The following is a 226,413-nucleotide window of genomic DNA, read 5'->3' on the forward strand; positions in this document are numbered from 1 at the left end:
CGAGTATTCGCAGACACACCTCTACGAAATCCTCGATGAATTGGTCGAAGCGGGGCTGCTCGACGAACACCGTGGCCTCAACAACCAGCGGCGGGTCCACCTCGCCGACCACCCGGTCGTCGAAGCGTACCGGACCCTGCAGTCGGAACTCAGTCACGTCGAGTGGCCCGACCTCCTCTCGGCAGCTACACTCCGGGTGTGCTGGTATCTTGAAAAGCCGCGCCGTGTGGCCGAGATCGCCGAGCGACTCGACATTACGCGGCAGGGCGTCCACAAGGCGCTGTCACCGCTCAAGCATCGAGCGATGCTGTCCCCATCAGGCCCGGAGTACGCATTGAGTGCGGATCTCGCGCCGCTGCTGGCGTTCGCCCGTGCCGTCGTGCAACACGAGCACCGGTCGCGAGTGCGGACACTCGCGCCGAGTGCGACCGTCGAGTGGTGTGACCCGAAGCGGGCACTCGTCCGCGTCCAGACAGCCGCGGATACAGAGGCACTCGAGGCTGCCCCCGACTGGCGACTGACCGGACTCGCCCGGTTTGCGGAGTACGGCCTGCAGTTCTTCCTCGCGGGCGAACCTGCGTTCTGGTCTGCACCGGAGGCAGAACTCACGCCTGCCGACATAGTGTGCCACACGCTCGTCCTCGATAGCGGCTCTCGCCGCGTCAGCTATGCGATGCTCCTAATCGAGGAGCTGGATATCGACCAGGAGACGCTAATGGAGACGGCAGAATGGTACGAGTTAGAACCCGCAGTCGCTGCGATATATCGGTCACTCCAGGGAGAGTTCGACGCCTCGGCGGAGTCCCCTGTCAGCATCCCGAGTGAACCAGAGTTCATTGCGCTCAAAGAGCAATATGGGGTCTCATGACGGTGTTCAAAGGCGGCGACGCGATTGAGGACTTTCTCGAGGAGGTCGATAGCTGGCTGTCGGAGTCGGTGACGGTATATCTCCTCGGTGGGTCTGCGATGACAGTCCAGGGGCTGAAAGACCAGACCGAGGATATCGACCTCGCGCTGGGTGTGGTCTCCGAATTCGAGCACGTCTACCAGACCCTAACGGCACAGGGATTCACGATTGTTGACGAGCCGACGGAGTCGTTCGAGGGCGTCGGAACGACTGTCGAGTTGCAGCACGACGCGCGGGGGCTTCAGATCGATCTCTTCGAGCGGCAAGTCGTCGGAAAAGTGTGGATTACCGACCGGATGCACGACCGGGCAGCGGAGTTCTGGGCCGGAAGCCGGGCGACAGCATTTGTCCTCTCCGACGAGGATATGTTCTTGCTCAAAGCGGTCTCCGGCGGTGACCTGGCGAGTGGCCGGCGACGTGACATCGAAGATATGCGGACGTACGCCCAGCGGGGGTTAGACTACGAGGTGATCCTAACCGAAATCGACGAACAGCGACCGTTCAATACCGGCGCAACTGAAGCACGACAGATCCGTGACCGCTCCCATCCGCTGTTCGCAATCGAAATGGCGGTAAACTCGCTCTCGGGGCTTCCGAATACATTCACGTCCCGGATCACAGAATTCGCCACGGAGTTCGAGGTCGAATACACCGTTCTGGGAGCAATCGACGATGGCGTCGACAACGTCGACGCAATCCGAGAGCGAGTCCTCGCGAATGTGCGGGCACTTTCGGACGACAGAAAAGACGCCGTCGACGACGCGATCGACCGACTGGTCACAAAGCAGATTCTCGAGCACGACGGCGAAACGGTTCGACTCCGACAATGATACTTTGGATAATCGAAATTAAGAGTAACACACTTGACAGCTCTATCATCTGAGCAATAGAATCCGAATCGGGGAAGACACGTGATGACGTTTTCGAAGAGAGATGCGCACCATCTGTCGTAACATTAGTCTTCAGGTCCTATATCCAACCTTACGAGAGTAGTCTCCGAGTTAGATCCCTATATGGTGCCTCGCGAGAGCAGAGCGTTGGCTGTTCGTCTCCGCTTTACGCCACATTTTGTGGCCCCTGTGGGGTGCGGGGCCGTCGGAGGTCTCGCGGATTCGAGATGGGAATTACACAACCCTACGAGCGAAGCTTCGACGAAGACGTAACGCACACGACCAACACCTGCCCCGAGTGCGAGGGGCGCGTGACGACGAATACACATGAGACAGTCTGCGACGACTGTGGACTCGTGCTCACGGACGCACACATCGATAGAGGGCCGGAGCGAACTCGGTTCGAGGATGAAGAGACGAACCCATCCCGAACAGGTGCCCCTTGGACTCCGACACGACACGATGGCGGACTCTCGACGGAGATCGGCTGGCGGCAGAATGGCCCCGGGCAGCCGTCCGGGAAGCGGCGGCGGCAACTCTCTCGTCTCCGACACCTCCACCGTCGAAGTCAGTTCGACTCGAAGCAGGACTGGTATCGGATGGAGGGCCTCTATGAGGTCCGACGGCTCACGAGTGCGCTCGAGTTGGGTCGGGGACTCCGAAATCAGGCATGCTCGCTGTTCACGACCCTCCACAAGGCGGGGCTGGCACAGGGGCGCTCGCTCTCCGTGGTCGCGGCCGTGGCCGTCTACGTGGCCTGCCGGGTGAACGGACTCCCGTGGACACAGACGGACGTGCTGGAGGAGACCGACTGCGACCAGAGTCTGTTCCGAACGACACTACAGGCCGCACGACAGGAGGTGAGCCTCAAACTCCCACCTCGTCAGCCCGCGGCGTTCATCCCGAGGCTGGTGTCCGCGGTCGATGCATCCGATAGCGTTCGAACGCGAGCTATCGAAATCGTGCAGTCGCTTCCCGTCGACGCGTACACCGGAGCCAGGCCGACAGGCGTGGCTGCGGCATGTGTCTACGCGGCCGCTCAGGAACAAGCGGTGTCCATCACGCAGGCCCAACTGGCGCAGGAAGCTGATGTGACAACGGTGACACTCCGGTCGCGTCTGAACGTGATCGAGGGCGTGTTAGAGGAACAATGAGGCCGAGTGAGTGGTTCCGGGACCTCTTCCGCGAGGGTGAGCGCTACTTTGAGTGTCGCGAGTGCGGGCAGACGGCTCGGCCAGGGGCTGTTCGGTGCTCGAACTGTGGCCGAGAAGAGATTGCCGAGTACGATATTTGATAATTGGCCAGCCGCCCCGAGGTACTCGGGTTCATAACTGATTCCGCAGGAACGGTGACCGATGAATCCCTGTTGCCCGGATTGCGATGGGCCCGTAGCGCGAGTAAATCAGGACCGCGACCTGATTCCGGCCTATCGCTGCCGAGAGATCGGTTGCAGAACCCTGACGACTGACCCGAGCTGGGAGGCCAGCCCATTCGGTGAGGAAACCGGAGACGGAGCGCCAGGTGGAGGATTGACTGTCCCCTACAGCGGCCCTCATGCTGGCATCCTTGATGATGGGCGCGACAGTCAGTTCGTAAACGGGGGCGGCGTGGCGCTCGTGTGTACCCGCTGTGACGAACGTATCCTGCCGACGTGTACTGACCTCCATGACTGCCCGGGATAGCGTACCGCGGCTTTTGTAGCCCCCTGAGGGGTGCGGGGGACGTAGGAGCGTGCCTCGCGGAGTACATCGATGAAAGACGCAGAGCAGACGACGGTCTTCGCGGGACTGGACGGACGAACAGACGGGCAGCTTCCAACGTGGTATCAGCGACAGATGGACGAGCAGAATCCGGTGCCGTTCGCGGCGGCAGTCAGACAACTTCCCCGGGCGACCAGAACACGCGTCGCCTACCAGAATCCCTACTCTGAAGAGTGGGTCGAGACCGACCGCTTCAACGCGATCATCGAGCCCGCGCGAGCGATGGACCAGGTCAGAGACGAGAGCGTGGACTCACTCTTCCACGTCCCCACCGACAGCTACTCCATCATCAACCCGACCGATGTCTACACTCCTCTGGAGACGGTTCTCCGGGAGACCGAAGTCGATGGCCGGTCGCTCGGTGAGGTGATGTTCGGCGAGATACGCCAGTACCGCGGCGGCGGTGAGGTCCACATGGACATCATGTTCGACGGGCTGGAGGTGCAGCTCCCCGGAGCACGCGAGCCCATCACAATGGGCGTGACGTCGGGCTACGACTACTTCGGCGGCCACGCGGTCTACGTCGAAGGTTTCGCCCGTGACAACGCCTGTGCGAACTCGATTCGGGCGCTGACGGACAGGCAGATAGTCAAGCACGTCGGCGACATCGGTGACTTCGGAGAGTGGTGGGAGGGCATCCTCGATGGGCTCGCGCTGGTGAGCAACGACCTGTACGCCTTCATCGAGGACGCCCAGGAGATTGACATCGACTTCGCCGAGACGCCGTTCGACGTGGCCGAGTTTTACGAACTCATCGGCTTCCCCGAGTACCTCGCCGAGCGGGCAGCCGATGACGCACTCGCCGCGAGCGATGGCTTCGTCGTCGATCTGTGGGTGCTCCACTCCGGAGCGACCCATGCGCTCACCCACTTCTTCCGGGGGAGAGAGGGCGGGTCGCTCGACCGATACGTCCGGTCGGCGAACGACCTGCTGTTCAACCCCGAGCGGACGCTCTCGGTGGTCGAGCGAACCTACCGCGAGCAGGCGGAAGCCGAGACGAACGGCAATGGGCAGACGGGCATCGAGAGTCAGGTCGCGCTGGCGCAACTGGAGCGTGTGGAGACGGACATCCGAGAGAAGGCAGAGCAGTTCGAGGAGCGGGAGTCGGAATTACGTGAACGGTTCGCCTGAGGGTCTGCCTGCTCGGTGAGGAGGGCATCAACAGACGACTCTGGACACCCTTCGAGTCTCTGATGGGCCTCCGCTTCTGGAAAAGCTTTTAATAGATTATCTCATTAGAGATAACTAGTAGAGCGCCCGATGTCGATGACGGAATTCATGGATCCCACCGCTGCGAAAATTGTCTTAGCGGCTAGACGCGGCGATTCAGTCAATAAAATCGCCAATAAGGTGGACGTGTCGTACTCGTGGGTGTACGACTGGGTGGAGCGATTAGAAGCCGAAAATATTATCTCTAATACCGATAACGGAGTCCGGATTCTCGACCACGAATTACGCCAGCAGTACGCCGAGATGATGGCTTCGTTGTATAGTCGCGACACCATCTCGCAAGAGGACGCGTACGTGATTCCGCACCTTGCCGGGATAGAGTTCGCCTACACGGAGATCGACGCAGCGTACGTCTGGACGGAAGGTGGGTACCAGGTCGCTCGGAGTCACGATGATTACCCAGTGTTCATCGTGGTCCACGACCGAGACATCGAGCGGTGGATTGCCTTCTTTCAACAGTTCGGCATTCCGGCCACAATCGACGAGCGCCCCGACGCGAGCGATGTCTCGGGCAACGTGCATTACGTCATAATCCCCCGAACGGAGGGCATCGATGTCGAGTGGGTCGGAGGAAATCCGGTCATCCCGTTGGAGGAGGCGGTCGAACTGATGACAGAGAACCGACCGGCCTACGAGCCCGCCTTAGAGATGATATCCGAGATGTACGACATGGATATTGACGCCAATCACCATCAGCCACGGACGGCCGATTAACCGGTCAAAACTATGAGTCTTCAAGAAAGACAAGACGAACTTGTCAGCACCCACCTAGCGATTCAACAGGCCAGCCTCCCCCACATCCTGGTCGGTGGATGGGCTGTTTCTGCATTCCAGACTCGGTTCACCACCGATGTGGATATGGTCCTTCCAGAATCTCTGTAATCGGACTACGACGAGCTGCTTCGGAATCGCGGATACGAGAAAGAATTCGATAACGACGTGTCGAATGTCTACGAGGGTAGAATCGTCCGGTACGAGAAGCCAGTCGGTGATAATGCGGTGCAGTTCGACGCGCTTGTTGGCGCGATGAGGTGTCGGCAAACTGATGCGTAGTGGTCGTATCGATATCTCCACGAACACAGTGTCGTCGAACCGTTAGACGTTGCTCCTGAATTAGAAGGTCGAATCCCCGAACCTGCACTCCTCTTCGCCCTCAAACTACACAGTGGCCGATTGGCGGATACCCGCGATTTAGTGGTCAGCAGCCTACAGGCTGATTACAATCGTATCAGGGACCATCTCTACCGGGGCGATCAGGAGAAGCTCGGCGAACAAATCGAAGGGGTCCTCGAACGGCTTGCGGATGAAGGCTTCGAGGATTCGTTCAAGGGTGTCTTTCAACAGCAGGAACTTCCCGAGAGTGCGCTCGCTGAGCTACGCGAATTTCTGGATGAGCGGTTGGACCGGCTTTGAGAACTGCACGCCGACGGTCGCGTACGCGTTCTATCTCTCGGTTGGCACCTGGGAGGTGACGGCGTTTTGTGTGGGGCAGTCCTCCGTATACTTGGTATAAAAAACACTATACCAATTGGGTCCCGAAGTATGCGTTAGTGAAATGCCCGCGGGAAAACTACCGGATCGCGCCCCAGGGACATACGTCGAATACCATCCGAATCCGTACTACTTGCCGGACTCGCTCCCGGTAGAGCCCGCGCTCACGATTTCCGACGAAGTGCACGATCAGAAAGCAGATGCCGCCTATCGAATCGGCCGCGTCGATGGAATCAGCTCGACTGTCGACTTCTCGGCAGTACTCTACACGTCGCTCATTCGGATTGAAGCGGTCGAATCCGCGAGAATCGAGGGCGCAGATGTCGAGTTTCAAGATCTCGAGGCATACCACACACAGCACCCGACCGAGGAACCGGACGCGCCAATCGAGAGAGATCTGAAGGAGGCGCTCAACTACGAAACGGCGCTCACCTATGGGCTCAACCACATCGAGAAGGGCGAGACGATTACGCTCTCGTTCATCAAGGAACTACATTCGATGCTGCTTGCCGACGTTCGGAACGAGGGCGATATCGTCGGTGACTTCCGTGACCATATGGTCCATCTCCCGAGTCCGCAGTCAGGACAGCGTCCATTCGTCCCACCATCGCCGGAGCAACTGGACGGGCTTATGAAATCGCTCGAGTCGTATCTCCAGATGGGCGGTCAGTATCATCCACTTGTCGACGCTGCGGTCATCCACTACTTCTTCGAGACGGTGCATCCGTTTTCGGACGGGAACGGTCGGCTGGGGCGGCTGCTCATCATTCTGTATCTGACGGGTGAGGGCTATCTCGAGAGCCCCTACATCTACCCGAGTGCGTACTTCAACCGCCGCAAGATCGAATACGTCGAGCGGATGCGTGCAGTGAGTGAGGAGGGGGCGTGGGAGGCCTGGTTCGAGTTCTTCTTGGAGGGGCTTCGGAGTCAAGCCGAGCAGTCGTACAGTCGGACTCATCAACTCCGGAAACTTCAACAGCGATACGAGAGCCAGTATCCAGGGAACACGGCTACGGACCGGTTCGCTCGTCAGTTGCTCCAGTATCCGTATTTCAGTGCTCCTGACCTCGTCAACTATCTCGATGTCTCCCGTCGAACTGCCTACAAGGTCGTCGACGCGCTCGAGTCGGACGGGCTCATCGAGGAGGTAACCGGAAAGGAACGCGGGAAGGAGTACAAAGCGGTCGACGTGTTCGATATTCTCCAATAGTCTATCTCAGATTAGCCTATTCTGGATTTCTCTAATTGGGATAATGACTCTAGCCCGGGCTGACCAGAGGTGAGACCTTCTCCGACCGAGATTTTCGCGCCCCTCGATGGGCGAGGGGCGCCAGCAGATGTGCTCCGACTCAAGATGAACGAACACACCCAGCACTCAGCCCTACGTCGCCAGTCCGACTCCGGAGCCGGTGCCCGACTCCGTCGAGCGAGAACCGAAGATATGGATGTCTCCCTCCTCCGAGTCGGCGTCTACACCGTCTACAGCGAATCCGGGCAGACCTATCACGTCGATGTCTTCGAGCGGAGTTGCACCTGCCCGGACTGGTCGAAGAACGAACCGGAGGGCGGCTGCAAGCACATGCGTCGTGTCGACCTCGATATCGACGCTGGCGTCGTCCCCCGTCCGGATGGCCGGCTGGTCGCCCCGAAGCCACGAATCGTTGTCCACGACGGCGGGACGACAAGGCCGACGCCCGCTAGCGAACAGCCGGTTCCATCGCGAAGCCACGAGTTCGATGGGCCGTTCCCGGAGTTCGACCGCTACGGCCGATATACGGGCAGCCGATACTTCCGCTGCAGACATTGCGGACGCGAGGTGGTTCGCAGGGAGGACCTCGACCGTGTGGACTGCGTACCCCCGCGGTCCTGAACGCTACGGGAAATCGCCGATGCAGCGCTATTTCGACTCGACCCGATGGCCTCCATCGTCGGCCTCGAACGACAGCGGTTCCGCCTTCTCCCAGTAGCACGCGTGAAGGTCCATCGCCCAGTTGACCAGCATCCTATTCGCCGAGACGAGTCCAGCGGGGTACTCGGTGGGGCTCCCGTGCGCCCCAATGACGATTCGTTCTGCGTCAGTCGTGAACCCGAAGGGCAAGGGCTCATGATGGACCCGGATGTCGACGCCCGGACGCTGCGATGCCGTCCTGACGATATGGCGATACGTCGAGGTACGGAGTCGCTGGGCCGTTTCCGCGTCGAGCAGATACCGGCATTCGAGCCCGGTTTCGAAAATCGGAGCGAAGCGCTGGAGCAGCACCGGACTGTAGACCGGAACGATGCCGACGACCGAGGCCGAATCAGCCCTGGTCTCTGTGAGTTGCAGGACAGCGTCGGCCAGCGCATCGGCATCGTACTGAGATTCCTCGATAGGTGTCGCATCGGTCAACGCCGCGACCGGAATGGTCAGGCTCCGCTCACCGAGTCGCCGGAGGAACGGCGTCGTTGCGAGAACGGTCTCTGTCGCGTCGAGGAACTCCTCATAGGCGACCATCGCCGTTCGCCCAGTATCGGCTAAGCTGAGTTCGCCGGATACCTCCTCGTTGACCCATCCACGAACCCCGAATTCCGTGACTGCCGTCTCGATTGTCGTTCGAGACGGGAGGCCATCCCGATGGTGGAGGTCGCTCTTCCGGCCGGGCGTCTCGGCAATCGACCTGAGGATGGGCAGGCGGTGCTCGGATACCGAGAGCGCCGCAATCTCGCTCGTCGTCAGCGTCTCGGTCACGTCCTCGAAGCAGTCGAAGAACAACAGCCCCGCACCCGTGAACTCGTACTCGCCGTCGTGCGTGAGGAACTCGGCCTCGACGAACGGCTTGCAATTGGTTGCGACAGTCGACGGGGAGATCGAGCAGGCCCGAGCCAATTCGGAGGCGTTGGCTGGGCCCTCCTGAAGAGCCCCAAGCACGGCGACCGGCCCCCCGGAGGGTCGCTGCGAGTCATCGCACAGGTGATGGATTAACCCCCTCGCATGCATGAACTCAGGAGGCTACACCTGGATATATCTGTAGCGGTCCGTGCAAGGTCGCCTGTCGGGCACTCCGAAACCCTCCCGAGAGGCGTGTTCTTACCGTCTATGGTCCAACGAGGGCCATCGATGCCAGCAATCGACCCCACGGAGAACGGCATTGGATCAACCGACGACGCGTCCGAAGCAGCTGAATCGGACGCAGGGAAACCGACGGAACGGGTGGACCAGCTCTCACCGCTGACGCGCCTCGGCCTCGTGGCCGGGCTCTCGGTCACCCTACTCGCCCTCGCGACCCAGCCTGCGGCCGCGCAGGTTGGGCCCGCCTTCTGCGAATCCGACATGGCGGCGACGCTCAGAAACGTCTTCACTCTCATCCAGTTCGGCGGCCCCCTCGTGGGCGGCGTCATCGCCCTCGGCGCCATGGTCGCGACGCCGATGGTCCGACGGGCGGACATGAAGCGCGAACTGAAGGAGATCCGCAATCAGGCGATCATCTGGGGAATCATCGTCGCGTCGCTTGGGGCCACGATCGTCGCGTTCATCCTCAACAACGTCGTGGCGGGTGGCATGAGTTGCGGGTTCTGACTCTCATCGCGAGCCTGCTCATCATGACCACCCTCACCGCGTCGAATGCCGTCGGGCATCCGGAGACGGAGCCCGACAACGGCCTCGATAACGAGACGTTCGCCACGCTCTGGTCGGGCGATGTCGATATCACCGACACCGAGACGTATCGGAACCTGATGGACGGCGAGTCAGCGCTGGTCGCGCTCGCTGCAGGCACGGATATCCCCCTCGACGAGCCACCCGAGGCTGTCGAGCAGTGGAACCGTGCCGATATCGAGTCGTTCCCACGGACCGACCACACCCGCTCGGTCTTCCCCGTGGGTGCTCCGCGAGAGAACGGGACCTACCTGACGGACGTGACCGTCTCGGTCTTCGCCGTCCAGCCGTCGACACGAGCACTGACCAATCCGAACGCGACAACGTTGCTCGTCCCACCCGGGGGTGTCGTCCTCGGGACCACGGACTACCGCGTCCTCGTACCGGTGGACGACCGAGTGGGCTCCCAACGGGAGACCTGGACGCTGGTGTCGTCACACGTCGTGGAGACACGGCTCCTCGCGGACGGCGACCTCCAGTCGCGCTCTGCCGGCGAGAAGACGCCCGTGCTCTCGTACGCCGGTCTCGATACCGACGACTCGCGCGTGAGGCTCACGCTCGAAACGGAGGTCGCTGTCGAGCTGTCAGTGCTTCGTGAGGAGCGGTTCGAGCGTTGTCGACAGATCGTGATCAACGAGACGACGGGCGAGACCGAGCGTCGGTGCCGGATGTTTTGGCAGTCCGAGCGCGAGACGATTCGGGAGTCCGTCACCGTCCGGGACTCCACCCAGGTCCGCCCCTACACTCTCTCGGTCACGGGGCAGCGCACGCGCTACCCCGACGACGACATCGGGCTCTCGCTTCGGTACGACGACCTCTGGCTCGGCTACGAGACCGCCTCCGGAGAGGTGAACGGCGTCTGGCGGTTCTACGTCGCCCGTGACCCCGCGTGGGATACGCTCGTGTCGGCGGAGGAGAGTGGGCGGACACGAGCGCACTCGCCGCTCCACCCGTTGCAGGTCCATGCCTACCCGTTCGAACCCGGCCCGACCACGGATGGGGCCGGTGTCCGTCTGCTGGGTACCGACGGCGTTCGACTCGCTTCTCCCGAACTCCCGGAGCAAGTCCACCTCGATACGCCTCCGGAGGTGTACGAGACGAGTTTCGAGGTGACGACCCGGGTCGTAGGAGAGCCGGGGCGTGGCGACTGGCCCCGCGTTCGGCCGCGTGGACTCGTCCGCGGAGTCGGTGTCTCCCCGGACGATATCGCATATCCCGAGGTCGTGCTCCATCGGAGCAACCTCTCGCTCTCGGTCCTGAACGTGACCCACGAGACTGCGACGATTCGCGTCTCGCTCCGGGATGCGGAGTCGGGTGCGCCGATTGACACGAGTCGGCGCACCGAACCGGTCTATCTCGGGTCGCGGGTCATCACGACCGATTCCGATGGGCTCGCGACGGTTACGATTCCACGACCTGCCGGTGGGGTGACGGCTCGCTACGAGCCACGCGAGTGGTGGCGCGTTCAGGGCGAGCAGGCGTATCTCCCGGATTCCGAGACGGTCTATGTCCGGGGGGCGGTCGTCGACGGGCTGTCCGTGCTCTATACGGGTGGCGTACCGGTCGCGTTGTTCCTGTTCGCAGTGTTCCTCATCGACCGTATCACGCACTGGGGCGTGTGGCCACCGTGGAGGGGGCTGTGATGGCCCAAGTGTCGCGTCGAGCGGTACTCCGGGCGATCGGCGGTGGAGCGATGGTTGGGCTGGCCGGCTGCTCGCGCTCGCAGGCCGACCCGGCTTCGCCGACCGATATCGGCGGTGGGGAACCGGGGAGTGTCTTCCAGTCGCTCTCGTTCGACCTCGGCGATCTGGTCATCGGATTGCCCGAAGACCACGGTGTCTCGCAGATTTCGCTGGTTGAGCCGGACGGGACCGTTTTTAAGACGGTGCGGCCGGACTTCGCCGCGACGACTGTCCGGATCGCAGTCGCTGACCCGGAGATAGGGGATTCGGACTATGTCCACTACACGCCGGGCGTTCACGAGTTAGTCGCCAAGGCGGGTAATCAGACCGAGCGTCGGTCTATTGACCTACATCCGGAGGTCGCGATTACCGGTATCCGACTCAACGAAGGCGGAGACAGACTGCTTGATTCCGGCAAAGTGGTAGTGCGGATAGAGAATACCGGCACTGCCCCGACATGGGCACACGACATTGCGTTCGAAGGGGCCCCTGACTGGACGGCAGATACCCCACTCAGTGACTTCCCGGGGATCCCCTTCATGGGCGGGGTTTCGGCTGACTCAGCAGTAATCTCTCCCGGAGGTAGGCAAGAGTACGTATCGAATGCCGCTCCTGCAGTATTCGATAAGGAAGCTTCCGTCGAATGCGCAGGAGAGAAATTCGAATTCAAAATCAATGTCGGAATAGCGACGGGAGAAATACTCTCCACCTCGGTCCGGCTCACCGCAGAGGGGAATCCGGGACCAGAAACCACGGGTGGACGGTTTGTCTGCGATAGCTCCCGAATCGAGGTTTTGGATGGCTGATAGAGTAGATCGTGGGTTTGGAACTTTCAGCCATGATGAAAAGGGAGTCACCACCCTCTCGATTGGCTTCCCTTTTCTCCCGCTATCCGCGCTCGGGGACGTGATAGTTGATGCGTTGAAACAGCTGCTTAATGGGCTCTTCTCCCCGATATCTGGATTAATCGAAAAGTATGCGGGAGATCTAATCAAGCTGGTCGTAAAGACACCACATCCGAATGCAGTCTATACAGCCCCGACAAATAGTGCATGGCCACAAATCTACGAGTACTACTGGGATTCCATCCTCCCGCTCGCGCTGCTCCTCTACGGTTTGAGCATCGGCATCGTCATCTTCCTCGAATCGACGAGCTACCTGTTCAGCACGTACCACCGCTCGAAACTCAAGAAGCGGGCGTTCACCGGGCTCCTCGGCATCCTCGCATGGTGGTGGATTGCAGCACTCTCGCTGCAGTTCGCCGACGCACTCACGGGCTACATCGTGCCCGACCTCTCGGAGCTGACGCTCTTCGAGACGCTCTCGTTCACCGGGCTCAGCGTCCTCGGAGTCGTCCTCACCCTGTTCATCGACCTCGTGCTGTTCCTCCTCCTCGCACTGGTCTACCTGCTCCGCGAGGTGCTGCTGTACTTCTTCGTCCTCATCATGCCCATCCTCATCGCCCTCTGGGTGCCGGGAGTCGGCCCGTTCGCCCTCGTCGCGCGATTCGCCGCACGTATCGGCGGGTTCTTCGTCCCGTTCCTGTTCATGACGCTCCCGGTCGCGGTCCTGTTCCGCCTGGAGATCCTCCTCTTCGAGAGTCTTGAACTCTCGATGGACAGCCTCGGAACGTGGCTGCTCGCACTGATCGTCCCACTGGCGGCCCTCCTCAGTCCATTCGTCCTCATCTGGCAGGCCGGTGCCGTGTTCCTCGTGGCCGACCGCGTGGGCAGGCGGGCGTCCGTCCAGACGGCCCGGAACCGGGTGGCTGGTGCAGTCGGGGCGAAGCGGCAGGCGGTCCACCAGACGCAGAACTTCGCCGGCGGATTACAGGGACGCGGGGCGACGGTCTATCAGCCACCTCAACCACGCCCGGCCGGCTTCCGCGCGAACGCCGCAGGGACGCGATTGAACGAACTCGGCTCCCGATTTGCGAGTGAACTCCGGGAGCGGCGCCGCGGTCCCGGAGGCCCGGGACCGGGGAACAGCGGCAGCGGTGGCGGTGGGAGACACGGCGATGGGCCACCCCGCGGCGATGGGGGGACACCTCCCGACACGGCTGGACGGTCCGCTCGGGAGTCATCCACGGACGCCGATTCGACGCACATCCCAGTCCCACCAGGGGACGGGCCTCCTGGGTCGGACGGGGGCGGCTCGTCTCCGGATTCAAGTCCCAGCGAGTCCGCGTCGGGAACTCCCGGAGCCGACCGCGAACACATCCCCGTCCCTCCCGACCGCTACAAGCTCGACTCGGACGCCTCGACACACGTCCCGGTCCCGCCCTCGAAGGCACCCCCCTGGGAGGAGTCGAGAGAGTTCGAGTCCCTGCGTAGTGACCGCAATCGAACACGGCGTTCGGATTCCCGACGCCGATAGTAATCTTCGAAATGATTCAGATGTCAGTCCACGACCCAACCAAACGGATTCCGAACGGCCTGAAGGCCGAGACCAAACTGTTCGGTCGCTACAGCCTCACCGACCTCGCGGTCGGCCTGTTCCCGGGCGTCTTCGTCGTCCTGGCGACGCAACTCCTCGTGCCGGACGCCGTCATCGGAGGTATCAACATCCAGTCGCTAGCGCTCCCGCTCGCGGGCGCCGCTGTGTTCGTCGGAGCGCTCTTCGTCTATCTCACACCGAGCTACACGGGCAGTCTCGACTGGTTCGGGACGCTCGTCGGCTACCGGCTGCGAGCGCATGACCACGACCACGAGGCGGCGAAGGAGTTCACGCTCGTCGAGCGTGTGGATGTCGAGACCGATACCATCGAGCGAACGGACGGCGCCCTCCTCGGGATGGTGCAGGTCGACCCCGCGTCGATGGCCCTCGCGACGGCCGAGGAGTGGCAGGCACAGGCCGGAGCGTTCGAGGACTTCCTCAACACGGTCGTCGAGTTCCCCATACAGCTCTACGCGACCACGCAGGCGTTCCCGGTCGAGGAGTACCTCGACCACTACGAGGAGCGACTCGGCGACCCGGACGTGAAACAGAACCCGCAGTTGGCCGCGCTCGTCGAGAGTTACATCGACTGGTACGCCGCCGAACTCGAAGCCAGGCGGATGACCATCCGCGACCACTACGTCGTGGTCCAGGTCACGCCCGAGGAGGTGAGCTTCGAGCGCGAGAGCATGGGCGAGCGGCTCTCGTGGATTCCCGTCCTCGGCGTGTTCATCCGTGCAATCCTCTCCGGAAGCGATGCCGAACGGCATGCTGCGATGGTCGAAACGCTCAGCGATCGCCTCGACCGCATCGAACGCGGGATTCGAGATATCGACGGGTGTGGCGCACGGCGCGTGCCTGCGGCGGACGCTGCGTTACTCATCGCGAAGTTCTGGACTGGAGAGGAGCGCGACTACGGCGCTACTCCCAAGTCGGTGTTCGGCCGGATGCCCATCGTCGGACGGGTGGGCCGATGATTCGGCGGCTCATCGGTCGCTGGCGACACACCGACCAGAGGGACGATACCGAGCCGGCGTCGGATGCCGAGGCAGAGAGCGCTGGGGTCGACCCGGAAGAGGCGGACCCACGTCAAGGGTCGGCACCACTCGACCTCTCACTGCCGGGTGCTGCACACCAGTCGGTGCTTGCACCGTCGACGATCACCGAGCGAGCCAACGGTGTCGAGACGGGCCGCGCGTGGACGCAGTCGCTCTGGGTCGCGGGCTATCCGGACGGGCCCAGTGACGGCTGCCTCGAAGGGCTGTACGCGACGAGCGATACGCGCCGCACGGACATCTCCATCCATCTCGACCCTCGGGAGACGCACTCGACGCTCGACTCGCTGGAGAACCGTATCGAGGACCTCCAGGCAGACCTCGATTACCTCACCGACAAGCAGCGAGCGGGTGCGCGAGGCGTTCAGAAAGATCTGGAGGATTACCAGGCGCTGTACGATGTACTCCGGAACACGCCCACGCGGGCGTTCGACGCCTCGATGTTCCTGACGGTCCGCGGCGAGGACCGCGAGGCCGTCGAGCACGACGTTGACTCGGTTCGGAAGGCCGCGCGTCGGGCGCCCGCGAACCTGACACCCGTGACGCCGCGCTGGGCCCAGCCCGCGACGCTCACCTCGTGCAGTCCGGTCGCAGTCGACCAGCTCGCCGAGTCGATGGAGACGACTACCCCGATGCTTGCTGGTGCGGCGGGTGCGCTGTTCCCGTTCGTCGCAGGTGCGCTTGCCGAGCCGGGTATCGAGTACGGGACGTATGCGCTCAACGAGAGCCCGCTCATCCTCGACCGGTTCGAGCGGTCGACGGGCTACTGCATGATGACCATCGGAAAGCTCGGAGCGGGCAAGTCGTTCGGGACGAAACTCCAACTCGTCCGTCGCGCGATGTACGACGAGGATACAGTCATCGTGATGCTCGACCCGATGGGCGGCTTCGCGGGCGTGAGTCAGGCACTCGGTGGTGAGCGAATCACGGTCGGCGGGCGGCGCGGGCTGAACCCACTCGAACTGAAGCCCACACCAGACGACGTCCTTCGGAGCGTTCCCGACCTCGACCCGTGGGCCCAGCAGATCGCCTGGGTGATGACCTTCTTCGGGACATTCTTCGAGCACGTCGCGAACAACCCGCTCGGCGAGCGCAAGCAGACGCTTCGCCGCGCGGTGCAGGAGGCATACGAGCGCCGGGGTATCACCCGCGACCCGAGCACGCACGACCGCGAGTCGCCTACCATCACGGATGTCATCGCCGTGCTGGAGACGCTGCTTGAGGACCCGCGAGCGTTCGGCTACGAGACCGGAGGCGAGCAGGATAGCGTCCGCGCGGATGCCCAGTCGCTGCTGAAGGACCTCCGACCCTCGTTCCGGGCCGATGGCGACCTCGCCCATCTCGCCCAGCCGACGGCGTTCGACCTCGATTCGAAGGTCGTCTATCTCGATCTACGGCAGGAGGAGGGCAGCCGTGGCCGCTCGGAGACGAGCCTGATGATGCAGGTACTGTTCAACGCGGTCTACGAGCGGGCGAAGGCGACCGAGAAGCGCGTGCTGTTCGTCATCGACGAGGCGCACTACCTCATGTCAGATGCGACCTCGCTCGGCTTTCTGGAGACCGCGGTGCGCCACAGCCGACACTACGATCTCTCGTTGCACTTCGTCACGCAAACGGGGGGCGAGTTCACGCTCACGCCGGAAGCCCGGACCATCGCGAACCTCTGCTCGATGACCGTGATACATCGGGTGAACGAGGAGGCCGAGCAACTCGCCGAGTGGTTCGGGTTGAGCGAGCGGGAGGTCGCATGGGTTCGGACCGCGAAGGCGGGCAACGACGAGGACGGCTACTCGGAGGCGTTGCTGGGAGTGGACGAGGAGGGCTGGTTCCCGATTCGCGTCCGGGCGAGTCCGTACGAGGCGCAGGTCATCGACGGGTACGTCGCGGAATCACGTTCCGAGGTCGATGCGGACTCCGAGGCGATAGCCGAGAGCGGTCTGTCCATCGGCGAGGAGGTGGCCGATGACTGAGACTGGCTACCCACAGCCGACGGCGGACGAGATACCGGATACCATGACCTCCCGTGAGCAGTGGCTCTGCTGGCGGGAAGAAGAGCGGGACGGCAAGCCGACGAAGGTGCCGATCAATCCTGCGGATGGAAAGTGGGCGTCGACGACGGACCCGGAGACATGGAGCACGTTCGACATCGCGTACGAGTTCGCGACCGAGTGGGACTACGGGCTCGGGTTCGTCTTCACCGAGATCGACCCACTCGTCGGTATCGATCTGGACGACTGCCGTGATGCCGACAATGGGCGGCCAACCCCGGTCGCGAAAGAGATCGTCGGTGCGCTCGATTCGTACACCGAGGTCTCACCCAGCGGAACGGGGTATCACGTCATCCTGCAGGGGCGGCTTCCGAGCGACCGGAACCGTCGTGGGAAGGTCGAGATGTACGAGAAGAAGCGCTTCTTCACCGTGACCGGCGACCACGTCGAGGGGACGCCCAGGTCGGCGAAAGAGCGGCACGAGGAACTCGACGAGGTATACGATGAACACATCGGCGTGGAGACGACGGCAGGCGGGAACGAGCACGCCTCTGGACAGTCGTCACAGTCTGCACTCTCGGATTCGGAACTCATCCGACGGGCGGGCGCCGCGAAGAACGGCGAGAAGTTCCAGCGACTCTGGCAAGGACAGACGACTGGCTACGCGAGTCAGTCGGAGGCCGATATGGCGCTCTGCTGTCTGCTTGCCTTCTGGACCGGTGGCGATACGAAACGGATGGACTCGCTGTTTCGGGGCTCGGGGCTGATGCGAGACAAATGGGACGAACAGCACTACGCTGATGGCTCGACGTACGGTGAGGTGACCGTCAAGCGGGCTGTGGATGTGACGGACGAGTTCTACGAACCCGCGAGTGGGGACGGAGCTGCGTCTGCTGGTTCGCGACCGTCATCCCGTCCGGCCCAACAGCGCGGGCAGCGAGCCTACGATGCGGAGCGGATTCGATTACTGGAACAGCGAGTGCAGGAACTGGAGGCGCTGCTCGGGCTGAAAGAGGAACGGATCCAGATGCTCGAAGCAGAGATGGAAGATGGTGAGCCCGCGATCTCGGAGCCGGCTGGCGATCAGGTGGTGGGGGAGTCCGATTCGGTCTCCCAGGACTCGAATTCGTTCCTGCGGCGGCTCTTCGGATGACCAGCTCGGAGGTTGGCCTGAACGATATCGTCGGCGGTGATGGGCTAGTCGTTCGCCTGGTTGACTCGATCTTGGGCGTATTCGTCGAGGCCGTCGAACTGTCGGTCGGCTGTGTCGGTGAACTCCCAGTCCCACTCGTTACAGAGATTTGAGGAGAACGCCCACGACTTCAGTCGTGGGATGAATCTGGCAACTCCTCCACAATTCACCGACCAGAAGATTCCGAGTATTCGCGACCGGCTCGCTCTACGCGTCTGCGATGTTCGACGTCGATGTCGGACTGACGAGCAGATTCGAGTTGTGAGTTGATGAGGCGGTTCTGTTGGTCACCCACTCGTCTGCATCGTGCGTTTTGATGAATTCGACCCACCGTTTGATACTGCTGATGCGCTGCTGACGATTCCGTTCGTGCTTCGCCTCGAGGTCCTCACGCCTGTTCGAGTCGCTCATAGTCTCCCTCGACGCCGAGGTTCGTAACCCAACGTTCGAGCGCGGGGGTGCTAAGACTTCCCTCGAACAGCGAATAGAGGTGGAGGGCGTCCTCGAAGTCCTTCGGAGTACCCAGATACAGTTTGTAGGCAATCTGAAGTTCGAGGGGACCGATGGGGAGTTCCTCGTTGACGCTAGTGAGTTTCGCGGTGATTCGATTCTCGAGAGAGGCCCGGTCGTACTCGTCGCTGACGAATTTGGCTTCGAGATGCGGAACCATCTCTCCGTCGCGGGCGACCCAGATATTGTCTTCGAGCATCTCCGCCATGGAGTCGAGGGGCATGGCTGGCCCCCACAATCTTAATTCAAGCAGGGAATCCCGCCCTTTAGGGCGGCAGGGAATGCGACACGATACTGGCCAACCACTACTCGGTGGCCGGGTCGGAATCCAACTCCCGTTGCGCGTGGAGTAGCATTCCCTTCCACGTTAGCCCGTGGTGCTTCTTCGTCTCTTTAAGCGACTCGTACTGCTCCTCGTCTATCTCGAAGTTGATGTGTGGCATACTGCATTCTTACCTTCCGCCACACTTAACTTTGTCTACGCTCTATCTACGGGTGTGTCCGAGACGGTGACGAAGACGCTACAGGCCACGCTCGCAACGCCCACCACGGGCAAAGAGCAACGCCTACAGCGGCTCTTGGACACCTACCGCGACGCACTCCACGAAGCCTTCGACAACAGGGCAGACACGATGTCTGCCGTTAACGACGTTGTGACGCCCTACGAACTGCCATATCAGGCCAAAGACGCGCTCAAGTCCTACGTCCCGAAACTCCGAGACACGTACAACGCCGAGGAGTTAGACGACGAGCATCCGCTTCGACTCGTCAATCGGGCCGCGAAATTCGACTACTCGGAGGAACGCGAACACGGCTTCGTATGGCAAGTCCCGCAACCCGGTCGCGGGACGAACTTCTGGATTCCACTCCGTATCAACCCGGAACATGAATCTCTGTGGTTCGACCTACTCTCCGAAGACGCGGAGGCGGGCGAGTTGCGCCTACAGCGACACCGCACGTCGTGGAGGTTGCACGTCACCGTCGAATACCTGGTCGAAGAACCGACCGAATCGGACGACCCGACGCACATCGGTTTCGACGTAGGCGAGAGCGCGTTGATAACGGGCTGTGCCCTCAAACGCGACGTACCACGGAAGCCGATGCTCGTCAACGGCAGTCGAGCGCGACACCTCCGCAAAGAGATGTTCACCACACTCCGCCGTCTCCAACAGCGGGACGCCGCCGAATGGCGGGTGGACGAAAGATTCGACCACTACCAGAATGCCTTGACGGATATTGTCGAGAAAGCGTCTCGGCAGGCCGTCGAATACGCCCAGCAGTTCGAGAATCCGGTTATCGTTCTCGAAGACCTCTCGTACATCCGGGAACGACTGGACTACGGGAAGTGGATGAACCGACGACTCCACTCTTGGGCGTTCGCCCGGATACAGGGCAGAATCGAAGACAAGGCAACCGAGGCGGGGATTCAAGTCGAGTACGTCAACGCGGCGTACACCTCGCAGACGTGCCACGCCTGCAAGCGTCTCGGTCGTCGGGGTCAGCAAGCGGAGTTCGTGTGTCCACACGACGACTGCCACGTAACGGAGTTCCAAGCAGATATTAACGCGGCGGCGAACATCGCCGGTCGCGTAGACCCGTGGGGAGAGAGCGTTCCTTGGAAACCGGAACGCGATGACTCGCCACAGGACGGGAGCGGTCGTGACACCGCCACAGTCCACCGGGAGACGAGCGAGACACCCTCGCAGATGACGCTCTCGGCCTACTCGGACTGAAACCTGCCAAACCGGATTCCCCTCGTAGGGGAAGCCCCGCCGTTTATCGCGGGGAGGATGTCACCCGTGGTAGCTGAGTCGCCTCTGAGCGTGTCGTCGTCGGTCGCTCGCCCACAGCCTTTCCCGTCTGACGACCCAATGTTGTATCACTCTCACATGTGTCCTGCAGACATCTCCGAGCAACAGCATGCGGAGGCCCAGGGTTCCCCACCGATCCAGTGTGATGCCTGCGAGGCTGCCCTCCAATCGGCCACCAGTCAGACGGTATCCTTCCTGCTTCTCGATCAGTTGACGGTCCCGGTCGTGGGGTGTGAGGCCCATCTCGAACGGTTCGCTACCGCCTGCGGGTTCACAACGGACGGGACGGCCTCGCTCATCGAGCACCGGCCAGCCGGCGGAATCTCGTGTCCCAGCTGCCAGCTCACGCTCACCAACCCACAACAGCCACTGATTCCCGTCCAGGACGGGGCCGTCGCACCCCTCGCCTGTGCGGAGCACCAGACGGAGCTCATCGGCCGGTTCCACACTGGCCTCGACACCGCACAGCAGCTCACGGCGTCGCTCGACACGGTCGAGTCAGCTACCCACGACTGAAGTCGTGGGCTCCCGCCTTGAGAGTCTGTGAGAAGCAGCGAATCCGGTCCGTTCTCGCTTTCCGGTGCAGATGGTAGTCACGGAATCCCGGCGACCAAACACTCAAGAACGGAGTTGTCCAAGAACAGATATGGCGACCCTCGAGATCGACGAGGAGGTGTACGAGGCGCTCAAGCTTCCCGAGGGGGAGCGCTCCGATGTGATGAAGCTGGAGCTGGCGGTGTCGCTGTACGCGCGGGACATCCTCTCGTTCGGGAAGGCACGGGCCCTGGCCGGACTGTCGAACCAGGAGTTCCAGCGGCTGCTCGGCGAGCGCGAGATCCCGCGCCACTACGGCGAGGAGGAACCCGCCGAGGATATCGAGTATGCCGGATGATCGGCTCGTGGTCGCCGATACCTCGCCGCTTCTGAACCTCGCCCTCATCGATCGCCTCGATCTTCTCGAGACACAGTTTTCCGGTGTTACCGTCCCCGAACAGGTCTGGACGGAGCTTTCGGAAGGCGATGAGGGATTGGCCAGACTTCGAGAGTTGCGTGAGTCCGGATTCCTGACTCTGGTCCCGGTTGACCGGTCCGACTTCTTCATCGAGATCGTCACCGAACTCGACCTCGGGGAAACAGCCGCGATCTGCCATGCTGTCGAGGAAGGGGCGGACCTGCTCTTGATCGACGAGCGAGACGGTCGCCGTGTTGCACGACGACATGAGTATACCTGACGGATAGCACACGGGAGCCCGCCTCTTCAGGGGTGCGGGGATGTCAACCGGCATCGGCGGAGAGCACCGGTGAGCCGGAAACCGGAGGAACACCTGTGGGGTCTCCAGCAGGTCCAGCCCGCTCCCTTCGGGCGGCTCGCGTACGAGTACAGCCCCGGTGCGGGTCAGTCGGCGAGTTCGTCGAGGATATCCCGTTGTGCAGCGATGATCCGGTCGATTCGCGCCCGGTACTCCTCATCGACGTCGGGGGCGGGGTCGGATGCGGGCTCGCTCATACAACCACATTCGACTGTAGCATAGTTAATCCTCCGGCAGCCTGGAAGTGTCGATCTCGCCCGTTTCCAGCCACGTCGCCAGCTCTTCCACGCTGAAGAGCCCGCTTCGTCGGACGACCGTCGCCGTCTCGTCTCCCAGGTGATCCGTATCGATTCCGTGGCGGGACAGGTACTCCACTGCCACGGTCCATGCCGTCCGCTTGTTGCCGTCCTCGAACAGATGGAGACTGATCAGTTCCCAGCGCAGGGCAGCGGCACGGTAGTGGGGGTTCTCGTACTCCCGGGCCGGCGCCAGGACCTCGCGTTCGAGTTTCAGTCGCGGAGCAGCCTTCATCAGTCCGCGATGCTTCAGGTCGTACGCTTCCTCGAGCTGCTCGTGCACGGCGAGAATCTCGTCCGGCGTGGGGAGCCCGTCATCCTCCATACGGGTACAGTACCGCTGGTGGGCCCGTTCCACATCGGCGTTGTGGTTCCGTCGGTTGCTGCAGGGGTGGCGAATCTCTGGTGGAGGCACTCTATCGTAGTCAATCCAGCTCTGTGCTTCGGGTGGTTTTCTGCAACGCGTCGATGCCCTCTCGTAGCGACATCCGTGGCTCGTACCCTAGGCGCTCGCGAGCTTTCGAGATGTCCGCGACGCTGTGGTCGATGTCGGCCGTTCGCGGTTCGGTATGGACGATTTTCGACTCGGTGGTCGTGGCCTGCTGGATGGTCTCGGCGAGGTCGAGGACGGAGGTTTCCGTGCCCGTGCCGATGTTGTACCCCTCGCCGACGGCGTCGGTGGTGGCGGCCAGGAGGTTGGCCTGGACGACATCGTCGATGTGGACGAAGTCGCGGGTCTGCGAGCCGTCGCCATCGACGGTGAGCGGTTCGTCGTTCCGGGCCTGTTCGAGGAAGATGGGGATGACGCCCGCGTACGCGCTGTCGGTCTGTCGGGGGGCGACGACCTGGACCCGCTTGCCGCCCAGCAGACGCGGGCGATGGGCTTCTTCGAGGCGTTCTTCGAGTCGGTTGCGAACAGCCCGCTCGGGCAGCGCTCGCAGACGCTCCGGCGTGCCGTGCAGGAAGCGTACGACCAGCAGGGGATCACCCGCGACCCGGCGCCCCACGACAGGGACTCGCCGACGATTCGGGACGTGGTCTCGGTGCTTGAGGCGATGCACGAGTCGCCTGCCGAGTACGGCTACGTGTCCCCCGGCGAGCGGGACCGGGTGGCCGCGCAGGCCGAATCACTCCTGACGGATCTGCGACCCTCCTTCCGCGAGGGTGGTGACCTGGCGAATCTCGCGAAGCCCACCGATTTCGACATCGAGTCGGATGTCGTGTACCTGGACCTGCATCAGCAGGAGGGCGTTCGCGGCGGGACCGAGACGTCGCTCATGATGCAGGTGTTGTTCCACTCGGTGTATGAGTGGGCCAAAGAGACGGACAGTCAGGTGGTGCTCGCCATCGACGAGGCCCACTACCTGATGAACGCGGAATCCGCGTCACTGGCGTTCCTCGAGACGGCGGTCCGGCACAGCCGGCACTACAATCTGTCGATCCAGTTCATCACCCAGACCGGCGAGGAATTCTCGTTGAGCCCGAGACTCGGACTATCGCGAACCTGTGTTCGATCAAGCAGTTGCATCGCGTGGAGCAGGGTGACGATACGCTGGCCGAGTGGTTCGGGCTGAGCGACCGGGAGATCGCCTACGTCCGGACGGCGAAGGCTGGTGAGGACGACGCTGGCTTTTCGGAGGCGTTACTCGGTGTCGATGAAGAGGGCTGGTTCCCGCTTCGGATCCGTGCGAGTCCGGTCGAGCAGGAGGTGATCGATGGGGGGTGAGCCCCGTCACCAGTCGACGGCGACGGTGAGTCAGCTGGTGGCAGACGACTGAGCGGCCCTCACTCCCTCGTCATCGCGACTGGTTCGTCGCCGCGCGGAACGCTGATCGGTGCGGTGTGAGTCTATTCCTGCGATTCAGGGCCTCTCATTCCAGTATTTTACACTGTAGCCCCTCAAGCCGCCAGTTAGTTTATTACTCATCAGGCGACCAGCCGGTCACATGGAGGATTCACTCTTCGATCGGGGCGACCGTTTACTTGCTAATCCCGCCCCGCTTGACGTGTACCGCCATCCCGATGAAGCGCGTTCCCCGGTCGCTCGCGAGCCCCAGATCCGCCAGTTGGAGGCACTGTATGCTCCACTTCGAGAGGGGGAATGCACCGGGTTGAATGTGGTCGCGTACGGCCCCCCAGACTCCGCCGCGGTTGGCAAGACCACCTCAGTGCGAGAGGTGCTCTATTCGATTGACGATGCCGAAATCATCGAGGTTCCGATCAACCATCAGCAGAACGATCGCCAAACCGTAATCAGCGTGCTGGATCAGCTACGAGAGGCACGCGGCGGTGACGATACCAGAAAGTCCACAGAGAAGACAGTGGCCCTGTTCGATGCTGCTATCGGCGAGTTGGCGGCGAGTGACAGGCCGACACATCTCGTGTTCGATTGCTGTACCTCCGGAGCCCCGCTTTCTGCCCCCGATTCCGACCTCGATGAGATGGATCCCCTTCCAGCGATCTGGGAATTCCTGGCTCGAAGTAAGCGGGCTCGACTCGACGGAGGTCGCACTGGTGCACCAGACGCGTACGATGTCACCGTCATCCTAACGGACGAAACCCAGTTCGACGAGTGCGGCCTCTTTGGGGACTACGTCGATGCGACAGTCTATTTCGACGGCTACGACGCGGACGACCTCGAGGAGATCCTCTCGGACCGTGCAGAGGACGCATTCGTCGATGGAGCCGTCGATACGGAGACGATTCGGCACTGTGCTGAGTCGACGCTCCCGTACGCCGCCAATGCGCCGCGGGTCCTCCGCCTCCTCAGAGAGGCTTGGCACTGTGCCGAGCGGGAGGATGCCGACGCCGTGCGCATGGAGCATGTCGATGCAGTCACTGAGCGGTGGGACCTGCACGAACTCCGGGCAGTTGTCGACGGGAGTACTCCCCGGACGCAGCTTCTCTTGTGGATACTCGCTACCCGTCAGAAGAAGCGTGGAGGCCCAGTTCGAACCGCCGAGATTCAGTCACATCGGAAGACGCTTGAAACAGACCTGGAGGGCGATTCCTGGTCCGACGCATACGTCCGGGAACGACTCAAAGAACTCGAAGCACGGTGGCCATTCCTTGAACGTGAGCAGATCGCTGGCGGCCGAGGGGAGGGGGTCTACTACGAGTACCAGCTGCAGCCGGACTGCATGGCCGCTCTGGAGGCAATCGAGACGTACCTGAGCGACCACCTCCGGAAATCCGTTACCAGCGCCGATTCCTCGGGGATTCCCGTCGACGGAGGTTCTGATTCAGCGACGGCATCTACTGGTCCAGAGTCAGCGCCATCTGGTACTGAACACGCGGAGGAACGGAAGCAGGAATCGACAACCGAACAAGGTCGGCCCGAAGAGGGGGATGAAACCCGTTCGGTACGAGACCACCTGGAAATCCAGCACGCACTCGTCCAACTCGGACGGGCTCATCAGCACGACGTATTCGTCGCTCGAAACGACCGCAGTGAGTCGATCGACGGTACGACGCTCGGCGAAGGTTGTGTCGACACCCTCCCGCTTCGAGGACTGCCGGAAAAGGCGGCCGAACTTATCGAGTATATCGACGTCATCTGGTTGGACGGCGATTCCATCGTCAAGATGTTCGAAGTCGAGAACTCGACGCAGATCTATTCTGGACTCCTCCGGATGGCCGATTTCGCGGCCAGTGTGCCGAATCTCATGGTCGACCTCTATGTCGTCGTTCCGGAGAGCAGAGCGGAGACGGCTGAACAGCATCTGTCCCGACCGTCGTTTCAGCAACTGCTCCACGAACCGGAGCACATCACGGTCGACTCCAAAACGTTCGCCGAGATTCGACGGCTCCACGATTCGTCGTGCGAGGGTGACACCGACTTCCTTCGGTAGCGTTACCATCACTCTCTCGTGGACAGAGTCGACGTGATATCGAACTAGATGTATCAGAGATTCCATGAGAACCTCTCGGCACGGGTCCGCTCGACGCTGGCCGAGACGGAGATTCATTTCGCCCCCCACGACGCGGCCGAGCTCCGAGCGATTCTCGAGCAGCGGGCCACCGAGGCATTCGAGTCGGGAGCGCTCAGCGACGACGTGATTCCGCTGACGGCAGCCCTCGTGGCATCGAACACCGGGTCGGCGCGGCGAGCGATAGACATCCTTCGGACGGCTGGGGAAATGGCTCAGAAGGCAGACACCGACCAGGTGGCCGAGGAGCACGTCCGTGTCGCCCAGGAGGAGGTTGAGGAAGCAATCATCAAGTCGGAGTTGACCTCGTTCTCGAGTCATGCGCTGCTTTCTCTGTACGCGGTGGCGGTCCTCGAGATGGACGAGTCGGTCGATGAAGTCCGGACGAAGACCGTCGCGCAACTGTATCGGCGGTTCTGTGAGGCCGTCGAGATGGAGGCACGAACGACACGGACTGTCCAGAACCACCTTTCCGAGATGGCTTTGATGGGATTCCTGACCTCGACTGAGCGCAACGAGGGCAAGGGCGGTGGGAAGTTCCTCGTCCACGAACTGTCGGTCGATCCGCAGGCGGTGAAGTCGGCCATCGGCGAGGTCGATCGGTTCGAGGGGCTCGTCGAGTGAGGTGTGTTTGGCAGCCGGGTGGGGGGTGTCATTCAGGCGGATGTCGTTCGCGAAGGCTCTGTCAGGCGTGGTTGTCGATTTGATATGGTGCGTTCTTCGGCGATAGCGCCGGCGACGACCGGTCGAAAGCCCCCGCTGGCTCGGGGTCCCGCGACTCGCTGCGGTCCTCGGTCGCTTCGCTCCTTGCGGTCCTTGCGTCGTCGGGGGACCGCCGAGCCCGCGGCCCCTTTCAGTCCCGCCCGGGTCGGTGTTCCAGGATAGAGTACACATCGTGCTATCTCGGTGAGTGCGCTCCGTGGACTGGACACGCTCGGTCGCCTCGATAGTTCCCGGACGAGGGCGAGGCTGAAGGCCGAGCAGTGGGAGTGGCAGCCAGAGCAGGACTCACCACAGCCCCAGTCATCACAGAGGCTCAGGGCGGAAGCCCACGACTGCAGTCGTGGGTCGATGCCTGTGTCGTAGGTGTCGGGCACTTCGAGGACGTGCCTGCACCGTCGTCAATACCGGGGGCGCGATTCACAACGGGTGGGATTTCTACATCGCCACGTCCGTGTATCACGTTTAGCTAAAAAACCAAATCGCCAGCGGACTGTTTCGTATATTCAGAAGGGGATTATTCATGATGTGCTCCTGCAGGGATAACGGCCGTGCGTGCAGGTCCGTATCTGCCATACGGCGGCGGGTTCCGTATAAAGGATCCACCGGTTCTTGCTGTTGATATCGTGACGCTGCGCCACACACCCGACCCCGTCTGGTGATTCGCTGGATATAGACAATGACGGCGGAGTAATAAATCTGCGGGTGGCGTATCAAATATCATCTGATGGTCGCTTAGAGTGATCTTAAAATCACTGGGTGCAGATATTAAATTTGTCAATCTAGCTCTCGCCAAAGTTGTTGCTGGCTGCTTCCATATATATCGGGGCAGACTTAGTCGGGCTGGACGTCTTAGTAAGGGCAACAGTTTGAAAATCTCTACTCAGACATTAGCCAGCTAGAGCCCAACTCAAAATCGGCACTCGTAGGGATAAACTCCTCTCGGCCTGATCCTGGAGCCAGTGTGATTTCTCCAAAAACTACTTTCTCAGAATCTGGTTGGAACAAATCGATTCGGACAAAGTCGAAGTCATGGCCAAGTTGCTCCGCCACATTAATCATTTTATCAAGCTGTTCAGGCTCTTCAATCTCAGGAGCTAATGGATACGTGAGTCTAAATTCTTGGGCTTCCCAGTCCTTATCATAGAATATTCTCTTGTGGTTTTCAAATCTTCCCACATCGACTTGGATGTACTCTACCTGCCCATTAAATACGAAAAACTTGTAGTCGGGAGGGGCGTCATATTTCTCGGACCTCATTCGATTTTCTACGATTATCTTTGGCTCAATCTCCCGATACCAATCTTCATTCCATGTTTTCCGATACGTCTTCGAAAGCCACTGTTCGCATTCAGAGACGATCTCATCCAAATTTTCAGTCTGTTTATCATCAACTATATTAATCCTGCCGCTGAGATGTGTTGGCTTAAGTACGAATTCATCAGGTAAAGACTCGAACGGGATCGATCTAGGTTCATCGGTCACGTAGTAAACCTCATTTAGAACATCGCAGTTCGATTTTTCTGCGACGTAGTCCCTGACAGCCCACTTGTCTGCTACCTTCGGGAAGAGATCATTTTCTGAAAACAGCTTTCTGTGTACTACCTTCTCATTAAAGGAGCGAGGTTCAACAATCTTCGACCAGTATCCCAATTGAGGTGCCATTAATAGTTTCTCAAAGAGTGCGCCGGGCAGAATAGAGTACAGAATGTTGGATAATGGACTCCTCATAAATATATGAATCCATATCTCTACGGCAAGCCCCCAGAGGCCCTCATCTTTATACGCAGCAATCGATGACTCAATTTTGCCCATAATTGATATTATCTCTGCTAAAACATATATACTTTAATCTTGGTTGCCCACCCGCAGCGCAGATGTAGCTAAGGAGCTTTCGGGATCTCTTATCTATTCTGACCGATTATGTAAGCTGTGACTCAGCCCCCCTCGTCAACAGCTATAATATCTCTAGAACTGTTCACGTAGAACCCTGCGCCGCCATTAAACGACATTCCCCGGGATGACGAGGAGCCGTTTATCACGGCAGAGATAGGGTTATTTCCCATTCGAAGTTTGATGACAATTTCGACTCAACTATTGTTGAACGCCCCGATGAAATCCGAATTTAGCCGTAAATAATTCGCTGGTTGTAATATTTCTTCTGTTGATAGGTCAATGACAAAACCCAACCCTGAAACCAATCTGCCGTTGTCGTTAGTAAGGTGGCCCCAGCCGTCTACGTGGACCTCGCCGTTGTTGAGGGCTTTTGCACGATCCCCCGTGACGTTACCCGATAGCGTTCCACCTGCCGAGAGGATTTCCTCCCCGCGTTTGGCCACAAATGCGTCTGATAGCAAAGACGCTCCAAAATCCACAGTTTCGGTCTTTATTTGGAAGCTATAGGATTCGATATCTCTGTCTGTGCTATTGTCAAATCCGCCCGAAGCAAACTCCACGTCGTCAACGACGACAGATAAACAGTTGTAGGCTATTAGCGCCGCGTCCTCGTTGTCATACGAGCTGGTATCGTTCAGCCGCAGACCGAACACTCCAACGGGACCGAGGTTAGCATCTATTGTCATACTCCCAACGTCGACGTTCGACGGCGTGGTTTGGTTGCCCTCTATATGGAGAGCCAGACGGTCAGTGGATGCGCCGTTGGGGTGGATTCGCGTCCCGATAATCGGCGGGACGTGAATGTCCTCGGCCGAATAATCTCCATCAGCCACGTCTATAGTAACCCGATTGGGAAATATAGGACAGCAGCGTCCACCGCCTCCTGGATGGTGGTGAAGTCTGCACCTCCACTGTTGTCAACAATTATGACGCAATCCTCGGTATCGTTTATAAAGTTTCGCTTATTTGGCGGCTTTCCGAAAGAGGCCTCGCCTGTTCTCACTGGTAGCCGACTCCGACTACCCTTTTAACCTAACAGAAGCCAAGATGCGGCGGAGCTACATCAGCCGGATTGTGAAAGAGCAGGCCAAAGTGGCGGAGTCAACGAGTCGATTCGGAAGACGCGAAGGGAACACTAGGGGGCTCGTGATCGTAGGTACTCGCCATTCAATGGCGTCCCACTCACGAATGGGACCTATCTAGCCGATTCCAAGGGAGACGGGATCTCCGTTCACATGTTGGCCAAGATTCTCGGAGACCCGGAACCGGACATGACGGTGAAGTACGTCTCAACGGACCGAACCAGATTGGCAAGATGTTTTACGAGTGAGGTCCGTGGTAATTGACGGCACTATCACCCACCTGATTGCTTCGAGCAGGCAATCCCATCCAACTGCATCTGAGCGAGTTTTCGGCTTCGATTCGACGCCTGAAACCCATAATTCGGTCGTGTAGAGCGATTTTATGCCGGAGACAAAAATGAACCTAGTTCATTGCCTCCCGGAATATTCCGATTGAGCAGGCTAAATTCGAGGCTGAAATACATCACCCAAATGAATGCCCGCACCGGATCTTCAAGGCAATCACTTGGGGCTGCTGATTAGTGCGATCTTTATGTGTAATATAGTTTAATCCGTGGCTCAAATCTGCGTAATGATACTCCAGGCATCCCTTATGAGTGATTTTTAGATTAAGAAACAGACCTTCTTGTCGTATGGGTGACAGATGATCTGGCATAACCGATCACGAGTCCATCACTGTAGACATCGAGTTGACGAACTGGCGACTCGTACAGGACGCCGATGCAACCTAATAGAAGATTCTGAACATCGAAATTCTCGTCGTCACAACCGAGACAACGTAGTACCGAACATCTCGCGCCATATCAGAAGTACGGGGTACCCATCAGGTAGTCCATTTTGCAGTAGGGACGTGCAACGCTGCTTTGTTCAGTTTTCACCTGATTCCGCCCCAACTGCTAAGGGATTAGATCGGGAAGTTGCTTTGTGGGCAGGGTCTTCGGTAGTCCAAGTACTGTAGAGGTCGTCAAGATATCGTTCAGCGTACGGATGTAGGTCGTTGAACGGTAGATGGAGTCAAACGCGCTGTGTTGGTCGACGCCAGAGAAATCGGGCTCATCGTATTTGAGATGGCAGTGATATGCAGTCGCCACGTAGTGTTTCGAGTCAACACCCTCAATCTCAGACGTATCGTGGAAGTACTCGTAGGTACCAACGCACTCGTCAATGACGACAGGCTCTCCGAGTTCTTTCTTGTGACGCGGTGGACAGCCTCCGTCCGAGCTTCAATCTTCAGTATCGTTCCACCGGGCACGAACCATACCCCTTTGGCGGGCTCGGTCGGCTCACAAGTGCCGTCAACCACATGCTGGATGAAGAGCGAGGCACTTAAGGCTGATTTCTAATGAGCCACCGAAGCCTCGAAAGGTTGACATCGAAGCGTTGTTCAAACTTCTTAATAAGCTGAATGTCGGTTTGGGTGAAACTACCGGTAAGAAGTATCGATGCGAACTGCGCGGTGTAGAGGAGTATCCCAACAACACCTAGTCCAAAGAGTCCTAGCGTCCACCCAGTCGTCATCCATAGGAGTCCACCACCGGTGATGGTCGTCGGGATGAGTGGGTTGAACGAGGCCCACGAAAACGGATAGCTTCCCACAGTTCGATAGATAGCAACGACTTCGATTGTGTTATAGACAACGTAGCCGATAACTGTGGCGAAAGCCGCACCGACGATACCGAATCGTGGAATGAGTGCTGTGTTCAGGATAACGTTCACTAGGACTCCGGGGACCGCAGCGAAGAATTCTACTCGTGGGCGGTTGATCGCCTTGACCATATCGCCGTCCAGTCCAACAAGTACACGATAGAACAGCCCCGCCATCAGAACGGAGAGCGCGGGGGCCGCCGGGAGATACGCCGTTCCGAAGAACAGCTGGATTACCGCCGGCGAGAACAGCGTGAACAGGAGGACCGTGGGGAACGTCAACCAGACGATCCACTTTGTCGTCACCGTATAGAGCGCGTCGAGACCATCGAAGTCGCCCTGCGAGTAGTGCTTCGTGGCGAGTGGCAAGAACAGGAACGCGAAAGATCCCGAAAAAAAGAATATCACCTGCTTCAGCGGCTGAATCGACCGGTAGTAACCCACTGACGCAGAATCAAGGAAGTAACCGAGCATCACGATGTCGACGTTCGCAAGCATGATGTGCAGCGAGGCTCCCGCGGCCAGCGGCCACGAGAACGACCAGAGTTCACGGACCGTATCACGGTTCGGTAGCCTAGCGACAAGCGAGCCGATATCAATATGCTGGCGGACGGCGTAGAGCGCCAGTAGCGCCCCCACGACGGATAAGGAGAGCCAGTAGCCGATGGCTCCGGCGACCGGCCGACCGGCGGCGATGAGTCCCGCAACGAACGCCAAACCGAGCACGCGGGGACCGATGCGCTGGGCCAGCGTCGCGGCGGTGGTGCGCCCCTCGGCACGGAGGACGCCCACGCTCACCTTCGCTATCGGAAACGCGAGGAGATAGGGGACGAACGCGGCGAGCAGCGGCGCAACCTCGGGGTCGTCCATGAGCGAAGCGATTTCGAAGCGTCCGAGGTAGATGGCGGCAGCCGCAATGGCGGCTCCGGCGAGCGATATCGCGTAGCCACTCTGGAGCACGTCCACCCGATTGTGTGCTGACTCCTTTTCGGAGAGAAAGCGAGTCACGCCGTTCGGAATCCCGAGAATCGCCAGCGAACTGACCGCACTGACGATGCCGTACGCGAGACCGAGCCGACCGTACACCGCCGGAACCAGCGCCCGTGGGATGAGGATCTCGGCGAGAATGCCAAGAACGCTCGCCACGACAGTGCCGGCGAGCACGATACCCGCACTCTTGACAAGCCCACCGAGACTGTCGGCTATCGAACTCACGTAAACAGGGTCACTCGGTCGTTAGTAGAAGGTTTCGTCACGATTATCCAACGAGGGGTGAGAAAGTGATCCCATATATCTGAATTTTTTCTAAATCCTTATCTTAATCCTAATATAATGTGGGGTTTTGCTATCGAGTAACGCCTACAAACCAATCGCACGATTTAACTCCTCACATAAACGTCTTCGAATCATGACGCGGCCGAATATATTGCTAATCGTACTTGATACCGCAAGAGCACGGACGGTTTACTCTATGTTAGACTCGGGACAACTTCCGGGCATATCCCGGTTTCGTGAACGAGGAACGCTTTACTCTAATGCCTTTACACCTGCACCATGGACGTTGCCCTCTCATGCAACATTATTCACAGGACAACGAACAAGTATCCATAGAACTCACGCTGGGCACACGCAATTCGAGCCTTCCTCCTCTCCATTAGCTGAACAACTACAAAGAACCGGTTACGAGACTCGCGGAATTAGCGGAAACGTTTGGATCAGTCCTGAATTCGGATTCGATCAAGGGTTTGATGAGTTGTCGATGAAATGGGATTATTTCTGGGGCGGCACGGATTTGTCAGAGATTTCTGCTGCTAGCGGTGTAGCGAGATATACCCGACTGGTAAACGCAATACTAGCGGAAAGACCAGGTACGACCATTTTCAATTCAATCTATGCAAAACTCTTTGCTAACAAAGCAGATGATGGGGCAAAATCAACAACGAATCGCACTATCAAGTGGATAAGCAACCGAGACCGTGAAAAGCCATTTTTCTACTTCATAAATTATCTCGAACCACATTTGCCATACAGTCCTCCCTCGGAATTTTTCCCAGATGGCTTGGTTGATGGAAATGATGATTTACTTGATCCGAATCCATGGGAGCATATAGCAGGAGATGAGAAGTTTAGTGAAGCGGACTTCGAAGTTCTCCGGCAACTCTATCGGGCAGAGATTGCCTATCTCGACTCTCATCTCAACCGTCTTTTTGACTGTCTCGTACGGACCAATGAACTCAGCAACACCGCGATTTTTATTGTAGGTGATCACGGCGAGAATATTGGTGACCATGACCTAATGGATCATCAGTATTCTCTTCACGATACTCTTCTACATGTACCCCTCATTGCGAGATATCCACCAAAATTCACAGCAGAAGTAGAGCAGGGGCTAGTGAGTACGCGTGACATATATCCAACCATTTGTAATCTGGCTGGTGTCGACGTTCCGTCCGATGATACCATCTCATCAAATGATATATCGGAAATACCACAACGAGACGCGATCTTTGCTGAGTACAGAGTCCCACAGCCCGATATAGATACGTTGATGAATCGGATAAAGAAGCCCAGTGCTAATTTAGAATGGGTAGATCGGTCACTTCGAGCGGTTCGTACTCACTCCTGGAAATTCATCGAAGCAGAAGACGGTACGAGCGAACTGCGTGCTATCAGCGACGGGTCGCCGCATCCAGAGGTTATAGAAGATCAGCAATGTGTAGAAGAGGACCTCATCGGGAAGATGGACGAACAAAACATACCGCTGATGAGGGCAGGCTCATATGACACTGAAATCTCGGAACGAAGCAGAGAACGACTGAACGATTTAGGTTACATATGAATTCCGCAACCCGTCATAACCGCAAAATCATGTGGTGCGATTTTCTCTCGGATTGTTCCAGCACGCTATCGCAGCGATTATAGGAGCGCCGCGTACTCGTTTTCGAGTTCGTTCAATATGCGATCTGGAGCAAAATATTCCAACCGCTTTGAACATTGCTGGACTTTCGCATCATATTTCTCGGCGTCGGATGAGATATCCAATATTTTCGAAGACAGGTCTTCTGGGTTGTCACGCTCGAAAACCGATCCGGCCTCCCCCTTGATCCATTTCGGGCCACCTATGTCCGATGCGATTATGGGACAGTCGTATTGGAGTGCTTCCAGCACTGCTCGACCGGAGGGTTCTGGCCATCTCGACGGATGGACGAATACATCTGCATTGTCATAGAAAGACGGAAGAGCGTCTCGATCAACCCATCCGTGAAATGTGACAGAAGGGCTATTAGCCTCCTCGTCTACCTTTTTTATCAACTCGTCTAGCATACTTCCATCGCCGGCGATATGAATATGATAGTCGTCGGGGAGGTAGTTCGCACTATTGACCAAGGTATCTACCCCTTTCTCCTCTTCAATTCGCCCTACGTAGAGCAAATTGAAGCCATCCCAATCTCCCATCGAGGGTGGACTATAGCTTCCAGAATAGAACCGCTCATTGTAGAAATTTGATATCACGGTTACTCGATCAGAATCGATTCCTGCCTCTGAGTAGTACTTCTCTACCGTCGGACTTTGTGCGAAGAGTTTGTCGACTTGATTCCCAAACTTGGGGAAAGACAGATGCATATAGATATATTTGGGTAGCTTCACCATTTTCTTCCCAGGGTCAGAGTTGTCGTGATTGATTTTATTAGATAGGCTACAGTTCTTATGGCATTCTCCATCCATCAATTTATCATTTGTGCAGAACATCGTGTAGCCGTTCAAGCGACCAACGACGGGGGTATCCCCACCCAGATATCGGTAATAGCCGAACAGTGGCACTAGCCACGGTGCGAAAACGTGGAACAGATCCGTCTCTGGTTCGATTGATCGTATCTCTTCTAGCAAGCCGAACGGAGCCTCATATGTCCAGTCCCGTTCGTTCATTATAGACGTCACTTCGTACGGAGAAGAGTCTCGGACGTAATTGGGGCGAACGAGATTGATAGTACGGATGCGGACGTTGTGGCCGCGGTCAGCAAGCCCAGACGCTATCGTATCCAAGCTCACACTCGACCCAGCCCCCTCCCTCAGGTTTAGCTCAGTAGCAATGATCGAGATATTCACACCGGAATATGCGTTGGGTCCCGTATAACTTGTTCGTATATTCTGTTCAGGTCGCTAAACGGTACAGATCTGACGAGGTAATCGTAGTCGAGAGCAGAGAGTTGCGATCATAAAAATAGATCGCTCTTGTGGCGTAGATTGTTGGTGAGTCATAACGCAGTTTCGAGGATGGTTTTCAGTGCTTCTCTTCCCGGTTTGGTGAACACGTCACGGCGGAGCTGAAACGCTCGGAGATATGGTGTGAGTCTGTCTTTGGAGACGCCTCGATGCGGCGAGAGCCACCGTCGCGCCAGCGACGCGTGGCTCTCGCAGGTGTTCACGTGAACGGTTCCATCAACGTACTCGCCGTCGCCGTGGACGACGTATTCACGAGTGAATGCGTCGACCTCGTCAAGCGGCTCGTACGCCCGAAAGCCGTCGGTATAGACGGTGAGCGACTCCTGCTAGCGGCCAGCCAGCAGGAGTCGAATCGTCGATTCGGTGGCGGCTTTCGCCGGAATCACGTACCGTTCACCGCTGCCACGATCCGCGAGAACAAACGCGGCGGACAAGTCCCCCGTGTATGTTCCACGTCCGCGCGTGGACAGCCCCCGCGAGCGCGACCAGCCGTCGCGCTCGCGGCCCTTGCGCCCTGCTTTCACGTAGAATTCGTCGATCTCAACCGGCCCTTCGAGCTGGAGCCGAGGCGCGTCCAGCGCTCGCAGAAAGCGCTGGACGCGCCGGTAGATCGTCTTGTAGGAAACGTCGACCTCTACGTCTAGCTGCCTGAGACTCCTGTTGAAACGCATGTACGTGTAAACCGCGAGAAACCACTTTCTGAGCGCCACCGCAGAGTGTTGGAAGACGGTGCCGGTTTGATTATTGAACGTGCGGTCGCAATCCTTACACAGATACCGCTGAAACACCCGATAGCTGCCGTGCCGAATCCGTGATTCGGCACGGCAGCGTGGGCAATAGACGCCGTCACGCCAGCGATTCTGTGCTAGCAGATCCGCGGCCCGACGCTCCGAGACGAACGTCTTGATTGGCATCATCGTTCGTCGGGTGACGCACTCACGTCACCCTTGCCCGCTGTGGCATCTAGCTACTGCTCAGAACTGACCAACAATCCTCTACCCAAGAGCGTTCATGGAGAGTAAACGGATACCCTGTATTTATTAATTGTCCGAATAACTATGACGTGATGGTTCGTCGGGAGACAATAGAATCAATAATTATAAAAATCGGTCTCATCCTTTCAGCACTTATTGTTGTCGCTCTACCATTAATTCCAACAGTTAATAAATACTCGGCTTCCCTTTACACACAAATCCCAGTAGTGCTCCGTGCAGGGGCGGGAATAATCGTATTCGGTTCGATTATTACCTGTCTTGTAGCACTTTTCTATGAGTATGATCGAGTTGCCCTCTATGCACTAACTCCAGTACTCACTCTTAGTGCTGTTTTCCCGTTCATCCCGAGAAGTCTCGGTTACATCGTCAAATTCGGAGATGCGATGAACCACGTGGGTGCAATCCGTGACGTACTTGCGACAGGAATGATTCCGACAGTAATTTACCCAAATTTACACATATTGTCTGCGACTTTGATTGATATTACTGGTCTGTCCGCCGCGTCGCAACTCGCCATTCTTTCGACCACTGCAATCTTACTCTTCTGTCTCACGTCGTTCTTACTCGCGCGTTATGCCCATATTCCTATCACTGCTGTATTACTCTTCGTCCCTATCGCATACGTGCCGGCTTCAGTTTCCCCCTCAAAATTCACTTGGACAGCACTGTTTCCACTCATATTATTTTTATCGCTTAGAGTTGTCGATACTCAGAATGAACGAACACGTATATCTATCGTGCTTTTGCCAGTAATTTTAACAATATGGATATATCATGTCATTCCGGCTTTTATTGCAACAGTATATCTTGCTCTTGTAGGCGTACTTGCCGTCCGGCAGCGCGGACTCCCCCGATTCTCTTGGTCCAAAGAGATTATGCCATTCTTTCTCCTGTCTGCGTCATTTGGTTACTTATGGGCAATTAATTCTGGACTATTCAAACGTGGGGTTGCGCAGATTGCTATTAAACTTCTTCCCTCTCGGAGTGGACCTACGAAAATATTTAGCCAAAAGTCGCTCGCAGCCACATTACTTAAAGATTTTGGCCTGTCGCCTATTGATGTTGTTGTACTTGCACTCCGCGAATTTGGGGGGGTGATTGTTGTATGCTCAATGGCTGGTCTTGGTGTTATTCTCTATCTATCTGATTTTGGACCACGAGCCGTCCCAAAGCGGTATCAAATTCCGGCAGCTATCTGCGTGGTCATCGTGGGAGCGGGTTTCTGGTCAGGCGCCCAGTTAGTAGCGAACGTTATTCCTCACTTCAACTTTAAGCGTGCTTTGCGACCGGCGATCTATGGTGGACTTGTTGCCTGTGGCAGTGTTGTTTATGTGTCAATAACCGCTGTTCGTCATCTCATAACTAGAAACGGAACAGCAACAGTCAGAGTGGGATCAATTATCACAGGAATAGTTGTCATAATCCTTGTAGCAACTCCGATTATAGGAGCAACTATGGTAGTCTATGGGTCAACATATGATTCCCCTGATACGGTCAAAGCGAACCATCAAATTCTCCCAAGTGATCTCGCTGGAATGGGGTGGTACTTCGATTATAAAAACAGAAATATTAAGACAACTACACTATGGAGATTCAATTTCAGATATGTAACGTATTTGCTTTCACCCACAGAGGAGGCTGCCCGATACGATGAACTTGATGCGAGAGATAGAGACCGAGAATATCGCGCACCTGCACACTTTGGCTACCGAAATAATACTACAGTTGCCCAAAGTATTGGGTGTCGGTACTATATCGAAGGTAAATTTGATCGGGCGACATACCTCGACGCACGACCTTCCAAGAAATTCACGCGCTCGGATTTTCGACAGTTGCAAGCTGATCCAACTGTCCGACAAGTATACTCGAACGGTAATTTTAATATTTCAAAAATCGGAAAATGTTAACACAGCGATCACGCTCACCGAGGGCGATGATTTACTGATCGACGACGAGCAAGCATTTGAATGAAATACTATTCGGGTAAAATATCCAAAATTATCAAAATATATCTATTGTTGTGAATGCAGTTTGGATATCAACGAAAGAAAGATAATCATCTGTCCTGTTGTAAATATGTGGGTTTTTGATATCGTAGTCATGGAAACTTACCATAACATATCAAACTAGCATGAAGAAGTCGCCACATCACGGCATAAAACCCGGGCACGAATGCTCGGTTGCCGAGAAACAGATCGGCGTGCAGCGGTATCGATTCCAGATTCCACGGCCAAAGGACCTGCCGAACGACCGCCGTATCGTACACCGTCATCGGGATCTCTTCGATTCCGAAACGGCGGTATGGGTCGCGTTGTCGTCCAGGTCGGAGCGATGCATCGCGTTCGAATCCTTGGCTCTGCAACGCCCGCATGAGTTGCTCGGAGTATTCCCACCGGCCCGCTCGGAACAGCATCGGCTCGAAATCGACGTGTTCGGCAAACGTTTCGCAGCCGTTGGCGACCATCGCCCCGATATCATCTTCGTCGTACTCGGCCAGCCAATCTGAGTCGCTCTCCCCGAGCCGTGAGGGATGGATGTGGAGTCCGATGGACTGGTGGCTGTTTGTGCCACGTTGCAACGGTTTCCGGCCGATTCTCCACCACGTCGGGCGTGACAAACAGCGTCGCGGGTATCGCCACCTCGTCGAGTAATCGCTCCGGTATATCGACGCTGTGGTAGGGGTTCGGCTCGGCACCACCTTCGACATCGACCGTGACGAGTCCGTTCATGGAAGAGTTGTTTCCTCTACTGGCTGCTGTACCTTATGACATCGTTCGAACGCACCGAGGAGTCCGTCCGTGTACCGTTCCATCGAAAATCGCTCTAGCGTCTCGGTATCGAGACCGTCGGCCGACTCGATAGTCGTTTCGGAGATGAGTCGTGGGAACTCGTCAAGCGAACCGACGTGCAGCCGGGGATGGTCGATGGTCGGGATGATTCCCACCGGTGTGACGAATACTGCTGTATTAAGCGCCAGAGCTTCGAAGACGACTGTCGGATATGATTCTGTATGGGAGGGGAGTACGAGTGCATCCGCGGCCGAAATTGTTGCAAGCGCCTCCTCGTGCGGCAACGTTCCACAAACCTGCACGCGATTCTCGACACCGAGCTCGCGTGCCGCTTGCTCGACAGTCTCCCGCTCGTCGCCATCGCCGACAATGGAGAGTTTGTACTCTGACGGAAGCTCCGAGAGCACCTCGACTGCACCGACGGGATTTTTGATCGGTGCGAGACGCCCCACGTAGACGAGCAGTTTCTCGTTCCCGTCGACACCGAGGTCGGCGCGTCGCTGGTCCCGGTCCGCCGTCGACACGGCATCGGTGATTCGCTTCTGATTGAGTATTCCGTGAAGCACCGCAACGGTCCCGTCGGTGTACCGTTCGATGACCGTCTTCACGCCCGGTGTTTGACAGAACACGGTTTTTCCCATAAAAAAGCGGAAGTTCATCCGTTCGAGCAGCAGTTGCGGGCTGAACGACGGGTCGGCATCGACTGATGGCGTGTAGCCGATAAACGAGACGAGTGGCAGGTCGTAGAGCACCGACAGCGCCTTTCCAACCCAGTGAGTCAGATGCGAAGCCGAGTGCAGCCCGTCGACATCCCGGTCGCGGAGCCACCAGCACAGATAGATGAAGAACAGCACGGATGCGGCGATGCGAGTCACGACCGCGAGCGTGGAGTAAATCGGCATCGAATCGGGTTTCACTGGGAATGGACGGCGTATTTCGACGCCATCAACGGTCTCCGATTTGGCGAGGCCTGCTTCGTGGGGTGTAAAGACCGTTACATCGTGGCCACGCTCAACCGCCAGTTGACAGAATCGCCAGCGGACGTGTGCTCCGCCGCTAGTTTCGGGATAGAATGCCTCGGAAAGGACGAGCAGATGCATTATTTCTTATACCCTAAAGCATTCAACCGCCGCTCGATTTCTTCGTCAACTTTCTCATCCTCACCTATCTTGTCGCCGTTCTCAACGCGAACTCGATGTTCAACATACGCTTCAAGCTCGGAGTGAAGCGACCGGTCAGAGCTCTCCGTGAACTCTATTGCGCCACTATCCCGATCTCGTTCGCAGAAACATTTGTCCTCATGAGTACGAACAGCGTATCGCCGGAGATGACTGTGTTCGTTCTCTCCACGAGCCTGTGAGAACACTCGCCTATCGGTCGAAGCGTCGAACAACGATACACCATCGGTACTGTCGCGTCCAACTGTTTCTTCGATAGTTGCCACAACATCAAGAGTGCTCACAGGTGCATCTACTGATTCACTATCACCGTTTGGAGGTCGCATAAGCAGTGGCACGTGCGTAATTTCGTCGTGTAAATACCGTGGGTGTTCGTAGTAGCCGTGTTCTCCAAACGCGTCACCGTGGTCAGCCGTTACGATCAGTAGTGACCGCTCCAGTAATCCCCGTTCACGAAGTTCGTCTAGAAACGCACCGATATACTCGTCGTTGTACCGGATTTCGGCGTCGTACAGGTCAATCAACAACTGCTGTTCCTCCTCAGTAATTGACTCGGGGTCGTCGATTGCACGCTGGTACAGCGACTGTGCATCCCGGCCTGACAAGCCTTGCTCGGCGTACAGTGTCGCATACTCACCAGGAGGTTCGTATGGGCCGTGCGTGTCCATATAGTGGTTCCAGAGGAAGAACGGCCCCCCGTCATCCAGTGAGTCGATCCACGTCAGCGAGCGCTCGTTGATTTCCTCGGCGCGGGCATAGTGGCGATTTCGAAGCTTGTCGACTGCCCGTTGTGCGAGCGCAATCAGCTTGTGCTGGCCGAGGTGGAGGTCGTCGTCGAAGACATCGAAGCCCCGGTCGAAACCGTACGCCCGCGAGACGAACGGGTTCGAATGAAATCCCGCTGTCGCGAACCCCTCGTCGGCGAGCGTTGACGCGATAGTGTCAGCAGTGAGATGGTACTTCGAGTCGATAGCGACATCGGGGTACTTCCCGGTCAACAGGGCCGGAACCGCCTCTCGCGTGTGCGAGCTCACACTGTACGCGTTCTCGAACCGGATACTCTCCTCCGCGAGCTCGTCCAGTACGGGCGACGTGTCGCGGTGGTACCCGTAGCAGGAGAGGTGGTCCGCGCGGAGCGCATCCGCAGAAAGGAGGATGACGTTCTCCCAGTCCTCACTCATCATATCGAGGAAATACATGATGGGAGATAGGTGTTACGTGAACAATCTCCACCAGGAATCATCAAACCGCGTTACCGGTCACTACGAACCATTCATTGGTTTGTCGGCACATCGAAAGGACATTATCTGGTACTCACGGCTTATCAGATGATGCGCGTGGCCTTCGTGTCGAATGTGGTCTACCCGTTCGTCACCGGCGGGGCCGAGAAACGTATCCACGAAATCGGTACCCGACTCGCCGACGAGGGCCACGATATCACCATCTACGGCCGCCACTTCTGGGATGGCCCCGAACATACCACCCACGAGGGAATGACGCTGCGTGCAGTCGCCCCCGAAGCCGACCTCTACGACGGGGATCGTCGGTCCATCACGGAAGCCATCGACTTCGCAGCCCGAGCGCTCCCACATCTCCGAGGTCATCTCCGCCGCGACGAACACGACATCGTCGTTGCCAGCGTCTTTCCGTACTTCCCGGTTCTCGCCACGAAACTCGCCAGCCTCCGGACCGACACTCCACTCGTAACGACGTGGCACGAGGTCTGGGGCGACTACTGGGATGAGTATCTCGGCCACCTCGCTCCGTTCGGCAAACTCACCGAGCACATCACCGCACGCACACCACAACATCCGGTAGCAATCTCCTCCATCACGGCTGATCGCCTCGCCGCTATCGGCCCCGCCCGCGAGACTATCGAAATCGTGCCGAACGGCATCAACGTCGAACAAATAAGAAACGCCCCGCTTCCCGAACAGGGCTACGATGTGCTCTTCGCTGGCAGACTCATCGAACACAAGAACGTGGACGTACTTCTCGATGCCTTCGACGAGGTCGCCGACCATCACGACGCCACGCTGGGTATCATCGGCGATGGACCCGAACGTGAACGCCTCGAGCGAAAACAGGAGTCATTGACTCACACTGACCGCGTCGAATTTCTTGGCTTCCTTGACGACTACGATGACGTTCTCGGTCACATGCGCGCAGCCGACATATTCGCGTCTCCGAGTACCCGCGAGGGATTCGGTATCACCTTCGTGGAAGCGATGGCCGCCGACTGCACCGTCATCGCCGCTGATCACCATGATTCGGCCGCAGACGAAGTCATCGACGACGCAGGCTTCCTCGTCGAACCCACGGTCGAGTCCCTGACGGAGACACTCGAGGCCGCTCTAAGCGGTGAACGGCCACCGACGAGCCCCGTCGAACGCGCACAGCGATACGACTGGGACGCGGTAGCCGATCAGGCAGAAAGAGCGTATCAGCGTGCCATCGACGGCTCGTGGTGATCAGGACCCGTTGCATCGTACAGCCCCCGAGCAATCTCGCATATCTCACTACTGAGCGTCTAACCTCGGCATAATCTATTTTCTGTACCCCACAAACACTTTTCAATGCTACTGTGAGTGAGTTTTCGTCATCCAGGTCGGAACTGTACTCGCCACTAAGTAATGCAGCACCCAGTAAACCCGGTAAACTTAGAGTAAACTTCGTTTACCGGAAGATATATGCGCCGATCTGATAATGACATATCATCGATGTCGGACAGCTTGGGCGAGATCGCCGTCTCCACCAAAGTCGATGGTGCCATGAGCGAGTTTATCGAAGACGAGGCCCGCCAACTCGGAATCAGCCGGGCGGAGTTCGTCAGACGAGTCCTCGAGTTCTACCGGGAGAGCCAGCGAGAAGAGACACAATGCCCCTGGTGTGAGGAACCCATCGTCATGAACGTCGAAACATGAAGTTCGTCAAGCCCGGTGACAATGACGACGAGGCCGACCAGAAGGGTGCAGATCCGACCGACCAGAAGCAATCGATATCGCTCGCATGGGAGTCCGACACCGACCAACCTGAACACACTCCGACCTCCGCAACGGAAGCAAACGCGACCGCACTAGAGGCGACGCGGGAAACCGTCGACGACCTTCGGGCACTCATCGAAGAACAACAGGAAGTCATCTCTAAACAACGCGCAGCTATCGAGGACCTCCAATCCGAGACCAATACTCTCGCTGACCAGGTCAACAACCAACATTCGGAGATCCAAGACCAATACAAAGAACTCGCAGCCATTCGGGAGCGCTTGGCTGCCCTTCAGGATATCGAGGGAACCGTCGAGGACGTGGACGCACGAACCGACCAATTGGAAGCGGCAGTCCCCGACCTCAATGGTCGGGTGACGGAAACGGAACGCCATGTCGCGCGGCTCCGGACAGCCGTGCTCGAAGAGGAACAGCCGTGCCCCAACTGTTCCGGCGGCCACATCACCCTGACCGGTGGGGTCATTGACCCCAACAGAATCGTCTGCGACCAGTGCGGCTACGAGGAGTCGACCGCCATCCAGTAGCAGGTCAGTCCCGTGGTTCGGAACCCCTCCCAGCAAAAACGCCGGGGAAGTCCCTGGGTGACTCGGCCAATTCTTCGATGTCCTCCGCACCAATATTTCCGGCTCGGACGAGCGCCCCGATCTCGGCGTCGGTTAGCTCCTTGCCGTTCTCGAGACGCCGAGACAGCTTCTCGACATCGGGATCGTACTCGACCGAGATGGAGACATCTGCGTTGGTCGCCCGGCCGCCCGACTGAAAGAGTCGGTTGACGTTCGCACCCTGGAGGACACCGTGCCCGATACACCTTTCGAGCCGGGGGCGATCCCCATCAACTCCGAGATAGGCGAAAGCAATCATCGCCGCGAGCACGTCGTCGGTTTCGTCCGAGCCAAGCTCTTCGAATACCTTCGCCCGCTCGTCCGGGTCCAGAAATAGACTCAGTAACACGAAATCCTTGAGCCCGTTGATCACTCGCTCGCGGATATCCTGGCGTCTGTTCGCGTCCGTCTGTGGCTGGGCGTACTCCTTCAGTCCACAGAGATAGTCCCGGTCGGTCGGAGAGAGGATACCCCGTGGTCGATCCTCGGGCGTAAGCAGCGGCTCACTATCGCTGTCGTCGTCTCTGACACCGTCGATACTCGTGAACAGATCGCCGGGAGGCCCGTCTCCGTCTTCGGACATAATTAGTCCATTACGGCCTAACTTTGAATAGTTTTTCATCCATTACCACTTTGGCGGTGAGGGCCGTTTCTCATATCAGGCGGAGAAAATGACGGCACCAATCGCAACCAGAACGTCCCCTCGTCGACGCACGCGACGAGCGGTAATCCCCGAGAGACGAACAGCATCGCTACGGGGGAAGTACGTCCTACAGGTCGTCCAGCAAAGTCGGGAAGACAACAGGAACAGGCTCCCTATCCGAGGTATCCGGTCACCGACTGGTCTCACCCACACCCGGTCTTCTAACCGACATTTCCCGTCGGCCATGCACCAATGCGGATTAGGTTCGAGGGGCAATTTTGACTCCATAGACACGATGTGGGTCGCGGGACCCACTGTTCGGGGGAAACGGACTACGTGTTCGGTGGGCGAATTCCCGAGAGGGGCCACCTCGGAAGTGCGGACCGACGACGGTGAGGTTGCCATCATGGCAGGCTGGAGTCCCTTGACCGAACCCGACGGCCAAACACCTCCGACGATCCGGCGGTTCGACGGGCATCGAGCGGTGACACTACCACTTCCCGGCGCACGGACGACGGGACAGATCACCGTGAACCCCAACCGATGAGTGATTCCGAAGGGACGACTGGCACAGCGCCCGCTGTGACCCAGGGTGGGGATGAGTTGTTCTCCGGAGTGATCCCGGTTGATGACGTGATCGATTTCTATCTCGAGACGAACCCCTGGGGAGCGCAGCCAAGCACCGTCACGTCCTACCGGACGCGCCTGCGGCATTTCCAGCAGTTCTGCGCCCAGCACGACATCGAGGACCTCCGGGACCTCCAGGCGTCCCACACGGACGCATACCACAACTACCTGCGGAAGCAGCCACAACTCAGCGCCCGGTCATCAGTGAAGAGCTGCCTGGCGTCGCTCCGGAAGTTCCTCCGGTACTGCGAGCACCGCCAGGTGTTCGACCGTGGCTTCCACGAGCTCGTCATCCTCCCGACCCTCTCCGACAACGAGGGGAAAGACGAATCGTGGCTCTCCCGTGACGAGGCCAAGAAGATCGTCGCCCACTTGGCGAAGTTCGAACCCTTCACCAGGGAGCACGTCGTCTGGACGCTCCTCGCCGAAACGGGGGTTCGACAGTCTACTCTGTACGCGTTCGACCTCGATGATTACGACGACACGGAGCGGTACATCGAGGCGGTCAACCGGGAAGAGACAGGGACGCGATTGAAGAACGGCGCCCGTGGCGAGCGCGAGATCAGCATCTCGACCGAGGCGACCCAGGTCCTCGACGGATACCTCCAGGCGAACCGCCACGACGTGACGGACGAGCACGGCAGGCAGCCGCTGATAACGACGACGAACGGTCGCCTCCAGAAGAGCACGATTCGTCAGTACGTGTACGCGTGGTCCCGGCCTTGCGCCATTGGGGCGGAGTGCCCGATCGGTGAGGACCCGGACACCTGCCCGGCTGCGCAAACGAACAATACCGCGTACAAATGCCCGGAGTCCGTCTCGCCGCACCCGATTCGGCGCGGCTACATCACCCATCTACGGGCCAACGGTGTCCCCACCGGTGACGTGATTTCGAAGCGGTGCGACGCCAATCCCGATACCATCGAACGGTGGTACGACATGACCATGGAGTCGGAACGCCGCGAGGCGCGGCGTTCGTACGTCGAGGACCTCTAACGGTAGTCTCCGATTCAGATGATCCGTTTAGACGGAGAAACAGCCGTTGAGTACTGAGCACGTCGGTGTTGGCATGGATGTCCCTGCTGGTCTCCCGGTAGTATCGATTCCTCCGGAGAGGGTGGAGATAACCGGAGCAACTGTGACCGAAGAAGTCAGTGGAAGGGACGGGCACTGACTGTTCGAGTGTTCACCTTTCTGGATACTCTTCCTGCCCATGGATAGTTTTTGTTTCCACTATATAACTAAGCAATGGAGGTAGCAACAAGCCAGGTGACCTCGAAACGGTTTGACGCCAACCCGAGGCCATCGAACGGTGGTAGGGCATTTCATCGAGTCGGAGCATCGTGAGGCGCGGCGGTCGTACGTCGAAGATCTTTGTCCCTTCGAACTATACGTCCTCCAAGTACCCCCGTCGCTGTTCCATCTTCTCCTGATCGGTGCGTTCGTCGTAGTGCTTCTCGATCACCCGTTCAGAGACATCTGCGCGATCCGAGACGACCGGTGACGGGACATCGGACCGGAGCCAGTGCGTGATGGAGCCCCGCCGAAATGGGTGGGGCGAGACCGACTCCGGACAGGAGCTGACCTTGTTGTGGTCTGTCGCCTCACAGGTCTGCGGGTTACGGTCGAGGGGACACCGCCGATTGTACCGGCATGGCTGGGTGTATTTGTACGCGTACCCCGCTATCGTGCTGCCGGCGACGCGCCCGTTCTTGGTCGAAATCAGCGGCTCCCGACCGTACTCGTCGGTCACGTCGGGACGTTTGTGCGCTATCCAGTCGTCCAATAGCTCGGCGAGGGACTCGGAGACGGCCACGTGGCGCTCGGATGACCGCTTGTTCTTGAGCGGCGTTCCGGTCTCGGGCCGGTGCTCGAACCGGAGTGACTGCTCGGTCGCGTCGTAATCGCCGAGGTCGAGCGACCGGACTGCGCCACAGCGGGCCATCGTGTGCCACATCACCGCCAGCGTCACGTGTGCCCGACTGCAGTAGTGGAACCGGTCGAGATTGTGCAGTACCGCCTGGGCCCTCTCTGCGTCGAGATGCGTGTCTCGAACGCCCTCGTCCCCCGTGAGGGACGGCGACTGGACGCGCTCGGAGAGCCCGCTCTCCACGGCCTCGATGCTCTCACACCACCGGACGAACACACGGGTGGTGGTCATCATCGACTTCTCCGTCGAAGGGGCCCAGTCGCCCGCCTTGCGCCCGTCGAGTTGGTACTCCTTGATGAGGCGGCCCGTGAGTTCGTTCAGATTGGTGATCCCCCGGTCGTCGAGCCAGTCGACGAACGCTGAGATACGCGACCGGTGGGATACGATGGAACTCCGAGAAAGGGTTCCTTCCTTGTCCGCGAGGTACAGTTCTAGTGCGGTGTTCGGATCGATTGGATCGAGGTCGGACATACTAGTTCACGCTCATGTTGGTGGTGCGAATCACCAGACTGGAGCGGGATCCGAATCGTGTGCAGCGTGATTGTACCCTGCAGGGAAACGCATCGAACGCAAGAATGTAGATATCCTCCTCGATGCCTTCGACGATCTCGCTAGCGACTACGACGCCGAGTCGTATCGCTACTCAATTTCTCTGCACCGGAAGGTGGCGTAGAGCCTACTCCCTTACTCCGCGACTGCGCTCATGAAGAACGCCGAGAAGACGATCTGAATCCCCAGAACGACTGCCGTCATCGCTGCGATATCAGCGAGCAACAGCGGCAGCTGGGTGAAGCCGCTCGCAACCCAGCGAGCGCCCATAGCAGCTACGTACACCACGCCACCGCTGAACACGAGCAGGCCCGCAGTTGCGCCGTGCTCCAGCCGTACTTGCTTGACCATCCAGTTAGTCACAGGGTCCGTTGGCGCCCGAATCGGGTCGCTGCTCACGGTCGCGAACACACCGAAAGCAGCAATTTGCGCTCCGACCAGCGTCAGGAGACTCCCACCGACCATCGAATGCGCGCCGAAGTTGGTAGTCCCAACTGGCATACCCGAAAGACTCAGCCCCATCAGCAGAACGCCGAGTCCCATCATCACCATCCCTGGCACCGAGAACAGATACCCGGGTGCGTTCAGCAGCATGAATCGGACGTGGCGCCAGCCATCCTGGAAACTGTCCAGCGTAGCCTCGCCCTCCCGCTCGTGGTAGACGATTGGCCGCTCCGCAATCGTCAGGTCACGAGCGCCCGCTTCCATGATCATCTCACTGGCGAACTCCATCCCGGTCGTCTTCAGGTCGAGTTCGTCGAGCACGTCACGTCGGAACACGCGGAAGCCACTGTGGGCGTCTGATACGCCCGCATCGTAGAACACGTTGAGGAACTTCGTCAGCAGCGGGTTCCCGATGTGCTCGTGGAGGGGCGGCATCGCCCCGTCCCTGATCTCTCCTTCGAGACGACTCCCCATGCACATGTCCGCCTCGCCGTTCCGAACCGGTTCGAGGAGCCGCGGGATCTCTTCGAAGTCGTACGTCGTGTCGGCGTCGCCGATGATGATATACTCCCCCCGAGCATGTTCGAACGCGTACCGATACGCGTAGCCGTAGCCCGGCTTGTCCGGCTCGACGACGATGGCGCCCATTTCCCGGGCGATCTCGGGTGTCTGGTCGGTCGAACTGTCACTGATGATGACTTCGCCCGGAAGCTCCAGCTCGGCGAGTGCGTTCTGCACTCGCTCGATACATTCGCCGATACCTTCCTCCTCGTTCAGCGTCGGAATGACGACGCTGATCACCGGCTCCGTCTCGCTGTCGGCCTGAACGAGGCCAATCACTCCGGATGCAGAACTCGCGTTCCCGTTAGTTCTAGAAGGTTCCGCCGCTCCGTTTCCCCCCGATCCCACTACTTGCCGTGACTCACTTGTCATTTTTCCCCCGTGTTAACGTGACTCCGCCGCTCAGCGTCCCACCGCACTCCGCACAGACAAGATCTCCATCCACCGTCTGCACACCAGGAGCATTGCACGGGATACACTTGACAGCGGCATTTCGCACTCGCCGTGGATACCGTCCCATCGTGGTATTTTATCCTCTGCTCGCCCCCCCAAATAGGTATCGACACCCTTGGCTGGTTAAAAATCCGTAATATCGCCTGAGTGCTTTCCAACGGAGTAGTCATTCCCGGAGATATTCGAACCATGGATAGAGCTGAGATATGTCAATGTACGCGCTCTGGCCAACGATATTCGGAAGTTGCCTACTCAACAAAACTGAACTGAGTTCTCTGCTGATTCCCGCCGGAGGTATTCACTCGCCTGCTCGGGCACCAACAGCCTACTCGACACCAAAGATAGCAAAATATGCAACACGAATACCACGTTCACCGCGGCGTCCCTGCGGGATCCCGCTCGAGCAACTCCTCACAACCGGCAGGTAGCCACGACCGATCCGGCACCGCGAACCGCGCTGCCTCTGGCGTCAAGACGGAGCCCGAGGCTGGCGAGAGGAACGTAGAACGGAACGAGTACCGGAAAATGGCGTCCCTTTTGAGGACTGTCGAACCGCCAGTACCTCACCTTCAGCCGGCGCCCGATGGGGGCTGTTTGCAATCGATTCCCCCAACCCCCCCCAATCAGCGAGTGTCCATGACTCCGCTTACACGGTTTTCGCGTCCGGGAGCGGGTTTCCGCAGTTCTCACAGAAGTCCTCCTGCCACGGGACCGTGGCCCTTGGGTCCCGCTCGTCGGGAGGACAGTCACATCTCACCATCGGGTGAATATCCGAATCAAATTGGAATGAAATTGGTGCCGGGTATTTAGGGCACTTTTTGTATCTCTCGGGAGAAAGTGATGCCGCGTCCACGTATCGGATACCAGTACTTGCGGGCGTCGGGGAAGATCCGCAACCCTAGTCGGCACTCGACGCCCGGCTGAGAACTCGTCGGGAGTCGCTCGTCACGTTCACCCACAGGTGGACTTCCCGATACGCTCCGTCCACACTCGGCTCCGGTGGCACTTCGCCCCTGTACAGCAGGTACGTCAACCGTAGGTCTTCACCAGCCATCGTCGGCTCCACGGAGTGGGGCTGGATCCACGTCTCGTTCTGCCCGAGCGTCGTCTCGAACGTCCGCAGGCGCTCCTCCTCGTGTATCGTCGCGTTGAACGACGGCGTCACGGTCCCGTTGGCCGAGTTCACGCGTGAGACGTTGGACGTGTACGACACGTTCTGCAACATCACCACCACGCTGTAGTTCACGGACTCGTGCTCTTGGTTCCCGATTCCGACCACCAACTCCCGAGGCTCCCCACGCGTGAACTCCGTGGGATAATCGTCCGCAACCAGGTCGCCCGTCTCGTTCTGGGTCAGCAGATACAGCTCGGAGAACGACTCGCCCTGCTTGGGCACCGCAACCGCATACCCGACACTCGACACGGCCAGCACGATACTCAACACCAGCACCACGTTCAGCACGGCGTCGGCCCGGTCATCCGGCTCGAGCATCTCCTCGCGACCGGCCGCCCACCACTCGCGATACGGCACCGCGAATCGCTCCTCCTCGGGTAACTCCCACCGACGAACAGCCCCCACGGCCACGGCCACGAGCGTGAACCCGCTCACCGAGACCATGATCGGCGCCAGCCGGATGCCCCACGGCGTGAAGTTCAGCACCAGCCCGATCAACGGTACCACGGCGATACTCAGGCCGAACGAGAGTGCGACCCGCTCGATGCCGTCGATGCCACCCTCACGCGATGCCTCGACGTCCAGGTCCCCCTCCTCGTCCTCGTCGACATCAGGCCCCTCCCCAGCCTCGGGGAACAGCGCGGCGATGAACGCATATCCTGGGACGAACAGGACGAACGGCAGGCCCAGCACCACCCGCAGCGGCGTCTCGCGGACGACCGGCGCGAACACGACGACTATCGTCAGCCCGACGAGCAGCGAGACGGCCGCCAGGTCCGCGGGCAGTCGCCGGACTGACGCCGGGAGGAGTAGCCACGGGTCGCGCCGTTGACTCATCTACCGGCTGAAAGTGAGCGACCCCTAAAAGCCGGTCGGTCACTCGCGTCGCCTCCTCACCTATTCCTCGGTCAGTCTAGTCCACGACCGGCTCGCTCACAGACGCTCGAGGCGGAAGCCCACGACTGAACTCGTGGGTTTTCTCCTCGATTCCCTATCTTGATTCAGCGAGAGAATCCCGCCGTTCACGGCGGGCGTGAATCGCGTAAGCCCGGTGCGACAGTCCACGCGGTTCTGCCCGACCGAATACCCAACGGCACAAGAGTTATCGAGATTGGGTATCTTGCATTTGGTGAGGCCAAATGAAGTATAACCTGCAATACGGGTCTCATACGGTCTACGCGCTCCAATATCACTTTGTAACCGTCACGAAGTACCGCACTGACATCCTCACCGATGAGCGACTGGAGCGCGTGGCTGAAGTTGCACACGAGATTGCAGACGACTTCGAGGCCGACATCAAGAACGTGGACGGAGGCACCGACCACGTTCACATCCTGTTCACGACCAAACCTACCACCGACCTCACGAAGTTCATCAACTCGCTCAAGGGCGTCACATCCCGCCGGATTCGGCAGGAGTACCCCGAGGTGAAACAGACGCTCGAAGATGCGTTCTGGCAACCGGGATATTTCCTCGCCACGACCGGCCAAGTGAGCATCGACGTGCTGATGGACTACGTGGACGACCAGTAGCATGACCGCGACAACCACGAAAACGCTGGAGGCCACGCTCGCCCCGCCGACAGCCCACAAAGAGCGCAAACTGTGCGACCTGCTCGACACCTACCGGGCAGGACTCCACGAGGCGTTCGAGGCCGGGTGCGAGACGATGAACGCAACCAGCGACGTGGTGACGCCCTACGATCTGCCGTATCAGGCGAAGGCGGCCCTGTGCAACTACGTCCCGCAACTGCACGGCACCTACGACGCACAGGAGTTGGACGACGACCACCCAGTTCGACTCACCAACCAAGCCGCCAAGTTCGACCACTCACCGGAACGGGACTACGAGTTCACGTGGTGGGTGCCACAGCCCGGTCGCGGGACGAATTTCTGGATACCACTCCGTATCAACCCCGCTCAAGAAGAACTCTGGCACGACCTCGTGGACGGTGAAGCGTCGGCTGGCCAACTCCGCCTGCAACGTCACCGCACGTCGTGGACGCTTCACGTCACCGTCGAGTTTCCGGTCGAAGAACCGAATTACGACCCGACAGACGACGATGTAACACCAGTCGGCTTCGACATTGGCGAAGCACACCTGCTCGCGGGCTGTGCCTGCGAGCAGGGCACTCCGACCGACCCACTCCTCATCAACGGTGGCCGCGCTCGTCACCTCCGCAAAGAGATGCACACGACGCTCAAGCGGCTGCAAGAGCGCGAGGCCGCCCAGTGGCGGATTGACGAACGGTTCGACCACTACCAGAACGCACTCACAGACATCATCGAGAAGGCGTCTCGGCAGGCAATCGAGTACGCCTGCCGGTTCGAGAAGCCTGTGGTCGTGCTGGAAGACCTCTCGGACATCCGCGAAGACCTCGATTACGGCGAGTGGATGAACCGACGACTCCACGCGTGGGCGTTCGCTCGCTTGCAGGAGCGTATTGAGGACAAAGCGCGAGAGTCTGGCATCCCGGTCGAATACATCCGCCCGGAGTACACGAGCCAGACGTGCCACGAGTGCGGCCACATCGGGTATCGGGACGGCGATGAGTTCCGGTGTCAGAACGACGAGTGTTGGGTGTCGGAGTATCACGCGGACATCAACGCGGCGGTCAACATCGCTGACCGCCACGACCCGTGGGGTGAGAGCCTGCCGCTGAAATCGGCGGGCGATGACATCTCACGGGATGGGAGCGCCTGTGACAGCGCCACGACCCCCACCGAGCAGAGCCAACCACGGCAGATGACGCTCGGCGAGGTCGGGTCGGAACCCACTACCGGTAGTTAGCCGGTATTCCCATGCAGGGAAGCCGCGCCGTTTACGGCGCGGAGGATGTCACGTAAACCCATCCCTCATGCTCACGCTCGGAAGAGAGAGCTCCTGGCCTGCCCAAGCTGCCCGTGACTGTCACCCTCACACACCGCGGCAAATTCGAGTCAGGTCGTTGGAACCCGTCTCTGCTGTCGTCGGCAGTTGAAAACTGTTGGTCGACTTCATCCCCACCCTGAAGGGCGAGGCTTTCGTCTCGAATCTCCCGTAACTATCACGAAGATACCATATGGATTCTTATACGATAGCTCGCTTGGTACCGTATGCCACTGCGAAGGCGTTCACGCGAGCGACCGGGGAGTCACGCAGCGCCGGGGCGCGATTCCGGCGACCCGCGCCAGCGTAATCGAGAACACACGGGGCGACGCCAGCCGTCGCCCGGGGGGCGGTGATGTCCAGCCGTCGCGTCGCCACCCTGCTTGTGGTGGCCCTGGTGCTGACCAGCGGCTGTTCGTTCCTCGGCGGCGACACCGTCGCGTTCACGGCGTCGCCGGCCAGCGTCTGTTCGGACACGCTCTCCGCGACGGGCTACTCGACCGAGGTGTCGCGCTGGGAGAACCAGTCACGGAACGTGACCGTGGCAGGACAGACACGGACGCTGCAACTCGACAGCTACGTCTCCGGCTACGACCGGACCAACGCGAGCGGGCAGACCAGGGGCGGGTTCGCGCTCTTCGCGACCCCGAAGGCGTCGGTCGCCGGGCAGGCGGCCAACCCCGTCGGCGGGATGTCCGCCCGCGATATGGTGTCGACCCTGTCCGCCGAACTCGACCAGTACGGCGAGCTATCGGACATCCAGCGGCTCGGCACGGACCAGGTGCGCGTCCTCGGGAGCGAGACCACGCGGACCCGGTTCGGCGCGACCGGGACCGACGATAACGGCGACCCGGTCGACGTGGAGCTGTCGATCCTGCGCGTCGAACACGGCTCGGACTTCGTCGTCGCCGGGAGCATCCACGAGCAGTCGAACCCGGGCGAGCGCGAACGCCTCGACCGGCTCCGCGGCTGCATCGAACACGAGGACGCCCAGCCGACCGATGCGGGGCCCACGGCCACGACGACGACCGGCCCGGACAAGAAAACGCCGACCGATACCGAGACGCCGGTTGAGGCACAGCTCGCGACGGGCTTCCACCCGCCGCAGGTCGACGGGCTCCTCTACGGCCACTCCGGCCAGCAACTCGAAGAGGGGTCGGCCGCCGAGTGGGCCGACGGCTCGGTCCGGTCGGTCACGCTCCGGTCGGCCGACGGCGAGCGGACACTGGAAGGCACGCTCTACGTGAAGGAGGTCCAGGACCGGCTCTACGTCGCCCTCTCGGCCCCGTCCGTGACGGAGTCGGCCCCCGACCGCATCGCCGTGCAACTCGACCGCGACGGCGATGGGGAGCTGTCGGCCGGTGACGTTCGTCTCCTCCGTACCCCCAGCGACGGTGACGACGCCAGGGCCGAGGAGTCCGGCGCCGGGGTGCGTATCGAGGTGTTCCGCGATGGCGAGTGGATGGCCACCGACAGCGGCGCCGGGGCGCCCGTGGCCGCATCCGCGGCCGTCTCGCCCGCCAACACAGCGAGGGCCGCCGGACCCGGGTACGTCGTAGAGACAACAGGCGATGTCGACAGCGACACCGACGCCGGACTCGTCCTGGAGGCCGCACTCGACCGGCAGCATCTCGAGGAGGTGGCTGGGGCGGTCGATGCGGAGAGCGAGCGGACCGGCGTGTGGGTCGGCCTGGAACTCGAGGGAGAGACCTACGGCGTCGAGCGGATCGACCTCAGCGACGAACTCACCGGGAACGGGTACCTCGATTACCGGGTCAGGCCGCGCCTGCAGTTGCCCGAGGACGAGGTCGGCGTCGACCACATCGAGGTGACCCAGAGCGTGCAGACGGCGAGCAACTCGCTCCGGCTCGTCCGCGAGAAGGAGTCGCTCGCCCGCGTGTTCGTCACGCACGACAACAGCGACGCGACGGAGGTAACGGTCCGGCTGACGGGGTACGATGTGGGTGGCGGAACCGTCCGCACGCTCGGGACGGAGACGACGACGTTCGATGCGCCGTCGGGAACGCCGGACCGCAACGACGGCGACGACAGCGCGAACATCGAGTTGCCGGCGAGCTGGACCGACGTGGAGGACCTCCGGCTGGAGGCCCGGGTCTACCGGCTCGGGTACCTCGACCAGACGCCCGCGGACAACAGCCAGCAGACGACCGTCTCGTTCGTCGAGACGTTCGACCCGAACATCTACTACGTCCGCCCGGACGTGCAGAGCGGCGCCGGCACCTCGCGGACCACGACGGCGACCGCGGACGCGGCCACGGCGTCGCTCGCGGATACGTATCCCGTCGCGGACCCCACGTTCATCGAGCTCGCGGCGTCGAACGCCGACTTCGAGGGCGCGAGCACGAGCGAGCGCATCAACGAGCTGAACCGCGTCACCTTCGGGCTCCTGTGGGCGTCGGCCGCGACGACCGGCCCGAACTCGCCCGCCCGGCCGACGCAGGTGTACGGCTTCACGCCCGACTTCGCCGGCATCAGTGACCCGGCCTGGGACAACGGCGCCTCGTACGCGTCCATCGGTGGCCCCACCGGGTCGGCCCACCGACGGATGGTCATGGCCCACGAGATAAACCACAATCTCGGCGACGACGACTGGGGCAAGCACGTGGGCAACCGCTCGGCCAACCGGTTCGCGAACGGCTGTACGGCCGGTGCCGACGACGAGTGGTCGAGCATCAACCCGACGAACACCTACATCCAGGAGGTCGGGTGGGACCCGTCGGTCGGCATCATCCCGCAGCAGTTCCCGGAGTTCGAGAGCTACTGTCAGATCTGGGAGGTCCGGAGCACGGTTCCGGGCTGGTCCACGAACGACCCGCCGCAGTGGATCAGCGACTACCGCTGGGAACGCCTCGCCGACCGCTTCACCTCGTGGGACGACAACCCCGCGCACCCGAACCTCCGCAGTGACGGTGGCTCCGGGTCGGCCGAGACGGCCGCCGACAGCGCGTCCGGTCGCAAGTTGCTCGGACGCGAGCGGCCGACCGCGCGGCTCATCTCGGGTGTCCTTTTCCGGGAGGGTGGCGGTGAGTTGCGCCCCACCTTCGAGCAACCCGGCCGCGTCGGGCCGGAGATTCCCGGTACCGGCGTCGGGGTCGGCGCCGGCGTCGAGGACCCCCACGCCGTCCTCGTCGTGCAGTACGATGACAGGAGCGAGCGCGAGATACCGCTCGCGGGCCGGTTCGAGGACGGACTGGAGGAGTACGGTGACGAACCCGCGCGTCCGTTCACGGTTCCGGTCGCCGACAACGGCACCGTCAGCAGTATCACGCTCGTCGACGCCGACACGGGTGAGCCGCTCGACCGCCTCGCCCCGACGGACTTCCGACTCGAGGAGGCGTCGTTCGACCTGCCCGAGCGCTTCGGACGCGACCAGCCCACGCCGGTCGCGGTCGACCTCGCGGCGGAAGCCGAGGGGCCACTGTACACGCAACTCCTGTACACGCCGGACGGCACCACGCTCTACCCGTTCAGTAGCGTCCGGACCGACGGCGAGTTCACGGCCGCGTTCGACGGCCTGCCGGGCGGCGAGCGGGCGCGGTTCGTCCTCCTCGTGAGCGACGGGGTCGACACCCGGTTCGTCACCAGCGACCCGTTCACCGTCGAGCCTGCTGCGCCGGACGTGCGCATCGCCCGGAACGAGCGCTACGTCGTCGAGGGACCCGCCCCCGAGGACGAGCAACGGGAGCGCCGACAGCTGCGTGACGACGGCGGGTCGAGCGACCGAGCCGGCGAGGAGGTCGGCGACCAGGACCTGACGACCCGGCGGGTCGGCGGGCCAGTCCGTGCGGTCGCCGGCGAGTCGGTCTCGCTGTCGGCCTCGACGCGGGACGAGTGGGGCCGGTCGCTCCCGGTGTCGGCGGTCAGCTGGCAAGCGACCGACGAGAACGGACGGACCGTGGCCCGGCAGTCGGGCACCCCGTTCACGCACCGCTTCGCCCGACCGGGGACCTACGAGGTGACCGTGACCGGCACCGACCCGGACACCGGGCTGTCGGACACCGACACGATCCAGGTGGTGGTGTCGGCGCCGCCACTCCCGGACGCCGGACAGGTCGACGAGTTAAACGCGGCCAAGGAGGAGGCGGCCGACCAGGGCTGAGCCGCCGGCCCGCTCCCTCGGTCGTCCGCTCGCGACGCCACACTTCTCAATCGTCCGCAGGCTCCGTGACCGAGCCGCCCTCGCGCTCCCCGAGCGCGTTCCGGACGGCCTCGACGACGGATGCTGCCTCGCTCTCGTCGGGCGCCCGTCCCGCGAAGCTCACCTGCTCGAACGCCTCGGTCACGTCACGCAGTGCCTCGAGTTGCGCCTCGGACAGCCCGGCCTCGCTGGCTCGGCGGTAGAACTCCCAGTGCGTGACCGACGACCCCTCCGTGACGGGCAGCCCACGCCGGACGGCCGCGTAGCCCGACAGCACCGCCCGGGCATAGGCCCCATCCGAGAGTGCCTCCTGTACCGCCTCCACGCCAAGTCCGTGGCCCCCGCCGCCCACCGTGCCACCGTCGTCGCTGGATTCACCGGAGTAGCCCGCTTCCACGGCCGCGTCGTCGACCGTCTCGCCGCCGTCACGTCGACGGAGGAGCACGAACACACCGGCGACCAGCAGGATGCTCAGGATGCCCCCAGCGGCCACCACGGCGGGGTTCGACTCGACGAAGCCGACGGCCCGACCGAACGCACCCTCGGACGATGCCGTCCCCCCGCTCCGCATGGTGAGTTGCTGCCGGACGCGAGCGGCCTCCAGGTTCGTTCCGGCGCCGTCGAACGCGACGACGACGCCCACCTGCTCGCTCCCGGTCGCCGGGAACGACGCGTTCGGCACCGTCACCGTCCCGCGGTAGTACCCGGTCGCGTTCGTCTCGATGGTCCGTACCAGTCGCCCGTCGACACGGACCTCGAGCTCCTGCCCGGGGACGCCCTGGCCGTCGGCCTGCAACCGGCCGACCACCCGGACCGAGCGCTCGCCGACGGCCGTCTGTACGGCCCGCGCATCGAGGGCCGTCTCGGTCGGCGCCACCCGAACCGAGCGGCGGACGGCGTCGACGGTCACCGCCCGGTTCCGCGTCGCCCCCGCGACCGTCAGCGTCCGGTCACCCGGTGCGATTCCGGCCGGAAGGCGTGATTCCAGCACCGCGGCGCCGGTCGCGTTGGTCCGTGCTTCGCCGAGTGTCCGTCCGTCGACACGGAGCCGAAGGGGTACACCCTGCAGGTCGATGGGCTCGCTCCCGTCGGTCGTGACGCTCGCCACGGCACGCACCCCGTCGCGGTATCGGAGCGCCTCGGGCGTCTCCCCGACCGAGAGCGTCGCACGAATCCCCTCGACGGTGGCGTCAACCGTCTCGTTCGCCGGGAGATACACCGAGGTTGCGGGCGGCTGATACCACACCGACAGCGTCCGGTCGCCGGTTCGGATGGTCGTCGGCCGATAGGTCAGCCGGTACGACCCGGACTCGTCGACGGTGACCCGTGTCCGGTCGACGACTCGTGACCCACGCCCGGGGCCGGTCGCCAGCACGACGCTGCCGTTCCGGACCGTCGTCCCGTTGGCCATCCGCACCTGCCCCGTCACGACGAGCGGGTCACGGGCCGAGATGTTCCCCTGGGTCTCGCGGGTGGCCGTCACCGTCGTCGGGACGAACACCGCCGTGACGACCGTGTTCGTCGTGTTAGTGACGTTCGCCGTCACGGCCGCCGTGTTCTGCCTGACGGCCACGAGCGAGACGCCGGTCTGGTTGCCGATGTCGTTCGATGTCCGGGAGACGTTCGTTCCGGTCCGCTGGATGCTCCCCTGCAACTCGAGCAGCTCCCGCGCCAGCCGCCGTGCCCGAGTCGTGTTGCCGTTCCGTCGGGCCTCGCGATACTCACGGTAGGTCTGCCGGAACTGCTGTGTCTCGTTCGCGAACTCCTGTTGCTCTTCCTGGAGGTCGCGGTACGACTCGGCCGACTCGGAATCGTTCTCGGTACCTCCGGCATCCCGCCCGGTCACGTCGACGTACTTCGACAGCGCGTCGCTGTAGCTCCCGTTCAACTCCTCGCACGCGTCGTAGTTCCCGATGCGGATGCCTTCCGAGCAGTCGACCGTGATCTCACCCATCCGGCCGGCGAGCTGCCCGCGGACCGCGGCGAGGTCCCCGTTCTGGTCGGTCTCTTCCGGGTCGCGATGCCGAACCGCCGTCGTGTTGTTCTCGGCCTGGAGCGCCCCGACATGCGAGTCGAGGGCAGCGAACTCGCCGGCACCGGAACGTTCCGGAGTGCTCGCTCCAGCGGCGCTGACGGGTGGGACGATACTCGCAAGCGCGAGCGCGAGCACCAGCACGAGGACGACACGACGGCGCACGTTCGTCCCGACCGTGGCCCCAGGGCATCAAAGAGGCTCCGCCTCGGACTGGACCCCTCGCGAGACCCGGAGAGGGAAGCTTTCAACTCCTCCACCCCTTACCACGACGGTATGCACGCCACGCGCCGTGCCTGGGCGGTCGCCGCGACCGCACTCGTGCTGGCCGCACTCGCGGTGGCCTTCGAGCGGCCGCTCCTCCTGTTCGCCGGCGCGACCGTCGGCGCGTGGCTCCTCGCACACCAGTATCTCTTCACACACCGTGCCGCGACACTCGACGAACGCCTGACCGTCGAGCAGTCGCTCGCCCCGGAACGCGTCGCGACGGACGACCCGACGACCATCACCCTCTCGCTCTCGGTTCCCGACGGCAGCCCGCTCGATGTCAACGCCCGCGGGCGCCGTCCCGTCGCGGGTCGCGCGGTCGACGACGCCGACACGACGCTCGAACTCGGCCGCGGACAGACGGACGCCAGCACGACCTTCGGCGTCACCGTCCCGGTCGCCGGGGCCCACGCCGTCCCCCAGCCCACGCTCCACCTCGCGGACGGTCGTGGCCTCTTCCACGAGACCATCGAACGCGGTCCCACGCCTCGCCTCACCGTCGAGCCCCGCGCCCCCCGGAACGTCCACGTCGGTGCCGGTGGCGACTCCGCCGCGGCCGCCTACGGCGAACACGACGCTGGCCGCATCGGCTCCGGCCTCGAACCCGCGGAGGTCCGCAAGTACATCGCCGGCGACGAGGCCAAACGCATCGACTGGAAGGCGACCGCCCGGCTGAACGAGCCCCACGTCCGCGAGTTCGAGGCCGAGACCGACCGGACGACGGTCCTTCTCATCGACCAGCGGGCCGCGACCGGCCTCGGCCGCGACGGACAGCGCGTCCTCGACTACCTCCGCGAGGTGGCCATCGCCTATCTCGAGAGCGCCCGCGAACTGGACGACCCGCTGGGCTGCTACGCCGTCGGCGACGAGGGCATCACCGTCTCGGAGCCACCGAACGCCGATATCGACACCTACACGACCATCCGCGAGGCCCTGACCGACCTCGAACCGACCGAGGCGCCGAGCGGCCACGGCCGGGCCGACAGGCCGCGGAAGGAGGCCCGCACGCCGGCCACCGCCCGACGAGACGCCGTCCGGCTCGCCGACGAGGAGACGCCGTTCGCGTCGACGCTCCGGCCCTTCCTGGAGACGGCCGACCCGTACGTCGAGCGGGTGGATGCGAACCCGCTGTTCGCGGCGACCCGGAGCCGTCTGACCCGACTCCGTGGCTCGACCTGGACGGTCATCCTCACCGACGACCGCGACCGCGCGGAGCTCCGGGAGGCCGTCAAGGTCGCCCGTCGGGGTGACGACCACGTCGTCGTCTTCGTCGCGCCGCGCGTGCTGTACGAACCGGACGCGATGAGTGACCTCGAGGCCGCCTACGACCGCTATCTCGACTTCGAGGAGTTCCGTCGGAGCCTCGCCGCCCTCGACCGCGTCGAGGCCTTCGAGGTCGCGCCGGGCGACCGCATCGGCGCGCTCCTGGCTCAGCAACAGCGGCGCCGGCAGGCGCCCGGCGAGTCAGCCGGAACGTCGGGCGGCGAGCCGACGGCGAAGATGGGACCCCCACGAGACGGCTCCGATGGTGGTCCCACAGCCCCGGGCCCGGGTGATGGCCGATGAGCGCGGAAGGTGCGACCGGCCGTCGAACGAGTCGGGTCCCGCTGTTCGGGCCCGTGTTCGCGGTGGTGCTCTACCTGGTGGCCGTCGGCATCCTGCCGGGTGCGCCTTCGCTCCCGGTGTTCGGTGCACTGGTTGGTGCCTCGCTTCTCATCCTCGCGTTCTCGTTCGCCGGCACAGGGAGTGCCCTCCGGACGACGGTCGCCTGCTGGGTACTGGCGCTCGTGATGTTTGCCGTCGTGTGGTTGGCCCAGCAAGGAACCGACAGCCTGTGGCTCGTTGCGGTGACGCTGGCCGTCGTCGGCCTGCTGGTGGGCTACGGGCTGCATCGATACGAACGGGTTCAGTTGGGGCTGGTCAGGACAGGTTCAGAGGCAGAGGCAGAAGGCTGATTCAACTATCGTGAAGCGGCACGTACGACCGCAGTTCCTCTATCGCGGTATCGACGAGCGACGACTGCAGTTCTCCCTGTTGATTGTCGAGGTCGCTGAGTTTGAGGGTTGCCACGTACCAGGGGGAGATGTACGCGTCCTTCTCCGAGCCTCCCCGGACCCATCCCGATTCCGGCACATCGATCCCCTGGGAATGGCGCTGCGTCGTCATCGCGACGACGATACATTCGACATCCGCAAACGGATGATTTCGACCGCTGAGAACCAACCACGGTCGATACGCGGGACTGGACTTGTTCGGTGCCGGACCCCACCACACCTCTCCTCGGCGGTCGGTCATTCGGAGGGCTCGTCCTCAGTATCCGCCTCGACACCCGGCCCCCACTCGTCCGGGTCCTCGGCTCCGAGTCGTTCGGTTACTGCTCGCGCGGTCGCCATTCCGCTGATCGTCTTCTCGACATCCGCATCGGGGGAGATTGCCCAGTAGTCCCCACGGTGCCGAACGAGTCCGCGGTCCTCCAGACGGGAGAGTACGACACCAACGCTCCCTCTCGCGACAGCAGTGGCCTCGTGAATCTCCTTCGGGGTGAACGCCTGCTCGGGGGACGAGGCTAGGAACGTGAGAATCGTCTCGGCGTTCGTCCGTCCCTCTGCGCGAAGTTCCTCGGGAGGCCCTTGCTCAAAGCGTTCGATGTCGATGGGCATACGCTCCTTTTGTAATCGGATGTAATAGATGTAATGGGCAAATCAGGCGTCATCTCTCCTCGGCCGCTGGCGGCGCGTGATAATTGACGATGACTCAATCTACAAGGAAATCGTTCAGTGTAGCGAACTCCTCTGCCGTGAGGATGACCTCGGTGTCGAACGCATCGAATCGCTCGAAGTCATCGTCGATCGTCAGTACGGTATTCACCCCCTCGCTAATCGCGACCTGAGCGTAGTACCCATCCCACCCATCGACGTTTGCGTCCCCCGCTCGAGAGAACCCACCCCGAACGACGCCGTCGGGCATCCCGTCGTACCAGTGAACCCGCTTCGCGTCCATGAAGTTCTGTAACAGCCGGGATGCATCGGCGTTCGAGCGTCCGTAGTACGTCGTCAGGACGGTATGTGCCCCGATGAGTGCAGGGTACGGAACGACAGCCTCGATATCTCCGGTGATGGCGTCCCGGACGTACGAGAGCGCCGCCTCCCGGACGGGTGCTTCCGTGTGCGCGAGTGCGATTACACCGACATCGAACAGATACGGCCCCCCGGCGTCACTCATCGTCGGCCTTCTCCGCCCCCCGACGAACAGCCTCACGGTGCTTGCGGGCGATCGGGTCAGCTCCTTCCTCGAGCGACGTTGTCTCGCTCTGTTTCGGAGACGTCTCCTCGACGAGCTGGTCCATGCGTTCGATCACCCGTTCGGGGTCGTCTTCCGGTTCGACGACCGCTTTTCCCTCTTCTTCGTGGATGTCGACCTCCGTCCCGGGTGTGATCCCGAGACGCTCCCGGACCTCCTGCGGGAGGACGATTCGGCCCTTCGAATCCACTTTCACCATGTTCCCACATCTAGTGGGAGTGAGTAAAACGGTTTCCCTCGACTAGTGCTCCGCCGGACCGAATCGTGTGGCGGTTCATGAACCGGTTCCCGGTTCAGAGAGTCGTCTCTCGTCGCTCTCCCCCACGTTCGGCAGGGCGCCGATTCCGGAGGAGCCATGAGTCAGGAGGCGGAGACGGGAGACGAACACGGCATGTCGGGTGCGCTGGACGAAAACGAGCGCGGGGAGGCCGATGACGACAGCGGTGCCTCCGACCAGACCCCAGCGGCACAGGACGACCAGCCCGACCGCGCCACGCTCGCCGCGCAACTCGACCTGCTGCAGGAGGAGAACCGACGACTTCGCCGCGAGTACGCCCGTGCCCGACAGCAGAGCTATCGCCGGACGGCGCTCGGACTCGCGCTCGTCGGCGTCGTCGCGGCCGGGGCGGGCGTCCTCTTCCCGGGCGCCCGCACGGTCCTGTTCGCCCTCGGCGCGACGGGCATCTTCGGCGCACTCCTGACCTACTATCTCACGCCGGAGCGGTTCATCTCGGTCAGCGTCGGGGAAGCCGTCTACGGCACCCTCGCGACCAACGGGACCGCACTGCGCGACGACCTCGGGCTCGGGGGCCCGATATACGTCCCACGCGGGGCGAGCGACGACGTGCGGCTGTTCGCCTCGCAGGCCGACGGTGGCGGCGGTGACCCCGAACTCCCGGCCGGAGCCGACCTCGAGCCCGGCTTCGTCATCACGGATACCACGCGCGGCCTCGCGCTCGTCCCGACGGGTGACGCGCTGTTCGACGAGTTCGAGCGGTCGCTGACGGGCCCGCTGGCGGACGCCCCGAGCGCGCTGGCCGAGCAACTCGCCGACGGCCTCGTCGAGCAGTTCGAACTCGTCGACGGGACCGACGTGGACGCGAGCCACGAGCGCGTCACCGTCGGTATCTCCGGGTCCGCGTACGGCGACGTGGGGCGCTTCGACCACCCGGTCGCATCGTTCCTCGCGGCCGGCTTCGCCCGCGGGTTCGAGGTTCCCACGGAGACCGAGGTTACGGAAGCGGATGGTCGGGCGGACGTGGCCGTGACTGTGCGGCCCGCTCGGGAGGAGGAGGCGTTCGAGACGGACACTCCGCCCACAGACCAGTGAGGGTGGCCGTAGTCAGCGTCCAGTGAGGGATAATCTTCCCCGTATCCGCCGATTATCGCCAGTCCCGGCGGCCATTATCGTGATAATGATTATCCTGATAACGACCTGCTCGTACTGCGGTAAACTGGTGGTGACGTAGGGGAAGACAGCCCGGAAAAGTCGAAGCTCGTTGTGCGCGGCGTCGCTTACCTCTCGACACCTGAACCGCCGTCGCTGACCGCCTCCTCCTCGCCGCCCTCCGTCTCCTCCAGCATCCCCTCGGCACTCGGCGGTGCCACCGACGCGACCACGTCCTGCACCACCTCGCGTGCCGTCATGTCGCTCAGTTCCGCGTCCGTACTCAACACCAGCCGATGCGCGAGGATGGGCTCTGCCAGTGCCTTCACGTCGTCTGGGATGACGTACTCGCGCCCCTCGATGGCGGCCTGTGCCTTCCCGGCGTTGAGGAAGGCCAGCGTTGCCCGTGGCGAGGCACCGTGAGCCGTGTCCGGACTCTCACGGGTCGCCGCGACGAGGTCGAGGATGTACTCCTTGACCGGCTGCTCGACGTGGATATCGGTCACGGTCTCGCGGGCTTCCTGGAGGCCCTCGGGGTCGACGACCTGCTCGACAGCGTCCGGGCCGAGCCCCGGCTCGCTGTCGAACCGGTCGAGGATGGCCGACTCCGTCTCGCGGTCGGGCAGGTCGACGGTCAGCTTGAACTGGAAGCGGTCGCGCTGGGCCTCGGGCAGCGAGAACGTCCCCTCGAACTCGATGGGGTTCTGCGTCGCGACGACGAAGAACGGGTCCGGGAGCGAGTGCGTCTCCCCTTCGATGGTGACGGTTCGCTCCTGCATCGCCTCGAGCAGCGCGGACTGGGTCTTCGGCGTGGCGCGGTTGATCTCGTCGGCCACCACCACGTTCGCGAAGACGGGGCCCTTCTGGACCACGAACTCGCCGGTGTTCTCGCGGTAGACGTTCGTCCCCGTCACGTCGGCGGGCAGCACGTCGGGCGTCATCTGGATGCGGTTGTACTCCAGCCCGGTCGCCCGGGCCATCAGGTTCGCCATCGTCGTCTTCGCCACCCCAGGGACGCCCTCCAGCAGGACGTGGCCCCGCGTCAGCAGCGCGATGGTCAGGCGGTCGACGGTGTCCTCGTTGCCGATGAGCACCGTGCTCACTTCCTCGCGGACGGCCGCGGCCACCGACGCGGGGTCAGTCATCTGCGCCACCTTCGCCGCGTTCCGTTGAAATCCCTTGTGCAATCCGCCGGATTCGCGACTCGTCCCACTCTGGGTGTTGCTCGCGGAGGTACGCCACGAGGGCGGCCTCCGTCACGGGCGGGGCGTCGGACGGGCGCTTGCGGCGAAGTCGCCCCACGGCGCTACCCAGTCGTCCGAACAAGCCGGCACCCCACGCACCGACGAGGCCGACCGCGAGGAAGCCGACGGCCGTCTGCAGCAGCGGCGCGTTCCGGACGGTCACGAGCGCGAGCGACAGCGGCGGCAGGTCGGCGGTGTGCGAGAAATCCAGCAGCAGCCGGTCCTCGCTGGCCACGAGGTTGCGAGCGAACCGGCGGTTGCCCGAGCGCTCCAGCATCGTGTTGATGAACACGCTGGGGTCCGAGACGACCACGACCCGTCCCTGGCCCACGCGCTCGACCGTCGCGACCGGTCGCGAGGCCAGCCGCTCGGTATCGTCGAGTGCCTCGTTACCGTTCGTGTCCAGATACGCGAATCCGGACGAGCGGACGAGGACGGTCGCGTTCGCATCGCCCGGCTCGACGACGCTGCCGTAGTTGAGCGTCAGGCGCTCGACACCGCGCGTCAGCGTCTCGTTGTCCGTGACGTTCCGTGCGACGGGCATCGCTGGCGAGCGGTAGTTGTGGCGTTCGTCCCGGAGGAGCGTGCCGTTGACTCGTGCCGTCGCGCCGACGCCGCCCAGGAGTTCGTTGCCACCGGCCCCCACGTCCTCGGCGACGACGAGCGTGCCGCCGCGGGCGAGGAAACCACGGATAGCCGCGAGGTCGCGCTCCGAGTAGGAGCGATCGGGCGCGAGGACGACCGCGACGGTCCCGTCGCCGGCACCGCGATATTCGCTCACGTTCCGGGCGACCGTCGTCTCCGTCCCGGCCTCGTCGGCCACCGTCCGGAGTTCCGAGGTCCCCTCCCAGCCCGGATTGTAGAGCCCGAACGCGGCCGAGGAGGTACTCGCCGCGACGAGGACACCCAGCAGCGTCGCTGCGACGAGCGCCACCAGCAACACGCGGGGAACGTCCCACTCGATGCCCAGCAGTTCACGCGCCACTCAGCCGAACACCCCCGGCGGCAGGATGGCGAGGATGCGCCGCACCACGATGTAGCCGAAGACGACGAGCCCGAGTCCGATGAGCCACTTCAGCCGCGAGCGCCACCGCGGCGTCACGTTGAACGGGGCCGTCAACTCGACCACGACGAGGAAGCCGATGAGCGAGACGACGAAGAACAGTTCGTACGAGAGCGACCCGAGCAGCGACAGGCCCAGCACCGTCGCCAGCATCCACGCCAGTTGCGCGTGGACGAACCGCTGTCGCCGTCGGGTCGCCATTGTGGGTGTGTTCGGGGGAGGGCGTTAGAAGGTGTCGGGCTTCGATGGCCGAGTGCGAACGCCCGCTGCCCCCATCCCTCGCAGCATCGACCACCGGTCTGCTCGTGGCGCGTCCCGTCACCGTCGCCCTCGGGCTACGCTCGGGTCTGGGCCAGCATCGTCGGCCCCCCTTCCGGCCTCGCTGCCGGGGATTCAGACGAGACCGTGGGAGCCTCCGCCACAGTGATACCCTGTCGTCGAGATGGGCCGGTACGATGCCCTCTCAGGATGCCCTCCTGCTCGCCGTCTGGAACTGGCTCAACCGGATGCGTGACCGCAACCCCCGCCGACTGGCGGTCCTGCTGGTCGTGACGGGTGTCGTCCTCGCCGTCCTGGGGTGGTACTTCCGGCCGTGGCTCCACGGGGTCGTCTACGGCCTCTACACGACGCCGATCGCCCTGCCGGTCGTGGTGCTCGGGTTGGTGGTCCTGGCCTTCCTCCGCCCGCGCCTCGGCACACCCGGCGCTGCCCAGGTCGCACTGGTCCTGGCTGGCTTCATGCTCTTCGTCGGCATCGGCGGTGCCGGCCTGCTGGCCGGCGAGGAACTCGGGAAGACGACGATGACCCGCTCGGACACGGCCGGCAACCTCAGCGAGACCGACCCGGCGAAGCCGCGGGTCGTCCCGCAGAGCGTGGCGACGCGGTACGCCTCGAACACCCTGAACTTCCCACAGTACCGCATCGCCGGCGGCGACATCACCGTCCGTAACGGGACGCCGTACTGGTCGTACGCGCTCGCGCCGGACGGGACGTTCAACCATCTCACCAAGCGCCAGCACGGGACGGTGCTCGTCGACATGACCGAGCAGAACGCGGAGGTCGACACCGTCGTCGGCGACCTGCAGAAGGGAATCGGCCCAGCCTTCTACAACAACTACAGGTTCGAGACGCTGAAGCGGGCCGACTACCTCGTCCAGTACCAGGACCCGTACATGGTGGTCCACGAGGGCGAGCAGTACATCGCCGTCCCGTACACGAAACCGAAGTTCCACTGGCTCCCGCTGCCGTACACGACGCCCGAATGGGGCGGGGTGGTCCTGCTCGACCGCGACGGCACCGTCGAGGACCTCTCGCCAGCGGAGGCCCGTGACCATCCCGCGCTGTCGGGCCAGAAGCTCTACCCGTTCGACCTGACCCGCCGGAAGGTCGCGGCGACGAAGTACCGCAACGGCATCGTCAACACGTTCACGAGCCACGAGGACGAGATCGAGGTCGCGCCCGTTCCGGGCGAGGGCAACAGCCAGCCGTTCCTCGTGTTCACGGGGGCCGGCCCGGAGTACGTCGTCGCGGTCGAGCCGTACGGTCAGGCCCAGGGGCTGAAGGAGGTCTGGACAATCGACGCGCGGACCGGCGAGTACGAGCGGTACTCACCGACGGCGTCGCTGTTCGGCGCCCGCAAGGCGACCGACTACGTCCGGCAGGCCGCCCGGACGACCGACTGGAACCGGTTCACTCCCTCCGAGCCAATCCCCGTCGTGGTCGATAGCCAGCTCTACTGGCAGGTTCGGATCGTCCCCGAGGACAGCAGTGGCATCGCGTACACGGCGTTCGTCAATGCCCGCTCCAGCGATGTCCACGAGGTCACGACGACCGCGGAGGTGACCGCCTTCCTCCGGGGCGAGCGCGTCGACGGCGGGGGCGGTGACGGCCAGCCGGGTGACCGGACGCCGACCCTGGTCGTCGAGCGGGTCGCGCCGAACGGAACCGTCGTCGGGACGCTGGAGATATACGACGACGAGACCGTCCGCGTCCGGCAGGGGAACGCCACCGCGACGAACGCGACGAACGCGACGACCGGCCCGTCCTCGGGCTGAGGTCGTGGACGCGTCCCGAACGACCTATCCACGTCCCCGCGATACGTCCGGCTGAATGTGGCCCTGGGCCCACGCCGCGCTCGGCTACCTCGCCTACACGCTGTACCTGCGTGGCCGATTCAGCGAGCGACCGGTCGGACTTCCCGTCGTTGCACTGGGATTCGGCACCCAGCTCCCGGACCTCATCGACAAGACGCTGGCGTGGTACGTCGGCGTCCTGCCGTACGGCCGGTCGCTGGCACACTCGCTGCTGACGGGGACGGTCATCATGCTCGCCGTCGTCGCGGTGCTCCGACTCCGGGGAGCCGAAACCTCGGGGACGGCACTCGCCATCGGCTACGCGTCGCACTTCTTCGGTGACGCGTTCGGCTCGCTGGTGTCACTGAGCTTCGGCGACCTCGTGTTCCTGGCGTGGCCGCTAGCACCATCACCATCGACCGAGACGGTCGGTATCCTCACCCATCTCCGGGACATCGAGGGGTCGCCGCTGTTCCTGTTCGGCCTCGGTCTCACGGTGGTCGGGCTCGGGCTCTGGTACCGACACGGGCTGCCCGGGCTCCGGGAGCTGGTCGGACTCCTCACGTCCGAGGGGCGGTCGCCCGAGTCGGACGTGGAGTGAGCGGTCCCTCAGGGGTATGACGAGCGGGGCACTCAGTAGGTTTCTATGGTGTCATCGTCGAGTCTCCCGAAATTGCCGCCGATTTCTCACGAAGTTATCTCGCATATATGAGACCCCTCAAAAGACATAATAGATTACGGCGACGAGTGACAGGTATGACCGACCCTGGCCTCGAATCGTGGACTGATGGGCTATCATCTCGCGAGCGTGTCAGGGAGATCGCGACGACACTCACCCGGCCTCGCTCCGTCGAGTGGGTCCGTGAACAGGCACAGATCTCCTCGTGGCAGACCGCGAAAGACGAACTGGAGATGCTCGTCGAATTCGGGCAGATTCACGATATCGAGGGCGACGACGGGAACACGAAGTACGCTCCGAACTACCAGCTCCGATATTTCAACGAAGTAACCGAGCTGATCAATGACCACAGTCGCGAGGAGCTCCGTGAGGAGATCGCCACGATTCAAGCGGAGATCGACGAATGGAAGACCGAATTCGACATCGAATCACGGGACGATCTGGAATCGACGCTCACCGATGACGACCTCACCAGCGAGGCCATCCAGGAACGGAATCGTGTGCTTCGACAGTGGGAAACCTATGAGGACAATAAACGCCTGCTCAAGCACGCACTCGAACTCTACGACGATGCCCGGTCGCTCTACCCCGGACAGGACGGTTCACCGAACTCCTCGATGCCACTCTCCCAGTAGACTGTTCGATGATATTTCTCGCGAATCGCGCGAACCTCGTTGACATCCTCCCCGCCCTGAAGGGCGAGGATTCCCGAGCGTTGGGATATTAAGGTTCGCAACCCACCTGTTCCCTCGGGCGGAACGACCCGGAGGTTTGGTTGAACAGGTAGGCTACTGGCCGTGCCAAACGACCGTTACTCATATCCTCCGTCGGAGGACTCTGAGTTATCTTTCTCCGAATATTCACCGCACCATTCACGTCCGCGTTCATCGTCGCACCACACGACTCACAGACGTACAAGCCACGCTCCACACGATTCGCGTCACGCTTCCGCCCACAGCACGAACACGTCTTTGACGTGTCTCGCTCACTCGTTCGGTCTACGAGGATGCCGTGTTCTTCGGCCTTGTATTCGAGCAACGTAGTGAACCGGTCGAACTCCCATCCGTGGAGTTTCTTGTTTCCACGCTTGCCCCAGTTACGTGAGTCCCCGTTCTCGTCTTCACGAATCTCGCTCAAATCACCGATGGGGATACGACCGACCTCGTGGTCGATGCACTGCTCGACGATGTGCTTGGCGAGCGCGTGTAGGAAGTGGTCTTTCCGACGCGAGAGTTTCTGACGGGCACGGAGCGCACGGCGTGACGGGCCGTTCTCGCCCTCTGTGTCGTATTCGTCACGGGTGAAGTAGTGCTTGTCCTGCTTCAGCACGTTCCCCGGATACAACTCGGCCTCTCCATCGTCGTAGGCGATGGCGAGGTAGTTGTTGATACCGAGGTCGATTCCAGCCGTGTTGTCGCCGGGTGCGTTCTCGACGGGAATCTCAACCTTGCAGATGAGGTGGAGTTCCCAGCGGTCGCCGTTCCAGACGGCTCTGACCTGTTGGATGTTCTCCACGGTCACGTCTGGTCGCGTCTCGTACTCACAGAGGATGAAGTCAGAGCGGTGGTTCTTCAGGTTGAAGCCTTTGCTCAGACGGAGTTTGTTGTGCTTTGAATCGTGCTTGATACCCTTCTGCTTCCACGTCACGGTGGAGCGTGGGTGTTCGTCGCCGTGTTTGCGGTAGCCGGGTGGGTTGGCGTCTTCGTCTCCGCGTTGGCGTGCTTTGTACCAACTATTGAACGACTCAGCAAGCTCTTCGAGAACTCGCTGACTTGACTGAGAATGGAGGTCACTGTATCGTTCGTGTTCCTTGAGTTCGGATTTGAGTTCGCCGTCGTCGGGGATTTCCCCGTCTTCGTCCCACCGACCCTGCGTGTAGTATCGGGCGACGTTCCACAGTTTCGACGCGGAGAACCCGCACTGGTCGAGGTCGTCGCTCACCTGAGAGTGATTGACGATTTTCGCTCGATAGGTGCGAGTGGTCGCCAGCATCGGACTGTGTTCATAACCTGTTATGGAAGATTGTATATTAAAAGTAACGACTGGGCGTGGAATATCCAGTACTTCCATCGAACGTAGTTAGTGGAAGAGTTGTCGGCTGTATCCCCGCCCTGAAGGGCGGGGTTTTAGCCTTGCAACTTCCATAAGACCGGTGTTCGAGCGACGATTGCAGCACCGATATTCCTGACGAGGTCGTATCCTGTCGATGAAGCCGAACTTCAGATTTCGTTCGACTTCCCACAGGACTACGCGTATGATTTCTACAAGGTCCAGTGGGTCGAGCCCGAGCGTGACCTCATGATCGGATGGCATCAGGATGAAACACACATGAGTCTCGGAGAATGCCACCTCCAGATTGATCATCGAGGAGAGACGGTACAGCGAGAGGAGGCCGGGTTCCTCGATTCACACCCTCTGAACGTGTTTGAACAGCGAATTGATGGGCTAGTTAGTGTACTCGACGAACTACGGTGGGAAAACGACCGCCCCTCCATCCCGGAACACGCCATTCGTTGACATCCTCCCACGACTTCAGTCGTGGGCGTTCTCCTCAAATCTCTGTAATCGACACTAGCGGCCGACAATCTGCCCGTCCCGCAGCGTCACGGTCCGCTCGAACCGCTCGCCCAGTGCCCGGTCGTGACTCACGACCACGAGCGCCGTCTCTGCGGTGGCCTCGTCGAGCAGGTCCAGCACCCGCCCCTCGGTGTCGGGGTCGAGTTGCCCGGTCGGCTCGTCGGCCAGCACGACTGCGGGCCGGTTGGCCAGCGCCCGGGCGATGGCGACGCGCTGTTTCTCGCCACCCGACAGCGACGCCGGGTACTGGTCGGTGAGGTCGACGATGTCGAGCCGTTCGAACAGCGTGTCCAGCCACTCGCCGTCGTGGCTCCCGCCGTGTTCCTGCGGTAGCGCGGCGTTCTCCCGGGCCGTCAGGTCCGGGATGAGCTGGAAGTCCTGGAAGACGATGCCGACGTGGTCGCGGCGCAGCGCCGCCCGTTTGCGCTCCGGGAGCGAGGCGGCGTCGGTCCCGCGGACGAGAATCCGGCCCTCGGTCGGCGGTTCGAGCAGCCCGAGCACGCGGAACAGCGTCGTCTTCCCGGCGCCGCTCGGCCCGCGGATGAGCATTCGGGCCTCGGGCGGGACCGCGAGTGAGACATCTGTCAGGACGCGGGTTCCACCCCGGTCGACCGAGACACCATCCGCGGCCAGCACGGGCTCGTCGGGACTGCTCGCATCCGTCGACTCCCGCCCCTCCGTTGCCATCACTCCCCGCTTCTGCCGACGGGTGCCTAACGGTGTCGACTCGATTCGAGTGCCCCACAGTAGTCAGTGCGAGAGCTTGCGCTCAGCAATCCTCGCTACTACTGTTCCTCGGTACCACCAACGTGTGAGAGTCGAGGCCGCCGGAGTGGTAGACCACGTCCCGGCGCTCGAGGAACTGCTCGTAGCGCTCGGGCGACAGCGTTTCGGGTGCCGTCGGATACAGGTGCGCTCCGGCGGTGACCCAGTCCTTTGCCACCAGGACCGGACAGGTGGGCGGTGGGCCGCCCTGGAGCCACGACCGGATGGGCGCAACCTCCACGGTCGCAGCCGTGTCGGTGTAGTAGAGGAGCCCGACACGCGATAGCGCGTGGTCGGTCGCGTAGGGTCCCTCGACGTGGCGCTCGGCGAACGTCACGCCCTGGAACTCACCGGGTGTCGTCGTGCTCGGGACGGCACCGGTATCGAGGTCCATGTAGCCGATGGGGACCGTGGCGGCCAGTGCACCCACGACCACGACGACGAGCGCGACACGGCCGACCGTGGCGAGCCTGCTGGTTTCGTTATCCGACCCGAGATACGCCGAGACGCCACCGTCGGCTGCAGTGCCGCCGGCCGACCTGACCACCGAACGGGTTCCCGCCCGATGTCCGACCACCAGCGACCCGAGCGCTGCGCCGACGAACACGAACGCCGGGAGGTGGGCGAACGACTGCACGCGAATCACGTACCCGAAGAACTGGGGTGTGAGCGTCCCGGTCAGTCCGTAGTAGACCAGCCCGACGGGAGCGAGCAGCGCCGCGAACGCGGTGACGCCGGCTCCCTGCCGACCCTCGCGAATCCCGACGCCGACCAGCGCGACGGGGACGACGTACGCCCCGATGAGTAGCACCACGAGTCTCGGCGAGGGCACGGTTCCCGGGTAGATGGTGACGACTGCGTTCACGCCGACGAGGACGAACCAGCCGCCGACGGGGAGCAGCCACGCGACGCGGAGTGCCATCGTCGATGCCGAGCGGGCCCACACGGCGATGATACCGACCGCGACGACCCACGCGACGAACAGGCCGAGCGTCCCGCCCAGTAACCCGCTGTACGTGAGTTGCAACCCGACTGCGGGTGCCGCGAGCGCGTACCCGAAGTAGACCGTCCAGTAGCCACCCCCAACCGCAAGCGCGGCGAGCACGTCCCAGCGGTCACGCCCCCGGACGAGCGCGACCGTCGCGATGCCGGTCAGCGTCATCCCCGCGACCAGCCCGCTCATGTTATGCAGCGGCGGCATCGTGAGCGCGAGCAGAACGGTCGGTATCCACCAGGCCGGGCGTCGAGTTCGGAGTGCCTGCCACGCCACCAGCGCCAGCAGTGGCACCACGAGCAGCCCGAACGCCTCCTCGTCGGGGACGCCGGAGCGCCGGAGGTAGAGTCCCTCGACGGCGATACCGAGGCCCGCCGTCGTGGCGGCGATGCGCAGCCGTCGCGTCGACCAGTCGCGTTCTCGGCTGATGCGAGCCACCAGCGCGACGGCCGTCAGGCACGACGCCCCGCCCGTGACGGCGACCATCGGCTGGGCGATATGCAGCGTCGAGACGCCCGTCACAGCCGCGAGGACCCCGTGGACCATCGTGAAGACGAGTTCGTCGGCCTGGATTACGGCGACCGGAAGCGTGCCTTCGATCGTCGCCTCCGCGAGTCGGGCGTACCGGAACGCGTCCAGCGTCGCCGGATACGGACTCCAGTACAGCGGCCACGCCCGCGTCGCGATTCCCACGGCGAGCGTCGCCAGTGCGACGAGCGCCAGTCCACGGCGGCGGTCAGTCATCGTCGTCACCTCCGATGGCCTCGACGCCGGCGTTCTCACCGGCTGGGTGGGATACCTGGCCAGGAGTCCGGTCGTCCACGCTGGGGGGCTCCGGCCCAGCATCGGCGAGCAGGGAAGCCGGCGGCGCCCGGAGCGCACCGGCCAACGCGAGGCCGGCAGCGATCAGAGTCAGCAGTACCGCACCCATGGCACAGACAACCAGCACGGGCGGCGTCGGGAACCCGATGCGGACGCCGAAGACGACGAGGAGGTCCGCGACACCGAGTCCGGCAAGCGCGACCGATGCCAGCGCGACCGCCAGCAGAGCGGCTACGACACCGATCCGGAGCGCGTCGGCCAGCACCAGCCGCGCGACACGAGCGGGTGTCGCCCCCGTCGCCCGGAAGACACCGAGCGTTCGCCGGCGGGCAGCGACAGCGGCCGCGAACGCGGCGGTGGTCCCGCCGACGGTCATCAGCGACGCCAGGACGACCAGCGTCCCGACGAGCAGCCCGAGGTTCCCGAACGCGACCTCGATGGCCTGTCCGATACCGCTCGTCCCCGTCCGGCCGCTGGTGGCCAGCGCCGCGACGATGCGGTCGTCGCCGGTCACCCGGTAGGTCGTGTTCAGTGCGGTCGCATCCACACCGCTGCCGACGCTCGCGGTGACGGTGTACTCACCCGGAGGCTGTCTGCTCAGGCGGCCGTCGAGCGCCGTCCGTTGTCCGGGTGTCAGCTGCAGCTCCCGGTCGAGGGTGACACCGGGGCCGGTCAACTGTACCCGGCGCGTCAGCGTCCGGTTCCACGGGTTCGACAGCCGCAGTGTCGCCGTCGGCCGGACGAGCGTGCTTGGCGCGTCGGGGCGGACTGTCAGCCGGGTACTCACATCTCGGGTCGCGTTCCGGGAGACGACGAGGGTCGTCTCCGTGGTCGACGCTCCCTCTGCAGTCGCCCGCACAGTGTACGTGCCGGACGTGGCAGGCAGCGGGAGACGCGTACGACCGTTGCCCCCCGTCGAAACCGACCGGTTCCACGACCCGTTCGTGACCGTCAGCGTCGCTCGCGTCGGCGCGCCAGAGGCGTTGACCACCCGGACCAGTGGTTCCGACCGAGGTGGTGCCCGCCCGGGGACGCCCTCGAGTGCGAGTGCATCGCGGGGCACGACCGTCACATCCCGTCTGGCGCCACCTGCCTGCACGGTAGCGGTTCCGGCCGCGCCCGCGGAGAAGGTCACGGTCCGCGTCGTCGAGCGTAACGGCGCTAGCGTCACCTCGATGGTCCGTGTCGTGCCACGATACGTGACGGCGACCTGCTCGGTTCCCTCTGCGGGCGCGTCGTTTCGAACGGTCACGTCGACCCGGAGCTGTCCCTCGGCAGGCACCCGACTGGGTGTCGAGAGCCCGGTGACACCGATGCCGCTCCCGGTGCCCGGCTCCACAGCCGGGAGGTCGGTCACCCGGATGAGGTTCGCCTGCCCCTCGCGGACGCTGGTCAGCGACCGCGCCGTCGCCAGCGGGACCACGACCTGGTCGTCGAACGGGCCCGCGGCCTCGAACGTCCCGACCAGCCGGACCTGCGTGACTGCGGGCTGGGTACTCCCGCCCAGGAGCAGCTGGTCGCCGACACCGAGGTCGAGCGTGGCGGCTGCGTCGGCGCCGATGACGGCTTCCGAGGCGTTCCGCGGCGCACGACCTGTGACGAGGTCGGCGTCTGTCACCCGTGAGAAGGCAGTGTAGTTCGCCCCGCGTGCCGGCACGGGCTGGCCGTCGACGACCTCGAACAGGAGGATTTCCGGACTCGCATTCGCGCCGCGTGCCCGGAGCGCGTCGGCGTAGCCGGCCGGCAACTTGCTACTCACCGGGTGGGTGCTCCCGGGCTGGACGATGGTCGTCGTCTCGACGGCGGTTCCGCTGTCGACCAGGCCGTCGAGCGGTCCCGCGCCGCCCGCGATCGGTGCGGCGACGCCGGCCAGCCCCGCGGCGAGTCCGACGAACAGGACGAACGCCGTCAGTGTCGCCGCGGTCGGAACGAGCGGCCGCCAGCCCAGAATCCGGGGCCGGGCGGCCGCGCGGAGCCGCGTCACGAGACTCGAGCCGGCATCCGCAGCGGACCGCCCGCTCATGGGGTCGGTCAGGCTCCCGGGTGACGCCCGCGCGGCACTCCAGGACGCGATGACGCCACTGCCGATTCCGACGCCGATCAGCGCCGCGAACAGCGGCACCAGCACCCGGACCGCTCGTGGTGACACCTGCACGGCGAGCGAGGTGGGCAGGCCGGCCGCGACGGCGACGTTCACGGCCGCATTCGTCGCGATGACGCCGACCGCGTAGCCCAGCGCCACGCCGACAGCGGTCAGCAGGCCGGCCCGTACCGCGAACAGGCCGAGGACCGTCCGGGGACGCCCGCCCGTGGCCCGCACCACGCGGATGGTCGGGCGCCGGTCCCGGACGCTCATGCGCGTGACACTGTAGGTCGTCACGCCGACCAGCAGTCCTCCACACGCTGCGGCCACGCCGACGACGACGAGTGCCTGCTGGGTGCCGGCGACGAAGAACGCCAGCGCGGACAGCAGGGGGACGCCCTCGTTCGGAACGGCTGCGGCGATTGCCCCGTCGACGCCGGTCGCGTTCGCTCCCTCTCGTGTATCCACACTCCGGCCATCGGGGTGGACGGCCAGCGCCGTGCGTGGCGACCTCACCTCATCTGGTGTAACGACCTGCCACTCTGGGGGCACGGCATCGCGGAGCGCCACGCCCCCGACGGAGGCGTTCTCGGGGATGCCCACGACAGTCGTGCCGTTCGCGTGGCCGAGCGGCAGCACGACGGCGTCCGGGTCGCTCGCGGCCGCGGCTGCGGGCGACTCGTGGGCCGTCACCGACCCGGGCGAGTCGAACTGCGCGGCGAGGGTGGCGGTCTGTGCGCCCGCGGCGAAGACGAGCAGCGTCGTCCCGACGAGGAACGCGACGGTCACGGCGACCACCAGCACCGCGAGTCGGTCTCGGCGTGACCAGCGCGTGAGAAGTGCGCGACGGTAGCTCATCGGCTCACCTCGACGGGCGGCGTGTAGCGCCACTCGTACATCTGCTGCCGGATGTCGTACATCGACTCGGCGATGTAGCACGTCGGCTCGCGCTCGTCTCGCGTCGCTCCCGGGCCGTCGTACGACGAGGTAGCGCGGTGAGCGACGAATCGTATCATTGTCGAGAGAGGACAGCCAGCGGGTCGATGCTCGCGGCCCGCCAGCCGGCGACGAGCGAGCCGAGCGTTCCCATCGAGAGCGCCAGCCCCAGCCCCACGCCATAGAGCCAGAGCGGCGTCTTGATGAGCTCCGTGAACCCCGTCAGGTCGGCCACGAAGCCGTTGACCACGCTGACGAGCGGCGGGACGAGCAGACAGCCGACGGCGCCGCCGACGAGGCCGAACAGGACCCCCTGTGTCCCGACCATCACGCCCAGCGTGCGGCCGCGCATCCCGACGGCCTTCATCGCGGCGAGCGCCTCGCGCTGGTGGTAGACGACGAGCGCGAGCGTGTTCAGCACCAGCGCGATACCGGCGACGACCGCGAGCAGGACGAGCGTCCCCGCCCCGGCCAGCACGGAGGCCTGCCGGCCGATGATGGCGCCCACCTGTTCGTCGTTGGTCCGGAAGTCGAAGTCAGCGTACTCCCGTTCCAGTGCTCGCTGTGAGCGTTCGGTCCCGTACCCCTCGGCGAGACTGACGCCGACGATGCTGGCGCGGTCGCTCCCGGTCGTTCCCGAGACCTCGTGCAGCTCGCTCAGATGCATCGCGACCGTCGGGACGCCGAGGAACCGCGAGAACGAGCGCGTCACCCCGACGATGCGGAACTCGTTGCGTTCGGCCTGGTAGATGGTGCCGCCGACGTACAGCGTGTCGTTGACTCCCACGTCGTACCGCTCGGCGGTCCGCTCGTCGATGAATATCTCGTGGGTCATCGGCCCGTCGTAGCTCCCGTTGGCGTAGTGGACATCGCCGGTGGAGAACCCGCCCCCACCGACGACTCGCGAGCCGTTCCCGGTCAACCCGACACCGGCGATAGTATCGAAGTTCGACGGGCTATCGCTCACGTACACCGTCTGGAATGCCAATGCCTGTGCGTCCCGGACCCGTTCGTTCGATTCGAACTCCTCGGTCGTCCGATGGGCCTGCGGGATTGGGTTGGCGACGCCACCGATACCGGCCGGATTCAGCTCCACCTGGCCACTCGTCGCCCAGAGGTCGTGGTCGAGGTAGTCGATTGCCTCGTCACCGGTCGTCGTCAGGCCGTAGCCCAGCCCCGCAAGCGAGACGACCAGCACCACCCCCAGCGCGATACCGACCACCGACAGCACCGACCGGACGCGGTAGTGCCGGACCTGTGACAGCGAGATACCCACCGCAGCGCGGGCCCGCGTCCCGGGAAGCCACGACGGGGCTGGTGATTCGTCCCCCTCGGAATCGCCGTCGGGGCTCATCGAAGCACCTCCCGGACGGCCCGCGTCCGGCGACTCACCACGACCAGCGGTGGGAGCGCCACGAGGCCGACACCGAGCGCGACCAGCAGTCCGTACAGTCCGAACACCGGCCGGACCGCGAACGGCACCGCGGTCCCGAACACTCCCAGGAGGGCGACGACGGCCGCGGCGACGAGCCAGCAGCCCACGCCGACGAGTCCGCCAACGCCCGCGGTCGCCAGCGTCTCGCCGGCGACCAGCGTGGCCCGTGAGGTGCCAGAGACGCCGATAGCCGCGAGTACCGCCCTGTACTCGGCGTCCGCGAGGACCGAGAACCCGACCGTCGTCACGAGGAACAGCGTTCCGACGACGACGGCGACGACCAGTGCCGCGGCGGCCATCGCCACCGGCAGGCCGCTCTGCTGTGCCCGCGAGGTGAGCAACTCGCCGCGAGTCAACACCTGGGCGTTCGGGTACACGCCATCGAGGTCCTCGGCGGCGACCGACCCGTCCGTCGAGACGAGAATCTGGTCGGCCACGTCGCCGCTCGTCCCGCCCGTGAGCCGCTGGAGTTCTGCGAGGTGGACGACCGCGACCGGCAACTGCCCGATTCCCGGGCCATCGGTGGTCGCGACCGTCGAAACGGTGAACCCCTCGTCGAACTCCGTTCCGGCGACCCGCAGGCCCGTTCCGGGTTCGACCTGTCCGCCCTCGGGGCCAAGCGTGCTCGCGGCACTCTCGGAGACCACCGCCTCACCGGTCCACGTGCCGTTGTACGACCCGTTCGCGTAGTACGGGTCGCCCGGCGACAGGGCGTTCGTCGGGAGTCCGGCGACGCGCTGCTCGCTCGCCCCCGGAAGCACGCCGAGGACGACGACGTACTGGGGCTCCACGTCGCTGTCTGCTGGCCCGAGCCGAAGCACGCCGGTGAGCACGGGCGTCGCGTCGGTGACGCCCGGTCGGGCGGTGAGGCGTTCGGTCACCGGATGGACCTGCCCGAGTCGCTGCCCCTCGACGGCCGTCACGGCACTGCCCGCGGAGCCCTCGGGGAGGATCCAGTAGTCCGTCTCGTCGGTGCCGACCGTCGTCCCCGTGACGAGGCCGGCGCTCACGCTCGTCATGACGAGCAGCAGCGCGACCGCGACGGCGACCCCACCGACGCTGAGCAGTGTCTGTCCGTCCCGCTCGCGGAGTCGGTGGCCGAGCCGCGCGGCGGCCAGCCCCGCGAGCCCGCGGAGTCTCCCGCGGCGCGTCCCCGAGTCCGCCTCGAGTTCGGACGGTCCCTCACTCATCCGTCGGACCCCGATCACCGTCGGCGCCGTCCACGCGGCGCCCATCGCGTAGCTCTATGACGCGGTCGGCGGCCTCGGCCACGGCGTCGTCGTGGGAAGCGACCACGACCGCGCGGTCGCCAGCGGCCTCGCGGAACAGCTCCAGCACCCGCTCGCCGGTCGCGGTGTCCAGTTCCCCCGTCGGCTCGTCGGCGATGACGAGCGCCGGGTCCAGCACCAGCGCCCGGGCCACGGCGACACGCTGTCGCTCACCGCCGGAGAGTTCGTCGGGCCGGTGGTCCAGCCGGTCGCCCAGCCCCACGCGTTCGAGCAACTCGTCAGCCCGCTGGTGGCGTGCTCGCCGACCGATGCCGGCCTCGACGAGCGGCAGCGCGACGTTCGAGCGGGCGGTCAGCGACGGGAACAGGTGCATCCGCTGGAACACGATGCCGATATGCTGGCGTCGGAGGCGTGTCCGGCCGCGTCGACCGACCGATTCCGTGTCCGTGCCGGCGATGCTGACACTGCCGGCGGTCGGCGTATCGAGCGCGGCGAGAAGGTGCAACAGCGTCGACTTGCCGCTCCCGCTCGCACCGACGACGGCGACGAGTTCACCGGCTTCGACGGCGAGCGAGACATCGTCCAGCGCCGTGACCGTCGGCCCGCTGTCGCCGCGGCGGTACTCGCGGCGCACCGAGCGACAGACGGCCGGCGGGTCGGTGTCGGCGGATGGAGGAGGGGAGACCGTTTCGGAGGGCTCTGACATCGGGAAGTCTGTCGGCAATGGGCGTAGTTCGGACAAAAAGCCACCGTCGTCGGTCGGATATCGAGCGGGCGAGTGTCGGGGGGCGTCGCTATGCCCCGCCGGTGTTCCCGTCCTCGTCCTCGCGGGCGAGGTAGAGCGCGGCACCCGCACCGGCGATCAGCAGGAGCAGGATGAGCGCTCCGAGCAGGATTGCCGTGTTGTCGCCACCGTCACCGGGCGGCGACGTCTCCGTCGGCCCTGTGGGCGAGGGGGTGTCCGTCGGCGTCTCGGGCGTCGGGGTCGCCGTCGGCGTCTCGGGCGTCGGCGTGACGGGTGTCGGGGTCGGCGTGACAGGCGTCGCCTCCTGTCCCGTCACGGCGAACAGCGAGAAGCCCGGCGTCTCGGACTCGTAGATCAGCGTCCCGCTGGACTCGCGGACGAGCGTGGTGTCGAGCGGCTGCCACTCGCCGTCGTTGAAGCGGTACATCCGGATGGTCTCGGCGTCGGCGCCGAGGTCGGCGAGCTGTGACCGCTCGACCTCGAACTGGATGGTGGCGCCCTGGTCACGGAGTTGTTCGGGCACGGTGATATCCAGCGTCCGCACAGAGAGGCCCGGGGGCTGCGGCGTCCCACGCGGAACCCGGTTGAGCTGGTCGACGTTCGCGCGGCCTTCGGCGGCCTCGGGGAACGTGATCTCTCGGACCGATGTTCTCGGGAACCGAACCTGTACGCCGGGTTTGCGACTGTTCTGGTCGAAGACGCGCGAGGAACTCCGGTCCTCGACGTCCTGCGGGAGGACCGTCACGAGTCCGGCGGACTGCCCGTTGACACGCACCGGGAAGCGGCCCGCCTCGGTGAACGTCAGCGGGATCTCGAGGGTCCTGGTTTCCCCGGCGGCGAGGGAGATCGTTCTGGTCGCCCGCCGGTCGCCCCTGACCCTGACGGCGATTTTCTGCTCCAGCAGCGCCGCGTTGCTCCGGTTGTTCCGCACGGTCACCGTCACCGTGGTGGTGTTCCCCGGTGCGATCCGGTCCGGGCTCACCGAGGTGTCGACCACGACGAATGGTGAGCTGGGTTGAGCGGGGGCAGCACCGCCTCCCCCACCGCCGCCACCGCCGCCGTCGCCGTCGCCATCGTCTTCGTCTTCATCATCGCCATCGTCGCCACCGGTGTCCGGCGCTTCGATGGTCAGGGTTCCCGTGGCCGTACTGAAACTCCCGTACCCCTCGCCCTGCTGGGCGAGGTAGACGAACTGGTACGTCCCGGTTGCGAAGTTCTCGTCCGTGGCAACCTGGACGGTCGGGGTCGAACCTGGGGAGGCTGAAATCGACTTCCCCGACGCGTTCACCACGGTGGTCACCGACTTCGGCTTGACGTACTCCGGACCGAGCAGCGACTGCTCTCCCTCCGAAATCCCGTCGAGCGTGAGATCGAGCGTCTGCCCGTACAACGTCTCGTCGACCGATATCGGTTCCTCGAAGTTGGTGGTCCCGCTGATCGCTCGGATGCTGGTTTTGACCGTCACATCGGACGTTGAGACCGACTGCGAGAGCACGTCATCGAGTGTGACACCCGAGTCGAGGATGACATCCACGAACGCGTCACTGACCGCGTCACGGTCGTAGACGGCGATTGCGTGGGTCGTATCCTCGGGCCCCGTGAGCCCCGAGTCGAGCGTGAACTCGACCGGGTCACCAGCAGTCACCGTCGACGATGTCGGTGTGGCGCTCCCCTGCGCCTCCTGTACGGGAACGACCGTCGTGCCGATGATATCGATACCGCCCTGAACCTTGACCTCGTTGTCGGTCGTGTCCGGGTCGGTCAGCCCCTCACCGAACTGTGGCTGAACCAGAACGAACGCGACTGGGCCCGACGATGGCGGGTTGTACGTCGGGTTGGTGGCGAACGTGCCGTCAGACTGGATCGTGAGAGAGCTCCCGTACAGCTTCGTGTTCGTCGCGTCGGTCTGCAGCGTCACGGTGCCCGTCGCGTTGTCGAAGGACCCTCCGGTCAACAGGTCGGACTGGCTCGTCGAGCTGACGCCCTCGAGAATCAGCAGCTGGGCTGTGCCGGAGCGGTCGGTGGTATCCGCACCGTCAACGTTGGAATATTCGAGCGTAAGGGGCTGACCCTTCTGATAGACGGTCAGCTTGTTCTTGTTGATCTCCACAGCAGTCCCACCTTGCTGCTTGACGGAGATGGTCGGAATCGGAGCACTGGTCGCCGCCGAGCCGGTCGTTCCACGAAGGGGCAACCCTGCCCGGTTCCACACACAGGTCGGGAGCGCTGCCTCGACCGAGACCCCGCGGATCTCCGTGGGATAGTTGTCCAGTTCCGAGGAGAGCGAGTCGAACGCGCTCGTGAACTGGCTCCCGCTGCAGACGTTCGACTTGCCGAGCCACGGGTCGAAGGCGACATTGCCCGTAATCCCCTGCCCGGTTCCTGGCCCAATTCCACTGGGACCACTGTCGTCGGCAAAGTAGTTCTGGCGGGCGACGAACTCAGACGACAGTTCGCTATCGACTGCTGTCAGCGTCGTCGAATCCGAGGTCCCGTCCTGGAAGAAGTTGAATGCGAGCCGGATACCGCTCGGATTGAAATCTCCGCTGCTTGTCGTAAGGTAGACGCCCTGGGTATTGTTCTGTATAAGATTGAGGTAGACGTTGGCCTCGGTCCCGGGGTCACCGCCGCTGTAGGTGGACCCACTGAATTCGATTGCGGTTGAATCAACAGAATCTGACCCCTCATCGTCTTTCCCGTTGAGGAGGTTCTCCGTGATGGTTACGCCGCTGATGCTAGTTGGAGCCGAAATATCGATACCGCGTTCGTAACTGACGATTCCGTTCTTCTTGACAGTTACATCAGTGGGGTCGGAGAGGATGATACCGTCCGTGACCTCGCCGATCTTGTTGTCGGTAATCTCGGTCGTGCCGGAACTGCTGGTGCTCGACAGTTTGATTCCCGTGTCGACGTTTCCAACGAGGTTGTTCCTGATTGCGACATCACCGGAACTCGCCACGTCGATACCGGTGGTGCTGCCTCCGTCGAATTCACCGATGTCCGAGTGGTTAACTGTGAGTCCAGTCACACCGCTGGCAGAGATGCCGGTGCCGGTGTAGCCGGTGATGGTGAAGCCCTCGTTCCCAGCCTGTGCGCCGGCACCGATGGTCACGTCGGCGGCCTGCACGTCGAACGCCGTAGAGTAGTCCGTCGGTGCGGTCGGCGTGTTCCCGACCATCTTCACCCCGTCCTCGTAGGTGACGATGGTGATCGACTCGTCGATGGTCACCGGTTCGGTGTACGTTCCACTGCAGACGAGCACCGTGTCATCAGTTTGCGCGTTCCCGACGGCATTCTGGATGTTGAGGTACTCTTCGGAATCAGTGACGCCTGGTACGCCACATGCTGTTCCGGGGTTCGGATCAACAACCAGTGTATCCCCCCCACTCGGTGCGGCCGCCACGTGGCCCGCACCGAACGCGAGCACCCCCGCGAGCGCGGACACGAGCAGCAGGAAGGATAGCGTAACTGCTCTCAGACGAGACATTTTCGAAAGATAAGTCAGAAGGCTAGTAGAAAACAGTTTGGGTACGACAGGCGCACACTTGTTCTATCGCCCCCGAAGCAGGGGCAATACGATTCGTGGTTACGCCGTTCGCCGAGAGCGACAGAGTAGATTTATGCCCCCGACGGCATCCAGAAACACGTGATGAGACGAGTCCCCGTCCTCCTCACTGTGGCGGTTCTGGTGATCGCTTCGGTCTCCGGAGCGAGCGCCGCCCTCCAGCAGACCTCCACGGCGAGCATGGCATCTCCGACAGTCAGCACCCAGTCTGGTACGTACGACATCGATGTCGCCGGAAGTACGGACATACCGACGCGAGAGGTCACGGTAAGCGGGTCGACGTACACCGTCGATGCGATTGCACAACAAGAGAGTGAGGGAAGTATTTCCATATCGATCACTGCTGAATCTGATCAGTACGATATCATCTTGAAGAGGGCAGACAATACAAATATCGAGAAAATAGGCGATGAAAATGATGGTTCGAACATCGACTATACTATTCCGGATCTCGGGCCCTCGACATACTACATCGTAATCAACTCCGATAGTAAGACGCAGGCGATTCACCCGCTCGTAATCAAAGGGTACTCGGTCACAGCATCGGCAGCAGATAACTCCGTGGAGCGGGGCACCTCGGTCGACGTAACTGTGGATATCGAACAGGTCGACCCCGATGCAGCGGCTCCCCACGCTGTCCAGGCCGTTATCGGGAACGAGACCGACCTGGTTCGTGTCGAGGCGACGGAACAGACAGGAACGACCTACGAAGCCACGGTCCCCACTGATGAGCTATCTTCGGGGTCCTATGCGTTGTATGGCGTCGTCCGGGGACCTAACGAGACCAGTTCGGAAGAGAAGGAGGCGCTCGGCGTCAGCGACCGTCACGACGTGACCATCGAGTCGGCCGCGACGCCGACCGATACGCCGACCGACGCGCCATCGTCCGGTGGCGGCAGCGACTCTGACGATGGTGATTCGAACGGCGGGGGGTCCAGCGGCGGCGGCTCGTCGGGCGGCTCATCCGGTTCCGATGCGACGCCGACCGCGACACCGACGCCGACCGACAACGTGACGGCGACGCCCACGGAGACAGCCACGCCGACGCTGACCGCTACGGCGACGCCGACCGCAACCCCCACGCCGACCACCACGGCGACTCCGACCGTGACCGCGACGGCCACTGCGACCCCCACACCGACCGATGACGGGGTCATCACTCCCGCGACACCGACCGAGGACGGCCCCGGAACGGAGACGACGAGCGACGGTCAGTCCGGCTTCGGCACCGTCGTGGCTGCCGTGGCACTGCTCGCGGGAGCGCTGCTGCTGACGCGTCGCCGGACGGAGTCCTGATAGAGTTGCGAGCGCATACCTCCGCCTTCAGGCAGAGGTCAAGCGACACTCGGCCCGTTTGTCAGTAACATTCAAGCCTGTGGCGCGGGTGCTCCGCAATGCTACGAATTCGGTGAGAGCCGTTCCCGAACCACAAGGGATGGTGAATCGCGGTGGTTCACACGGCGATGACATGGGATTCGATGGGGCGTCATTGACCGCACCACAGCCCTACGAGGGAGACAAACGAGAGTTCCCCCGGTGTGTCGCCGGTTCCCTCCGAGTGCGGGTTGGAACCGAAGGGCGACGGCCGCCCGAATCCGATGGTCGGATTCCTCCGCCTTCAGAAGGAGGAGGTCAATCCACCAGTAATCCGTGCTCTGGCCGGAGAACTATAATCAATACTAGATAAGTGTAATATAACAGTTTCGTAGATATGAGTGTATGACACAGGACGGGGAAAACCCGCTCCCGGTATCACGGCGGAGTTTCGTCACGGCGACCGCGGTGGTCGCGACCGCGACGGCGGGCTGTGGGGACCCGACACAGCAGTCGTTCGAGGCATCGGCCGTCGGGCTTCCCGACACCCACCACGACCCTCTCGAGGTGACCGAGACGGCGCTCGAGGACCTGAGCATGTCGTTCGACGGGCCGGCCGGGAGCCGGGTCGAGCTCACGAACCACGCCGGGGTCTACGACCGGACCGTCGGGACGGGGGGGCAGTGAGATGGCGGACCGACACGGGCCCCTCCGGACCGGCCGGTTCGTGGTGGAGGTCGGGGGCGTCGAGGTCTCGGGCTTCCAGGTCGTCGACCTCCCGGCACGCTCCACGAAGGTGCAGGAGTACAGGGAGGGCTCCGACTCGGACCGGCAGCGCAAACTCACGGGGCAGACGGAGTACGAGGACCTGACGATGGTCCGTGGGGCGAGAAAGGACGATGCCTCGCTGTACGACTGGCGCAAGGCCATCGAGCAGGGCAAGATGGAGGAGGGCCGGAAGGACCTCGCCGTGGTCCTGCAGGACGAGAACGGTGAGGAGGCGATCCGCTGGGAGTTCACGAACGCGTGGCCCAAGCGATACGAACCGCCGAGGCTCGACGCGACCGCCGAGGGCGGCGGTGTCGCGACCGAATCGGTCACCGTCGTCTTCGACGAGATGCAGCGACCGGAGTAGGGAGGACCGTGTACACCAATCGCCCACGCGCGAGGACCGCGGCCGGTCCCACGCGATACGATGCCGAGCGATACGATGCCGATACGGAGGACGCATGACCGAGGACCCAGACCACCGTCGGACGATGCAGGCGTCCGGAACCGCACCATTCGTCGGCCACGCCGCGGACAGGCCACGGGCAGAGCGGGCCCGGTCACTCGAAACGCCGGACAGGCACGGACCCCTCCGGACCGGCCGGTTCGTGGTCGAGATCGGCGGCACCGAGGTAGCCGGCTTCCGGACCGTCGACCTCCCGGCACGCTCCACCGGGCTGGTGGAGTCCCGGGAGGGCACTGACGGTGACCAGCAGCGCCAGCTCTCGGGACGGACGGAGTACGAGGACCTGGAGATGGAGCGGGGGATGCGGAAGGGCGACAGCACGCTGGACGACTGGCGCACGGCCGTCGACCAGGGCAAGATGGAGGAGGCGGGGAAGGAGGTCGTCGTCTCCGTGCAGGACGAGACCGGGGCATCGGTACTCACGTGGCGGTTCACGAACGCCCGGCCGCTCGCCTACGACCCCCCGACGCTCGACGCGACCGCCAGCGGCGGCGGGGGGATCGCCGCGGAGTCGGTCACCGTCGATTTCGAGGGCGTCGAGCGCATCGCCGACAGCGGCCCGGTCCAGCAACAGCAGGGACGGGAGGATTCGGGCGTGTTCCGGTACGTCCGGACAGCGAACGGCGGCCGGATCGAGAACGGCGCGGTCGTCACCACGGCCAGCGATGTCGCCATCGACGGCGTGACGCTCGACTGGCTCGACGCGTCCGCGACGGCCGACGCCCAGCACGTCGGCCTGCTCGTGCCGGAGGGAGCCCGAAGCGGCGGTAGCGCGAGCGCCCTGTGGCTCCTCCGGGGGAGCGATTTCGACGAAGGGGCCGGCCGCACCGTCAGCTCGGGCGCCGCGGGGCGCCTGTACTGGGTGCCCGGCGGGGCGTTCTTCCACGACCGGGCCTGGCGGGCTGGCAGCGGGGAGTCCGAGTCGTCGGGGGCCGAGTCGTCACCCGAGTGGTCGGTGCCGGGGTGGCCGACGGGCGACCCGTCGTCGGTTCAGGTGCTCGTGGATACCGGCGGGCAGTCCCTGGAGGACGCGTTCGGGATGGCCGCGGGGGGCGCCGCGGCCCAGAGTGCGGGCGTGCAGTCGGCCGCGGCGGGCGACACCGTCGACCCGGCATCGACCGTGTTCGCGGTTGTCGGTCCGGCGACGGCCCCGTTCGAGTCGCCGTCGCTGCAGGTGAGCGGCTCCGGCCCGGGGCAGGTCGCCGACCTGCTCGATGCGGGCCGCCCCGCGCCGCTGGCCGGCGCGACGTTCGGGCTGGCGACCTTCTCGACACCGGACGCCTCCATCGCCGGGCAGTCGGTCAACCCCCTGGTCGGGATGGAGACGACGGCGTTGCTGGAACACGAGACCGCCAGGCAGGTGCTCGGGCAGGCCGGCATCACCGACATCGAGACGGTCGAGTGGCTCGACGGCCCGCGGTCGACGGGCGCCGACGCCAGCACCTCGGTCCAGATGCTCGGAACGGGAACGACGGTCGAGAGCTACGAGGGCGTCGTGAGCGGGCAGAACGGCCCCTGGGCCGTCGCCGTTCACGTCGCCCGCATCACCGACGACTCGCACGTCATCGCGGCCGGCGCGCATCGCCAGCCGCTCGGGACGGAATCGGGGCTTTCGGGAGCGGGAAGCTGGCAGCGGGTCGTCACCCGGGGGCGACGCTTCACGGCAGAGACAGCCAGCCGACTGGAGTATCTCTAGGGCGGTGGGTCGTCGCCCGACGCCGGATCACTCGTACATCCGGCCGTCGAAGTCCGGGAAGTCGAGGTCGCCGTTGCCCATGCGCTCCCGGATGCGGCTCTGGTACAGCGCCATCGCGACCTGCGGGACGGCCTGTGGCGGCACGGGGACCTGCTGGTCGAAGGCGTCCTCGGCCCACTCGTTGTAGTCGGCGACGATATCCATCCCGTCCTTGAAGCTACGGAACATCAGCTCCTTGTGGGTGTCCTGCATTGCCCGCGTTTCAGGACGGAGGCTGGAATACCTAGCGACTTCGCTCGGCACGGGAGAAGTGAGGGAACGGGAAGCCGGTGGCGCCCTCAGCCGAGGAGCGGCCCCGTCAGCAGACCGCTGGTGAACAGGCCACCGACGACGGCGAGGATGCCCAGCAGGACACACACCACCCAGAACGCGACACGGCGGACGATACCCATGAGCCCGCCGATGGTGGCGTAGCCGACGACGGCGCTCGTCCCGAGTGCGAGCGCGGCAGGGGCCGGACCGATGGTCGGGAGCCCCGTATCCAGCAGCACGAGAACGGCCGCACCCAGCGCGGCCGGAATGGAGAGCAGGAAGGAGAGCCGGAAGGCGATCTCCTCCTCGAAGCCACGCAGGAGGAGCGCCGAGACGGTGGTGCCCGACCGTGAGACGCCGGGCAGGATGGCGAGGCCCTGGAGGACGCCGACGAGCAGAGCATCCGGAACGTTCGCGATGGCGCGCTCGCCGAACGCGGTGTCGAGACCGCCCGGCGCGATGTTGCCGCCCGTGGCCGTGCCACCGTCGGCCTGTGTCGTGTCGTCGCTACGCGTCGCGGTCCACTGGACCACGCCGGTGCCGACGAGCAGGACGCCGATGAGGGCGACGAACGCGCCGCCGGCCACGGCGTTCACGACGGCGTCCAGTGCGAGGTAGGCGACGATGCCGACGAGTGCCGAGGAGATGGTGGCGACGACCAGGAAGGTCAGGTCGGCGTGGTCGCGGTCGGCGAAGGCCATTCCGGGCCCCCAGCCGGGGAGCGTCCGGAGGACCGTTCCGACCTCCTCGCGGTAGTAGACCGCGGCTGCGAGCGCCGTCCCCGCGTGCAGGAAGAGCGCGTACTGGACGGAGGCACCCTCCGGGAGCCCCTCGATGACGGTCAGATAGAGCGCGACGTTCCCCTCGCTGGATATCGGGAGCCACTCGAAGACCCCCTGGATGACGCCGATGACGACGGCCAGACGAAGTGCTTCTCGCATTATTCCCGAGTGGCCAGTGGCCCGGTGTATGCGTTGCGGTCCGGGATGGGGGTCCCGAGCCGGATGCTCCCGAATCCAGCACCGCCAGTCGGAAGGCACAAGCGCCGGCCACGACCACTCCCACCCATGACTGACGCGGACGCCGGCGACGGGGACGGGAGCGAGGGCGCGGACCCGGAGCCGGACGTGGACGTGCTGGCGGTCGCCCGCCGCGCGGCGGCCTCGGGGCCGGTGTGTGACGCCTGTCTCGGGCGGCTGGTGGCCGACCGGAGCTTCGGGCTGCGCAACGAGGAGCGTGGGCGGGCGCTCCGGACGACCATCGCCCTGCAAGACGACGAGCCGTACGAGTCGCCCGACGTGGCCGACTGCTGGGTCTGCGAGGGGCTCTGCGGCGAGTTCGACGCGCTGGCCGAGCGTGTCGTGGCGGAACTGGAGGGTGTCGAGTTCGACACCTACCAGCTCGGCAGCCGGGTGCCGCCGCTGCTGGAGGAGAACGAGCAGCTGCTCCGCGAGGAAGTGGGGCTCGACCCCGTCGACGCCGCACACGGCGAGGACCTGCGCAAGGAGCTGAATCGGGAGGTCGGCCGGCGGGTCGGTGCGAGAACCGAGACGGAGGTCGACTTCCAGCGCCCGGAGGTGCAGGTGACGCTGGACGTGGCCGTCGGCGACGAGACCACGGTCGAGGTCGACATCAACTCGCTCGCCATCTACGGGCGCTACCGCAAACTGAAGCGGATGGTCCCGCAGACGGAGTGGCCCTGCTCGGCCTGTGGCGGCTCGGGCCGGCAGCACGGCGTCGGCCCCTGCCCCGAGTGCGACGGGACGGGCTACCGCTACCGCACCAGCGTCGAGCAGGAGGTCGCCCCCGTCCTCGTGGAGGCCCACCGGGGCCGCGAGGGCGTCTTCCACGGCGCCGGCCGCGAGGACGTGGACGCGCTGATGGTCGGCACGGGCCGGCCGTTCGTGCTGGAGGTCGAGAACCCGCACCGACGCCGGACGGACCTCGCCGAACTGGAACGCGAGATAAACGAGGCGTCCGAGGACATCGAGGTCGTCGGCCTGCGCTACGCGACCCACGAGATGGTCGAGCGGGTGAAGGAACTGGAGGCGACGAAGACCTACCGGATGGTCGTCGCGTTCGACGAGTCCGTCGCCGAGGCCGACCTGCAGGCCGCGCTCGACGAGCTGCGGGGCGCGACCGTCGAGCAGCGGACCCCCAACCGCGTCGACCACCGACGGGCCGACCTCGTGCGGACCCGCACGGTCCACGATATCTCCGGGTCGATGACCGACGACGAACACGCAACCCTCGTCGTCCACGGCGACGGCGGCCTCTACGTGAAGGAACTCGTCAGCAGCGACGAGGGGCGCACGGAGCCGTCGGTGGCCGGACTGCTCGGCGTCGACGCGGAGGTCACCGCGCTGGACGTGATGGCCGTCACGGGTGTCGAGGAGCCGTTCGAGGACCCGGACTTCTTCCTCGACGAGGACGCCGTGAACGGAGCCGGCGGGCGTGACCCGGAGGCCTGGACCGAGGGCATCTCCGAGGGCCGTGCCTCGTCGGTCGTGACCGAGCGCGCCAGCACCGAAGACGCCATCGCGCCGGTCGAGCCCGGTGCTGAGGAGGACCCGTCCGAGTGATGGGTCCCCCTCACATAGGAGGTACGCGAAAGGTTGATTAGCCGACCCGTCCCGGTCCGGAGCATGCGCTTCGGGGTGGACGAGGCCGGCAAGGGGCCAGTACTGGGCTCGATGTTCGCCGCCGCCGTCCGGGCGCCGGCGGTCGCGATTCCGGCCGGGGTCGACGACTCGAAACGGCTCCGCCCGGAGCAGCGCGAGGAGCTCGCGGCCACGCTCCGGGACGACGACCGCGTCGGTGTGGGGGTCGCGGAGGTCCCGGTCGGACGCATCGACGGGGACGAGGACATGAACACGCTGACCGTCGCCGCGCAGGCCGAGGCGCTCGCGCAGGTCGCGCGCGACGGCGACGGGGGCATCTGCGACGGCGGTGACACGGACGCCGACCGCTTCGCGCGTCGGGTCCGCGACCGCCTCACCGCCGACGTGGAGGTCCGGGCCGAACACGGGGCCGACGAGACGTACGCGCTCGTGGCCGCGGCATCCGTCATCGCGAAGGTCGAACGCGACGCCCACGTCGCGGCGCTCGCGGACCGCTACACGTCCATGGGCTTCGGGGACCTCGGCTCGGGCTACCCCTCGGACCCCAAGACCCGCGAGTTCCTGCAGGCGTTCCTGGAACGGGAGGGTCGTCTCCCGGACTGCGCCCGTCGTTCGTGGGGGACCTGTGATGACCTGCTGGCGGCTCGCGAACAGGCGGCGCTCGAGGATTTCTGATGAACGTCCCGGAACTGACCTTTTTCCACCGTATATTCCATTAATCTGCTTCCCTGGAAGATTATGTGTTGGTGCTGGTGATTAGGAGCTACATAACAATCCGCTGTCCGGGCCACTATCAGCCTATGCCGGAATGTAACTGCTCGCCGGGGAATCGCGAGGTCGTCCCGACGGTCCCGTGGCAGTCCGACTTCTGTGGTAACTGCGGCAACGATATCGCCGAGAGTGAGACGCACGAGGCCTGATGGGGTCGGATACGTCGTCAGCCCGACCAGTAACCTTCGTCAGTCCCGACCGGCGGTCTCGTCGGTTACGCCCGGTCGTTGAGCCACTGGAACTGCAGCACGACGATGCCCAGGACGAGCGCGGGGGCGGCCATCATCGCCTCCCGGACCTGTGACAGCGTGGCCATCGCTTCGTCCCACGCGGACCGGTTCCGGCGTGGTCGTTCGTCGATGGTCGTCCCACATTCGGGACAGCTGGTCCGCACTTCGTCGCCCCGCGTGGTGACCTCCCAGTCCCCCCACACCGAGCTCTCGTGACCGCACTCCGGACACAGCCACGTCGCCTTGGGCCGGGACGGACTCGGGCGCTCAGGGTGAGACATACCTCCCGGTAGGCCATGGCTGGTCCAGAGCCTGCTGCCAGTACTTGCTGGCGGGTTCAAGCCAGACCGGAACTGTGGCGTTGTCGTGGCGTCACGTCTCATCTCGCCCTCGACGGAGGCCGACCGCCCCCGGGTATCTGCCCCGAACACTTACAGTTACTCAGATTCTGGGTAACTTCATGAGCCTCGATACGGCCGTCGTTCTCGCGGGGGGTGAGGGCCGCCGCCTCCGGCCGCTCACGAAGAACCGGCCCAAACCCATGTTGCCGGCGGGCAACCGGCCCATCCTCGAACACGTCCTCGATACGCTCGTCGACGCCGGCATCGGACGCATCGTCCTCGTCGTCGGCTACAAGCGCGACCGCGTACAAGAGCACTTCGGGCCCTCGTACCGTGACGTACCCATCGAGTACGCCGTCCAGGAGAAGGAACTGGGGAGCGGCCACGCCCTGCTACAGGCCCGTGAGTACGTCGACGAGTCGATGCTCGTGCTCAACGGCGACCGGGTCATCGATTCGGGAATCGTGACCGACGTGGCCGACATGTTCGCCGACCGGGCGGAGCCGACGCTGGCGGTGATGGAGCACCCCGAGGCTCATGCCTTCGGAGCGGTCCGACTCGACGGCGACCGCGTCGAGGAACTCGTCGAGAAGCCGCTGGCCGGAGAGTACCGCCTCATCAACGCCGGCGTGTACGCGTTCACGCCCGACATCTTCGACGGGCTCGCGGAGACGCCCAAGCGCGAGGGCGAACTCGACCTGACGGCGGCCATCACGCGACGGATCGACGCGGGGCGTCCGGTCTGGGGCGTCCGCACGGACGGGCTCTGGGCCGATGCCACGTTCCCGTGGGACCTCCTCTCCATCACGCGGAGCGTCCTCCACACCGACCGCGTCACCGAGCCCGAGTCCGACGAGACGCTCCACGTCGCACCGTCGGCCATCGTGCACCCGGACGCGACGCTGCGGGCACCGCTCGTGGTCGGCCCGGACTGCGAGGTCGGCCCGAACGCGGTCGTCGGGCCGGATAGCGCCCTTGGCCGGAACGTCACCGTCGGAGCGAACGCGACGGTCGAGCGCTCGGTCCTCGACGCCGACACCCGCGTCGGCCCGGGGTCGACCCTCGTCGAGTGTGTCACCGGCGAGGACGTGAACCTCGGGGCGAACACCACGGTGCCGGGCGGGCCGGCGGACGTGGCGCTCGACGACCGCGTCTACCGTGACCAGCAACTCGGCGCCGTCTTCGCCGACCGCGTCGATGCCCGCGGCGGCGTCACGGCGGAACCGGGCTCGCTGGTCGGGCCGAACGCCACGCTCGGCACCGGCGTCCATGTCCGGGGCCGCATCGACGAGGACAGCGAGGTGGTCCGCTGATGTGTGGGATCATCGCGTGTGTCGGCTGTGGCGACGACACGCTCGGCACGCTCGTCCACGGGCTCTCGAAGCTCGAGTACCGGGGTTACGACTCCGCCGGCGTCGCGCTCACCGGCCCCGGCGACGAGACGGTCGAGGTCGTCAAGCGGGAGGGCGAACTCGACGCGCTGACGCGGGTGCTGAACACGGCCGAGGCCGACGGCACCAGCCCGACCGGGACCGTTGGCATGGGCCACACCCGCTGGTCGACACACGGCCCGCCCTCGGACGCGAATGCACACCCGCACACCGACTGCACCGGACGGGTCGCGGTGGTCCACAACGGCATCATCGAGAACTACCAGGAACTCCGCGACGAACTCGCCGCGACCGGGCATGAGTTCCGGTCGGAGACGGACACGGAGGTCATCCCGCACCTCATCGAGGAGTTGCTGGCAGGCCCGGAGTACGACCACGCGGACCCCGAACCGGCCATCCGCGAGGCGATGACGCGCCTGGAGGGGAGCTTCGCGGTCGTCGTCTCGGTCGCGGGCGTGGAGACGCTGTTCGCCTCCCGCCAGGACAACCCGCTCGTGCTGGGGGCGTCGCCACGCGACGCCGGATCGGCGAGTGGTGAGCGCAGCGAGCCGCGAGCCGGCGCGACCTACCTCGCCAGCGACGTGCCCGCGTTCCGCGAGTTCACCGACCAGGTGGTCTACCTCGAGAACGGCGAGTTCGCCCGCATCGACGCCGACGGCTGGACGGTCACCGATACCACCGGGAACCTGGTCGAGAAGACCGTCGAGACGGTCGAGTGGGACCCCGAGGACACCGGCAAGTCCGGCTACGACCACTTCATGCTCAAGGAGATCTACGAGCAGCCCCGCGCCCTGCGCCAGTGTCTCCAGGGCCGCGTCGACGAGATGGGCGGCCGCGTCACGCTCGATGTCGACATCGACCCCGACCGCGTCCAGTTCGTCGCCTGCGGCACCTCGTATCACGCCGCACTCTACGGCGCCGAGCTGTTCCGGCAGGCCGGCGTGCCCGCCCAGTGCTACCTCGCCAGCGAGTACGCCACCTCGCCGCCGCCCATCGACGACGCCCTGGTGGTCGGCGTCACGCAGTCCGGCGAGACGGCCGACACGCTGAGTGCGCTCCGCGAGGCCCGCTCCCGGGGCGCCCGCACGCTCGCGTGTACGAACACGGTCGGCTCCACCGCGGCACGGGAGTGCGACGAGACGCTGTACATCCGCTCGGGCCCGGAGATCGGCGTCGCCGCGACGAAGACCTTCGCCTCCCAGCAGACCGCGCTCAACATGCTCGCGCTCTCGCTCGCCCGACGGAACGGCCGGGGCGGCGACATCCGCGAGTCGCTCTCGGCGCTCCGTGACCTCCCGGGTGACGTGCAGGCGGTCCTCGACGAATCCAGCGCCGAGGCTGTCGCCGAGGAGTTCGTCGACGCACCCTCGTACTTCTTCATCGGCCGGGGCGTCCACTACCCGGTCGCGCTGGAGGGCGCCCTGAAGCTGAAGGAGATCTCCTACAAGCACGCCGAGGGGTTCGCCTCGGGCGAGCTGAAGCACGGCCCGCTCGCGCTCGTCACTGGGGAGACGCCCGTCTTCGCGGTCGTCACCGGCGACGGCCCGCTCGCGACCAAGACCATCGGGAACGTCAAGGAGGTCGAGTCGCGCGACGCGCCCGTCGTCGCCGTGACGGACGGGCGCAGTGACGTGGGGAGATACGCCGACCACGTCCTGGAGATTCCGGAGGCACCGCCCCGCACCGCGGCCGTGCTGGCGAACGTCCAGCTGCAGCTCGTGGCCTACCACGTGGCCGACTTTCTCGGGCGGCCGATAGACAAGCCCCGCAACCTCGCGAAGAGCGTGACCGTGGAGTGAGAGGACTGTCGTCTATCCCACAATAGTCTGAACTACAGTACCACACCCTTCAGGTGATGAGCGGCCACCGCGAAATTCACTCTTGATCTGCCCGGTCATTTAGACGGTAGCGGCGCTGGCCCCGACGAGTGTCCGTACGGCTCTTCGATTATCTGCCCCAGAGATAGATTTATTGACTTCAACTGCAAGGATACGATATGGACGAGGAGGCTCCCGGCGTCGAGGCGTGGAAGGAGCAGACGAGTGCCTTCGACAGAGTGCGGTCGGTCGCCGGATCGGTCTCGGGGCCGCAACCGGTGTCGTATATCGCCACCGAGGCCCACGTCGCGGAGAACACCGCCCGCGACCACCTCGAGCGTCTCGTCGACATGAACGTCCTCATGAAACGCGACATCGAGGGGACGGCGATGTACGAGCCCGATCCCCTCCACACGCGGGTTCAGACCCTCCGTGACCTCCTCGACGAGTACGATCACGACGAGCTCCTCCAGTTGAAGGCCGAGTTGCAGGATCAGGTGGAGACCTGGCGCCGTGACTACGGTGTCGAGTCCCCGGAAGCCCTCCGACGCCGGGCTGCCGAGAGCGACGGTGCTGCAGAGACACGGGAGATCCGAGAAACTGCGAACGACTGGGCACTCCTGCTGTACCGGCTCGATATCGTCGAGCAGGCGATAGAGAACTACACGGCGTACAGTCGAGACTCGCCCGCACCGGCCTAGGATGGGTGGTGATGACTCGTCGTACGACGCAGCGGAAGCGTCGCATCGGGCGCTGCGTAGCATCCAGCAAGAACTGGAACACCACCCGACAATCTCGACGGTTCGCGGCTTTCCGTCAGGTGAGTACACACAGGTAGTTGCCGAAGTCGCGCCCGACCGTCTCGATAGCGATGTAGCCGAAGGGACACTCACGGTACGCTGGTTCGCCGGGGAGACCTCGGATGCAGACCCGTCATTCTCCTTCCACTATAGTGACGACAACGGGGACTTCGGATGGCATCACGAGCCGAATCCACACGTCGATGGGTGGGGGCACTTTCAGGAGCGGTCCGATTCCGCAGCCTCGTACGAGTACGAACCGTACACCTTCTCGTCGGGCAACCCGACGCGAATCGTCTGGGAGATGATGTCGGTACTCGTTTCCAGACTCCAGTTTCAGTAGGCCGTCGCAGAAACCCTATATCTCCGCCACACACACACGGCCGGTATGCGCATTCTCGTCACGGGCGGCTGTGGCTACATCGGCAGCGTCCTCCTCCCCCTGCTCCGGAAGGACGACCGCGTCGACCACGTCCGCGTCCTCGACTCGCTCGAATCCGGCTCACCGCGAGCGCTCCGCGGGCAGCTGGGCGGCGACGACCTCTCGTTCAAACGCGGTGACGTCCGCGAATACGGCGACGTCGAGGGCGCCGTCCGCGACGTGGACACCGTCGTCCACCTCGCGGCCATCACCGGCGCCGCCTCGACCCACGACCGTCGGGACGAGACGTTCGCGGTCAACTACGACGGCACCGAGAACGTCCTCCGCGCCGCGGGGAAGCTCGGCGTCGAGAACGTCGTCTTCGCCTCCTCGTGCAACGTCTACGGCAGGGCGCCCAGCCAGGCGATGGACGAGACGACCGACCCCGACCCTATCAACCCGTACGCGGAGACGAAACTCCAGAGCGAGGACCTCCTGCGGGAGTACTGCGAGGACCACGGGATGGACGGGACCGCGTTGCGCATGGCGACGGTGTACGGCGACGCGCCGGGAGTCCGGTTCAACCTCGTGGTCAACTACTTCGTCTTCCGGGCGCTGACCGACCGGGCGCTGACAGTGTACGGCGACGGTTCGAACTGGCGCCCGTTCGTCCACGTGAGGGATTCGGCCCGGGCGTACGCGAGCGCCGCGCTCGACCCCGGGAGCTGGGACCAGCTGGTCTACAACGTCGGCTCGAACGACGCGAACTACCAGATCAGCGATATCGCCGAGCTCGTCCGCAAGGAGGTCGGCCCCGTCGACGTGACCTACCTCGAGGACGAGCATCCTGGGCCGTCGTACAACGTGAGCTTCGACCGGCTCGCCGAGACCGGCTTCGAGACCGAGTGGACGCTCCGCGAGGGCGTGCGGGACATCGCCGACGCGTTCCGCGGCGGGGAGTGATGCGGCTGGCGCCGTGTCTTCGAAAACGGCTCGTTCGGCCTTGAGAACGTCGCTAGCCCACGAAAAGTGGAGAAAGCGGTTATATGCGCAGATTCCAGTTCTCTCCGTATGCAGGGGTCGGAGGGGGCGGTAGCGAGGGTCGAGCGGGCTGTCTCACCAGTCATCGGTGTCGTCCTGATGGTCGCCATCGTGGTCGTCCTGGCCGCGACGATGGGGGTGTTCGCGATGGGTTTCGGCGACGACCCGGCGACCCGGCAGCCGAACATCGACTTCACCTTCGAGTTCCACGACGATGCCGGTGCCAATGGCCAGGATGCGCTCGACATCATCCACGACGGCGGTGAGACCGTCGAGGTGGCCGACGGGAACGACGCGTTGACGCTGGCCACCGGTGACCTCTACATCGTCGCGGATTACCCCTACGAGGACGACACGTTCACAGGGGGTGGCTCCGGCTTCGAGTGTGGGTCGCCCTCCGGCGACCAGTACGAGTGTAGCTTCAACTTCGACGACGACGCCGACTCGTTCGGTCTCGACGACGAGGAGATGTCGGCCGGCGAACGGTTCCGCATCTACGGGACGGAGGGCTCCACCGAGTTCCACAAAGCGACCGTCCGTATCGTCTACAAGCCCGAGGGGAGCGACCGGAGCTACATCCTCACGACGTGGGAAGGGCCCGAAGCGGGCAACTGAGTACTCCTCGTCGACCGACCGCTCACCCAGCAACTGCCGTGTTCGGACCGGACGAACTATTGACCCGGAGAGCGAGTAACCGCTTATGAGCGAGACGTCGCAGGCGGACGGACCCCATGTCGCCGTCACCGGCGCCGCGGGCTACATCGGGAGTCGCGTGGTCGCGGATATTCAGGAAACTCACGAGGACTGGAACGTAACTGCTATCGACAACTTCTACCTCGGAGATATCCGTGAAATCGGAGACGTTTCCGTCGAACACGTAGACATCCGGAACCGTGACCGACTGGAGGCAGCCCTCTCGGGTGCGGACGTGGTCATCCACCTCGCGGCCATCTCCGGGGTGGACGACTGCGAGACCAAGCCGGACCTCTCCTACGAGGTGAACGTCCAAGGGACGTCGAACGTGGCGTGGTTCTGCCGGAAGACCGGGGCGGCGATGGCGTTCCCCTTCTCGATGGCGGTCATCGGCGACCCTGACGAGTTCCCCATCACGACCGAGATGAAGCGCGACCCGCTGAACTGGTACGGCCGGTCGAAGGTGCTGGGGGAGCGGGCCGTCGAGACGATGGCCGAGGACGCGTTTCCGGCCCACCAGTTCATGATCTCGAACCTCTACGGTGGGCACTCCATCGACGGCCAGCAGGTCTCGAAGGGGACCGTCATCAACTTCTTCGTGAACCGCGCGCTCGCTGGCGAGCCGCTGACGGTGTACGAGCCAGGCGACCAGGCGCGCAACTTCGTCCACGTCCGGGACGTGGCCAGCGCGTTCGTCCGGAGCGCTGAGACGTTGCTAGAGGAGCGTGACACGGGCGAGACCGGGAGTACCGAGTACGAGGTCGCCACCGACGAGGACCCCGGCGTGATGACCATCGCCGAACTGGTCCAGCGAATCTGCATCGAGGAGGGTGGTCCCGAGGTGGATATCGAACTGCTGGAGAACCCGCGCGACGAGACGCTGGTCACCGAGTTCGGCGTGGATACGTCGCGAACGCGGGCAGAACTGGGTTGGTCGCCGGATGAGTGCGTCGAAAAGACGGTGCGGGAGCTGATTCGTGCGGGGCTGGCAGACTGAGTTCGCTGGTCACGCGTCCCGGGCAGCCTGCAGATCGCGCGCGTACCGCTGGACGTACTCGTGGTACGCCTCATCGATGTCGACGGGCTGGACGAACCGCACGTCGTCGTGCTGGTCATCGAGTGTTACGTCCTCGACAGAGAGGTCGCCGTCCGCGTCGGCTGCCCGCGCTCGGAACACGATGTTGACCGTGTGCCGGCTCGGACCCGGGGCGCTCGTCTCCCATCGGTGCTCGTAGACGCCGAGCTGGTCGCCGATGGTGAGGTCGAGTCCGAGTTCTTCTCGGCCGACGCGTTGGGCGGCATTTTCGAGGTGCTCTCCCTTGTAGAGGCGGCTTCCGGGCCAGAACCACTCGCCCTTCACGGGCTCGTTCGTCCGGCGGGCGAGCAGGACGGCGCCGTCGGACCGTTCGACGACCACCTCCACGCAGACTTGCGGCATGCGCTCGATGAACTCCCGGAACGTTTCCTCGGGAACGAACTCGTCGTGGACGCGCATGCGGGAGCGTTCCGCGGCGAACGCATGAGGGGTTCGGTCGGCGACTCGCAGCGGTTCCGGAGTGTGGCCGGCACGCGTGACAAGATATTTGTAGCCCACGAGTTACTCGAAGAGTGAGTAACCAATGACCATCGTCGTCACCGGCGCGGACGGCTTCATCGGCTGGCCCACCGCGCTCCGCATTGCGAACCGCACGGACGAACGAGTCGTCGGCGTCGACAACCTCGCCCGCCGCCAGTGGGTCGAGGAGATCGGCTCGAAGAGCGCGACACCCATCGCGAGTATCGACCAGCGCCTCGCCGCGGCCGAGGAACAGGGGTACGGCAACCTCTCGTTCGTCGAGGGCGACCTCGCCGAGCGCTCGTTCGTCGACGAGTTGCTGCAGGTCCACGAGCCGCGCGTCGTGGTGCACGCGGCCGCGCAGCCGAGTGCCCCCTACTCGCAGATCAACGGCGAACGCGCCAACTACACGCAGCACAACAACATGCAGGCCACCCGGAACCTCGCGTTCGGACTGGCCGAGAACGGGCTGAGCGATACGCACCTCATCGAGACCACGACGACGGGCGTCTACGGGGCACCCGAGTTCCCCATCCCCGAGGGCGGGGCCGTCATGGAGAACCAGGGCGAGCGCGACGAGGTGCCGTTCCCGGCGATGGCGGGGAGCTGGTACCACCTGACGAAATCACACGACGCGGCGAATCTCCGGCTGGCGAACAAGCAGTTCGACATTCCGGTGTCGGATGTCCGGACGGCCATCACGTACACGACGGAGACCGAGGAGACCGCGGCCGACGAGCGGCTGGCGACGCGCTTCGACTTCGACTACTACTTCGGTGTGGTTTCTCATCGGTTCTGCGCACAGGCCGTCGCCGAGTACCCGCTGACGGTGTACGGGAAGGGCGAGCAGCGCAAGCCGTTCATCTCGCTGGAGGACGCCGTCGAGGGGCTCGCACGGCTGGCGCTGAACGACGTGGACGACCGACCGGACGACCACGTTGTGTACAATCAGGTGACGAGGGCGATTTCCATCGTCGAGATCGCCGAGACCATCGCGGAGGTCGCCCAGGAGCACGGGCTCGATACGGCGGTCACGCACGTCGAGAACCCGCGCGATGAGGACGAAGAACACGAGATGGAGATCGAGAACGAGCGGTACATGGACCTCATCGGCTCGCAGCGGGTGGACTTCGAGGGCGGCGTGCGGGATGCGATGAGTTCGTTGGTCGAGTATCAGGATGTCGTGAAGGCGCACGAGGATCGGTTCCTGCCCGATGCGCTGCAGGAGGACGTGGAGTAGCGACGCACCAACGACGCGTCCCAGGCAGTACGTCCACGTCAGGCGTTACCAACGTTTTTGTTCCGGGGCGGAAAGGGACTGAACAGAGACTGCAATGAGTGATTCGGGGGGCGGCAGCGGGGAGCAGAACAGGCAGACCGAGTTTTGCGACCGGAAATCGCCAAGCGTCGACTGGCAGAAGCCAGCATCGATCGATGCCTGTATCATCGGGGCAGGCGCGATGGGGGGACTCCTCGGTGGACGACTGGCGGCGGCAGGGGCGGACGTGACCCTGATCGATGTCGGCGCACACCGCCGGACGATATCGGACCGAGGCCTCACGCTGGTCGACCCCGATGGAACGCGCCGTCGCATCGAGGATGTCGATGTAACCTCGAGCGTGTCGGTCCCCGAGCCCCGGGACATCGTCGTGCTGGGCGTGAAGGCCTACGACCTGCCCACAGTCGCCCCGATGATTCCGCGCGTCGTGGGCCCGGAGACGGTCGTCCTCCCGATACTGAACGGCATCCCATGGTGGTACTTCCACGGGTTCGGTGGCGACCTGGACGGCCACCGCATCGAGGCTGTGGATCCGGAGGGGGTCATCGAGCGCCACGTCGATACCGAACAGGTCGTGGGCTGTGTCCCCTTCGCGGCGGGGACCATCGCCGAACCAGGTGTCGTCCGACACACGGAGGGCCGGTGGTTCCCCGTCGGCGAGCTCGACGGCGCGACGACTCCTCGGGTCAGAGGCGTCACCGACCTGCTCGGGCAGATCGGTCTTCGTTCCCGGGTCCTCGACGATGTCCGGTCGGAGCTATGGCTCAAAGCACTGGGTAACCTCTCGTTCAATCCGGTCAGCGCGCTGACGCGGGCGACGCTCGCGGAGATCTGTCGCAACCCGGAGACACGGGCGCTGGTGCGGGCGATGATGGAGGAGGCGAAGACGGTCGCGGAAGCGCTCGGCGTCTCGTTTCGTCGCTCTATCGACGACCGTATCGAGGGTGCCGAGGCGGTCGGTGCCCACCGAACATCGATGCTACAGGATGTGGAGCGCGGAAACCGCCTCGAACTCGAGGCTCTGGTGGGGGCTGTCATCGAGCTGGCCGAGCTCACCGATCGGTCCGTCCCCACCATCCGTACCGTGTACCGTCTCACACGACTGCTCGACGAGACAATGATATCACCATGACCGACACCGACGGGACCGACGAGACCGACACCGCCGTCCGCATCCGGAAGATGCACGAAGCAGACGTTTCGGCCGCGATGGACATCCTCGACGAGTACGACATGGCGCCGAAGACGGACCGCGATGACGCCGAGCGGAGCGAGATTCGCGTCGAGAACTCCTTCGTCGCCGAACACGACGGTGATATCGTGGGGACAGCGAGCTACATCGTCCATGACGACACGCTCGCAGAAACCGCCAGCATGGCCGTCACCCCAGACTACCGCGGCGAGGGGCTCGGCTACCGGTTGCAGGCGGCTCGTCTCGAGGAGATGTACTCCCGTGGCATCGAGACCGTCCGCACGGAGACCGACCGCCCGGGGACCATCGAGTGGTACATCGAGCACTTCGGCTACGAGCGGGTCGGGACGAACCCGAAGAAACACGACTTCAGCCTCTCCGACGTTGACGAGTGGACGGTCCTCGAACTCGATCTGGAGGCGTGGGCTGAACGGGTCGACCGGCGATGACGACCGGACTGCTCCGGAAGGCGCTCGACTACTGGTCCGGTCGTGGCTTCATCCGGACGGTCGGAGCCACGGCACGGTACTGCGGGGAGCGGTTCGAGGAGCGCTGCGACTCGGTTGCCCAGATGCTCGAGTGGGACCGCGGGCGGGGCTATCCCTTCGAGACGCGATTGCGGGCGGCCCGCCTGGGCCTCAGCGCGCACGCGTATCTCTGGTTGGGGCTCGACGACCCGGACGTTGATCCAGACCGGTATCTGAAGTCGGTCGACCCCATCCGGCAACTCAACCACCGCCATATCGTACCTCTCCACAACAAGCACACCTTCCAGCTGCTGACCGAGCCGCATCTCCCGGCTCTGCCGGAGCTGTATGGCGTCGTTGACCGAGGGGTGTTCAGACCCCAGGCGGCGACTGAGGACGACCTGTTGGCTGTACTCGAGCGGGTCGACCAGCTGGTATTGAAACCCACACGGGGTGCGAAGGGGTCCGGGGTTCACGTCCTCGGACGGACCGGCGAGGGAATCGTTCTCGACGGCGATCCAGTGGACCGCTCCGCGCTTAAAGACCGGCTGGCGGGGCTTGACGAGTACCTGGTCACCGAGTTCGTGGAGCAGCACGACTACGCGGCGACTATCTTCCCCGACGCGACCAACACGCTCCGTATCCACAGCGTGTTCGACCGGCGAACAGGCGAGGCCGAGGTGTTCCGTGCACTCCACCGGTTCGGCTCGGAAACGTCGGCCCCGACCGACAACTGGTCTCGGGGCGGATACTGTGTTCCCGTCGATGTGGCGACTGGACGGCTGAAACGGTTACTCCTCGTGGACGGCGCCACCCGGTCGGCGCGCGAGCGGCATCCGGTGACTGGAGCGCAGGTCGCCGGTGTCACTGTTCCTCACTGGGAGCGGGTCCGCGAACTCGTTCGCGAGGCAGCGAGGCTGCACCGCTACGCCCCGCTTGTCGGCTGGGATGTCGCGGTCACGGCCGACGGTCCAGTCCTCATCGAGGCGAACGCGCGGCCCTCGAAGGTGGGGCTGCAGTTCGAATCGGGCCTGTTTGACGACCCGACCTTCCGGGCGCTCTTCGACCGCGAGTGACCGTCGTCCGTGAGGAGCCCCACCGCCGAGTCCGATACGACCTCCGATACTGATTACTGACATCCCGTTCAGACTCGTTCAATGGCCGGACTCTGCGGGGTGATCGGGGAGGGGACCCAGCATCTGCACCGTGTCGCATCCGACCTGGAGTGGACTGGCGAGGAGACGACGGCGACGTACGACGGTGGCGACGTGGCCGTCTTCGGGGCGTTCACCGCGGAGGCCGAGGCCGACCAGCCCGTACGAGTCGGGGGCGATACGCACCTCTGGGTGTGGGGGTCCGTCTTCGGGGTCGAGCGCGAGAACGGCTACCACCCGAGGGACCGGACAGCCGAGTCCACCGCGGCCTACTGTGCCCGACTCTACCGCGAACTCGGGGAGGGATTCGTCACCGGGCTGAACGGGGATTTCGTCGTCGTCCTCCACGACCGCGACGGTGGGACACTCTCGGTCTTCACCGACCGACTCGGCCTGCGGGACACCTACTACTGTCAGCCCGACGACGAGACGTTCGTCTTCTCGACGGCGGCCCAGTCGCTCTCGCGGCATCCGGCCGTCGAACCGGCCTTCGACCCCGAGCTCGCCGCCGAGTTCCTCGCCTGCGGCTGCCGGACCTTCGGCACCCGGACGCCGCTGGCGGACACGCACCGCTTCCATCCCGGCGCGGTCACGACGGTCGACACCGGGATGCTCGACCTGGCGATGGAGCCGTACTGGGTCCCCCGCTACCACCCGGAGGACCGGTCGTTCTCGTACTTCGTCGACGAGTTCACGGAGCGGTTCCGTGCCGCCGTCTCCGAGCGCCTGCATCCGGACCGGGAGTACGGACTGCTGCTGAGCGGTGGGGCCGACTCCCGACTGGCCCTGGCGGCGATGGACGAGACGGAGCGCCAGCATGTCGCGGCGTACACGCTCGGCGACTGGCGGAACCGGGAGGTCCGCACCGCCGAAGCGGTCGCTGGGACGGCCGGCGTCGACTTCACGTTGCTCGAACGGGACCGCGAGTACCACGAGCGGTCGCTGCAGCGCACTCCCCGACTGTCGAACTTCGTCGGCCGGTTCGACCAGGCCCACGCCGAGGTGATGATGGACCGCATCCGGCCCGAGGTCGACGAGATGATCACTGCGAGTTTCGCGGACACGAACTGCAACGGTTACAGCTTCCCCCGTCGCTCGGTCCGTCTCGGGCCCGTCGGTACCGTCTTCCTTCCGGTGTTCGAGCCGATGGACAGCATCGAGGCCTACATCGACTACTGGCTGGACGACCCCCACGAGTTCCTGGCCGACTCCGTCGACGTCGAGGCGACGCTCCACGAGGAGATTCATCCCTCCCAAGGCGGCATCGACCATCACGGTGTCCGGTACGGCTCGCCCGAGGAGCTGTTCATCTGTGGCGCGCTCACCCCGCGAACGAACGGAAGCGTGCTCTTCCTGTTGCAGAGCCTCCGCCAGCACTGCCCCGCGTGGAGCCCGTTCGTCGACAACCGGCTGGTCGACCTCTACCTCTCGATGCCGACCCGGTACTTCGCACGGCGGAACGTCATCCACCAGGCGATGGAACGGCTCGACCCGAATCTGGCGGCCATCCGGTATGCGGACACCGGCGTCCCCATCGACTGGCCGTTCGCGGCCCACTTCCTCGGTGACCTGGCCGTCCGCTTCCACGACGCGTACCTTCCGGTGAACGAACCCCCAGAGCCGCATCTCTCGCACGGCTCCTGGCCGGACATCCCAGAACTCGTGCGGGAGACATCGTTCGTCCCGGAGGCACTCCACCGTCACGAGGAGACGATTCGGGCGTTGCCGTTCCTCGACTGGGAGGGAACCCTGGCGTGTTATCGGGATCATATGGACGGTGCGGACCGGTACAAGGAGCTGTACGGGCTGCTGACGCTGCTTGAGATGCCGGTCACCGAGCGCGTCGTCGGGCAACTGGAGTGACTGTGGACAGGCTCGGGGTGTAGAAGTCGTCCGACCAGCACCCACCCTTCAGAGCGGCGAGGGCGTCAACCGAGGTAGTAGTCGACCGCACGGGCGAGGCCTTCGTCGAACGCGACCTCGGGGCGCCAGCCGAGGTCCCTGATCCGTGCCGTCTCCAGCGCGTACCGCTGGTCGTGCCCCGGCCGGTCCTCCACGAATTCGATGAGCTCGTCGCTGGCTCCGACCGCCTCGCAGACAGCCCGCGCGACCTCGATGTTGGTCCGCTCGTCGCCGGAACCGATGTTGTATATCTCGCCGGCCGCCCCATCACGTCGGACGACCTCAACCGCCCGGCAGTTGTCGTCCACGTAGGTCCACTCGCGGACGTTCGAACCGTCGCCGTAGATTGGGAGGGTCTCACCGGCGTCGGCCCGACGTATCAGCTTCGGGATGAGCTTCTCGGGGTGCTGTCGGGGGCCGAAGTTGTTCGAGGAGCGGGTGATGACGACGGGGACGCCGTGGGTGACGTGATAGCTCCGGGCCAGCAGGTCCGCGCCGGCCTTCGTGGCCGCGTATGGGTTCCGCGGCTCGAGACGGTCCTCCTCGGTGAACTCGCCGGACTCGATTTCGCCGTACACCTCGTCGGTGGATATCTGGACGAACCTGTCGACCCCGTGCTCGACGGCAGCATCGAGCAGCGTTGCCACCCCTTCGATGTTGCTCCGGACGAACGGTGTTGCACCGTCGATGGAACGGTCAACGTGGGATTCGGCTGCGAAGTTGACCACTTGGTCCGCCGATGCGACCAGATCGTCGACGAGGGCCCGGTCGGTGATGTCACCCTCCACGAACCGGTGGCGCTCGTGTTCCGGCAGGCTCGAGCGGTCACCGGCGTACGTGAGTGCGTCCAGCGTCGTCACCTCGGCGTCGGTCGTCTCCAGTACGTGCCGCACGTAGTTCGACCCGATGAAGCCGGCGCCACCAGTCACCAGCAGTTCCATACCCTCGGCTGGTGAGCGCAAGACAAATGACTGCCGGTCACGCCGCTCACCTATGCGACTGCTGGTCACCGGGGCGACCGGACTGCTCGGCAGCACGCTCGTCGCACGAGCGATGGCTGCCGGCCACGAGACGGTCGCGACATACCACCGGACCGACCCCGGTATCGGTGACGACCGAACCGAGATGGATATCACGGATTCCGGGCGGGTCGCGGCGGTCGTCGGGGCCAGCGAGCCGGATGCGGTCGTCAACTGCGCCGCGATGACCGATGTCGACGGGTGCGAGAAGGACCCAGAGCGGGCCGCCGCGGTCAACGCCGATGCGCCGGGAGAACTGGCCGCGGCCAGCGCGGACGCCGGCGCCGCCCTCGTGCAGGTGTCCACGGACTACGTCTTCGACGGGAGGGCAGAGCGTCGCTACACCGAGGCCGACGACCCGGCGCCGCTTCAGGTCTACGGACGGACGAAACTCGAGGGCGAACGGGCCGCACGGAAGACGGCGCCGGACGCGCTCGTCCCACGTCTGTCGTTCGTCTACGGCCGACACGGGGCGACCGACGAGCTGACCGGCTTCCCCGCCTGGGTGATGGACCGGCTCGAGACGGGCGAGGCGGTCCCCCTGTTCGTGGATCAGCGCGTGACACCGACCAGAGCGGGGGCAGCGGCCGAGGCAATCCTGTCGCTGCTCGAACGGGAGGCCGCCGGCGTCGTCAACGTCGCGGCACGCTCGTGCGTGACGCCGTACGACTTCGGCCACCGGATCGCCGACCGCAGGGGCGTCCCGGAGGATCGGCTCGTGGAGAGCGAGTCGACGGCTCTCGACCGCCCCGCACGTCGGCCGTCGAACACCTGTCTGGACGTGACGCGCGTCGAGGACCGGCTGGGCCGTGAGCAGCCGACGCTGGAGGCGGACCTGGACGCCGTTCTGTAGGTGTCGCCGGGCGGAGGACCGTCACGCCATCCGATAGCGGTCGGGATGGCGCTCGTAGTGCTCGCGGACGTCCTCTGGGAGGTCCTCGAACGAGAGGACGTTGTCGCAGTCGCGTCCCGGGCATCTGAGTCGGCGGTCACGTTCGAGGACGTTCGCGGCCACGACGGTGCCACATTCTGGACAGGTGTACGTCTCGACGCGCATGGTTCAGAGTTTCAGGTTGGAGTTCTCCCCCACGACGAGGCGGTGGCCTTCTGGGAGGAGGTCCTCCGCGCTCCCGACCGTGGCGCCCCGGCCGAGGAGGCAGTCGATGAGTCGCACGTCGGCGGTGAGTTCGCTCTCGCCGACGACGACGCTGTTCTCGATGTGGGGGCCACGGACACGGGTGTCGTGGCCGATGGCGGTGTACGGCCCGACGTAGGTGTCGGCCCCGACGACGGACCCGTCGGCAATGCTGACCGGCCCCCGGACGACCGCCCCCGCCTCGATGCTCGCATCCGGGGCCAGGTCGACGCGACCAGTCACGTCCGCGTCGGGGTGGACCTCCCCATCGAGCGCCGACTCGATGTCCTCCAGCACGAGCCGGTTCGCGTGGAGGATGTCTTCGGGCTTCCCGGTGTCCTTCCACCAGCCCTCAACGACGTGCGAGTCGACCGCGGCACCGGAATCGAGCAGCCCCTGAATTGCGTCGGTGATCTCCAGTTCGCCACGCCAGGACGGTTCGAGGTCCTCGATCACGTCGAACACGGCCGGTGAGAACACGTACACGCCGACCAGCGCGAGGTCGCTCGGGGGGTCGTCCGGTTTCTCGACCAGTCGCTCGACGGTACCGTCGTCGGCCACGTCGGCGATACCGAACTGTCGCGGGTTATCGACACGCTGGAGCGCGATACTCGCGCCATAGTCGCCCGACTCGAAGCGGTCCACCATCTCGGCGAGTCCCTGGTGGAAGATGTTGTCGCCGAGGTACATCACGAAGTCGTCGCCGCCGACGAAGTCACGCGCACACGCAGCGGCGTGTGCCAGTCCGAGCGGCTCCCCCTGGATGATGTAGGTAATATCCACGCCGAACTCGGAGCCATCGCCGAGGAACGCCTGAATCTCGTCCCGTCCCTTGTCACCCAGCACGATACCGATGTCTGTCACGCCCGCGTCACGCAGGTCCTCGATGCCGTACTGGATGACCGGCTTGTTCGCGACCGGGACGAGCTGTTTGGGACCCGTGTGGGTGATTGGCCGGAGCCGCGACCCCGTGCCGCCCGCGAGGACGACGCCTTTCATCCGTGGGGTTCCTCCTCCCAGTCCAGCGGGATGCGGTTCGTGTCGTACGGGAGCCGCTCCTCGTCCGGGTCCTTGTAGTCGTAGAGGGTGGTCGGGAAGTTGAGCAGCATCGCCTGCTCGTCGCCGACGACCTTGAACCCGTGCCAGCAGTCTCCCGGGATGCGGACGGCCTGCTGGTCGTGCTCGCCGATGACGAATGTGTTCAGCTCGTCCGCGGTCGGCGAGTCATCGCGCTCGTCGTAGATGCCGACCTTGATGCGTCCCGAGGGGCAGACGAAGTGGTCGACCTGACCGCGGGTGTGGCGGTGCCAGGCGCGGATGATGCCCGGATAGGAGAGCGAGTAGTACGACATCGCCGGCTCCGGATCGTACAGGTCCCAGTCCTCGCGGAACACCTCGACGAGGTGGCCACGTTCGTCGGCGTTGACCTGGAGATCACGGACTTCGACACCCTCGATCATTCTTCCTTCGCTCGCTGCGTGTCTCCCCGACGTTGTAGTTGTTCCGAGGCCAGGCCGGTGCGGCCCCACCCGAGAACGGGGCCGGCCCCCGCGGTCTTCCGCACCGGTTTTATGTCTCAACAGGGAACCAGACGCACAACGGCGGGAACCGCCCTCCTCTCGCAGGCACCATGAGCGAAGACATCACGACGCGGGAGCGGCTCGCTGCCCTCCGCGAGGTCGCCGGGTATCGGCCGGCTCTGACGGCCGGGATCATCGCCCTGAGCCTCTTCGCCGCCGTCTTGGAGGGGATTGGCCTGAGCTTCCTTCTCCCGATAATCGAGACGGCGCAGTCGAGCGGTTCCCCGCCACAGGAGGGCATCATCGGTGTGTTCGTGACCGCGTACGGCGTGCTGGGTCTTCCGTTCACGCTCGAGTACATCATCCTCGGGGTCGGGCTGGTGATGGTCGCGCGGTACACGTCGAGTTTCCTCGTCGCCTGGCTGAAGGCGATGCTCATGACACGGTACGTTCGGCACCTCCAGACGGAATCGTTCCGCCTGGCCCTCGACGCCCGGGTCGGCTACTTCGACGACCAGGGCACCGACGACATCCTCAACACCATCGTGACCCAGGCACGGTACGCCGGACGGGTCATCAGGCGGGTGGTCAAGCTCGTCGAGCAGGGGCTGCTCAGCGCCATGTACCTCGGAATCGCCCTGCTCCTCGCCCCCGTGTTCACCCTCGCCTCCGGGGTCATCCTCGGCGTCGTCCTGTTCGGGCTGCGGCGGCTGGTGGAGTCCGGATACGACGTCGGTGACCGGGTCGCGGGAGCCAACGAGCGCGTCCAGAAGGCCGTCCAGGCCGGGATGCAGGGGATCCGCGACGTGAAGCTCTTCGGGATGTCGCGGGAACTGTTCACCGACTTCGATGAGGCGGTCGAGCAGTACGCCGACTCCTCCATCCAGCTCCGGCGGAACCAGGCGGCCCTAGATCAGTTCTACCAGCTCGCGACGGCACTGACCGTCTTCGCGCTGATCTACGGGGCGTTCCGGTTCTCCTCGCTCTCGCTCGCCGGCCTGGGGGTGTTCCTCTTCGCGATGTTCCGTCTGGCACCACGGGTGAGCACGCTCAACGATGCGCTCTACCAGCTCGAGGGGGAGCTGCCACATCTCGTCCGGACCCAGACGTTCCTCTCGGAACTGCAGGACCAGCAGGAGCCGAGCGACGGCGACGAACCGGTTCCGACCCCGGTCGAACGGGTTCGGTTCGACGACGTCTCCTTCGGCTACGAACCGGGCGAACGGGTCCTCGACGGGATCTCGTTCTCGTTCGACCGCAGCGAGTTCGTGGCCTTCGTCGGACCGTCGGGGGCCGGCAAGTCGACGATCGTCTCACTCCTCACCCGCATGTACGAGCCCGACGGGGGGGAGATCCTGGCGGACGGCACGCCGATCCGGGCGTTCCCGGTCGCCGACTGGCGGAGCCGGATCTCCGTGGTCCGCCAGAACCCGTACGTGTTCAACGATACGCTCCGGTACAACATCACGATTGGGGCCCGGGACGTGACCGACGAGGATCTCGAGCGGGTCTGCGAAATCGCCCAGATCACCGAGTTCATCGACGACCTGCCGGACGGCTACGAGACCGTGCTCGGTGACGAGGGCGTGAAGCTCTCGGGCGGGCAGCGCCAGCGGGTCTCCATCGCCAGAGCACTCCTCAAGGACGCCGACCTGCTCGTGCTCGACGAGGCGACGAGCGATCTGGACTCGAACATCGAGGAGACCGTCCACGAGGCGATCGAGGCCATGGACCGCGATTACGCTATGCTCGTGATTGCACACCGCCTGTCGACGGTCGTGAACGCCGATCGGATCTACACGATGACCGATGGCCGGATCGAGGAGGTCGGGACACACGGCCAGCTGGTCGAGCAGGGCGGTAAATACGCCAACCTATACGCGACGCAGACCCAGGGCTGACCGCCCTTCTTGTGCTACCCAGCCGCCTCTCGCAGGGCAATTGAGGCAGAAGAATCTTTTTACACGCTTCAGAGAACGACTCACCCCGGTGAACTAACTATCTCGTCTGCCTTCAACTGAGTGATTCCCTCTTCGGTCGTAGATGTTGACGTTTGTATGTACCTGTGGGCAGATTAAGTGGTTTATGCGGCCTTTCGTCTGGTGGTATGGGGACCGGATGATCCCAGGACATGAGAAGGATAGTAGGATATCGATGGTTTCCAACCGAAAACCCCCAGTACTCAAGAAATACCCCCACAGGGCCGCTGCATCGGTCGGTTTGACATGGAGTGACTATGTTTCTACACCATCCACCGTGCCTCGCATACATTTGTCATAGGTTTAATTGCTCGGTACTCAACTAGCCGACCACCAACCGAGACTCATTCAGCACGGACCCATGGAACTTGACTTACAGAAAGGCTACACAGCGGAATCGGATGCAGATACGGTTGTGTACACCGCGATTTTCGACAGTTACGATACGCTAATCGACCCATTAATCTGTGAAGAAGGCGCAGATTATATTTGTTTTACCGACGACTCGGAATTGCGGTCAGATATTTGGGATATTGTGGAAGTGGACTCGGATAGCTCTGTGAATCCAGCTCGGTTGAACCGGTATCTGAAACTCCATCCTCACAAGATACTCCCAGATTACGAATACAGCATTTATATCGATGGAAATATCCAGATTGTATCTGAATTGGTGGAAAATTGCCACACATATCTCGATAACTACTCTATCGCTGCCCACCACCACTCTACCAACAATAACGTACGAGAGGAAGCTGAGAGCGTAGTCCGATACCACCTGGCCCCTCCAGACCAGGTATACCGTCAATTGGGGCGGTATTTCGTGGAAGGTTTTCCGGACAAGCAGGAATTAACGACCAATCGAGTGCTTTACCGGAAACACAACTCATCAAGTTGTGTTGAGCTCATGTCTGAGTGGTGGTCCGAGCTGAGTAGAGAGACACACAGAGATCAATTGAGCCTAAACTACATCCTCTGGAGAGAAAACACCGATATTCGCGTCATTCAAAAACCAGTATGGGGGTCAGAGATGTTTGAGATACATCCTCATAATCCGACCGACTGGCGAAGGTATATCTGGGATTATTGGATGAACATCCGTGTAGATCGCCGAGAGAACAGTCTGTACACAGCCATATTTTACTTCATACAAGCTTTGCGTATCGGTTTCATCGAGGGGATTGATACGCTCTATTACCGAATTCGACGCAAACTCTCTCAGTGAAGATTGATTTAGTATGCACGGTACTGTGCACTTCTAGAACGTCTTGACAACCGCGCTAAGGTCGGTGTGAGTTGTGATAGGCTGCGAAGTATTCAAATCCATGACCGAGGTGTAGATAGCTGGACGTGGCTGAAACTATTCGAGAACGAAGCGATTCATCATCCTACCTCTCGAAGGCGTGTTCAATGCTCTTGATACAGGTCTCGCCTCCTCGTAGACGCGTTTCCGGTTCGGGTGTGGCGAGAGCACCATTTCCTAATCGGGCAATCGCTCACCGAACAGTCGGGCGATATGACACCAGATCCAGATTGTCCGGCTGGCATCCTATCCCGGGAGGAACTCATCCTGAAGAATCTTCATCAGACGGTCCAGTTCGGCCGCGGAGAGGTCTTCGCGCTCGGCCACGAACGGCGCTTCGTCATATTATCAAGGGCCAGTTACGTCGCTGAGGCAGAAACGATCAATCCGGTTTGAGGCGTCCTCGGGATCGGTGGGACTTTGATGACCGTCGAACGTAGTCGAATACGTGCCTAATCCCGTCTCATCCGGACGATATCGCACCTGATTACGGCCCGCAGGTGTACAGTTTCCTATCGCAGTCGCTAAATATATCCTTCTCGCACCAGTATTTGTGTCAGGAGAGGTCCTCTTCGTCACTTTCGGGGACGAGCAAACGGCGAGTACCCGCTATCGAGTCCTCAACTACCGACCCTATTTTAACGACGCCGGCCTCAGCTATCGCGTTGATCTGAACCGGGACCGGGTCTTCACCTCTAACTGGTATGTTGACAAGGCGTACTACGCGATGAAACTGTTGCGAGCAGCACGCAAGTACGATATCGTGTACATCCAGAAGGTTCTCCTCCCGGAACCGCTTGTACGGGCGCTCAGCCGGCTCACGACCGTCTTATACGACTTCGATGACGCGGTCTACGCGGCGCCACCATGGGAGGACGAGGACGACGTGGACCCGCCGGAATTGTTTGAAAGAACCCTCGGACTCGTTGACGGAGTGGTGACCGGAAACCCACGGCTCACGAAGTACGCAGAAGAGTTCGCAACGCAGGTTCACTCGATTCCGACGCCGATTCCCCGCGACCGGTGTGTCAAGGCGCTTGAACAGGCGGGCGAGGATGACTCCGACCATGTGACAATCGGCTGGATCGGAAACCCCGAGAACCTCTGGTACCTCCGGCGGGTCCACGATCCGGTGACGACCGTACTCGACCGGTACGAGGAGGCCGAGCTACAGATTGTCACCTCGGCCGACCGAGAGTACACGCCGTTCGCGGACCGAATCGGGACCGATGTCTTCTATCGTGAGTGGTCGCTGGACGAGGAACTCAATCACCTCCGCGAATTCGACATCGCGATCCGGCCCCTGACGCACGACGAGTGGTCCTCGGCGAAGGGCGGGTTCACCTCCGTCATTCAGTGCATGGGCATGCGAACGCCGGTCGTCGTCACACCGGTGGAGATGCTCCGGGATATCGTCGCCCACGGCGAGGCCGGGTTCCACGCGGACGGCGACGAGGAGTGGGTAGAATACCTCTCGCGGTTGGTCGTGGATCCTCTCCTCAGGGAGGAGTTGTCCGCCAACGCGTTCGACGCTGTCGGCGCGCAAGAGTTCTGGACGGAACAGCGACAGACCGAGTTCGTTGGAACACTGCAGAGGTATCTCTGATGAGTGACCGATCGTTCGGGCGGAAGGTGCGCGAGACCTACGCAGACGGCGGATTCCGAGCGATACTCGAAAAGAGTCTGCCATACCTCTATCTCCGACACGTGCGGCCACACCTCCCGACGCGGGACGTGCGTCTGAACCGCTACCGGATGCCAATCAATCGACTGTTCGACGGGTCAGTACCGTGGGTGAAAGTCAAAGCGGACCGACCCGGCTATGAGTCCGGATTAATCGACGGCATCAACGAGCATGTTCGGGCGGGTGACGAGGTCGTGATTGTGGGCGGGGGGTACGGGGTGACGGCCCTGGCGGCTGCAGAGAAGGTGACGACCGAGGGGTCCGTCATCGTGTACGAGGGCGCAGCCAGCAGTGTCGACCTCATCCGGCGGGTGGTCGAGAGCGAGGGCGTGGCCGACAGGGTGCAGGTGCGGCACGCGGTGGTCGGTGAACCCCGGAGTCTTCGCGGGGACCGTGGGGACGCCCGCGCCGTCGCCCCGAACGAACTCCCGGACTGTGACGTGCTGGAACTGGACTGCGAGGGGACGGAAATGGAAATCCTTCCTGCCCTCGACAACCGACCCCGGACGATACTCGTCGAGACACACGGGATGTACGACGCACCTTCTGAGACGGTCGAATCGGAACTGCGGACGATGGGATACGAGATACACTCTAAGGCCGTAGCCGATAGGAATCAAGAGGAAACCTGTCGACGTCTCGATATTCACGTGATAGCCGCTGTGAAACCATAGGCACCATAGTCGGCTACTAATCGAGTTCGATACTCCTCGTCGACCCAGATTACCGGAGAAGAAGTCATTGTCCGGAGATAGGGTGTCCAAAGCTTTGCCACCCGATTCACGGCATTCTCGCGGCGCGACAGGCTCAGTTGACCGTCAACAGCTTCGATGGGTTGACGATCAACACCTAGACCCACCGACGTTAGGTGGTGGATTCTGCCGACTCTGTTTCGATGATGGACTCTCCGTCTGATGTTCCGGGCGAGTGCCGAAGTCCACCAACGCTATCACTCCCCCGGTCCTTCAGTCGCCGATGGATTCGGCTTGGTGGAGTCGAAATGTCTGGAACGCACGAACCGAGCCCCAAAAGGATGGCATGACGGGGCTCCTGTCACGGGTCTCCACGGTTCTGGTTGGGATGAGGTACAGCCTGCTGCCCAATCACGAGGAGGAGGAAGTCCTCAGCGAAGACCACCTCAGCGTGCTGGGGAAAGAGTGGTTCCATGCGGCCATATTCAGCTGCGTCCGTGAACTAGACAGGGCAGTTTCACTCACCTCCGTCACCGAAATCGGGTCAGATACGCCCGGAGTCAAGACTGGCGAGCGTCTCGGGCGTAAGTTTTCGATAATCAGTTCGGATAGTTCTCGCCGCTCTCGAAACCGTTCCCAACGAATGGCGTCTCTGATGCAGGACTCGGACGCTACCGACTCCGGAGTTCCAGGCGCTACGATCGGGTGTCCTGATCTGAACCGATGAGTCCGGCAGTACACACCGACGACGCCGTCTGCTTCGTCTCGCTCCCTGCCTACGGCTACTTCGTTCCCGACTCGGATATCGCACCGGGGGGCGCGGAACGACAGCTCTACCTCCTGGGTCAGGAGCTGCAGTCGGAGTTCGATATCCACATCGTCGTCGGTGACTACGGACAGCCCCTGACGGTGTACCGTGACGGTATCACGCTCCATCGTGCGTACACCCCGTCAGAGGACCCTGTCTGGTGGCAAACGATGGCGCTCCTCCGGGCAATGCGCCGCGCGGACGCCGACGTGTACGTCTATCGGGGGTTCCCCCGGAAGGCTGCCGTCACGTACGGCATGGCCCGGCTACTCGGAACGCGGTGGGTGTACAATCTGGCCGCGGACCGGAACGTCGATTCGCATCCGGACCAGCTCTCGTCGCCGCTGTCGGTACTATTCCGACGGTCGCTCGAGGATGCTGACGGGATTATCGCACAGACCCCGTACCAGCGGAGCCGGCTCCGGGAGCGGTTCGGGGTCGATGCCACAGTCGTCCCAAACGGGTACTCGCCTGCCGAGGAGCAGACGCCGTACGGTGACCGGGAGTACTTTCTTTGGGTCGGCCGGCTGGAGCGGGCACAGAAGCGCCCGCACCGCTTCCTGCAGCTGGCCGAAGCGCTCTCCAACTGTGCGTTCGTCCTCGCCGGCCCGGACGGGTCGTCGGAGGCGTACAACGAACGAATCGCACGCCGGGCATCGGAACTCGACAACGTCACCAACCTCGGGCGGGTCAATCCGGATCGGATTCACGAGTGGTATCGGCGTGCCACAGCGCTTGTCAGCACCTCGGCACACGAGGGGTTCCCGAACACGTTCCTCGAGGCGTGGCGGTACGGGACCCCCGTCCTGAGTCTGGATATCGACCCCTCACGGTTCCTCCGGGGTCAGGAGGCTGGCTTCGCCCACGGTGAGTTCGAGACGCTAGCAGGGCTCGTTCAGATGCTGGACGACTCTGTCGACTGTCGCCGTGTATTCGGCGACCACGTTCGGGAGGAGTTCGAGGCGACGCTGACCATCTCCGAGACGGCCACCCAGTATGCCGAGGCCCTGCGGGCCGCACTCCGGTAGCCGCTGTAGGGCCGCCCCCGGTTCGAGGACCGAAGCTTGGATATCCCTGCTCACGTTCCGGTGGACCAATGTGCGGCATCGGCGGTAAGCTCTCGTTCACCTCCCGCCTGGACCCGGGCATCGGCGACGCGATGACCGCCTGCATGGACCACCGCGGCCCAGATGCTGAGGGCGTGTACGCGGACGGGCCGGCCCTCCTCGCCCACACCCGGCTCTCCATCCTCGACCTCTCGGAAGCGGGCCGCCAGCCGATGGCCAGCGCCGACGGGAGCGTCCACATCGTCTTCAACGGGGAGATCTACAACTATCGCGAGCTCCGCGACCGGGCCGACCACTACCCCTTCCGGTCAGAGACAGACACGGAGGTCCTGCTCCACCTGTACGAGGAGCACGGTATCGACTGCCTGCAGTACCTCCGCGGGATGTTCGCCTTCGGTATCTGGGACGAGAACGAGGAGCGACTGTTCCTCGCGCGTGACCGCCTCGGACAGAAGCCGCTCTTCGTCCGGAACACGGACGAGGCATTCTGGTTCGGCTCGACGATCAAGACGCTCCTCGCCGATCCCGAAGTCCCGGCCGCCCCCGACCTCTCGGCCATCCGGGAGTACCTCACCTACCAGTACACGCCGCATCCGAAGACGGGCTTCGAGGGCATCGAGCAGCTCGGCCCTGCCGAGTACGCTGTCGTCGACGAGGACGGGATGGACCGCGAGCAGTACTGGTCACTCTCCTTCGCCGACCAGTTCGACGCCGGGCCACACGCCCTCGCGGCACGACTGCGCGAGGAACTCCGGGAGGCCACCCGGCTGCGGATGCGCAGCGACGTGCCTGTGGGTGTCTTCCTCTCGGGCGGCATCGACTCCTCGATCGTCACCGCCCTGATGAGCGACCTGGCCGACGAGCCGGTCAACACCTACTCTATCGGCTTCGACAGGGCGGCCTACGACGAACTCGAGTTCGCCCGCGAAGTCGCCAGCGAGTACGACACGAACCACACGGAGTACACCGTCCAGCCGAACGCGATGGACGTGTTCCCGGAGCTGATCGAGCAGTACGAGATGCCCTTCGGCGACCCGTCGGCGCTCCCGACCTACTACGTCTCCCGGGCTGCCGCTCGGGACACGACGGTCGCGCTGGGGGGCGATGCCGGGGACGAGACGTTCGCGGGCTACGACCGGTACACGTACGACTGGTTGACGCGCCGGGCGGGGCGGTTCCCCGGCTGGCTCCGGACTGCCGCGGAGACGGGTGGGCCACGGGTCGCGTCCGCGGTCGGTCAGGGGGAGCTGGCACAGGACATGGAGCGGTTCCTCGACGCTGCTGCCGGCGACGACGTCGAGCAGTATGCTGCGTACATCTGCCACGCGCTCGGCGACCAAGTCGAGCAGGTCTGGGACGGGCCGGCCCCAGACGACGAACTGCGGAACCTCCGCGAGGCGTTCGCCCGCACGGATGGCCCCACCCGGATGGACGAGATTACCCACGTCGACATCCAGACCTACCTCCCGGACGACCTGCTCGTCAAGGTCGACCGTGCGAGCATGGCCCACTCGCTGGAGGTCCGGTCACCGTTCCTCGACCACCGGTTCATGGAGTTCGCGGCCCGCGTCCCGGCCGAGTACAAGTGGCGCCGCGGGAAGAAGAAGTGGCTCCTCAAGCGGGCGTTCGAGGACCTCCTCCCCGACCCCGTCCTAACCCGGGAGAAGCAGGGGTTCGGCGTCCCCATCGACGAGTGGTTCCGTGGCGACCTTCGCGCGTTCGGCCGCGAGAAACTGGAGTGGCTCGGCGGCCGTGAGCCGTTCGATGCGTCAGGAATCACGCGGACGTTCACGGAACACCTCGACGGCGAGGTGGACCACGGCTACCGTATCTGGGACCTCGTCATGCTCGAGGGGTGGTACGAGCGGTTCATCGATGACGAATGATATTTCTCCCCCGTGTCGCTGAGTACGGCCAGTGACAGCGCGTTTCGCGTTCGGCGAGAACTGGGAATCGTTCCTCCAGGAGCTAGACGACGAAAGAATCGAGCAGGCCGAGCGGGAACTCCAGGACGTATTCGGCGAGAACGGATTACGCGGCCGGACGTTCCTCGATGCGGGATGTGGCAGTGGCCTGTTCTCGCTCGCTGCCCACCGGCTGGGCGCTTCGCGGGTGGTCAGCTTCGACTACGACGAGGACTCCGTGGCCTGCTGTCGACGGCTGCGTGACGAGGACGACGCCAGCCCCCGGAAGTGGGCGGTGGTGCAGGGTGACCTCCTCGATACGGACTTCATGGGCTCGCTGGGTCGGTTCGACCGTGTCTACTGCTGGGGTGTGGCTCACCACACCGGGTCGATGTGGGACGCCATCGACAACGCGGCCGCCGCCGTCGCCCCGGGTGGGCGGCTGTGTCTCGGCATCTACAACGAGGTCGCCCCTGACGAGGCGCTGTACGACTCGGTTCTGTCGACCCGCATCAAGCGGGTGTACAATCGCCTGCCCGTGCCGGCACAGGCACTCGCCGTTCGCGGCTACGGCCTGACCCACCTCTCGATCCGGACGTTGCTGAGCCGCGAGGACCCCCGAACGTATCTCGAGCGCTACCGGCGGGAGCGGGGGATGGAGTACTGGCACGATATCCGGGACTGGCTGGGTGGGCTGCCGTTCGAGTACGCGACGCCTGCCGCGGTCGAGAACCACATCACCGATGCCGAGACGTTCGAGCATGTCCGCACGGAGGTTCCAGCAGACCTTCCGACGGCCGTCAATACCTACGTCTTCGACAGGAAATCGGAATAGCTCCGGGTGGACGGCTCATCGAACCTTCTCGTACAGGGCCCCCATCCGCTCAACCATCGAGTCGACACCGAACTCATCGCGGGCTCGTTGCGCGGCCGCTCGACCGAGTGCCGCGGTCCGCTCGGGGTCCGCCAACAGGTCCGCAATCGCCTCCCCGAGAGGCGCCGGGGCCCGTGGTGGTACGTGAACCCCGTGCTCCCCGTCCATGACCAGCTCCGCACACCCGTCAACAGGCGTCGTCACGATGGGCAGCCCGGCACACATCGCCTCCAAGAGCGCCCCGGGGAGTCCCTCGTAGTGCGAGGGGAAGACGAACAGGTCGAACAGCGCGAGCAGTTCGGGCACGTCGTCACGTCGGCCGAGCAGGTGGACCGAGTCCGCGACCCCGCGCCGCTCGGCGTGGGTCCGGAGCGCGTCCCGTTCGGGGCCGTCGCCGACGAGCAGCAGTTCGGCATCGGGATGTGCATCGAGCACGGCGGACCACGCCTCAAGCAGGTCGTGGTGCCCTTTCCGCTCGACCAGCCGCCCGACCGTCCCGACGATGGGTCCATCGCCGAGTCCCAGCTCCGCTCGCAGCCCCTCCGGTTCGGACACGTCGTAGGCGTCCACGTCCCGTCCGTTCCGGATGACGGACACCCGGTCGGAATCGACGCCCCGTTCGATGATCCACTCGGCACCCGCTTCCGAGTTCGAGACGACGTGGTCCGAGAGTCCGAGCGTCGCCCGGTCGACGAGGTCGCGGTGGCGTGGCAACGATTCGGGGACCTCACGGACACCCGTGACGACCGTCGTCCCGGGACTCACCTGCCCGACGAGTCGGGCGAGAATGTTGTCGAAATAGAGGAACGACTGCAGGATGGCTGGGCGCTCGCGCCGGAGTGCGCGTGCGAGTCGAAGGGCAGGCCGCGGGTCGACCTTGTTCGCGGCGCCGAGCGACCGGACGGGTACCGCGTCGTCGACCTCGTCGGCGAGCGGCCCCGGTTCGGCGATGGTCAACACCGTCGGGGCGAACCGGTCGCGGTCCAGGCCGTTCACCAAATCGATCAGCGTCCGCTCGGTCCCTCCGACGGCCAGCGTCCCGATGAGATACCAGACCTGCGTCCGGTCGTCGCCGGTCGCCGTCATCGGCCGACCTGTGTCGAGGGGCGGGCAAAGGCCTTCGGAGTCGTCGCGACGGCACTACGGGACAGAAACCTTCTCCCGGCCCCCCCGCCTCCGACGACCCATGTGCGGTATCGCGGGTGTCCTCGATCCCTCCTCGCTCCCCGACGAGGACACCCTCCAGCGGATGAACGACTGCCTGGCCCACCGGGGCCCAGACGACGCCGGCATCCACGTCAACGAGCCGGTCGCACTCGCCCACCGCCGCCTGTCCATCATCGACCCCGAATCCGGCCAGCAGCCGATGTTCAACGAGGACCGCACCGTGGCGGTCGTCTTCAACGGCGAAATCTACAACCACCGCGACCTCCGCGATAAACTCTCGACCAGCCACACCTTCCGCACGGACGCAGACACGGAGGTGCTGGTCCACCTGTACGAGGAGCACGGGCCGTCGTTCGTCGACCGACTCGACGGGATGTTCGCGTTCGCACTCTGGGACACGGCCCGCGAGCGCCTCGTACTCGCTCGCGACCGGATGGGTATCAAGCCGCTCGTCCTCGCCCGCGACGGGAACCGGCTCGCGTTCGCCTCCGAGCTCCCCGCGCTGTTCGAGCCCGACATCGACCTCGGGGGACTCGACCGCGCCGCGCTGGGGACCTACTTCTGTCTCGGCTTCGCCCCGGCGCCCCGGACGGCGTTCCGGAACGTCACCAAGCTCCGACCCGGTGAACTCGCCGTGGTCGAGCACGAGGACGGCGGCCGCGGCGACGGCTCGCTCTCGGTGAACCGCCGCCGCTACTACCAGCCGACCATCGAGCCCCGGAATCCCTCGCTGGACACGGCCGCGACCGAACTCCACCGTCGCGTCGAGCGGGCGGTCGAGCGGCGGCTGATGAGCGACGTGCCGCTCGGCGCCTTCCTCTCGGGTGGCCTCGACTCCAGCATCGTCGTCGGGACGATGGCCGACCTCATGGACGAGCCGGTCCGGACGTTCACGGTCGGCTTCGACGAGGCCCGCTTCGACGAGTCCTGGGCGGCCCGGGAGGTCGCAGAGTACCACGGGACCGACCACTACGAGTACACGGTCACGCCGGACGACGTGCGCGAGGCCATCCCGGGCGTCCTCGACCGCCTCGGCGAGCCATTCGCGGACCCGTCGCTCGTCCCGACGAGCGTGGTCGCCCGCGAGACCGCGCGCGACGTGACCGTCGCGCTCTCGGGCGACGGCGCGGACGAGCTGTTCGCCGGCTACAGCAAGTACCGCGGCGAGCACCTTTCGACGTACTACCGCGCGTTGCCCGGACCAGTCCGGGGAGCGGTCGACCGGCTGCTCGGCGCGGCTCCGGTCGACCGGACGACCAGGGTCGGCGAACTCGGCCGGCAGGCCCGGAAGTTCCGGCGCGGCTCAGAGCCGGACCCGGTCGCCCGCCACCTGGCGTGGCTCCGTCTCCCGGACGATGACGCCGCCCGTGCCGTGGCCCCTCTCGACCCGGAGCGCCGTGCTGGGGACGACCTCGAGGACGCCCATCGCGACGCCCGTCGGATGCTGCCCGAGGGCGACGAGTTCAACCGGATGCTCGCGGTCGACACCCGCTTCGGCCTCCCGAACCAGATGCTCCACAAGGTCGACCTCGCGGGGATGGACTCCTCGCTGGAGGTCCGGGTGCCGTTCCTGGACAGAGAGGTCGTCGAGTACGCGCTCTCGCTTCCGACGAGTCACAAGATCGATGCCCGCGAGCAGAAGCGCGTGCTCCGACGCGCGTTCGACGACGTGCTCCCACAGCGTATCCAGGAACGCGGGAAACAGGGCTTCGACATGCCCATCGGCGAGTGGCTGACGGGGGCACTCGCCGACGACTTCCACGAGGCGCTCGATTCCATCCACGCGCCGTTCCTCGACCAGGGAACGGTGCGCGAGGTCTTCGACGCACACCGCGAGGGCCGGGCCGACCACGCGAAGTTCCTCTGGAGCGTCTATGTCTACGGCCGCTGGGAGCGCCGGCTTCGCAAACGGGGGGTCCCGCTCGGCCTCGATGGCTGACGGTTCGTCCGGCGACCGTCGGATATATCGCCCTGTGGTGACGCCGGTCGGATAGATGACGCCCCAGGAGATGCTCGCGGTCCTCGCGGCGACGGCCGTGGTCCTCGCGGTCTTCCTCGCCACCACCCGATGGGTCGGAAACCACTGGTACGCCGGGGCCGGGACCGTCGCGCTCCTCGGGCACGTGGCGTTCGGCTCCCTCGTCCTTCCGCGGCTCCCCTACACCTGGGACATCGGTCGGTTCCACTACCGGGCGGTACTCATCCTGAACGGGGAACTACCGCCGACAAACCCGACCATCAACTCCTTCGCCGGGGCGCAGGCCGTCCTCTACAGCGTCTTCGGCGCCGACCCGACCGTCGTCGCGGTGTTCAACAGCCTCTGTGCCGTACTGGTCGCGCTTCCCGCGGCCGACCTCGCACGACGGCTCTACCCCGGCCTGTCGACGACCCGTGGCCTCGTCGCGACGGTGCTGTTTCTCCCGCTCCCGTTCGTCTTCCTGACGATTCCGATGCGGGATGCGCTCGGTGTACTCCTGTTCTTCAGCCTGCTCGCTGCGGTCGCACGGGCCTACGACGGAGAGATGTGGCCGGCCGTCATCGGGATTCCGCTGTGGGGTGCGCTGAGTCTTCTCCGACCCGAGCTGGGGGCGATCCTCCTATTGGGCGGGATGGCCGGTGCCGCGGTGCGGGCCATCGATACGGTGGCCGAGCGCCCGGTGACGCTCCGCGGGCTCGTCGCACTCGCGGCGCCCCCGGCAGTTGCCGTCTTTCCGTTCATCACTCCGAGAATCCCCGTCGCACCGTTCGCGGAGCGCCTGCAGCGGCGTACCGTCGGCGGCGCGACCTACCTCGACGGCTTCAGCTACGAGACGAGCCTCGATGTCGTCCTCGCCGCACCTGCCCGGGCGCTCTACTTCCAGTACGCCCCGTTCCCGCTCCACGTCACGTCGGCGTTCGATCTGGTCTCGGTCCTGCTGCTCCCCGTCCTCGTGGCTCTCACAGTCGCGGCCTACCGGTCGGCCCGGGAGTGCGAGCGCGACCTCGCCGTCCTCGTCTTGGTGCTCACGACGTACGCCCTCGGCATCGTCGGCTACGGCCTCGTCGACACCAACTTCGGGACGACGGTCCGGCACCGTGTCCCGTTCACCTTCATGCTGTGTGTCCTCGGGGCGCCGACGATAGAGCGGTGGGCGGCCCGTCTGGTCGGCGTCACACCGCACGGGTCGTCGACACGATCAGCCGCGACAAATCGGACCTGATGGGGTATCGGTGGCTGATTTCCGGCTAGTGCGCGACCGTTCAGGGAGCCTGAATCGGTATCAGGAGGACACTCGCTGCCGCGGCGATGACCCACGTGACGGCCCAGACTGCTGCCCACGGCAACTGCAACGGTGACGAGAGACAGCGCTCGACGTACGACCAGCCAGGCGGTTGTAAGTCGCGGAGCGTAGAGAGCGCCAGCGTGACAACGGTTCCGAGAATCAGGTACTGGAAGACGTATATCGAGAGCTGTGCGAACCATCGAGGATGCACCAGAAGCGTCGCGACGATGCCGACGCTTCCGTAGACGAGCAGTGAGGCCTCGATGACTCCTGTATCACTGACCCGCCGCTCGGAGACGATGAACAGCGCCCCCCCGCCGAGTCCGATGAGGAGGAACAGGAGGTAACTCGGCGTCGTCAGTACATCGACGACGCCCGAGGCCAGTACCGCAAGCGACCACTGCTCGATACCGAGACGGCCTATCGCGCTCTGGGCCACGAAGGATTTCGTGCGTCCTGGTGAAAGCAGCAACGCGACCCCACAGAGGGCGCCGATGCTCCCGGAGAGCCCCAGGTCGACCCAGCGGCGATGGAAGACGAACGCGACGAAGATGACGAGTGCGGTGAGTGCGCCGTAGACGTACTGGTTCAGTCCGATTGCACCGACCAGCAGGCCGACTCCAGTGGCTCGGAGCCGTCTGTGGATCGTGTCCTCCTCCTGCAGACAGTCGTGGAGCAACAACAGTGTGAGGAACACGAGCGGGAAGACGAAGACGTAGTGCCAGAACCCGTCGTAGTAGGCATTCTCCGTGATGCCGAGCCACTGCCAGACCATGAACCCCAGGAGGGTCAGGAACGCGGACTCCCAGTCCGCAACCCGCCACAGCAGAGCGGCGAGGGTAAGTGGAAGCACGACGAAATTGAGAACCGTCGTGTACGTCTGCGTGAGCGCCTGTGCCGCGAACGTCCCTGGATCGAATATGACGAACAGGACCGCCAGTGGAACGTATCGAAGCGGTGGATCGACCGTGGCGTACACGTTCGCACTACTGGCGACTGCTCGGGCCCCCCGAACGATATTGTCCGGATCGCTCGACTGTTCGACGAGCGTCGACTGCCACGCCGAGAGCGGACGCCACCCCAGTGACAGCGCAACGTACAGCAACGGGAGGGTGAACACGACCAGCAGCAGTCCTCTGAACAGAGCCCTGCCATTGGAACGGAGCCCCCGCCAGCCGTCACCTTGCGTAATCGCTGACTGTTCACCGCTGTCGGAGTCCGTCTTCGACACGTTCCGACGTGGCTGCAGCAACGCTCATAGTTCCATCGTAAGGTCAGTTCACCGCTAATCGGCGTCCCTCATCCCCCCGCTCCAATCGGTGCCTGTGCGGCTGCGTTCCCACCGACCTACTCGTCCGGCGGGCGGGGCTCGATGTCGTCGTCGGCAGCACGCCCGCGACCGAGCGGGTCGGCGACTGACCACACCAGTGCCGCGGTCACCGCGAACAGGGCGACGAAACTCAGGAACTTCACGGCCGCGTTCATGCTCGACCGGAGCACCGAGACGACGCTCACCACCAGCACCACCCCGATAATAGCCTGCTGGACGTGCTCGTTCGTGGCGAGCGAGACGGCCGTACTGTCCGCTGCTCGCTCCCGGAGCGTCGCAACCGCTCGGTAGAGCGCCGACCCCTGGACGGTCTCCCGCAGGTCCATGTCCGACCGAGGCACGTGGACCCCGTTAGCCGTTGCGGTCGGCGATGTGTTCGAGTGCGGCGGTCGTCCGCTCGACCGTACTCGCCCAGTCATGGTCGTCGACGACCGCCGTCCGTGGGTCGCGGTCGGTGCCGGCGAGCACGGTACGCAACGCGGCAGCGAACTCCTCGATGTCACCCACCGGAACCGCCTGCCCGACTCCCTCGACGACGGGGGCGACCTGTTCGAGGTCGCTGACGACCGCGGGAACCCCGGAGGCGAGCGCCTCCAGCACGGTCCGGGGGAGTCCCTCGGCGCGCGAGGGGAGGACGAGCACATCCGCGCCGCGATACAGCTGCGGCATCTCGTCGTAGGGGACATGTCCGAGGAAGACAACCGCGTCCTCGAGGCCTCGCTCGCCGACATCGGTCTCGATATCCCCGCGCAGCGGCCCGTCGCCGCAGACGACCAGCCGCGCGTCGGGCTGGGTCTCGCGAAGCCGGTCCAGCGCCGCCACGGCGTCACCCGGGCGCTTCCCCTCGACGAGGCGGCCGACGAAGAGGACCACCGGCTCGCCGTCGGGGAGGCGGTCGCTCACCGCCCCGTCAGGCGTGAACCGCGACGTGTCGATCCCGTTCGGGACGACCTCGACGGGCGCAGTAACGCCGACCCCCCGCAGGCGCTCGCGGTCCTCCTCGGTGTAGCAGAACACCACCTCGCTCTGGTCGAAGGTCCACCGCCCGGCCGTCCGGAGATACGCGTCGAAGACCTTCTCGGGGGCGGTCTGGGAGTAGAGGCCGTGGTTCGTGATAGCCAGCGGCGGTCCGCCCAGGCGCCGTGCAACGGCTGCGAGATTCGTCGAGAAGTAGAGGTGCGAGTGCGCGTGCAGCACGTCGAACGCGCCGGCGTGGCGGCGGAGGTAGCGCGCTACGCCCACAGAGATGTCGTTCCCGAGCGCCGAGAGCGTCGCCGGGCGCCGGATGATCTGGTAGCCCTCGCGCCGCGCCTTGCCGTACTCACCGACGGTCAGGACGGTCACGTCGTGGCCCATCGCGGCCTGGTCACGCGACATCGCGTGGACATGGTACGGCCCGCCGCCCTTCACGTCGGGATAGACCTTCTGCGCGACGCGGAGGATACGCATCACACCGGTATCGACCGGGCGGCCCCATCAACAGTCCGGTGTCGTCCCGAACACGGGTTCGCTATCCGTCTTCCAGCGGCCGGCCGGTCACCGTCCGGACCACATCCACGACTACCATCCACACCTGTCGCATGACGATCTTCAGGTCGAACCAGAAGCTCTGCCGCCGGATGTACTCCACGTCGTAGCGGAGCTTCGCCTCCGGGTCCAGGCTGGTCGCGCCGTTGATCTGGGCCAACCCGGTCAGTCCGGGCTTGACGAACCAGCGCTTGCGCCAGTCCTCGGCTTCGGCCTCAAGATGGGTCTCCTCGCCCGTCCACGCCGCCCGTGGCCCGACCACGCTCATGTCGCCGATCAAAATCGACCAGAGCTGCGGCAGCTCGTCCAGATGCGTCCGACGGATGAATCGGCCGACACGCGTGATGCGGTCGTTCCCCTCGTCCGCGACGGGCGCAGTATCGTCCATCTCCGTCTCACGCATCGACCGGAATTTGTACACGTCGAACGTATCCCCGAACGAGGCGGTCCGTTCCTGCCGGTAGAGCACGCTCCCGCCGTCTTCCAGCTTGATCGCCGCCGCGATACCTAGCATCACCGGCGACAGCACCAGCAACCCCACGCCGGCGAACGCGATATCGAATCCACGCTTCAGGAAGTGGTCCTGCGGGTCCCACGGTTCCAGCTCCACGTCGACCAGCTCATCCTGTCCGAACCCGCTGGTCAGCACGCTGTCGGCGTGCCGACGATGCACCTTCGCGGCGACGCCGTGGTCGTAGCAGGTGTCGAGCGCGCCGAAGAACTCCGCGCGGTCGGGTTCGGCGAAGGCCAGCACAACCGTGTCCACGTCGTACTCGACGAGCACCTCGTCCAGCCGCGAGAGGCCACCCAGCGAGGGGAGCTCTCCCATTCGACTCCCACCATCGGTGAGTCCGAGGGCCGTCTCCGTGTCGGGGTCGGCTGCGAGGGCGAGCTCCCGCGTCGTCCCCGGCGGCGAGACGAAGCCCAGAACGGGCCCCGCCACCGCGTCGAGGATGTCGTTCATCGCGGCGGGGTCGTCGCCGACGAGGATGGTGCGCCCGCCCTCGTCGCGCGGGCGCCGCCGGATGGCGACGAACCACACCGGGACCGTCAGCAGCAGGAACGCCGTGGTGAACAGCAGCGTCACCCGGGGGAGTCGGTAGGTGTAGTCGAAGTAGCCGACGGCCGCGAGTGATACCGTCGCCAGCAGCGTCCGCTCGGCGGCCACCGACGCGGTATCGAGGATGCGCCGCGGCCGAGGCTTGAGTAGCGGCCCGAGGGCGACGAGCACGACGAGGACGGCTGTCGTCGCCTCGAACGCGAACTCCATCCCGTCGGCCGGGGCGAGTGGCAGGTCACCGAGGACCGGCACCAGCGCTAGCAGCGACTGCACAACCGGGTGGTTCGCCAGCGCGACGGCCAGAACCACGAGGCCCACGGTCCCGCCAGCACTGGCCACGCGGTATCGCCACCCGGTTGTCATCGGTGGGAGTCCGGCGTCACGGCCGATAAGTGCAACGGGAGCGTCAGACTCGCGGGTATACGCTACTCACGGAAGAACGGGTACCCACCCCCATCGGGCCGGTGGACCGCACTCAGACACCGGCCGACCCGCGCTCAGCCGTCCTGGGCCCAATCCGGGCGCTCGACCTCCGTGCCGTCGAGTCCGACCGTCGCGAACGTGGCCCGGTACTGGACCGTCTCCCCGTCCTGCTGGAGGGTCGCGGTGTACCGGAGCGCGCGGACGATGCCCTCCCGGTCGACCACCATCGTCACGTTCCCGTCGACGATCTCCCCCGAGGACTGCTGCGAGGAGCCCAGCGAGTCAGCGTCGTCGAGGTCGGTGGCCCGGAGTCGGAAGAAGGTCTTCCCGGACTCCCGGATGCGGGTCGTCTCGTCGAAGCTGACGTTCGACAGTACTCCGCCCACGTACCGCTCCCCGACGAAGCCGCTGGGCTGGAGCGTCGCGTCGACCCGGCCGTAGGAGGTCTCCTGGCCCTCCTGCACCCGGATGTACTGGGTCCCGTTGTCGTAGTAGCGGGTGCGCCGAACGACCGTCGACCCCTGCTCGCCGGTCGAGGAGATGAAGGTATCAGTCAGCGCCCGGGGCTCGTCAGGAGAGACCCGCTGGACGAGTTCCGTCTGCGAGGTCCCCGCCTCGCGCTGGACCGTCGTGTTGGAGACGAACGCGAAGCTGTCCTTCGCGACCAGGCCGTCGACGTGGGCCTGCCGCGCGGCGCTCGCATCCGAGATGCCGCTCGTGGAGTAGCCAGCCGGGTACGAGACCGACTCGGAGCCGTTCGCGCCGCCCGCTCCACTGTCGGGCGTTGGAGTCCCGTCGGGCGTGGGCGTCCCCGACCCGGGCGCCCCGTTCGTGGGGGTGGTAGCCCCCTGCCGCGACGATTCGTCGCCGCCCGTGGCGGTCGGTGAGCTCGACGGGTCACCGGGAGCCGCCGTGTCACCGTCTCCACCCGGACCACTGGACGTGCTCGCGCCGCCCCCGCCCGAGGTGGCGGTCCCGGCCGCAGACCCGGTCGCAGCAGTGGTGGTAGTCGTTGCCGACTGTTCGTCGCTCGCTGTCGGTTCGCCGCTCGCTGTCGGAGTGGGCGTCGTCGACGGAGTATCGTCGGATGTCGGCGCTCCACCCCCGGGTAACGAACAGCCGGCGAGGAGGACGAGCAGTGTCACCGCGAGGACCGCGACCTTGCGTCGCATTACCCCGGGTAGCGAAGTTCCGTGTTTACCTCTGGTGGTCGGCCAAGAAGCTGACCGGACAGGTCCACCCCAGGCCCCGGGACCGTCCCGGACCGAACCAGCCCGGACCACCTCTCACCCCGACGACTAGCGTACTCGCACCTGTCCGATGAGAAATGATGACTTGTTTATCTTCTGTCATAATGGCCCGGATATGGGCGGTGAAACATCCACGGGGCTGCGTACAGTCGGGTAGCGTGGATGCAGCTGACAGAATATTCAGCGATATTACATATGTTGCTCGCGGCGGTGGTCGTGCTCGCTGGTGCGGCGGGTCCGGCCCTGGCCGCGACGCAGACGGACGACCCGCTGGCCGACCAGGAGCAGTCAGTCGGAGACGAGACCACGACGGCCGGCGAGACCGGAAACCAGACTACCGACGCCGCGGACGGGGGGACCGGGCAGGCTGCCTCGGGTGGTGCGGACACCGCGGCCGCCGACGCGGGAACAGCCGACTCGCCGGTGCGGAGTATCGGGACGGGCGCGCTTCCCACACTCCCGCTCAGGCAGGTCCCGGGACTCTACGATGACGCCCCCGTCGAACCAGAGGACGCCCCGTACGGGTCGGAAGGCGAAGGGCGACTCGACGCCTGCAAACTGCCGATCCGGCAGAGCGACCTCCCCCTCGAGATGGCCCCGGGACCGTCGGACCTCCCGGTGGACGTGAACCTCCCCATCGTCCCCACGAGCCTCCTGACCCCGCGGAACGTCGCGAGTCTCGGGTTCGCGCTGCCACCGAAACCCTGTACCGTCTACGACTTCCACGACCCGTCGCTCGACCCGACCGAGCCGCCGACCAACCCCGAGGCGGTGGGTGAACTGAACCGGGCCGAGTTCGGGCCCGACGGCGTCAACGTCGCGGGTAGCACCCTCGGCATCCTGGAGCGGGACGGCTTCCGCGGGACGAACCTCGCGGGGCTCGTTGCCAACCAGGAGAAGGTCAGCGGGGGCAACCGCCTGAAGATCACCGACGGGCGGACCTCGAAGTACGTCTACCTCAAGGGCCTCGGCCTCGTCCACGTCGAGCGCCGTGTCGTCGACGGCGACCTGGACCTCGCGGTCTTCGGCAAGAGCTTCAAGATAGACGCCCGGTGCGAGTTCCAGAACGCCTCGGCCCCCTCGGCCGACGACCCTCTGGGCCCGTGTCAGTACGACTACACCGGACTCCCCGAACTCGTCACGCCCGAGCGGGTGGTCGACCTCCTCCTGAACGGGCCGGACCAGCCCATCGTCCAGCCGAAATCGGGCGGCCTCTCGCCGTCACTGGCGCAGGACTGACCCCGGGGACTCGGTCGTCTGTTCCTGACCGCCTGTCTCCCTGCGATAGAAGGACAGCGTTGGAAGGTGCTCCGGCGAACGGCAGTAGTTCTCCCCGTGACGATTACGACGCCCGCACCAGCGGCTCGTACCAGTCCCGGTTCGCCCGGTACCACTCGACGAACTTCCGGACGCCCTCGCGGATGTCGTGGGTTGGCTCGTAGCCCAGCAGGTCGCCGGCCTTCGACACGTCGGCATGGGTGTGCTCGGCGTCGGCCGAGTGACGGTCGTCGAACTCGAACGCCAGCTCCGGGGCGATCTCGTCGCGGATGACCGCCGCCAGCTCGCGGATCTCGATGTTGTCGGTCGAGCCGATGTTGACCGCCTCACCGTCGGCCGCGTCCGTCTCCAGCAGCGACAGGTTCGCCGCGACCACGTCGTCGATGTAGGTGAAATCCCGCGTCTGCGTGCCGTCGCCGTAGATGACGGGCGGCTCGCCGTTCGTACAGCGCGAGACGAAGTTGGTGATGGCCATGTTCGGGCGCATCCGGGGGCCGTACACGGTGAAGTACCGGAGCGCGACGGCCGGGAGGTCGTACACCTCGCTGTAGGCACACAGGTAGCGCTCGGCCGCGAGCTTGGAGGCGCCGTACGGCGATACCGGTGTCGTCGGGTGGACCTCGTCGTACGGGAGGTACTCGGGAACGCCGTACACGGACGACGAGGAGGCCATGACGATACGCTCCACGTCGCTCGCGCGGGCCGCGTCGAGGATGTTGAGTGTCCCGTCGACGTTCACCTCGTCGTAGACACGGGGTTCGGCCACGCTGTCACGGACGCCGGCGCGACCTGCCTGGTGGAAGACGTAGTCGGCGTCGCCGACGAGGTCCGCGACGAGGGCCGCGTCGCGCACGTCGCCCTTCACGAACTCGTAGTCGGTGCCGGCGTCGGCCGCGGTCTCCCGGTGGACCTCCAGCGTCCGCTCCTTGATGCCCAGGTCGTAGTAGGGATGCATCTCGTCGATGACCGTCACGTCGTGGCCCTCGGCGAGGAACCGCTCGGCGAGGTGGCCACCGATGAAGCCCGCGCCGCCCGTCACGAGAATCTGCATGGCGCCGTGTCGTCGGGGATGGGCTACAAAGGTGTCGGGATACTACTCCGTCGCTTCGGCCTCCTCCGCTTCGTTCGCTACCTCCGCCTCGTATCCCTCCTCCAGCCGGCGCTCGGCCTCGTCGCGGTCCTCCGGGTAGCCCACGTCGATGCGCCACCCCTCCATCCGGATGGCATCGATGGTCCGGCCGGACTTGATGAGCAGGTCGATAGCGTCCGATATCTCGTACTCGTCGCGGCCCGAAGGCTGGACGAGGTGGCAGGCGTGGAAGATGGCCGGTGTGAACGTGTAGAAGCCCGTCATCACCAGGTTCGAGGGCGGGTCGTCGGGCTTCTCGACCACGTCGACGATCTCGCCGTAGTCGTTGGTGTCACAGACCCCGTAGCGCGAGGCCTCGTCCCACGGCACCTCCTCGACGAGGAAGGCGGCGTCCGCGCGGTCCTCCTGCTGGCGGTTGACGACGTCCTGGAGGTTCGCGTCGAAGATGTTGTCCCCCAGCATCATCATGAAATCGTCGTCGATGTGCTCCTCGGCGGTCAGGAGCGCGTGTGCGATGCCCAGCGGCTCGCGCTGGTGGCAGTACGTGATGGGCACGCCCTCGTACGTGTCGCCGTAGTGGCTGATTATCTTCTCCTTCCTGTAGCCGACGACGACCAGCAGTTCGTCGGCGTCCAGCTCGACCAGCCGGTCGAAACAGTGCGTGAGAATCGGCTTCCCGGCGACCTCGACCAGCCCCTTCGGTTTGTCCTCGGTGAGCGGGCGGAGCCGCGTCCCCTCGCCCGCCGCGATGACGACTGCTTTCATACTTCGTGGCTGTGTCCTGTGGGCTAAATACCTTCCCGCTCGGGATGGCAGGGTGTGATTATTGGCATATGCTGGATTTTAGGAGAATGTTGGTGCACCTCTCTGGAAAATTTCGAGAGTATGGATTATATCCGATGTCTCAGTCTGTCAGGTGTTCATACGCCTCGGTGACCTCCTTGAACGCCTCTTCGTCGCCGTCGTCGGTGTCGGGGTGGGTCTCCTTGACGAGGCGGCGGTAGGCCTGTTTCACGTCGGTCTCGTCGGCGCCGGGTTCCAGTCCGAGGGTGGCGTACGCCTCGCCGTCCGTGGGGCCGTCGCGGGCCGCCACCCGGGCGCCGGCCCGGCCACGACTGCCGCCGGGGCCCCGCTGCTGTTGCTGGTAGCGGTACTCCCAGCGTTCGCGGCCACCCGGCGGCGTCCAGTCCTCGCGGGGGCCGGCGCCGAACCCACCACCCTGCCGTCGGTCGCCGCGCCGGCCGCGACCACCATCGGCGCGCCCGCGGCGCTCCCGGCCGCTGTTGGCCCGGGCGCGCCGCTCGACCCGTTCGTACAGCGAAGCACGGAGCTTCCCGCTTCCCTGGTACCAGAACAGGTAGCTGGCGCCGCCGAAGGCTGCCGCGACGAACAGCGGTACCGCGTCCCGGAACACGGCCGCCAGCACGACCATCAGGGCCGCCAGCCCCGCGAACACGGCGGTCATCCCCAGCAGGAGCCGCGAGTTGTTCACACGTCACCGAACGGGTCCGACCCCCGTAAGCGTCTCGCCCTCGGATGGACGTCGGTGCCCCGGTCCGGGGACGGTACAGTCCCCCGGAAGCTTTCACCGGCCCGGTGGAGACGCCGGTATGGAGTGGCACGTCGTCGACGGCGACCCCGGGGACGAGGGGTCGAGCCGGGTCGAATGGGAGCGTGGCGACCGGTACGTCCGGGTGGTCGTCCGGGAGACGGCCACGGGTGCCTGGGCGGTCACGCTCGACCGGCTGGCGCAGGCCCCCGAGGGGCAGTACTACCACCGTGAGACGGTGGCGGACCGCGACGGCGCACTCGACCTGGCTGCGACGTGGCGCGAGGAGAACGACGGGACCGCGAGCGGGGCGACCGAGGACGCGGACGACGCGTGACGGCAGGGAACGGCCTGAGCGCGTGTGCGTGCCAGCTGACCGGTTCCCACCCCTCCCGAACGCATATGCCGGCCGGGGAACCAACGTGCGGCCGTGCCCGCATCCGATGTCATCGTCCCGCCGCCCGTCGAGCCGGGGGACCGCGTCGCCGTTGTCGCTCCGGCATCCGGTGCCGCATCGCGCTACCCGCACGTTCTCGACCGTGGACTGACGACCCTTCGCGAGTGGTTCGACCTCGACCCCGTCGAGTATCCGACTGCCCGGAAGGACGACGACTGGCTCTACGACCATCCCGAAGCCCGCGCCGAGGACATCGAGACGGCGTTCCGCGACCCCGACATCGGCGCCGTCATCGCGACCATCGGCGGGAACGACCAGGTCCGTATCCTGGAACACCTCGACGGTGACGTGCTCCGCGAGCATCCGACCCGGTTCCTCGGGACGAGCGACAACACGCACCTCCACAGCCTGCTGTGGCAGGCCGGCGTGGTCTCGTTCTACGGCGGCACGCTGATGACCGACCTCGCGGCCGCGGGCGGCGTCTTCGACTACACCGCCGAACACGTCCGCCGGGCGCTGTTCGACGACCACGTCGGCGCCGTCCGCCCGGCCGACGAGTTCTCCGACCACGACCGCGACTGGAACGACCCGGACACGCTGGACGAGCCACTCGAGCGGGAGTCGAACCCCGGCTGGGAGTGGCGCGGTGGCGACGAACCCGCCGACGGCCGCGTCTGGGGTGGGTGCCTCGAAGTGGTCGACACCGTCCTCGCGGCCGACCGCACGATGCCCCCGGTGGCGGCGCTGGAGGGCTGCGTGCTGCTGCTCGAGACCGCCGAGGGGCTCCCCGAACCGCCGGATGTCCAGCGCGTGCTTCTCGGGCTGGGAGAGCGCGGCGTCCTCGACGCCGTCGACGCCGTGCTCCACGGCCGCGCGAAGGCCCGCAACCCGTTCGAGGACCCCGGCACCGAGGCCCGAGCCGCGTACCGCGAGACGCAGAACGAACTCGTGGCGGACCTCGTCGCGGAGTACAACCCCGAGGCGCCCGTGGTCGGCAACTTCGATGTCGGCCACACGCACCCCGTCGTTCCCGTGCCCGTCGGCGGGCGGTGCGTGGTCGACCCTGCGGCGGAGCGGGTCGCGTTCCCGGCGTTCGAGGGCTGAATCGGCGCCGGGACCGCCAGGGCTTTTGCCGGTCCGCCGTGGAGTCCTCGCCGATGAGCAGCGCCCTCCAGCGGACGGTCCGACGCGTCGGTGCGATACTCACCCTCCAGCTCGCGGTCCTCTCCGCGCAGCTGTTCACGCTCCAGCCGACCGAGGAGAGCATCGCCACGTTCGTCTCGCTCCCGCTCGCCATCGGCGCCGGGGGCTATCTCGTCGGGAGTGGACTCCGGAGTCTCGTCGGTGTGACCGAGGAGGCCGAGCGGCTGGCCCCCGACGAGCACTGACCGACCGCGACCGACCGGCTGGTCACTCGCCTTCGAGCGCCGGCTCGAACGCTACGAGTGCCTCGCGCCACGCGTCGGGGATGGGACGGGTGCCACCCTCACCGTCGACCACGACCAGCGTGCTCGACCCTTCGGCCGCCAGGTCGCCGTCCGGCGTGTACATCTCACAGACCGTCGGGAAGCTCTTCGTGCCCAGCGACGGCGTTCGGACCGCGACGGTCACGTACTCGTCGTCGGTCGTCACGGAGCGCCGGTAGTCCAGCTCCAGGTTCGCCAGCACCATCTCGCGCTCCTCCAGCGGGATGTCGAGCACGGCGTCGAAGTAGTCGATGCGTGCCTGCTCGAAGTAGGTCACGTAGACGGCGTTGTTGACGTGTCCCATCGTGTCCGTGTCGCGGTAGCGGACCGGGAGCGTCGTCGTGTAGGCGAACTCGTCGGGGACCGCGGGCGTCCCGTCGAGGGTCGAATCGAGGCTCATACCGACGCTGGACCGCGGGCGGTCACGTCGGTTTCGATGTCCGAGCGGTCCGGGTCAGGGCCGGGCAGGGTCCAGCGCCAGCAGGGCATCCGCGAGCGACCGCAACGCCTCGGCTTCGTCGATGTGGTCGAGCCATCGCTCGGGAAGCGCCGTCGCGCCGAAGCGCGCGCCGGCGACGGCTCCCGTCACGGCACCCACGGTGTCGGCGTCGTCACCCATGTTGACGGCCCGGACGATGGCTTCCTCGGCGCTCGGCGCGGTCAGACCGTGGTGGAGGCCCGTCTCCAGCGTGTGGACGACGTACCCCGAGGCCGAGAGCAGCGAGGGGTCGCGGTCGGTCGCACCAGCAACGGCGTCGCGGAGCGCCGCGGGCGCGTCCCCGATTCCGTCGAGCGCCCGTTCGACGGCCGCCTCGGGCGCGGCCGCGTCGAGCAGCGCCGACAGCACGCGGTTCAGCGCCGCACAGCCCCACGTGCAGCGCGGGTCGGCGTGCGTGATGGCCGAGGACTCGCGACTCACTCGGGAGAGCCGGTCGTCCGCGTGATACGCCAGCGCGTGGGGTGCACAGCGCATCACGCTCCCGTTGCCCGCGTTGCTCCCCTCCGACCGGCGCTCCCACACGCGCTTGCCGGCCTCGTCCGGTGGGGTTCCGTTCCGGAGGCTCCCGATAGCTTCCCGGGTCGTCACCCCGATGTCGAACGGGCCGCCGTCGAGCCACGCGACGAACCGCTCGGCCACGTCCGCCGAATCGAATCCCTCGCGGTCGCGGAGGCTCCGGGCGATACAGAGGGCCAGGTCGGTGTCGTCGGTCACCGTTCCCGCGGGCTGGCCGTGGGTGCCGTGTGCCAGCATCTCGGTCACGCGGCCGTGGTCGCGCTCGATGCTCGCCGGCGTCTCGAACTCCACCGGGCGCCCGAGCGCGTCCCCACACGCCAGTCCCAGCAGGACACCCCTCGCACGGTCGCTCGTGCCGCCGTCACTCATGGTCGAGCCGAGGGGCGCCCGCCGCAAAAACCATCTGACGAATCTCACGGCCCGCCGGTCGGTTCAGGCCTCGAAGCCGTCCGTTTCCGACCCGACCCGGTCCTCGATACCGTCCTCCAGGCCGTCCTCGAGATAGGCGGCGGCACACGCCCCACAGCAGAACGTGCTTCCGAAGGTCATGTGGGCGTGGTGGTGGTTCACTTCAATCCACTCTCCACCCGGGGCAACCGACCCGCCGCACCGGTCACACTGGTCCATCACCATCTCCTACGAGGGGAGGATGCCTGTATCTTGCCCTGGCCTTCCGGTGGTCTGAATGGTGGGTTGATTTATCCAGGTCATCGGGATGGTCGACATCTTCCACGCGAGCGGCGACGAGATTCCCGCCGACCAGGTGACGATTAGCGATGGTGGCAGCTCCGAGACATGGACCGCCTGTGCCAGTGGGAGCCCGGACGATATCTCGGCCGGCAGCACGGCCAGTGCAGATATCGACTCCGACGACGAAATCCGCGTCCTCTGGGCCAACGACGACGACTCGGCCACCCTGACCATCTGGGAGGCCCCCGACGCCTGAGGCTGTTCCTCGAAACACCCGTTTCGACCCTCGATACGTGCCGAATCACAAATACGGACCAGTGTCATGGGTGGGTATGCACCTCGGATGCGTGCGAACAGACGACGGGGTCTCCCCGGTCATCGGTGTCATCCTGATGGTCGCCATCACGGTCGTCCTGGCCACTATCGTAGCTGGATTCGCACTTGGCCTCGAGGAACGGAAGATGGACACCGCACCCAACGCGGAGTTCGAGTTCGACTACGACTCCGGTTCGCTGGAGATCACGCACGCGAACGGCGACGAGGTTCGCGAGGACCGGGTCACCATCAAGGGCCACAGTAACGGGCCGAAGACGCCCGACTGGACGGGGGATACCGACACGGATGACTACTTCAGCGCGGGGGCCACGTACACCGCGACCGGCGTCGGGAGCGACGACACGGTCAAGGTCGTCTGGGAGGGCCCCAACGGGGACTCGACCACGCTCGGCACCTGGGAGCAGTAGGGCGACGTCCTGACGCGGCCCGACCGCACGCCGGAACGATTGTAACCGACGGGGTGCAAGCGACGGTCGTGACCTGCGCCGAGCCGGACTGTGAGCGCGAGGCGGCGGTTCGCCTGCGCATCCCCTGGGACGCCGACCGGGAGGTCTGCACGGCGCACGCACGCGGGATGGCGACACGGGACGGCGTGGTCGCCGAACCCATCGAGGGGCGGGAGGAGGAGTGGCCCTGACCCGCACACGGTGGGCCTTTCGGGTACAAGTTTAAGTCCCTTCCCGGTATGCTACCAACCGACAATGGCCATCGACCCCCAGTTCGAGGATACGCGCGAAGTCGTCGACGAACACAACGGACACGACGTGTGGGGCCCCGTCGAGGAACCCGAGACGCTGGGTATCCACGGGACACACGTCGCCGTCGACTTCGACATCTGTCTCGCCGACGGCGCCTGTCTCGAGGACTGCCCGGTCGACGTGTTCGAGTGGGTCGACACGCCGGGCCACCCCGAGAGCGAGATCAAGGCCGACCCCGCGGAGGAGGCCTCCTGTATCGACTGCATGATCTGTGTCGACGTCTGCCCCGTCGACGCCATCGACGTGGACCCCAGCCGCGAAGGCCGGAGCTAGCCGCGGCCGGGTAGCCGTTCTCTCCCCGACGACCACGTCGCGGACACCCGCTCGGTGCGAATTCTGTCCGACAGCCGAGAGGCCCCGTTCCGGAAGCGGACGACCGTCCCCCGGCCGACGCCGGAACGATTCCTGCGGTTCTCGTGACGCTTTCCGGCAATAACTGCACGAAGCGCCCGGGCCACGAAATGAATGATTGCTTACTGTATCGCTTCGAGCGAGGGCAAATCGCGTGAGGGCAAGGTTCTGGACCGTGAATACGGCCGCCCCGCACTGTCGGCAACGGGCTGGTAGTTACAGTCCAGAGACATAATAAAGAGCTATTAGGATGCCGGGGGAGTCACTGCCCGAAGGTGATTTGATACCGATGCACACGGTAGTTCTGACCAAGGGGGTCCCCGACTTCAGGGAGGGCCAGGTCTCGTTCGACGAGGACGGCCACCTGGAGCGCGGCAAGACCCCGACAGTGATGAATCCGAACGACAAGCACGCCCTCCGGGGGGCGCTCCAGACGAAGGTCCGCCACGGCGGGACCGTGAGCGTGATGAGCATGGGCCCGCCGGGGTACAAGGAGGTCCTGCAGGAGGCGATGGAGTCGGTGTACGCCGACGACCTCTACCTGCTGAGCGACCGCGAGATGGCCGCGGCCGACACGTGGGCGACGGCCATCACCCTGACGACGGGAATCGAGAAGCTCGACGAGATGCCGGACCTGCTGTTCGCGGGCTTCAAGACGGCCGACGGGGAGACCGGCCACACCGGGCCGCAGACGGCGTGGGGCCTGGACATCCCGATGGTCACCCACGTGGTCGCGCTGGACGTCGACGAGGAGAGCGAGACCGTCCGGGTGAAGCGGCTCGTCGAGGGCGACATCGAGGAGATAGAGACTGTCGAGGCGCCGATGCCGGCGCTCATCGTGATGGACCCGGAGTTCGAGCCCTCGTATCGAACGGCGGGCGAGCGGCTCACGCACAAGGACCTGCGCGCGGACACCCAGGAGCGGGCGCCCGACTTCGAGGACGACCTCACCGTCTGGAACCACGAGGCGCTCAACCTCGACCCGGACTTCATCGGGCTGGACGGCTCACCGACCATCGTCGAGTCCGTCGACCCGATTCCGAAGCCGCCCGCCGAACGCGAGGCCACGATGGTCGACGCCGACGACGCCGAGGGGATGGAATCGGTCCTGGAGGAACTGCAGCCCCACGCCGCCGGGGCCAGCGAGGCGGCGGGTGATTGACCATGCCTGAATTCGACCCTGCCGACCACGACATCTCCGAGATCGGACCGAAGGTCCAGGCCATCGACGACGTCGACGAGCTGCGCGCGCTGCTGGAGGCCGAGGAAGACGGCGAGGACCGGGCACCGGTCAAGCAGGTCATCGAGAGCCGCATCGAGAACCTCGAAGCGGAGGACGAGGCCGACGACGAGGGACTCGTCGACCTGACGGACATGTCGACGGCCGAGGCAGCCAACGCCATCCGCGGCATCGACGACCCCGACGAACTCCGCGAGCTACTGGAGACGGAGGAGGCCGGCGAGGACCGCGGTGGCGTCAAGACACAGATACAGAACCGCCTCGACTCGGTCACGGAGGACGAGGACGCCGACGAGGGCGAGGCCGAGGAAGAGCCCAAGACCCCCGAGGAGCGCCATCCCGACCTCGACCATCCGACCGCCGACAAGCGCCACGTCCGCGCGGTCGAGGCCGGCGACTATCGGGACATGTGGGTCTACTGCGAGACCCAGCAGGGCGAACTCATCGACGTGTCCAAGGAGATGCTGGGGAAGGCCCGGCAGCTCATGGACGACTACAACGACGAGTACGACGCCGACGAGAAGGTCATCGCGTTCGTCATCGGCGAGGACATCGCCGAGCAGGCCGAACTCGCCATCGAGTACGGCGCCGACGTGGCGCTGTATCAGGAGGACGACCGGCTCGACCGGTTCCTCCACAAGCCCTACACCGAGATATTCGTCGACGCCGCCCGCGGCACCGGCCACCCGTACGGTCGCGAGGACCGCCCGGACGTGGAGTGGCACGGCTACGACGAGCCGCGCTACGTCCTGTTCCCGGCGACGAACAACGGACGGGACCTCTCGGCGACCGTGCAGGCCGAACTCGACTCCGGGCTCGCCTCGGACTGCTCGGACCTCCACATCACGGACGTGCTCATCTCGAACCCGGCGAAGACGGGCGAGCCGGGCACGAAGAAGGAGTTCGAGCGTGTGCTGCACATGAAGCGCCCGGACTTCTCGGGCTTCGAGTACTCGACCATCCTCTGTCTGGACAAGCCCGACCGCGAGTTCCACCCGCAGGGTGGCTCGGTCATCCCGGGTGCGTTCGACGTGCCGGAGCCCGACCCCGAGCGCGAGGGCGAGGTCGTCGAGTGGGAGGCCCCGCTCGAGGACGACTGGTTCGGCGTCGAGGTCACCGCACACGACCAGCTCGACGAGGGTGTCGACCTCACGGGTCGTGAGGTCATCGTCGCGATGGGCCGTGGCATCGGGGACGACCCGAGCACGGGCATCGAACTCGGACTCGACCTCGTCGACGCGCTCGAGGACGCCGACCTCGGGCTCTCGCGAGGAGTCATCACGGCCTCCTACCAGTTCGAGGGCCACGTCGAGCAGTACATCACCGAGGAACGACAGATCGGCGAGTCCGGGCAGGTGGTCGAGCCGCCCGTCTACATCGCCGCCGGCATCTCCGGCGCCGTCCAGCACAAGGTCGGCATGGACGAATCGGACACCATCATCAGCATCAACACCAACCCTGACGCAGACATCGTGGACTTCTCAGACTACTTCATCGAGGGCGACCTGTTCGAGGTCCTGCCTGCCGTGACGGAGGCGCTGGAATCGGGCGAATCGATCGGTGCCGTCGCGGAGGCCGGAGGTGCGACCGATGACTGAGAGCGCCATCGACACGGACGAGTACGAGCACTACGAGGCCCTCGTGGTCGGCTGTGGTCCCGGTGGCGCCGCGGCCGCGGCCAAACTCGCCGACGAAGACGTGGAGACGCTCGTCCTCGAGCGCGGCGTCGAGGCCGGCTCGAAGAACGTCTCCGGCGGCCTCATCTACGCCGAGGAGTCCGCGCCCTACACCATCGACGACCTGTTTCCCGGGTTCCGCGAGGAGGCCGCCGAGCGACCCATCACGGAGTACCACATCCACAACATGGCCGGGTCGCAGGTGAAGTCGCTGGACATCACGGAGCTCCACGAGCACGATACCGAGTGGTCCGACGCGGTCCTCCGGCGGACGATGGACTCGTGGCTCGAGAAGCGCGTCCACGAGAAGACCCGCGAGGCCGGCGGCGGCGTCCTCACGGACGTCCGCGTCAACGGCCTGCTCCGCGACGGCGGCGAGATCGTCGGCGTCACCTGCGACGAGATCGAGCCCATCACGGCCGACCTCATCGTCGCTGCCGACGGCGTCAACTCCGAACTCGCGCGCGACGCCGGCCTCATGGACTGGGACGAGCCCGACGAGTGGTTCCAGGGCGTCAAGGCCATCGTCGACATGCCTGAGGACGCCATCACCGACCGGTTCGGCGTCGGCGAGGGCGAGGGGGTCGCGCACCTGTTCTCGGGGAACATCTTCGAGGACGTGCGCGGCGGCGGGTTCCTCTACACCAACCAGGACACCCTCTCCATCGGGACGGTGTTCCACCTCGACAGCCTCGTCGCACAGGAGGCCGAACCCCACCAGCTACTGGACGCGCTACTCACGCATCCACTGCTGGCGGACTGGCTCGGCGACGACTACGACGAGGTGGAGTACTCGGCGAAGCTCGTCCCCGACTCGAAGAAGGTGGCCCACAGGTCACCGCATCGCGACCGGCTCGTCCTCGTGGGCGACGCCGGGGGACAGATGCAGGCCCAGGGCCCCGTCATCAAGGGGATGAACCACGCCGTCACCGCGGGCGCGCTCGCGGCCGAGGCGTTCGCCGAGGCGAAACGCGCGGGCCGTCCCCACTCGGCCGGCGAGCGCTACACCGAGAAGCTGGAGGAGTCGGGCACGATGCACAAGCTCCGCCCCGAGGCCTACGAGACCATCGCACCCCTCGCGGAGAACGAGACGGCCACCCGGCTCGCCGAGTCGCTCGTCGAGTCGCCGGTCGGCCGCCTCGGCATCCGCGCGCTGGGGACGAAGGGGCTGGAGAAGCTGTTCGCCAACCCCACCATCCTCTCGCTGATGCCGGACACGAAGGTGCCGTACGTGACGGTACCAACGGTCATCGCGGAGGAACTGGGCGGCGAGGTCCACGCGACCAGCCACGTCGAGCCACCTGAACTCGACGATCGCATCGGCGACCTGACCTACGACGTGGGCGAGCCCCACATCCAGGTGAAGGACAACTCCTGGGAGGCCAGCGGCGCGGCCGTCTCGGCCTGTCCGGTGAGCGCCCGTGACTTCGGTGGCGGCTGCTACCGGGAGGAGACGGTCGAGACGAACGGCCACGAGGAACGTGTCGTCAGCCTCGACACCCAGCCCTGCGTCGAGTGTGGCACCTGTGCCATCGTCGCGGACACCGACTGGGAGCATCCTGCCGGCGGAAAGGGCGTCGAGTTCAAACAGGGCTGACACGGGATGTCCGACGCGTACCACGACCGCATCGCCGACCTCGCCCGCCGCGCCGAGCGCGACCGGGCGGCGTTCGAGCCCCCGGCCGACCCGCCGGACGAGGAGCGCGCGCTCCAGTATCTCCGCGAAGGCGCGGGGCCGGCTATCGCGCTGTATCTGGAGGCCCGGACCGGCGGCGGCGAGCCGGTCCGCTTCGACCCCGAGGCGTTCGAGGCGCTTGAGACGGCGATGAACGCGTGGCTGGAACTGTACGCGGCCTGCTACGGGACCGACCTCGACGCCGCGTTCACCGTCCGTGAGGCTGCGGAGATTCTCGTCCGCACGGAGAACGTCCGGCACACGGCCGAGGTGCTGACGAAGGTGCCCGAGCGGGACGCACGGCCGGACGCCACGCCCGCGGAGTAGGCGCCTGGTCACCCGGGCCGGGGGAGACTTATGCCGCTGGACGGGCCATCCCCGCCCGATGACCCCCGCGAGCCCTCCCCCTATGGACAGCCGGCGGTCACACCGAACACCGTCCGATTCGAGCGGCGGACCGACCATCGCCGTCGCCCACTACCCCGAAGGGGCTGGCCACGCGACCCGGATGCTGGCCATCGCGGACGAACTGGCAGCCCGGGGCGCGACGGTCCGGATGGCCGGCGGCGGTGCGGGCTCCCGGTTCGTCGCGCTGAACGGCTACGACGCGTTCGAACCCACCAACGTCGATTTCATCGACACCGTGCAGGACGGCACGGTCCGGCAGGTACTGACCGGGAGCCTCCCGGCCTCGGCGAACCGCATCGCCGACTACGTCGGCTGGCTCCGCGAGACGGCGCCCGACGCGCTCGTCACCGACGACATGTTCGCGGCGATGGCCGCACTCCGCATCGACGTGCCGCTGTACGTCCTGAAACACGACATGCCGGGGCTCTACCGGAACCGGCTGGAGCGCGCGGGCGCGCGGTTCCACACCGACTTTCAGGTCACGTCGGCGAACGGGTTCTTCTACCCGGCCGTATGGCCGGCCGCCGGACTGGCACCCGAGGGCGCGACCCGGGTTCCCCCGGTCGCGCTGGAGGGGGAGGGCCGCGACCGCGACGGTGCCGACGTGGTGGTCGTGCCGAGCCACTACTCCGAGCTGGGCCGCATCGCGACCGCGCTCGAACGGGAGGGGTACGACGTCATCGATGTCGGAAGCGACGACTGGGAACCGGTCCCGTCGCTGCTGCCGTACCTGCGGGACGCCGAGGTGGTCGTCTGCTCGGGCTACTCGACGGTGATGGACGCCGCCGTCGCGGGGACGCCGTGTGTCGTCCACCCGGCGACCGACGAGCAGGAGGCCGTCGCCGACCGGCTCCGCGACGACGAGGTGACCGGATTCACCGTGGCCGAGGAGCCACTCGACGTGCTCGAGGCCGTGAGCGACCCCCCGGAACCGACCGCCCACGAGAACGGCGCCCCGCACGTCGCGGAGACCGTCCTGGCAGACCTCCGGCCGACCACGGCGCCCCGGAGCAGCGGCCGACCCGAGGAGCGCGGGGCTGCCGCCGACCGGCGGCCCGTAGCTGCTGGCAGAGGAGTGGGTCGACGGGCGGCCACCGGTCGGGACCGTCTGCTGCGGGTCGGAGACCGGGTCCGAGTGGCTGCCCGGAGCGCCGGCCGTGCGGGAGTCCGTGGGGCGACGCGTACAGCGGCGGCGACCCGCCGGACGGCGGCAGCGGTAGCGGCCGGTGCCCGCTCGACTGCCGGGAGCGTCCGTCGCTACGGCCTCGCGACGAGCGTCCTGCTGGCGTCGGTCGCCGTCTTCGCGGACTGCCGGCTCCGGCGGACCGGCGACGCGACGGCGCGTCGCCTCACGGCCCTGGCTGCCGGGCTCCGGACCGTGGCTGCCTGGGCACGCGACGCACTGGTCCGGGGCGGACGAGCACTGGCACGGGCCGGCACCGCGGCCGCCGAAAGCGCCGCCCGGCTCGGCGGCTCGTTGCGCGATGCCCTCGCCGCCGGGACGCGCGAGTAAGCCGCTCCAACCCGGCCGAGTCCGTGGCAGGCCCGGTCAGCGACGGACCATCTCCCTGACCGGGGCGCGGAGTCACGAGCGAGCCGTCCGGTATTTTCCGGCAAAAAACGTTAAGTACTGGGTAATGGTAGCAGCCCACATGCAGTTCAGTGACGACCTGGAGTTCGACCACCGGGACCGCAAGGACATCTACGACTACATCGAGCGTAACGGGCGGGTCGACTACGACGAGGCACGGGCGGCGCTGAACATGGACGAGACGGCATTCGGCCACCACGTCGCCATCCTGCGGCGCGAGGGCGTCATCGAGCGCGACGAGGCTGAGGACGAACTGCGCCTGGCGTTCGAGGACGCCGAGGTGGAGATCCACTCCGTGGGCGACGTGGAGTTCACCATCCGGCAGGCCCACGAGGACGACCTCGACGGACTGGTCGAGGCCATCCGGACCGCGCTCGCGGACCGGACGTACATCGTCGGCGAGACCGTCGCGGACACGGTCGACCACGAGGACGTCCTCCTCCGGCACAACGAGGTCCAGTCGCGCGTCTTCTTCGTCGCGACCGTCGAGGGGGCGGTCGTCGGCTGGGTCAACCTCGACCATCCGGAGGTCGACAGCCTCGAGCACACCGCCGAACTCACGGTCGGCGTGGTCCCGGAGTACCGCGGTCACACCATCGGGAGCGAGCTCATGGAGCGGGCCTACGGCTGGGCCCGGGACAATGGCTACGAGAAGCTCTACAACTCCGTCCCCGCGACCAACGAGCGCGGCATGGAGTGGCTCGAGGACCACGGCTGGGAGACGGAAGCCGTCCGCGAGCGCCACTACCGCATCGGCGACGAGTACGTCGACGAGGTGATGATGGCGGTCTGGCCCTGACCGCCGCCGCGACACGGCATCGCGCACCACCGCGCAGGTCCCGTCGGTGACGCACACGACCGGCTCCCGTTCTGCAGGTCTATCCGCCAGCAGCCACGTCGCCGCAGCGACTACTTTCACGGTGGCGCTGGTGGCGGGGCGTATGCGCTCGTACAGGGCCAAGATGGTCGAACCCATCCGGCTCCCCGACCGCGAGGAACGCGAGGCCGCGCTCGAACAGGCCGGACACAACGTCTTCAATCTCGACGCCGACGCGGTCTACGTCGACCTCCTCACCGACAGCGGCACCGGGACGATGAGCGACGCCCAGTGGGCCGCGATGGTGCAGGGCGACGAGGCCTACGCCGGCAGCGCGAGCTTCGCGGACCTTGAAGCGGCCGCCAGCGACGTGCTGGGCTTCGACCGCATCGTGCCCGCTCACCAGGGTCGCGGAGCCGAGAACGTCCTCTACGGGTGTCTCGTCGACGACGGCGACGTGGTGCTGAACAACACCCACTTCGACACGACGCGGGCCCACGTCGTCGAACACGGCGGCGAACCGGTCGACTGCCCGGTCGACGGCGCGCTCGACCCCGAGACGAGCGGCGACTTCATGGGGAACTTCGACACCGAGCGGGCCCGCGCGGTCGTCGACGAGGTGGGTGCCGACCGGGTCCCAGCCGTCGTCGTCACGGTCACCAACAACTCCGCCGCCGGCCAGCCCGTCAGCGTCGCGAACGTCCGCGAGGTCCGGGCGTTCTGCGACGATATCGGCGCGACGTTCGTCATCGACGCCTGCCGATTCGCCGAGAACGCCTACTTCGTCCGCGAGCGCGAACCCGAGTTCGCGGACGCGACCGTCGCCGAAGTCGCCCGCGAGCAGCTCTCGTACGCGGACGCCTGCATCATGAGCGCGAAGAAGGACGGCCTCGCCAACGCCGGCGGCTTCGTCGGGATACGGGACGACCCCTCGTTCGACGAGTTGTTCGAGCGGGCGAAACAGCGCGCCATCCTCTACGAGGGGTTCACCACCTACGGCGGGATGGCGGGCCGGGACCTCGCCGCGGTCGCCGTCGGCCTCCGGGAGGCCGTCACCGACGAGTACGTCCGCGACCGCGTCGAGCAGGTCCGGTGGCTCGGCGAGCGCCTCGACGAGGCCGGCGTCCCCGTCGTCCTGCCGACCGGCGGCCACGCGGTCTACGTCGACGCCGGTACGATGTGCCCCCACGTCCCGAGCGAGGAGTTCCCGGGGCAGGCGGTTGTCTGCGAGCTGTATCGGGAGGGCGGGGTCCGCGGTGTGGAACTCGGCGAGTTCGCTTTCCCCGGGACCGACCGGCCCGACCTCGTCCGACTCGCGGTGCCCCGCCGGACCTACGCCCGCGACCACCTCGAACACGTCGTCGAGACGGCCGCCGCCGTCGCCGACCACGCGGCGGACCTCGCGGGCTACGAGGTCGTCAGCGAGCCGCCGATGGCGGAACTGCGCCACTTCTCCGCGGAACTCCGGCCGCTGGCGTAGCGGCCGTGCGCGCCTCCTGCCGCTGGATGGCTGCGTACCCGAGCGGCGGCGTCCGGCACCACGGCCGTGAGCCGCCTCGACCCCCCTGAAAGCTTATCCCGTCATCGGCGGGTGTCATAGATACACACATGAACCGCGAGCGCATCCTGGCGGCGGGCGCCGTCGGGGTGGTCGTAGTCGCCCTCCTGTCCGCTGCGGTCGTCCCCGGGGCCATCACGGACCCCTCGGCCGACGACCCCGAGCGACCCGGTCCCCTCCGCGTGGTCGACATGCCCATCGCGCCCGGGCAGGTCGACGGGGAGACCGCCACCCTGCGAGTGACCCCATACCTCCGACACGCCGGCCCGACGACGCCGAACGTCTCCGTGGTGTTCCGCGCCGTCGACTCGGAGTCCGGCCTGGTCGAGACCACCCGTCGCGTCGCGGTCGGCGACGTGACGACCGACGGGGAGCGCCCCGTCTCCGCGAACCTGACCGTCGAGCGCGAGGGCGGCTACCACATCGAGGCCATCGTCTACACGGACGACCGACGCATCGACACCGCCCGCCGCACGGTGTCGGGGCTCGATGCCCTCACGCCCGCGTACGCCCGGAGCACCGTCGCGTTCACCGACGAGGAGGCGCTTCCGGCACTGTCGGTCGGCGTCGAGAGCACCGGCGAGGACCAGACGACACTGCGCGTGGCGCCGTCGCTCGTCAACCGCGGCGATACGGCGTCCGAGGGCCTGCGCGTCGCGGTGACGCTCCGGCAGGCCGAGTCGAACGTCGTCGCAGCCCGAACCGCCGTCGACGTGGGAACCGTCCAGCCCGGCCGCACCGCCTCGCCAGAGACGACCGTCTCGGTCCCCGCCGAGTACAACTACTACGTCGACGCCGTGCTGTACCGGGACGGCGTGGTCGTCGACACCGCCCGCGGCGCGGTCAACCTCGACCCGAGCGAACCCATCTCCGTCAACGAGACCCGCCGCGAGGTCGCGTTCGAGGCCGGCGACTTCGAGAGCGACGGCGGCGGCAGTGGCGGCGCACCACCCGGCACCGAGACGGCCGTCTCCGGCGGCCAGCCCGGCTTCGGTGCGGGGCTCGCGGTCGTCGCGCTGCTGGGGGCCGCCCTGCTGGCCCGGCGGTGGTCGCGATGAGCGACGACGAACCGGGCGCCACCGAATCGGCCACGGACACGAACGCGAACGCGGACCCGCCCGAGAACCAGCCTCCCGACCGACCCATGTCCACCGACACCACCGATACGACCGCAGCGACGGCGAAGACCGCCCCGACCGACGACTCCGACGATGATTCCAACGGGGACACAAGCGACCTCGTCAGATACGCCCGCTACGCGCTGCTGGGCGGTCTGACGCTACTGGCGCTGGTGGCGACGCTCCGGTTCTACTTCGCCGCCTCGAACGCCATCGACATCTGGGTCGCCCGACAGTACCGGCCCCTGTTCCAGGCGGCGTTCAACCTCGTCGTGCTGCTCGTGGCGGCGGTCGGCATCTCCTGGGAGATACGGAAGGTAGCCGGCTGACCCTCGCCGCGTTTCGACCGTCGACAGAGCGCCATCTCCACATGCACTGGTACACAGCGGCCCCACGGCTGGTCGACACCACCACGGCACGAGCGGCGTGGCTCGCGCTTCGCGGCGACCTCGAGACGTTCGGACCGCCCGAATCGCCCGAGTCCGAACTCGTCGCCCCGGTCGCGGCGCCGTTCGACTCGGTCGATGCGGCGGTCGAGGGGCTCGCCGACCTCGAGACGCGGCTCCGGACCCGCGGGGACCGCCGGGCCGTCTTCCTCACCATCTACGAGCGGATGACGCGCGCGGTCCGGGACGGCATCGAGGGCGGCCGGTTCGTAGACGCCGCGTGGATGCGCGAGTACACCACCACGTTCGCGAACTACTACCGGCGGGCCTTCCTCGCGTTCGAGCGCGGCCGGCTCGGCGCGGTCCCCGACCCCTGGCGGGTCGCGTTCGGCACCGCACGCCGGGCGGACCGCCTCGTCGTCCAGGACGCCTTCCTCGGTGTGAACGCACACATCAACTACGACCTCGCGCTCGCGCTCCGCGACGTGGGCCTCGACCCCGGCCGGGAGCGGAAGTACGCCGACCACCGGGCCATCGACGACATCCTGTCGGGACTGGTCGATGCCCAGCAGACCGCGCTGGCGGAGCTCTACGCACCCGAGGTCGACGATATCGACAGGGCACTCGGCCGGCTCGACGAGACGCTCACCCTCCGCTCGATGACGGAGGGTCGAGAGCAGGCCTGGCGGATCGCCGTCGTGCTCACCGATGCCCCCTGGTCGCCCCTCAGGGCGCTCGCCAGACAGGTCCTGCGAACGACCGCGACCGGGGCCGCCTTCCTCGTCCGGGGTCCGGACCTCGACCCCGCGCTCGTGGGGCGACTCCGAGCCGCCGAACGCGACGGCCTCGACCTCGAGACGGTGCTGGAGCGAGTGAAGACGACGCTGGACGACACCGCCGTCTGAGGGAACCGGGATGGAACCGCTCGGTACGGTTCCACCGGCAGGGACGCCGGCGTTACCGCTCGCGAATGAGTCAGAGAGTGCCCGGGGCGGGCTCCGAACCCGCGATCTCCGCATGTCTCAGGTGGAGGCAGGCAGCCTCCGACACGCGGGGTGCCGCTCGTGGTGTTACCCTATGAGTGCGGCGCTATGTCCAACTAAGCCACCCGGGCGCAGTCGTTCGTAACCGGGACGGCCTCTTGAACGTTCTTGTTTGGCCCCCGCGACCCGACGACGGCGGCCGCGCCGGGTTCCGGGGGTGGTTGCACGCTCGCGGCGGCTGGGGGTCACCCCCGGATTTATGCCGAATCCGGGGGAGGCTGTGGCATGGACGTTCCGGACCTCGTGGCCGACGCACTGGACGGGGAGTCGGTCCTCGCGTCGGTGGGTATCGGCGGTGACGACGGCGTCTTCGTCACGCCGCAACGGACGCTGGTCTACAAGGGTGACGGCCTGCTCAGCGACGAGTCCGTCGGGACACACGAGCACGGGTTCGACCGGCTGGAGCTGAAGCAGGGCCGGCGCCGAACCTCGTTCACGCTCCACTACTACGACCGCGAGGAGTCGTTCGCGGTCGGCTCCAGCTACGCACAGGATGTGGTCAAGACGGTGCTGTCGGCCCACCTGCGCGCGACGGGGACTCTCGCCGCCGACGAGCAGGTCCGCGGTGTCTACCGCTTCAACGAGCTCACGGTCGTCGTCGGGACCGAACGCCTGCTCAAGCACGTCGGCGGCGCGGTCTGGTCCGAGGACTACGAGGCCTACCCGTACGCCGACCTGACGCGGCTGGACTTCGAGGAGGGTGGCCACGCGATGCAGGTCGTCATCGCCGTGTCGGGGCGCCCGGAGCGAATCAAGGTGCCCAACGAGCGGGCAGCCGAGGTCCGACGCACCATCGAGGAGGCCGCCCTCTCGTTCCACGACGCCGACTCGCTCGCGGCGCTCAACGAGGCCGTCGCCCCGGAAGAACCCGAGGAGCAGGAGGGGGAGCCGGGGCCGGACTACGCCGACAGCGGTATCGACTCGCTCATCGACCGTGGCAAGGGCGGCGGCGACGCCGGCTCCCCGACGACGACCGGAGGGGACGCCGCCACGACGGAGGACGCCGACGGGTCCGCGGACGCGGACACGACGGCCGAGGCCCCGACCGGGTCCGACGCCGATGGCTTCGTCTCCGCGGCCGATACGGAGGTCCTCGGCCGACTGGAGGCGCTGGAGACGAAGGTCGACGAGCAGACCGAACTCATCGAGCGCCAGCAGGAGACCATCGAGCAACTGGTCGACGAGCTCCGGCGCGGGCGCTGAGCGGGGCCACCGTCGACCGGGACCGGCCCCGTCTCAGTCGCGCCGCCCGGTGACCTTCTCGATACACGACGACCCGAACGGCCCGAGTTCGCCCGCTTCCAGCCGGATGAAGTGACCGACCGAGAGGGACTTCCCGCAGCGCTTGCACTCGTAGTCGCCGCTTCGCTCGACGACCTCGCTCTCGAACGTGAGGAAGCGCCCGCTCGTCGGCTTCACGGTGTCGCCGTCGCGCTCGATGATGCCGCGCTTCTCGGCCGCCTCGATGATGGCCCGCGTCGTCGCGGGGTGGGTCGTGACCGTCTCGATACGGTCGACCAGCTCCGCCAGCGATAGCTCGGCGTGCTCCAGGCGCTCGATGAGCTGGACCCCCAGCTCGACCGGGTGGCCGTCGGCATCGCCACCCGGTGGTCCGGCACCGCCGTCGCCACCGCGCCGGTCGCGCGCCATACGCCCGAGCGGGACCGGCGCGGACGAAAACCTGTCGCCCACGGCCGAAACCGAGACGAATTCTAGACGAACCCTAGCCGGTGTCCCAACGGAGCCCGGAGGGAGTCTGAAGAACGCGTATACGGGTGGCTCCCCCCGTCCCGGGTGATGAAGCGACAGGAACTCACGGTGGCGATTCGGGAGCGGTGGGTCGCGGCGCTCGTCGCGCTGGCGGCCGGCGGCGCGGCGGTGGCCGGGTCGTACGCCGCGGCCGGCTTCACGCCCTCGTACGTCGTCGCACCGGTCGAGACGGTTCTCGCGCGATACATCCCCGGCGCGTTCATCACGTTCGCCATCGTCGTGCTGGGCGACCTCGGGAAGCAACTGAGCCTCATCGGCGCCACGCTGCTCAGCACGCTCGTCCTCGGGACGCTCGCCGGCCTGGGGCGGACCATCGCCGAGCAGGCCGGCCTGCGACCGCTGGCCGGTCCGTTCGCCGGCATCCCCGTGTGGGGCGCGACCGCCGCGCTGACCGGGCGGCCGGTCCTCTCGCTGGGCGCGGGCCTGGCCGCGGCACTGGTGGTCAGCCTGGCGGGACTCGCGGGCCGCATGACGCGGGCCGACGACCCGTCGCCGGCCCGGCGCCGCGTCGTCACCAGTCTCGCAGGACTCGCAGGGCTGGGGACAGCCGGCTGGCTCCTCGGGAACCGGCGGACAGCGTCCGGCGGGCCGGCTGCGCCCCCCACACCCGCCGCGGGGCAGGCCGGCAGCGGCGACGACGGCTCGGACACCCAGGCCGCGGCGGGTGAGACGCCCGCGCCGACGGAGACCGAGATGCTGCTGGCCGAGGCCGAGGAGAAGAGCTTCGGCGTCGACGGGCTGGAGCCGCTGGTCAGCGAGGAGTTCTACCACGTCGACATCAGCTCCGTCAACCCGCAGGTACAGGCCCAGGACTGGTCGCTGTCGGTCACGGGCGCCGTGCCCGAGGAGACGAGTTTCGACTATCAGGATATCATCGAGCGCGAGTCGACGCTGGAGTTCTCGACGCTGCGCTGTGTCGGCGAGCGGCTCAACGGGAAGAAGACCGACACCGCACTCTGGGAGGGCGTCCGCGTCGGCGACCTGCTCGAGGCGGCGAACGTGCCGGACCGATGCTGTGTGATGGCCCGGGGCGCCGACAGCTTCTTCGAGGAGTTCCCGGTCGCTGCGCTCCGGGAGTCACTGCTCGTCTACCGGATGAACGGCGACCTCCTGCCGCGGGCCCACGGCTACCCGGCCCGACTGGTCGTCCCCGGGCACTGGGGGGAGATCCACGTGAAGTGGGTCGACGAGCTGGAGATCCTCGACGAGCCGGCGAAAGGCTACTGGGAGAAGAAGGGCTGGCACGGCACCGGCCCGGTCAATACCGTCGCGAAGCTGTACGCTGTGAACGACCTCCCGGACGGGCGCAAGCAGGTCGCCGGGCACTCATACGCCGGGACGCGTGGCATCCGGACCGTCGAGGTGTCGACGGATGGCGGGAGCACCTGGAACGAGGCCGAGCTGACGGAGGAACTGCCCGGGCGCGCCGTGTGGCGCCAGTGGAGGTACGACTACGAGCCGCCCGGCAGCACGCACGAGGTGGTGGTGCGGGCCGTGGACGGCGAGGGAACGCTGCAGCCACAGGAGGACAGCGGTCCCTACCCCAGCGGCCCGAGCGGCTGGGTCTCACGGAGAGTGGACTGATGGAGGAGTCACTGTGGTACCTGCTGGCCGGGACGCGTGGCAGCGAGAACCGGGCCCGCATCGTCCGCGCACTCGACGAACAGCCGCGCAACGCCAACCGGCTGGCCGAGGCGCTCGGGGTCGACTACAACACCGTCCGGCACCATCTCGACACGCTCCGTGAACACGAGGTCGTCGTCCGGAGCGGCGACGACTACGGTGCGGTCTACCGGCTCACGGACCGCTTCGAGGCGCATCGGGACACCTACGAGCGGGTTCTCGAGACCGTCGACCACGCCGTCGAAGCCAGGGAGACCGGCGGAGGGGTGGAATGATGCTGCCGCTCGCGTCGATGCCGGCCATGGCACCGTGGCTGCTGGCTGCGGCCGGTATCTCCGTCCTGAACGCCCTCATGCTGGCCGCGCTGACGGTCGTCTGGCTCCGGAACTACCGGACCTTCCGGACGCCGATGACCGCCGGGCTCGCGGCCTTCGGCGGCCTCCTGCTGACCGAGAACCTGGTCGCCGTCTACTTCTTCGTCTCCACCCGGATGCTCTACTCCGGCGAGGCGGTCGCCCAGCAGACCGTGGTCGTCCTGCGGGTGCTGGAGCTGCTGGCGGTCGGGTTCCTGACCTACGTGACGATGCAGTAGCGTGGTTCCGGTAGAACCGTGCGTGCTGCATGCGGGTCGCGGATCGGTCACTGGGGTAGCCCCCGGCCAACAGTACGAGACCGGGACCGTTCCCCGGTCATCCGGGCCAGCGACGAGGGGGCCGTGTTCCGGGCTGCCGACCAGCTCGCCCGCAGCCCCGTGTCGCCTCGATCTTCCCCGGAACAGTGGTGACTGCACTGGTCAGTAGGAACCACCATACCACTGCAGCGCCCACGTGAGGGAAATGAGCGTCCTTCTGGAGTTCACCATCGAGGCGGACGCGTTCCAGCTCGGGCGGGTGCTGGCACCGCCGCCCGGACTACGCCTGGAACTCGAGCGCGTCGTCCCGACCGGGTCGATGGTCACGCCGTTCGTGTGGGCGACCGGGGACGATCATCTCACCTTCGAGGAGACCGTCCGCTCCCATCCCGACATCGAATCCCTGACCTCGCTCGACCGATTCGAGGGCCGGAGACTGTATCGACTCGGATGGCACGACTCACCGACGGACCTGGTCGCGGCCTTCGTCCGTTCGGATGCCGTCATCCTCGAGGCTCGGGGGGGTGACACGTGGGAGTTCCGGCTTCGGTTCCCCGACCACCACGACCTCTCGACGTTCTACAACGCCGTCCGCGAGCAGGAGATTCCGATCCACGTCGGTCGAACCTACACCCAGGTCGAACCGGTCGAGAGTGGCCAGATGTTCCACCTGACGCCGGAGCAACGGGAAGCGCTCGTGCTAGCGGTCCGGCGAGGCTACTTCGCGTCCCCGAGTGCGGTGCAGCTCGACGAACTCGCCGGCGAACTCGGAATCAGCAGGCAAGCGACCTCGAAGCGCATCCGACGAGGCAACGAGGCGATCCTCGAGAGCGTCCTGCTGTCCTCGGATACGGACCGGGACTGACAGCGGTCCTGTCGGCTGTTTCGAGACTCCTTCCGAGAACCGCTGCTCAAGAGGAATCTACCCAGAGTATATAAACGAGTTGCCCAGTCAACCTCGAAGGATACCCGCGGGGAGCGAGTGGGGCATAAAGAATGGTAATTGATATCGCGGAACGGGCACTCTCACGGCGGGGGGAACGGTACGAGCGGAGACGGTCGACGGCAGGAAGACGACGGGGGATATCCCGACAGCTCCACGGGGGCGAGCGATGACCGACGACGAACTACCGGAGCGGGGGAACTTCACCCGGAGACGGGCCCTCCAGGTCGTTGCAGCGGGGGGTGCTGTCGGCCTCGCGGGGTGTTCGAACCCCGACGACCCCTGTGACCTGACGCTCTCGAAGGAGCACTCCGGTGACCCGGTTACGTACGGGGGAACGACCGAGTTCGAGATCAGCGTCTGCAACGAGGGCGACGAGGAGTGTACCGACGCCGTGACAGTCACCGACGACCTGCCGAGCGGGACGACGTTCGACTCGGTCGGCGGGAGCGGCTGGACGGCCAGCGAGAGCGGGGGGGTCGTCACGTGCGAGCACCCGAACTCGAACGGCCTCGGCGGGGGGGACTGCTTGCCGACCCTGACGCTGACCGTCGAGGTCGGGCAGCCGTCCGAGGTCGGCCCCGAGGTCGCCAACTGCGCCACCGTCGAGCAGGGCGATTCCGAGACGAGGAGCAAGACCGACTGCGTCAAGGTCCCCGTCGAACCACCGGAGGGCGAGTGTGACCTGGCCATCTCCAAGCGGTACGGTGCCGATGTCATCACCGAAGGGACTGCTGCCACCTTCCAGATCGAGGTCTGCAACGAGGGCGACGGGGTCTGTACGGACCCCGTCACGGTCGTCGACGGCCTCCCGAACGGCGTGACGTTCGATACGGGGGGTGGCTCCGGCTGGTCCGTCGGGCAGAGCGGCGGGTCCGTCGTCGCGACCCACGACAACAGTGGCGGACTCGACCCCGGGGAGTGTCTCCCGGTGCTCGAGTTGACGCTCGATATCGGACCGATGTCCGAAACCGGTGACGCGATTCGCAACTGTGCGAGCCTCAAGGTCGACGACGCGAACTCCGCGAACGATGTCGACTGCGTGAGCGTGCCGGTCGAACCCGGCGAACTCGACGGCGAGTGCGACCTGGCCATCTCCAAGCGGTACGACGGCGACACCGTGACGGAGGGGAGTTCCGCCACGTTCGAGATCGAGGTCTGTAACGAAGGGGACGAGATTTGCGAGGACGACGTGACGGTCGTCGACGGCCTGCCGGCCGGCGTAACCTTCGACTCGGCGAGCGGCACCGGCTGGTCCGTCAGCCAGAGCGGTGGGTCGGTCGTCGCGACCCACGACAACAGCGGTGGGCTCGACCCCGGGGAGTGTCTCCCAGTGCTCGAGTTGACCGTCAATATCGGCTCGATGTCCGTCACCGGCGACGCGATCCGCAACTGTGCGAACCTCAAGGTCGCGGATTCGAACGCCGCCAACGACCGCGACTGCGTGAGCGTCCCCGTCGAGCCCGGCGAACTCGACGGCGAGTGCGACCTGGCGGTCACCAAGAGCTTCGGCGCCGACGCCGTGACCGAGGGGAGTCCCGCCGCCTTCCAGATCGAGGTCTGTAACGAGGGCGACGGCGTCTGTACGGACCCCGTCACGGTCGTCGACGGCCTCCCGAGCGGCGTGACCTTCGACACGGGGGGCGGCACCGGCTGGAGCTTCAGCGAGTCCAGCGGAGTCGTGACGGCGACCCACGCCAACGGCGGTGGGCTCGACCCCGGCGAGTGTCTCCCGACGATGGAGCTGAACGTCCAGATCGGCGCCATCGAGGAGACGGGCGACCAGATCCGCAACTGTGCCAGCATCGAGGGCACGGACGCGAACCCCGACAACAACCAGAACTGCGTGAGCGTGCCCGTCCGGCCCGCCGCGGGCGAGTGCGACCTTGCGGTCACCAAGACCCATGCTGGTGGCGGCGTGGTGACCGCGGGGGAGACGACCGAGTTCGACATCGTGGTCTGTAACGAGGGCGACGGCGACTGCGACGAGCAGGTGACTGTCACCGACGACCTGCCCGACGGTGTGACGTACGCCTCGGCGAACGGGACCGGCTGGAGTGTCAGCCAGAGCGGCGGCGTCGTCACCGCGACGCACGGCAACGCCAACGGGCTCGCGCCCGGGGACTGCCTCCCGGCGCTGACCCTGACGGTCGATGTCGGCTCGATCGACGAGACCGGCGATCAGATCCGCAACTGCGTCAGTATCGACGGTAGCGACGTGAACGCGAGGAACGACCGCGACTGCGCGGTCGTGACCGTCACGCAGCCGGTCGAGAGCTGTAACGGCCTCACCGTCGAGAAGGTGGCCGCGACACAGTTCACCTACGGCGAGCAGGAGGAGTACGACATCACGGTCTGTAACCCGACGGACGCACAGTGTGACGGCCAGGTCACCGTGACCGACGACCTGCCCGACGGGATGTCGTTCGTCTCCGCGTCCGGGAGCGGCTGGAGCGTCTCGGCGAGTGGTGGCGTCGTCACCGCGACCCACCCCAACAACGGGACGCTCTCGCCCGGAAACTGCCTCCCGACGCTGACGCTGACCGTCCAACTCGTCCCGGCGGAACAGTTCCCCGGCGGTTCGGACGCCGTCCAGAACTGCGCGGACCTGATCGTGGATGGCGCCATCGTCGACGAGGGCTGTGTCACCCACGTGATTACGAACACCTGAGACCGCCTACGGCCAGGTCCGTGACCTCCGCCTTGCCGTTCGGTGGTCTACGGCGGCGGGAGTTCGACCGAGCCGTTCACCGACCACACACTCCGTAGCCGATAGGGCGTCCCTGGCGGGGACCCGGCAGGGCGTGGACCGAGGCGAGACACCCGATTCCCACCGACCGACGCGGCAGTCGGTCAGAAGACGTATATCGGCGCTTCCACACACCCCGGGTGTGCAGCGCGCGACCCGGCGGCAACTGTTCGGCGCGGCCCTCTTCGGGGGGGTCGTCCTCGCGGCGGCGCTCCTCGCCTCGCCCGGCCGGGCCGTCACCGAACTCCACGCGCTCGCGGCCCGGCCGCTCCTGTTCGCGCCGGCGCTGCTGGCGGCGTATCTCCTGCGTCCGCTCGTCGCGTGGCCCATCAGCGCCCTCTCCATCCTGCTGGGCTTCCTCTACGGGCCGGTTGCCATCCCGGTCGCGCTCGTCGGCGCCGTCGTCACCTGTAGCCCGGCATACCTGCTCGCGCGCCGAACAGGCGACGCCGGGCTGTTCGCACAGGCCGGGGATTCCGGCCAGCGTTTCTTCGCCGCGACCGGCGACGTGCGCGGCCTCACGGGACTGCGACTGATGCCGCTCCCACCGGACCCCGTCTCCTACGGCGCGGGCCTGTCTGGGCTCTCGCTCGGTCGGTTCGTCCTCGGGACGGCGCTCGGCGAGTTGCCGTGGGTCGTCGCGGGTGTTCTCCTGGGGTCGTCGCTGGAGACGCTCACGGTCGAGGGCGTCGGCGCCGGCCTCCCGCTCGTGGTGGGGCTGGCAGCGCTGGCCGTGCTCGTGCTCGGTGGGCCCCTCTACCGGCGGTGGCGGGAGGGGCGCAGGTCGCCGGTGGAGTGAGTCAGGTCCAGAAGTTGTCGCTGCAATCCATGATGGTACCGTGCTGCGGGCAGACGTACTTGCAGTGGCGCCTGTAGAGGTCCGCATCGCACATCGGACAGGTCGGCGGCCCGCTCATGGAGTTGCCTCGGCCCCGCAGTACCTCAATCCGACGACTGGGACCGCACGCGCTGTCCGTTCACAGACAGCCGGGGAGCGATGCCGTGACCCGAGCGGCCGGCACGGCCGGTACGACCCATCCAAGCGGTTATCCGTCTACTCTCCAGAAACGTAGCAATGGGTCATCTGCGGCGGCGACTTCTCCGGAATCTCGGGGGCGTCACCAGGCTGTTCCTGACGGACCTGATATGGCGACCCAAGAACCTCCTCACGCTCGGCGGCGTCGGGGTGGGACTCACGCAGGTCCACGCCGGAGTCGGCCTCCTCCTCGCGGGTAGCTTCGTCGCATCGCTCGGAGCCCTGTTGCTGGGTGCCGTCGGATTCCTGGCCGGTGGAATCAGCTTCTTCGGCCGTCCAGCCTCCGGGGGTATCGCGCTCGCGCTCGTCGTCGTCCTGGTCGTGGCCGGTCCGGGGGTCGTGGCCGGGGTCGGCGATGCGGCCCACGATGCCGCCGGCGAGTCGCTGGAGGCGCTGGGCCCTCAGCCGACCGAGACGCCGGTGAACGATACCACAACCTTCGCGGATCCACCCTCGGACGACGACCGCGTCGGTGGCGGGTTCCGGGATGGCGACACCGCCGACGACGGCTGCGGGACGAACGACGGCGACCCGAACTACAACGAGGACAACGACCGCGACAACGACGGCCTCTGTGACGAGTAGCCGGGACCTCCCGTGGTCCGTGCCCCGTGCAGTTCTCGACGGCTACGGTCCGCTCGACGAATCCGCCCTCTCTGCCGGGGCGTTCGTAGTTTACCGAGACAGAAGTAGGAGAGATGTAGATATTCGCCCGCAATATCCGAGTCAATGATTTATAGCCCCAGATAAGAGGGTAGAAGTCGGATTTGCCGACTTACGCCGTCAGCACTCGGACCAGCCGCAGGACTCGCAGGTCTTGCAGCCCTCCGAGAAGTAGAGGTTCATGCCGCCACAGTCGGGGCACTCGGGGCTCTCGCCGGCCTCGATGAGCGACTGGGTATCGCCCTGGTCGGCCGCGCGAGCGCCCGCGCCGCCGTCCGTCTCCGGCGTCGGCGGCTCGGGGGGTTCGTTCTCGGGCTCGGGGGTCCCGGTGCTGGTGGAGGCATCCGCGTCGACCGCCTCGTCCAGGCTGGTCTGCTTGGGGTACGGCTTGTCGATCTCGTCCTCGATGTAGCGGCTGAGCGCCGTCCCGATGGCGTCCGGGATGGAGTTGATCTGCTCGCCCTTGTCCCAGGCGACCTTCGGCGACCGGGTCCCGCGGAGTTCGTCGACGATCTCCTCGGGGTCCACGCCGGCACGCAGGGCGGTCGAGATGACCTTGCCCAGTGCCTCCGTGAAGGAGTTGGTGTAGCCACCGGAGTGGCCGATATTGGCGAAGACCTCGAACGGCTGGCCCGTCTCGGGGTCCTCGTTGATGGTGACGTACAGCTTGCCGTAGCCAGTCTTCACGCGCTGGCTGACGCCGTGGAGCGTGTCCGGCCGGGCCTGCAGTTCACCCATCTGCACCTCGCTGCTACCCGCATCCTCCAGCAGGGCCGCGATGTCGGCCTCGGCCTGGGCGCGGACCTCCTCGTTGTCGAGGAAGGCCTCCAGCCCGCCGAAGGCCTCGTCGACCTGCTCGAGGATGGCGGCAGCGGCCTCGGACTCGTCCATCTCCGAGAACTCGGCGTTGTCCGCGCGGGTCGTGAGGACCTGCTTCGAGCGGGTCCCGTCACGGTAGACGGTGACGCCCTTCCCGCCGTTCTCGTAGATGTAGCGATACACCTCGTCCATGTCCTCCTTGGTGGCGGTGTTGGGGAAGTTGCAGGTCTTCGAGATGGCCGAGTCGACCCCGTCCTGGCAGGCACACTGCACGCCGGCGTGCTCCTTGCCGGTCAGGTCCGAGGTGACGACGAACAGCTCGCCGATTGCCGTCGGGACCGTCTCGAGGCCCTCGACGCCGTCGAACTCGTTGGCGGCCATCTGCTCTTTGGCCTCCTCCTTGACGGCGTCGACGTCGATGTCGTTGGCCTCCAGGGTCCGGAGGAAGTAGTCGTCGAACTCGACGAGCATCTCGTCGCCCTGCACGTCGTCGGAGACGTTCTTGTAGTAGGCGACGTTGTAGATGGGCTCGCACCCCCCCGTCGTGTTGCCGACCATCGAGGTCGTGCCCGTCGGTGCGATGGTCGTCGTGTTGTGGTTCCGGATGGGGAACCCGTCTTCCCACTCGTCGGCGTCGAGGCCGGTATGGTGTTCGAACCAGTCGGCGTACTCGGTCGGGTTCTCGTACTTCGAGTTGTCCCACTCGGCGAAGGAGCCACGCTCCTCGGCCAGCTTGTGGCTGGCCCACTTCGAGTCGTGGTTGATCTTCATCATGACCTGCCGGGCGATCTCGTTGGCCTCCTCGCTGCCGTAGCGGACGCCCAGCTGGATGTACAGCTGGGCGAGACCCATGATGCCCAGACCGATCTTCCGCATCTCCCGGACCTTCTCCTCGATCTCGGGCACCGGGAAGTCCGACATCGTGACGACGTTCTCGAGGAAGCGCGTCCCGAGTTCGATGCGACGCTCGAACTCGCCGATGTCCAGTGACTCCTGCAGGAACGCCTCGACGGAGTCCTCGAGGGATTCGCTGTCCGGGCGACTGTCCTTGAACACGCGCCAGTCCGGCGAGTCGTGGGCCGCGAGCGTCGAGAGGTTGATGTGACCGAGGTTGCAGGCCTCGTACTCCTCGAGGGGCTGCTCGCCGCACGGGTTCGTCGCGAGGATGCGGTGGTCCGGGTGCTCATCGACGTCGAACGAGTGCTGCTTGTTCACCCGCTCGAGATAGATGACGCCCGGCTCACCGTTCTCGTGGGCGCCGTCGACGATGCGGTCCCAGATGAGCTCGGGGTCGATGGTGAGCTCCTCGCCCGGCTCGACGTGGTCGCCGAGCCCGTAGCGCCCGTACATCTCTCTGGTCTCCTCGGTAGCGATGTGGGGCTCGCCCGTCCGGGGGTTGGTGAACGTGAACTCCTCGCCGTTCTGCAGGGCCTCCATGAAGTCGTCGGTGATGCCGACGGAGATGTTGAAGTTCGAGAGGTGCCCCTCGACGGCGTTCCGCAGGTGCTCCGGGACGCGCCCCTCGTCGTCGATGAGTTCGCGGGCCTCCGCGAGCGCGTCGGAGAAGTCGGTGTGGGTGTAGTCGTCGGGGTCGTTCAGCCGCAGGGTGTGGGCCAGCGAGACGTCCTTGTTCTTCGCGTGGAGGAACTCGATGACGTCAGGGTGTGAGACGCGCATCACGCCCATCTGGGCGCCCCGCCGGGCGCCGCCCTGGGCGATGGTCTCGCACATCTGGTCGAACGTCTCCATGAACGTCATCGGGCCGCTGGCGATGCCGCCGGTCGAGCCGACCGGGTCGCCGTACGGCCGGAGCTGCCAGAAGGCATACCCCATGCCGCCGCCGGACTGGAAGACCTCGGCGGCCTCCTTCGCGGTCTGATGGATGTCGGTGAGGTCGTCACCGGGTGAGTCGACGAAACAGGCCGAGAGCTGCTGGAGCTCGTCGCCGGCGTTCATCAGTGTCGGCGAGTTCGGGATGAAGGAGAGCTGCTCCATCAGGTTCTGGAACTCGTCGGCCGTCGACTCGACGTGGCTCTGGATTTCGTCGGGCAGCTCCGGAACGAGCGTCTCGTACGAGAACTTGTTGACGTTGTGGATGTCCAGCGTCGTCTCCGCATCGTCGGCCGCGGTGGTCCCCTCACCGAAGACCTCCGCGGCGAGTTCGTCGCGACGTGGGTGGTCCGGCTTCAGCAGGTCCGGCGTGACCGTGACCTCGATATCCCGGCGCTCGGCCTCGAAGACGGCCTCCGCGAGCGCGATGTTGTTGGCGACCCGCCGGAAGAGGTCCTCCTGCTCCTCGACGAAGTTCCCGTCGGCGTCCTTCTTCAGATAGCGTGCCGGCAGGATGTTGTGGTAGGCGTTCCCCGTGAGCCGCTCCTCCATCGTGTCGCCCTCGGTCCGCTTGACCGGGAGCACGACCTCGTCGGCGTCCGCGTCGGGTGTCTCCGCACTCATCGCTGCCGTCCCCCTCCTCGTACAAGAGTGAAATCCGAATGGTGTGTCATGGTGATGTGTTGTCGCTCCCTACCGATTAACCCTCGGTAGCACGGGCGTCTGTCAGATATCTGATGCTGAACTATCGGCACTGTACCAACTCGCTATGACTGGCCTCGCGCGGGCATCCGCGCGACACGACCTGTTGTGACTGTCCCTGCGTTAATGAACGTGGGTAAACCGAAGTGAAAGTGAAAGTCGGAGCCCGAGAACCACCAGACTGGAGCACGATTTCGACTGGAAGTGATGGGGGGTTGCAAGCCGCACGTCGGACGGCCGACACGCTTACCCCGACGGGCAGTGTGAACCGAAACATGCTTCCCGTGCTTGCACCGCTGCAGCTGGGCGCGCTCGCGTCTCCCGTCGGACTTGTCGGAGCTGTGATACTCGCGCTCCTGGCCGTCGTGGTCGTCCGGTTCGTCCTCAAGATGGCTGTCCGCATCGCCATCATCGCCGCAATCGTGGTGGCCGCGCTCTGGTTCCTCGGACTGCTCGGTCCGCTCCAGAACCTCGTCGGACTGGTCGGAGTCCCCGGTGCCGTCGGCGTCTGACGACCGGCTGACGAGACCCAATTTATATAGGGAGATATTGCTTCCTTGCGTCTATGCCCCGTGAGAGTTACCAGTCGCAGCTAGAGCAACTCCGTGAGGACGTGCTCTACATGAGCGAGGTCGTCATCGAACGCTTCCGGACAGCGCTGTCCGCACTGGCCCAGCGCGACGAGGAGACCGCGTGGGAGGTCATCGAGGGGGACGACGAGATCAACCGGATGTACCTCGACCTCGAGCAGGACTGCATCGACCTGCTCGCGCTGCAGCAGCCGGTCGCCAGCGACCTCCGCTTCATCGCCGCCTCGTTCAAGATCATCACCGACCTCGAACGGGTCGCCGACCTCGCGACCAACATCGGCGACTACACACTCGAGGCCGGCGAGGAACGCTACCCCGACGTCGACGTCCAGGGCATCGGTGACACCGTGCTGGAGATGCTCGAGGACGCGATGGCCGCCTACGCCGAGGAGTCCCCCGAGGCCTGCCGCGCGGTCGCCGAACGCGACGACGAGGTCGACGCCGAGTGCGAACACGCCTCCGACGAGGTCGTCCGTTCGCTCATCGAGACGGAACTCGACGACCCCGAGGAGACCGACGTGGACGCCCTGATGGACGATGTCTCACGGCTCCTGCTGACCATCCGCGACCTCGAACGCGTCGGCGACCACGCCGTCAACATCGCCGCCCGCGCGCTGTACATGATCGAGAACGACGACGAGCTCATCTACTGACGCGAGTGAGTCGCTGATCGGGCCTCCTCGCAGCACCGCCGAACCGGGACATGTTCAGGTCGGTCGCCGACGCATCGGGCGACTCGACGGCCGGTACCGGATTACGAATTCTCTCCTACGGCGCCCCAGTCGGTGATGCGGGTGAGGGTCCCGTTCGCCAGGTCGACCGTCACGGAGTAGGCCTCCTCGCCGGTCGTCGGGTCCCGGACCCCGACACTGGCCCGGTCCTCGACGTAGGTCCGGTCGCGCCGGAGGGTGACCGAGTCGTCGCCCCTCGAGCCGGTCGACGCTGACCCGTCGCCCGCCTCCCCGACGACGCGGAACGTCGCCGACTCTGCCGAGCCGTTACCGACCCTCGTGACGTTGTAGACGGTCACGTCCTCGTCAGTGGTCTCCAGCTTCGGAATCGGCTCTACGACGAGTTCGTACGCGCCCATCGCGTCCAGGTGCCGACGCATGGTCGCGTTGGCCCGGACGACCGCGCGGGCCCGCTCGCGCTCCGCCGCGGTCAGCGGGGACGCTCGCTCGGCATCGATGACGAGGTCGCCGCCCTGGGTCCGGAGTTCGATGGCCTCGACCCCGCGCGTGTCGTTCAGCACGGTCATCTCCCGCCCGCCGTCGGAGAGCGTGACGTTCCCCTCGCCGACAGCGACTCCGAGCGACGACTCATCAGCCGTCACCGGACCGCCGACGCCCAGCGCGGCACCGGCCCCGGCGAGGCCGAGTCCGAGGACAGCGAGCCCGAGGAGCGTGGCGACCCTGACGGAGATGTCGCGGCGCATGGTGTTCACGTTCGGTGGAAGAGCTAATGGGCGCTACGATGGAACGCGGCTGAAACGCGTTTCACGGGCGTTTCATCCCCCTTTCGCGCCCATATCATCGCCAGATATCGGTGGTCATTAGGCGCCGTATGTGGTCGGGTCACGTATGGACCTGCGGGCCCTCCACAGCGAACACCTGTTCGCCGCCGGCGTCTTCGTCGCCTCGACCCTGGTCCTCGCGTTGCAGCTCATCAACCCCTCCCCGGTAGTCGTCTCGGTCGGCGAGCGCGGCACGGAGGTCGCCGAGCTCGGCGGCTACTTCCGGTACCGGGACGTGGGGGTGGTGACCGTCGCGGCGTGCCTGCTGGGCGCGAGCGGCACCTACCTCCTGACGAGCGACCCCGACCCGGCGGCCGAGTCGAACCCGACCGACGACGCCGTCGGCGTGGCGACCCCACCCGGCCCCGGCGACGCCCGGCCCGTCGCACGGGCCGACGGAGCCGCCCAGACGCCGGACGGACGGTTCCCCGATGAGGGGGACAACCCCGACCCGAGCGACGAACTCCTCGAGGCGCGGCGCCGCGAGTGGGAGGAGAAGGCCGACCGCCTCGCGAACAACGAGGCCGAGGTGTACGAACTCCTCCTCGACGCCGACGGCGTCCTGCCACAGGCCGAGATCGTCGACGAGAGCGACCTCTCGAAGGCCACCGTCAGCCGGACCCTCGACAGCCTGGAGACCAAGGACCTCGTCGAGCGCAAGCGCCGCGGGATGGGGAACATCGTCCTCCTGCAGTGAAGAGGGGCGGAACGCCGCGGAACCGTTCCGAAAACCTTCCAGAAACACGTTCTCAACGGGTCCTTATCCGGGTTTTCATCACACGTTAACCCGAGCGGCGACGGGCCGACGCCCGCTGCGGACCGCCGACAGACGGGCCGGGCGTTCCCGTACCGCTCGACAGCCCCATGACGAGCAAGCTACTCGCGCTCGCGTTCGCGGCGGCGGCCATCCTGGCCGTCGGCACCGGCGGCGTCGCCGCCGCCCCCGACGCGGGCACCGACACGGACGCATCGGCGACCGACGACCCGGTCCACATCGACCTCGAGGACTGGGACATCGAACACGACGACGACGGCGAGGAGTACGACCAGAAGCTCACCGCCGACGAGTCCATCACCCTCGACTTCGAGGAGGAGGAAGTGACCCGACAGGGTGACGGAATCTACGTCGTCGACTACGACGACGAGGAATAGAGCGACTCCACGCGGACGGCCCCACCCTATCCCGTCCGTCCGATTCGCCCCCTGTTCTCGCGGCTGTCGACGGGAAACGCTGATTGCCCCGAGGCCCGAACGGCGGCCCATGACAGACGACGACCCCGACAGCACACCGTGGTCGGACCGCATCGTCGGGGCCCGGATGGCAGTCGACAGTGAGTTCTCGAGCGAGGTCGACCGGTCGGTCTTCTCCCGGCAGGAGTGGGGGATGGTGATGACCGCCGTCGAGTTCGACATCGAGAACGCCGGCGACGAGGCGGCCGCCGAACTGGTGGCCAACACCGACAGCCTCCGTGACGTGCTCCCCGAACTGGAGCGGGCCCGCGAGGCCCAGGCCGCGATGGCGGCCGGGCAGGAGCCCGATTCGGGCGGTGGGAACGGCATCCTCGACTCGGTGAAGGGTGCACTCGGGTTCGACAGCAACGACGATGTCGACGAGATCGACGAGGACCAGCTCCGCGAGGCCGAGCGCCTCGCCGACGCCTACGCGACGGAACTCCAGTCCTACCTCGAGTCGAACGGGCGCTGGGCGGAGATTCGCCGAGCGTACGTCGAACAGCAGTAAGGGGCCGCGTTCGGTCCCGGTCTCCCCGTCTACAGTCGCTCCAGCACCGCCGCCGTCAGGTCCTCGGTCGAGGCATCGCCACCCAGGTCCGGCGTGCGCGGCCCGTCGGCGAGCACGGCCTCGACGGCGGCGTGGACGTCGGCGCCGGCCTCGTCGTAGCCCAGGTGCTCCAGCAGCATCGCCGCCGAGACGATGGTCGCGGCGGGGTTGGCGACCCCCTGCCCGGCGATGTCGGGCGCAGTGCCGTGGACCGGTTCGAACAGTGCGTTGTCGGTGCCGATGTTGGCCGACGGCAGCAGGCCAAGACCGCCGACGAGGCCGGCGGCCAGGTCGCTCAGCACGTCGCCCGCGAGGTTGGGGCAGACGACCACGTCGAACGCCGTCGGGTCGAGCGGGAGCCGGGTCGCGAACGCGTCCATCAGTACCTCCTCGGTCTCGACACCGCGCTCGTCGGCGACGGAGACGACGGCGTCCCGGAACCGACCGTCCGTCTCGCGCATCACGTTCGCCTTGTGCGCGACCTGGAAGCCGTCCATGTCGCGCTCCGTGACGTAGTCACAGGCGAACTCCGCCAGTCGCTCCGACGCGGAGGTGGTGACGACGCGCGTCAGCGTCGAGAGGTCCTCGGAGAGCCGGTCCTCGTGGCCCGCGTAGACGCCCTCGGTGTTCTCGCGGAGGAACACGACGTCCGTCTCCGGCCGGAGCGCGTCCACGCCGGGGTAGGCCGTCGCGGGGCGGACGTTGACGAACGAGCCGACGGCCTCTCGGAGCGGGAGAATCACGTCCGCGGCAGTCTCGCCGGCCGCACCGAACAGCGTCGCGTCGGCCGCCTGGACCGCGTCGTAGGTCGCCTGCGGGAGCGCCTCACCCGTCTCCGCGAGTACGGCGTCGCCCGCGTCGGCGTGTGTGAACGTGAAGTCTGCGTCGACGGCCTCCAGCACCTCGACTGCGGCCGGAACGACCTCCTGTCCGATACCGTCGCCCTCGATGACGACGATTTCGTCTGTCATGCCACGGAGTCCGCGGGGCCGGCGAAAGAGGGTGTCGGTCCGCGCAAACGACGCGGTTCGGCACCCCCAGCTATAACTGTCGACAGGCGAGAGACCTACCGAGTCCACATGGTCGAGCCCGGAACCGGCGACATCACCGTCCTGCACGTCGAGGACGACCCGGCGTTCGCCGACCTCGCCGACGACATGCTCGAACTCGTCGCCGACGATATCACGGTCACGACCGCCCCCGACGCCGAGGCGGCACTGGAGCGGCTCGAGGCGGAGTCGGTGGACTGCGTGGTGAGCGACTACGACATGCCCGGGCGCAGCGGGCTCGAACTGCTTGAGGCGGTCCGAGAGGCCCATCCGGACCTCCCCTTCATCCTGTTCACGGGGAAGGGGAGCGAGGAGATCGCCAGCCAGGCCATCGGCGCGGGCGTCACCGACTACCTCCAGAAGAGCGGCGGGCGGGACTGCTACGAGATACTCGCAAAGCGCGTCCGGGACGCGGTCAGCCGGTACCGTTCCGAGGAGCGCTACCACAACCTCGTCGACACGGCGCCGGTCCCCATCGCGCTGTTCGGGCCGGACCAAGGCCTCCGCTATGCCAACGACGCGGCCGTCGAGTTCCTCCAGGCAGACAGCGCCGCGGAGTTGCTGGGCACGCCGATGCCGGAGTTCGTCCACCCGGAGTACCAGGAGGCCGCCGACGGACGGTTCGCACAGCTCATGGACGAGGGAGAGCCGGCCCCACGGGCCGAGTTCAAACTCCAGACGGTCGACGACACGGTGAAGCAGGCGGTCGTCGCGACCGCGCCGGGCCACTACCGCGGCGAGAAGGTGGCACAGGTCATCGTCCGCCTCGTCGAGGAGTGACGGCGACCGGAACGCAGCAGTCCCAGTCGACGCTCAGTCGCCCCTGACGTACGGCAGGTCCGCGGCCGTCTCCGCGATGGCCTGCTCGTTGGCCTTCATCAGCGCGGTCGTGTCCCAGATGCCGTCGACCAGTGCCTTCCGCTGGGCGTCGTCGACGGAGACGCCGACCTCCTGCCCGCCGTAGCTGACGGTCTCGGCGGCCACGTCGACCTCGATATCGCCATCGGGGTTGTCGTCGACCCACTGCTGCAGGTCGGTGATGGTCTCGTGGTCGGCCGTGACGGTGGGGATGCCGAGCGCGAGGCAGTTGCCGGCGAAGATCTCGGCGAAGGACTCGCCGATGAGCGCGTCGATGCCCCAGCGCATCAGGGCCTGCGGCGCGTGCTCCCGGGAGGAGCCACAGCCGAAGTTGTTGTTGACCACCATGATGTTCGCGTCCTGGAACCGCTCCTCGTTCATGGGGTGGTCCTTCTCGTTGTCGTCGTCGTCGAACCGCAGGTCGAAGAAGGAGAACTGGCCCAGGCCATCGAAGGTGACGACCTTCATGAACCGCGCGGGGATGATCTGGTCCGTGTCGATGTCGTTCCCGCGGATGGGGATGCCGCCCCCCTCGACGTAGTCGACCTCCGGAATCTCCTCGGTGGGGTCGCCCGAACTCATGCGACGGTCACCTCCTTCAGGTCGCGCACGTCTGTGACCTCGCCGGTGATGGCCGCGGCGGCCACCATCCGGGGGTTCATCAGGACGGTCCGGCCGTCCTTGCTCCCCTGCCGGCCGACGAAGTTCCGGTTCGAGGAGGAGGCACACGCCTCGTCACCCTCGAGCTGGTCCTCGTTCATGCCCAGACACATCGAGCAGCCCGCGTTCCGCCAGTCGAAGCCGGCCTCGCGGAAGATGTCGGCGAGGCCCTCCTCCTCGGCGGCCTGCTGGACGCGCTGGCTGCCGGGGACGACGAACGCGCGCACGTCGTCGGCGACCTGCCGGCCCTTCACGATGCGGGCGGCACGCCGCAGGTCGGGCAGGCGGGCGTTCGTACAGGAGCCGAGGAAGGCCACGTCGATGTCGTACCCCTCCATCGTCTCGCCGGGTTCGACGCGCATGTGCTCCTGGGCGCGCCGGGCCGTGTCCTGCTTGTCCTCGGCCAGGTCCTCCGGTGCCGGGATGGGGTCGTGGATGCCGACGCCCTGACCGGGCGTGGTCCCCCACGTGACGACGGGGTCGAGTTCGGAGGCGTCGATGGTGACGACGTCGTCGTACTCGGCATCGTCGTCGCTGCGGATGGACTCCCAGTACGGCTTCAGGTCGTCGTACTCCTCGGGGTTCTCCTGGAAGTAGTCGGTCTCCGCAAGCCACTCGTAGGTGGTCTCGTCGGGGTTGACGTAGCCCGCGCGGGCCCCGCCTTCGATGGACATGTTGCAGATGGACATCCGGCCCTCCATGTCCAGGTTCCGGATGGCCTCGCCGGCGTACTCGTAGACGTAGCCGACGCCGCCCTCGGTTCCCAGGCGACGGATTATCTCCAGGATGATGTCCTTGGCCTCGACGCCCTCGCCGAGTTCGCCGTCGACCTGGATCTTCCGTACTTTCTGCTTCTCCATGGCGACCGTCTGGGTCGCCAGCACGTCGCGAATCTGCGAGGTCCCGATACCGAACGCCAGCGCGCCGAACGCGCCGTGCGTCGAGGTGTGGGAGTCACCGCAGACGATGGTCTTGCCGGGCTGGGTGATGCCCTGCTCCGGCCCGATGACGTGGACGATGCCCTGGTTGCCCGTGGTGGGGTCGTCGAACTCGATACCCGCCTCGCGGACGTTCTCCTCGAGTTCGGCCATCATCTCCTCGGCGGCGTCGTCGCTGTACGGCCGCGACTGGTCCGCTGTCGGGACGATGTGGTCGACCGTGGCGTGGGTCAGGTCCGGGCGGGCGACCTCGAGGTCGCGCTCGCGGAGCATCCCGAACGCCTGCGGGCTCGTCACCTCGTGGATGAGGTGCAGACCCACGAACAGCTGGTCCTGCCCGTTCGGCAGCGTCGTGACCTTGTGGCGGTCCCAGACCTTGTCGTAGAGCGTGCCCTCACTCATGCTAGCGGTTCTCCTCGCGGCCCTCGTGGCCGCGCTCGTAGACGCCGTTGGTCCCCTCGGCGTCGCCCGGTGGCGTGTGCTCGACGTCGCGCAGTTCCTCGGACTCGGCGTCGCGCTCGCCCCCGTCGGCCGCGGTCTCGGCCTCGCTCTCCTCGGCGACCTCGGCCTCCCGCTCGGGGTCTGCTCCTCCGTCAGCAGCGACGGTGCGGCCGCGGTCGTAGGTCTGCGTCGAGCCGAACACCTCGCCCGTGAACGGGTTGGTGTGGCTGACCTCGCCCAGTGTCTTCGGTGCGTTCTCGTCCGGTGTGTCCTTGGTCATTGGTATCTAATCGTCCGCGGGTGTCTCGGCTGTCTCTCCCTCCGCCTCGGCGTCCTCGCCCCACGCGAACAGCGAGCGCAGGTTCTCGCCAACCGCCTCGATCTCGTGGTCCTTCTCGGCCTGCCGGAGCTGCTTGTAGGAGGGACGGTTCGCCTGGTTCTCGTTGATCCACTCGCGCGCGAAGGTGCCGTCCTGGACCGCCTCGAGGACCTCCTCCATGTTCTCGCGGGCGTGGTCGTCGACGACCATGTCACCGCGGGTGAGGCCGCCGTACTCGGCGGTGTCGGAGACCGAATCCCACATCTCGCCGAGCCCACCTTCGTACATCAGGTCGACGATGAGCTTCAGCTCGTTCAGGCACTCGAAGTAGGCCATCTCCGGGGAGTAGCCGTTGTCGACGAGCGTCTCGTACCCCTGCTTGACCAGGGAGGTCACGCCGCCACAGAGGACGGCCTGCTCGCCGAACAGGTCGGTCTCGGTCTCCTCGCGGAACGAGGTCTCGACGACACCCGCGCGGGTGCAGCCGATGGCCTTCGCGTACGCCAGCCCCACGTCGTGGGCCTCGCCGGTCGCGTCCTGGTAGACCGCCAGCAGGCCGGGCGTGCCCTCGTCGTGCTCGTAGTTCCGGCGGACGAGGTGGCCCGGCGACTTCGGGGCGACCATCGTCACGTTGACCTCCTCCTTGGGCTCGATCTGCCCGTAGTGGATGTTGAAGCCGTGTGCGAACTGGAGCGTGTCGCCGGGGCCCAGTTCGTCCTCGATCTCGTCGTAGACGGCGGGCTGGACGGTGTCGGGCACCAGCACGCTCACGAGGTCGGCCTCGCTGGCGGCGTTCTTCGGGGTCGTCACGCGCAGCCCCTCGGCCTCGGCGGCCTCGCGGGAACTCGATGATTTGCGCAGGCCGACCACGACATCGATGCCGGACTCGTGCAGGTTCAGGGCGTGCGCGTGGCCCTGGCTGCCGTAGCCCAGCACCGCCACCGTCTGCTCGGCCAGCGCACCGAGGTCGGCGTCGTCGTCGTAGTAGACCGTCGTCGTGAACTCCTCGTCTCCGTCGTCGTCGTTCGTGCTCATTCGTCAGTCACCTCGTCGGCCGCGCCCTCGTCGTGCGCGGTCCCGTCAGTATTCGCCTCGTCGTCTGTCTCCTCGTTGGCCGGCACGGAGATGACGCGCTCGCGGTTGGCGGGCACGTCCACGGCGGCCTCCCGGTTGGCGGGCGCCGTGACGGCGGGCCGCTCGTACTCCGGGTCCGGCGCGTCCGCGTCGTTGGCCGGCGCGGTCACCGCGGACTCCTCGCGCGAGCCACTGCCGTCCGTGACGGCGATGGCATCGTTGGGCGCCGTGGCGGTCTCGCCACGGGCCAGCGCCGCCTGCCCGGTCCGGGCGATCTCCCGGATGCCGAACTGCTCGTAGGCGTCGATGGCGTCGTCGATCTTCCCCTCGTCGCCGGTTATCTGGACCGTGATGGTCCGGGGCCCGGCGTCGAGCGTGGTGCCGTCGTACATCTCGGTGATGGCGTGGACCTTGTCCGGCTCCTCGCCGTTCACCTTCAGCAGCACCAGCTCGCGGGAGACGGGCTGTCCGTCCAGTTCGCGGGCACTCACGACCGGAACGAGCTTGCTCAGCTGCTTCTCGATCTGGTCGATGTTCGGGTCCGGTTCCTCGACGACGATGGTGATGCGCGAGTAGTCGTCCTCCTGCGTGGGGCCGACCGTCAGCGACTCGATGTTGAACTGGCGCCGGCTGAACAGGCCCGAGACGCGCGACAGCACACCCGGCTCGTTCTCCACGAGCGCGGTCATGACCGTCCGGCGCGGGAGGTGTTCTGCCTCGGCCTCGGGGTCGATGCGGATACCCTGCGAGTTCCGGCGTCCGACCGGGCGCATCCGCTCGCTCGGCTCGGGCCCGTGCAGGCCACCCTTGCGGTCCTCGGCGTCGCGCTCGGCACGGGGCGGGGTCTCGTCGCTGCTCATAACTGGTCCTCCGACAGTGCGAACTGCCCGTTGTCGCCGCCGCTCGGGACCATCGGATAGACGTTCTCCTCGGGGTCGATGTGGACGTCGACGACGCTCGGGCCGTCGTACGCCAGCGACTCCTCGACCACGTCGGGGAGCTCCTCGTACGTGTCCACGCGGAAGCCCTTCGCGCCGAACGCCTCGGCGAGGGTGTCGAACTCCGGCACCCAGGGATATTCGGAGGCCATCCGGCGCTTCTCGAAGAACGCGTCCTGCCACTGCCGGACCATCCCGACCGCGGCGTTGTTGAGGACGACGACGGTGATGTCCATGTCCTCGCGGACCGCGACGGACAGCTCCTGCAGCGTCATCAGGAAGGAGCCGTCGCCGTCGAAGCAGACGACGTCCTGGTCGTCGTCCGCGGCGAGACGCGCGCCGATTGCGGACGGCAGGCCGTAGCCCATCGTCCCCAGCCCGTGGCTGGAGACCCAGGTCCGGGGCTCGGTGAACATCCAGTACTGGCAGGCCCACATCTGGTGCTGGCCGACGCCGGTGGTGACGATGGTGTCGTCGTCGGTCGCGGCGTCGTACGCCTCGACGACGAACTGCGGCTTGACCGGCTCGTCCTCGGGCGCCGAGTAGTCCATCGGGTACTCCGCTTTCCACTGCTGGCAGGTGTCCCGCCACGCCTCGCAGTCGGGCGCGGTCGGCATCGCCTCGTGGACCTGGCTGATGACGTGTGCCGCGTCACCCAGCAGGCCGTAGTCGGCCTCGACGTTCTTCGATATCTCGGCGGGGTCGATGTCCGCGTGGATGATGTCCGCGTCCGGCGCGAACGTCTCGATGCCGCCGGTCAGCCGGTCGTCGAAGCGCGTCCCGACGGCGAACATCGCGTCGCAGTTCGTGATGGCCATGTTCGCGTAGCCGGTGCCGTGCATCCCGGCCCACTCCAGCGAGAGGTCGTGGTCCTCCGGGAACGCGCCGATGGCCGGCATCGTCGTGATGACCGGAATCTCGTGCTCCATGGCGAACTCGCGCAGCTCCTCGCTGGCGTCGGCCTTGATGACGCCGCCACCCGCGAGGATGACGGGTCGCTCGGCGCTCGCGAGCACGTCGGCCGCGTCGCGCACCGCCTGCGGGTCCGCACGCTCGGGCGGGTCGTACGTCTTCGGCGTCTTCGGCGCGCCCGGGCGCCGCTCCGTCTCGCCCTTGGTGACGTCTTTGGGCAGGTCGACCAGGGTCGGACCCTGGCGACCCTCGCTAGCGAGCGCGAACGCCTCGCTCACGTCCGTCCCGACCTCGTCCGGGTCGGAGGCGAACGTGTTCTCCTTCGTGATGGGGCGGGTGACGCCGATGGTGTCGGTCTCCTGGAAGGCGTCGCTCCCGACGAAATCCGTCGGGACCTGTCCCGTCAGCGCGACGACCGGGTCCGAGTCCATGTTGGAGTCGGCCAGTCCCGTGACGAGGTTGGTCGCGCCCGGCCCGGAGGTGGCCATGCAGACGCCTGGCTCCCCGCTCACGATGCCGTACGCGTCGGCCGCGTGCGCGGCCCCCTGCTCGTGGGCCATCGTGATGTGGGTCATCTCCGAGTCGTACAGCGCGTCGTAGACGGGCATGATGGCGCCGCCCTGCACGCCGAACAGGTACTCGACGCCGGCGTTCTCCATCGCCTCGACGACCGTCTCGGCGCCGGTCACGGCACCGCGACCGGTCGGCTCCTCGTCGGCCTCGGTCTCGTCAGGTGTCGCCTCGGTCTCGGTCGTGGGCGACACCGGCTTCGGTTGTTCCTTGCTCATGGTCGATACCTCCGTCGGTCCGGGGTTGGGTGGTTGGTTCCGTCGTACATCGGTGGTTTCTCGCGGATACTGCCGACAACACGCGAACGCGTGCTGTTGGTCGTGAACTGCGGCAACGTCGATGGAATGGGTGATGTCGGGGCTAGGCGGCCCCTACAATACCCAGAATCGAGAGGAGACGGCGCACGGACGCGTCGCTGGCACCACGAACCCGCGTGGGCGCGACACGCCGTGTCATCACGTCGTTGGTAGTGCACTGCTGTGGTAAAACGCTGTCGTGTCGCGCGGCCCCGAGCGCGGGCGCGGTGGCCCACGCGGGTGTGCCGCCTGCCCACGTCGGCGCACAGCCCGGTCACACGTCCGCCAGCGCAGCCGCTCGTGGCCGGCTGGGTACGTACCACTCTCGTGGGCGCGACGACCGGATGAGGGGGCATGGGCCTAGACCCTGACCTCCTCACGGGTGACGCCGATCTCGCGGGCGAACTCCTTCAGGTGCGCCAGCGTGACGCGGCCCTGTTCGGCGCCGTAATCCTTCACCCGCCGGGTGACCTCGCGGACCTCCTCGTCGGTCGGGGCGAAACCCTCCTCCTCGAGGCGTTCGCGCACCGAGTGCTGCCCGGTGTGCTTGCCCAGGACGAGTTCGCGCTTCGCGCCGACCATCTCCGGCGTCATCACGCCGGGTTCGAAGGTATCGGAGTTCTCGATGACCCCGGCCGCGTGGATACCGGATTCGTGGCTGAACGCGTTCGAGCCGACGATGGGCTTGTTGGCCGGCACGTCGATGCCGGACTTCTCCTCCACGATACGGGACAGCTCCACGATGCGCGTGGTGTCGATGCCCGTATCCACGTCGTACAGCGACTCGAGGCTCATCACGACCTCCTCGTAGGCCGCGTTGCCCGCGCGCTCGCCGATACCGTTGACCGACACCTGCGACTGGGTCGCACCGGCCTCGTAGCCCGAAATCGCGTTGGCCGAGGCCAGCCCGAAGTCGTCGTGGGTGTGGACGTCCACGTACACCTCGCCCTGGCCGACCTCCGTCGCGGCCTCGTTGGCCGTCCCCACGACGCCCTCGACCATGTCGTAGAAGCGTCGCGGCGTGGCCACCCCGCAGGTGTCGGGGATGTTTATCCAGTCGGTTCCCGCCTTCGAGACGGCCTCCACGACCTCGCTCAGGAACGCCTCGTCCGTTCGGGTGGCGTCCATCGGCGAGAACATGCAGGTCGCGCCGGCCTCCTTGACCCGTTCGACCGCGTCCACGGAGCGCTCGACGGCCTCCTCGCGGGAAGCGTGCATCGAGTCCTCCAGCTGGACGTCACTGGTCGAACAGAAGACGTGGACCATGCCCACGCCCGAGTCCAGCGCCGCCTCGATATCTTTGTCGACGACCCGCGCCAGCCCGCACACGGTCGAGTGGCGGGTGCTCTCGGCGATGTCGCTCACGGCCTCGAACTCCGCGTCGGAGTTCACGGGGAACCCGGCCTCGATGACGTGGGTGCCCATCTCGTCGAGGACCTCGGCGATTTCGCGCTTGTCCTCGTACGAGAACGATGTGCGTGGCGACTGCTCACCGTCGCGCAGCGTGGTGTCGAAAATTCGTGCCTCGTCTATCTCTCCAGTGGAATCAAGCGTGCCCTGGAAGAACTCGACCCGCCGACTCAGTCGACGAACCCTCGGTGTTGCCTGTCATGGCTATCCGACACTGGATGCTCCCGACTATTTAATACTGTCGTCGCGGCAGCGTCTGCGGCCACCGAACCGAACAGGCCCCTTTCACCGGCGCAGGGGGGAAATCAAGCGGCTCAGACGGTGTACGAGTGCAGGAGGCCCCTCGTGAACCACGACACGACGTAGCACGACCCGGGCGGTCTATATCGACGGCGCGTGTAACTTCCACAGTTCTTCCCCCAGAATCAACTCGCGCGCGGCCAGCGCGCGCCGGTCGGGTGGACACGTGTCCGCCCTCGCCCGGACCCGCCCGGTCACTCCCGGAGTCACCGACTGGGAACCGCCGGTACACATCTAAGTTCGGAGCGCGTAAGTCCCGACGGTATGAGCGACGACGAGGTAACTCGGCTGCTACAGAAGGCGTACCAGGACGAGATCGAGACCGTGATGAACTACCTGTCGAACAGCATCGTCCTCGACGGCGTCCGGGCCGAGGAGATCAAGGAGTCCCTCGAACTCGATATCGACGAGGAGCTCCAGCACGCCCGGATGCTGGGCGAGCGACTGAAACAGCTCGACGAGAACGTCCCCGGCAGCGAGGCGTTCGTCGCCAACCAGGACTCGCTCCAGCCGCCCGAGGACACCACCGACGTCCTCGGTGTCATCGACGGCGTCATCGAGGCCGAGGAGGACGCCATCGCGACGTATCGCGACCTCGTCGACGCTGCCGAGGCCGCCGACGACCCCGTCACCGAGGACCTCGCCGTGACCCTGCTGGCGGACGAGGAGGCCCATCGCACGGAGTTCCGCGGCTTCCGCAAGGAGTACGCTCAGGACTGACGCCCAGCCCGTCCGGGCCGGTGACAGCCGCGCGTCGGACCCTGCCGCGACCTTTTTGCCGCCCCCTCCCGACCCCTCGGCCATGAGCGACGAGAACGAGTCGACGGGCGGGCCACTGAGCGACCTCGACCTGCAGGCCGCCGAGGGGGAGATGGACGACCCGACCCCGAAGGCGTTCGACCGCGTCGAACTGGGCGTGCTGGACGGCTCCGAAGACCCCGAGGAGTGGATCGCCGCCATCCAGGACGGCGCCGTCCTCGTGCTCGACGTGGAGGGCGACCTCAACGAACTCGCCGCCGGCTTCGCCCGCGACGTGCGCGAACTCGGCGGCGAACTGATGCACTTCCGGGGCTTCCTCGTGGTCTCGCCGCCCGACGTGGAGATAGATACGGACCGGCTGTAGGCGACGGAGAGCGGTTGGACGGGGCAAAGAACGGTGGTTCTCTGCAGGACTCCGGTATCTCACGCCGGCCGCTCGAGCGGTCGCCGGTCAGATACCGCTCAGGCCGGCCAGGGCCTCGGCGTAGACGACCACATCGAGCGCGAGCGTGAACCCGACCATCGCCAGGGCCGGCACCCACACCGACCGGGTCCGTTCGTAGCCGAGGACCGCGAGCCCGAACGCAGCGACCCACAGCGCGTCGACGACGACCTCGCCGAGCGTCGTCAGGCCGGTTCCGACACCCACGATGCCGACGAGCGCCAGCGCCAGTACGGCGAGATGTCGGCGTTCCAGGGCCCCGGCGTCGAACGCCACGGAGCCGTCCGGCCCCTCGGCGTGACGGTAGAGGATGCCCACGCCCATCGCGAACGCGACGCCGAACACGAGCGACGCGGTGAACTCGACGGCGCTCCCGACGCTGAGCCGGAGGCCGACAGCGTCCATGGGGAGGAGCCAGAAGAACCCGACCAGCAGGGTGGCGACCACGGGCGCGTCCTCGGCGCCGACGAGATTCCGTACCCGCTCCGGGACCAGCGCACAGAACAGGACGCCGAGGCCGACCCCGAGGAACACGGACGGGAGCCCCATCATCCACACGAGGACCGACGTCGATGCCTCGGGGTTCACGAACCGGTTCAGGAGCGAACTCAGGGGGACCCCGAACACCGTGTTCGCGACGAGCGCCGTGGCCCCCGCGATGGCTGCCGGCCCGACGACGGTCGCGGCGGCGACCGGCCACGACCCGTCATGGGGCCGCCCCAGCGAGATGTCGATGCCACGGTAGCGGGCATATGCCAGCGCGCCGCCGGCGAGTCCGACGAGCGATGCGGCCCCCGAGACCAGGAGGAGCGACTCCGGGGTCCCGAAGACCTGCCCGGCGAACTGTGCCGCGGCGGCCACCGCGGTCGACCAGAGACTGACGGCGATGAGCGCCGCGAAGAGGACCCCGAGTCCGAGGGCAGTGGTGTCCTCGGGCCCGCCGAAACCCCACGTCGCGCTGCGTCTACTGTTGGACATTGGTTGAACGATTGTTCACGAGGGACAAGTACCTGTCCCCGACCGGGGACGCCTCCGGGCGGCGGCCCGGGCCGCCGCCTCACTCCGCCGGACCCGGTCGGAGTCGGTCGGTTTCGGCCCCACACCCCGCGCAGGACAGGACGTACACCGGCACCCCGTCCTCCTCGTCGGCCACGAAGTCCCGACTCGTCCGCTCGCCGCACGCCTCGCACGCCTCGACGATGGTGGCCCCGTCAGACGCCTTCGGCGCGCCGACGGCGATGACCCGGGCGGGTTCGTCCCCGACGGCGACGGCCTTCTGTGGGTGGTTCGGCGGGACGAACAGCACCTCGCCGGCCGTCACGTGGCGCTCGCCGCTCGGCGTTTCGACCCGTAACTCGCCCTCGAGGACGTGGAGTACCTCCTCGTGGTCCGGGTGGTAGTGGTACCCCCATGGCAGTTTCTCGCCGGGGTCGGCGACGAAGACGTTGTAGCCGAACCCCGTGGCGCCGACGGCCTCGTCGACCTCGCGCTTCGCGCGAGTGGGATTCGGGGCGTCGGGCAGGTCGTCGACCGCGACCTGCCGGTAGTCGTATTCGCCGTCCAGCGGGTCCGGGTCGGGATGGGTCTCGTCGGCCATGCCACCGGGGTCGCACCGGCACGGCAAAAGTCCGCCGCGTGGCTCACTCCCCCACGAACGTGAGGTAGTGGCCGTCGGGGTCCCGCACCCGGACCGCACCCGAGTCGAGGTCCTCGATGCGGTCGGCCCGGCCCCAGACGGCGTCGGTCGCGGTCTCGGGGTCGTCGACGTACACGCCGAGGTCGACGTGGACGCCGCCGCGCGCGTCCGCCAGCCCGAGATGGGGTTCCCACAGCTCCAGGTCGAACGGGCCCGCAGTGAGACGGGTCCGCTTGCGCCGGTCGCCCTGGTCGACGACTTCCATCCCGAGTGCGGTGTAGAACTCCTCCGCGCGTGGCAGGTCCTCGACCTCGAGGACCACCTCCATCAGGCCCGTGATGGCGGTCTGGCTCCCCTGGTCCCGCCCCATGACTTCGACGCAGTTCCCCTCCGTGTCGTAGAAGTACAGCGACCGCACGTCGCCGAAGGTCTCCTCGTGGAGGTCGAAATCCTCGGAGAGGCGGTCCCACCAGTCGTCGTACGCGTCGGCGGGGCAGGAGAAGGCGTAGTGGGTGTGGAGGCCGCCGCGGGGGACCCCCGCAGGTCGGCGGAGCAGGAGGTCGGTCTCCCCGGCTCCGAGCGCGGCCTCGCGCCCGTCCTTGCGCCGGAGCGGGAGGTCGAGGTGCTCCTGATAGAACTCGACCGCCCGGTCGAGAGACTTGACCTCCAGCGCCAGCCACGCGAGTCCCGAGAGCATATCCCGCCGTTCACGGGGGCGGCTGTTAAGTGCCGCCCCAGCGCTGGGGCGCACCGTCGGCCACGGGTGGGGCCGCTCGCTTGCCCGGAGACGACCCTTTAACCGCGTTCCGGCCGAACTGCGTGGTATGCCGATGAAGTCATCCGGAGCGGGGTCGCTCAACGAGGTCAACCGCTGGGACGGCGGCGCGAGCTGGATCGCCTACCCCGAGGAGGAGATGCAGCGCGCGAGCCACGCGGTCGCGACCGAGGCAGGGCTCGTCGTCGTCGACCCCGTCGACGTGCCCGACCTCGACGAGTGGCTGGCGGACCTCGCCGCGGACACCGGCGCGGACGGGGTGGCTGGCGTCGCGGTCCTGCTGGACCGGCACAAGCGCGACTCGGCCGCCATCGCGAAGCGCCACGGCGTCCCCGTGGGCGTCCCATCGTGGATGAGCGGCGTCGCCGGCGACCTCGACGCTCGCACGACCGACCTCGCGGACCTGCTCGCGGACACCTCCTACGAGGTCCGGCGGGTCATCGACAACCCGTTCTGGCAGGAGGCAGGGATGTACGACCCCGACGCCGAGGTGCTGGTCCTGCCGGAGGTGTTCGGCACCGTCGACTACTACTGCGCCCCGAGCGAGCAACTGGGCGTCCACCCGATGCTCCGGCTCACGCCGCCGAAGAAGCTCAAGCGCCTCGACGTCGAGCGCCTCCTCGTCGGCCACGGCGAGGGCGTCGCCGAGGACGCCGACGACCTGATACGGACGGCACTCCGGAAGGCCACGACCAATGCCCCCGGGCTCTACATCAGCACGGTCAAGAACGCGCTCTTCTGACGCGGCCGTCGGTCAGCCGGTCGCCCCGGCGACCACCGGTGTTAAGCGATTCGGCGGCGTACTGGTGGTGTGACCGACGACCTCGACGCGGCGACGCCGGACGGGGCGGGCGGGCGGCCGCCGGTGTACGCCACCGCGGGGCTCGTGCGGGCGCTGCTGGACATCGCCGAGGACCGCTCGCCGAACAAGGTGACCATCGCGGTCACCACCACCCCCGCCGGCGAGTTCGAGCCACCGCTCGACCTCTCCCCCGAGACACCCGTCTTCACGGACCTCTACCTCCCGGGAACGGGTGGTTCCGTCGCGGCCGTCTTCGGGATGGACCTCGGAACGCCCGCCTCCGACGGGCGGTTCGTCTCACACCCGGACGGCCGGCTCGAGGTCCGGCAGACGGACGACCTCCACGAGGTCGTGTTCATCGGTGTTCCCCCGTGGGACGATACCGCTATCGCGGCGTTCGACCGGCGCGGGCGCGGGCGGGCGCTGGAACTGCTCGACGTCGAGCCGCCGGCCGAGTCGCTGCCGCCCTGACGGCCCCGTTACTCCAGATAGCCCAGGTCCTGCAGCTGTGCGGTTATCTCCTCGAACTCCGCCTCGGTCAGCTCGCCCTGCTGCTGGTGCTGGATGACGATGCTCCGCAGCAGGAACCGCACCAGGTCGCTGGTCGAGGAGAACGAGGTCCCCTCGATGGTCCCCTCGACGCGCTCGGCCAGGTCCTTCGGGATGGAGACGGTGGTGTACTCGGTCATACCGCCGGAGACGGCGCCCGGACCGATAGGGGTGACGCTCGGGGTTGCACGAGCGGCGAGAGGGGGAACCGGGGGTCAGAAGGGGAGCAGCGCGCGCAGCTGCCCGAGGATACTGTTGCCGGCGCGCTCGCGGTAGGACTCGAAGACGGGGTGGAGCGTGTTCAGCAGCTCCTGCTCGGAGTCGAAGTGCTGGATGTGGACCTTGTCCATGGCCTCCGAGAGCGCCACGGTCGACCCGGTGGCATCGTAGGGGATGTCCGGGTCGCCCAGCTGGGTCAGCAGCGTCTCGGCGTCGACGGGGAACTCCACGTCCGCACGCTCGAGGTGGGCGTCCAGGGCCGCGATGCCGAACGTGATCGTGTCGGGCTCGTCGTCGTCGTTCTGCGGTGGCCGGACTCCCATCACGCGACAGTACGCCGCGCCTCGTACAAAAGACTGCCCTCATCGGGAGACAGGCCCCGCCCGGACAGCCCGCCGCGCCATCGCGGAGATTGAAACCCCCTCGCTGCCTTCGGTCGGTATGGACCTCTTCGGCACGGCGGGTATCCGCGGGCCGGTTCGCGACCGCGTGACGCCGGCACTCGCCCTGCGCGTCGGTCGCGCGGCGGCGCGCGAAGCACGCGCGGACGACACGAGCGACGGGAACGAGGGGGGTGGCAGCGGCACGCCGGTCGAGTTCGTGGTCGGGCGCGACGGTCGGGAGACGGGCGACGCCATCGCGTCGGCGGTCACCTCGGGCCTCCAGTCCGGCGGCGCACGCGTCGTCCGAGTCGGGCGCGTCCCCACGCCGGCGCTCGCGGCCGCCTCGCGCGGCCGCTACGGCGTGATGGTCACGGCCAGCCACAACCCGCCGGCCGACAACGGCCTCAAACTGTTCCGCGACGGCCGGGAGTACGACCGCGAGGCCGAGCGGCGCGTCGAGGAGGCCGTCGCGGCCGAGGCCCCGCCCGTCGAGTGGGACGACTGGGGTGGCGTCGAGCGTGCCGACCGCCTCACCGAGTACCGCCACGCCGTCGTCGCGTACGCCCGGGGCCACGGCGCCCCGCTCGACGGCCTCCGGGTCGCCGTCGACACGGGCAACGGGATGGCCGCGCGGGCGGCGCCCTGGGTGCTCCGGGAACTCGGCGCGCACGTCGTCACGCTCAACGGTAACGTGGACGGCCACTTCCCCGGCCGCGAGTCCAAACCCACGCCCGAGAGCCTCGCGGACCTCCGCGCGTTCGTCGCGGACGGCGAGTTCGCGCTCGGGCTAGGGTTCGACGGCGACGGCGACCGCATCGTCGTCGTCGACGGCGACGGCGACGTGGTCCACGAGGACACCGTTCTCGCCGTGCTCGCCGAGCACTACACCCGCGCCGCCACGCCGGGCGACCCGGTGGTCGTGACGACGCCGAACGCCTCCGCGCGCATCGACGAGCGCGTCGCCGAGGCGGGTGGCCGCGTCGAGCGCGTCCGCCTGGGGGCGCTCCACGAGGGCATCGTCGCCGCCCGGGCCGCGGGTGGCCCCGACACGGAGGTCGTCTTCGCCGCCGAGCCCTGGAAGCACACGCACACCCGGTTCGGCCCGTGGATGGACGCAGTCGCCAGCGCGGCCATCCTCACACGGCTGGTGGCCGAGTCGGGGCTCGACGCGCTCCGCGGCCCCATCACCGAGCGCCCCTACCGGAAGGTGAGCGTCGACTGCCCGGACGGCCGCAAGACGGCGGTGATGGCGGCGCTGGAACGCACACTCCCCGAGGCGTTCCCCGACGCCGATGTGGACACCGAACACGGCGTCCGCCTCGAACTCGACGGGGGCTGGACCCTCGTCCGTCCCTCCGGAACCGAGCCGTACGTCCGGGTCTACGCGGAACACGACGACGTGGACGCGCTCGTCGACCGGACCGTCGAGGTCATCGAGGCCGCCGTCGCGGACGCTGGGTAACTCGTTCTCTGCTCCGGCGTCGGTCCGCCGAGACACTGCTCGTCTGGAACTCACCCCCGTCAGTCGCCCGGGCGCGCGCTTGCGGCCGTGCCCCCAGGGCCGGCCGCAGCGCACGCGCGAGGGCTGAGGAGCACAGCGGAGGGAGCGTAGCGACCGAAGCGAGCACCGCAAGCGGTTGGGGAGGCGTGAGGCTCACAGGACCTGACTGACCAATCCGCGGGCCTGGTGGACTCGAAGGGCGAGCACGCTGGACGAAGCCCGCCGACGGTGAACCGAGCGGAGCGAGGCGAACCACGGGAGTCGCAGCGCGCGCAGCGAAGCGAGCAGGAACGACTCCCGGAGCAAGCACCGCAGGGAGGGCGCGAAGCGACCAATCGAGGCGCGCAACGAGGCGCGAGAGTCCAGCGTGCGAGGGCTCCGTGGGTGTTTCTGCCGTCGTCATCGCGAGAGCGTGCGAGGGTTCGGAGCGGCTGCAGTCGTCGGAGTTGGCAGAAACCACCTCGCTACATCGTTCCTGCCCGCACGCTCAACTACAAAGTACCCCCCCGTCCACAACGGCCCATGGACAGTGAGGACCCGAACGACGAGGTCCAGTACCACCTCGAACTGGAACCCGGCGATATCGACGGGCCGGTCCTGCTCCCGGGAGACCCCGAGCGGGTCCCCGTGGTCGCCGAGCAGTGGGACCGGGCCGAGGAGGTCGCACACCACCGCGAGTACCGGACGATGCGGGGCCACCGCGCGGGGGCGCCGGTCGCCTGCACCTCGACGGGTATCGGCTCACCCTCCGCGGCCATCGCGGCCGAGGAACTCGCCAACGTCGGCGCCGAGACGCTCATCCGCGTCGGCTCCTGCGGGGCCATCCAGGCCGAGGCCGAGGTCGGCGACCTCGTCATCACCACGGGGGCGGTTCGGCAGGAGGGGACCAGCGCCGAGTACGTCCGCGAGGACTACCCGGCGAGCGCGCACGGCGAGGTCGTCACCGCCCTCGTGACGGCGGCCGAGCGTCTCGGCTACGACTACCACCTCGGCGTCACCTGCTCGACGGACTCGTTCTACGCCGGCCAGGGGCGCCCCGGGCACGACGGCTTCGAGGCCGCAGGGACCGACGAGCGAACCGCCGAACTGCAGGAAGCGGGCGTCCTCAACTACGAGATGGAGGCCGCCGCGCTCCTGACGCTGGCCTCCATCTACGGCCTGCGGGCGGGCGCGGTCTGTACCGTCTTCGCCAACCGCGTCACCGGCGAGTTCCGGACCGAGGGCGAATCACGTGCCGCCGAGGTGGCCAGCGAGGCCGCCGTCGTCCTCGACCACATGGACCACGTCAAGCAGGAGGCGGGCGCCGACCACTGGCACGCGGGGCTGTCGCTCGAGGGGTGACGGCCGGGCACCGGGATGGGACGGCGCCGTCGGGTGGAGGCGCCATTCGTCACGATATACGAAATATAACAACACATTCGAACTCCGATTCGGCGCGAAACTTGATTAACGTGGAGTCCAAGTGGGTGGTAGATGGTAGGTAACCGTTCCGAGCCGTATCGTGTCGCGGGCGCGGACGGGAGTCGCTACGGACATCTCATCGAACACGTCCAGGACGCCATCGTGGAGTTCGAGCTGGTCGACGGGGAGCCCATCGTCAGGGGCGTGAACCACGCGTTCGTCGAGACGTTCGGCTACGACGCCGAGACGGTTCGGGACGAGCCGCTCAACGACTACATCGTCCCCGGGTGGCTCGCCGAGGAGGCTCGCGCCCTCGACGAACGGACGGCAGCGGGAGAAATCAACTACCGGCGTGTCGAGCGCGAGACGGCGACCGGGCTCCGGGAGTTCCTGTACCGGAGCATCCCCTACGACGACCGGAGCGGTCAGACCGGCGGCTTCGCCGTCTACACCGACCTGACCGACATCAAACGGCAGGAGCACCGATTACAGGTCCTGAACCGGGTCCTTCGACACAACCTGCGGAACAACGCGAACATCATCCTCGCCCACACCACGCGACTGCTCGAACAGCTCGAGGAGCAGACCGAGGAGACGACGGCGGTCGCCGCCACCCTCGAGAAGGCGGCCAGCGATCTGGAGACCCTGACGCGCGAGGCGGGCGAGATCGACACCATCCTCTCCCAATCCGACACCACCACGGGCGCCATCGACTGCGCGCCCCTCCTCCGGGCGATCGCCGAGGATCGACGCCAGCGGGCACCGGGGGCGACGGTCGAGACGGCACTCCCCGACTCGCTGGAGGTGAACGCGGACGCGAATCTCCGGGCGGCCGTCGATAGCCTCCTCGAGAACGCCATCGAGCACCACCCCACGGGCTCGGCACACGTCCGCATCCGGGTCTCCGATGGCGGGGAGAGCCGCTGGGTGACCATCCACGTCGAGGACGACTGCCCGAAGATCCCGGCCAACGAGCTGGACGTGGTGACCGGGCGCGAAGAGATCTCGCCGACCTACCACGGAACCGGGCTCGGGCTCTGGCTGGTCCGGTGGACCGTCGACGCCTTCGGCGGCGACCTCTCCTTCGGCACGAGCGAGTTCGGCGGGAACGACGTCCGTATCCGTCTACAACGAGCCTGAAATCGACGGAATCCATCCGGTACGCTCCGCCTCGCCCCGACCGGGGTCGCTACTCGGACCGTCCGACCTCGACGGTCCGGCTCTGTGGCCGGTCGCCGACGATGGGAAGGCGGATCTCCAGTACGTCGTCGGATTCGTTGTAGTCGGCGGTGATCGCGCCATCATCGACCGCCCGCGGGAACGTCATGTCCCGATGGGTGACGCGGGTGCGACCCTCGTGATGGTGCTCGGCGGCGACGTGGAGGTGACCGTCGACCCACTTCACGTCGATGTCCTCGGGGGCGGCGTCGATGTGGGCCAGCACGAGGTAGTGGTCGTCCTCCCGGTACAGCTCCAGTTCGTGCCGCGGGTCCGTCATCGTCATCTCGGCCGGGAGTTCGACGGGCCGGCACTTCAGGATACTGTCGGCTCTCGGTGGACGAGAACCACCGATGCACGGCTGCCGGTCGGTGAAAACAGGTCGAAACGGAACTCGCTACCTCAGAGCTTGCCGGCGCGCTGCAGCTTCATGAGGTCCTCGGTGTCGAGGGTCTCGCCCTCCTTGAAGCGCTGGTAGATCTCCTCGGCCTCCTCCTGGGCCTGCTCCTTCTTGGCCTGGCGCTCGTCCTTGCGCTCCTCCTCCTCTTCCTTGTCCATCTCGCGGAGGCGCTTCTGGACGCGGACGAAGTCCTCGTGGTGGCGGTCGGCCGCTTCCTGGGCCTCGACGAACTTCTCGTGCCACTCGTCGGCCTCGTCGCGGATGTCGTCGGCCTCGCGGTAGGCCTCGATCATCTCGTTGTGGTGCTCCTGGGCCTTGTCCGCGAGCTCGGTCACCTTCTGGTGGTGCTCGCTGGCCTCGGCGCGGACCTCCTGGGCCTCCTCCTTGACGCCCTCGAGGTCACCGGTCTGGTCGAGCTTCTCCTTGCGGTTCTGGAGCTTCTCGCGCTTGTTCTCGATCTTCTCGATGAGCTCGCGCTCCTCGTCGGTCGAGAGAACCTCCGTCTGCTGCTTGAACTCCAGATCCTCGATCTCCTCCTTGAGCTCGTCGGCCGACTTGCCCTCGTTCAGCTCGAGGTCGTCCTTCATGTCGTCGACCTTGTCGAAGAGCTCGTTGGCCTTCGCGTTGAGCTCGTTGCGCTGCTCCTTGTGCTCCTGGACCTGCTCGTTGAGCTCGTCGCGCTTCTCGCGGTGCTCCTGGGCCTCGTCGACCTTCTCGCGGGTCTTCGCGTTCAGCTCGTCGCGCTTGGAGGCGCGCTCGGAGGCCATCTGGTTCAGCTCGTTCCGTCGGTCACGGAGCTGCCCGGCCTTCTTGATGAGCTGGCCCTTGGAGTTGCTCTCGAGGTCGTCGTCTGTCAGTTCTACGTTCTTGCTTTCGTCAATGCTCTCTGCCATTGTTAGTAACTCTCTATCCATTACCGCTCCGGGTTCACACACCGGTCCCTAGGGGACAATGCAGCCACCGAAGGATCGAAGGGTCCTGTCATTCTGGTCGGCTGGCGATGCGGGTGAACGCCGGAGGCGTTCTGGTACTTGCATCTTTATCATTCAACCATATAATGGTTTCGCCGATGCGAGACCCGTGAAAACGAGCCACACGGCCCGCCTACCCGCGACAACGGTTCACACGGAACCGACAGATAGTATATAAGTCGACCGTGTCTCAGAGGCTCACCATCGGGACCACCCGACGGCGACGAGGGCGTCCACCGGAGAGCCGTCGGAACGTCGGCCTGAAGTACGGTCGTCGCTCCGGTCCGGGTATGAGCGACCACGCCCCCGTCGACACCCCCCACGAGGAGGTCGTCCACGCACACGGACACGAGCACGTCCGCGCCGAACACGCCAGCACGTTCGAGGTGACGACCGACGACTGGCTCACGCCCGCCGGCGACTGCATCCTCGCCATCGAGGCCGACCGCACGCCCGCGGACTTCGACGACGCCTTCGTCGCCGCGTGCCGGGATGCCGACGCGCATATCGAGGCCACCATCGCCGTCGACCCGGCCGGCGACTGGGACGCACCGGCCCACGAGACGACCATCACGGGGCGGGGCCATCCGGACCTGACCTTCGCGGACGACCGTGGTGCGGTGGGCCGGACCAGCGACCACGTCGACGACCGGACCATCATGCTGGACGCCGACGCGGCGGCCGCCGACCTCGACCGCGACCTCGTCGCAGCACTCGCGGACGGCGCGGACCTGCGGCTCGTACTCCGAGTCTCCGAGAACTGACGCTCCTGCTGGTTACTCGATATCGACCGTCAGCACACCGTTCGAGACGTGCCGGTCGGCCGCCGTCGGGTCGAAGGGGAGGTCGAACGAGCGCTCGACGCCCTCGGCGCGGACGGTCACGCCGAAGCGACCGAGGTCCACCGTCGCGTCCGGGTCGTCCACGACGACCGTCGCTGCCTCGCCGTCCGGCGCGCAGTCGAACCGGACCAGTGGCTCGGGCCCCGTCCCCGCGTCGTCGGCCACCTCACCCCGGCCGGCCGCGACGGCCCGCCGGACAGCCTCGGGGCCCGCGCCGCGGCGGACGAGAAGCACCCGCCGACCACCGTCGTCGAACCGGTCCTCCACCTCGACGTGCTCGGTACGCAGCGAGGCGGAGACGCCGGGCAGCAGGTTCAGCGAACGGACGAACAGCTGGAGTGGGGCGAAGAGCGGATTCATTACCCTATAATGGTGTCTTCTGGTATTCATTGGTTTCGGTCGTGGCGGGCGCTGACGAGGCCCGCGGCGGGACCGCCACGAACCGCAGTCATATGACGCCGCCGCCCCACGGTTCGGCCATGAGCGAGCAGCCCGGAGACGGTTCCAGCGATCCCGCGGCGGACCCGGAGCCGGCAGAGAACATCTCCGGTGGCGACGCAGGTGGTGGCCGTGCACACCGATTCGAGTCGACCGAGGAGCCCGCAACCCGCGCCGAAGCTGTCGTCGACCGCCTCGGCGAACGCTACTGGCGGAAGGCGTACGGCGGGCAGGCCGCCTTCGAGTGTCTCGTCCGGACGGTCCTCTCGCAGAACACCTCGGACAAGGCCTCGCAACCGGCCCACGACGCGCTGATGGAGCGGTACGGTCGTGGCGGGGGCGACGGGGAGGGTGACCTCGCGGCCGCGCTCGCCGCGGCCGCGCAGGACGAACTGGCCGAGACCATCTCGTCGGCTGGCCTCTACAACCAGAAGTCCGAGACGCTCATCAGACTCGCCGGACGCGTCCGCGACGAGTACGGGGGGGCCGACGCCTTCGACGCGTTCGTCACCGGGGAGGACCCGACGACCGTGCGCGACGCGCTCCTCGAGATGAAAGGTGTCGGGCCGAAGACGGCCGACTGCGTGCTGCTGTTCTCGGGCGGCCGTGGCGGCGTCTTCCCCGTCGACACCCACGTCCACCGTATCGCCCGGCGGGTGGGGCTCGCGCCGGCCGACGCCGACCACGAGGGCGTCCGCGCGGCGCTCGAACGCGACGTTCCAGCCGGGAGATGTGGCTTCGGCCACACCGCGATGATACAGTTCGGCCGCGAGTTCTGCACGGCCCGCAACCCCGCCTGCCTCGACGACCCGGACGCGTGTCCGATGGCCGACGTCTGCGACCAGGTCGGCGTCTACCCGGCCACGGGCGAGGTGGTCGACCCGGCCGAGGCTCCCGAGGCCGGCGTGGACTGACTCAGCCGAGCAGTCCGCGCTCCCGGGCCGCCACGACGCCGCCCAGCCCAGCCACGAGTCCGAACGCCACCAGCGACAGGTTCGGGATGGTGAGGCCGACGACGGGCGCGCGCCACAGGACCGCCGCGCAGTCACCCTCGAAACCGCAGGCCACGGTGGTCGCCTGCAGGTAACTGTGATACGCCGCGACGACGAAGCCAGGGATGGCCAGCGGGAGGACCGTCCGCCAGACCGCCGGTCGCGCCTCCGCGACACCCACACCCAGCACGACCACGAGCGGGTACATCAGGACACGCTGGTACCAGCAGAGTTCACACGGCACCAGTCCGAGGCCGAGCGAGAACCAGAGGCTCCCAGCCGTCGCGACGGTCGCGACGAGCGCCGCCAGCACGAGCAGGGACCGCGTGGCGGGTCGGTGGGCGGCCGGATTCCGGTTGCGCTCGCTCGCCATCGCGTCACTCGCCGGCGTTCTGGAGTGCGTTCCGGAGCGCATCCTGCTCGTTGAACGGGCTGTACGAGGCGTCACCGACGACGATGGCGGGGGTCCCTCCGACGCCGCTGTTGGCGGCGAACTCCGTGTTGGCGCGGACCTCGCTCTCGTACTCGCCGCCGTCGATAGCCTGCCCGACCGCATCGGGGTCCGAGACGCCGGCCTCGCGGGCGAACTCGACGAGCTTCGACTTCGTCGCCCAGCGCTTGCTCTCGGCCGGCTGGTTCGCCATCACGTGCTCGTGGTACCGCCAGTAGTTCTCCGGGTCGACGTTCCAGACGGCGAGGCCGGCCCGCGCGGCGCGGGGGGCGTCGGGACCGAGGAACGGCTCGCCGTCGCCGGTGTAGGAGAGCGCCCGGTACTCCAGCGCGAGGTCGCCGGGAGCGACGTAGTCGGAGACGATGGTGCCCAGCGACAGCACCCGGTCCGAGCCCGTCGAGAACTCCGCGCAGAACGGGCACTTCCAGTTGCCGAGATACGTGACGGTGGTCGATGCCCCGGCATCAATCCGGGCGTAGGTGCTCGCGCCCGGGTCGTCCGGGACGGGCGCGGTCGCCACGGGACCGTTCGGCGTACTCTGGTTCCCGCCTCCGCCGTCGCCACCAGCTCCACCGTCGCCGCCGTCGCTACCGTCCAGTTCGGCACAACCGGACAGCCCTGCGGCAGCGGTCGTCCCGACGGCCGCGAGGAAGGTACGTCGAGTCGTCATGGCCGCGCTTGCACGGTCCGGTGTCTCAATCTTCTGGTCGGACTCTCGAAAACATCGGTCGGACGGGGGGACCCGTCGGATGGCCCGTTACCGGTCCTCGAGCGCGTCCGCAACGCGCTCGACCTCGCGACGGATGTCGTGGAGCTCGTCGCGGACCTTCCGGACCTCGCGGACGAGTTCCTCGTTGTCCTGGCCGCCCTCGTCGCGCCCGCGGCCCTCGGGACCGCCGGGCGAGCCACCGAGCGCGCCGCCGGGGCCGCCACCGCCCATCATGCCGCCCATCATCTGCGCGAACGGGTTGCCGCCGCCACCGCCGCCCATGCCCGGCGGGCCGCCCTCGCCACCCATCCCGGGCGGACCGCCGCCACCCATCATCTCCTCCATGCGCTCCTCGGGGCTCTGCCCCTCGCCGCCCTCGCCCTCGCGCTCCTCGGCGCGCTGCTGTCGGATTTCCTCGACGCGCTCGCGGAAGGATTTCTCCTCGCCACCGTCCTCGCCGCCGTTCTCGGCCGGCTTGTCCGCATCTTCGGATTCGTCCGTCATACCTCCCGGTATCGGTGCGCCACGGAAAAACATGCGGGAATCGTCGGTGACCCCCGGCCCGGTATCGCTGCTAACCGAACTTCCCGAGCGACGACTGGATATCCCTGTCACGCGCGCCGTCCGTGACCTCGTGGCCGAGCAGGTCCCGCAGGTCGACGGCGTAGGTGCTGCCGGCGTTCTCCAGCACCAGCAGTCGGCCCTGCACGCCGACGACCGTTCCGGTCGCGAGCGTCTCGCGGACCGGCCGGTCGGCCACGGTGAAGCCGTAGTCGAGGTCGAACGTCTCCAGCGGGTCGAACTCCGCGAGCAGCGCCTCCCACGCCTCGGTGTTCACCGTCCGCGCGAGGGCTGCCACCTTCGTCGGCGTCCGAACCCGGTCCGGCAGGCGGTCGGCGAGCGCGGCCTCCCGGCGTCGTGCGGCCCGCCCGTCGGGGAAGTGTTCGACCAGCGCGGCGCGGTCGGCGCCCTGCTCGCGGAGCCTGGTCTCCAGGCGTCCGGGCTTGGTGACGCCGACCTTGAACGTGTCCGGCGCGAAGGCGGCGAGGTAGAGAACGTGCTCCCGGGCGCAGTTCTCCAACGGCATGTCGCAGTTCCCGGTACACCGCGCACACGCCCACGTCGAGGTGTGGTCCCGGCAGTACGGGGCCCGCGACGCGGTACACGAGCGATGCCGCAGTTCGTCCCCACCGTCACCGTCCTCGGCGACCAGCGCGCCCGCGCAGTGACGGTCACCGAGCCCGTACTCCAGTGTGGTGCCCGACACCAGCGCCACACGCTCGACGGGCCCCCCGGCGGCGAGCTGGAGCGCGGGGTCGGGGGACCGGTCGTAGCCGACGAACTGCACACGTGGCGTTCGTGGGGGACGGCAAAAGAGGTGCCGTCGCCGCTGTACTCATAAATGGTGGCGCAGATACGGCCATTCTTTGATATAGGATGGTGGTACGGGGGGATACGGACCGGCCGCCCGTCGGTGGTGGTATGAGACAGGGTGGACGGAGTCGGCGGGCGGTACTGCAGGCGATCGGTGTGGGAACGACGGCGGTCGGCCTCGGTACGGGCCTCGGCGCGGCCGACGGGCGCGGTGGTCGCGATGGTGGCGCGACCACGCGCGTGAACGTCGGTATCCGGCCGGGCGGCGAGCAGGCGGCTCGGGCGGCCGCAGCGACGGTCCACCGGACCTACGCGTTCGACGCGCTGACGGCGACCGTCCCCGAGGTGGCGATTCCGGACCTCCGGGCGCGCGACGACGTGCGCTACGTCGAGGTCGACGGGGCGGTCCGGATCGACGGGTCGGGGCCCGTCGAGACGGAGGACACCCAGACCACGCCCTACGGCATCGAGCGTGTCGGGGCGACGGCTGTCGACGAGACCGGCGAGGGGGTCCACGTCGGCATCGTGGACACGGGCATCGACGCGACACATCCCGACCTGCTCGGTCGCGTCGGTGAGAGCTTCACGACGGTCGGGAGCTGGGTCGCCGGAACCGCGGCGCCCGCGGGCCAGGACGACAACGGGCACGGCACCCACGTCGCCGGGACGGTCGGCGCGACCGACGACTCCGGCGGTGTCGTCGGGGTCGCACCCGGTGTGACCGTCCACGCGGTCAAGGCGCTCACCGCGGCCGGGGTCGGCTACAACGCCGACCTGGCCCGTGGCATCGAACTCGCCGCAGAACAGGACTGGGACGTGGTGAACCTCAGCATCGAGACCACGGCCGCGTCCGGCACCCGGATGCTTCGTGACGCCTGCGCGTTCGCCCGCGAGCGCGGAGTCGTCCTCGTCGCCGCGGCCGGCAACTACGGCCCGTGTTCGGACTGCGTGGCCGCGCCCGGGAAGTTCGCAACCACGGTCGGCGTCGGCGCGACCGATGCCGACGACGACGTGGCCGCCTTCTCCTCGACGGGCCCGGGCGTCGACATCGCCGCGCCGGGCGTCGACGTCCGCTCGACCGACCTCGGTGCAGGCTACACGGAGAAGAGCGGCACGTCGATGGCGACACCCCACGTCACCGGGGCCGCCGCGCTGCTCCGTGCGGCCGGCCACGACCCCGGACGCACGGAGGAACGGCTGCTCTACACGGCCGAAGACATCGGTCAGAAGGTGGCCGAGACGGGTGCCGGCCTGCTGGACGTCCCGGCGGCGCTGCAGCGGTAGCTCGGCAGCCCGTCGACACCGCACAAACGCTTTCTCCCCGGGGTCGTATGCTCCGGCCGTGTCACCGCTCGACGCGTCGCTGGAGGTCACGGTCGACGGCGACGGCCAGCGGGTGCAGTTCACGCTGGTCGTCGAGAACGCCGGTCACGACCCTGTCAGCGTGACCTTCCGCGACAGCGGCGATGCGGACTTCGCCGTGTTGACGGCTGCCGGCGAGGAGGTGTGGCGCTGGTCGGACGGCCGGCTGTTCGCGCAGACGCTCCGTCCGGCCGAGTTCGCCCCCGGCGAGTCGGCCACGTTCGAGGTCGAGTGGCCGGACCCCGCGTCCGGCGACTACACCGCCGTCGGCGAACTCCGCATCCGTGAGAGCGAGGTCCGCGCGGAGACGCCGTTCTCGGTCTGAGCTGCCGCGCCGCGTGGCCACGCGACGGCTTACTCGATGGAGAGCTCCTCGCCGTCGACGGGAGCGTCCTCGTCCCACTCCAGTTCCAGCTCGAGGCCGAGTTCGCCGGGGCCGCTGGCCGGCCCCTCGCGCTCGACCTTCACCTCGAACTCCACCCGGTTGGGCGGCGTCACGGAGACCGACTGGTCCCCGGATTTCAGCGTGACGGCACCGTCCGACTCCAGCGCGTCCGCGACGTCGCGCAGGTAAGCGGCGACTTCCGACCGGCTCTGCATCGACTCCGTCTCGAACAGCACTTCTTCGGGCATACTCGTCCATGTGCGACTCGCGGCCATACGCATGTCGGCTCCTGCAAACGATGACACGGCAGGGATATGCGACCATAATCTGTAAATATCGGCACTTTGGAGATTATGCACCACACAATGAACTAGAGGACATTTCTATTCATAAACCATCCATTTTCACCCCATAATCCTCGTGATAGGATTCGGGCGGGACACAGCGTGCGGGTCCGCCGGTTCGTGCTGAACCGGCGAGTCCGTGGACAACGATGGAACCACATCGAAAGCCCCCGAGCGCCCCGGGGCGTCGAGCACCGGTGGACTCCGTCCACCGAGCAGTCGGCGCGAAGCGCCGACGACGGCCAGGGGCTTCCAACCCGTTCCTGTCGCAGCGGAAGAGTTCTGAGCGAGGCACCTGCCAGACCCGTACGCTCACCCTAGCAGCGCCTCGTGGACCGCATCCAGAATCCGCCGGGTGCCCGCCCCGTCGACGAACTCCCTGGCGCGCTCGGCCAGTTCCCGCCGGCGCTCGCGGTCCGCAGCGAGGTCGTCGATGGCCGTCCGCAGGCCCCCGGCCGACATCCCACGGCCGTCGCCGAGGTAGCTGACGACGCCGCGCTCGCCGAGTGCAGCCATCCGCTCGTGTTCGCGGTCGTTCTGTGCCAGGACGAGCGTCGGCGTCCCGGTCGCCGCAAGTTCGTACGCCGTCCGCCCGCCCGAGCAGACCGCGAAGTCGGCCCACTCCATCACCGCACCCATCTCCGGGTCCGTGACGGCGGTCACGTTCGGCGCCCCGGCCAGCGCCGCGTCCAGGTCGGAGTCATCGAAATCCGGCCCGCGGACGAGCCGGTACTCGCGGCCGTCACCAGCCACCGCCTCGACGGCGAGCGCCGACAGCCCCGCGGGGTCGCTCCCGCCGAACGTCAGCAGGCCGTGCTCGGCCGTCTCTGGCACTTCGAGCGGACGGTCGCGGAACTCCTCTCGCAGGACGAAGTACTCCGCGCCCGCGAGATGGTTGTCGCCCCCCTCGACGAGCTCGGGCTCGTACAGCGCGTTCACGACGAGGTCGGCGGACTCGGGACCGCCCGCGAGGTCCTCCAGGTTGACGACCGCCGCCGCGGTCCGGTGGAGCTGGCGCACCCGCTCGGGGTCCGTGTCCAGCACGTCCAGGAACACGAGGGCCGGGTCCATCGCTGTGACGGGCGCGAGCGGGTCGCGCTCGTCCGGGTCGACCACCTGCACCTCGCGCCCGGCGTCCCGGATGGCGGCGATACCCGCGGGGTAGTCGGCCCGACAGACGAAGGTCGGCGCCGCGCGGAGCGTCCGCTCCAGCTCCGCGGCGAGCGTGAGACACCGCGAGACGTGTCCCAGCCCCCGGTTCCCGCCCCCGTCGACGCGGAAGACGACGCGGGGCCCCTGCGAGAGCCGCTCGGCCAGCCACAGGTCCACCACGCCGTCGATAGCCAGCGAGGAGAGTCGGTCGGTGACGACGTAGCCCGGCGTCTCGCCGACCCGGGTCCCCCGTTCGAGCAGTGCCGTCGACGTGACGTTTATCGAACCCGTCTCCCGGTAGAACGGTTCGAGGTCGGCCCGGAGCGCACGCTCGTCGAAACGCGGTTCGAGCCGGCCGCCGTCCTCCGTGTCCCCGTTCGTCCCCGAAGTCCCCTCCTGCGCTCGCCAGAAGAACCGCCGCTCCTCGGCGACGCTGATGACCGCCTCGTGGCCGCCCCGGAACCGCTCGATGGCCAACTCCACGTCCGCGACTCGTCGGAACGGGACGTTCGGCTGGAGGACGACGATGGGCGTCGCCGCGGTCACGGGTCGCTCCCCGCGCACCTGCTCGACGGCGTGTGCGACGACCTCGTACAGGAGCGCGTCGGTGGCCAGTCGCTCGGGTCGGAGGAACGGGGCCCGGGCGCCGTGCTCACGCGCGAGTTCGGCCAGCGCCTCGTCCTCCGTCGTGACGAGCACCTCCTCGATGCCCGGGCACGAGAGTCCCGTCTCGACCGTGTGTGCGAGGACCGGCTTCCCGGCGAGCTGCTTGAAATGCTTCTTCGGCAGGCCGGGCGAGGTCCCGCGCGCGGGGACGATGCAGAGTGGGTCGGTCGGGTCCATGGCGTGCTCCGTCGCTAGCTCTCCCGCTCGATGTCCTCGGCCGTCAGGACGGTGTCGCCGGGCAGGTCCCGGGTCGCGCGCCACACCTCCTCGTCGACCTCGAACAGCAGTTCCGGAGCGAGACCGGTCCCCGGCCGCTTGACCGCGAGGTCCGCCCGCCGGATTCGCTCGCCGGCCTCGATGGACCGGGCGGTGACGAGCGAGCGCCGGGCCAGCCGCATCCCGTCGGCCTCCACCTCGGTCGGCCCCTGCTCGGCCCGCCCCATCGCCGCGTGCACCTCGCGGGTGCGGTCGACGATCTCGCCCATCACCTCGGTGTCGGCGGAGAGCCGATGGTCCGGGCTCTTCTCCAGCGACGTGTCGTAGGTGAAGTGCTTCTCGATGACGGCGGCCCCCATCGCGGCCGCCGCGACCGGCACCGTCGTCCCGATGGTGTGGTCCGAGAGGCCGACGGGATAGTCGAACTCGGCCATCAGCGTCGACAGCATCCGCAGGTTCGCGTCCTCGATATCGGTCGGGTACTTCGTGATGCAGTGGAGCAACACGATATCCTCGTTCCCGGCGTCCTCGATGACGCCGACGGCCGCGCGAACCTCCGCCAGCGTCGCCATCCCTGTCGAGAGGATGACCGGCTCGCCCCGTGAGGCCACGTCCCGGAGGAGCGGATGGTGGGTGAGGTCCCCCGACGCCACCTTGTACGCGGGCACGTCGAGGTCGTCGAGCAGGTCGACGGCCGCGTGGTCGAACGGGGTCGAGAGGTACGTGATGTCCTGCTGGCGGGCGTGGGCCGCCATCGCCTCGTAGTCCGAGCGCTCGAGGACATCGAGTTCCGCGAATTTCTCGTACTGTGTGCCCTCGCCCCAGTACTTCGGGGCGTCGCGCGTGACGAGGGTGTCGGCGGAGTAGTTCTGGAACTTGACGGCGTCGGCGCCGCTCTCGACGGCCGCGTCGACGAGCCGCTTCGCCTTCGCCAGCTCACCGTCGTGGTTGGCGCCGGCCTCGGCGATGACGTAGGCCGGCTCGCCCGGACCGACCGCTCTGTCCCCGATGTGGACCGGCTCGATGTCGCGTTCGTCCGGCATCAGTGGGTGGTGGGTCTCTGTCGTCTCTGCATCATCAGTGGTGGTCGGCGCCCGCCGGCGTGTGCGAGGTGGTCGCGAGCATGCGCTCGAAGCCCGGCTCCTGCGGGGTCCCGCGGTGGAGCCCGGCCTGGTTCGCGACGATGAGCGTTCCCTTCGGGGCCGTGCAGACGAGCGCGTCGTCGTCGTCGTAGAAGACGCCGTCCGTCGGTGGGTCGCCGCGGACACGGTTGAGGAGCTGTGTGGCCTTCCGCCGCAGGACGGAGGGGTCGTGACTCCCCGGGATGTACTGGAACGGGCCGTAGCGCTCGTCGGGCACGTCGGTGAGGTAGACGAACGCCTTGAACTTGCCCGCGTAGGTGTCGGCGTGGAAGTCACGGGTCCCCGTGACGCCGCGGTTGACGTAGACGTTGAGGTTGTCCGGGGTGTAGCGTGTCCCAGCCGCATCGTCGACGATTCCGGCGACGAAGCGGTCGCGCTTGAGCTGTGCCAGCGCCGGAATCGCGAGGTCCATGTTGAACACGTCGAGCATCCCGTCGTCGGTCTCGCCGGTCCGCTCTCTGACGACCGGCTCGCCGCGCGTCGAGAGCGAACCGTAGTCGTCGTCCGGACCGGCGCGCGGGAGGTCGTCGAGCCGCGTCTCGACGCGCTCACGGATTTCGTCACAGAGTGACGGCGCGAGGAAGTCCTCCACCACGACGACACCATCGGCAGCCAGCGTATCCGCGTACGTCCCGGCATCCGCGTCGAGGTCTGGCACCCGGTCGTTCTCGGCGTCGGGGACCGTAGCCATGCGACGATGCAGTCGGCTGGCGTGTAAGTCTCTTCCCGTTTCCGCGACGCTCACCGGAGCGTTCCCTCGGTTGCCAGCCGGTCGAGCGTCCGGACTGCGTGACGGGTGGCGTCTGGCCGGAAGTACGCGTCCGGGTCGAACGCCGTGGCGGGGGCATCGGTGTCCACGGCATCGCCGTCACCACCGGTCGCGATGGCCTCGGCGACGGCAGCGGCGTCCGGGAGTACCTCGGCGGCCCCGGCCGCGACGAGCCGGTCCATGTACGCGACGCCGGGCAGGTCGACCAGCAGCGTCTCGCACCCGAACGCCAGCCCCTCGAACAGCGCCGTCGAGTAGACGCCGACCTGCGCCCGGCTCGTGGCGAACAGCTCGTACAGGTCGACCGAGGGGTCCGCGATGACCCGGAGCCGCCCCGCGTCGTGCGCATCGACCAGCCACGGCGTCCGGTCGCGCCAGCGGTCGTGCTCCGAGGGGTGGAGCTTGTAGACGAGGGCCGGCACGTCCGGGTGGCTCTCCAGCCGGTCGGCCACCTCGCACGCGACCCGTGACAGCCGGACGCCGGCGGTCCCCTGTGAGATGAACGTCACTCGGTCCTCCGTCGGGGCCTCGGCGTACCGTTCGCGGCCGCGTTCGAGTCCCGGATAGCCGACCGGCAGGACACGCTCCGCGGGCAGGGGGAGCGGACAGAGGTCGGCCCAGCGCTCCCCCCACGAGCAGAGGTAGTCCGGGAAGACGCTCGGCGACCCCGTCGAGCCCGGGGCGTCGCTGTCGGGGTACGCGTACCCGAGGTGGTACGGACTCATCACGCCGTGCTGGAGTTCGGCGACCGGGATGCCCTCCTCCCGACAGACCTCGACGAACGTCGGCTTCGTGTACCAGACGACCACGACAGCGAGGTCGGGGTCGACACGCCGGCAGAGCGCGCGGAACGCGGGTCGTTCCAGCCGTCGTCGGGCGAGACGCCGCCCGACCATCGCCACGAGGTCCGGTGCGGTGCCGACGGCCGAATGGAGGCGTGCCTCGGCGGTACGCAGCGTCGTCCGCTCGCTCGCCGGGAGTTCGTCGGCCGGGTCGCCCAGGTGGTCCGCCAGCCCCGCCCCGTAGAGGACCGGGTCGAGATACCGGACACCGTCCGTCTGCGCCGGCGTCAGGTGCTCGCCCTCATGTGGGGCCTCGACGTAGGTCCACGAGCGCTCGCCACCGCTTTCGCTTCCGCCTCCATCGAACGCGTCCAGCAGCGGGTCGCAGTAGCAGTCGTGCCACACCCCCTCCCGTTCCGTCCGCCGTTCGTGACCCCACACGAGCAGGTCCGTGTCGGATGCCAGCCACGGGTTCCGTGACGGTCGGAGCCCCCGGAGGACCCGCCTGGCACGGCCGGCCGTGGTCAGTCCACCGGAGCCGTGCGCGGTGTCGGTCGCGCCGGTCAGTTCGAGGAGTCGCTGCTGGACATCGAACCGCACGTGGGTCCAGTAGTGACAGCCGTCGGCCGTCCGCGAGAGCAGGTCGAGGTCCGACTCGACGGCGAGCAGCGCGTCGGTGACGGCCGCGAGCGTCGGGCTGTCGGCGTCCGGTTCCACGCCGCCCCCACCGCTCGCACCGTCCCCGCTCATGGCCCCGCGACCGCCTGCTTCGCACGCCACGCGAACCGGTACGGGCGCCGGCCGAGCGCCGCGAGGCCGAGCATCGCGGCGTGTGTCGGTTCGGGGGCGAGCCGCACCGTCCGGGCGAACCGGCGGACGGCCTCGCGGCGGTCGCCCCGCTCGAGCGCGGCGAGCCCCCGTTGCTTCGCGAGCATCGCCTCGAACTCCCGGCGGGCCTCGGGATTCGCCTCGAGGTCGCCCAGGTACTTCTCCCGCAGTCGCTCGCGGATGGCGACCTCGTAGGAGGGGTCGCCGAAGGCGGCGTCGCCGGAGACGTTGTCGTCGGCGTAGCGGCGCTCGACGAGCGGCTCTGGGACGTACGCCCACCGCCAGCGCTTGCAGAGCCGGACCGTGAGGTCCCAGTCGACACCGCGCGGGAACGATTCGTTGTAGCCCCCCACCGCGTGCAGGCAGTCCCGGCGGACGAGATGGCCCGAGTGGGGCCGCACGTCGAACCGGACCAGCACGTCGGGCCACAGGTCGCCCGCCGCGCCGGTGTCCACGCGGCGAACGACCTCGCCGCCGGCATCACGGACCACGCCGCCGCAGTAGACGCCGCAGTAGTCCGCCGAGTCGCAGTCCGTGCGTTCGCGGAGGCGGGCGAGCGCATCGAGCTGTCGCTTCACCTTCCGGGACCGCCAGCGGTCGTCGTCGTCGAGCTGACAGACGTAGGCGCCGCGTGCTGCCTCGATGCCCCGATTGCGCGTGTGGCTGATGCCGCGGTTCCGGTCGTTGTGCAGCGCCCGGACGTTCGCGTGGGCGTCGGCGTACGCCTCGACGACGCGCCGGGTGTCGTCGGTGGAGCCGTCGTTCACCACGACCACCTCCAGGCGGTCGTGGGTCTGCTCGAGGGCGCTCTCGATGGCCCCGCCGACGCGGTCGGCCCGCTCGTAGGTCGGGACGACGACGGAGACGAGCGCGTCGCGCGGGCGCTCGGGTGGCGCCGCGACGGCCGTCCCGGCTGTCCCTGCCGCCTCGGGGTCGGGACCGGTCACTGCCGAGCGGTGTGGGTGGCGTGCCGTTAGCGTTGCGGTCGGGCGTCGGTCCCGTCGGGCGCGTTCGCGGTCGGGCGTCGGTCCCGCCGGATGCGGTTCCCGGTGATTCCGGCCTCCCGGCTTTATGCTCCCGCCGGGAGAACCCACGGCCATGACACTGTTCGACCTGACGGACGAGGTCGTCGTGGTGGTCGGGGGCGCCGGGCGTATCGGTCCCGCCGTCTGCGGGGCGCTGGCCGACCACGGCGCCGAGGTCGTGGTCGCCGACGTGGACCGCGACGCCGGCCGGCGCGTGGCCGACGACATCGACGGCACCTACCACCACGTGGACGTGACCGACGAGACCTCTATCCGCAAACTCTACGACGCAGTCATCGACGGCTTCGACCGCATCGACGCCGCCGTCCATGCCGCCTACCCGCGGGACGCGGCCTACGGCGACGCCTTCCTCGCCCGCGGCGAGAGCGACTGGCGCGAGCAGGTCGACGCCCAGCTCACCGCGACCGCGACCCTCTCCCGCGAGGCCATCCGCCGGATGCACCCCGACGGTGCCGGGACCGCGGGGCAGTCCGACCCGGACGACGCCGTCCGCGACGGCGGCGCAGTCGTCAACTTCGGCTCCACCTACGGGATGGTGGCGCCCGACTTCCGCGTCTACGAGGAGGCGAACATGCCGCCGAGCCCGGCGCACTACTCGGCCTCGAAGGGCGGTATCCTCAACCTCACGCGCTATCTCGCCTGCGAGTTCGCCCCCGAGGTCCGGGTCAACGCCGTCTCACCGGGCGGCGTCTTCGACGAACAGGACCCGGAGTTCGTGGCCGCGTACGAGGACCGCACGCCGATGGACCGGATGGCCGACCCCGATGACATCGCGGGGGCGGTGGTCTACCTCGTCTCCGATGCGGCCTCGTACGTCACGGGTGAGAACATCGCGGTCGATGGGGGGTGGACCGCACAATGACAGCCGACGAACCCGCACCGACGCCCGACGACGTCCCCGCCCTCGGCCTCGGCACCTGGAAGCTCACCGGCGACACCGCCACGGAGGTCGTCGCCGACGCCCTGGAGACGGGCTACCGCCACATCGACACCGCACAGCTCTACGACAACGAACTCGAGGTCGGGCGTGGCATCCGCCGGGTCGACCCCGACGAGGACGTGTTCCTCGCGACGAAGGTCGCCCCCGAGAACTGCGCGTACGAGGACTGCGTCTCCTCGGTGCGGGCCTCGAAGGACCGCCTCGGCCGGACGCCGGACCTCGTCTACGTCCACTGGCCCCGCGCCGCGTACGACGCCGAGGACACGACGCGTGCGCTGGACGACCTCGTCGACGAGGGCACCGCCCGCGCCGTCGGCGTCTCGAACTTCACGGTCGACCTGCTCGACGAGTTCCTCACTCACGCCGACCACCGGCCGGTCGCCCATCAGTTCGAGTGCCACCCCCTGCTCCCACAGGACGACCTCGTCGAGGCGTGCCACGAGCGTGACGTGCTTCCCGTGGCGTACTCGCCGGTCGCGCGCGGCAAGGCGCTGGAGCACCCGGACGTGCAGGCGGTGGCCGACGAGGTCGACGCCACGCCCGGCCAGGTCTGTCTCGCGTGGCTCCGCGCGCGCAACGTCGCCGCCATCCCGAAGACCACCGGCGGCCACCTCGCGGAGAACTTCGACTCGCAGTCGGTGACGCTCACGGACGACCAGGTCGCGCGCATCTCGGCCATCGAGGACCGGCACCGCTGCGTGAACCCGCCGAGTGCGCCGTGGGACCGGTGACCCGTCGCCGCTAGACCACGCCGGTACCCTCGGACCGCTGGATGGGGTCGCCGTTCGCGTCGGTGAGTAGCGTCACCGTGTTCGCACCGCCGACATCGTCGACGTACTTCAGCTTCTCGCTGTCGTTGCTCACGAAGACGACCTCCGGCGTGCCGTCTCCGTCCACGTCGGCGACCGTCGCGGGCGCCTTCCGAGCCACGCCGCCTGTGAGCGTGGTCGTCGCCTCGCCGCCGGCAGCCGTCCCGGCCCCGACCAGCTTCACCTGGTTGCTCCCATCCACCCCGACAGCGCGGTGGATGCCGTCACCGTCGAAGTCTGCCAGCGCGCCCGCGCCGATGCCGTTGTTCGACCCCAGCTGCCCGTCGGCGAGCGCGGTCACGGTCCCGTCGGGGTCGAGCGCCTGGAGCCGCTGGCTGCCGTCGGCGAACACGAGTTCGTCGGCCGCGTCGCCGTCGACGTCGGCGATACCGACGACCGCCTGGGTGCCGTCGCCCGGCGCGGCGACCGCGGTCGGCGTTCCGCCCTCCGCGACGCGATAGAGGGTATCGTGGTTCTCGTTCACGAAGAGGACCGACGGGTCGCTCCCGTCCCAGCGGCCGGTCGCGAGCCGGGTCTTCGCCCCCTCGATGGTCCCTGGGATGTCACCGCTCGTCGCCAGCGTCGTGGTCGTCCCGTCGGGGTCGGTCACCCGGACCTGGTCCGCGCCGTTGACGTAGGGAACGTCCGTCCCGCCGTCGTCGAGGAGGTTGGTCGTCGCCGGGCCGAGCGCGTCGACACTCCCGGGAACGGACAGCGTCTCCAGCGTGCCGCTTCCCGTGTCTATCGAGGTCAGCGAGCCGCCGTCACCCGCGTAGAGGACGCCACCGCAGGCGGTCGCACTCCCCCCGGGCGGCTCCAGACGGGAGAGGACGTACGTCGACCCGTCGTCGGGGGCGTTCCAGACGACGGTCACCTCGTCGGCGGTCGGCCGCACGGCGACGGTGTCGCCGGCGCCGAACCGCTGGTCCTGCAGTGGTGCAGCGTGCTCGGTCCCCTGGAGCCGAATCCGGTCCCCGTCGAGCGTGTCACCCTGCCGGTGGACGAGGTCGACGGGACAGTCGTCGCCCTGGAGCGCCAGTCGGCTCTCCGGCGACGCCGGCCCGGAATCCGCGAGCCCCAGCACCAGCCCCGAGATGACGACGCCCAGCGCGACGACGATGGCGAGCATGAGCGCGACGCCGACGGCCGGCGAGACGGCTCTCGGATCGGACGGTCGAAGACACCGCACGGGTATATCTCACGGTAGGACTCCTGGACACAAAGGGTCGGGGACTACTTTCGTGGCTCGAAACGGGTCGGGGGCGCTGGGGCGCGGCCGGTCGGGCCGGAGTGGAACGGGCCGTCGCCAGAGAGGACGAGGAGCAGCGCGTCACGCAGACATCTTCACTAACCCAGACATAGAGCACAGAGTGGCAGAATTATCCCCCAATGTTCGTCTTTCGACCTTTGAATATACTTTCCAGCAAGAACTCACGTAGCAACTGCTGGTGCTACCGGAGAGGTGAAAGAACGGAGAACGTGGGTCGCGGCCGCTTCAGTTCCCGACGCTCATCGCCCGCTCGACGACATCCTCGCTGTACAGTTCGGCGAGGTCGTCGTGCTGGTCCGGGCGGTTCTCGTAGACGTCCTGGAACAGCGCGACCGGCGTCATGAGCGCCTGGTAGGTCGCCTCGTCCCACATGCGGTCCTGGGCGATGTCGACCTCGACACCGTCGATGCGAACGGTGGCAGACTGGGTCATCGCGATGGCGCCCTTGCCGGCCTCCTTGGCCGCCTCGAACTCCTCCATGGAGTCGACGATGTCGTCCATCGAGGGGACGTAGTCGAGCAGGTCGAGCAGCTCGGCCACGAGGTCCTCCTCGGTCTCGAAGAACAGCTCGTCACCGCCGACCTCGAGCTCGTAGCCGCCGTCCTCTGCCTCGAGGTCGATGCGGTCGCCGGAGTAGACCTCGACGCCGTCCTGGCTCTCGAGTTCGACCTCGCGGCCGTCGGCGTCGATGATCCAGTAGCCGGCGGCCGGCGGGAGCGGGCTCTGATTGGCCTCGACGACCTGCCCGGGGGTCAGCGACCAGATGCCGAGCATGCCCATCGCGTTGTTGGCCGTGATGCGGTCGTGGTAGCCGTCCACGTCACGGATGTCGTCGTACGGGCCGTCGACGGAGATGAGGCCGGCCGCACTCGCGGCGCGGGAGGTGTTGTGGCGCAGCTCCTTCCACTCGGGGAGGCCACCGGTCGGCGTGATGGCGCGCATGTCCTTCGTGTAGTCGACCTCGCCGTCGACGAGCAGGAACAGCCGCTGGAGGTTGTTCGAGGGCTTGCCCATCTCGTCACGGAGCTTCTCCATGGCGAGCTCGGCGGAGCCGGACTCGATGATGACGCTCATCGCGAGCGACCCCTCTTCGAGCCCGTGCTCGTTCTCGACGATGGTCATGAACTCGTCGGCCTTCTTCCAGTCGTCGATGTCGCCGACCTCCGGGATGACGAACCCGTCGATGTTCTCGACGGCGCCGTTCTCGGGGTCCGCGATGTGGAGCATGTGCTGGAAGCCCTTGTAGCGCGTCTCCGGGCTGTCGCGGTGCCAGACGACGCGCGGGTGAATCTCGCCGGGGAAGTCGGCGCCGTCCTCGGCGACGACCTCGGCGATGTTCTCGGCACCCTCGTCGCGCATGTTCGGGGCCGTCGCGTCCTCGTTGTCCGGCACCCAGACGTCGGGTGCCTGCATCCCGCGCAGGCCGATGGCGCTGCGCAGCTTCTTCGCGGAGTCGTCGACTCCCTTCTCGGCCGTCGGCGTCGTGAAGAACGTCCGCACGAACTTCCGGTCGTGGGTCCGCTTGTCGAGTGCAGCCATATCAGTCACTCGGAGGGATACGCGTCCGGAAGGTGTAGGTTTCGATACGTGCGGGAACTGCGCCGTCCACCGTGCTGGACGTTCCCACTCCCGGAGCCGACCCGGCGAAAACGGCTTGCCGGCGGCGGCGGAAGGGGCGATGATGCTCTCGGAGGGAGATACACTGCAGGACGCGAACGGCTATCGTGCGGAGGTCATCCACGCCAGCAAGGATATCGTCCGGCTCCGGATGACGATATCCCTGCAGAACTTCGCCAGGGAGACCGGCGCCGACCCGGACCGGCTCCGGCGCGAACTCTCGCCGGGTGACACCGTCACGGACGACGAGACGGGCGCGATACTCGACCTGGTCGAGATGTCCGACTCGATGCTCCGCATGACCGGGGAGTTCCACCGCGAGCATCTGGAGCGCGAGCGGCAGCAGGGCTCGTTCGAGATATTCTGAACCCGGCTCCGGCCGACCGGGTCACTGTTCGACCTCCAGCAGCGGCGTGTAGCTCCCCGCGAACCCATCCGTCGCCGGGAGCGCCCCGACGACGGTCCACTCCTCGCCCGTCCGGCGCAGCACCGTCCCCTCGTGGGTCCCCACGACGGCGTCCCCGCCGACCGCGGTGATGCCGGTGACCGTCTCGTCGGGGCGCGGGTGGGGGACGGGCTGGGCCCGGTCGCCGCCGCGCCAGACGAACAGTTCCGGGTCGGCGTCCGGCTCCAGCCACGTCGACGTGTGCGCGAGGGCCCCGCCGGCGTACACCGCGTCACCGACCACACCGACCGACCGGAAGTAACGCTGGTCGTACCCTCCATCGAGCCGGGTCCACGACGCACCGGCGTCGTCCGTGTGGAACAGCCCGTAGCCCGTCGCGGCGACGAACTCGTCGGCACCGAGCACGGCGAGTTCGTGGACATCGTCGTGGGTCCCCTCGCGGCGCTCGGTCCACGCCTCGCCGCGGTCCTCACTCACGTGGACGCCGCCGACCTCGACGCCGGCGATTACGCGGTCGGGCGCGTCGGGGTGGACGTGGAGGTCCCGGACCTGCGCGAGGTCCTCGTGGCGCGGCAGCCGCCACTCCTCGCGCGATGGGAGGCCCTGGAACCCGTCGAGTTCGCGCCACGACAGGTCACCGAGGTCGTCCTCGCCACCCGGATGAGCGATGTAGACGTGGGCGGGGCGCGTCCCGGCGTACAGCCGACCGTCGGGTGCTGCCCCGACAGCGTACACCCGTTCCTGCGGGACGCCGAGGTCCGCCCACCGCTCGGCGTCGGTCGAGTGGTACAGGCCCGTCGCCGTGGCCGCGAACACCCCCTCGAACGCCTCGAACGTTCGGAGACGCATGACGGCTCCCGCATCGAGCACCGTCCGAACGGTCGCCTCGCCGCCGTCGAGGTCCTCGGCCCGGTGAACGCCGTCCTCGGTTCCAGCGAGTAACATACCCGACCCGTGACCCGGACCCGGAGTAAGGCTTTCCTGAAACTCGTTTATGGACGGTACGTGACACGAAGGCCGTCTCCCGGGCGGCTACACGCCGTCGAGGAAGTTCCGGACGATGTCGTGGCCGACGCCCGTCAGGACGCTCTCGGGGTGGAACTGCACGCACTCGATGGGGTACGACTCGTGGCGGATACCCATCACGAGGTCCACGTCGTCGTGGTCGGTCGTCGCGGTCACGTCGAAGCAGTCGGGGACCTCGGTCGCGACGAGCGAGTGGTAGCGCCCGCCCTGGAACCCCTGGTCGAGCCCATCGAAGACGCCCTGCCCGTCGTGCTCGACGGGGAACGCCTTGCCGTGGATGGGCTCGGGCGCGCGCCCGACGGTCCCACCGTAGGCGTACACCGCCGCTTCGAGGCCGAGACAGACGCCGAGCGTCGGCACGTCCGTCGACAGCGTCCCGAGCACCTCGTTGGTGACGCCCACGTCGCGGGTGTTCCTGGGATGACCGGGTCCCGGCGACACAACGATGGCATCCGGGTCGATGTCGCGCAACTCCGCGAGCGACGCGGTGTTACGCCGCACCGTCGTCCGGGCGTGCTGGCTGACGTACTCGACGAGGTTGTAGGTGAACGAGTCGAAGTTGTCGACGAACAGCACGAGCGGCGCGTCGTCGGTGACATCCGCGGCGGCCTCGACGCTCATCGGGACACCTCCGGTTCCGCGTCGGTCGCCGGTTCGTCCGGCGCGTCCCCGCCGGGGCCGTCGGCGGCCTCGGCTCTCTGCTCGATCTCCTCCAGCGCCACGAGGACGCCGCGCATCTTGTTCTCCGTCTCCTCGTACTCGCTGGTCGGGTCGGAGTCCGCGACGATGCCCGCGCCCGCCTGCACGGTGACGAGGTCCGTCCCCTCGGGGCCGGCGCCGGCCTCCACGGTGGCCGTCCGGATGACGATGGCCATGTCGGCGTCGCCGTCCCAGGAGACGTAGCCGACGCCACCGCCGTACGGGCCCCGAGGCGAGCGTTCGAGGTCGTCGATGATCTCCATCGCGCGCATCTTCGGCGCGCCCGAGAGCGTCCCCGCCGGGAACGAGGCCCGTGCCGCGTCGAAGGCGTCGGCATCGTCCGCGAGTCGGCCGGTCACGGTGGACTCGATATGCTGGACGTGGCTGTACTTCAGGACGTTCATGAACTCCTCGACGCGGACGCTGCCGGCCTCCGAGACACGTCGCACGTCGTTGCGCGCGAGGTCGACGAGCATCGTGTGCTCTGCGCGCTCCTTCCCGTCGGCCAGCATCTCGCCGGCGAGCCGCCGGTCCTCGACGGGCGAGGTGCCGCGGTCGCAGGTGCCGGCGATGGGGTTGGAGGTGACCGTCTCCCCGCGCACGGAGACGAGGGTCTCCGGCGACGCCCCGACGATGGTCAGGTCGTCGTGGTCGAGCAGGTACATGTACGGCGATGGGTTCACCTCGCGCAGCGCCGCGTACAGCCCGAGCGGGTCGATGTCGCCGTACAGCTCCCGGGTCCGCGAGATGACACCCTGGTAGATGTCGCCGTCGAGGACGTGCTCCTTCGCGGTGGCGACGGCCTCCTCGTACGCGTCCTGCGGGCCCGCGCGCTCGCCCGCACGGACGAACCCGCCGGGGTCGGGGGCGGCCGCATCCGCCAGCAGGTCCGCCACCCGCTCGGCCTCCGCGGCCAGTTCGTCGTACACCGCGTCCGGGTCGTCCTCCGGGCGGACGACTGGAGTGAACGCGAGCGAGACCGTGTCACGCTCGTCGTCGAAGACGAGCGTCCGGGTGGTCAACAGGAACTCGGCGTCCGGGAACCGCGAGTCCGGCCGCTCCAGCCCCACCTCGTGGAGGTGGAGGTCGTAGACGGCGTCGTAGGAGAGGAAGCCGACGAGGCCCCCATCGAGTCGCTGGCGGTGGCCGTTGCCGAAGCCGCGCCGGGCCACGTCGGGCAGGGCCGCGCGGAGCGTATCCAGCGTGTCGCCCTCGCCCGGCGTCACGAGCCCCTCGTAGCGCTCGTCCAGCACCTCGACGTCGACGCGCTCTGTCCCCTCGGGGTGGACCGTCACGCGCGCCGCGGGGTCGTAGCCGACGAACGAGTAGCGCGCGTGTCGGTCCGCGCCCCCGCGGTCCGGCGTGAACGCGCCGTCGGGGTCGCTGGAGGCGACCTTCTCCGCGCTCTCCAGCAGGAAGGTGTGGTCGGCGCCGGGCGCGTCGCTGGTGCGCCCGCTCAACGCAGCGTACGCGGGTAGCGGGGTCACGTCCACGGGAAGGGTCGCCTCGGCGCGCACCACGACGCCCGTGTCGCTCCCGGCCTCCGTCCGGCGTCCGTGGGCGACGAAGTCCGCGAACGACTCCCGAGAGACGTCGAGCGTCGGTCCCCCCTCGGCACCGTCGGCTCCGTCGCTCATGTCGTGACCCCCTCCTCGTCGGGTGCCTGCGTCGCGTTCCTGACGAACGCGCGGACCGCGTCGGCGTCCTTGACGCCCCCCTCACGCTCGACACCCGAGGCCACGTCGACGGCGAATGGTCGCACCGTTCGCACCGCATCGGCCACGTTCTCGGGAGTGAGTCCGCCGGCCAGCACGACTGGAGTGTCCAGTTCCGCGACCAGGCCACGCGTCCGCTCCCAGTCGTGTGTCTCGCCGGTGCCGCCGCCGCCCGCCTCGTCGAGCGAGTCGACGACCAGCGCATCGGCCGCGCCGGCGTACCGTGGTGCGTCGACCGCGTCGACGGCCGCCAGCACGGGCACCGGTGCGCGGACGCGCAGGGCCGCGACCCGGTCCGGCGCGAGGCCGTGAACCTGCACGGCGTCCGGCTCCAGCCGCTCGACCAGCCGCACCGCGGCCTCCGCGTTCGCCGGCATCGTGACGAGCGTTCCCGTCACGAACGGCGGGACCGCATCGAGCAGGTCGCGTGCCTGCTCGACGGACACCTCCCGGGGCGTGTCGACGGTCACGTCCGTGATGACGCCGACGGCGTCCGTGCCCGCGTCGACCACGGTCCGGAGGTCGACCTCGCGCGTGACGCCACAGACCTTCGTACGGGGTCGGGCAGCCGCCGTGACCCCGGACGCGTCCCCGTCCATCTCAGGCACCGTCACAGAGGTCGTCAAGTTTCTGCGCAGCGTCACCGGATTCGATGGCGTGCAGCGCGCGCTCGGCCCCCGCCTCCAGCGAGTCGGCCTCGCCGGCGATGTAGATGGCGGCCCCCGCGTTCGCGAGGATGACATCGCGCTTGGGGCCGGTCTCCTCCCCCTCGGCGATGGCCCGGAGGTCCGCAGCGTTGTCCTCGGGTGTGCCACCCGAGATGTCAGCGACGGGCGCGCGTTCCAGCCCGAAGTCCTCCGGTGCGAGTTCCAGTTCGGTCACGTCGGCACCACTCACCTCGGCTGCGATGGTCTCGCCGTGGAGGCAGATCTCGTCCAGACCGTCGCCATGGACCACGAGCGCGCGCTCGACATCCATCCGCGCCAGCGCCTCGGCCATCGGTACCACGAGGTCGGGGTCGTACGTTCCGACGACCTGCGCGTCGGCGCCCGCGGGGTTGGTCAGCGGGCCGAGGATGTTGAACAGCGTCCGCATCCCCAGCTCGCGGCGCGGCCCGATGACCGCCTTCATCGCCGGGTGGAACACGGGAGCCAGCATGAAGCCGATGCCGTCGCGTTGGATGGCCCGTTCCACGGCCTCCGGCTCGGCTTCGACGTTCACCCCCGCCACCTCCAGCACGTCCGCGCTCCCCGAGGACGAGGAGACGGAGTAGTTGCCGTGCTTCGCGACGGGGACGCCGGCGCCGCTGGCGACGATCGCGCTCGTCGTGGAGACGTTGATGGTATCGTAGTCGTCACCACCCGTCCCACAGGTGTCGACGAGCGGTTCGCGGTCGGGCGAGATGGTCCGCGCTGCCGCACGCATCCCCTCGGCGAACCCCGCGATCTCCGCTTCCGTCTCCCCCTTCGCCCGGAGCGCCGCGAGCAACGCCCCGATCTGTGCCTCGGTCGCCCCCTCGAAGACCAGCGTCGATACCTCGCGGGCCTCCGCCTGTGTCAGGTCCCCGCCATCCGTCACGCGCTCGATATAGTCCTGCATGTGGAATCACTGATGTACAGTTCTGTCTTATGATGGTCGAAGTAGTACGACAGTAAAAGCGTGTCGGCTCGGCGGGCATGGCTGTCGCTACGGGGCGTGAGAACGGAAGAGGAGAACCGAGGAGAAGAGAGAACGAGGCCGCTACGGCTGCTCGCTTACGGCGAGGGGACCGGCTCCGGCGGGCTCGGGATCATGTCGAAGACCATCGAGCCGGGGCCGGCGTAGACGCCGGTGTTGTCGGCCGGGCTGCAGCGGTAGTCGTCACAGTTCAGGCCGACGATGACTCCGGCGCCCTCGCCCTTCGCGAGCACGTAGACGTCGTCGTCACCGGGGTACTGGCCGCTGTCGTAGGCCGTCACCAGGTTAGCCTGACGGCCCTGGCCGGATGCCTGGGCGTCTTCCTCTGCGACGACTCGCTGACCGTCGGTGGCGAATATGGCGTCGTGTTCGCCGCTGGGGAGCCCGTCGCCGAGCGTCGCCTCACGGTCGTCCACGATGATGGCACTCCCCTGACCGACATTGGTCGCCGGCTGGCCGGTGTCGGCGGACGGACCCGGCTCCGGGTCCTCGCCGCCGCTACCGCCGCCGGCCGGGACGGCCGGAACGGCGTTGCCGCTGGGGACCCCACCGGCCCTGGGCTTGCACTCCGAGCCGTCACAGGTCACGCTCGCGCTTGCACCCTGGCCGAACGCGACGGCCTCGACCACGTAGGTACCCTGGTTGGGCGAGTTGCCGGGCATCCGGAGGTCGACCGCACCGCCGGTGTCGGTCCGCCCGTTCGTCGCGCTGGGTTCGAGGATGACCGCACTCGAGTTCTGCGAGGCCATGACGATGGCCATCGACTCGCCACCGGGGGCAGCGCCCTCATCGGTCGTGCCCTCGGCGAGCCAGTAGAGGGTCGCTCCGTCCTGCCCGGCGTCGGTCGCTGCCGGATTGAACGTCGCGCTCGGGTCGTCCGGCGGGCTCGTCGGGTCGACGGCCGGGTTGTACGGGTTGAAGACGTCACACTGGTCGATAGGGGCACTGACGAGCCCGAGCGGGTCCCCGACAGGTGTGTCGGGAGGACTCGTCGGAACCGCGTCCGGTGCCTGCTCCTGCACGGCGCCCGGGACCGGGTCCGTCGGGTCGACGGGGTTGGCCTCGCGAACGTCGTCGACACCGTACGGCGGGTTGCAGAAGTTCGGGAACGCCTCGAACGGGACGTTCTCACTGTAGTTCACGGGGAGGTCGGGTGCATCGATGGGAGCCTCCGGCGTGGAGATCTCGTCCATCTTGGTCGGCGGGGACGGGCTCTCGCCGCTGCCACCGTCACCGTCACCGTCGCCACCGTCACCGAGACTCGGTGCCTCGGGAGCATCGGGAGCGTCAGGTGCGTCACCCGTGCCGGGCGCCTCGGGGGCGTCGTCCAGACCGGGGGTCGAGCCACCGTCGGTGCCGCTGGGCTCACAGTCCGCCTCCTGCGCACTCGTCTCGAGACTGCAGTCGAGCGAACCGTCGGTTCCGCTGCCGTCGCCGCCACTCACCGAGGCGTCGGCGTCGACACCGTCCTGGCTCGCGTCGGCCGAAACCGTCGTGCTACCGTTCGTGCTTCCGTCGTCACCGGCGCCGACGGTGACTCCGTCGTCGCCACCGACGGAGACGCCGTCGCCACCAACGTCGACGTCCCCATCGTCGTCCGCCAGGGCCGGGCCGACAGCGACGCTGCCGACCATGGCCACGGCGAAGAGGATTGCCGCGATCTTCCGTGCAATGCTGGCTGCCATGTTGTACCCCAAGATGTAGTATCTCTCTTGATACTCCTTGCGGCCGCTATGTACGGGTGTTTATAACCTATCAGCTTGAATAAATGTTCAGTGCACAGGGCCATAGCTCTCTTCGACGGAGCAGCGCAGAGAACGAAGGAGCGTCGAGGAACGGACCGCTGAAGCGACCGCAGGCGTCAGGCCGGGAGGCCCGCGCCGCCGGCAATCGGGTTAGGAATCTCCGGCAGCGCGCCCAGGCTCGGCAGCCCGGAGTAGCTGGGCTGGCAGCCGCTGGCATCGCACTGCAGCTCGAGTTTGATGATCTGTTTCTGAACCACACTCGGGGCAACCCCACCGGAGAACTCGCCCTGACCGGGGCCGTTCTCGAAGTCGGTAGCAAGGCCCAGGTAGTCCTCGCGGAGCGAGGTCTCGAGTTCGCCACTCGTGACGTTGCCTTCGCGCGTCCCGCGGGTGTTGATGAGGACGTACTGGTACTCGCTGTTGGAGACGTCCATCTCGTACACCGCGTCCTGCTTGTCCTCGTTCAGCACGACGGCGTAGACGCCGTCGGCGGTCCCGAGGTTCCCACCGGGACCGACCTCGAAGAACCGCACGGCACTGAACCCGTTATCGGTGCTCATAGCGCCATCGCCAACGTCGAACGTCGGGTTCGCCTGCCCCGGCTCGTTCGCGGGGTTCGCGACGGGGTCGAGGACGGGCTGGGTCGCCTCACACGGCGCCGGCGCCGCGCCGAATGCGAGGCCGAGCACCGCGTCGTTCGTCAGCAGCGAGGTCGGCACACCGGGCAGGGTACCCTTCGGGAGGTCCGAGAGCCCCGGGAGCTGCTCCGTGGGCAGGTCGTCGGGCCCAACGGGCTTGTTGCACGGAGCCACGACACCACTCTGGTCGATGGTCCGCGGGAAGGGGTAGTTGTTCCGCAGCGTCTGCGTGAACTGGTTGTCGGGAATCTGGTCGTAGATGCCCGCCGTCCCGACCTGACACTCCTCACCGTTGCAGTTGATGCCCCCACCGAGTCGTTCGGGCATCTCGGGCCCGACCGGAAGCGACGGGCCAGGGGCATTAGCGGGATTCAGGCCGCCTGCCAGAGTCCCATTCTGGGTCCCGGGGTCGTTCTGTGCGTTGATGACGCCGACCTGCTTGCCCTGTGCAACCGCCGTTCCGGCCGCCTGCACGTTGTCGCGCGAGAGCGCAAGGAGGTACGTCCCACCGCTCTCGTTGACCGTGTAGATGGCCCCGTCGGATTGTTCGAGACCCTTCTCACTGACGAGGTTCTCACTGTTGAGGTCCAGATACGTCCGGTCAGCACCGGAAACCTCGAGCCGCGAAACCATGTCCATGGCGCCATCGTCCTTCTGCGCGGAGACCAGCATCCCGTCGACGCCGACCGGACTCGACTCCGCCGAACTGATGGTCACGTACCGGTTCATCACGCCATTGCCCTCGAACGCGACATCGACCGGGAGCGGACCGGTGGGGACCTCGCCCACGCTACCGGAGCCGGAGCCCGGAGCGTCACCGAGGCCCGGGAGTCCGTCACCGCCGGGAAGCCCGTCGCCGGAGGGAAGCCCGTCGCCACCGGGCAGGCCATCACCGCCGACATCCTGCCCTGCAACGCTCACGCCGTCCGTCCCGATGGAGATCCCCTGGTCACCACCGACCTCGAGGTTCGAACCGTCGGTGCTGACCGGGCCTTCGTCCGTCCCCGGCAGTGACGGCGAAGAACCATCGTCGGCCGACCCGCCGCCGACGTCCTGGCCGGCGACGGTTACACCGTCGGTGCTCGCGTTGATTCCCTCGTCCCCACCGACACTCACGCCGTCGGGACCGACGCCGACGCCGGAGTCCCCGCCGACACTGACGCCGCTTTCGCCGACTGTGACGCCAGAGTCACCGCCGATAGTCGTATCCCCGTCCACGAGGCCACCATCCTCTTGTGCTGCCACTGCTGGTCCCACCGCCATTGAACACACGACGGCCAGTGCCACCAAGGCCGTCGCGATGAGCCGTGCCGTTCGACTGAACATGTATTCTCTTGACTGTACGTTCCATGCATATGACTTGGCGCGTCAATCTCTGGTAGTTTATAAGGGGCGTTCGGAGTATATAACTCGGCCACGCAAACCAGGTGCGTGCGTGGTATCAACTAGCAACTGGCACCGGACTAGCTGTGGTCGTTTCGAAACCTTCAAACTACCAAACGCGGTACTGGTGAATGCAGGTCGGGTTGGTGGTCTAGGCTGGTTATGACACCTCCTTGACATGGAGGAGGCCGGCGGTTCAAATCCGCCCCAACCCACTTCAGTAAAAAAGAGGTACATTACCTCTAAAGCCGTTTTTACGGAGGTGCGTCTCGATGAGTGAGCAGCAGCGCTCACTCGATATCGGGTCCCTCCCCGACCCGGAGTGCTGGTTCTGTGGTGAACGGTTCGACCCCGACCAGCCGCCCCGCTGCTGCGCTCGCGAGGACGGGAGGTGTCGACCATGAGCGCCGAGCAGCAGCGGCGCTCTCAGAGCGACGACCCCGAGCCGGCCTGTAGCCGGACCAACAGCGACTGGCGGCCCGAGCCCGCCACCGGTGGCCTGCTCGCCTTCCACCCACCCTGCCAGCGGTGCTTCCCCGAGGACGGCCCCGACGAGGGCGAGACGGTCCTGCGGTCACGCGGCACTCATGGCAACCGCGTCCACCGGCCGGCCGACGGGGGTGAGGACTGATGGCGACCACCGACACCGGGCCGGACGGCGCCGTCCTCGCGACGTACTTCCCCGACGACGCGGACTTCCGCGCCGAAACCGAGCCCCGGACGCTGCCGGCCAGCTGGCGCGCGGCGCGCTTCGACCAGGCCGACCGCGACGCGACCGAGCACGTCGGCTACGCCGTGCTGATGGTCCGCGGGCGGTTCCGCGGGCTGCAGGGCGACCGCGCCATGATCCGCGTGCTGTATGTCGACCGCGCGGTCTCGCGCACGTGGTATCGGGACTACGTGGCCCACCACGATGGCGGGGGCTACCGGCCGCGCGCGGTCCAGTGGGCCTGTACCCGCACGTTCCCCGGTGCCTTCGGCGGGGCCGGTGACCCGGTCGCCGGCGCCGAGGCCGACGTGCTGGCGCGGCTTCTCGACGAGCAGTACGACCTCGACGGGGGTGACCAGCGGTGAGCGTCGAGCAGTACGTCCTCGACGAGGTCGAGCGGCGAACAGACCCCGTCGCCGAGGGGAAGACGAACGCCCACGGCCCGCTCTGGACCAGTGCCGATGGGATCCGACAGGATGGTGACGGCGAGGGCAGCCCCTGGAGTCCCGACCACATTCGTGCGGCTGTCCAGCAGCTCGTCGATGAGGATCGTCTGTTCGGTTGGCACGGCCTGCTCGCCCCGGCTACCGAGGAGCATCTTCGCGCAATCGTCCAGCGAGAGGCTCAGCAGGACGTAACGCGGACGCTGCTCGTCGCGAAGGCGAACCAACGCATCGCCGAGATTTCCGGAGAGGAGGAAGATGGCGACTGAGGAGCCCGCCCTCGTCGGCGAGTGCATCCCCTGCGGCGGGACCGCGGTCGCGACAGTCCGGAGCGTCGACGGCGACCGCGCTCACGCGCAGTTCGAGTGCCAGGACTGTGGCTCGGACGGCCGCGTCGAGTGGACGCCCGGCGAGACGGCGCCGGACGAGGACCCCGACGAGATCGACGGCGTCCGCGACCTGGAGTACGAGGCCGTCCGCTGGGTCGACTGCCCGCGCTGCTACGGGCATGGCTGGGTCGAGGACTCGCTCTGTGACCTCCAGGCAGCGATGCACGGCCGCAACGAGCCCTGTCCGGAGTGCCACACCGAGGGCACCGTGCCTGAGGTGGTCTGATGCCCAGTGAGTTCCAGAGCGCCAGCGCCGAGGCCGGCGTGCCCGCGTGGCGCCAGGCCATCGCCGCCGAGATCGGCGAGGACCCCGGCCGCTGGCTCGACCGCGACCTCGTCGAGCGTGCGCCCGGCCACACCGACCGGACCATGCAGCGAGCGGTTCACGCGCGCATCCAGGGCATCCGGTCGCGAGAGGTCATCGACGCCTGGCAGACCGTCGAGGTGCGGCTTGAGCGGGGCCCACGCCAGCAGGTGATGGCCTGGCTCAACCAGCGCGACCAGCAGCTGAAGGCGCGCGAGGAGCCTTCCCAGCGGGCCGTTAGCCGTCCGACACCCACGGCCGAGCCCGAGGCCGACGACGGCCCGGAGCTGGTCCACGACGACTGCGGCAGTGTCGTCGAAGAGCGCGACGGCGAGGGCTACCGCTGTCCCGACTGCGACACCATCACGCGCTCGGTCGCCGAGCTGAGTGCCGTCTCGAACGCGACGCCGGTTGCGGCCGACGGAGGTGAGCCGTAGATGTCGGATATCGACGCGTGGGCCCACGACATCCACTGCGGCGACGCCATCGAGACGCTGGAGCAGCTCCCAGCCTCGTCGGTTCACTGCTGCATGACGAGCCCGCCGTACTTCGGCCTTCGCGACTACGGCGTCGACGGCCAGCTCGGGTTGGAGGAGTCCCTGGACGAGTATATCGAGAACCTCGTCGACGTGGGGGCGGCCATCCGGCGTGTCCTCCGCGACGATGGGTCGTGGTGGCTCAACCTCGGCGACTCGTTTGGCGATGGGAAGCAGAAGATGCTCGTCCCGCATCGGGTCGCCAGCGCCCTGCAGGACGCCGGTTGGGTCGTTCGGAACGACGTGACGTGGGTGAAGCCGAACCCGATGCCCTCTGCGGTCAAGGACCGGCTGAACACGACGACCGAACAGGTCTTCCACCTCACACCGTCGCCGGACTACTGGTACGACCTTGATGCGATTCGGGAGCCACACAAGGCCGAGTCTCTCGAACGTGCGGCACGAGGATACACTGGCACGAAGACGACCCGCGTCGAGCACATGCCGGGGCGCGAGACCGAGTCTCGCGTCCACAACTTCGACCGCGGCGTCCATCCGAACGGCAAGAACCCAGGTGACGTGTTCGAGGTCACCGTCCAGCCGTTCTCCGAGGCGCACTTCGCAGTTTACCCGCCCGAGCTCTGCGAGACGCCACTGAAGGCGACGGCGCCGCCGGAGGTTTGTGTCGACTGCGGAACACCCTACGAGCGCGAGGTCGAGACGACACCGCTCTGGGACCGTGATATCCAGGCGCTCGACCGACCACAGCAGCGTAAGGCCCTGGAACGGTTCCAGGCCTCGGACCTGACGGTCGCACACCTGCAGGCCGCTCGGTCGGTCGGCTTCGGCGACGGTGCCCACGGCGACGCCGCGCAGGGGAGTCGCGACCGTGTCGACGATCGAACCCGGAAGCTGGCCGACGAGGCGAAGCAGGTCCTCGGTGGCTACTTCCGTGAGTTCGTCCACCGGCCCGAGCGGGACGCGACCGGCTGGGGGCAGACCTGCGACTGCGACACCGACGCGACCGAGGCTGGCATCGTCCTAGACCCGTTCGCGGGCGCCGGGACTACCTGCCTCGTCGCGAAACGACTGGGCCGGCGGTTCATCGGAATCGACCTGAACCCAGAGTACGTGGCGCTGGCCCAGCAGCGCGTCGGGCTCGACGTCGACGAGCCCGAGCGACTGCTGGAGGAAGGTGAGACCCACCTGCAGGCGTTCACCGACGGGGGTGAGCCGTAGATGCCCCGCTCCATCGCCCGCGAGCATCTGTTGGGCGCCACCATCTCGGCCTACGGGCGCGGGGCCGCCCGCATCGTCCCCTGGACGCGCCCGGAACACTTCCCGCGATTCGCGGGTGGTCGGCTGTGAGCTCCGATTCCGTCTCGGGCTCGGTCCGGCCCACCGGCGCCCGGCACCAGACCGACCGCGTCGAGGGGATCGAGACGGTCCCGACGAAGGGGCCGACGCCAGCCCGCCACGGTGGCGGTGGCAAGCTCGTCCTGTGTGACCAGCACCGTGACGCCGACGCGGTCCCGTTCGAGGTCGGCGAGTATCGCACGCTCCCGGACGGCTCGCTCTACCAGTGGTGTCGCGCCGCGTGGGTCGCTCACGACGACGCGCTCGTCGAGGACCACAAGGGCCGCCAGTACGCGGTCCTCTCGCGGTCGTTCACTCGCCCGGACGACGACTCCGAGTACGCGGTCACGCTGAAATCGAGTCGCTGGAAGGCTGGCACCGGCGAGGGTGAGGATTACAGCGCGTGGTGGAAGTACGACCTCACCGTCCAGCCGCTCGACGAGGACGGCGCGGTCGACTTCGAGCGGACGCCCGACCAGAGCCTCACGCTGAAGATCGAGCCCCAGTACGACGACCTCGTCTACCCCGACGGGAACGATCTCGACCTCCCGCACGGCGAGGGGTCGGTCGTCCGCGTCAGCTCCACCTGGGTCGACGAGCCCGAGGAGATGCTGGAGCGTGCGGCGCGACTCCTCGGTCACGCGCTCGGCTACCAGCTCGACCACGACGATGTCGTCCAGGACTCGCTCGGCTTCTCGAAGGCCGAGGTGCACGTCCGGTTCGACGAGGACCGTGAGGGCGATGCCGTGCATACGCTGCAGCAGTCCTCGGACCTGCTGACGGCGCATCACGGCGACCACGAGTGGCTGAAGAAGGTCGAGGACGGCTGTGTCCTGAAGGGGAAGATCCCCGCGACCGACTGCTGGGAGCAACTCGGCTTCCCCGACCTCGATGCCGATATCCTCCTGAAGGTCTACTATCCTGACCACAAGGAGGCGCTCGACTACCCGATGGACCAGCCGAAGATGGAGGTTGCGCTCGCCGGCAAGGAGCGCGTCCAGCAGGAGGACGGCTCGACCTACCGGCGGATGTTCAGCTGGGACCGCTGGGACGAGGTCATCGCCATCCTGGAGGAGATCCTCCTCTCGCACCTGGAGTGGGCCGGCATCGAGCGCGGCGACCTCGTCGCGGATGACTACTTCGACGGGCCCGAGGCCGACGTGCTGGCGTTCGATATGCCGGCGGGCCGGCGTCACTGGCTCCAGAAGCACTACCAGAGCCTCGTGCCCGCGCTCTACCGCGAGGCCACGCACACGCACACCGACCTCGTGTACGACATCCTCGATGTCGTCCGGCGCAAGGAGTCGGTCACCTACCACGGTTTGGCCGAGGAGACCGGCGCCGCCTACCGGACCGTTCGCGAGCACGTCCGGAAGCTCGCCGAGGAGATCGGGGGTGACGACCCCGGCATCCTGGAGCGGCATCGCGGCGCCGTCACGGTCATCACCTTCAGCTCCCGCTACTTCGAGGAGCAGGCCGACGACGCGCTCGACCAGATCAAGCCCGACGACCAGCCCGAAGACCGCAAGGAGCGTGCCGAGGAGCGTCGCGAGCGCCGCGAGAGCGACGACCAGGCGGACGAGAACGAGGACACGGCCTCGTCGAACGTCTGGGAGTACTTCGCCGATCTCGACCTGACCGCCGACCAGCTGGCCAGCGCGCTCGACCAGGAGTACCTCTCCGACCAGCACGTCCGCGTCCGCGTCGACGACTCGTCGCTGTTCCCGACCTACGGCCCGCCCGGGTAGCGCCGCTCACGCCGGCGCTCGCCCGCTTCCCCAGCCGCAGCACTCGATACCAATCCTTTCTTTCGCGCTCGCTTGCCGCGAGCCCAGCGTCTCGACGCACTCCCATCCGGCGCCGTGCGTAGTTTCACTTTCACCGGGGAGTTGATAGCTTATTTCCGCGCCAGTTTCGCCACAACTGGCCGCCAGTCGCCGGCGCGACCGCCGGCCTCGGCCGCTCTCGGCGCCGCTCCGAGGGGTGTCAGCGGCCTGCGGGGCTGCCGGGGGGCCTCAGAGGGGTGCCACTAAGGTGGTGAGGGATAGCGGGCTGGCCCATAGCGGGCCAGCCCTCCCGCACCGCACCGCCCCGAGCGTCTGCACGCGGGAGGACGGTTGACGACGCCATGTACGGGCAGTACTACCGGGCGGTACAGCGGCCGGTCGGCGTGCCGGTCCGCCTTAGTCACACCGCCCAGCAGTGCCGTCGACGGGCAGGAATTGACTATCGACCCGCCGCAGAGTTTTTGCGGCCTCCGCGGGGTCTCGCTGGCATGACTGTGACAGCGCCGGAGTTCGATCCGGAACTCAACGGCTACGCCGCAATCGAGCGTGACGGGACAGTCCATGCAGTTTCGGGAGAGTACGACTCCGAGGGCGAGCAGAATTTCGAGGCGCACTGTGGTGCGTTCACTATCGGGAGCCAGGAAGGTGGCCCCAGGTCAGAGTATCTCGGGGAGGGCTACGACTGGTGTGGGCGATGCTGGCCGGACTGGGTCATCGAGGAGTAAGAGTAACACAGCCACACCAGATCGGTGTAGACCCTCACGGCCCGAGCACCACCGCGTGGCCACAGCGGTTGCACTCGACGACCGGCACGCCGTCGCGCTCGTGGATCGACAGCAGCGCGTGCTCCTCGCCCAGCTCCGCGACCGTCGCGAGGATGGCGTCGACGGTCATCCGTCGCCCGAGAGCCCCTCGTCCTCACGGTGGAGCAGCGCGACCCGTTCGGGGTCGGGCACCAGCCAGTGGGCGGCAGCCACGCCAGCGACCGACACGCCGAGCCCGGCGGCCGACAGCCAGCCGTCGACCTGCCCGGCGATGAGCCCGCCTGCGAAGCACGACCACGCTAGCACGATCAGCGCGTACTGGGTGTTGGGGTGGGGCGTCTTCATTTCCCACCCCGCCACGGCAACAGGCTACCTGCGCCGCCGCTCGATGAGCCGCCCGCACCGGGGTCGCTGGGGCCCGACGAGCTGCCGAATCGACGATACGCGAGGTAGCCCAGGCCGCCGATGAGTGCCACCCCGACCGCGGTCTGACTCGTCGAGGGGCTGCCACCGCCACCACCGGCGCCACCGCCGCCGATGGGCGCGCCCAGGAGCGCGTCGCTCCCGAGTTCGTCGGTGTAGTTGAACGTCTCACCGCCGCTCGTGTAGTTGCCCTCAAGCGTCGTGTCGCCGGGGGCATCCGAGGCGTTGCCCGTCAGGCCATCGCTCACGCACCAGGTCGTGTAGCCGACGGCGGTGTCGAACTGGCGCTCGCCGGCATACGACTGGTTGCCGCTCGTGAGGTTGTACTCCAGGCTGGTCGTCTCGAAGGACGGGTCCCAGTACTCGACGAGGACACCCTCCGAGCCGTCGGCCTGGATACACTCGCCGGCGAGTTGGGGCCCGAAGCCGTCGCCGTAGTCCGGGGCCGTGAAGTTCGTGTCCGGCGTGTCCGGGTAGTCGTAGTGGTACCCGTCACCGTCCCGGTCGAACGGGTCCGGCGGTGGGGCGAGGGGGCCGCCGCCGTTGACCGGGCCGACCTCGGTCGCGGTCGCCGTGCCGCTGGTCGGCGTGCCGATGGGCGTGGCGGTCGCGGTCGGCGACTCCGTCGTCGGCGTGACCGAGATCAGGAACGGGTCCGCGCGGGACTGGTTGGCTCGCCAGCCCAGTGACTCCCAGCGTGTCGAGAGGCCGCCGCTGGTCGCCTCAACGGCGACGCGGTACGGTTCCCCGTCGGTGAGGCGGACATCGGCTTGCCCGTACGCGTTGATGTCTCGTGTTGCGACCTCGGTCCAGGTGCCCGGCCCGGCCTTGAACGTCGTGCCGCCCGGGAGTGGGAGTTCCAGCGCCCGGTCGAATCGGTAGATCGTCAGCTCCGAGAGTGACGGCGGGTAGGTGTACTGGGCCTGCTCGCCGAGCTGGAACTCGCGCTCGAAGGTGTCCTGTTTGAAGAGTGTGAAGTCAACCGTTCGCGGGGAACCGGCGACGGTGATGGATTTTGACTTGTTTTGGTAGCCGTCGGCGGTTGCGCGGACGGTATAATCGCCGTCGCTGACGCCGGAGAAGCTATAACTACCGTCGCTGGCCGTCGTCGTGGACTGGACGACACTTCCGGACTGTCGGAGCTCGATGGTAGCATCATCAACCCCCGAACCATCGGAGCTGACGGACCCCGAGACAGAGGACCCGGATTTAGATCCAACACTGTCTATCAAAACATCCGAGCCGGCATCCGACGCTAGATTTACCGCGCCTAATTGACTGACGTTCTCCTCGTCAAAACCCAGCTCTTTGCTCGTCTTTGAGTAGGTTTCATTTTCAACAGTTACAGTATAAGTTTCAGAATTGAAATCGGGAGTTATTACGAAAGTATACCAGCTACCTTCAGAAATATTTATATTAGTGTATGCAAATCCACTTTTTTGATTCGCGGCTATTCTCACTTTTCCATTGTCTGCCATTGCCCAAATATTTGGCCCTAAGTCACGGTAGTGCGTACTGCCATTTTTATAAAATTGGATTCTTAATTCGTTTTCATTGTCGGCGGTGTCGAATGAGTTGAACTTTGCCGCAACAGAATATGAATCAGCAGTCTCTTCAGTAGTATTTGCAGAAATATAAACAAGGCCGCCGCTGCTTGGCGGACTAGTCAATGCGTAAGTCCCCTGATAGCTATCAGAGGATGTAACGCTATAGTAGCCAGTATCGCGCGACCACCTCGTTGTGTTAAATGTGCCACTCTCAAATCCATCCAGACTCGCTGAGAGGTCCGCGCCCGCAGCAGCCATGCCGGATGCTGAGATTGGGCCGAGCGGGAGGGCGAAGGCGCCCACGAACATCGACGTGACGACCAGCACGGCGACCGCCACGCTCCGCGCCTCCACAGTAGACAGCCGACTGGTAACGCGTCCGCCTGCCGACACGAGCGCATCGCCGCGAGCCCGCGCCGGCCCGACCCAGCGTGCTCGTGTGGAGAACAGCACGCCCGTGGCCAGCAGCGCGAGCAGGCCGACGAGCCCGCCCGTGACCACGTAGATCGACGCGGCCGCGTAGACGACGCCCGCGACCTGCGAGCGCTCGACCGGCTCAATGCCGGCGCCGGGGCCGCCGCTCCACTGGTCCGGGTGCGGTTCCGCGGTGCCCTGGGTTATCCAGCCGTCACTCGTGCGCTCGACCAGCTCGTGGCGCAGCCAGCCAGCCTCCGAGTGGAAGACGGCCACGTCGCCCGCCTCCAGGTGGCCGGCCGGCCCGTAGACGACGACCTGCGGGACCGACTCGCCCATGCTGTCGCCTACCGTGGAAGTAATCCCGACCGGCAGCGCCGTCGACGGGCTTGCGAGGACGACCGCGGTCCCGATAACCGCGAGCAACAGCGTCACGCTCGCGAAGAGTGCGACTGCCGGTCGTTCACGGAGCCAGTTCATGCCGCATCACCCCCAATGGCTATCCGCGCGCCAGCCCACCCTGTCGGCATGGTCGAGACCCGATTCGACGCAGTGGTCTGGGGCTGTTGGCTCGGGGCTGCACTCTGCCTGGCCGCCGCGGCGACCGCGTCCACGCCCCGGCTGCCGACCATCGCGCTGGCCATCGGCCTCCAGGTGGTCGGGCTGGTCGCACTGGTCGGGCAGGCGTCGGCCGTCCTGGCCGACGCGTTCGGCGCCACGGCTGGGTGAGCGCGCGCCCGAAGGGTTTTGCTGGCCGCTGGCCTACGCCCGCGCATGACTGCCGGTCCCGAGATCCACCTCATCGAAGAGGGCGACTGGTGGGTGTCTCGCGATATCGAGACAGGTGTCGCCTCGCAAGGTGAGACGCGAGCGGAAGCGCTCGACATGCTCGACGAGGCCGTCGCGCTCCACCGCGGTGAGGTCGGTCGGCCGGTCACCGACGATGACCTCCGCGAGTGGGGCATCGACCCCGACGCGTTGGAACCTGGCTCGAAGGAGTTGCCCGAGTTCATGCGGTAGTCGGGTCGCGAGCGACCGTCGTCGCCGGTGTCTGTCGCCGTGCCCGCACTGTTCGTCCGCCCAGCATCACAGCCAGCGATGCTGTCGTTCACGCCGGCTCACCTCCCTCAAGCGCCGCCATCGCTCTGCGGCCGGTGCCGAACATGACGACCAGCGCCAGCAGTGCCACCGGCACGGCGACCAGCGGTAGCTCGCCGACCGCGAGCACGCTCCCGGCGACGACGAGGCCCGAAATACTGGCCAGCCACGCCCAGAAGCCCGCCTCGCGAGGCCTTGGCTCCCGACGCGTCTGCTCCTCGGTTGGTCGCACCGTGCTGTGTTCGTCCGCGTTCTGTGTTGCACTCATGAGTCTGAACCCGCGAGTCCGCCCAGTTCCCGCCCGATACCCCGCGTCGTCGCCATCATGCCAGCACC

The 226,413-nt window shown here is 66.1% G+C and carries 220 protein-coding genes, 2 tRNA genes and 4 pseudogenes (2 of these 226 cut by a window edge); 127 read left to right on the forward strand and 99 right to left on the reverse strand.

Features of this window, described 5'->3' with window-relative positions; all coding sequences use genetic code 11:
- From NL115_RS01045 to NL115_RS01080, 9 genes and pseudogenes are all read left to right on the forward strand, one after another.
- Window positions 1-868, forward strand: the 3' portion of a protein-coding gene (locus tag NL115_RS01045; RefSeq protein ID WP_254831380.1) for a helix-turn-helix domain-containing protein. Its footprint begins 83 nt before the window's first position; 868 of the gene's 951 nt are visible here — the last part of the coding sequence; its start codon lies off the left edge, out of view; its stop codon occupies window positions 866-868.
- Window positions 865-1,737 (forward strand): hypothetical protein, encoded by an 873-nt coding sequence (locus tag NL115_RS01050; protein WP_254831381.1) that lies wholly within the window; start codon window positions 865-867, stop codon window positions 1,735-1,737. The genes NL115_RS01045 and NL115_RS01050 overlap by 4 nt, the downstream gene beginning before the upstream one ends.
- A gap of 287 nt (window positions 1,738-2,024) precedes the next feature.
- Window positions 2,025-2,189, forward strand: a pseudogene (locus NL115_RS20675) (TFIIB-type zinc ribbon-containing protein); the annotation flags it as partial.
- Window positions 2,190-2,396: 207 nt separating this feature from the next.
- A complete protein-coding gene (locus NL115_RS01055) occupies window positions 2,397-2,951 on the forward strand; it encodes a transcription initiation factor IIB family protein (protein WP_254831382.1) in 555 nt (184 codons plus the stop codon).
- A 597-nt stretch (window positions 2,952-3,548) separates the two neighbouring features.
- Window positions 3,549-4,688, forward strand: a complete 1,140-nt coding sequence (locus tag NL115_RS01060) for a hypothetical protein (protein WP_254831383.1) — start codon at window positions 3,549-3,551, stop codon at window positions 4,686-4,688.
- A gap of 147 nt (window positions 4,689-4,835) precedes the next feature.
- On the forward strand, window positions 4,836-5,501 hold the full coding sequence (locus NL115_RS01065) for a helix-turn-helix domain-containing protein (RefSeq protein WP_350355332.1): 666 nt from the start codon (window positions 4,836-4,838) through the stop codon (window positions 5,499-5,501).
- 459 nt (window positions 5,502-5,960) lie between these two features.
- On the forward strand, window positions 5,961-6,200 hold the full coding sequence (locus NL115_RS01070; RefSeq protein WP_254831385.1) for a hypothetical protein: 240 nt from the start codon (window positions 5,961-5,963) through the stop codon (window positions 6,198-6,200).
- A gap of 142 nt (window positions 6,201-6,342) precedes the next feature.
- Complete coding sequence (locus NL115_RS01075; protein ID WP_254831386.1) at window positions 6,343-7,488, forward strand: Fic family protein; 1,146 nt, start codon at window positions 6,343-6,345, stop codon at window positions 7,486-7,488.
- A gap of 231 nt (window positions 7,489-7,719) precedes the next feature.
- Window positions 7,720-8,148 carry a DUF8118 domain-containing protein gene (locus NL115_RS01080; RefSeq protein WP_254831387.1) on the forward strand — a complete coding sequence of 143 codons (429 nt, stop codon included), beginning with the start codon at window positions 7,720-7,722 and terminating at the stop codon, window positions 8,146-8,148.
- Between the two features lie 27 nt (window positions 8,149-8,175).
- Here NL115_RS01080 and NL115_RS01085 read toward each other — a convergent pair whose 3' ends face one another.
- Window positions 8,176-9,186, reverse strand: a complete 1,011-nt coding sequence (locus NL115_RS01085; protein WP_254831388.1) for a transcriptional regulator FilR1 domain-containing protein — start codon at window positions 9,184-9,186, stop codon at window positions 8,176-8,178.
- 189 nt (window positions 9,187-9,375) lie between these two features.
- Here NL115_RS01085 and NL115_RS01090 point away from each other — a divergent pair, with 189 nt between their 5' ends.
- From NL115_RS01090 to NL115_RS01125, 8 genes are read left to right on the forward strand one after another with little or no spacing between them, the layout of a single operon-like run.
- A complete protein-coding gene (locus NL115_RS01090) occupies window positions 9,376-9,834 on the forward strand; it encodes a hypothetical protein (protein WP_254831389.1) in 459 nt (152 codons plus the stop codon).
- 23 nt (window positions 9,835-9,857) lie between these two features.
- Entirely contained in the window at window positions 9,858-11,555 is a 1,698-nt protein-coding gene (locus NL115_RS01095) for a DUF8186 domain-containing protein (protein WP_254831390.1), read from the forward strand.
- 50 nt (window positions 11,556-11,605) lie between these two features.
- Window positions 11,606-12,400 (forward strand): hypothetical protein, encoded by a 795-nt coding sequence (locus tag NL115_RS01100; protein WP_254831391.1) that lies wholly within the window; start codon window positions 11,606-11,608, stop codon window positions 12,398-12,400.
- A complete protein-coding gene (locus NL115_RS01105; protein WP_254831392.1) occupies window positions 12,393-13,970 on the forward strand; it encodes a TrbL/VirB6 family protein in 1,578 nt (525 codons plus the stop codon). Before NL115_RS01100 ends, NL115_RS01105 begins: the two co-directional genes overlap by 8 nt.
- Window positions 13,971-13,990: 20 nt before the next feature.
- Window positions 13,991-15,007 carry a TraC-like domain-containing protein gene (locus tag NL115_RS01110; protein ID WP_254831393.1) on the forward strand — a complete coding sequence of 339 codons (1,017 nt, stop codon included), beginning with the start codon at window positions 13,991-13,993 and terminating at the stop codon, window positions 15,005-15,007.
- Complete coding sequence (locus NL115_RS01115; protein WP_254831394.1) at window positions 15,004-17,055, forward strand: VirB4 family type IV secretion system protein; 2,052 nt, start codon at window positions 15,004-15,006, stop codon at window positions 17,053-17,055. The genes NL115_RS01110 and NL115_RS01115 overlap by 4 nt, the downstream gene beginning before the upstream one ends.
- On the forward strand, window positions 17,048-18,226 hold the full coding sequence (locus NL115_RS01120; RefSeq protein ID WP_254831395.1) for a phage NrS-1 polymerase family protein: 1,179 nt from the start codon (window positions 17,048-17,050) through the stop codon (window positions 18,224-18,226). Before NL115_RS01115 ends, NL115_RS01120 begins: the two co-directional genes overlap by 8 nt.
- Window positions 18,223-18,378 (forward strand): hypothetical protein, encoded by a 156-nt coding sequence (locus NL115_RS01125; protein WP_254831396.1) that lies wholly within the window; start codon window positions 18,223-18,225, stop codon window positions 18,376-18,378. Before NL115_RS01120 ends, NL115_RS01125 begins: the two co-directional genes overlap by 4 nt.
- 53 nt (window positions 18,379-18,431) lie before the next feature.
- Here NL115_RS01125 and NL115_RS20810 read toward each other — a convergent pair.
- The 3 genes and pseudogenes from NL115_RS20810 to NL115_RS01135 all read right to left on the reverse strand — a co-directional run bounded on the left by NL115_RS20810 (window position 18,432) and on the right by NL115_RS01135 (window position 19,218).
- A pseudogene (locus NL115_RS20810) lies at window positions 18,432-18,676 on the reverse strand (DUF8150 family protein).
- Window positions 18,654-18,998, reverse strand: coding sequence for a hypothetical protein (locus NL115_RS01130; protein WP_254831397.1), 345 nt, complete (start codon window positions 18,996-18,998; stop codon window positions 18,654-18,656). The pseudogene NL115_RS20810 and the gene NL115_RS01130 overlap by 23 nt, the downstream one beginning before the upstream one ends.
- 82 nt (window positions 18,999-19,080) lie before the next feature.
- Window positions 19,081-19,218, reverse strand: a complete 138-nt coding sequence (locus NL115_RS01135) for a hypothetical protein (protein ID WP_254831398.1) — start codon at window positions 19,216-19,218, stop codon at window positions 19,081-19,083.
- A gap of 54 nt (window positions 19,219-19,272) precedes the next feature.
- Here NL115_RS01135 and NL115_RS01140 point away from each other — a divergent pair, with 54 nt between their 5' ends.
- The 4 genes from NL115_RS01140 (at window position 19,273) to NL115_RS01155 (ending at window position 21,818) form a co-directional block, all read left to right on the forward strand.
- A complete protein-coding gene (locus NL115_RS01140; protein ID WP_254831399.1) occupies window positions 19,273-20,508 on the forward strand; it encodes a transposase in 1,236 nt (411 codons plus the stop codon).
- A gap of 156 nt (window positions 20,509-20,664) precedes the next feature.
- On the forward strand, window positions 20,665-21,102 hold the full coding sequence (locus tag NL115_RS01145; protein WP_254831400.1) for a hypothetical protein: 438 nt from the start codon (window positions 20,665-20,667) through the stop codon (window positions 21,100-21,102).
- Between the two features lie 130 nt (window positions 21,103-21,232).
- Window positions 21,233-21,478: a UPF0175 family protein gene (locus NL115_RS01150; protein WP_254831401.1), complete on the forward strand. Its 246-nt coding sequence runs from the start codon at window positions 21,233-21,235 to the stop codon at window positions 21,476-21,478.
- A complete protein-coding gene (locus NL115_RS01155) occupies window positions 21,468-21,818 on the forward strand; it encodes a PIN domain-containing protein (protein WP_254831402.1) in 351 nt (116 codons plus the stop codon). Before NL115_RS01150 ends, NL115_RS01155 begins: the two co-directional genes overlap by 11 nt.
- 300 nt (window positions 21,819-22,118) lie before the next feature.
- On the opposite strand, the gene NL115_RS01160 is transcribed toward NL115_RS01155, so the two are convergent.
- Together NL115_RS01160 and NL115_RS01165 are read right to left on the reverse strand one after the other, a co-directional pair.
- A complete protein-coding gene (locus NL115_RS01160) occupies window positions 22,119-22,517 on the reverse strand; it encodes a Fic family protein (RefSeq protein WP_254831403.1) in 399 nt (132 codons plus the stop codon).
- 100 nt (window positions 22,518-22,617) lie between these two features.
- Window positions 22,618-23,199 carry a GDP-mannose 4,6-dehydratase gene (locus tag NL115_RS01165; protein ID WP_434084004.1) on the reverse strand — a complete coding sequence of 194 codons (582 nt, stop codon included), beginning with the start codon at window positions 23,197-23,199 and terminating at the stop codon, window positions 22,618-22,620.
- A gap of 48 nt (window positions 23,200-23,247) precedes the next feature.
- Between NL115_RS01165 and NL115_RS20680 the strand changes: the two genes are divergently transcribed.
- The 4 genes from NL115_RS20680 (at window position 23,248) to NL115_RS01180 (ending at window position 26,745) form a co-directional block, all read left to right on the forward strand.
- Complete coding sequence (locus NL115_RS20680) at window positions 23,248-23,766, forward strand: hypothetical protein (protein ID WP_350355273.1); 519 nt, start codon at window positions 23,248-23,250, stop codon at window positions 23,764-23,766.
- Window positions 23,724-23,918 carry a hypothetical protein gene (locus tag NL115_RS20685; RefSeq protein ID WP_350355274.1) on the forward strand — a complete coding sequence of 65 codons (195 nt, stop codon included), beginning with the start codon at window positions 23,724-23,726 and terminating at the stop codon, window positions 23,916-23,918. Before NL115_RS20680 ends, NL115_RS20685 begins: the two co-directional genes overlap by 43 nt.
- A gap of 220 nt (window positions 23,919-24,138) precedes the next feature.
- Window positions 24,139-26,043 (forward strand): Cdc6/Cdc18 family protein, encoded by a 1,905-nt coding sequence (locus tag NL115_RS01175; RefSeq protein ID WP_254831404.1) that lies wholly within the window; start codon window positions 24,139-24,141, stop codon window positions 26,041-26,043.
- A gap of 48 nt (window positions 26,044-26,091) precedes the next feature.
- Window positions 26,092-26,745: a Cdc6/Cdc18 family protein gene (locus tag NL115_RS01180; protein ID WP_254831405.1), complete on the forward strand. Its 654-nt coding sequence runs from the start codon at window positions 26,092-26,094 to the stop codon at window positions 26,743-26,745.
- Window positions 26,746-27,720: 975 nt separating this feature from the next.
- Here NL115_RS01180 and NL115_RS01185 read toward each other — a convergent pair.
- From NL115_RS01185 to NL115_RS01195, 3 genes are all read right to left on the reverse strand, one after another.
- Window positions 27,721-28,656, reverse strand: coding sequence for an ATP-grasp fold amidoligase family protein (locus tag NL115_RS01185; RefSeq protein WP_254831406.1), 936 nt, complete (start codon window positions 28,654-28,656; stop codon window positions 27,721-27,723).
- Between the two features lie 275 nt (window positions 28,657-28,931).
- Window positions 28,932-29,570, reverse strand: coding sequence for a hypothetical protein (locus NL115_RS01190; protein WP_254831407.1), 639 nt, complete (start codon window positions 29,568-29,570; stop codon window positions 28,932-28,934).
- A gap of 1,575 nt (window positions 29,571-31,145) precedes the next feature.
- Complete coding sequence (locus tag NL115_RS01195; RefSeq protein WP_254831408.1) at window positions 31,146-32,678, reverse strand: flippase; 1,533 nt, start codon at window positions 32,676-32,678, stop codon at window positions 31,146-31,148.
- 193 nt (window positions 32,679-32,871) lie between these two features.
- Here NL115_RS01195 and NL115_RS01200 point away from each other — a divergent pair, with 193 nt between their 5' ends.
- The gene (locus NL115_RS01200; RefSeq protein ID WP_254831409.1) at window positions 32,872-34,302 is read left to right on the forward strand and encodes a sulfatase family protein; all 1,431 of its coding nucleotides are present in this window, start codon (window positions 32,872-32,874) and stop codon (window positions 34,300-34,302) included.
- Window positions 34,303-34,379: 77 nt separating this feature from the next.
- Here NL115_RS01200 and NL115_RS01205 read toward each other — a convergent pair whose 3' ends face one another.
- Window positions 34,380-35,570 (reverse strand): glycosyltransferase family 4 protein, encoded by a 1,191-nt coding sequence (locus tag NL115_RS01205; protein ID WP_254831410.1) that lies wholly within the window; start codon window positions 35,568-35,570, stop codon window positions 34,380-34,382.
- 149 nt (window positions 35,571-35,719) lie between these two features.
- Window positions 35,720-36,604 (reverse strand): annotated as a pseudogene (locus NL115_RS01210) (IS1595 family transposase).
- Window positions 36,605-36,753: 149 nt separating this feature from the next.
- Here NL115_RS01210 and NL115_RS01215 point away from each other — a divergent pair.
- Together NL115_RS01215 and NL115_RS01220 are read left to right on the forward strand one after the other, a co-directional pair.
- The gene (locus NL115_RS01215) at window positions 36,754-38,589 is read left to right on the forward strand and encodes a hypothetical protein (protein WP_254831411.1); all 1,836 of its coding nucleotides are present in this window, start codon (window positions 36,754-36,756) and stop codon (window positions 38,587-38,589) included.
- 224 nt (window positions 38,590-38,813) lie between these two features.
- On the forward strand, window positions 38,814-39,188 hold the full coding sequence (locus tag NL115_RS01220; protein ID WP_254831412.1) for a hypothetical protein: 375 nt from the start codon (window positions 38,814-38,816) through the stop codon (window positions 39,186-39,188).
- 219 nt (window positions 39,189-39,407) lie between these two features.
- Here NL115_RS01220 and NL115_RS01225 read toward each other — a convergent pair whose 3' ends face one another.
- The gene (locus NL115_RS01225) at window positions 39,408-40,571 is read right to left on the reverse strand and encodes a glycosyltransferase family 4 protein (protein ID WP_254831413.1); all 1,164 of its coding nucleotides are present in this window, start codon (window positions 40,569-40,571) and stop codon (window positions 39,408-39,410) included.
- The gene (locus tag NL115_RS01230) at window positions 40,571-41,830 is read right to left on the reverse strand and encodes a sulfatase (protein ID WP_254831414.1); all 1,260 of its coding nucleotides are present in this window, start codon (window positions 41,828-41,830) and stop codon (window positions 40,571-40,573) included. The genes NL115_RS01225 and NL115_RS01230 overlap by 1 nt, the downstream gene beginning before the upstream one ends.
- Before the next feature lie 150 nt (window positions 41,831-41,980).
- Between NL115_RS01230 and NL115_RS01235 the strand changes: the two genes are divergently transcribed.
- The 3 genes from NL115_RS01235 (at window position 41,981) to NL115_RS01245 (ending at window position 44,178) form a co-directional block, all read left to right on the forward strand.
- Window positions 41,981-43,120, forward strand: coding sequence for a glycosyltransferase family 4 protein (locus NL115_RS01235; protein WP_254833129.1), 1,140 nt, complete (start codon window positions 41,981-41,983; stop codon window positions 43,118-43,120).
- Window positions 43,121-43,369: 249 nt separating this feature from the next.
- A complete protein-coding gene (locus tag NL115_RS01240; protein ID WP_254831415.1) occupies window positions 43,370-43,573 on the forward strand; it encodes a hypothetical protein in 204 nt (67 codons plus the stop codon).
- A complete protein-coding gene (locus NL115_RS01245) occupies window positions 43,570-44,178 on the forward strand; it encodes a hypothetical protein (protein ID WP_254831416.1) in 609 nt (202 codons plus the stop codon). Before NL115_RS01240 ends, NL115_RS01245 begins: the two co-directional genes overlap by 4 nt.
- Window positions 44,179-44,182: 4 nt before the next feature.
- On the opposite strand, the gene NL115_RS01250 is transcribed toward NL115_RS01245, so the two are convergent.
- Entirely contained in the window at window positions 44,183-44,839 is a 657-nt protein-coding gene (locus NL115_RS01250; RefSeq protein ID WP_254831417.1) for a DUF8102 family protein, read from the reverse strand.
- 603 nt (window positions 44,840-45,442) lie between these two features.
- Here NL115_RS01250 and NL115_RS01255 point away from each other — a divergent pair.
- A complete protein-coding gene (locus NL115_RS01255) occupies window positions 45,443-46,522 on the forward strand; it encodes a tyrosine-type recombinase/integrase (RefSeq protein ID WP_254831418.1) in 1,080 nt (359 codons plus the stop codon).
- A 391-nt stretch (window positions 46,523-46,913) separates the two neighbouring features.
- Here NL115_RS01255 and NL115_RS01260 read toward each other — a convergent pair whose 3' ends face one another.
- From NL115_RS01260 to NL115_RS01270, 3 genes are all read right to left on the reverse strand, one after another.
- Entirely contained in the window at window positions 46,914-47,927 is a 1,014-nt protein-coding gene (locus NL115_RS01260; protein WP_254831419.1) for a tyrosine-type recombinase/integrase, read from the reverse strand.
- A 213-nt stretch (window positions 47,928-48,140) separates the two neighbouring features.
- The gene (locus NL115_RS01265; RefSeq protein ID WP_286667541.1) at window positions 48,141-49,289 is read right to left on the reverse strand and encodes a glycosyltransferase family 2 protein; all 1,149 of its coding nucleotides are present in this window, start codon (window positions 49,287-49,289) and stop codon (window positions 48,141-48,143) included.
- A 1,072-nt stretch (window positions 49,290-50,361) separates the two neighbouring features.
- Window positions 50,362-51,474: a DUF1616 domain-containing protein gene (locus tag NL115_RS01270; protein ID WP_254831420.1), complete on the reverse strand. Its 1,113-nt coding sequence runs from the start codon at window positions 51,472-51,474 to the stop codon at window positions 50,362-50,364.
- Between the two features lie 302 nt (window positions 51,475-51,776).
- On the opposite strand from NL115_RS01270, the gene tnpA reads away from it, so the two are divergent.
- From tnpA to NL115_RS01285, 3 genes are all read left to right on the forward strand, one after another.
- A complete protein-coding gene (gene tnpA, locus NL115_RS01275) occupies window positions 51,777-52,169 on the forward strand; it encodes an IS200/IS605 family transposase (protein WP_254831421.1) in 393 nt (130 codons plus the stop codon).
- 1 nt (window position 52,170) lies between these two features.
- Window positions 52,171-53,427 carry a transposase gene (locus NL115_RS01280; protein ID WP_254831422.1) on the forward strand — a complete coding sequence of 419 codons (1,257 nt, stop codon included), beginning with the start codon at window positions 52,171-52,173 and terminating at the stop codon, window positions 53,425-53,427.
- Window positions 53,428-53,860: 433 nt separating this feature from the next.
- Complete coding sequence (locus tag NL115_RS01285; protein ID WP_254831423.1) at window positions 53,861-57,625, forward strand: DUF6517 family protein; 3,765 nt, start codon at window positions 53,861-53,863, stop codon at window positions 57,623-57,625.
- 46 nt (window positions 57,626-57,671) lie between these two features.
- Here the strand turns inward: NL115_RS01285 and NL115_RS01290 are convergent, their stop codons facing one another.
- Window positions 57,672-59,861, reverse strand: a complete 2,190-nt coding sequence (locus NL115_RS01290) for a DUF4129 domain-containing protein (protein WP_254831424.1) — start codon at window positions 59,859-59,861, stop codon at window positions 57,672-57,674.
- Between the two features lie 111 nt (window positions 59,862-59,972).
- On the opposite strand from NL115_RS01290, the gene NL115_RS01295 reads away from it, so the two are divergent.
- Window positions 59,973-61,529: a DUF58 domain-containing protein gene (locus NL115_RS01295; RefSeq protein WP_254831425.1), complete on the forward strand. Its 1,557-nt coding sequence runs from the start codon at window positions 59,973-59,975 to the stop codon at window positions 61,527-61,529.
- Window positions 61,526-61,918 (forward strand): DUF8163 family membrane protein, encoded by a 393-nt coding sequence (locus NL115_RS01300; protein ID WP_254831426.1) that lies wholly within the window; start codon window positions 61,526-61,528, stop codon window positions 61,916-61,918. The genes NL115_RS01295 and NL115_RS01300 overlap by 4 nt, the downstream gene beginning before the upstream one ends.
- Before the next feature lies 1 nt (window position 61,919).
- Here the strand turns inward: NL115_RS01300 and NL115_RS01305 are convergent, their stop codons facing one another.
- From NL115_RS01305 to NL115_RS01320, 4 genes are all read right to left on the reverse strand, one after another.
- Complete coding sequence (locus NL115_RS01305; protein WP_254831427.1) at window positions 61,920-62,258, reverse strand: type II toxin-antitoxin system PemK/MazF family toxin; 339 nt, start codon at window positions 62,256-62,258, stop codon at window positions 61,920-61,922.
- A complete protein-coding gene (locus tag NL115_RS01310) occupies window positions 62,255-62,623 on the reverse strand; it encodes a MarR family transcriptional regulator (RefSeq protein ID WP_254831428.1) in 369 nt (122 codons plus the stop codon). Before NL115_RS01310 ends, NL115_RS01305 begins: the two co-directional genes overlap by 4 nt.
- A 94-nt stretch (window positions 62,624-62,717) precedes the next feature.
- On the reverse strand, window positions 62,718-63,185 hold the full coding sequence (locus NL115_RS01315; RefSeq protein WP_254831429.1) for a type II toxin-antitoxin system VapC family toxin: 468 nt from the start codon (window positions 63,183-63,185) through the stop codon (window positions 62,718-62,720).
- Window positions 63,178-63,462, reverse strand: coding sequence for an AbrB/MazE/SpoVT family DNA-binding domain-containing protein (locus NL115_RS01320; protein ID WP_254831430.1), 285 nt, complete (start codon window positions 63,460-63,462; stop codon window positions 63,178-63,180). The genes NL115_RS01315 and NL115_RS01320 overlap by 8 nt, the downstream gene beginning before the upstream one ends.
- A 156-nt stretch (window positions 63,463-63,618) precedes the next feature.
- Between NL115_RS01320 and NL115_RS01325 the strand changes: the two genes are divergently transcribed.
- The gene (locus NL115_RS01325; protein ID WP_254831431.1) at window positions 63,619-64,593 is read left to right on the forward strand and encodes a DUF7982 domain-containing protein; all 975 of its coding nucleotides are present in this window, start codon (window positions 63,619-63,621) and stop codon (window positions 64,591-64,593) included.
- 185 nt (window positions 64,594-64,778) lie between these two features.
- On the opposite strand, the gene NL115_RS01330 is transcribed toward NL115_RS01325, so the two are convergent.
- The 3 genes from NL115_RS01330 to NL115_RS01340 are packed head-to-tail and all read right to left on the reverse strand — an operon-like array spanning window position 64,779 to window position 67,158.
- Window positions 64,779-65,795 (reverse strand): AAA family ATPase, encoded by a 1,017-nt coding sequence (locus NL115_RS01330; RefSeq protein WP_254831432.1) that lies wholly within the window; start codon window positions 65,793-65,795, stop codon window positions 64,779-64,781.
- On the reverse strand, window positions 65,788-66,879 hold the full coding sequence (locus NL115_RS01335) for a DUF4350 domain-containing protein (RefSeq protein WP_254831433.1): 1,092 nt from the start codon (window positions 66,877-66,879) through the stop codon (window positions 65,788-65,790). The genes NL115_RS01330 and NL115_RS01335 overlap by 8 nt, the downstream gene beginning before the upstream one ends.
- Window positions 66,880-67,158 (reverse strand): DUF8044 family membrane protein, encoded by a 279-nt coding sequence (locus tag NL115_RS01340; RefSeq protein WP_254831434.1) that lies wholly within the window; start codon window positions 67,156-67,158, stop codon window positions 66,880-66,882. It lies immediately after the preceding gene.
- A gap of 254 nt (window positions 67,159-67,412) precedes the next feature.
- Here NL115_RS01340 and NL115_RS01345 point away from each other — a divergent pair, with 254 nt between their 5' ends.
- The 3 genes from NL115_RS01345 (at window position 67,413) to NL115_RS01355 (ending at window position 70,343) form a co-directional block, all read left to right on the forward strand.
- Complete coding sequence (locus tag NL115_RS01345; RefSeq protein WP_254831435.1) at window positions 67,413-69,011, forward strand: ABC transporter permease; 1,599 nt, start codon at window positions 67,413-67,415, stop codon at window positions 69,009-69,011.
- A gap of 55 nt (window positions 69,012-69,066) precedes the next feature.
- The gene (locus NL115_RS01350; protein ID WP_254831436.1) at window positions 69,067-69,630 is read left to right on the forward strand and encodes a metal-dependent hydrolase; all 564 of its coding nucleotides are present in this window, start codon (window positions 69,067-69,069) and stop codon (window positions 69,628-69,630) included.
- 155 nt (window positions 69,631-69,785) lie between these two features.
- Complete coding sequence (locus NL115_RS01355) at window positions 69,786-70,343, forward strand: DUF7342 family protein (RefSeq protein ID WP_254822954.1); 558 nt, start codon at window positions 69,786-69,788, stop codon at window positions 70,341-70,343.
- Between the two features lie 88 nt (window positions 70,344-70,431).
- Here the strand turns inward: NL115_RS01355 and NL115_RS01360 are convergent, their stop codons facing one another.
- From NL115_RS01360 to NL115_RS01400, 9 genes are all read right to left on the reverse strand, one after another.
- Window positions 70,432-71,700: an RNA-guided endonuclease InsQ/TnpB family protein gene (locus tag NL115_RS01360; RefSeq protein WP_254831437.1), complete on the reverse strand. Its 1,269-nt coding sequence runs from the start codon at window positions 71,698-71,700 to the stop codon at window positions 70,432-70,434.
- Between the two features lie 579 nt (window positions 71,701-72,279).
- Window positions 72,280-72,972, reverse strand: a complete 693-nt coding sequence (locus NL115_RS01365; protein WP_254831438.1) for an ABC transporter ATP-binding protein — start codon at window positions 72,970-72,972, stop codon at window positions 72,280-72,282.
- 82 nt (window positions 72,973-73,054) lie between these two features.
- Window positions 73,055-74,788: a sodium/phosphate symporter gene (locus tag NL115_RS01370; protein ID WP_254831439.1), complete on the reverse strand. Its 1,734-nt coding sequence runs from the start codon at window positions 74,786-74,788 to the stop codon at window positions 73,055-73,057.
- A complete protein-coding gene (locus NL115_RS01375; protein WP_254831440.1) occupies window positions 74,781-77,807 on the reverse strand; it encodes an FtsX-like permease family protein in 3,027 nt (1,008 codons plus the stop codon). The genes NL115_RS01370 and NL115_RS01375 overlap by 8 nt, the downstream gene beginning before the upstream one ends.
- Window positions 77,804-77,965: a hypothetical protein gene (locus NL115_RS01380; protein ID WP_254831441.1), complete on the reverse strand. Its 162-nt coding sequence runs from the start codon at window positions 77,963-77,965 to the stop codon at window positions 77,804-77,806. The genes NL115_RS01375 and NL115_RS01380 overlap by 4 nt, the downstream gene beginning before the upstream one ends.
- On the reverse strand, window positions 77,962-79,239 hold the full coding sequence (locus NL115_RS01385; RefSeq protein WP_254831442.1) for an ABC transporter permease: 1,278 nt from the start codon (window positions 79,237-79,239) through the stop codon (window positions 77,962-77,964). The genes NL115_RS01380 and NL115_RS01385 overlap by 4 nt, the downstream gene beginning before the upstream one ends.
- On the reverse strand, window positions 79,236-80,510 hold the full coding sequence (locus NL115_RS01390; RefSeq protein ID WP_254831443.1) for an ABC transporter permease family protein: 1,275 nt from the start codon (window positions 80,508-80,510) through the stop codon (window positions 79,236-79,238). The genes NL115_RS01385 and NL115_RS01390 overlap by 4 nt, the downstream gene beginning before the upstream one ends.
- Window positions 80,503-81,255, reverse strand: a complete 753-nt coding sequence (locus tag NL115_RS01395) for an ABC transporter ATP-binding protein (RefSeq protein WP_254831444.1) — start codon at window positions 81,253-81,255, stop codon at window positions 80,503-80,505. Before NL115_RS01395 ends, NL115_RS01390 begins: the two co-directional genes overlap by 8 nt.
- An 88-nt stretch (window positions 81,256-81,343) precedes the next feature.
- The gene (locus NL115_RS01400; protein WP_254831445.1) at window positions 81,344-84,781 is read right to left on the reverse strand and encodes a PGF-pre-PGF domain-containing protein; all 3,438 of its coding nucleotides are present in this window, start codon (window positions 84,779-84,781) and stop codon (window positions 81,344-81,346) included.
- 162 nt (window positions 84,782-84,943) lie between these two features.
- On the opposite strand from NL115_RS01400, the gene NL115_RS01405 reads away from it, so the two are divergent.
- The 4 genes from NL115_RS01405 (at window position 84,944) to NL115_RS01420 (ending at window position 89,103) form a co-directional block, all read left to right on the forward strand.
- On the forward strand, window positions 84,944-86,155 hold the full coding sequence (locus NL115_RS01405) for a hypothetical protein (RefSeq protein WP_254831446.1): 1,212 nt from the start codon (window positions 84,944-84,946) through the stop codon (window positions 86,153-86,155).
- A 423-nt stretch (window positions 86,156-86,578) separates the two neighbouring features.
- A complete protein-coding gene (locus NL115_RS01410; protein ID WP_254831447.1) occupies window positions 86,579-86,860 on the forward strand; it encodes a hypothetical protein in 282 nt (93 codons plus the stop codon).
- 1 nt (window position 86,861) lies between these two features.
- Window positions 86,862-87,308 (forward strand): phage tail protein, encoded by a 447-nt coding sequence (locus NL115_RS01415; protein WP_254831448.1) that lies wholly within the window; start codon window positions 86,862-86,864, stop codon window positions 87,306-87,308.
- Window positions 87,309-87,402: 94 nt separating this feature from the next.
- A complete protein-coding gene (locus NL115_RS01420) occupies window positions 87,403-89,103 on the forward strand; it encodes a DUF6517 family protein (RefSeq protein ID WP_254831449.1) in 1,701 nt (566 codons plus the stop codon).
- Between the two features lie 27 nt (window positions 89,104-89,130).
- Here the strand turns inward: NL115_RS01420 and NL115_RS01425 are convergent, their stop codons facing one another.
- Window positions 89,131-89,355 carry a hypothetical protein gene (locus tag NL115_RS01425; protein ID WP_254822940.1) on the reverse strand — a complete coding sequence of 75 codons (225 nt, stop codon included), beginning with the start codon at window positions 89,353-89,355 and terminating at the stop codon, window positions 89,131-89,133.
- Between the two features lie 86 nt (window positions 89,356-89,441).
- Window positions 89,442-90,356, reverse strand: a complete 915-nt coding sequence (locus tag NL115_RS01430; protein ID WP_254831450.1) for an undecaprenyl-diphosphate phosphatase — start codon at window positions 90,354-90,356, stop codon at window positions 89,442-89,444.
- A gap of 186 nt (window positions 90,357-90,542) precedes the next feature.
- Here NL115_RS01430 and NL115_RS01435 point away from each other — a divergent pair, with 186 nt between their 5' ends.
- Window positions 90,543-91,997, forward strand: a complete 1,455-nt coding sequence (locus NL115_RS01435; RefSeq protein WP_254833131.1) for a tRNA pseudouridine(54/55) synthase Pus10 — start codon at window positions 90,543-90,545, stop codon at window positions 91,995-91,997.
- A gap of 63 nt (window positions 91,998-92,060) precedes the next feature.
- A complete protein-coding gene (rnhB, locus tag NL115_RS01440) occupies window positions 92,061-92,711 on the forward strand; it encodes a ribonuclease HII (protein WP_254831451.1) in 651 nt (216 codons plus the stop codon).
- Between the two features lie 310 nt (window positions 92,712-93,021).
- Here rnhB and NL115_RS20815 read toward each other — a convergent pair whose 3' ends face one another.
- A complete protein-coding gene (locus tag NL115_RS20815; RefSeq protein ID WP_491536939.1) occupies window positions 93,022-93,420 on the reverse strand; it encodes a DUF8106 domain-containing protein in 399 nt (132 codons plus the stop codon).
- Between the two features lie 77 nt (window positions 93,421-93,497).
- On the opposite strand from NL115_RS20815, the gene NL115_RS01450 reads away from it, so the two are divergent.
- From NL115_RS01450 to NL115_RS01475, 6 genes are all read left to right on the forward strand, one after another.
- Window positions 93,498-94,691 carry a sugar phosphate nucleotidyltransferase gene (locus NL115_RS01450; protein WP_254831453.1) on the forward strand — a complete coding sequence of 398 codons (1,194 nt, stop codon included), beginning with the start codon at window positions 93,498-93,500 and terminating at the stop codon, window positions 94,689-94,691.
- Window positions 94,691-96,568 carry a glutamine--fructose-6-phosphate transaminase (isomerizing) gene (gene glmS, locus NL115_RS01455; RefSeq protein ID WP_254831454.1) on the forward strand — a complete coding sequence of 626 codons (1,878 nt, stop codon included), beginning with the start codon at window positions 94,691-94,693 and terminating at the stop codon, window positions 96,566-96,568. Before NL115_RS01450 ends, glmS begins: the two co-directional genes overlap by 1 nt.
- 197 nt (window positions 96,569-96,765) lie before the next feature.
- On the forward strand, window positions 96,766-97,287 hold the full coding sequence (locus NL115_RS01460) for a DUF7342 family protein (protein WP_254831455.1): 522 nt from the start codon (window positions 96,766-96,768) through the stop codon (window positions 97,285-97,287).
- Window positions 97,288-97,774: 487 nt separating this feature from the next.
- The gene (locus NL115_RS01465) at window positions 97,775-98,710 is read left to right on the forward strand and encodes an NAD-dependent epimerase/dehydratase family protein (RefSeq protein ID WP_254831456.1); all 936 of its coding nucleotides are present in this window, start codon (window positions 97,775-97,777) and stop codon (window positions 98,708-98,710) included.
- Between the two features lie 108 nt (window positions 98,711-98,818).
- On the forward strand, window positions 98,819-99,403 hold the full coding sequence (locus tag NL115_RS01470) for a type IV pilin domain-containing protein (protein WP_254831457.1): 585 nt from the start codon (window positions 98,819-98,821) through the stop codon (window positions 99,401-99,403).
- A gap of 85 nt (window positions 99,404-99,488) precedes the next feature.
- The gene (locus NL115_RS01475; RefSeq protein ID WP_254831458.1) at window positions 99,489-100,478 is read left to right on the forward strand and encodes an NAD-dependent epimerase/dehydratase family protein; all 990 of its coding nucleotides are present in this window, start codon (window positions 99,489-99,491) and stop codon (window positions 100,476-100,478) included.
- Window positions 100,479-100,487: 9 nt separating this feature from the next.
- Here the strand turns inward: NL115_RS01475 and NL115_RS01480 are convergent, their stop codons facing one another.
- Complete coding sequence (locus tag NL115_RS01480; RefSeq protein WP_254831459.1) at window positions 100,488-100,976, reverse strand: NUDIX domain-containing protein; 489 nt, start codon at window positions 100,974-100,976, stop codon at window positions 100,488-100,490.
- Window positions 100,977-101,100: 124 nt separating this feature from the next.
- Here NL115_RS01480 and NL115_RS01485 point away from each other — a divergent pair, with 124 nt between their 5' ends.
- From NL115_RS01485 to NL115_RS01505, 5 genes are all read left to right on the forward strand, one after another.
- Window positions 101,101-102,276, forward strand: a complete 1,176-nt coding sequence (locus NL115_RS01485; protein WP_254831460.1) for an NAD-dependent epimerase/dehydratase family protein — start codon at window positions 101,101-101,103, stop codon at window positions 102,274-102,276.
- Window positions 102,277-102,370: 94 nt separating this feature from the next.
- A complete protein-coding gene (locus NL115_RS01490) occupies window positions 102,371-103,447 on the forward strand; it encodes a ketopantoate reductase family protein (RefSeq protein WP_254831461.1) in 1,077 nt (358 codons plus the stop codon).
- Window positions 103,444-103,956: a GNAT family N-acetyltransferase gene (locus tag NL115_RS01495; protein ID WP_254831462.1), complete on the forward strand. Its 513-nt coding sequence runs from the start codon at window positions 103,444-103,446 to the stop codon at window positions 103,954-103,956. Before NL115_RS01490 ends, NL115_RS01495 begins: the two co-directional genes overlap by 4 nt.
- The gene (locus tag NL115_RS01500) at window positions 103,953-105,050 is read left to right on the forward strand and encodes a sugar-transfer associated ATP-grasp domain-containing protein (RefSeq protein ID WP_254831463.1); all 1,098 of its coding nucleotides are present in this window, start codon (window positions 103,953-103,955) and stop codon (window positions 105,048-105,050) included. The genes NL115_RS01495 and NL115_RS01500 overlap by 4 nt, the downstream gene beginning before the upstream one ends.
- Window positions 105,051-105,131: 81 nt before the next feature.
- Window positions 105,132-106,991: an asparagine synthase-related protein gene (locus tag NL115_RS01505; protein WP_254831464.1), complete on the forward strand. Its 1,860-nt coding sequence runs from the start codon at window positions 105,132-105,134 to the stop codon at window positions 106,989-106,991.
- Window positions 106,992-107,056: 65 nt separating this feature from the next.
- Here the strand turns inward: NL115_RS01505 and rfbB are convergent, their stop codons facing one another.
- Entirely contained in the window at window positions 107,057-107,971 is a 915-nt protein-coding gene (gene rfbB / locus NL115_RS01510) for a dTDP-glucose 4,6-dehydratase (protein WP_254831465.1), read from the reverse strand.
- Window positions 107,972-108,023: 52 nt separating this feature from the next.
- On the opposite strand from rfbB, the gene rfbD reads away from it, so the two are divergent.
- On the forward strand, window positions 108,024-108,902 hold the full coding sequence (rfbD, locus tag NL115_RS01515) for a dTDP-4-dehydrorhamnose reductase (RefSeq protein WP_254831466.1): 879 nt from the start codon (window positions 108,024-108,026) through the stop codon (window positions 108,900-108,902).
- 21 nt (window positions 108,903-108,923) lie between these two features.
- On the opposite strand, the gene NL115_RS01520 is transcribed toward rfbD, so the two are convergent.
- Genes NL115_RS01520 through NL115_RS01530 form a run of 3 tightly spaced genes read right to left on the reverse strand, consistent with a single transcriptional unit; the run spans window position 108,924 to window position 110,644 of the window.
- Entirely contained in the window at window positions 108,924-109,106 is a 183-nt protein-coding gene (locus tag NL115_RS01520; protein ID WP_254831467.1) for a hypothetical protein, read from the reverse strand.
- Window positions 109,107-109,109: 3 nt separating this feature from the next.
- Window positions 109,110-110,183: a glucose-1-phosphate thymidylyltransferase gene (locus NL115_RS01525; RefSeq protein WP_254831468.1), complete on the reverse strand. Its 1,074-nt coding sequence runs from the start codon at window positions 110,181-110,183 to the stop codon at window positions 109,110-109,112.
- Window positions 110,180-110,644: a dTDP-4-dehydrorhamnose 3,5-epimerase family protein gene (locus NL115_RS01530; protein ID WP_254831469.1), complete on the reverse strand. Its 465-nt coding sequence runs from the start codon at window positions 110,642-110,644 to the stop codon at window positions 110,180-110,182. The genes NL115_RS01525 and NL115_RS01530 overlap by 4 nt, the downstream gene beginning before the upstream one ends.
- 170 nt (window positions 110,645-110,814) lie before the next feature.
- On the opposite strand from NL115_RS01530, the gene NL115_RS01535 reads away from it, so the two are divergent.
- The 8 genes from NL115_RS01535 to NL115_RS01570 all read left to right on the forward strand — a co-directional run bounded on the left by NL115_RS01535 (window position 110,815) and on the right by NL115_RS01570 (window position 120,973).
- Window positions 110,815-112,605, forward strand: coding sequence for an ABC transporter ATP-binding protein (locus tag NL115_RS01535; protein ID WP_254831470.1), 1,791 nt, complete (start codon window positions 110,815-110,817; stop codon window positions 112,603-112,605).
- 439 nt (window positions 112,606-113,044) lie between these two features.
- Window positions 113,045-113,905, forward strand: a complete 861-nt coding sequence (locus tag NL115_RS01540; protein ID WP_254831471.1) for a glycosyltransferase domain-containing protein — start codon at window positions 113,045-113,047, stop codon at window positions 113,903-113,905.
- Window positions 113,906-114,196: 291 nt separating this feature from the next.
- Window positions 114,197-114,379, forward strand: coding sequence for a hypothetical protein (locus NL115_RS01545; protein ID WP_254831472.1), 183 nt, complete (start codon window positions 114,197-114,199; stop codon window positions 114,377-114,379).
- A gap of 157 nt (window positions 114,380-114,536) precedes the next feature.
- Window positions 114,537-115,589 carry a glycosyltransferase gene (locus NL115_RS01550; RefSeq protein ID WP_254831473.1) on the forward strand — a complete coding sequence of 351 codons (1,053 nt, stop codon included), beginning with the start codon at window positions 114,537-114,539 and terminating at the stop codon, window positions 115,587-115,589.
- 26 nt (window positions 115,590-115,615) lie between these two features.
- The gene (locus NL115_RS01555; RefSeq protein ID WP_254831474.1) at window positions 115,616-116,341 is read left to right on the forward strand and encodes a class I SAM-dependent methyltransferase; all 726 of its coding nucleotides are present in this window, start codon (window positions 115,616-115,618) and stop codon (window positions 116,339-116,341) included.
- Window positions 116,342-117,082: 741 nt separating this feature from the next.
- Window positions 117,083-118,195, forward strand: coding sequence for a glycosyltransferase family 4 protein (locus NL115_RS01560; protein WP_254831475.1), 1,113 nt, complete (start codon window positions 117,083-117,085; stop codon window positions 118,193-118,195).
- 68 nt (window positions 118,196-118,263) lie between these two features.
- Entirely contained in the window at window positions 118,264-120,120 is a 1,857-nt protein-coding gene (asnB, locus tag NL115_RS01565; protein ID WP_286667561.1) for an asparagine synthase (glutamine-hydrolyzing), read from the forward strand.
- A 31-nt stretch (window positions 120,121-120,151) separates the two neighbouring features.
- Window positions 120,152-120,973, forward strand: a complete 822-nt coding sequence (locus NL115_RS01570; protein WP_254831476.1) for a class I SAM-dependent methyltransferase — start codon at window positions 120,152-120,154, stop codon at window positions 120,971-120,973.
- Between the two features lie 15 nt (window positions 120,974-120,988).
- Here the strand turns inward: NL115_RS01570 and NL115_RS01575 are convergent, their stop codons facing one another.
- The gene (locus tag NL115_RS01575) at window positions 120,989-122,098 is read right to left on the reverse strand and encodes a glycosyltransferase (protein ID WP_254831477.1); all 1,110 of its coding nucleotides are present in this window, start codon (window positions 122,096-122,098) and stop codon (window positions 120,989-120,991) included.
- 100 nt (window positions 122,099-122,198) lie between these two features.
- Here NL115_RS01575 and asnB (NL115_RS01580) point away from each other — a divergent pair, with 100 nt between their 5' ends.
- Window positions 122,199-124,118: an asparagine synthase (glutamine-hydrolyzing) gene (gene asnB, locus NL115_RS01580; RefSeq protein WP_254831478.1), complete on the forward strand. Its 1,920-nt coding sequence runs from the start codon at window positions 122,199-122,201 to the stop codon at window positions 124,116-124,118.
- 55 nt (window positions 124,119-124,173) lie between these two features.
- A complete protein-coding gene (locus tag NL115_RS01585; protein WP_254831479.1) occupies window positions 124,174-125,379 on the forward strand; it encodes a hypothetical protein in 1,206 nt (401 codons plus the stop codon).
- A gap of 40 nt (window positions 125,380-125,419) precedes the next feature.
- On the opposite strand, the gene NL115_RS01590 is transcribed toward NL115_RS01585, so the two are convergent.
- From NL115_RS01590 to NL115_RS01610, 5 genes are all read right to left on the reverse strand, one after another.
- Entirely contained in the window at window positions 125,420-126,673 is a 1,254-nt protein-coding gene (locus NL115_RS01590; protein ID WP_254831480.1) for a hypothetical protein, read from the reverse strand.
- A gap of 116 nt (window positions 126,674-126,789) precedes the next feature.
- Window positions 126,790-127,098, reverse strand: coding sequence for a hypothetical protein (locus NL115_RS01595; RefSeq protein WP_254831481.1), 309 nt, complete (start codon window positions 127,096-127,098; stop codon window positions 126,790-126,792).
- A gap of 25 nt (window positions 127,099-127,123) precedes the next feature.
- Entirely contained in the window at window positions 127,124-128,221 is a 1,098-nt protein-coding gene (locus tag NL115_RS01600; protein WP_254831482.1) for a glycosyltransferase family 4 protein, read from the reverse strand.
- Window positions 128,222-128,282: 61 nt separating this feature from the next.
- Window positions 128,283-129,722, reverse strand: a complete 1,440-nt coding sequence (locus NL115_RS01605) for a sugar transferase (protein WP_254831483.1) — start codon at window positions 129,720-129,722, stop codon at window positions 128,283-128,285.
- Between the two features lie 134 nt (window positions 129,723-129,856).
- Entirely contained in the window at window positions 129,857-130,954 is a 1,098-nt protein-coding gene (locus NL115_RS01610) for a DUF7537 family lipoprotein (protein WP_254831484.1), read from the reverse strand.
- A gap of 273 nt (window positions 130,955-131,227) precedes the next feature.
- Here NL115_RS01610 and NL115_RS01615 point away from each other — a divergent pair, with 273 nt between their 5' ends.
- Window positions 131,228-132,271 carry a hypothetical protein gene (locus NL115_RS01615; RefSeq protein WP_254831485.1) on the forward strand — a complete coding sequence of 348 codons (1,044 nt, stop codon included), beginning with the start codon at window positions 131,228-131,230 and terminating at the stop codon, window positions 132,269-132,271.
- A 103-nt stretch (window positions 132,272-132,374) separates the two neighbouring features.
- Here NL115_RS01615 and NL115_RS01620 read toward each other — a convergent pair whose 3' ends face one another.
- The 3 genes from NL115_RS01620 to NL115_RS01630 all read right to left on the reverse strand — a co-directional run bounded on the left by NL115_RS01620 (window position 132,375) and on the right by NL115_RS01630 (window position 134,892).
- Entirely contained in the window at window positions 132,375-133,361 is a 987-nt protein-coding gene (locus tag NL115_RS01620; RefSeq protein ID WP_254831486.1) for an NAD-dependent epimerase/dehydratase family protein, read from the reverse strand.
- A gap of 42 nt (window positions 133,362-133,403) precedes the next feature.
- Entirely contained in the window at window positions 133,404-134,165 is a 762-nt protein-coding gene (aglF, locus tag NL115_RS01625; protein WP_254831487.1) for a UTP--glucose-1-phosphate uridylyltransferase AglF, read from the reverse strand.
- Between the two features lie 139 nt (window positions 134,166-134,304).
- On the reverse strand, window positions 134,305-134,892 hold the full coding sequence (locus NL115_RS01630) for a DnaJ domain-containing protein (protein ID WP_254831488.1): 588 nt from the start codon (window positions 134,890-134,892) through the stop codon (window positions 134,305-134,307).
- A gap of 118 nt (window positions 134,893-135,010) precedes the next feature.
- Between NL115_RS01630 and NL115_RS01635 the strand changes: the two genes are divergently transcribed.
- The 3 genes from NL115_RS01635 (at window position 135,011) to NL115_RS01645 (ending at window position 136,734) form a co-directional block, all read left to right on the forward strand.
- On the forward strand, window positions 135,011-135,286 hold the full coding sequence (locus NL115_RS01635) for a DUF7543 family protein (RefSeq protein WP_254831489.1): 276 nt from the start codon (window positions 135,011-135,013) through the stop codon (window positions 135,284-135,286).
- 93 nt (window positions 135,287-135,379) lie between these two features.
- Complete coding sequence (locus NL115_RS01640) at window positions 135,380-136,450, forward strand: S66 family peptidase (RefSeq protein ID WP_254831490.1); 1,071 nt, start codon at window positions 135,380-135,382, stop codon at window positions 136,448-136,450.
- Window positions 136,451-136,503: 53 nt separating this feature from the next.
- Entirely contained in the window at window positions 136,504-136,734 is a 231-nt protein-coding gene (locus NL115_RS01645; protein ID WP_254831491.1) for a hypothetical protein, read from the forward strand.
- A 22-nt stretch (window positions 136,735-136,756) separates the two neighbouring features.
- Here NL115_RS01645 and NL115_RS01650 read toward each other — a convergent pair whose 3' ends face one another.
- The 3 genes from NL115_RS01650 to NL115_RS01660 form a co-directional block, all read right to left on the reverse strand.
- On the reverse strand, window positions 136,757-137,212 hold the full coding sequence (locus NL115_RS01650; protein ID WP_254831492.1) for an acyl-CoA thioesterase: 456 nt from the start codon (window positions 137,210-137,212) through the stop codon (window positions 136,757-136,759).
- A gap of 54 nt (window positions 137,213-137,266) precedes the next feature.
- Complete coding sequence (locus tag NL115_RS01655; RefSeq protein ID WP_254831493.1) at window positions 137,267-138,196, reverse strand: ADP-ribosylglycohydrolase family protein; 930 nt, start codon at window positions 138,194-138,196, stop codon at window positions 137,267-137,269.
- A gap of 63 nt (window positions 138,197-138,259) precedes the next feature.
- Window positions 138,260-138,454, reverse strand: coding sequence for a hypothetical protein (locus NL115_RS01660; RefSeq protein ID WP_254831494.1), 195 nt, complete (start codon window positions 138,452-138,454; stop codon window positions 138,260-138,262).
- 88 nt (window positions 138,455-138,542) lie between these two features.
- On the opposite strand from NL115_RS01660, the gene NL115_RS01665 reads away from it, so the two are divergent.
- The 14 genes from NL115_RS01665 (at window position 138,543) to NL115_RS01730 (ending at window position 151,336) form a co-directional block, all read left to right on the forward strand.
- Entirely contained in the window at window positions 138,543-138,773 is a 231-nt protein-coding gene (locus tag NL115_RS01665) for a hypothetical protein (RefSeq protein WP_254831495.1), read from the forward strand.
- 91 nt (window positions 138,774-138,864) lie between these two features.
- Window positions 138,865-139,260, forward strand: coding sequence for a type IV pilin domain-containing protein (locus NL115_RS01670; protein ID WP_254831496.1), 396 nt, complete (start codon window positions 138,865-138,867; stop codon window positions 139,258-139,260).
- A gap of 68 nt (window positions 139,261-139,328) precedes the next feature.
- Window positions 139,329-139,490 carry a DUF8014 family protein gene (locus NL115_RS01675; protein ID WP_254831497.1) on the forward strand — a complete coding sequence of 54 codons (162 nt, stop codon included), beginning with the start codon at window positions 139,329-139,331 and terminating at the stop codon, window positions 139,488-139,490.
- A gap of 64 nt (window positions 139,491-139,554) precedes the next feature.
- Window positions 139,555-139,884, forward strand: coding sequence for a 4Fe-4S dicluster domain-containing protein (locus tag NL115_RS01680; protein ID WP_254822875.1), 330 nt, complete (start codon window positions 139,555-139,557; stop codon window positions 139,882-139,884).
- 367 nt (window positions 139,885-140,251) lie between these two features.
- On the forward strand, window positions 140,252-141,124 hold the full coding sequence (locus NL115_RS01685; RefSeq protein ID WP_254831498.1) for an electron transfer flavoprotein subunit beta/FixA family protein: 873 nt from the start codon (window positions 140,252-140,254) through the stop codon (window positions 141,122-141,124).
- Window positions 141,125-141,126: 2 nt separating this feature from the next.
- On the forward strand, window positions 141,127-142,800 hold the full coding sequence (locus NL115_RS01690) for an electron transfer flavoprotein subunit alpha/FixB family protein (protein WP_254831499.1): 1,674 nt from the start codon (window positions 141,127-141,129) through the stop codon (window positions 142,798-142,800).
- Window positions 142,793-144,475, forward strand: a complete 1,683-nt coding sequence (locus NL115_RS01695) for an FAD-dependent monooxygenase (RefSeq protein WP_254831500.1) — start codon at window positions 142,793-142,795, stop codon at window positions 144,473-144,475. The genes NL115_RS01690 and NL115_RS01695 overlap by 8 nt, the downstream gene beginning before the upstream one ends.
- A 6-nt stretch (window positions 144,476-144,481) precedes the next feature.
- Window positions 144,482-144,880, forward strand: coding sequence for a DUF8055 family protein (locus tag NL115_RS01700; RefSeq protein WP_254831501.1), 399 nt, complete (start codon window positions 144,482-144,484; stop codon window positions 144,878-144,880).
- Window positions 144,881-144,938: 58 nt separating this feature from the next.
- Complete coding sequence (locus NL115_RS01705; protein ID WP_254831502.1) at window positions 144,939-146,474, forward strand: glycosyltransferase family protein; 1,536 nt, start codon at window positions 144,939-144,941, stop codon at window positions 146,472-146,474.
- A 139-nt stretch (window positions 146,475-146,613) separates the two neighbouring features.
- A complete protein-coding gene (locus NL115_RS01710; protein ID WP_254831503.1) occupies window positions 146,614-147,351 on the forward strand; it encodes a GNAT family N-acetyltransferase in 738 nt (245 codons plus the stop codon).
- 142 nt (window positions 147,352-147,493) lie between these two features.
- Window positions 147,494-148,849, forward strand: a complete 1,356-nt coding sequence (locus tag NL115_RS01715) for a tryptophanase (RefSeq protein ID WP_254831504.1) — start codon at window positions 147,494-147,496, stop codon at window positions 148,847-148,849.
- A gap of 128 nt (window positions 148,850-148,977) precedes the next feature.
- A complete protein-coding gene (locus NL115_RS01720; protein WP_254831505.1) occupies window positions 148,978-149,985 on the forward strand; it encodes a DUF7490 domain-containing protein in 1,008 nt (335 codons plus the stop codon).
- Complete coding sequence (locus NL115_RS01725; protein WP_254831506.1) at window positions 149,982-150,374, forward strand: DUF8060 family membrane protein; 393 nt, start codon at window positions 149,982-149,984, stop codon at window positions 150,372-150,374. The genes NL115_RS01720 and NL115_RS01725 overlap by 4 nt, the downstream gene beginning before the upstream one ends.
- Before the next feature lie 41 nt (window positions 150,375-150,415).
- Complete coding sequence (locus tag NL115_RS01730; RefSeq protein WP_254831507.1) at window positions 150,416-151,336, forward strand: DUF5995 family protein; 921 nt, start codon at window positions 150,416-150,418, stop codon at window positions 151,334-151,336.
- A 78-nt stretch (window positions 151,337-151,414) separates the two neighbouring features.
- Here NL115_RS01730 and NL115_RS01735 read toward each other — a convergent pair.
- A tRNA-Met gene (locus NL115_RS01735) sits at window positions 151,415-151,545 on the reverse strand.
- A 154-nt stretch (window positions 151,546-151,699) separates the two neighbouring features.
- Between NL115_RS01735 and NL115_RS01740 the strand changes: the two genes are divergently transcribed.
- The gene (locus tag NL115_RS01740) at window positions 151,700-152,677 is read left to right on the forward strand and encodes a DUF7115 domain-containing protein (protein ID WP_254831508.1); all 978 of its coding nucleotides are present in this window, start codon (window positions 151,700-151,702) and stop codon (window positions 152,675-152,677) included.
- Between the two features lie 33 nt (window positions 152,678-152,710).
- On the opposite strand, the gene NL115_RS01745 is transcribed toward NL115_RS01740, so the two are convergent.
- Entirely contained in the window at window positions 152,711-153,124 is a 414-nt protein-coding gene (locus NL115_RS01745) for a DUF5830 family protein (protein WP_254831509.1), read from the reverse strand.
- A 147-nt stretch (window positions 153,125-153,271) separates the two neighbouring features.
- Between NL115_RS01745 and NL115_RS01750 the strand changes: the two genes are divergently transcribed.
- The 6 genes from NL115_RS01750 (at window position 153,272) to NL115_RS01775 (ending at window position 159,989) form a co-directional block, all read left to right on the forward strand.
- On the forward strand, window positions 153,272-154,828 hold the full coding sequence (locus NL115_RS01750; RefSeq protein WP_254831510.1) for a molybdopterin-dependent oxidoreductase: 1,557 nt from the start codon (window positions 153,272-153,274) through the stop codon (window positions 154,826-154,828).
- Entirely contained in the window at window positions 154,828-155,142 is a 315-nt protein-coding gene (locus NL115_RS01755; RefSeq protein ID WP_254831511.1) for a winged helix-turn-helix domain-containing protein, read from the forward strand. Before NL115_RS01750 ends, NL115_RS01755 begins: the two co-directional genes overlap by 1 nt.
- Window positions 155,139-155,459 (forward strand): DUF8036 family membrane protein, encoded by a 321-nt coding sequence (locus NL115_RS01760; RefSeq protein ID WP_254831512.1) that lies wholly within the window; start codon window positions 155,139-155,141, stop codon window positions 155,457-155,459. Before NL115_RS01755 ends, NL115_RS01760 begins: the two co-directional genes overlap by 4 nt.
- A 244-nt stretch (window positions 155,460-155,703) precedes the next feature.
- Window positions 155,704-156,363, forward strand: a complete 660-nt coding sequence (locus NL115_RS01765) for a helix-turn-helix domain-containing protein (RefSeq protein WP_254831513.1) — start codon at window positions 155,704-155,706, stop codon at window positions 156,361-156,363.
- Window positions 156,364-156,610: 247 nt separating this feature from the next.
- Window positions 156,611-159,112, forward strand: a complete 2,502-nt coding sequence (locus NL115_RS01770; protein ID WP_254831514.1) for a DUF11 domain-containing protein — start codon at window positions 156,611-156,613, stop codon at window positions 159,110-159,112.
- Window positions 159,113-159,332: 220 nt separating this feature from the next.
- Complete coding sequence (locus tag NL115_RS01775; RefSeq protein ID WP_254831515.1) at window positions 159,333-159,989, forward strand: TVP38/TMEM64 family protein; 657 nt, start codon at window positions 159,333-159,335, stop codon at window positions 159,987-159,989.
- A gap of 1 nt (window position 159,990) precedes the next feature.
- On the opposite strand, the gene NL115_RS20690 is transcribed toward NL115_RS01775, so the two are convergent.
- Window positions 159,991-160,107 (reverse strand): HVO_2523 family zinc finger protein, encoded by a 117-nt coding sequence (locus NL115_RS20690; protein ID WP_350355276.1) that lies wholly within the window; start codon window positions 160,105-160,107, stop codon window positions 159,991-159,993.
- A gap of 158 nt (window positions 160,108-160,265) precedes the next feature.
- On the opposite strand from NL115_RS20690, the gene NL115_RS01780 reads away from it, so the two are divergent.
- Window positions 160,266-160,811, forward strand: a complete 546-nt coding sequence (locus tag NL115_RS01780; RefSeq protein ID WP_254831516.1) for a hypothetical protein — start codon at window positions 160,266-160,268, stop codon at window positions 160,809-160,811.
- Window positions 160,812-161,009: 198 nt separating this feature from the next.
- Here the strand turns inward: NL115_RS01780 and NL115_RS01785 are convergent, their stop codons facing one another.
- Window positions 161,010-164,162, reverse strand: coding sequence for an adenosylcobalamin-dependent ribonucleoside-diphosphate reductase (locus tag NL115_RS01785; RefSeq protein WP_254831517.1), 3,153 nt, complete (start codon window positions 164,160-164,162; stop codon window positions 161,010-161,012).
- Between the two features lie 353 nt (window positions 164,163-164,515).
- Between NL115_RS01785 and NL115_RS01790 the strand changes: the two genes are divergently transcribed.
- Both NL115_RS01790 and phoU read left to right on the forward strand, forming a co-directional pair.
- Window positions 164,516-164,752: a DUF8029 family protein gene (locus NL115_RS01790; RefSeq protein WP_254831518.1), complete on the forward strand. Its 237-nt coding sequence runs from the start codon at window positions 164,516-164,518 to the stop codon at window positions 164,750-164,752.
- A 53-nt stretch (window positions 164,753-164,805) separates the two neighbouring features.
- Window positions 164,806-165,483 (forward strand): phosphate signaling complex protein PhoU, encoded by a 678-nt coding sequence (gene phoU, locus NL115_RS01795; RefSeq protein WP_254831519.1) that lies wholly within the window; start codon window positions 164,806-164,808, stop codon window positions 165,481-165,483.
- A gap of 101 nt (window positions 165,484-165,584) precedes the next feature.
- Here the strand turns inward: phoU and NL115_RS01800 are convergent, their stop codons facing one another.
- Window positions 165,585-166,265 (reverse strand): hypothetical protein, encoded by a 681-nt coding sequence (locus NL115_RS01800; RefSeq protein ID WP_254831520.1) that lies wholly within the window; start codon window positions 166,263-166,265, stop codon window positions 165,585-165,587.
- A gap of 145 nt (window positions 166,266-166,410) precedes the next feature.
- Between NL115_RS01800 and NL115_RS01805 the strand changes: the two genes are divergently transcribed.
- The 3 genes from NL115_RS01805 (at window position 166,411) to NL115_RS01815 (ending at window position 168,084) form a co-directional block, all read left to right on the forward strand.
- Entirely contained in the window at window positions 166,411-167,040 is a 630-nt protein-coding gene (locus NL115_RS01805) for a helix-turn-helix transcriptional regulator (protein WP_254831521.1), read from the forward strand.
- A gap of 167 nt (window positions 167,041-167,207) precedes the next feature.
- Window positions 167,208-167,495: a hypothetical protein gene (locus tag NL115_RS01810; protein ID WP_254831522.1), complete on the forward strand. Its 288-nt coding sequence runs from the start codon at window positions 167,208-167,210 to the stop codon at window positions 167,493-167,495.
- A 109-nt stretch (window positions 167,496-167,604) separates the two neighbouring features.
- Window positions 167,605-168,084 (forward strand): DUF5799 family protein, encoded by a 480-nt coding sequence (locus tag NL115_RS01815; protein ID WP_254831523.1) that lies wholly within the window; start codon window positions 167,605-167,607, stop codon window positions 168,082-168,084.
- Window positions 168,085-168,113: 29 nt separating this feature from the next.
- Here NL115_RS01815 and leuB read toward each other — a convergent pair whose 3' ends face one another.
- Window positions 168,114-169,094, reverse strand: coding sequence for a 3-isopropylmalate dehydrogenase (gene leuB / locus NL115_RS01820; protein WP_254831524.1), 981 nt, complete (start codon window positions 169,092-169,094; stop codon window positions 168,114-168,116).
- A 108-nt stretch (window positions 169,095-169,202) separates the two neighbouring features.
- On the opposite strand from leuB, the gene NL115_RS01825 reads away from it, so the two are divergent.
- Window positions 169,203-169,952, forward strand: a complete 750-nt coding sequence (locus tag NL115_RS01825) for a response regulator (protein ID WP_254831525.1) — start codon at window positions 169,203-169,205, stop codon at window positions 169,950-169,952.
- 33 nt (window positions 169,953-169,985) lie between these two features.
- On the opposite strand, the gene leuD is transcribed toward NL115_RS01825, so the two are convergent.
- The 7 genes and pseudogenes from leuD to NL115_RS01860 form a co-directional block, all read right to left on the reverse strand.
- Window positions 169,986-170,612, reverse strand: a complete 627-nt coding sequence (gene leuD / locus NL115_RS01830) for a 3-isopropylmalate dehydratase small subunit (RefSeq protein WP_254831526.1) — start codon at window positions 170,610-170,612, stop codon at window positions 169,986-169,988.
- Entirely contained in the window at window positions 170,609-172,030 is a 1,422-nt protein-coding gene (gene leuC / locus NL115_RS01835) for a 3-isopropylmalate dehydratase large subunit (protein WP_254831527.1), read from the reverse strand. Before leuC ends, leuD begins: the two co-directional genes overlap by 4 nt.
- A gap of 1 nt (window position 172,031) precedes the next feature.
- Window positions 172,032-172,349, reverse strand: a complete 318-nt coding sequence (locus NL115_RS01840; protein ID WP_254831528.1) for a DUF7989 family protein — start codon at window positions 172,347-172,349, stop codon at window positions 172,032-172,034.
- A 6-nt stretch (window positions 172,350-172,355) separates the two neighbouring features.
- Window positions 172,356-173,423 (reverse strand): ketol-acid reductoisomerase, encoded by a 1,068-nt coding sequence (gene ilvC, locus NL115_RS01845; RefSeq protein ID WP_254831529.1) that lies wholly within the window; start codon window positions 173,421-173,423, stop codon window positions 172,356-172,358.
- Between the two features lie 254 nt (window positions 173,424-173,677).
- Window positions 173,678-174,322: pseudogene (gene ilvN / locus NL115_RS01850) on the reverse strand (acetolactate synthase small subunit); the annotation flags it as partial.
- Entirely contained in the window at window positions 174,319-176,100 is a 1,782-nt protein-coding gene (gene ilvB / locus NL115_RS01855; RefSeq protein ID WP_254831530.1) for a biosynthetic-type acetolactate synthase large subunit, read from the reverse strand. The pseudogene ilvN and the gene ilvB, both read right to left, overlap by 4 nt.
- A gap of 438 nt (window positions 176,101-176,538) precedes the next feature.
- Entirely contained in the window at window positions 176,539-177,762 is a 1,224-nt protein-coding gene (locus NL115_RS01860) for a LeuA family protein (RefSeq protein ID WP_254833133.1), read from the reverse strand.
- A 390-nt stretch (window positions 177,763-178,152) separates the two neighbouring features.
- On the opposite strand from NL115_RS01860, the gene NL115_RS01865 reads away from it, so the two are divergent.
- Both NL115_RS01865 and NL115_RS01870 read left to right on the forward strand, forming a co-directional pair.
- Window positions 178,153-178,608 carry a ferritin-like domain-containing protein gene (locus NL115_RS01865; protein WP_254831531.1) on the forward strand — a complete coding sequence of 152 codons (456 nt, stop codon included), beginning with the start codon at window positions 178,153-178,155 and terminating at the stop codon, window positions 178,606-178,608.
- Between the two features lie 82 nt (window positions 178,609-178,690).
- On the forward strand, window positions 178,691-179,011 hold the full coding sequence (locus NL115_RS01870; protein ID WP_434084005.1) for a DUF5779 family protein: 321 nt from the start codon (window positions 178,691-178,693) through the stop codon (window positions 179,009-179,011).
- 87 nt (window positions 179,012-179,098) lie between these two features.
- Here NL115_RS01870 and NL115_RS01875 read toward each other — a convergent pair whose 3' ends face one another.
- The 3 genes from NL115_RS01875 to NL115_RS01885 form a co-directional block, all read right to left on the reverse strand.
- The gene (locus NL115_RS01875) at window positions 179,099-180,067 is read right to left on the reverse strand and encodes a hypothetical protein (RefSeq protein ID WP_254831532.1); all 969 of its coding nucleotides are present in this window, start codon (window positions 180,065-180,067) and stop codon (window positions 179,099-179,101) included.
- 79 nt (window positions 180,068-180,146) lie between these two features.
- Window positions 180,147-180,686: a cupin domain-containing protein gene (locus NL115_RS01880; protein WP_254831533.1), complete on the reverse strand. Its 540-nt coding sequence runs from the start codon at window positions 180,684-180,686 to the stop codon at window positions 180,147-180,149.
- A gap of 43 nt (window positions 180,687-180,729) precedes the next feature.
- Complete coding sequence (locus tag NL115_RS01885; protein WP_254831534.1) at window positions 180,730-181,422, reverse strand: VOC family protein; 693 nt, start codon at window positions 181,420-181,422, stop codon at window positions 180,730-180,732.
- Between the two features lie 127 nt (window positions 181,423-181,549).
- On the opposite strand from NL115_RS01885, the gene NL115_RS01890 reads away from it, so the two are divergent.
- Both NL115_RS01890 and NL115_RS01895 read left to right on the forward strand, forming a co-directional pair.
- On the forward strand, window positions 181,550-182,242 hold the full coding sequence (locus NL115_RS01890) for a hypothetical protein (protein WP_254831535.1): 693 nt from the start codon (window positions 181,550-181,552) through the stop codon (window positions 182,240-182,242).
- A 69-nt stretch (window positions 182,243-182,311) separates the two neighbouring features.
- On the forward strand, window positions 182,312-182,773 hold the full coding sequence (locus tag NL115_RS01895) for a JAB/MPN domain protein-containing protein (RefSeq protein WP_254831536.1): 462 nt from the start codon (window positions 182,312-182,314) through the stop codon (window positions 182,771-182,773).
- A gap of 8 nt (window positions 182,774-182,781) precedes the next feature.
- On the opposite strand, the gene NL115_RS01900 is transcribed toward NL115_RS01895, so the two are convergent.
- Window positions 182,782-182,991 (reverse strand): ribbon-helix-helix domain-containing protein, encoded by a 210-nt coding sequence (locus NL115_RS01900; RefSeq protein WP_254823061.1) that lies wholly within the window; start codon window positions 182,989-182,991, stop codon window positions 182,782-182,784.
- 75 nt (window positions 182,992-183,066) lie between these two features.
- Window positions 183,067-183,393 carry a hypothetical protein gene (locus NL115_RS01905; protein WP_254831537.1) on the reverse strand — a complete coding sequence of 109 codons (327 nt, stop codon included), beginning with the start codon at window positions 183,391-183,393 and terminating at the stop codon, window positions 183,067-183,069.
- Window positions 183,394-183,511: 118 nt separating this feature from the next.
- On the opposite strand from NL115_RS01905, the gene NL115_RS01910 reads away from it, so the two are divergent.
- The 3 genes from NL115_RS01910 (at window position 183,512) to NL115_RS01920 (ending at window position 187,495) form a co-directional block, all read left to right on the forward strand.
- Window positions 183,512-184,915, forward strand: coding sequence for a phosphohexomutase domain-containing protein (locus tag NL115_RS01910; RefSeq protein ID WP_254831538.1), 1,404 nt, complete (start codon window positions 183,512-183,514; stop codon window positions 184,913-184,915).
- Between the two features lie 561 nt (window positions 184,916-185,476).
- Window positions 185,477-186,295 (forward strand): nucleoside phosphorylase, encoded by an 819-nt coding sequence (locus tag NL115_RS01915; protein WP_254831539.1) that lies wholly within the window; start codon window positions 185,477-185,479, stop codon window positions 186,293-186,295.
- 132 nt (window positions 186,296-186,427) lie between these two features.
- Window positions 186,428-187,495, forward strand: coding sequence for a PAS domain-containing sensor histidine kinase (locus NL115_RS01920; RefSeq protein WP_254831540.1), 1,068 nt, complete (start codon window positions 186,428-186,430; stop codon window positions 187,493-187,495).
- Between the two features lie 49 nt (window positions 187,496-187,544).
- Here NL115_RS01920 and NL115_RS01925 read toward each other — a convergent pair whose 3' ends face one another.
- Window positions 187,545-187,853, reverse strand: a complete 309-nt coding sequence (locus tag NL115_RS01925; RefSeq protein ID WP_254831541.1) for an Hsp20/alpha crystallin family protein — start codon at window positions 187,851-187,853, stop codon at window positions 187,545-187,547.
- 122 nt (window positions 187,854-187,975) lie between these two features.
- A complete protein-coding gene (locus tag NL115_RS01930) occupies window positions 187,976-188,866 on the reverse strand; it encodes a coiled-coil protein (protein ID WP_254831542.1) in 891 nt (296 codons plus the stop codon).
- A gap of 368 nt (window positions 188,867-189,234) precedes the next feature.
- Here NL115_RS01930 and NL115_RS01935 point away from each other — a divergent pair, with 368 nt between their 5' ends.
- A complete protein-coding gene (locus NL115_RS01935) occupies window positions 189,235-189,708 on the forward strand; it encodes a DUF371 domain-containing protein (RefSeq protein WP_254831543.1) in 474 nt (157 codons plus the stop codon).
- A 12-nt stretch (window positions 189,709-189,720) separates the two neighbouring features.
- Here the strand turns inward: NL115_RS01935 and NL115_RS01940 are convergent, their stop codons facing one another.
- Window positions 189,721-190,146, reverse strand: a complete 426-nt coding sequence (locus NL115_RS01940; protein WP_254831544.1) for a hypothetical protein — start codon at window positions 190,144-190,146, stop codon at window positions 189,721-189,723.
- A gap of 119 nt (window positions 190,147-190,265) precedes the next feature.
- Here NL115_RS01940 and NL115_RS01945 point away from each other — a divergent pair, with 119 nt between their 5' ends.
- The gene (locus NL115_RS01945; RefSeq protein ID WP_254831545.1) at window positions 190,266-191,138 is read left to right on the forward strand and encodes an endonuclease III domain-containing protein; all 873 of its coding nucleotides are present in this window, start codon (window positions 190,266-190,268) and stop codon (window positions 191,136-191,138) included.
- Between the two features lies 1 nt (window position 191,139).
- Here the strand turns inward: NL115_RS01945 and NL115_RS01950 are convergent, their stop codons facing one another.
- The 4 genes from NL115_RS01950 to NL115_RS01965 form a co-directional block, all read right to left on the reverse strand.
- Window positions 191,140-191,589 (reverse strand): disulfide bond formation protein B, encoded by a 450-nt coding sequence (locus NL115_RS01950; RefSeq protein ID WP_254831546.1) that lies wholly within the window; start codon window positions 191,587-191,589, stop codon window positions 191,140-191,142.
- Window positions 191,590-191,593: 4 nt separating this feature from the next.
- Window positions 191,594-192,337: a DsbA family protein gene (locus NL115_RS01955; RefSeq protein WP_254831547.1), complete on the reverse strand. Its 744-nt coding sequence runs from the start codon at window positions 192,335-192,337 to the stop codon at window positions 191,594-191,596.
- 87 nt (window positions 192,338-192,424) lie between these two features.
- Window positions 192,425-192,880 carry a hypothetical protein gene (locus NL115_RS01960; RefSeq protein ID WP_254831548.1) on the reverse strand — a complete coding sequence of 152 codons (456 nt, stop codon included), beginning with the start codon at window positions 192,878-192,880 and terminating at the stop codon, window positions 192,425-192,427.
- A 70-nt stretch (window positions 192,881-192,950) separates the two neighbouring features.
- A complete protein-coding gene (locus tag NL115_RS01965; RefSeq protein WP_254831549.1) occupies window positions 192,951-193,724 on the reverse strand; it encodes a DUF2797 domain-containing protein in 774 nt (257 codons plus the stop codon).
- Window positions 193,725-193,858: 134 nt separating this feature from the next.
- Here NL115_RS01965 and NL115_RS01970 point away from each other — a divergent pair, with 134 nt between their 5' ends.
- Together NL115_RS01970 and NL115_RS01975 are read left to right on the forward strand one after the other, a co-directional pair.
- Window positions 193,859-195,034 carry a S8 family serine peptidase gene (locus tag NL115_RS01970; protein WP_254831550.1) on the forward strand — a complete coding sequence of 392 codons (1,176 nt, stop codon included), beginning with the start codon at window positions 193,859-193,861 and terminating at the stop codon, window positions 195,032-195,034.
- 58 nt (window positions 195,035-195,092) lie between these two features.
- A complete protein-coding gene (locus NL115_RS01975) occupies window positions 195,093-195,437 on the forward strand; it encodes a BsuPI-related putative proteinase inhibitor (RefSeq protein ID WP_254831551.1) in 345 nt (114 codons plus the stop codon).
- A gap of 29 nt (window positions 195,438-195,466) precedes the next feature.
- On the opposite strand, the gene NL115_RS01980 is transcribed toward NL115_RS01975, so the two are convergent.
- The 6 genes from NL115_RS01980 to NL115_RS02005 all read right to left on the reverse strand — a co-directional run bounded on the left by NL115_RS01980 (window position 195,467) and on the right by NL115_RS02005 (window position 202,343).
- Window positions 195,467-195,745, reverse strand: coding sequence for an amphi-Trp domain-containing protein (locus NL115_RS01980; protein WP_254831552.1), 279 nt, complete (start codon window positions 195,743-195,745; stop codon window positions 195,467-195,469).
- 408 nt (window positions 195,746-196,153) lie between these two features.
- Complete coding sequence (locus NL115_RS01985) at window positions 196,154-197,836, reverse strand: cytidylyltransferase domain-containing protein (RefSeq protein ID WP_254831553.1); 1,683 nt, start codon at window positions 197,834-197,836, stop codon at window positions 196,154-196,156.
- A 14-nt stretch (window positions 197,837-197,850) separates the two neighbouring features.
- Window positions 197,851-198,918: an N-acetylneuraminate synthase family protein gene (locus NL115_RS01990; RefSeq protein ID WP_254831554.1), complete on the reverse strand. Its 1,068-nt coding sequence runs from the start codon at window positions 198,916-198,918 to the stop codon at window positions 197,851-197,853.
- Between the two features lie 34 nt (window positions 198,919-198,952).
- Complete coding sequence (locus NL115_RS01995; protein ID WP_254831555.1) at window positions 198,953-199,708, reverse strand: phytanoyl-CoA dioxygenase family protein; 756 nt, start codon at window positions 199,706-199,708, stop codon at window positions 198,953-198,955.
- Window positions 199,709-199,758: 50 nt separating this feature from the next.
- Window positions 199,759-201,318, reverse strand: a complete 1,560-nt coding sequence (locus NL115_RS02000) for a hypothetical protein (RefSeq protein WP_254831556.1) — start codon at window positions 201,316-201,318, stop codon at window positions 199,759-199,761.
- Window positions 201,315-202,343: a glycosyltransferase family 2 protein gene (locus NL115_RS02005; protein ID WP_254831557.1), complete on the reverse strand. Its 1,029-nt coding sequence runs from the start codon at window positions 202,341-202,343 to the stop codon at window positions 201,315-201,317. Before NL115_RS02005 ends, NL115_RS02000 begins: the two co-directional genes overlap by 4 nt.
- A 151-nt stretch (window positions 202,344-202,494) precedes the next feature.
- Here NL115_RS02005 and NL115_RS02010 point away from each other — a divergent pair, with 151 nt between their 5' ends.
- Entirely contained in the window at window positions 202,495-203,304 is an 810-nt protein-coding gene (locus tag NL115_RS02010; protein WP_254831558.1) for an SDR family oxidoreductase, read from the forward strand.
- On the forward strand, window positions 203,301-204,113 hold the full coding sequence (locus NL115_RS02015; RefSeq protein WP_254831559.1) for an aldo/keto reductase: 813 nt from the start codon (window positions 203,301-203,303) through the stop codon (window positions 204,111-204,113). Before NL115_RS02010 ends, NL115_RS02015 begins: the two co-directional genes overlap by 4 nt.
- A gap of 10 nt (window positions 204,114-204,123) precedes the next feature.
- On the opposite strand, the gene NL115_RS02020 is transcribed toward NL115_RS02015, so the two are convergent.
- Window positions 204,124-205,380 carry an archaellin/type IV pilin N-terminal domain-containing protein gene (locus NL115_RS02020; RefSeq protein WP_286667625.1) on the reverse strand — a complete coding sequence of 419 codons (1,257 nt, stop codon included), beginning with the start codon at window positions 205,378-205,380 and terminating at the stop codon, window positions 204,124-204,126.
- Between the two features lie 306 nt (window positions 205,381-205,686).
- A complete protein-coding gene (gene aceB / locus NL115_RS02025) occupies window positions 205,687-207,000 on the reverse strand; it encodes a malate synthase AceB (RefSeq protein ID WP_254831561.1) in 1,314 nt (437 codons plus the stop codon).
- Between the two features lie 142 nt (window positions 207,001-207,142).
- Between aceB and NL115_RS02030 the strand changes: the two genes are divergently transcribed.
- The gene (locus tag NL115_RS02030; RefSeq protein ID WP_254823088.1) at window positions 207,143-207,445 is read left to right on the forward strand and encodes a hypothetical protein; all 303 of its coding nucleotides are present in this window, start codon (window positions 207,143-207,145) and stop codon (window positions 207,443-207,445) included.
- A gap of 21 nt (window positions 207,446-207,466) precedes the next feature.
- Here NL115_RS02030 and NL115_RS02035 read toward each other — a convergent pair whose 3' ends face one another.
- From NL115_RS02035 to NL115_RS02065, 7 genes are all read right to left on the reverse strand, one after another.
- Window positions 207,467-208,429 (reverse strand): WD40/YVTN/BNR-like repeat-containing protein, encoded by a 963-nt coding sequence (locus NL115_RS02035; RefSeq protein WP_254831562.1) that lies wholly within the window; start codon window positions 208,427-208,429, stop codon window positions 207,467-207,469.
- Window positions 208,430-208,516: 87 nt separating this feature from the next.
- The gene (gene trpG, locus NL115_RS02040; RefSeq protein ID WP_254831563.1) at window positions 208,517-209,131 is read right to left on the reverse strand and encodes an anthranilate synthase component II; all 615 of its coding nucleotides are present in this window, start codon (window positions 209,129-209,131) and stop codon (window positions 208,517-208,519) included.
- A complete protein-coding gene (trpE, locus tag NL115_RS02045) occupies window positions 209,128-210,846 on the reverse strand; it encodes an anthranilate synthase component I (RefSeq protein ID WP_254831564.1) in 1,719 nt (572 codons plus the stop codon). Before trpE ends, trpG begins: the two co-directional genes overlap by 4 nt.
- Window positions 210,843-211,523 (reverse strand): phosphoribosylanthranilate isomerase, encoded by a 681-nt coding sequence (locus NL115_RS02050; RefSeq protein WP_254831565.1) that lies wholly within the window; start codon window positions 211,521-211,523, stop codon window positions 210,843-210,845. The genes trpE and NL115_RS02050 overlap by 4 nt, the downstream gene beginning before the upstream one ends.
- A gap of 1 nt (window position 211,524) precedes the next feature.
- Window positions 211,525-212,523 carry an anthranilate phosphoribosyltransferase gene (trpD, locus tag NL115_RS02055; protein WP_254831566.1) on the reverse strand — a complete coding sequence of 333 codons (999 nt, stop codon included), beginning with the start codon at window positions 212,521-212,523 and terminating at the stop codon, window positions 211,525-211,527.
- A gap of 155 nt (window positions 212,524-212,678) precedes the next feature.
- Window positions 212,679-214,286 (reverse strand): hypothetical protein, encoded by a 1,608-nt coding sequence (locus NL115_RS02060; RefSeq protein ID WP_254831567.1) that lies wholly within the window; start codon window positions 214,284-214,286, stop codon window positions 212,679-212,681.
- A 176-nt stretch (window positions 214,287-214,462) separates the two neighbouring features.
- The gene (locus NL115_RS02065; protein ID WP_254831568.1) at window positions 214,463-216,229 is read right to left on the reverse strand and encodes a hypothetical protein; all 1,767 of its coding nucleotides are present in this window, start codon (window positions 216,227-216,229) and stop codon (window positions 214,463-214,465) included.
- A 278-nt stretch (window positions 216,230-216,507) separates the two neighbouring features.
- On the opposite strand from NL115_RS02065, the gene NL115_RS02070 reads away from it, so the two are divergent.
- The 10 genes from NL115_RS02070 to NL115_RS02110 all read left to right on the forward strand — a co-directional run bounded on the left by NL115_RS02070 (window position 216,508) and on the right by NL115_RS02110 (window position 222,556).
- Window positions 216,508-216,582: transfer RNA gene (locus NL115_RS02070), tRNA-Val, on the forward strand.
- Window positions 216,583-216,767: 185 nt separating this feature from the next.
- Window positions 216,768-216,998, forward strand: coding sequence for a hypothetical protein (locus NL115_RS02075; protein ID WP_254831569.1), 231 nt, complete (start codon window positions 216,768-216,770; stop codon window positions 216,996-216,998).
- The gene (locus NL115_RS02080) at window positions 216,998-217,441 is read left to right on the forward strand and encodes a hypothetical protein (RefSeq protein ID WP_254831570.1); all 444 of its coding nucleotides are present in this window, start codon (window positions 216,998-217,000) and stop codon (window positions 217,439-217,441) included. Before NL115_RS02075 ends, NL115_RS02080 begins: the two co-directional genes overlap by 1 nt.
- On the forward strand, window positions 217,438-217,788 hold the full coding sequence (locus NL115_RS02085; protein ID WP_254831571.1) for a hypothetical protein: 351 nt from the start codon (window positions 217,438-217,440) through the stop codon (window positions 217,786-217,788). Before NL115_RS02080 ends, NL115_RS02085 begins: the two co-directional genes overlap by 4 nt.
- Entirely contained in the window at window positions 217,778-218,134 is a 357-nt protein-coding gene (locus tag NL115_RS02090; protein WP_254831572.1) for a hypothetical protein, read from the forward strand. Before NL115_RS02085 ends, NL115_RS02090 begins: the two co-directional genes overlap by 11 nt.
- Window positions 218,134-218,649 carry a DUF8129 domain-containing protein gene (locus NL115_RS02095; protein ID WP_254823101.1) on the forward strand — a complete coding sequence of 172 codons (516 nt, stop codon included), beginning with the start codon at window positions 218,134-218,136 and terminating at the stop codon, window positions 218,647-218,649. The genes NL115_RS02090 and NL115_RS02095 overlap by 1 nt, the downstream gene beginning before the upstream one ends.
- Complete coding sequence (locus tag NL115_RS02100; protein WP_254823102.1) at window positions 218,650-219,927, forward strand: DNA-methyltransferase; 1,278 nt, start codon at window positions 218,650-218,652, stop codon at window positions 219,925-219,927.
- The gene (locus NL115_RS20565; RefSeq protein WP_286667631.1) at window positions 219,928-220,056 is read left to right on the forward strand and encodes a hypothetical protein; all 129 of its coding nucleotides are present in this window, start codon (window positions 219,928-219,930) and stop codon (window positions 220,054-220,056) included.
- On the forward strand, window positions 220,053-221,792 hold the full coding sequence (locus tag NL115_RS02105; RefSeq protein WP_254823103.1) for a DUF7845 domain-containing protein: 1,740 nt from the start codon (window positions 220,053-220,055) through the stop codon (window positions 221,790-221,792). The genes NL115_RS20565 and NL115_RS02105 overlap by 4 nt, the downstream gene beginning before the upstream one ends.
- A 527-nt stretch (window positions 221,793-222,319) precedes the next feature.
- A complete protein-coding gene (locus NL115_RS02110) occupies window positions 222,320-222,556 on the forward strand; it encodes a hypothetical protein (protein WP_254831573.1) in 237 nt (78 codons plus the stop codon).
- Between the two features lie 34 nt (window positions 222,557-222,590).
- Here the strand turns inward: NL115_RS02110 and NL115_RS20570 are convergent, their stop codons facing one another.
- Genes NL115_RS20570 through NL115_RS02120 form a run of 3 tightly spaced genes read right to left on the reverse strand, consistent with a single transcriptional unit; the run spans window position 222,591 to window position 224,250 of the window.
- Window positions 222,591-222,725, reverse strand: a complete 135-nt coding sequence (locus NL115_RS20570; protein ID WP_286667633.1) for a hypothetical protein — start codon at window positions 222,723-222,725, stop codon at window positions 222,591-222,593.
- Entirely contained in the window at window positions 222,722-222,940 is a 219-nt protein-coding gene (locus NL115_RS02115; RefSeq protein WP_254831574.1) for a hypothetical protein, read from the reverse strand. The genes NL115_RS20570 and NL115_RS02115 overlap by 4 nt, the downstream gene beginning before the upstream one ends.
- Window positions 222,937-224,250: a carboxypeptidase-like regulatory domain-containing protein gene (locus tag NL115_RS02120; protein WP_254831575.1), complete on the reverse strand. Its 1,314-nt coding sequence runs from the start codon at window positions 224,248-224,250 to the stop codon at window positions 222,937-222,939. The genes NL115_RS02115 and NL115_RS02120 overlap by 4 nt, the downstream gene beginning before the upstream one ends.
- A gap of 1,257 nt (window positions 224,251-225,507) precedes the next feature.
- Here NL115_RS02120 and NL115_RS02125 point away from each other — a divergent pair.
- Window positions 225,508-225,708 (forward strand): hypothetical protein, encoded by a 201-nt coding sequence (locus NL115_RS02125; RefSeq protein ID WP_254831576.1) that lies wholly within the window; start codon window positions 225,508-225,510, stop codon window positions 225,706-225,708.
- A gap of 45 nt (window positions 225,709-225,753) precedes the next feature.
- Window positions 225,754-225,999 (forward strand): type II toxin-antitoxin system HicB family antitoxin, encoded by a 246-nt coding sequence (locus tag NL115_RS02130; RefSeq protein WP_254831577.1) that lies wholly within the window; start codon window positions 225,754-225,756, stop codon window positions 225,997-225,999.
- 88 nt (window positions 226,000-226,087) lie between these two features.
- Here the strand turns inward: NL115_RS02130 and NL115_RS02135 are convergent, their stop codons facing one another.
- A complete protein-coding gene (locus NL115_RS02135; protein WP_254831578.1) occupies window positions 226,088-226,345 on the reverse strand; it encodes a hypothetical protein in 258 nt (85 codons plus the stop codon).
- A 55-nt stretch (window positions 226,346-226,400) separates the two neighbouring features.
- Window positions 226,401-226,413, reverse strand: the 3' end of a protein-coding gene (locus NL115_RS02140) for a hypothetical protein (protein ID WP_254831579.1). The gene runs 251 nt beyond the window's last position; only the last 13 of its 264 coding nucleotides appear in the window; the start codon falls outside the window, past its right edge — the gene reads right to left on this strand; its stop codon occupies window positions 226,401-226,403.

This window comes from Haloglomus salinum (assembly GCF_024298825.1).
In the GTDB taxonomy this organism is placed as follows: Archaea; Halobacteriota; Halobacteria; order Halobacteriales; family Haloarculaceae; genus Haloglomus; species Haloglomus salinum.

Bases quoted from the DNA above. Each gene is read 5' to 3' on its own strand.
- NL115_RS01655 (WP_254831493.1), bottom strand. From the start codon at position 138,196: ATGAGTGACGGCGGCACGAGCGACCGTGCGAGGGGTGTCCTGCTGGGA.
- NL115_RS01180 (WP_254831405.1), top strand. From the start codon at position 26,092: ATGTATCAGAGATTCCATGAGAACCTCTCGGCACGGGTCCGCTCGACG.
- NL115_RS01635 (WP_254831489.1), top strand. From the start codon at position 135,011: ATGGAGTGGCACGTCGTCGACGGCGACCCCGGGGACGAGGGGTCGAGC.
- NL115_RS01250 (WP_254831417.1), bottom strand. From the start codon at position 44,839: ATGTCCGAAGACGGAGACGGGCCTCCCGGCGATCTGTTCACGAGTATC.
- NL115_RS01665 (WP_254831495.1), top strand. From the start codon at position 138,543: ATGGTCGACATCTTCCACGCGAGCGGCGACGAGATTCCCGCCGACCAG.
- NL115_RS01810 (WP_254831522.1), top strand. From the start codon at position 167,208: ATGACGAGCAAGCTACTCGCGCTCGCGTTCGCGGCGGCGGCCATCCTG.
- NL115_RS01145 (WP_254831400.1), top strand. From the start codon at position 20,665: ATGTGTCCTGCAGACATCTCCGAGCAACAGCATGCGGAGGCCCAGGGT.
- NL115_RS02060 (WP_254831567.1), bottom strand. From the start codon at position 214,286: ATGGCAGCCAGCATTGCACGGAAGATCGCGGCAATCCTCTTCGCCGTG.
- NL115_RS02050 (WP_254831565.1), bottom strand. From the start codon at position 211,523: ATGGACGGGGACGCGTCCGGGGTCACGGCGGCTGCCCGACCCCGTACG.
- NL115_RS02110 (WP_254831573.1), top strand. From the start codon at position 222,320: ATGACTGTGACAGCGCCGGAGTTCGATCCGGAACTCAACGGCTACGCC.
- NL115_RS01115 (WP_254831394.1), top strand. From the start codon at position 15,004: ATGATTCGGCGGCTCATCGGTCGCTGGCGACACACCGACCAGAGGGAC.
- NL115_RS01310 (WP_254831428.1), bottom strand. From the start codon at position 62,623: ATGCCCATCGACATCGAACGCTTTGAGCAAGGGCCTCCCGAGGAACTT.
- NL115_RS01465 (WP_254831456.1), top strand. From the start codon at position 97,775: ATGCGCATTCTCGTCACGGGCGGCTGTGGCTACATCGGCAGCGTCCTC.
- NL115_RS01560 (WP_254831475.1), top strand. From the start codon at position 117,083: ATGAGTCCGGCAGTACACACCGACGACGCCGTCTGCTTCGTCTCGCTC.
- NL115_RS01750 (WP_254831510.1), top strand. From the start codon at position 153,272: ATGAAGCGACAGGAACTCACGGTGGCGATTCGGGAGCGGTGGGTCGCG.
- NL115_RS01375 (WP_254831440.1), bottom strand. From the start codon at position 77,807: ATGAGCTACCGTCGCGCACTTCTCACGCGCTGGTCACGCCGAGACCGA.
- NL115_RS01270 (WP_254831420.1), bottom strand. From the start codon at position 51,474: ATGAGTCAACGGCGCGACCCGTGGCTACTCCTCCCGGCGTCAGTCCGG.
- NL115_RS01790 (WP_254831518.1), top strand. From the start codon at position 164,516: ATGCTTCCCGTGCTTGCACCGCTGCAGCTGGGCGCGCTCGCGTCTCCC.
- NL115_RS02095 (WP_254823101.1), top strand. From the start codon at position 218,134: ATGCCCAGTGAGTTCCAGAGCGCCAGCGCCGAGGCCGGCGTGCCCGCG.
- NL115_RS20690 (WP_350355276.1), bottom strand. From the start codon at position 160,107: ATGAGCGGGCCGCCGACCTGTCCGATGTGCGATGCGGACCTCTACAGG.
- NL115_RS01610 (WP_254831484.1), bottom strand. From the start codon at position 130,954: ATGCGACGCAAGGTCGCGGTCCTCGCGGTGACACTGCTCGTCCTCCTC.
- NL115_RS01805 (WP_254831521.1), top strand. From the start codon at position 166,411: ATGGACCTGCGGGCCCTCCACAGCGAACACCTGTTCGCCGCCGGCGTC.
- ilvC (WP_254831529.1), bottom strand. From the start codon at position 173,423: ATGAGCACGAACGACGACGACGGAGACGAGGAGTTCACGACGACGGTC.
- NL115_RS01765 (WP_254831513.1), top strand. From the start codon at position 155,704: ATGAGCGTCCTTCTGGAGTTCACCATCGAGGCGGACGCGTTCCAGCTC.
- NL115_RS02000 (WP_254831556.1), bottom strand. From the start codon at position 201,318: ATGAGCGGGGACGGTGCGAGCGGTGGGGGCGGCGTGGAACCGGACGCC.
- NL115_RS01825 (WP_254831525.1), top strand. From the start codon at position 169,203: ATGGTCGAGCCCGGAACCGGCGACATCACCGTCCTGCACGTCGAGGAC.
- NL115_RS01460 (WP_254831455.1), top strand. From the start codon at position 96,766: ATGGACGAGGAGGCTCCCGGCGTCGAGGCGTGGAAGGAGCAGACGAGT.
- NL115_RS01505 (WP_254831464.1), top strand. From the start codon at position 105,132: ATGGCCGGACTCTGCGGGGTGATCGGGGAGGGGACCCAGCATCTGCAC.
- NL115_RS01545 (WP_254831472.1), top strand. From the start codon at position 114,197: ATGACACCAGATCCAGATTGTCCGGCTGGCATCCTATCCCGGGAGGAA.
- NL115_RS01600 (WP_254831482.1), bottom strand. From the start codon at position 128,221: ATGCGTATCCTCCGCGTCGCGCAGAAGGTCTATCCCGACGTGAAGGGC.
- NL115_RS01970 (WP_254831550.1), top strand. From the start codon at position 193,859: ATGAGACAGGGTGGACGGAGTCGGCGGGCGGTACTGCAGGCGATCGGT.
- NL115_RS01605 (WP_254831483.1), bottom strand. From the start codon at position 129,722: ATGACAACCGGGTGGCGATACCGCGTGGCCAGTGCTGGCGGGACCGTG.
- NL115_RS01320 (WP_254831430.1), bottom strand. From the start codon at position 63,462: ATGGTGAAAGTGGATTCGAAGGGCCGAATCGTCCTCCCGCAGGAGGTC.
- NL115_RS01760 (WP_254831512.1), top strand. From the start codon at position 155,139: ATGATGCTGCCGCTCGCGTCGATGCCGGCCATGGCACCGTGGCTGCTG.
- NL115_RS01285 (WP_254831423.1), top strand. From the start codon at position 53,861: ATGTCCAGCCGTCGCGTCGCCACCCTGCTTGTGGTGGCCCTGGTGCTG.
- NL115_RS01680 (WP_254822875.1), top strand. From the start codon at position 139,555: ATGGCCATCGACCCCCAGTTCGAGGATACGCGCGAAGTCGTCGACGAA.
- NL115_RS01915 (WP_254831539.1), top strand. From the start codon at position 185,477: ATGGACAGTGAGGACCCGAACGACGAGGTCCAGTACCACCTCGAACTG.
- NL115_RS01490 (WP_254831461.1), top strand. From the start codon at position 102,371: ATGAGTGATTCGGGGGGCGGCAGCGGGGAGCAGAACAGGCAGACCGAG.
- NL115_RS01450 (WP_254831453.1), top strand. From the start codon at position 93,498: ATGAGCCTCGATACGGCCGTCGTTCTCGCGGGGGGTGAGGGCCGCCGC.
- NL115_RS01720 (WP_254831505.1), top strand. From the start codon at position 148,978: ATGAACCGCGAGCGCATCCTGGCGGCGGGCGCCGTCGGGGTGGTCGTA.
- NL115_RS01925 (WP_254831541.1), bottom strand. From the start codon at position 187,853: ATGACGGACCCGCGGCACGAACTGGAGCTGTACCGGGAGGACGACCAC.
- NL115_RS01690 (WP_254831499.1), top strand. From the start codon at position 141,127: ATGCCTGAATTCGACCCTGCCGACCACGACATCTCCGAGATCGGACCG.
- NL115_RS01365 (WP_254831438.1), bottom strand. From the start codon at position 72,972: ATGGCAACGGAGGGGCGGGAGTCGACGGATGCGAGCAGTCCCGACGAG.
- NL115_RS02135 (WP_254831578.1), bottom strand. From the start codon at position 226,345: ATGAGTGCAACACAGAACGCGGACGAACACAGCACGGTGCGACCAACC.
- NL115_RS01175 (WP_254831404.1), top strand. From the start codon at position 24,139: ATGGAGGATTCACTCTTCGATCGGGGCGACCGTTTACTTGCTAATCCC.
- NL115_RS01695 (WP_254831500.1), top strand. From the start codon at position 142,793: ATGACTGAGAGCGCCATCGACACGGACGAGTACGAGCACTACGAGGCC.
- aceB (WP_254831561.1), bottom strand. From the start codon at position 207,000: ATGGCTGCACTCGACAAGCGGACCCACGACCGGAAGTTCGTGCGGACG.
- NL115_RS01645 (WP_254831491.1), top strand. From the start codon at position 136,504: ATGAGCAGCGCCCTCCAGCGGACGGTCCGACGCGTCGGTGCGATACTC.
- NL115_RS01920 (WP_254831540.1), top strand. From the start codon at position 186,428: ATGGTAGGTAACCGTTCCGAGCCGTATCGTGTCGCGGGCGCGGACGGG.
- NL115_RS01990 (WP_254831554.1), bottom strand. From the start codon at position 198,918: ATGCCGGACGAACGCGACATCGAGCCGGTCCACATCGGGGACAGAGCG.
- NL115_RS01480 (WP_254831459.1), bottom strand. From the start codon at position 100,976: ATGCGCGTCCACGACGAGTTCGTTCCCGAGGAAACGTTCCGGGAGTTC.
- NL115_RS01370 (WP_254831439.1), bottom strand. From the start codon at position 74,788: ATGACTGACCGCCGCCGTGGACTGGCGCTCGTCGCACTGGCGACGCTC.
- NL115_RS01090 (WP_254831389.1), top strand. From the start codon at position 9,376: ATGCCAGCAATCGACCCCACGGAGAACGGCATTGGATCAACCGACGAC.
- NL115_RS01110 (WP_254831393.1), top strand. From the start codon at position 13,991: ATGTCAGTCCACGACCCAACCAAACGGATTCCGAACGGCCTGAAGGCC.
- NL115_RS01780 (WP_254831516.1), top strand. From the start codon at position 160,266: ATGGGTCATCTGCGGCGGCGACTTCTCCGGAATCTCGGGGGCGTCACC.
- NL115_RS02080 (WP_254831570.1), top strand. From the start codon at position 216,998: ATGGCGACCACCGACACCGGGCCGGACGGCGCCGTCCTCGCGACGTAC.
- NL115_RS01705 (WP_254831502.1), top strand. From the start codon at position 144,939: ATGACCCCCGCGAGCCCTCCCCCTATGGACAGCCGGCGGTCACACCGA.
- trpD (WP_254831566.1), bottom strand. From the start codon at position 212,523: ATGCAGGACTATATCGAGCGCGTGACGGATGGCGGGGACCTGACACAG.
- NL115_RS01875 (WP_254831532.1), bottom strand. From the start codon at position 180,067: ATGTCCAACAGTAGACGCAGCGCGACGTGGGGTTTCGGCGGGCCCGAG.
- NL115_RS01865 (WP_254831531.1), top strand. From the start codon at position 178,153: ATGAGCGACGACGAGGTAACTCGGCTGCTACAGAAGGCGTACCAGGAC.
- NL115_RS01475 (WP_254831458.1), top strand. From the start codon at position 99,489: ATGAGCGAGACGTCGCAGGCGGACGGACCCCATGTCGCCGTCACCGGC.
- NL115_RS01235 (WP_254833129.1), top strand. From the start codon at position 41,981: ATGCGCGTGGCCTTCGTGTCGAATGTGGTCTACCCGTTCGTCACCGGC.
- glmS (WP_254831454.1), top strand. From the start codon at position 94,691: ATGTGTGGGATCATCGCGTGTGTCGGCTGTGGCGACGACACGCTCGGC.
- asnB (WP_254831478.1), top strand. From the start codon at position 122,199: ATGTGCGGTATCGCGGGTGTCCTCGATCCCTCCTCGCTCCCCGACGAG.
- NL115_RS01520 (WP_254831467.1), bottom strand. From the start codon at position 109,106: ATGCGCGTCGAGACGTACACCTGTCCAGAATGTGGCACCGTCGTGGCC.
- NL115_RS01325 (WP_254831431.1), top strand. From the start codon at position 63,619: ATGAGTCAGGAGGCGGAGACGGGAGACGAACACGGCATGTCGGGTGCG.
- NL115_RS01685 (WP_254831498.1), top strand. From the start codon at position 140,252: ATGCACACGGTAGTTCTGACCAAGGGGGTCCCCGACTTCAGGGAGGGC.
- NL115_RS01910 (WP_254831538.1), top strand. From the start codon at position 183,512: ATGGACCTCTTCGGCACGGCGGGTATCCGCGGGCCGGTTCGCGACCGC.
- NL115_RS01185 (WP_254831406.1), bottom strand. From the start codon at position 28,656: ATGGGCAAAATTGAGTCATCGATTGCTGCGTATAAAGATGAGGGCCTC.
- NL115_RS01710 (WP_254831503.1), top strand. From the start codon at position 146,614: ATGCAGTTCAGTGACGACCTGGAGTTCGACCACCGGGACCGCAAGGAC.
- NL115_RS01535 (WP_254831470.1), top strand. From the start codon at position 110,815: ATGAGCGAAGACATCACGACGCGGGAGCGGCTCGCTGCCCTCCGCGAG.
- NL115_RS01220 (WP_254831412.1), top strand. From the start codon at position 38,814: ATGAAGAAGTCGCCACATCACGGCATAAAACCCGGGCACGAATGCTCG.
- NL115_RS01770 (WP_254831514.1), top strand. From the start codon at position 156,611: ATGACCGACGACGAACTACCGGAGCGGGGGAACTTCACCCGGAGACGG.
- NL115_RS01150 (WP_254831401.1), top strand. From the start codon at position 21,233: ATGGCGACCCTCGAGATCGACGAGGAGGTGTACGAGGCGCTCAAGCTT.
- NL115_RS01245 (WP_254831416.1), top strand. From the start codon at position 43,570: ATGAAGTTCGTCAAGCCCGGTGACAATGACGACGAGGCCGACCAGAAG.
- aglF (WP_254831487.1), bottom strand. From the start codon at position 134,165: ATGAAAGCAGTCGTCATCGCGGCGGGCGAGGGGACGCGGCTCCGCCCG.
- NL115_RS20570 (WP_286667633.1), bottom strand. From the start codon at position 222,725: ATGACCGTCGACGCCATCCTCGCGACGGTCGCGGAGCTGGGCGAGGAG.
- NL115_RS01815 (WP_254831523.1), top strand. From the start codon at position 167,605: ATGACAGACGACGACCCCGACAGCACACCGTGGTCGGACCGCATCGTC.
- NL115_RS01575 (WP_254831477.1), bottom strand. From the start codon at position 122,098: ATGACGGCGACCGGCGACGACCGGACGCAGGTCTGGTATCTCATCGGG.
- NL115_RS01255 (WP_254831418.1), top strand. From the start codon at position 45,443: ATGAGTGATTCCGAAGGGACGACTGGCACAGCGCCCGCTGTGACCCAG.
- NL115_RS01160 (WP_254831403.1), bottom strand. From the start codon at position 22,517: ATGGAGGATGACGGGCTCCCCACGCCGGACGAGATTCTCGCCGTGCAC.
- NL115_RS01540 (WP_254831471.1), top strand. From the start codon at position 113,045: ATGGAACTTGACTTACAGAAAGGCTACACAGCGGAATCGGATGCAGAT.
- NL115_RS01890 (WP_254831535.1), top strand. From the start codon at position 181,550: ATGCCGATGAAGTCATCCGGAGCGGGGTCGCTCAACGAGGTCAACCGC.
- NL115_RS01055 (WP_254831382.1), top strand. From the start codon at position 2,397: ATGGAGGGCCTCTATGAGGTCCGACGGCTCACGAGTGCGCTCGAGTTG.
- NL115_RS01230 (WP_254831414.1), bottom strand. From the start codon at position 41,830: ATGAGTGAGGACTGGGAGAACGTCATCCTCCTTTCTGCGGATGCGCTC.
- NL115_RS01995 (WP_254831555.1), bottom strand. From the start codon at position 199,708: ATGGCTACGGTCCCCGACGCCGAGAACGACCGGGTGCCAGACCTCGAC.
- NL115_RS01650 (WP_254831492.1), bottom strand. From the start codon at position 137,212: ATGAGCCTCGATTCGACCCTCGACGGGACGCCCGCGGTCCCCGACGAG.
- NL115_RS02035 (WP_254831562.1), bottom strand. From the start codon at position 208,429: ATGTTACTCGCTGGAACCGAGGACGGCGTTCACCGGGCCGAGGACCTC.
- NL115_RS01135 (WP_254831398.1), bottom strand. From the start codon at position 19,218: ATGCCACACATCAACTTCGAGATAGACGAGGAGCAGTACGAGTCGCTT.
- NL115_RS01740 (WP_254831508.1), top strand. From the start codon at position 151,700: ATGGACGTTCCGGACCTCGTGGCCGACGCACTGGACGGGGAGTCGGTC.
- NL115_RS02090 (WP_254831572.1), top strand. From the start codon at position 217,778: ATGGCGACTGAGGAGCCCGCCCTCGTCGGCGAGTGCATCCCCTGCGGC.
- NL115_RS01095 (WP_254831390.1), top strand. From the start codon at position 9,858: ATGACCACCCTCACCGCGTCGAATGCCGTCGGGCATCCGGAGACGGAG.
- NL115_RS01785 (WP_254831517.1), bottom strand. From the start codon at position 164,162: ATGAGTGCGGAGACACCCGACGCGGACGCCGACGAGGTCGTGCTCCCG.
- NL115_RS01280 (WP_254831422.1), top strand. From the start codon at position 52,171: ATGACCGCGACAACCACGAAAACGCTGGAGGCCACGCTCGCCCCGCCG.
- NL115_RS01870 (WP_434084005.1), top strand. From the start codon at position 178,691: ATGAGCGACGAGAACGAGTCGACGGGCGGGCCACTGAGCGACCTCGAC.
- NL115_RS01350 (WP_254831436.1), top strand. From the start codon at position 69,067: ATGTGGCCCTGGGCCCACGCCGCGCTCGGCTACCTCGCCTACACGCTG.
- NL115_RS01345 (WP_254831435.1), top strand. From the start codon at position 67,413: ATGCCCTCTCAGGATGCCCTCCTGCTCGCCGTCTGGAACTGGCTCAAC.
- NL115_RS02075 (WP_254831569.1), top strand. From the start codon at position 216,768: ATGAGCGCCGAGCAGCAGCGGCGCTCTCAGAGCGACGACCCCGAGCCG.
- NL115_RS01125 (WP_254831396.1), top strand. From the start codon at position 18,223: ATGACCAGCTCGGAGGTTGGCCTGAACGATATCGTCGGCGGTGATGGG.
- NL115_RS01530 (WP_254831469.1), bottom strand. From the start codon at position 110,644: ATGATCGAGGGTGTCGAAGTCCGTGATCTCCAGGTCAACGCCGACGAA.
- rnhB (WP_254831451.1), top strand. From the start codon at position 92,061: ATGCGCTTCGGGGTGGACGAGGCCGGCAAGGGGCCAGTACTGGGCTCG.
- rfbD (WP_254831466.1), top strand. From the start codon at position 108,024: ATGCGACTGCTGGTCACCGGGGCGACCGGACTGCTCGGCAGCACGCTC.
- NL115_RS01295 (WP_254831425.1), top strand. From the start codon at position 59,973: ATGCACGCCACGCGCCGTGCCTGGGCGGTCGCCGCGACCGCACTCGTG.
- NL115_RS01525 (WP_254831468.1), bottom strand. From the start codon at position 110,183: ATGAAAGGCGTCGTCCTCGCGGGCGGCACGGGGTCGCGGCTCCGGCCA.
- NL115_RS20815 (WP_491536939.1), bottom strand. From the start codon at position 93,420: ATGAGACGTGACGCCACGACAACGCCACAGTTCCGGTCTGGCTTGAAC.
- ilvB (WP_254831530.1), bottom strand. From the start codon at position 176,100: ATGAGCAAGGAACAACCGAAGCCGGTGTCGCCCACGACCGAGACCGAG.
- NL115_RS01065 (WP_350355332.1), top strand. From the start codon at position 4,836: ATGGATCCCACCGCTGCGAAAATTGTCTTAGCGGCTAGACGCGGCGAT.
- leuD (WP_254831526.1), bottom strand. From the start codon at position 170,612: ATGAGTTCGGGCGACCCCACCGAGGAGATTCCGGAGGTCGACTACGTC.
- NL115_RS20565 (WP_286667631.1), top strand. From the start codon at position 219,928: ATGCCCCGCTCCATCGCCCGCGAGCATCTGTTGGGCGCCACCATCTCG.
- NL115_RS01715 (WP_254831504.1), top strand. From the start codon at position 147,494: ATGCGCTCGTACAGGGCCAAGATGGTCGAACCCATCCGGCTCCCCGAC.
- NL115_RS01945 (WP_254831545.1), top strand. From the start codon at position 190,266: ATGAGCGAGCAGCCCGGAGACGGTTCCAGCGATCCCGCGGCGGACCCG.
- NL115_RS01585 (WP_254831479.1), top strand. From the start codon at position 124,174: ATGACGCCCCAGGAGATGCTCGCGGTCCTCGCGGCGACGGCCGTGGTC.
- NL115_RS01950 (WP_254831546.1), bottom strand. From the start codon at position 191,589: ATGGCGAGCGAGCGCAACCGGAATCCGGCCGCCCACCGACCCGCCACG.
- NL115_RS01700 (WP_254831501.1), top strand. From the start codon at position 144,482: ATGTCCGACGCGTACCACGACCGCATCGCCGACCTCGCCCGCCGCGCC.
- NL115_RS01120 (WP_254831395.1), top strand. From the start codon at position 17,048: ATGACTGAGACTGGCTACCCACAGCCGACGGCGGACGAGATACCGGAT.
- NL115_RS01425 (WP_254822940.1), bottom strand. From the start codon at position 89,355: ATGCAGGACACCCACAAGGAGCTGATGTTCCGTAGCTTCAAGGACGGG.
- NL115_RS01980 (WP_254831552.1), bottom strand. From the start codon at position 195,745: ATGCCCGAAGAAGTGCTGTTCGAGACGGAGTCGATGCAGAGCCGGTCG.
- NL115_RS01380 (WP_254831441.1), bottom strand. From the start codon at position 77,965: ATGATACGATTCGTCGCTCACCGCGCTACCTCGTCGTACGACGGCCCG.
- NL115_RS02100 (WP_254823102.1), top strand. From the start codon at position 218,650: ATGTCGGATATCGACGCGTGGGCCCACGACATCCACTGCGGCGACGCC.
- NL115_RS01360 (WP_254831437.1), bottom strand. From the start codon at position 71,700: ATGCTGGCGACCACTCGCACCTATCGAGCGAAAATCGTCAATCACTCT.
- NL115_RS02015 (WP_254831559.1), top strand. From the start codon at position 203,301: ATGACAGCCGACGAACCCGCACCGACGCCCGACGACGTCCCCGCCCTC.
- NL115_RS01725 (WP_254831506.1), top strand. From the start codon at position 149,982: ATGAGCGACGACGAACCGGGCGCCACCGAATCGGCCACGGACACGAAC.
- NL115_RS01940 (WP_254831544.1), bottom strand. From the start codon at position 190,146: ATGAATCCGCTCTTCGCCCCACTCCAGCTGTTCGTCCGTTCGCTGAAC.
- NL115_RS01615 (WP_254831485.1), top strand. From the start codon at position 131,228: ATGTTGCTCGCGGCGGTGGTCGTGCTCGCTGGTGCGGCGGGTCCGGCC.
- NL115_RS01315 (WP_254831429.1), bottom strand. From the start codon at position 63,185: ATGAGTGACGCCGGGGGGCCGTATCTGTTCGATGTCGGTGTAATCGCA.
- NL115_RS02030 (WP_254823088.1), top strand. From the start codon at position 207,143: ATGCTCTCGGAGGGAGATACACTGCAGGACGCGAACGGCTATCGTGCG.
- NL115_RS01390 (WP_254831443.1), bottom strand. From the start codon at position 80,510: ATGAGTGAGGGACCGTCCGAACTCGAGGCGGACTCGGGGACGCGCCGC.
- NL115_RS01080 (WP_254831387.1), top strand. From the start codon at position 7,720: ATGGATGTCTCCCTCCTCCGAGTCGGCGTCTACACCGTCTACAGCGAA.
- NL115_RS02010 (WP_254831558.1), top strand. From the start codon at position 202,495: ATGACACTGTTCGACCTGACGGACGAGGTCGTCGTGGTGGTCGGGGGC.
- NL115_RS01885 (WP_254831534.1), bottom strand. From the start codon at position 181,422: ATGCTCTCGGGACTCGCGTGGCTGGCGCTGGAGGTCAAGTCTCTCGAC.
- NL115_RS01930 (WP_254831542.1), bottom strand. From the start codon at position 188,866: ATGGCAGAGAGCATTGACGAAAGCAAGAACGTAGAACTGACAGACGAC.
- NL115_RS01755 (WP_254831511.1), top strand. From the start codon at position 154,828: ATGGAGGAGTCACTGTGGTACCTGCTGGCCGGGACGCGTGGCAGCGAG.
- NL115_RS01905 (WP_254831537.1), bottom strand. From the start codon at position 183,393: ATGGGAGTCCGGCCACCGCAGAACGACGACGACGAGCCCGACACGATC.
- NL115_RS01800 (WP_254831520.1), bottom strand. From the start codon at position 166,265: ATGCGCCGCGACATCTCCGTCAGGGTCGCCACGCTCCTCGGGCTCGCT.
- NL115_RS01100 (WP_254831391.1), top strand. From the start codon at position 11,606: ATGGTTGGGCTGGCCGGCTGCTCGCGCTCGCAGGCCGACCCGGCTTCG.
- NL115_RS01385 (WP_254831442.1), bottom strand. From the start codon at position 79,239: ATGAGCCCCGACGGCGATTCCGAGGGGGACGAATCACCAGCCCCGTCG.
- NL115_RS01730 (WP_254831507.1), top strand. From the start codon at position 150,416: ATGCACTGGTACACAGCGGCCCCACGGCTGGTCGACACCACCACGGCA.
- NL115_RS01200 (WP_254831409.1), top strand. From the start codon at position 32,872: ATGACGCGGCCGAATATATTGCTAATCGTACTTGATACCGCAAGAGCA.
- NL115_RS01075 (WP_254831386.1), top strand. From the start codon at position 6,343: ATGCCCGCGGGAAAACTACCGGATCGCGCCCCAGGGACATACGTCGAA.
- NL115_RS02115 (WP_254831574.1), bottom strand. From the start codon at position 222,940: ATGAAGACGCCCCACCCCAACACCCAGTACGCGCTGATCGTGCTAGCG.
- NL115_RS01340 (WP_254831434.1), bottom strand. From the start codon at position 67,158: ATGGCGACCCGACGGCGACAGCGGTTCGTCCACGCGCAACTGGCGTGG.
- NL115_RS20680 (WP_350355273.1), top strand. From the start codon at position 23,248: ATGCACGAGTCGCCTGCCGAGTACGGCTACGTGTCCCCCGGCGAGCGG.
- NL115_RS01155 (WP_254831402.1), top strand. From the start codon at position 21,468: ATGCCGGATGATCGGCTCGTGGTCGCCGATACCTCGCCGCTTCTGAAC.
- NL115_RS01395 (WP_254831444.1), bottom strand. From the start codon at position 81,255: ATGTCAGAGCCCTCCGAAACGGTCTCCCCTCCTCCATCCGCCGACACC.
- rfbB (WP_254831465.1), bottom strand. From the start codon at position 107,971: ATGGAACTGCTGGTGACTGGTGGCGCCGGCTTCATCGGGTCGAACTAC.
- leuC (WP_254831527.1), bottom strand. From the start codon at position 172,030: ATGAGTGAGGGCACGCTCTACGACAAGGTCTGGGACCGCCACAAGGTC.
- NL115_RS01240 (WP_254831415.1), top strand. From the start codon at position 43,370: ATGTCGGACAGCTTGGGCGAGATCGCCGTCTCCACCAAAGTCGATGGT.
- NL115_RS01620 (WP_254831486.1), bottom strand. From the start codon at position 133,361: ATGCAGATTCTCGTGACGGGCGGCGCGGGCTTCATCGGTGGCCACCTC.
- trpG (WP_254831563.1), bottom strand. From the start codon at position 209,131: ATGAGCGTCGAGGCCGCCGCGGATGTCACCGACGACGCGCCGCTCGTG.
- NL115_RS01225 (WP_254831413.1), bottom strand. From the start codon at position 40,571: ATGCATCTGCTCGTCCTTTCCGAGGCATTCTATCCCGAAACTAGCGGC.
- NL115_RS02125 (WP_254831576.1), top strand. From the start codon at position 225,508: ATGGTCGAGACCCGATTCGACGCAGTGGTCTGGGGCTGTTGGCTCGGG.
- NL115_RS01500 (WP_254831463.1), top strand. From the start codon at position 103,953: ATGACGACCGGACTGCTCCGGAAGGCGCTCGACTACTGGTCCGGTCGT.
- NL115_RS01300 (WP_254831426.1), top strand. From the start codon at position 61,526: ATGAGCGCGGAAGGTGCGACCGGCCGTCGAACGAGTCGGGTCCCGCTG.
- NL115_RS01060 (WP_254831383.1), top strand. From the start codon at position 3,549: ATGAAAGACGCAGAGCAGACGACGGTCTTCGCGGGACTGGACGGACGA.
- tnpA (WP_254831421.1), top strand. From the start codon at position 51,777: ATGAAGTATAACCTGCAATACGGGTCTCATACGGTCTACGCGCTCCAA.
- NL115_RS01660 (WP_254831494.1), bottom strand. From the start codon at position 138,454: ATGGACCAGTGTGACCGGTGCGGCGGGTCGGTTGCCCCGGGTGGAGAG.
- NL115_RS01935 (WP_254831543.1), top strand. From the start codon at position 189,235: ATGAGCGACCACGCCCCCGTCGACACCCCCCACGAGGAGGTCGTCCAC.
- NL115_RS01960 (WP_254831548.1), bottom strand. From the start codon at position 192,880: ATGACGGACGAATCCGAAGATGCGGACAAGCCGGCCGAGAACGGCGGC.
- NL115_RS01400 (WP_254831445.1), bottom strand. From the start codon at position 84,781: ATGTCTCGTCTGAGAGCAGTTACGCTATCCTTCCTGCTGCTCGTGTCC.
- NL115_RS01840 (WP_254831528.1), bottom strand. From the start codon at position 172,349: ATGACCAAGGACACACCGGACGAGAACGCACCGAAGACACTGGGCGAG.
- NL115_RS01330 (WP_254831432.1), bottom strand. From the start codon at position 65,795: ATGACTGACCCCGCGTCGGTGGCCGCGGCCGTCCGCGAGGAAGTGAGC.
- leuB (WP_254831524.1), bottom strand. From the start codon at position 169,094: ATGACAGACGAAATCGTCGTCATCGAGGGCGACGGTATCGGACAGGAG.
- NL115_RS01900 (WP_254823061.1), bottom strand. From the start codon at position 182,991: ATGACCGAGTACACCACCGTCTCCATCCCGAAGGACCTGGCCGAGCGC.
- NL115_RS02130 (WP_254831577.1), top strand. From the start codon at position 225,754: ATGACTGCCGGTCCCGAGATCCACCTCATCGAAGAGGGCGACTGGTGG.
- NL115_RS01410 (WP_254831447.1), top strand. From the start codon at position 86,579: ATGACACAGGACGGGGAAAACCCGCTCCCGGTATCACGGCGGAGTTTC.
- asnB (WP_286667561.1), top strand. From the start codon at position 118,264: ATGTGCGGCATCGGCGGTAAGCTCTCGTTCACCTCCCGCCTGGACCCG.
- phoU (WP_254831519.1), top strand. From the start codon at position 164,806: ATGCCCCGTGAGAGTTACCAGTCGCAGCTAGAGCAACTCCGTGAGGAC.
- NL115_RS01955 (WP_254831547.1), bottom strand. From the start codon at position 192,337: ATGACGACTCGACGTACCTTCCTCGCGGCCGTCGGGACGACCGCTGCC.
- NL115_RS01105 (WP_254831392.1), top strand. From the start codon at position 12,393: ATGGCTGATAGAGTAGATCGTGGGTTTGGAACTTTCAGCCATGATGAA.
- trpE (WP_254831564.1), bottom strand. From the start codon at position 210,846: ATGAGCGACGGAGCCGACGGTGCCGAGGGGGGACCGACGCTCGACGTC.
- NL115_RS01495 (WP_254831462.1), top strand. From the start codon at position 103,444: ATGACCGACACCGACGGGACCGACGAGACCGACACCGCCGTCCGCATC.
- NL115_RS01130 (WP_254831397.1), bottom strand. From the start codon at position 18,998: ATGCCCCTCGACTCCATGGCGGAGATGCTCGAAGACAATATCTGGGTC.
- NL115_RS01985 (WP_254831553.1), bottom strand. From the start codon at position 197,836: ATGGACCCGACCGACCCACTCTGCATCGTCCCCGCGCGCGGGACCTCG.
- NL115_RS01305 (WP_254831427.1), bottom strand. From the start codon at position 62,258: ATGACCGACCGCCGAGGAGAGGTGTGGTGGGGTCCGGCACCGAACAAG.
- NL115_RS01355 (WP_254822954.1), top strand. From the start codon at position 69,786: ATGACCGACCCTGGCCTCGAATCGTGGACTGATGGGCTATCATCTCGC.
- NL115_RS01415 (WP_254831448.1), top strand. From the start codon at position 86,862: ATGGCGGACCGACACGGGCCCCTCCGGACCGGCCGGTTCGTGGTGGAG.
- NL115_RS01485 (WP_254831460.1), top strand. From the start codon at position 101,101: ATGACCATCGTCGTCACCGGCGCGGACGGCTTCATCGGCTGGCCCACC.
- NL115_RS01260 (WP_254831419.1), bottom strand. From the start codon at position 47,927: ATGTCCGACCTCGATCCAATCGATCCGAACACCGCACTAGAACTGTAC.
- NL115_RS01595 (WP_254831481.1), bottom strand. From the start codon at position 127,098: ATGGACCTGCGGGAGACCGTCCAGGGGTCGGCGCTCTACCGAGCGGTT.
- NL115_RS01405 (WP_254831446.1), top strand. From the start codon at position 84,944: ATGAGACGAGTCCCCGTCCTCCTCACTGTGGCGGTTCTGGTGATCGCT.
- NL115_RS01470 (WP_254831457.1), top strand. From the start codon at position 98,819: ATGCAGGGGTCGGAGGGGGCGGTAGCGAGGGTCGAGCGGGCTGTCTCA.
- NL115_RS01880 (WP_254831533.1), bottom strand. From the start codon at position 180,686: ATGGCCGACGAGACCCATCCCGACCCGGACCCGCTGGACGGCGAATAC.
- NL115_RS01745 (WP_254831509.1), bottom strand. From the start codon at position 153,124: ATGGCGCGCGACCGGCGCGGTGGCGACGGCGGTGCCGGACCACCGGGT.
- NL115_RS01430 (WP_254831450.1), bottom strand. From the start codon at position 90,356: ATGCGAGAAGCACTTCGTCTGGCCGTCGTCATCGGCGTCATCCAGGGG.
- NL115_RS01215 (WP_254831411.1), top strand. From the start codon at position 36,754: ATGGTTCGTCGGGAGACAATAGAATCAATAATTATAAAAATCGGTCTC.
- NL115_RS01050 (WP_254831381.1), top strand. From the start codon at position 865: ATGACGGTGTTCAAAGGCGGCGACGCGATTGAGGACTTTCTCGAGGAG.
- NL115_RS01420 (WP_254831449.1), top strand. From the start codon at position 87,403: ATGACCGAGGACCCAGACCACCGTCGGACGATGCAGGCGTCCGGAACC.